The sequence below is a fragment of the Sphaerisporangium rhizosphaerae genome, from assembly GCF_042665155.1.
GTDB classification, from domain to species: domain Bacteria; phylum Actinomycetota; class Actinomycetes; order Streptosporangiales; family Streptosporangiaceae; genus Sphaerisporangium; species Sphaerisporangium rhizosphaerae.
Genome location: NZ_JBHTCG010000009.1, coordinates 1 through 228,668, shown reverse-complemented (window position 1 = coordinate 228,668; position 228,668 = coordinate 1). Strand labels below are relative to the sequence as shown.

At 70.8% G+C, this 228,668-nt stretch carries 196 protein-coding genes, 1 tRNA gene and 2 pseudogenes (1 of these 199 running past the window's edge); 113 read left to right on the top strand and 86 right to left on the bottom strand.

What is annotated here, in order from left to right:
* A protein-coding gene (locus ACFQSB_RS16455) for an ABC transporter ATP-binding protein (RefSeq protein ID WP_354846068.1) crosses the window boundary here: on the top strand, positions 1–433 show its 3' portion. It extends 284 nt beyond the left edge of the window; only the last 433 of its 717 coding nucleotides appear in the window; its start codon lies beyond the left edge, outside the window; its stop codon occupies positions 431–433.
* 130 nt (positions 434–563) lie between these two features.
* Here the strand turns inward: ACFQSB_RS16455 and ACFQSB_RS16450 are convergent, their stop codons facing one another.
* Positions 564–1,127 carry a DUF4352 domain-containing protein gene (locus ACFQSB_RS16450; protein WP_380827379.1) on the bottom strand — a complete coding sequence of 188 codons (564 nt, stop codon included), beginning with the start codon at positions 1,125–1,127 and terminating at the stop codon, positions 564–566.
* A 188-nt stretch (positions 1,128–1,315) separates the two neighbouring features.
* Between ACFQSB_RS16450 and ACFQSB_RS16445 the strand changes: the two genes are divergently transcribed.
* Genes ACFQSB_RS16445 through ACFQSB_RS16435 form a run of 3 tightly spaced genes read left to right on the top strand, consistent with a single transcriptional unit; the run spans position 1,316 to position 3,805 of the window.
* Complete coding sequence (locus ACFQSB_RS16445) at positions 1,316–2,152, top strand: ABC transporter substrate-binding protein (protein WP_380827378.1); 837 nt, start codon at positions 1,316–1,318, stop codon at positions 2,150–2,152.
* 4 nt (positions 2,153–2,156) lie between these two features.
* Positions 2,157–3,008: an amino acid ABC transporter permease gene (locus ACFQSB_RS16440; protein WP_380827376.1), complete on the top strand. Its 852-nt coding sequence runs from the start codon at positions 2,157–2,159 to the stop codon at positions 3,006–3,008.
* Between the two features lie 5 nt (positions 3,009–3,013).
* A complete protein-coding gene (locus ACFQSB_RS16435; RefSeq protein WP_380827375.1) occupies positions 3,014–3,805 on the top strand; it encodes an amino acid ABC transporter ATP-binding protein in 792 nt (263 codons plus the stop codon).
* Between the two features lie 243 nt (positions 3,806–4,048).
* On the opposite strand, the gene ACFQSB_RS16430 is transcribed toward ACFQSB_RS16435, so the two are convergent.
* Entirely contained in the window at positions 4,049–4,468 is a 420-nt protein-coding gene (locus ACFQSB_RS16430) for a PaaI family thioesterase (RefSeq protein WP_354919301.1), read from the bottom strand.
* 71 nt (positions 4,469–4,539) lie between these two features.
* Between ACFQSB_RS16430 and polA the strand changes: the two genes are divergently transcribed.
* Entirely contained in the window at positions 4,540–7,242 is a 2,703-nt protein-coding gene (gene polA, locus ACFQSB_RS16425) for a DNA polymerase I (protein ID WP_380827373.1), read from the top strand.
* An 18-nt stretch (positions 7,243–7,260) separates the two neighbouring features.
* Here the strand turns inward: polA and ACFQSB_RS16420 are convergent, their stop codons facing one another.
* Complete coding sequence (locus ACFQSB_RS16420) at positions 7,261–8,061, bottom strand: DUF2127 domain-containing protein (protein ID WP_354846086.1); 801 nt, start codon at positions 8,059–8,061, stop codon at positions 7,261–7,263.
* 71 nt (positions 8,062–8,132) lie between these two features.
* Here ACFQSB_RS16420 and ACFQSB_RS16415 point away from each other — a divergent pair, with 71 nt between their 5' ends.
* The 4 genes from ACFQSB_RS16415 to coaE all read left to right on the top strand — a co-directional run bounded on the left by ACFQSB_RS16415 (position 8,133) and on the right by coaE (position 12,439).
* Positions 8,133–9,245 (top strand): polysaccharide deacetylase family protein, encoded by a 1,113-nt coding sequence (locus tag ACFQSB_RS16415; RefSeq protein ID WP_380827371.1) that lies wholly within the window; start codon positions 8,133–8,135, stop codon positions 9,243–9,245.
* Between the two features lie 222 nt (positions 9,246–9,467).
* Complete coding sequence (gene rpsA, locus ACFQSB_RS16410) at positions 9,468–10,949, top strand: 30S ribosomal protein S1 (protein WP_354846091.1); 1,482 nt, start codon at positions 9,468–9,470, stop codon at positions 10,947–10,949.
* A 404-nt stretch (positions 10,950–11,353) separates the two neighbouring features.
* Positions 11,354–11,812 carry a GNAT family N-acetyltransferase gene (locus ACFQSB_RS16405; protein ID WP_380827370.1) on the top strand — a complete coding sequence of 153 codons (459 nt, stop codon included), beginning with the start codon at positions 11,354–11,356 and terminating at the stop codon, positions 11,810–11,812.
* 21 nt (positions 11,813–11,833) lie between these two features.
* Complete coding sequence (coaE, locus tag ACFQSB_RS16400) at positions 11,834–12,439, top strand: dephospho-CoA kinase (protein ID WP_354846097.1); 606 nt, start codon at positions 11,834–11,836, stop codon at positions 12,437–12,439.
* A gap of 39 nt (positions 12,440–12,478) precedes the next feature.
* On the opposite strand, the gene ACFQSB_RS16395 is transcribed toward coaE, so the two are convergent.
* On the bottom strand, positions 12,479–18,295 hold the full coding sequence (locus ACFQSB_RS16395) for a WD40 domain-containing protein (protein WP_380827368.1): 5,817 nt from the start codon (positions 18,293–18,295) through the stop codon (positions 12,479–12,481).
* A 278-nt stretch (positions 18,296–18,573) separates the two neighbouring features.
* Between ACFQSB_RS16395 and ACFQSB_RS16390 the strand changes: the two genes are divergently transcribed.
* Entirely contained in the window at positions 18,574–19,764 is a 1,191-nt protein-coding gene (locus ACFQSB_RS16390) for an ArsB/NhaD family transporter (protein WP_354918863.1), read from the top strand.
* Here the strand turns inward: ACFQSB_RS16390 and ACFQSB_RS16385 are convergent.
* The 3 genes from ACFQSB_RS16385 to ACFQSB_RS16375 are packed head-to-tail and all read right to left on the bottom strand — an operon-like array spanning position 19,754 to position 22,260.
* Positions 19,754–20,563 carry an inositol monophosphatase family protein gene (locus ACFQSB_RS16385; RefSeq protein ID WP_354846104.1) on the bottom strand — a complete coding sequence of 270 codons (810 nt, stop codon included), beginning with the start codon at positions 20,561–20,563 and terminating at the stop codon, positions 19,754–19,756. The two genes, ACFQSB_RS16390 and ACFQSB_RS16385, sit on opposite strands and share 11 nt — an antisense overlap.
* Positions 20,564–20,573: 10 nt before the next feature.
* Positions 20,574–21,224 carry a hypothetical protein gene (locus ACFQSB_RS16380; protein ID WP_380827367.1) on the bottom strand — a complete coding sequence of 217 codons (651 nt, stop codon included), beginning with the start codon at positions 21,222–21,224 and terminating at the stop codon, positions 20,574–20,576.
* A gap of 7 nt (positions 21,225–21,231) precedes the next feature.
* The gene (locus ACFQSB_RS16375) at positions 21,232–22,260 is read right to left on the bottom strand and encodes a hypothetical protein (RefSeq protein ID WP_354846110.1); all 1,029 of its coding nucleotides are present in this window, start codon (positions 22,258–22,260) and stop codon (positions 21,232–21,234) included.
* A gap of 161 nt (positions 22,261–22,421) precedes the next feature.
* Between ACFQSB_RS16375 and uvrB the strand changes: the two genes are divergently transcribed.
* Entirely contained in the window at positions 22,422–24,530 is a 2,109-nt protein-coding gene (uvrB, locus tag ACFQSB_RS16370) for an excinuclease ABC subunit UvrB (protein WP_380827366.1), read from the top strand.
* Positions 24,531–24,750: 220 nt separating this feature from the next.
* On the opposite strand, the gene ACFQSB_RS16365 is transcribed toward uvrB, so the two are convergent.
* The 3 genes from ACFQSB_RS16365 to ACFQSB_RS16355 form a co-directional block, all read right to left on the bottom strand.
* Positions 24,751–25,356, bottom strand: coding sequence for a DUF4126 domain-containing protein (locus ACFQSB_RS16365; protein WP_354918877.1), 606 nt, complete (start codon positions 25,354–25,356; stop codon positions 24,751–24,753).
* 119 nt (positions 25,357–25,475) lie between these two features.
* On the bottom strand, positions 25,476–26,615 hold the full coding sequence (locus ACFQSB_RS16360) for a nitronate monooxygenase (protein WP_380827363.1): 1,140 nt from the start codon (positions 26,613–26,615) through the stop codon (positions 25,476–25,478).
* 73 nt (positions 26,616–26,688) lie between these two features.
* Positions 26,689–27,429 (bottom strand): acyltransferase, encoded by a 741-nt coding sequence (locus tag ACFQSB_RS16355; protein WP_380827362.1) that lies wholly within the window; start codon positions 27,427–27,429, stop codon positions 26,689–26,691.
* A 153-nt stretch (positions 27,430–27,582) separates the two neighbouring features.
* On the opposite strand from ACFQSB_RS16355, the gene ACFQSB_RS16350 reads away from it, so the two are divergent.
* The 11 genes from ACFQSB_RS16350 to der all read left to right on the top strand — a co-directional run bounded on the left by ACFQSB_RS16350 (position 27,583) and on the right by der (position 39,000).
* Entirely contained in the window at positions 27,583–29,253 is a 1,671-nt protein-coding gene (locus tag ACFQSB_RS16350) for a CTP synthase (protein WP_354846125.1), read from the top strand.
* A complete protein-coding gene (locus ACFQSB_RS16345) occupies positions 29,250–29,906 on the top strand; it encodes an NUDIX domain-containing protein (RefSeq protein WP_380827361.1) in 657 nt (218 codons plus the stop codon). Before ACFQSB_RS16350 ends, ACFQSB_RS16345 begins: the two co-directional genes overlap by 4 nt.
* A 41-nt stretch (positions 29,907–29,947) precedes the next feature.
* Positions 29,948–30,853, top strand: coding sequence for a site-specific tyrosine recombinase XerD (locus tag ACFQSB_RS16340; RefSeq protein WP_380827360.1), 906 nt, complete (start codon positions 29,948–29,950; stop codon positions 30,851–30,853).
* 90 nt (positions 30,854–30,943) lie between these two features.
* The gene (locus tag ACFQSB_RS16335) at positions 30,944–31,870 is read left to right on the top strand and encodes a ParA family protein (RefSeq protein ID WP_380827359.1); all 927 of its coding nucleotides are present in this window, start codon (positions 30,944–30,946) and stop codon (positions 31,868–31,870) included.
* 85 nt (positions 31,871–31,955) lie between these two features.
* Positions 31,956–32,858, top strand: coding sequence for a segregation and condensation protein A (locus tag ACFQSB_RS16330; protein WP_354918891.1), 903 nt, complete (start codon positions 31,956–31,958; stop codon positions 32,856–32,858).
* Positions 32,848–33,450, top strand: a complete 603-nt coding sequence (gene scpB, locus ACFQSB_RS16325; protein WP_354846131.1) for an SMC-Scp complex subunit ScpB — start codon at positions 32,848–32,850, stop codon at positions 33,448–33,450. The genes ACFQSB_RS16330 and scpB overlap by 11 nt, the downstream gene beginning before the upstream one ends.
* A complete protein-coding gene (locus tag ACFQSB_RS16320; RefSeq protein ID WP_380827357.1) occupies positions 33,447–35,234 on the top strand; it encodes a pseudouridine synthase in 1,788 nt (595 codons plus the stop codon). Before scpB ends, ACFQSB_RS16320 begins: the two co-directional genes overlap by 4 nt.
* Positions 35,235–35,283: 49 nt before the next feature.
* Complete coding sequence (gene aroH / locus ACFQSB_RS16315) at positions 35,284–35,643, top strand: chorismate mutase (protein WP_354846136.1); 360 nt, start codon at positions 35,284–35,286, stop codon at positions 35,641–35,643.
* Positions 35,640–36,734: a prephenate dehydrogenase gene (locus tag ACFQSB_RS16310; protein ID WP_380827356.1), complete on the top strand. Its 1,095-nt coding sequence runs from the start codon at positions 35,640–35,642 to the stop codon at positions 36,732–36,734. The genes aroH and ACFQSB_RS16310 overlap by 4 nt, the downstream gene beginning before the upstream one ends.
* A 116-nt stretch (positions 36,735–36,850) precedes the next feature.
* Positions 36,851–37,486: a (d)CMP kinase gene (gene cmk / locus ACFQSB_RS16305; RefSeq protein WP_354846503.1), complete on the top strand. Its 636-nt coding sequence runs from the start codon at positions 36,851–36,853 to the stop codon at positions 37,484–37,486.
* Positions 37,487–37,548: 62 nt separating this feature from the next.
* Positions 37,549–39,000, top strand: a complete 1,452-nt coding sequence (gene der, locus ACFQSB_RS16300; protein ID WP_380827354.1) for a ribosome biogenesis GTPase Der — start codon at positions 37,549–37,551, stop codon at positions 38,998–39,000.
* A gap of 27 nt (positions 39,001–39,027) precedes the next feature.
* On the opposite strand, the gene ACFQSB_RS16295 is transcribed toward der, so the two are convergent.
* From ACFQSB_RS16295 to ACFQSB_RS16285, 3 genes are all read right to left on the bottom strand, one after another.
* A complete protein-coding gene (locus ACFQSB_RS16295) occupies positions 39,028–40,656 on the bottom strand; it encodes an MFS transporter (protein ID WP_380827353.1) in 1,629 nt (542 codons plus the stop codon).
* Positions 40,657–40,676: 20 nt separating this feature from the next.
* Entirely contained in the window at positions 40,677–41,504 is an 828-nt protein-coding gene (locus ACFQSB_RS16290) for an LppX_LprAFG lipoprotein (protein ID WP_380827352.1), read from the bottom strand.
* 114 nt (positions 41,505–41,618) lie between these two features.
* Entirely contained in the window at positions 41,619–42,113 is a 495-nt protein-coding gene (locus tag ACFQSB_RS16285) for a MarR family winged helix-turn-helix transcriptional regulator (protein WP_354846150.1), read from the bottom strand.
* 134 nt (positions 42,114–42,247) lie between these two features.
* Between ACFQSB_RS16285 and ACFQSB_RS16280 the strand changes: the two genes are divergently transcribed.
* The gene (locus ACFQSB_RS16280; RefSeq protein WP_380827351.1) at positions 42,248–43,300 is read left to right on the top strand and encodes a cation diffusion facilitator family transporter; all 1,053 of its coding nucleotides are present in this window, start codon (positions 42,248–42,250) and stop codon (positions 43,298–43,300) included.
* Here ACFQSB_RS16280 and ACFQSB_RS16275 read toward each other — a convergent pair.
* The gene (locus ACFQSB_RS16275; protein WP_380827349.1) at positions 43,220–43,867 is read right to left on the bottom strand and encodes a 4'-phosphopantetheinyl transferase family protein; all 648 of its coding nucleotides are present in this window, start codon (positions 43,865–43,867) and stop codon (positions 43,220–43,222) included. The genes ACFQSB_RS16280 and ACFQSB_RS16275 overlap by 81 nt on opposite strands.
* A gap of 135 nt (positions 43,868–44,002) precedes the next feature.
* Positions 44,003–45,400, bottom strand: coding sequence for an aminopeptidase P family protein (locus ACFQSB_RS16270; protein ID WP_380827347.1), 1,398 nt, complete (start codon positions 45,398–45,400; stop codon positions 44,003–44,005).
* A 159-nt stretch (positions 45,401–45,559) separates the two neighbouring features.
* Between ACFQSB_RS16270 and ACFQSB_RS16265 the strand changes: the two genes are divergently transcribed.
* Positions 45,560–45,988, top strand: a complete 429-nt coding sequence (locus ACFQSB_RS16265; RefSeq protein ID WP_380827436.1) for a CBS domain-containing protein — start codon at positions 45,560–45,562, stop codon at positions 45,986–45,988.
* A gap of 181 nt (positions 45,989–46,169) precedes the next feature.
* Here the strand turns inward: ACFQSB_RS16265 and ACFQSB_RS16260 are convergent, their stop codons facing one another.
* From ACFQSB_RS16260 to ACFQSB_RS16245, 4 genes are all read right to left on the bottom strand, one after another.
* Complete coding sequence (locus tag ACFQSB_RS16260; protein WP_380827346.1) at positions 46,170–46,613, bottom strand: ester cyclase; 444 nt, start codon at positions 46,611–46,613, stop codon at positions 46,170–46,172.
* Between the two features lie 78 nt (positions 46,614–46,691).
* Positions 46,692–47,852: an RNA polymerase sigma factor gene (locus ACFQSB_RS16255; protein WP_380827344.1), complete on the bottom strand. Its 1,161-nt coding sequence runs from the start codon at positions 47,850–47,852 to the stop codon at positions 46,692–46,694.
* Between the two features lie 2 nt (positions 47,853–47,854).
* Positions 47,855–48,193: a YciI family protein gene (locus ACFQSB_RS16250; RefSeq protein ID WP_380827342.1), complete on the bottom strand. Its 339-nt coding sequence runs from the start codon at positions 48,191–48,193 to the stop codon at positions 47,855–47,857.
* A 224-nt stretch (positions 48,194–48,417) separates the two neighbouring features.
* On the bottom strand, positions 48,418–49,611 hold the full coding sequence (locus ACFQSB_RS16245) for an SGNH/GDSL hydrolase family protein (RefSeq protein WP_380827340.1): 1,194 nt from the start codon (positions 49,609–49,611) through the stop codon (positions 48,418–48,420).
* A gap of 362 nt (positions 49,612–49,973) precedes the next feature.
* On the opposite strand from ACFQSB_RS16245, the gene ACFQSB_RS16240 reads away from it, so the two are divergent.
* Entirely contained in the window at positions 49,974–51,101 is a 1,128-nt protein-coding gene (locus ACFQSB_RS16240) for an AI-2E family transporter (protein ID WP_380827338.1), read from the top strand.
* A 43-nt stretch (positions 51,102–51,144) separates the two neighbouring features.
* Here the strand turns inward: ACFQSB_RS16240 and ACFQSB_RS16235 are convergent, their stop codons facing one another.
* Positions 51,145–51,354: a DUF397 domain-containing protein gene (locus ACFQSB_RS16235; RefSeq protein ID WP_380827337.1), complete on the bottom strand. Its 210-nt coding sequence runs from the start codon at positions 51,352–51,354 to the stop codon at positions 51,145–51,147.
* Complete coding sequence (locus ACFQSB_RS16230; protein WP_380827335.1) at positions 51,345–52,172, bottom strand: helix-turn-helix domain-containing protein; 828 nt, start codon at positions 52,170–52,172, stop codon at positions 51,345–51,347. The genes ACFQSB_RS16235 and ACFQSB_RS16230 overlap by 10 nt, the downstream gene beginning before the upstream one ends.
* 355 nt (positions 52,173–52,527) lie before the next feature.
* Between ACFQSB_RS16230 and ACFQSB_RS16225 the strand changes: the two genes are divergently transcribed.
* The 4 genes from ACFQSB_RS16225 to ACFQSB_RS16210 all read left to right on the top strand — a co-directional run bounded on the left by ACFQSB_RS16225 (position 52,528) and on the right by ACFQSB_RS16210 (position 57,053).
* On the top strand, positions 52,528–52,971 hold the full coding sequence (locus ACFQSB_RS16225; RefSeq protein WP_380827334.1) for an ATP-binding protein: 444 nt from the start codon (positions 52,528–52,530) through the stop codon (positions 52,969–52,971).
* A 63-nt stretch (positions 52,972–53,034) separates the two neighbouring features.
* Positions 53,035–53,442 (top strand): hypothetical protein, encoded by a 408-nt coding sequence (locus tag ACFQSB_RS16220; protein WP_380827333.1) that lies wholly within the window; start codon positions 53,035–53,037, stop codon positions 53,440–53,442.
* Positions 53,439–53,669 carry a helix-turn-helix transcriptional regulator gene (locus ACFQSB_RS16215; protein WP_380827331.1) on the top strand — a complete coding sequence of 77 codons (231 nt, stop codon included), beginning with the start codon at positions 53,439–53,441 and terminating at the stop codon, positions 53,667–53,669. The genes ACFQSB_RS16220 and ACFQSB_RS16215 overlap by 4 nt, the downstream gene beginning before the upstream one ends.
* A gap of 489 nt (positions 53,670–54,158) precedes the next feature.
* Positions 54,159–57,053, top strand: coding sequence for a glycosyl hydrolase family 95 catalytic domain-containing protein (locus ACFQSB_RS16210; protein WP_380827329.1), 2,895 nt, complete (start codon positions 54,159–54,161; stop codon positions 57,051–57,053).
* Positions 57,054–57,348: 295 nt separating this feature from the next.
* Here the strand turns inward: ACFQSB_RS16210 and ACFQSB_RS16205 are convergent, their stop codons facing one another.
* Positions 57,349–57,843, bottom strand: a complete 495-nt coding sequence (locus tag ACFQSB_RS16205) for a hypothetical protein (protein ID WP_380827327.1) — start codon at positions 57,841–57,843, stop codon at positions 57,349–57,351.
* A gap of 647 nt (positions 57,844–58,490) precedes the next feature.
* Between ACFQSB_RS16205 and ACFQSB_RS16200 the strand changes: the two genes are divergently transcribed.
* Both ACFQSB_RS16200 and ACFQSB_RS16195 read left to right on the top strand, forming a co-directional pair.
* Positions 58,491–58,910 (top strand): hypothetical protein, encoded by a 420-nt coding sequence (locus ACFQSB_RS16200; protein WP_380827325.1) that lies wholly within the window; start codon positions 58,491–58,493, stop codon positions 58,908–58,910.
* Entirely contained in the window at positions 58,907–59,101 is a 195-nt protein-coding gene (locus ACFQSB_RS16195) for a helix-turn-helix transcriptional regulator (RefSeq protein ID WP_380827324.1), read from the top strand. The genes ACFQSB_RS16200 and ACFQSB_RS16195 overlap by 4 nt, the downstream gene beginning before the upstream one ends.
* A 69-nt stretch (positions 59,102–59,170) precedes the next feature.
* On the opposite strand, the gene ACFQSB_RS16190 is transcribed toward ACFQSB_RS16195, so the two are convergent.
* Positions 59,171–60,346 carry an MFS transporter gene (locus ACFQSB_RS16190; RefSeq protein ID WP_380827322.1) on the bottom strand — a complete coding sequence of 392 codons (1,176 nt, stop codon included), beginning with the start codon at positions 60,344–60,346 and terminating at the stop codon, positions 59,171–59,173.
* A gap of 47 nt (positions 60,347–60,393) precedes the next feature.
* Between ACFQSB_RS16190 and pdxR the strand changes: the two genes are divergently transcribed.
* Positions 60,394–61,809, top strand: a complete 1,416-nt coding sequence (pdxR, locus tag ACFQSB_RS16185; protein ID WP_380827320.1) for a MocR-like pyridoxine biosynthesis transcription factor PdxR — start codon at positions 60,394–60,396, stop codon at positions 61,807–61,809.
* Positions 61,810–62,277: 468 nt separating this feature from the next.
* Here the strand turns inward: pdxR and ACFQSB_RS16180 are convergent.
* Positions 62,278–63,450 (bottom strand): annotated as a pseudogene (locus ACFQSB_RS16180) (amidohydrolase family protein); the annotation flags it as partial.
* A 171-nt stretch (positions 63,451–63,621) separates the two neighbouring features.
* Between ACFQSB_RS16180 and ACFQSB_RS16175 the strand changes: the two are divergent.
* On the top strand, positions 63,622–64,386 hold the full coding sequence (locus ACFQSB_RS16175; protein WP_380827319.1) for a MerR family transcriptional regulator: 765 nt from the start codon (positions 63,622–63,624) through the stop codon (positions 64,384–64,386).
* A gap of 127 nt (positions 64,387–64,513) precedes the next feature.
* Entirely contained in the window at positions 64,514–65,179 is a 666-nt protein-coding gene (locus ACFQSB_RS16170; RefSeq protein ID WP_380827318.1) for a hypothetical protein, read from the top strand.
* A gap of 172 nt (positions 65,180–65,351) precedes the next feature.
* On the opposite strand, the gene ACFQSB_RS16165 is transcribed toward ACFQSB_RS16170, so the two are convergent.
* Positions 65,352–67,688 (bottom strand): extracellular catalytic domain type 1 short-chain-length polyhydroxyalkanoate depolymerase, encoded by a 2,337-nt coding sequence (locus ACFQSB_RS16165; RefSeq protein ID WP_380827317.1) that lies wholly within the window; start codon positions 67,686–67,688, stop codon positions 65,352–65,354.
* Positions 67,689–68,098: 410 nt separating this feature from the next.
* Here ACFQSB_RS16165 and ACFQSB_RS16160 point away from each other — a divergent pair, with 410 nt between their 5' ends.
* Positions 68,099–68,584, top strand: a complete 486-nt coding sequence (locus tag ACFQSB_RS16160) for a GNAT family N-acetyltransferase (RefSeq protein ID WP_380827316.1) — start codon at positions 68,099–68,101, stop codon at positions 68,582–68,584.
* A 37-nt stretch (positions 68,585–68,621) separates the two neighbouring features.
* On the opposite strand, the gene ACFQSB_RS16155 is transcribed toward ACFQSB_RS16160, so the two are convergent.
* Entirely contained in the window at positions 68,622–69,284 is a 663-nt protein-coding gene (locus tag ACFQSB_RS16155) for a response regulator transcription factor (RefSeq protein ID WP_354846217.1), read from the bottom strand.
* Positions 69,285–69,372: 88 nt separating this feature from the next.
* Positions 69,373–70,548, bottom strand: a complete 1,176-nt coding sequence (locus ACFQSB_RS16150; protein ID WP_380827313.1) for a sensor histidine kinase — start codon at positions 70,546–70,548, stop codon at positions 69,373–69,375.
* Positions 70,549–70,762: 214 nt separating this feature from the next.
* On the opposite strand from ACFQSB_RS16150, the gene ACFQSB_RS16145 reads away from it, so the two are divergent.
* From ACFQSB_RS16145 to ACFQSB_RS16135, 3 genes are all read left to right on the top strand, one after another.
* Positions 70,763–71,245, top strand: a complete 483-nt coding sequence (locus ACFQSB_RS16145) for an anthrone oxygenase family protein (protein ID WP_380827312.1) — start codon at positions 70,763–70,765, stop codon at positions 71,243–71,245.
* A 131-nt stretch (positions 71,246–71,376) separates the two neighbouring features.
* Complete coding sequence (locus tag ACFQSB_RS16140) at positions 71,377–72,681, top strand: aspartate aminotransferase family protein (protein WP_380827310.1); 1,305 nt, start codon at positions 71,377–71,379, stop codon at positions 72,679–72,681.
* Positions 72,682–72,890: 209 nt separating this feature from the next.
* Entirely contained in the window at positions 72,891–73,562 is a 672-nt protein-coding gene (locus ACFQSB_RS16135; RefSeq protein ID WP_354918983.1) for a lytic polysaccharide monooxygenase auxiliary activity family 9 protein, read from the top strand.
* 119 nt (positions 73,563–73,681) lie between these two features.
* Here the strand turns inward: ACFQSB_RS16135 and ACFQSB_RS16130 are convergent, their stop codons facing one another.
* Positions 73,682–77,068 carry a S8 family serine peptidase gene (locus ACFQSB_RS16130; protein WP_380827309.1) on the bottom strand — a complete coding sequence of 1,129 codons (3,387 nt, stop codon included), beginning with the start codon at positions 77,066–77,068 and terminating at the stop codon, positions 73,682–73,684.
* Positions 77,069–77,359: 291 nt separating this feature from the next.
* On the opposite strand from ACFQSB_RS16130, the gene ACFQSB_RS16125 reads away from it, so the two are divergent.
* From ACFQSB_RS16125 to ACFQSB_RS16115, 3 genes are all read left to right on the top strand, one after another.
* Complete coding sequence (locus ACFQSB_RS16125; protein ID WP_354846233.1) at positions 77,360–77,614, top strand: Smr/MutS family protein; 255 nt, start codon at positions 77,360–77,362, stop codon at positions 77,612–77,614.
* Positions 77,615–77,872: 258 nt separating this feature from the next.
* Positions 77,873–78,439 (top strand): pyridoxamine 5'-phosphate oxidase family protein, encoded by a 567-nt coding sequence (locus ACFQSB_RS16120; protein ID WP_380827435.1) that lies wholly within the window; start codon positions 77,873–77,875, stop codon positions 78,437–78,439.
* A gap of 354 nt (positions 78,440–78,793) precedes the next feature.
* On the top strand, positions 78,794–80,506 hold the full coding sequence (locus ACFQSB_RS16115; protein ID WP_380827308.1) for an AMP-binding protein: 1,713 nt from the start codon (positions 78,794–78,796) through the stop codon (positions 80,504–80,506).
* A gap of 79 nt (positions 80,507–80,585) precedes the next feature.
* On the opposite strand, the gene ACFQSB_RS16110 is transcribed toward ACFQSB_RS16115, so the two are convergent.
* Positions 80,586–81,311: a GntR family transcriptional regulator gene (locus ACFQSB_RS16110; protein ID WP_380827307.1), complete on the bottom strand. Its 726-nt coding sequence runs from the start codon at positions 81,309–81,311 to the stop codon at positions 80,586–80,588.
* A gap of 342 nt (positions 81,312–81,653) precedes the next feature.
* Between ACFQSB_RS16110 and ACFQSB_RS16105 the strand changes: the two genes are divergently transcribed.
* The 3 genes from ACFQSB_RS16105 (at position 81,654) to ACFQSB_RS16095 (ending at position 86,313) form a co-directional block, all read left to right on the top strand.
* Positions 81,654–82,058: a Fur family transcriptional regulator gene (locus tag ACFQSB_RS16105; protein WP_354846515.1), complete on the top strand. Its 405-nt coding sequence runs from the start codon at positions 81,654–81,656 to the stop codon at positions 82,056–82,058.
* 35 nt (positions 82,059–82,093) lie between these two features.
* Positions 82,094–84,325 carry a catalase/peroxidase HPI gene (gene katG, locus ACFQSB_RS16100; RefSeq protein ID WP_380827306.1) on the top strand — a complete coding sequence of 744 codons (2,232 nt, stop codon included), beginning with the start codon at positions 82,094–82,096 and terminating at the stop codon, positions 84,323–84,325.
* A gap of 131 nt (positions 84,326–84,456) precedes the next feature.
* Positions 84,457–86,313, top strand: a complete 1,857-nt coding sequence (locus tag ACFQSB_RS16095; RefSeq protein WP_380827304.1) for an acyclic terpene utilization AtuA family protein — start codon at positions 84,457–84,459, stop codon at positions 86,311–86,313.
* 155 nt (positions 86,314–86,468) lie between these two features.
* Here ACFQSB_RS16095 and ACFQSB_RS16090 read toward each other — a convergent pair whose 3' ends face one another.
* The gene (locus ACFQSB_RS16090) at positions 86,469–88,310 is read right to left on the bottom strand and encodes a beta-ketoacyl synthase N-terminal-like domain-containing protein (protein ID WP_380827302.1); all 1,842 of its coding nucleotides are present in this window, start codon (positions 88,308–88,310) and stop codon (positions 86,469–86,471) included.
* Positions 88,311–89,159: 849 nt separating this feature from the next.
* Entirely contained in the window at positions 89,160–89,507 is a 348-nt protein-coding gene (locus ACFQSB_RS16085; RefSeq protein WP_380827301.1) for a winged helix-turn-helix transcriptional regulator, read from the bottom strand.
* A gap of 96 nt (positions 89,508–89,603) precedes the next feature.
* Here ACFQSB_RS16085 and ACFQSB_RS16080 point away from each other — a divergent pair, with 96 nt between their 5' ends.
* Positions 89,604–89,957 (top strand): DoxX family protein, encoded by a 354-nt coding sequence (locus ACFQSB_RS16080; protein ID WP_354846252.1) that lies wholly within the window; start codon positions 89,604–89,606, stop codon positions 89,955–89,957.
* 59 nt (positions 89,958–90,016) lie between these two features.
* Here the strand turns inward: ACFQSB_RS16080 and dhaM are convergent, their stop codons facing one another.
* The 3 genes from dhaM to dhaK are packed head-to-tail and all read right to left on the bottom strand — an operon-like array spanning position 90,017 to position 92,140.
* Entirely contained in the window at positions 90,017–90,409 is a 393-nt protein-coding gene (gene dhaM, locus ACFQSB_RS16075) for a dihydroxyacetone kinase phosphoryl donor subunit DhaM (protein ID WP_354846254.1), read from the bottom strand.
* 3 nt (positions 90,410–90,412) lie between these two features.
* Complete coding sequence (locus ACFQSB_RS16070) at positions 90,413–91,144, bottom strand: DAK2 domain-containing protein (protein ID WP_380827300.1); 732 nt, start codon at positions 91,142–91,144, stop codon at positions 90,413–90,415.
* A 3-nt stretch (positions 91,145–91,147) separates the two neighbouring features.
* Positions 91,148–92,140, bottom strand: coding sequence for a dihydroxyacetone kinase subunit DhaK (dhaK, locus tag ACFQSB_RS16065; protein ID WP_380827299.1), 993 nt, complete (start codon positions 92,138–92,140; stop codon positions 91,148–91,150).
* 163 nt (positions 92,141–92,303) lie between these two features.
* On the opposite strand from dhaK, the gene ACFQSB_RS16060 reads away from it, so the two are divergent.
* From ACFQSB_RS16060 to ACFQSB_RS16050, 3 genes are all read left to right on the top strand, one after another.
* Positions 92,304–93,077, top strand: coding sequence for a cyclase family protein (locus tag ACFQSB_RS16060; RefSeq protein ID WP_380827298.1), 774 nt, complete (start codon positions 92,304–92,306; stop codon positions 93,075–93,077).
* Complete coding sequence (locus tag ACFQSB_RS16055; RefSeq protein ID WP_380827296.1) at positions 93,074–94,828, top strand: thiamine pyrophosphate-binding protein; 1,755 nt, start codon at positions 93,074–93,076, stop codon at positions 94,826–94,828. The genes ACFQSB_RS16060 and ACFQSB_RS16055 overlap by 4 nt, the downstream gene beginning before the upstream one ends.
* A gap of 112 nt (positions 94,829–94,940) precedes the next feature.
* On the top strand, positions 94,941–95,690 hold the full coding sequence (locus ACFQSB_RS16050; protein WP_380827294.1) for a lysophospholipid acyltransferase family protein: 750 nt from the start codon (positions 94,941–94,943) through the stop codon (positions 95,688–95,690).
* A gap of 97 nt (positions 95,691–95,787) precedes the next feature.
* On the opposite strand, the gene ACFQSB_RS16045 is transcribed toward ACFQSB_RS16050, so the two are convergent.
* The 3 genes from ACFQSB_RS16045 to ACFQSB_RS16035 form a co-directional block, all read right to left on the bottom strand.
* Positions 95,788–96,165, bottom strand: coding sequence for an anti-sigma factor antagonist (locus tag ACFQSB_RS16045; RefSeq protein WP_380827293.1), 378 nt, complete (start codon positions 96,163–96,165; stop codon positions 95,788–95,790).
* A complete protein-coding gene (locus ACFQSB_RS16040; RefSeq protein ID WP_380827291.1) occupies positions 96,165–97,931 on the bottom strand; it encodes a PP2C family protein-serine/threonine phosphatase in 1,767 nt (588 codons plus the stop codon). The genes ACFQSB_RS16045 and ACFQSB_RS16040 overlap by 1 nt, the downstream gene beginning before the upstream one ends.
* Before the next feature lie 420 nt (positions 97,932–98,351).
* Positions 98,352–99,020: a lytic polysaccharide monooxygenase auxiliary activity family 9 protein gene (locus tag ACFQSB_RS16035; protein WP_380827290.1), complete on the bottom strand. Its 669-nt coding sequence runs from the start codon at positions 99,018–99,020 to the stop codon at positions 98,352–98,354.
* A gap of 345 nt (positions 99,021–99,365) precedes the next feature.
* Between ACFQSB_RS16035 and ACFQSB_RS16030 the strand changes: the two genes are divergently transcribed.
* Positions 99,366–100,664 (top strand): right-handed parallel beta-helix repeat-containing protein, encoded by a 1,299-nt coding sequence (locus ACFQSB_RS16030; protein WP_380827288.1) that lies wholly within the window; start codon positions 99,366–99,368, stop codon positions 100,662–100,664.
* 89 nt (positions 100,665–100,753) lie between these two features.
* Here the strand turns inward: ACFQSB_RS16030 and ACFQSB_RS16025 are convergent, their stop codons facing one another.
* The gene (locus ACFQSB_RS16025; protein WP_380827286.1) at positions 100,754–101,518 is read right to left on the bottom strand and encodes an ArsR/SmtB family transcription factor; all 765 of its coding nucleotides are present in this window, start codon (positions 101,516–101,518) and stop codon (positions 100,754–100,756) included.
* A 48-nt stretch (positions 101,519–101,566) separates the two neighbouring features.
* A complete protein-coding gene (locus ACFQSB_RS16020) occupies positions 101,567–102,778 on the bottom strand; it encodes a CapA family protein (protein WP_380827285.1) in 1,212 nt (403 codons plus the stop codon).
* 349 nt (positions 102,779–103,127) lie between these two features.
* Here ACFQSB_RS16020 and ACFQSB_RS16015 point away from each other — a divergent pair, with 349 nt between their 5' ends.
* The 3 genes from ACFQSB_RS16015 (at position 103,128) to ACFQSB_RS16005 (ending at position 106,235) form a co-directional block, all read left to right on the top strand.
* Positions 103,128–104,003 carry a ThiF family adenylyltransferase gene (locus ACFQSB_RS16015; protein WP_354846289.1) on the top strand — a complete coding sequence of 292 codons (876 nt, stop codon included), beginning with the start codon at positions 103,128–103,130 and terminating at the stop codon, positions 104,001–104,003.
* A complete protein-coding gene (locus tag ACFQSB_RS16010; protein WP_380827284.1) occupies positions 104,000–104,968 on the top strand; it encodes a methionyl-tRNA formyltransferase in 969 nt (322 codons plus the stop codon). Before ACFQSB_RS16015 ends, ACFQSB_RS16010 begins: the two co-directional genes overlap by 4 nt.
* 97 nt (positions 104,969–105,065) lie before the next feature.
* Positions 105,066–106,235, top strand: a complete 1,170-nt coding sequence (locus ACFQSB_RS16005) for a methyltransferase domain-containing protein (protein WP_380827282.1) — start codon at positions 105,066–105,068, stop codon at positions 106,233–106,235.
* A 214-nt stretch (positions 106,236–106,449) separates the two neighbouring features.
* On the opposite strand, the gene ACFQSB_RS16000 is transcribed toward ACFQSB_RS16005, so the two are convergent.
* The 4 genes from ACFQSB_RS16000 to ACFQSB_RS15985 are packed head-to-tail and all read right to left on the bottom strand — an operon-like array spanning position 106,450 to position 111,071.
* Positions 106,450–106,971, bottom strand: a complete 522-nt coding sequence (locus ACFQSB_RS16000) for a RidA family protein (protein ID WP_380827281.1) — start codon at positions 106,969–106,971, stop codon at positions 106,450–106,452.
* 53 nt (positions 106,972–107,024) lie between these two features.
* Entirely contained in the window at positions 107,025–108,656 is a 1,632-nt protein-coding gene (locus ACFQSB_RS15995) for a long-chain-fatty-acid--CoA ligase (protein ID WP_380827279.1), read from the bottom strand.
* Between the two features lie 34 nt (positions 108,657–108,690).
* On the bottom strand, positions 108,691–110,043 hold the full coding sequence (locus ACFQSB_RS15990; RefSeq protein WP_380827278.1) for an MFS transporter: 1,353 nt from the start codon (positions 110,041–110,043) through the stop codon (positions 108,691–108,693).
* A 41-nt stretch (positions 110,044–110,084) separates the two neighbouring features.
* Entirely contained in the window at positions 110,085–111,071 is a 987-nt protein-coding gene (locus ACFQSB_RS15985) for an aldo/keto reductase (protein ID WP_380827276.1), read from the bottom strand.
* A 368-nt stretch (positions 111,072–111,439) separates the two neighbouring features.
* Between ACFQSB_RS15985 and ACFQSB_RS15980 the strand changes: the two genes are divergently transcribed.
* Positions 111,440–112,837 (top strand): FAD-binding oxidoreductase, encoded by a 1,398-nt coding sequence (locus ACFQSB_RS15980; RefSeq protein WP_380827275.1) that lies wholly within the window; start codon positions 111,440–111,442, stop codon positions 112,835–112,837.
* Positions 112,838–112,901: 64 nt separating this feature from the next.
* Here ACFQSB_RS15980 and ACFQSB_RS15975 read toward each other — a convergent pair whose 3' ends face one another.
* Both ACFQSB_RS15975 and ACFQSB_RS15970 read right to left on the bottom strand, forming a co-directional pair.
* Positions 112,902–113,657, bottom strand: a complete 756-nt coding sequence (locus ACFQSB_RS15975; protein ID WP_380827274.1) for an SDR family NAD(P)-dependent oxidoreductase — start codon at positions 113,655–113,657, stop codon at positions 112,902–112,904.
* Between the two features lie 48 nt (positions 113,658–113,705).
* Positions 113,706–114,596, bottom strand: a complete 891-nt coding sequence (locus ACFQSB_RS15970; RefSeq protein WP_380827273.1) for an NAD(P)-dependent oxidoreductase — start codon at positions 114,594–114,596, stop codon at positions 113,706–113,708.
* Between the two features lie 277 nt (positions 114,597–114,873).
* Between ACFQSB_RS15970 and ACFQSB_RS15965 the strand changes: the two genes are divergently transcribed.
* Positions 114,874–115,953 (top strand): SgcJ/EcaC family oxidoreductase, encoded by a 1,080-nt coding sequence (locus tag ACFQSB_RS15965; protein WP_380827271.1) that lies wholly within the window; start codon positions 114,874–114,876, stop codon positions 115,951–115,953.
* A 222-nt stretch (positions 115,954–116,175) separates the two neighbouring features.
* Here ACFQSB_RS15965 and ACFQSB_RS15960 read toward each other — a convergent pair whose 3' ends face one another.
* Positions 116,176–116,895, bottom strand: coding sequence for a hypothetical protein (locus ACFQSB_RS15960; RefSeq protein WP_380827269.1), 720 nt, complete (start codon positions 116,893–116,895; stop codon positions 116,176–116,178).
* A gap of 486 nt (positions 116,896–117,381) precedes the next feature.
* On the opposite strand from ACFQSB_RS15960, the gene ACFQSB_RS15955 reads away from it, so the two are divergent.
* The gene (locus ACFQSB_RS15955; protein ID WP_380827267.1) at positions 117,382–117,531 is read left to right on the top strand and encodes a hypothetical protein; all 150 of its coding nucleotides are present in this window, start codon (positions 117,382–117,384) and stop codon (positions 117,529–117,531) included.
* A gap of 61 nt (positions 117,532–117,592) precedes the next feature.
* Here the strand turns inward: ACFQSB_RS15955 and pruA are convergent, their stop codons facing one another.
* Both pruA and ACFQSB_RS15945 read right to left on the bottom strand, forming a co-directional pair.
* Positions 117,593–119,218, bottom strand: coding sequence for an L-glutamate gamma-semialdehyde dehydrogenase (gene pruA, locus ACFQSB_RS15950; RefSeq protein WP_380827265.1), 1,626 nt, complete (start codon positions 119,216–119,218; stop codon positions 117,593–117,595).
* A gap of 8 nt (positions 119,219–119,226) precedes the next feature.
* Complete coding sequence (locus ACFQSB_RS15945; protein ID WP_380827264.1) at positions 119,227–120,144, bottom strand: proline dehydrogenase family protein; 918 nt, start codon at positions 120,142–120,144, stop codon at positions 119,227–119,229.
* 94 nt (positions 120,145–120,238) lie between these two features.
* On the opposite strand from ACFQSB_RS15945, the gene ACFQSB_RS15940 reads away from it, so the two are divergent.
* Positions 120,239–121,318: a PucR family transcriptional regulator gene (locus ACFQSB_RS15940; protein ID WP_380827263.1), complete on the top strand. Its 1,080-nt coding sequence runs from the start codon at positions 120,239–120,241 to the stop codon at positions 121,316–121,318.
* Here ACFQSB_RS15940 and ACFQSB_RS15935 read toward each other — a convergent pair.
* Positions 121,303–122,421 (bottom strand): family 16 glycosylhydrolase, encoded by a 1,119-nt coding sequence (locus ACFQSB_RS15935; RefSeq protein ID WP_380827262.1) that lies wholly within the window; start codon positions 122,419–122,421, stop codon positions 121,303–121,305. The two genes, ACFQSB_RS15940 and ACFQSB_RS15935, sit on opposite strands and share 16 nt — an antisense overlap.
* Positions 122,422–122,531: 110 nt before the next feature.
* On the opposite strand from ACFQSB_RS15935, the gene sthA reads away from it, so the two are divergent.
* Positions 122,532–123,935, top strand: coding sequence for a Si-specific NAD(P)(+) transhydrogenase (sthA, locus tag ACFQSB_RS15930; protein ID WP_380827260.1), 1,404 nt, complete (start codon positions 122,532–122,534; stop codon positions 123,933–123,935).
* A 420-nt stretch (positions 123,936–124,355) separates the two neighbouring features.
* Entirely contained in the window at positions 124,356–124,808 is a 453-nt protein-coding gene (locus ACFQSB_RS15925; protein WP_380827259.1) for a hypothetical protein, read from the top strand.
* Between the two features lie 83 nt (positions 124,809–124,891).
* Here the strand turns inward: ACFQSB_RS15925 and ACFQSB_RS15920 are convergent, their stop codons facing one another.
* Together ACFQSB_RS15920 and ACFQSB_RS15915 are read right to left on the bottom strand one after the other, a co-directional pair.
* Positions 124,892–126,067: a glycosyltransferase gene (locus tag ACFQSB_RS15920; protein ID WP_380827258.1), complete on the bottom strand. Its 1,176-nt coding sequence runs from the start codon at positions 126,065–126,067 to the stop codon at positions 124,892–124,894.
* Between the two features lie 202 nt (positions 126,068–126,269).
* Positions 126,270–128,168, bottom strand: coding sequence for a SpoIIE family protein phosphatase (locus ACFQSB_RS15915; RefSeq protein ID WP_380827257.1), 1,899 nt, complete (start codon positions 128,166–128,168; stop codon positions 126,270–126,272).
* Between the two features lie 146 nt (positions 128,169–128,314).
* On the opposite strand from ACFQSB_RS15915, the gene ACFQSB_RS15910 reads away from it, so the two are divergent.
* Positions 128,315–129,028 carry an ANTAR domain-containing response regulator gene (locus tag ACFQSB_RS15910; RefSeq protein ID WP_354919094.1) on the top strand — a complete coding sequence of 238 codons (714 nt, stop codon included), beginning with the start codon at positions 128,315–128,317 and terminating at the stop codon, positions 129,026–129,028.
* Positions 129,029–129,099: 71 nt separating this feature from the next.
* Here ACFQSB_RS15910 and ACFQSB_RS15905 read toward each other — a convergent pair whose 3' ends face one another.
* The gene (locus ACFQSB_RS15905; RefSeq protein WP_354846364.1) at positions 129,100–129,468 is read right to left on the bottom strand and encodes an STAS domain-containing protein; all 369 of its coding nucleotides are present in this window, start codon (positions 129,466–129,468) and stop codon (positions 129,100–129,102) included.
* Between the two features lie 224 nt (positions 129,469–129,692).
* Between ACFQSB_RS15905 and ACFQSB_RS15900 the strand changes: the two genes are divergently transcribed.
* The 3 genes from ACFQSB_RS15900 (at position 129,693) to ACFQSB_RS15890 (ending at position 132,483) form a co-directional block, all read left to right on the top strand.
* Entirely contained in the window at positions 129,693–130,475 is a 783-nt protein-coding gene (locus tag ACFQSB_RS15900; protein ID WP_354846367.1) for a SigB/SigF/SigG family RNA polymerase sigma factor, read from the top strand.
* Between the two features lie 212 nt (positions 130,476–130,687).
* Positions 130,688–131,086, top strand: coding sequence for an ATP-binding protein (locus ACFQSB_RS15895; protein WP_354846369.1), 399 nt, complete (start codon positions 130,688–130,690; stop codon positions 131,084–131,086).
* A gap of 41 nt (positions 131,087–131,127) precedes the next feature.
* Entirely contained in the window at positions 131,128–132,483 is a 1,356-nt protein-coding gene (locus ACFQSB_RS15890; RefSeq protein ID WP_380827255.1) for an NAD(P)/FAD-dependent oxidoreductase, read from the top strand.
* A gap of 227 nt (positions 132,484–132,710) precedes the next feature.
* Here the strand turns inward: ACFQSB_RS15890 and ACFQSB_RS15885 are convergent, their stop codons facing one another.
* The 5 genes from ACFQSB_RS15885 to ACFQSB_RS15865 all read right to left on the bottom strand — a co-directional run bounded on the left by ACFQSB_RS15885 (position 132,711) and on the right by ACFQSB_RS15865 (position 136,237).
* Positions 132,711–133,106 carry a CBS domain-containing protein gene (locus ACFQSB_RS15885; protein WP_380827254.1) on the bottom strand — a complete coding sequence of 132 codons (396 nt, stop codon included), beginning with the start codon at positions 133,104–133,106 and terminating at the stop codon, positions 132,711–132,713.
* Between the two features lie 62 nt (positions 133,107–133,168).
* Positions 133,169–133,363, bottom strand: a complete 195-nt coding sequence (locus ACFQSB_RS15880; RefSeq protein ID WP_354846378.1) for a hypothetical protein — start codon at positions 133,361–133,363, stop codon at positions 133,169–133,171.
* 9 nt (positions 133,364–133,372) lie between these two features.
* A complete protein-coding gene (locus ACFQSB_RS15875; protein ID WP_380827253.1) occupies positions 133,373–134,626 on the bottom strand; it encodes a hypothetical protein in 1,254 nt (417 codons plus the stop codon).
* Positions 134,627–134,629: 3 nt separating this feature from the next.
* Positions 134,630–135,541, bottom strand: coding sequence for a hypothetical protein (locus tag ACFQSB_RS15870; RefSeq protein ID WP_380827252.1), 912 nt, complete (start codon positions 135,539–135,541; stop codon positions 134,630–134,632).
* Between the two features lie 231 nt (positions 135,542–135,772).
* On the bottom strand, positions 135,773–136,237 hold the full coding sequence (locus ACFQSB_RS15865; protein WP_380827251.1) for a hypothetical protein: 465 nt from the start codon (positions 136,235–136,237) through the stop codon (positions 135,773–135,775).
* A 194-nt stretch (positions 136,238–136,431) separates the two neighbouring features.
* Between ACFQSB_RS15865 and ACFQSB_RS15860 the strand changes: the two genes are divergently transcribed.
* From ACFQSB_RS15860 to ACFQSB_RS15820, 9 genes are all read left to right on the top strand, one after another.
* Positions 136,432–136,508, top strand: a tRNA-Pro gene (locus ACFQSB_RS15860).
* Between the two features lie 422 nt (positions 136,509–136,930).
* Positions 136,931–138,157 (top strand): IS21 family transposase, encoded by a 1,227-nt coding sequence (gene istA / locus ACFQSB_RS15855; protein WP_380827250.1) that lies wholly within the window; start codon positions 136,931–136,933, stop codon positions 138,155–138,157.
* Positions 138,157–138,957: an IS21-like element helper ATPase IstB gene (gene istB / locus ACFQSB_RS15850; protein ID WP_380827248.1), complete on the top strand. Its 801-nt coding sequence runs from the start codon at positions 138,157–138,159 to the stop codon at positions 138,955–138,957. Before istA ends, istB begins: the two co-directional genes overlap by 1 nt.
* 729 nt (positions 138,958–139,686) lie before the next feature.
* The gene (locus ACFQSB_RS15845; RefSeq protein WP_380827247.1) at positions 139,687–140,169 is read left to right on the top strand and encodes a hypothetical protein; all 483 of its coding nucleotides are present in this window, start codon (positions 139,687–139,689) and stop codon (positions 140,167–140,169) included.
* A 287-nt stretch (positions 140,170–140,456) separates the two neighbouring features.
* A complete protein-coding gene (locus tag ACFQSB_RS15840; RefSeq protein WP_380827246.1) occupies positions 140,457–142,562 on the top strand; it encodes a P-loop NTPase family protein in 2,106 nt (701 codons plus the stop codon).
* Positions 142,563–142,708: 146 nt separating this feature from the next.
* Positions 142,709–143,800 (top strand): IS630 family transposase, encoded by a 1,092-nt coding sequence (locus ACFQSB_RS15835; protein ID WP_380827245.1) that lies wholly within the window; start codon positions 142,709–142,711, stop codon positions 143,798–143,800.
* Between the two features lie 97 nt (positions 143,801–143,897).
* A complete protein-coding gene (locus ACFQSB_RS15830; protein WP_380827243.1) occupies positions 143,898–144,812 on the top strand; it encodes a sensor histidine kinase in 915 nt (304 codons plus the stop codon).
* Entirely contained in the window at positions 144,812–145,456 is a 645-nt protein-coding gene (locus tag ACFQSB_RS15825) for a response regulator transcription factor (protein WP_380827242.1), read from the top strand. Before ACFQSB_RS15830 ends, ACFQSB_RS15825 begins: the two co-directional genes overlap by 1 nt.
* Positions 145,457–145,739: 283 nt before the next feature.
* Positions 145,740–146,045 (top strand): acyl-CoA-like ligand-binding transcription factor, encoded by a 306-nt coding sequence (locus ACFQSB_RS15820; protein WP_380827240.1) that lies wholly within the window; start codon positions 145,740–145,742, stop codon positions 146,043–146,045.
* On the opposite strand, the gene ACFQSB_RS15815 is transcribed toward ACFQSB_RS15820, so the two are convergent.
* Entirely contained in the window at positions 146,020–146,748 is a 729-nt protein-coding gene (locus tag ACFQSB_RS15815) for a TetR/AcrR family transcriptional regulator (protein ID WP_380827239.1), read from the bottom strand. The genes ACFQSB_RS15820 and ACFQSB_RS15815 overlap by 26 nt on opposite strands.
* Positions 146,749–146,836: 88 nt before the next feature.
* On the opposite strand from ACFQSB_RS15815, the gene ACFQSB_RS15810 reads away from it, so the two are divergent.
* The 3 genes from ACFQSB_RS15810 (at position 146,837) to ACFQSB_RS15800 (ending at position 150,063) form a co-directional block, all read left to right on the top strand.
* A complete protein-coding gene (locus ACFQSB_RS15810) occupies positions 146,837–147,769 on the top strand; it encodes a zinc-dependent alcohol dehydrogenase (RefSeq protein WP_380827237.1) in 933 nt (310 codons plus the stop codon).
* Complete coding sequence (locus ACFQSB_RS15805) at positions 147,766–148,302, top strand: FAD-dependent monooxygenase (RefSeq protein ID WP_380827236.1); 537 nt, start codon at positions 147,766–147,768, stop codon at positions 148,300–148,302. Before ACFQSB_RS15810 ends, ACFQSB_RS15805 begins: the two co-directional genes overlap by 4 nt.
* Before the next feature lie 405 nt (positions 148,303–148,707).
* The gene (locus ACFQSB_RS15800; RefSeq protein WP_380827234.1) at positions 148,708–150,063 is read left to right on the top strand and encodes a hypothetical protein; all 1,356 of its coding nucleotides are present in this window, start codon (positions 148,708–148,710) and stop codon (positions 150,061–150,063) included.
* A gap of 125 nt (positions 150,064–150,188) precedes the next feature.
* On the opposite strand, the gene ACFQSB_RS15795 is transcribed toward ACFQSB_RS15800, so the two are convergent.
* Positions 150,189–152,927: an nSTAND1 domain-containing NTPase gene (locus tag ACFQSB_RS15795; protein ID WP_380827233.1), complete on the bottom strand. Its 2,739-nt coding sequence runs from the start codon at positions 152,925–152,927 to the stop codon at positions 150,189–150,191.
* Between the two features lie 403 nt (positions 152,928–153,330).
* On the opposite strand from ACFQSB_RS15795, the gene ACFQSB_RS15790 reads away from it, so the two are divergent.
* Positions 153,331–153,843, top strand: a complete 513-nt coding sequence (locus tag ACFQSB_RS15790; RefSeq protein WP_380827232.1) for an RICIN domain-containing protein — start codon at positions 153,331–153,333, stop codon at positions 153,841–153,843.
* Positions 153,844–154,022: 179 nt separating this feature from the next.
* Here ACFQSB_RS15790 and ACFQSB_RS15785 read toward each other — a convergent pair whose 3' ends face one another.
* From ACFQSB_RS15785 to ACFQSB_RS15765, 5 genes are all read right to left on the bottom strand, one after another.
* Positions 154,023–154,754, bottom strand: coding sequence for a sulfite exporter TauE/SafE family protein (locus tag ACFQSB_RS15785; protein ID WP_380827229.1), 732 nt, complete (start codon positions 154,752–154,754; stop codon positions 154,023–154,025).
* Positions 154,755–154,784: 30 nt separating this feature from the next.
* The gene (locus ACFQSB_RS15780; protein ID WP_380827228.1) at positions 154,785–154,907 is read right to left on the bottom strand and encodes a hypothetical protein; all 123 of its coding nucleotides are present in this window, start codon (positions 154,905–154,907) and stop codon (positions 154,785–154,787) included.
* 297 nt (positions 154,908–155,204) lie between these two features.
* Positions 155,205–157,280 (bottom strand): cellulose binding domain-containing protein, encoded by a 2,076-nt coding sequence (locus tag ACFQSB_RS15775; protein ID WP_380827226.1) that lies wholly within the window; start codon positions 157,278–157,280, stop codon positions 155,205–155,207.
* A 58-nt stretch (positions 157,281–157,338) separates the two neighbouring features.
* Complete coding sequence (locus ACFQSB_RS15770) at positions 157,339–157,797, bottom strand: substrate-binding domain-containing protein (protein ID WP_380827224.1); 459 nt, start codon at positions 157,795–157,797, stop codon at positions 157,339–157,341.
* 684 nt (positions 157,798–158,481) lie between these two features.
* A complete protein-coding gene (locus tag ACFQSB_RS15765; RefSeq protein ID WP_380827223.1) occupies positions 158,482–159,594 on the bottom strand; it encodes an oxidoreductase in 1,113 nt (370 codons plus the stop codon).
* Between ACFQSB_RS15765 and ACFQSB_RS15760 the strand changes: the two genes are divergently transcribed.
* Positions 159,578–159,976, top strand: a complete 399-nt coding sequence (locus tag ACFQSB_RS15760; RefSeq protein WP_380827221.1) for a TetR family transcriptional regulator C-terminal domain-containing protein — start codon at positions 159,578–159,580, stop codon at positions 159,974–159,976. The genes ACFQSB_RS15765 and ACFQSB_RS15760 overlap by 17 nt on opposite strands.
* Before the next feature lie 387 nt (positions 159,977–160,363).
* Complete coding sequence (locus tag ACFQSB_RS15755; protein WP_380827220.1) at positions 160,364–161,284, top strand: serine protein kinase RIO; 921 nt, start codon at positions 160,364–160,366, stop codon at positions 161,282–161,284.
* 154 nt (positions 161,285–161,438) lie between these two features.
* Here ACFQSB_RS15755 and ACFQSB_RS15750 read toward each other — a convergent pair whose 3' ends face one another.
* Positions 161,439–162,356: an NADP-dependent oxidoreductase gene (locus tag ACFQSB_RS15750; protein ID WP_380827219.1), complete on the bottom strand. Its 918-nt coding sequence runs from the start codon at positions 162,354–162,356 to the stop codon at positions 161,439–161,441.
* Between the two features lie 442 nt (positions 162,357–162,798).
* Between ACFQSB_RS15750 and ACFQSB_RS15745 the strand changes: the two genes are divergently transcribed.
* Positions 162,799–163,428: a TetR/AcrR family transcriptional regulator gene (locus tag ACFQSB_RS15745; protein WP_380827218.1), complete on the top strand. Its 630-nt coding sequence runs from the start codon at positions 162,799–162,801 to the stop codon at positions 163,426–163,428.
* A gap of 143 nt (positions 163,429–163,571) precedes the next feature.
* On the opposite strand, the gene ACFQSB_RS15740 is transcribed toward ACFQSB_RS15745, so the two are convergent.
* The 6 genes from ACFQSB_RS15740 to ACFQSB_RS15715 form a co-directional block, all read right to left on the bottom strand.
* On the bottom strand, positions 163,572–165,038 hold the full coding sequence (locus ACFQSB_RS15740; protein ID WP_380827217.1) for a sensor histidine kinase: 1,467 nt from the start codon (positions 165,036–165,038) through the stop codon (positions 163,572–163,574).
* A 572-nt stretch (positions 165,039–165,610) separates the two neighbouring features.
* Positions 165,611–167,437, bottom strand: a complete 1,827-nt coding sequence (gene asnB, locus ACFQSB_RS15735; RefSeq protein WP_380827215.1) for an asparagine synthase (glutamine-hydrolyzing) — start codon at positions 167,435–167,437, stop codon at positions 165,611–165,613.
* Between the two features lie 81 nt (positions 167,438–167,518).
* On the bottom strand, positions 167,519–168,715 hold the full coding sequence (locus ACFQSB_RS15730) for an aminotransferase class I/II-fold pyridoxal phosphate-dependent enzyme (protein WP_380827213.1): 1,197 nt from the start codon (positions 168,713–168,715) through the stop codon (positions 167,519–167,521).
* A gap of 6 nt (positions 168,716–168,721) precedes the next feature.
* Positions 168,722–169,540, bottom strand: coding sequence for a 2,3,4,5-tetrahydropyridine-2,6-dicarboxylate N-succinyltransferase (locus ACFQSB_RS15725; protein WP_380827212.1), 819 nt, complete (start codon positions 169,538–169,540; stop codon positions 168,722–168,724).
* Complete coding sequence (locus tag ACFQSB_RS15720) at positions 169,533–170,765, bottom strand: diaminopimelate decarboxylase (protein ID WP_380827210.1); 1,233 nt, start codon at positions 170,763–170,765, stop codon at positions 169,533–169,535. Before ACFQSB_RS15720 ends, ACFQSB_RS15725 begins: the two co-directional genes overlap by 8 nt.
* 18 nt (positions 170,766–170,783) lie before the next feature.
* The gene (locus tag ACFQSB_RS15715; RefSeq protein WP_380827208.1) at positions 170,784–171,482 is read right to left on the bottom strand and encodes a class I SAM-dependent methyltransferase; all 699 of its coding nucleotides are present in this window, start codon (positions 171,480–171,482) and stop codon (positions 170,784–170,786) included.
* A 347-nt stretch (positions 171,483–171,829) separates the two neighbouring features.
* Here ACFQSB_RS15715 and ACFQSB_RS15710 point away from each other — a divergent pair, with 347 nt between their 5' ends.
* The 14 genes from ACFQSB_RS15710 to ACFQSB_RS15645 all read left to right on the top strand — a co-directional run bounded on the left by ACFQSB_RS15710 (position 171,830) and on the right by ACFQSB_RS15645 (position 184,866).
* Positions 171,830–172,681, top strand: a complete 852-nt coding sequence (locus ACFQSB_RS15710) for a TauD/TfdA dioxygenase family protein (protein WP_380827434.1) — start codon at positions 171,830–171,832, stop codon at positions 172,679–172,681.
* Positions 172,682–174,280 (top strand): GMC family oxidoreductase, encoded by a 1,599-nt coding sequence (locus tag ACFQSB_RS15705; protein WP_380827207.1) that lies wholly within the window; start codon positions 172,682–172,684, stop codon positions 174,278–174,280.
* On the top strand, positions 174,277–175,614 hold the full coding sequence (locus ACFQSB_RS15700) for a hypothetical protein (RefSeq protein ID WP_380827205.1): 1,338 nt from the start codon (positions 174,277–174,279) through the stop codon (positions 175,612–175,614). The genes ACFQSB_RS15705 and ACFQSB_RS15700 overlap by 4 nt, the downstream gene beginning before the upstream one ends.
* Positions 175,604–177,106, top strand: a complete 1,503-nt coding sequence (locus ACFQSB_RS15695; protein ID WP_380827203.1) for an AMP-binding protein — start codon at positions 175,604–175,606, stop codon at positions 177,104–177,106. The genes ACFQSB_RS15700 and ACFQSB_RS15695 overlap by 11 nt, the downstream gene beginning before the upstream one ends.
* Complete coding sequence (locus ACFQSB_RS15690) at positions 177,103–177,333, top strand: acyl carrier protein (protein ID WP_354919253.1); 231 nt, start codon at positions 177,103–177,105, stop codon at positions 177,331–177,333. The genes ACFQSB_RS15695 and ACFQSB_RS15690 overlap by 4 nt, the downstream gene beginning before the upstream one ends.
* Positions 177,330–178,253: an amidohydrolase family protein gene (locus ACFQSB_RS15685; protein ID WP_354919256.1), complete on the top strand. Its 924-nt coding sequence runs from the start codon at positions 177,330–177,332 to the stop codon at positions 178,251–178,253. Before ACFQSB_RS15690 ends, ACFQSB_RS15685 begins: the two co-directional genes overlap by 4 nt.
* Positions 178,250–179,158 (top strand): chlorinating enzyme, encoded by a 909-nt coding sequence (locus ACFQSB_RS15680; RefSeq protein WP_380827201.1) that lies wholly within the window; start codon positions 178,250–178,252, stop codon positions 179,156–179,158. The genes ACFQSB_RS15685 and ACFQSB_RS15680 overlap by 4 nt, the downstream gene beginning before the upstream one ends.
* The gene (locus ACFQSB_RS15675) at positions 179,151–179,429 is read left to right on the top strand and encodes a hypothetical protein (protein WP_380827199.1); all 279 of its coding nucleotides are present in this window, start codon (positions 179,151–179,153) and stop codon (positions 179,427–179,429) included. Before ACFQSB_RS15680 ends, ACFQSB_RS15675 begins: the two co-directional genes overlap by 8 nt.
* On the top strand, positions 179,430–180,335 hold the full coding sequence (locus ACFQSB_RS15670) for a beta-ketoacyl-[acyl-carrier-protein] synthase family protein (RefSeq protein WP_380827197.1): 906 nt from the start codon (positions 179,430–179,432) through the stop codon (positions 180,333–180,335).
* The gene (locus ACFQSB_RS15665; protein WP_380827195.1) at positions 180,308–180,787 is read left to right on the top strand and encodes a GNAT family N-acetyltransferase; all 480 of its coding nucleotides are present in this window, start codon (positions 180,308–180,310) and stop codon (positions 180,785–180,787) included. Before ACFQSB_RS15670 ends, ACFQSB_RS15665 begins: the two co-directional genes overlap by 28 nt.
* Positions 180,788–180,791: 4 nt before the next feature.
* Positions 180,792–181,730 (top strand): hypothetical protein, encoded by a 939-nt coding sequence (locus ACFQSB_RS15660; RefSeq protein WP_380827193.1) that lies wholly within the window; start codon positions 180,792–180,794, stop codon positions 181,728–181,730.
* The gene (locus tag ACFQSB_RS15655) at positions 181,730–182,281 is read left to right on the top strand and encodes a cupin domain-containing protein (RefSeq protein ID WP_380827192.1); all 552 of its coding nucleotides are present in this window, start codon (positions 181,730–181,732) and stop codon (positions 182,279–182,281) included. Before ACFQSB_RS15660 ends, ACFQSB_RS15655 begins: the two co-directional genes overlap by 1 nt.
* Complete coding sequence (locus ACFQSB_RS15650; protein ID WP_380827190.1) at positions 182,278–183,501, top strand: ATP-grasp domain-containing protein; 1,224 nt, start codon at positions 182,278–182,280, stop codon at positions 183,499–183,501. Before ACFQSB_RS15655 ends, ACFQSB_RS15650 begins: the two co-directional genes overlap by 4 nt.
* 111 nt (positions 183,502–183,612) lie before the next feature.
* A complete protein-coding gene (locus ACFQSB_RS15645) occupies positions 183,613–184,866 on the top strand; it encodes an MFS transporter (RefSeq protein ID WP_380827188.1) in 1,254 nt (417 codons plus the stop codon).
* Positions 184,867–184,976: 110 nt separating this feature from the next.
* On the opposite strand, the gene ACFQSB_RS15640 is transcribed toward ACFQSB_RS15645, so the two are convergent.
* Positions 184,977–186,371, bottom strand: a complete 1,395-nt coding sequence (locus ACFQSB_RS15640) for a lectin (protein WP_380827187.1) — start codon at positions 186,369–186,371, stop codon at positions 184,977–184,979.
* A 763-nt stretch (positions 186,372–187,134) separates the two neighbouring features.
* Positions 187,135–187,911, bottom strand: a complete 777-nt coding sequence (locus ACFQSB_RS15635; RefSeq protein WP_380827185.1) for an IclR family transcriptional regulator — start codon at positions 187,909–187,911, stop codon at positions 187,135–187,137.
* 146 nt (positions 187,912–188,057) lie between these two features.
* Here ACFQSB_RS15635 and ACFQSB_RS15630 point away from each other — a divergent pair, with 146 nt between their 5' ends.
* The 5 genes from ACFQSB_RS15630 to ACFQSB_RS15610 all read left to right on the top strand — a co-directional run bounded on the left by ACFQSB_RS15630 (position 188,058) and on the right by ACFQSB_RS15610 (position 193,541).
* Positions 188,058–189,305 carry an ABC transporter substrate-binding protein gene (locus ACFQSB_RS15630; protein ID WP_380827184.1) on the top strand — a complete coding sequence of 416 codons (1,248 nt, stop codon included), beginning with the start codon at positions 188,058–188,060 and terminating at the stop codon, positions 189,303–189,305.
* A gap of 64 nt (positions 189,306–189,369) precedes the next feature.
* Positions 189,370–190,314, top strand: a complete 945-nt coding sequence (locus ACFQSB_RS15625; RefSeq protein ID WP_380827183.1) for a carbohydrate ABC transporter permease — start codon at positions 189,370–189,372, stop codon at positions 190,312–190,314.
* A complete protein-coding gene (locus ACFQSB_RS15620; protein WP_354853225.1) occupies positions 190,314–191,144 on the top strand; it encodes a carbohydrate ABC transporter permease in 831 nt (276 codons plus the stop codon). The genes ACFQSB_RS15625 and ACFQSB_RS15620 overlap by 1 nt, the downstream gene beginning before the upstream one ends.
* Before the next feature lie 7 nt (positions 191,145–191,151).
* On the top strand, positions 191,152–192,333 hold the full coding sequence (locus tag ACFQSB_RS15615) for a mandelate racemase/muconate lactonizing enzyme family protein (protein ID WP_380827181.1): 1,182 nt from the start codon (positions 191,152–191,154) through the stop codon (positions 192,331–192,333).
* On the top strand, positions 192,330–193,541 hold the full coding sequence (locus tag ACFQSB_RS15610) for a fumarylacetoacetate hydrolase family protein (protein WP_380827180.1): 1,212 nt from the start codon (positions 192,330–192,332) through the stop codon (positions 193,539–193,541). Before ACFQSB_RS15615 ends, ACFQSB_RS15610 begins: the two co-directional genes overlap by 4 nt.
* A gap of 28 nt (positions 193,542–193,569) precedes the next feature.
* On the opposite strand, the gene ACFQSB_RS15605 is transcribed toward ACFQSB_RS15610, so the two are convergent.
* The 4 genes and pseudogenes from ACFQSB_RS15605 to ACFQSB_RS15590 form a co-directional block, all read right to left on the bottom strand.
* Positions 193,570–194,172, bottom strand: a complete 603-nt coding sequence (locus ACFQSB_RS15605; protein ID WP_380827178.1) for a hypothetical protein — start codon at positions 194,170–194,172, stop codon at positions 193,570–193,572.
* Positions 194,173–194,305: 133 nt separating this feature from the next.
* Positions 194,306–195,688: a ricin-type beta-trefoil lectin domain protein gene (locus tag ACFQSB_RS15600; protein ID WP_380827177.1), complete on the bottom strand. Its 1,383-nt coding sequence runs from the start codon at positions 195,686–195,688 to the stop codon at positions 194,306–194,308.
* A gap of 936 nt (positions 195,689–196,624) precedes the next feature.
* A pseudogene (locus ACFQSB_RS15595) lies at positions 196,625–196,924 on the bottom strand (S8 family serine peptidase); the annotation flags it as partial.
* 49 nt (positions 196,925–196,973) lie between these two features.
* Positions 196,974–197,465: a cupin domain-containing protein gene (locus ACFQSB_RS15590; RefSeq protein WP_380827175.1), complete on the bottom strand. Its 492-nt coding sequence runs from the start codon at positions 197,463–197,465 to the stop codon at positions 196,974–196,976.
* Between the two features lie 378 nt (positions 197,466–197,843).
* Here ACFQSB_RS15590 and ACFQSB_RS15585 point away from each other — a divergent pair, with 378 nt between their 5' ends.
* Positions 197,844–198,926, top strand: coding sequence for a hypothetical protein (locus ACFQSB_RS15585; protein WP_380827174.1), 1,083 nt, complete (start codon positions 197,844–197,846; stop codon positions 198,924–198,926).
* Positions 198,927–198,953: 27 nt separating this feature from the next.
* Here the strand turns inward: ACFQSB_RS15585 and ACFQSB_RS15580 are convergent, their stop codons facing one another.
* Complete coding sequence (locus ACFQSB_RS15580; RefSeq protein WP_380827173.1) at positions 198,954–199,889, bottom strand: LysR family transcriptional regulator; 936 nt, start codon at positions 199,887–199,889, stop codon at positions 198,954–198,956.
* A gap of 180 nt (positions 199,890–200,069) precedes the next feature.
* On the opposite strand from ACFQSB_RS15580, the gene ACFQSB_RS15575 reads away from it, so the two are divergent.
* On the top strand, positions 200,070–200,741 hold the full coding sequence (locus tag ACFQSB_RS15575; protein WP_380827172.1) for a response regulator: 672 nt from the start codon (positions 200,070–200,072) through the stop codon (positions 200,739–200,741).
* Positions 200,742–200,803: 62 nt separating this feature from the next.
* Here the strand turns inward: ACFQSB_RS15575 and ACFQSB_RS15570 are convergent, their stop codons facing one another.
* Positions 200,804–201,808: a hypothetical protein gene (locus ACFQSB_RS15570; RefSeq protein ID WP_380827170.1), complete on the bottom strand. Its 1,005-nt coding sequence runs from the start codon at positions 201,806–201,808 to the stop codon at positions 200,804–200,806.
* Between the two features lie 428 nt (positions 201,809–202,236).
* Positions 202,237–203,598, bottom strand: coding sequence for a sensor histidine kinase (locus ACFQSB_RS15565; RefSeq protein WP_380827168.1), 1,362 nt, complete (start codon positions 203,596–203,598; stop codon positions 202,237–202,239).
* Positions 203,599–204,015: 417 nt separating this feature from the next.
* Between ACFQSB_RS15565 and ACFQSB_RS15560 the strand changes: the two genes are divergently transcribed.
* Complete coding sequence (locus ACFQSB_RS15560) at positions 204,016–205,308, top strand: L-fuconate dehydratase (RefSeq protein WP_380827166.1); 1,293 nt, start codon at positions 204,016–204,018, stop codon at positions 205,306–205,308.
* Positions 205,309–205,475: 167 nt separating this feature from the next.
* Here the strand turns inward: ACFQSB_RS15560 and ACFQSB_RS15555 are convergent, their stop codons facing one another.
* Genes ACFQSB_RS15555 through ACFQSB_RS15545 form a run of 3 tightly spaced genes read right to left on the bottom strand, consistent with a single transcriptional unit; the run spans position 205,476 to position 209,176 of the window.
* Positions 205,476–206,528 (bottom strand): ABC transporter permease, encoded by a 1,053-nt coding sequence (locus ACFQSB_RS15555; protein ID WP_354853254.1) that lies wholly within the window; start codon positions 206,526–206,528, stop codon positions 205,476–205,478.
* The gene (locus ACFQSB_RS15550; RefSeq protein WP_380827165.1) at positions 206,521–208,086 is read right to left on the bottom strand and encodes a sugar ABC transporter ATP-binding protein; all 1,566 of its coding nucleotides are present in this window, start codon (positions 208,084–208,086) and stop codon (positions 206,521–206,523) included. The genes ACFQSB_RS15555 and ACFQSB_RS15550 overlap by 8 nt, the downstream gene beginning before the upstream one ends.
* 13 nt (positions 208,087–208,099) lie before the next feature.
* Positions 208,100–209,176, bottom strand: coding sequence for a sugar ABC transporter substrate-binding protein (locus tag ACFQSB_RS15545; protein ID WP_380827162.1), 1,077 nt, complete (start codon positions 209,174–209,176; stop codon positions 208,100–208,102).
* Positions 209,177–209,540: 364 nt separating this feature from the next.
* Here ACFQSB_RS15545 and ACFQSB_RS15540 point away from each other — a divergent pair, with 364 nt between their 5' ends.
* The gene (locus ACFQSB_RS15540; RefSeq protein ID WP_354853259.1) at positions 209,541–210,263 is read left to right on the top strand and encodes a FadR/GntR family transcriptional regulator; all 723 of its coding nucleotides are present in this window, start codon (positions 209,541–209,543) and stop codon (positions 210,261–210,263) included.
* A gap of 394 nt (positions 210,264–210,657) precedes the next feature.
* Complete coding sequence (locus tag ACFQSB_RS15535) at positions 210,658–212,643, top strand: alpha-L-fucosidase (RefSeq protein ID WP_380827160.1); 1,986 nt, start codon at positions 210,658–210,660, stop codon at positions 212,641–212,643.
* Positions 212,644–212,751: 108 nt separating this feature from the next.
* Here the strand turns inward: ACFQSB_RS15535 and ACFQSB_RS15530 are convergent, their stop codons facing one another.
* Positions 212,752–213,582 carry a substrate-binding domain-containing protein gene (locus tag ACFQSB_RS15530; RefSeq protein WP_380827159.1) on the bottom strand — a complete coding sequence of 277 codons (831 nt, stop codon included), beginning with the start codon at positions 213,580–213,582 and terminating at the stop codon, positions 212,752–212,754.
* 49 nt (positions 213,583–213,631) lie between these two features.
* Between ACFQSB_RS15530 and ACFQSB_RS15525 the strand changes: the two genes are divergently transcribed.
* The 11 genes from ACFQSB_RS15525 to ACFQSB_RS15475 all read left to right on the top strand — a co-directional run bounded on the left by ACFQSB_RS15525 (position 213,632) and on the right by ACFQSB_RS15475 (position 225,677).
* Positions 213,632–214,147 carry a hypothetical protein gene (locus ACFQSB_RS15525; protein ID WP_380827157.1) on the top strand — a complete coding sequence of 172 codons (516 nt, stop codon included), beginning with the start codon at positions 213,632–213,634 and terminating at the stop codon, positions 214,145–214,147.
* A 5-nt stretch (positions 214,148–214,152) separates the two neighbouring features.
* Positions 214,153–215,082 (top strand): carbohydrate ABC transporter permease, encoded by a 930-nt coding sequence (locus tag ACFQSB_RS15520; RefSeq protein ID WP_354929622.1) that lies wholly within the window; start codon positions 214,153–214,155, stop codon positions 215,080–215,082.
* The gene (locus ACFQSB_RS15515) at positions 215,079–215,234 is read left to right on the top strand and encodes a hypothetical protein (protein WP_380827155.1); all 156 of its coding nucleotides are present in this window, start codon (positions 215,079–215,081) and stop codon (positions 215,232–215,234) included. Before ACFQSB_RS15520 ends, ACFQSB_RS15515 begins: the two co-directional genes overlap by 4 nt.
* A 33-nt stretch (positions 215,235–215,267) precedes the next feature.
* On the top strand, positions 215,268–215,903 hold the full coding sequence (locus ACFQSB_RS15510; RefSeq protein WP_380827154.1) for a carbohydrate ABC transporter permease: 636 nt from the start codon (positions 215,268–215,270) through the stop codon (positions 215,901–215,903).
* A 5-nt stretch (positions 215,904–215,908) separates the two neighbouring features.
* Complete coding sequence (locus ACFQSB_RS15505) at positions 215,909–216,805, top strand: ROK family protein (protein WP_380827153.1); 897 nt, start codon at positions 215,909–215,911, stop codon at positions 216,803–216,805.
* 160 nt (positions 216,806–216,965) lie between these two features.
* The gene (locus ACFQSB_RS15500) at positions 216,966–218,102 is read left to right on the top strand and encodes a glycoside hydrolase family 68 protein (RefSeq protein WP_380827152.1); all 1,137 of its coding nucleotides are present in this window, start codon (positions 216,966–216,968) and stop codon (positions 218,100–218,102) included.
* A gap of 347 nt (positions 218,103–218,449) precedes the next feature.
* Positions 218,450–219,721, top strand: a complete 1,272-nt coding sequence (locus ACFQSB_RS15495; protein WP_380827150.1) for a sugar ABC transporter substrate-binding protein — start codon at positions 218,450–218,452, stop codon at positions 219,719–219,721.
* A 3-nt stretch (positions 219,722–219,724) separates the two neighbouring features.
* Complete coding sequence (locus ACFQSB_RS15490) at positions 219,725–220,687, top strand: carbohydrate ABC transporter permease (protein ID WP_380827149.1); 963 nt, start codon at positions 219,725–219,727, stop codon at positions 220,685–220,687.
* Complete coding sequence (locus ACFQSB_RS15485; protein ID WP_380827148.1) at positions 220,684–221,490, top strand: carbohydrate ABC transporter permease; 807 nt, start codon at positions 220,684–220,686, stop codon at positions 221,488–221,490. The genes ACFQSB_RS15490 and ACFQSB_RS15485 overlap by 4 nt, the downstream gene beginning before the upstream one ends.
* A 25-nt stretch (positions 221,491–221,515) precedes the next feature.
* Positions 221,516–223,201 (top strand): amylo-alpha-1,6-glucosidase, encoded by a 1,686-nt coding sequence (locus ACFQSB_RS15480; RefSeq protein ID WP_380827146.1) that lies wholly within the window; start codon positions 221,516–221,518, stop codon positions 223,199–223,201.
* 1,006 nt (positions 223,202–224,207) lie between these two features.
* Entirely contained in the window at positions 224,208–225,677 is a 1,470-nt protein-coding gene (locus tag ACFQSB_RS15475; RefSeq protein WP_380827144.1) for an arabinofuranosidase catalytic domain-containing protein, read from the top strand.
* 222 nt (positions 225,678–225,899) lie between these two features.
* Here the strand turns inward: ACFQSB_RS15475 and ACFQSB_RS15470 are convergent, their stop codons facing one another.
* Positions 225,900–227,528, bottom strand: a complete 1,629-nt coding sequence (locus tag ACFQSB_RS15470) for a cellulose binding domain-containing protein (RefSeq protein ID WP_380827142.1) — start codon at positions 227,526–227,528, stop codon at positions 225,900–225,902.
* Positions 227,529–227,703: 175 nt separating this feature from the next.
* On the bottom strand, positions 227,704–228,668 hold a 965-nt coding region (locus ACFQSB_RS15465; protein WP_380827141.1), incomplete at its 5' end, for a CE1 family esterase.

The window sequence follows — 228,668 nt, the reverse complement described above, 5'->3', positions numbered from 1 at the left end:
CGAGAACCTGCTGATGGGCGCCTACACCCGCAGCGGCGACCTCACCAAGGACCTCGACGAGGTCTTCGAGCTGTTCCCGCGGCTGGCCGAGCGCAAGAACCAGGCGGGCGGCACGATGTCCGGCGGCGAGCAGCAGATGGTCGCCATCGGCCGCGCGCTGATGAGCAAGCCGAAGGTCCTGCTGCTGGACGAGCCGTCGATGGGCCTGGCGCCGATGCTGGTCGCCCAGATCTTCTCGATCATCAAGGAGATCAACAACCGGGGCACCACCGTGCTGCTGGTCGAGCAGAACGCCCAGCAGGCGCTGCAGCTCGCCCACCGCGCGTACGTCCTGGAGACCGGGCGGGTGGTGAAGTCGGCCGCCGCCTCGGAGCTGCTGGACGACCCGCAGGTCCGCGAGGCCTACCTGGGCGGCGAGCTCGGCGCCCACTGACGGGTGCCGCGCGAGAGTCGCGAGGTTCTGAGCGGCCCGGCCGGACGCCTTCGGCCGGGCCGTCGCGCGTCCCGGCGCGGCGACGCGTCCGCGTGCAGCGACGCGTCCAGGCTCGGTGACGCGCCCAGGCTCAGCGGATCGTCACCTCGACGCCCTTGGACTTGCCGATGACGCCGAGCGGAGGCTCGCCGAACAACCGCATCTTGGTGATCTCGGCGTCCTTGGGCACGTCGAACCACAGGTCGAACTCCATGCGCACGAAACTGCCGACCACCAGCTCGAAGGGCTGGCGCTTGGTGGTCTGGGCGGCCAGGTCGATGTGGAAGGAGCGGCCGTCGGAGGCGATCGCCAGCTGCTGGCGGGCGTCGAACTGCTGGTTGCTCCGGTCGATGCTCTCGACGAGGACGCGGATGCGGACGTACTGCCCCTTGGCCGGCCACTCGGCGTGACTGCCCACCAGGCTGGCCATGCCGTCGCGGAAAGCCAGGACGCGGAAGCGCATCAGGCCGTCCGTCACGACCGGGGCCTTGATGACCGTCTCGTCCGGCCGCGCGGTCTCGGCGGGGACGGCATACGTCGCGGACGGCGTCGGCGTCGGCTTGCCGGGGTCGCCGGAAGCGCTGGAGCAGCCGGTCAGGGACAGGGACATGGATGCGATGAGCGTGAAGCCCATCAGGAGGAGAGGCGCCCGCACGATCGAACACTAACCCTCCGATGATCCCGGAGCGCCAGGCGCGGTGATGTGTTGTGCGATCGTTTCTTTCCGGTAATACCCCTGGTGACCAGGTGCGGGACCATGGCCAGGGTTACGGTAACTTAACTTAACTCCGACATACAGCTAAAGAGGAGGACGTTGTGGTCTTTTGGTCCAGGCGTCGCCGTATGACATCAATCGGGGCGCTCGTCGTGGGCGCCGCGTGCCTTCTCTCCGCCTGCGGCGGCGGATCGGACACCGGTGCCACCGCCTCCAACGCGCCGGCCGGCAGTGCCCCGGCCGCCTCGGGGATCAAGCTGATCAACCCGGGCAAGCTCACCACGTGCACCAACCTGCCCTATGAGCCGTTCCAGTTCAAGCAGGGCGACAAGACGGTCGGCTTCGACGTCGACATCGTCGACCTGGCGGCCAAGAAGCTCGGCGTGACCCAGGACATCGTGGACATCGACTTCGCGGTGATCAAGAGTGGCGCGGCCCTGAACGCCGGCAAGTGCGACGTCGCCGCCGCCGGCATGACGATCACTCCCGAGCGTCAGAAGAACCTGTTGTTCTCCGACCCCTACTTCGACGCCACGCAGGCCCTGCTGGCCAAGAAGGGCACGGGCGCCAAGTCGCTGGAGGACGTCAAGGCCAAGAACCTCAAGCTCGGCGCGCAGGCCTCCACCACCGGCCTGGACTACGTCAAGGGCAAGGGCTTCGACCCGACCGAGTTCGCCGACTCGCCCAAGGAACTGCTCGGCCTGCAGTCCGGCCAGGCCGACGTGATCGTCCAGGACCTTCCCGTCGTGCTCACCTGGCTGAAGAAGCCCGAGATCGCCGCCAAGTTCGAGCTGATCGCCAGCCTCGACACCGGCGAGCAGTACGGCATCGGCATGAAGAAGGGCAACGACGCCCTCGCCAAGGTGATCAACGAGGAGATCGCCAAGGCCAAGTCCGACGGCACCTACGAGCAGATCTTCGTCAAGTGGTTCGGCAAGAAGCCCGGCGAGCTCGGAGCCTCCTGATTCCATGACCGACCAGCCCATCACGGCCGAGTCGGCCGGACCCGCCGGGCCCGCGCCCGGCGGGTCGCGGCTCAGCCCCCGGAAGAAGCAGCGGATCAGCCGCGGCGTCCAGTACGTCATCCTGATCCTCGCGCTCGTCGCAGTCGTGCTCCTGACCAACTGGAAGAACCTCGCCGAGAACTTCGCCAGGTTCGATGTGGCGGCGCAGGCGTTCCCCGAGCTCTTCACGGTCGCGCTCAAGAACACGATCATCTACACCGTCGGCGGCTTCGTCTTCGGCTCGCTGGGCGGGCTCCTGCTCGCGCTCATGCGGCTGTCCTCGGTGCGCCCGTACCGGTGGATCGCGATCATCTACATCGAGATCTTCCGCGGTCTCCCCGCGCTGCTGATCTTCTTGCTCGTGTTCTTCCTGCCGTCCGCCTTCCCCGGCTTCGAGGTTCCGGGCGGCACGTACGGCCAGGGCATCCTGGGCCTGACGATCGTCAGCGCGGCCTACATGGCCGAGACCCTGCGAGCCGGCCTGCAGGCCGTGCCCAAGGGGCAGATGGAGGCCGCGCGCTCGCTGGGGATGTCCCACGGGCGGGCGATGGTCACGGTGGTCATCCCGCAGGCGATCCGCATCGTCATCCCGCCGACGACCAACCAGTTCGTGGCGCTGCTCAAGGACTCCTCGCTGGTGTTGTTCCTCGGCGTGACCAGTCAGTACGTCGAGCTGACCAAGTTCGGCAACGACCTGGCGTCCACAACGGCCAACGCCACGCCCATCATGGTGGTGGGCCTGACGTACCTGCTGGTCACGATCCCGCTCGGGTACCTGGCGGGACGCCTTGAGAAGCGTCAGGCGAAGGGGCGGTGACGGCGATGGCGCACGCGGTCGAGATCAAGGACCTGCACAAGTCCTTCGGCGAACTCGAGGTGCTCAAGGGCATCGACTTCACGGTCGACCAGGGCCAGGTCGTCTGCATCATCGGCCCGTCGGGGTCGGGCAAGTCGACGCTGCTGAGGTGCGTCAACCTGCTGGAGCAACCCAGCAAGGGCACGGTCCGCGTCGGCGGGGTCGAGCTGACCGACCTCGACGTCGACATCGACGCGGCGCGGCGCAGGCTCGGCATGGTGTTCCAGTCGTTCAACCTGTTCCCGCACATGTCGGTGCTGCAGAACGTCATGATCGCCCAGCGGCGGGTGCTCAAGCGGGGCAAGGGCGACGCCGAGCGCATCGCCCGCGACAACCTGGAGAAGGTCGGCGTCGCCGACAAGTGCGACGCCTTCCCGCCGCAGCTGTCGGGCGGCCAGCAGCAGCGCGTGGCGATCGCCCGGGCGCTCGCCATGGACCCCGACCTGATGCTGTTCGACGAGCCGACCTCCGCGCTGGACCCCGAGCTGGTGGGGGACGTGCTGTCGGTCATGCGCAAACTCGCCCGCGACGGCATGACGATGCTGGTGGTCACGCACGAGATGAGCTTCGCGCGGGAGGTCGCCGACCGCGTGGTGTTCATGGACGGCGGGGTGGTCGTCGAGGAGGGGCCGCCGGAGCAGGTGATCGGCGCTCCGCGGCACGAGCGCACGCGCACCTTCCTCAGGCGGGTGCTCGACCCGACGCATTCGGACGACGACGTGTCCGGCGCCGGCGAGACCTCGGCGCAGGCCCGCTGAGGCCGTCACGACGGGCGCACCGGCCCCCGCGCGGCTTCTCGGCCGCCGGGGGCCGTTTCAGGTCCACAGGGCGCCCTCGGGGACGCAAGGAGCCCGCGGGTGGTCTTTGGGGCCATGTAGGGCTTCCCCGGCCGCACACGTTGTCTACTCGACCACCCACGGGCTCTGGCGTCACAACGCTAGCGAGCTATGAGGCTCCCGTGCAAAGAGAGTGGCAAATCGCAGCGTGATACGAGAGGAATGTCACGTGGCGTCACGGAGCATGCAGGTGAGGCGCGAGGTGCAGACCCGGCGTCCCTGCTCGTCGGTGATCTCGATGTCGTAGGTCGCGATGGTGCGCCCGCCATGCAGGCGCGTGGCGACCCCGGTGACGTGGCCGGAGGTGGCCGACCGGTGGTGGGTGGCGTTGATCTCGACGCCGACGGCCCGGCGGCCGGGGCCGGCGTGCACGGCGGCGCCGGTGGAACCGATGGTCTCGGCCAGCACGCAGGAGGCCCCGCCGTGGAGCAGCCCGTACGGCTGGGTGTTGCCCTCGACGGGCATGCGCGCGACCACACGCTCGGCGCTGACCTCCAGGAACTCGATGCCCATGGAGCTGATCAAGGCGCCCTTGTGGTCACCGTCGTACACCGCGTCCAGGCGGGCCTGGTCCTCGGGCTTCATCATGGTCAAAGGGAGGCCTCCACTTGCACTGCCGGCCGTGTTCTGTCGTACATGGAGACTAGGCTGCGGGTGTGCCGAAGAAGGAACCGACCCCCTCACGCCCCTGCCTGCTCCTGCTGGACGGGCACTCGCTCGCGTACCGCGCGTTCTACGCGCTGAAGGACGCGAATCTCATGACGACCGAGGGCCAGCACACCGAGGCGGTGTACGGCTTCACCTCGATGCTGATCAACGTCCTTCGCGACGAGCGGCCGACCCACGTCGTCGTCTGCTTCGACAGGTCCGAGCCCACCTTCCGGCACGAGGCGTACGAGCAGTACAAGGCCAACCGGCAGGAGACGCCGGAGGACTTCCGCGGCCAGGTCAGCCTGATCTTCGAGGTGCTCGACGCGCTGCGCCTCCCCCACCTCTCGCTCGCCGGGTACGAGGCCGACGACCTCATCGCGACCCTCGCCCACCGGGCCGCCGAGCGCGACATGAACGTGCTCATCGTCACCGGCGACCGCGACGCCCTGCAGCTCGTCAACGACCGCATCACGCTGCTGATGACCCGCCGCGGCATCAGCGACATGACCCGCTTCGACCCCGACGCCGTCGTGGAGAAGTACGGCCTGACCCCCACGCAATATCCCGACTTCGCCGCGCTGCGCGGCGACCCCAGCGACAACCTGCCCAACATCCCCGGCGTGGGCGAGAAGACCGCCGCCAAGTGGGTCAAGGAGTTCGGCTCGCTCACCGAGCTGGTCGACCGGGTCGACGAGGTCAAGGGCAAGGTCGGCGACAAGCTCCGCGAGCACCTCGGGCAGGTCATCCACAACCGCCAGCTCACCGAGCTGCGCCGCGACGTCCCGCTGGACGTCGACGTGGCCGACCTCAAGATGGGCACCTGGGATCGCGACGAGATCCACAAGCTGTTCGACACGCTGCAGTTCCGCGTCCTGCGCGACCGGCTCTACCAGAGCATCGGCACCCCCGAGCCCGAGGCCGAGTCCGGCTTCGAGGTCGAGGTGGCGGCGCTCGGCGCGGGCGAGGTCGAGGCGTGGCTGGCCGCCATGCCCGAGGGGCGCGCGGGGCTGGCGGTCAAGGGCGCCTACGGCAGCGGCACGGGCACCATCGAGGGGCTGGCCATCGCCGTGCCCACCGACGGCGAGGGGCGGCAGCGCGCCGCCTATCTCGACCTGAGCGCCCTCACCCAGGCCGACGAGAACGCGCTGGGCCGGTGGCTGGCCGACGAGTCGCGGCCCAAGGCCCTGCACGACGCCAAGGGCCCGCTGCTGGCCCTGTGGGCGCACGGGCTCGACCTGCGCGGTCTCACCTGCGACACCGCTCTGGCCGCCTACCTGGCGATGCCCGGGCAGCGCTCGTTCCCGCTGGACGACCTGGTGCTGCGCTACCTCCACCGCGAGCTGCGCGCCGAGGCCGACACCGGCGGCCAGGCGGCGCTGTTCGACGACCCCGCCGACAACGCGGGGGAGGAGCTCGCCGTCCGCGCCCAAGCCGTGCGTGACCTCGCCGAGGCCCTGGAGGCCCATCTCGCGCCCCGGGGCGGCACCCGCCTGATGCAGGAGGTCGAGCTGCCGCTGGTGCGGGTGCTCGCCGAGCTCGAGCGGGCCGGCATCGCCGCCGACCGCGACTACTTCACCGGGCTGGAGGCCGAGTTCGGCGCCGCGGTCAAGCAGGCCGTCGAGGAGGCCCACCGCGTCGTCGGCGAGCAGTTCAACCTGGGCTCGCCCAAGCAGCTCCAGGAGATCCTGTTCGTCAAGCTCGGACTGCCCAAGACCAAGAAGATCAAGACCGGCTACACCACCGACGCCGACGCGCTGGCCGCCCTGGCCACCCAGACCGACAACGAGCTGCCGACGATCCTGCTGCGCCACCGCGACCAGACCAAGCTGCGCACCACCGTCGAGGGCCTGATCAAGGAGGTCGGCGACGACGGGCGCATCCACACCTACTACAACCAGATCATCGCGGCCACCGGGCGCCTGTCGTCGGAGAAGCCCAATCTGCAGAACATCCCCATCCGCACCGCCGAGGGCCGCCGCATCCGCCAGGGCTTCGTGGTCGGCGAGGGGTACGAAAGCCTGCTGACGGCCGACTACAGCCAGATCGAGCTGCGCATCATGGCCCACCTGTCGCAGGACGAGGCGCTCATCGCCGCCTTCGAGTCCGGGCACGACTTCCACCAGGCGACCGCCGCCCGGGTGTTCGACATCCCGCCCGAGCAGGTCGACGGCGAGCTGCGCGCCCGCATCAAGGCGATGAACTACGGCCTGGCCTACGGCCTGTCCGACTTCGGGCTCGCCGGCCAGCTCACCATCCCGGTCGCCGAGGCCCGCGCGCTCAAGGAGGAGTACTTCGAGGAGTTCGGCGGCGTGCGCGACTACCTCGGCGCGATCGTCGCCCAGGCCCGTCACGACGGCTACACCGAGACCATCCTCGGCCGCCGCCGCTACCTGCCCGACCTGACCAGCGACAACCGCCAGCGCCGCGAGATGGCCGAGCGCATGGCGCTCAACGCCCCGATCCAGGGGTCGGCCGCCGACATCATCAAGGTGGCCATGCTGAACGTGCAGCGGGCCCTGCGCGAGCAGGGGCTGCGGTCCCGCATGCTGCTGCAGGTCCACGACGAGCTGGTGTTCGAGGTGGCCCCGGGCGAGATGGAGCCGCTGCGCGAGCTGGTCGTCGGCCAGATGTGCGACGCCTACCACCTGCGCGTCCCGCTGGACGTCTCGGTCGGCACCGGCCGCACCTGGCAAGACGCCGGCCACTGACGCCACCCGCGCCGGGGTTCAGTCGGCGGTGGCCGGGGCGTGGTGGTGGCGGTGGCCTGAGAGCGTGGCTTCGAGGGTGGCGGTCTCTACTTCGAGCAGGCTCGTCTCGTGTCGTTCGGCCTCGTGGGCGGCGCGGCCGCCGCGCAGGCCGAACAGCCGCTTGGACAGCAGGATGTACAGCACGGCCGCCAGGTTGACCAGCAGGATGACGACCCTCAGCCAGGTGACCTTCTCGACCAGCTCGTAGACCTCGACCGGGACGAACAGCGACGTCGCCACCACCGCGAAGTACTCGCCCCAGCGCTTGAGCAGCCACAGCCCGACGCCCTCGGTCATCAGCAGCGCCCCGAAGACCAGCAGGCCGAGTCCGATCCACGTCAGTGTGCGGGTCTCGGCGGCCAGCACAGTGCGTAGTGTGTGCACGACGCCCGACTCCTCCAGGTTCCAGCCCAGCTTGTCGGCCAGCGGCTGGAGCAGGGGCAGGTCCTCGTCGAAGGCCAGGCCGATCGCGTTCTGGTGGGCGCGGAACCGCCAGATGCCGAACGCCGCCCCGAGCACCAGCAGGCCCTTGGCCCATCGGAAGACGGCGAGCAGCCGCAGGATCGTGGCGTCGCGCAGCGCCTTGCCGCGCAGCACGATGGGCGCGTCCGCGGCGGGCCCGGAGCCGTGCGGCTCGCCGAGGGTGAAGTCGCCGCACCGGAGGCAGCGCCACGCCTCCCCGAGAGCGGTGTCGGCCCGCAGGCGCCCGCGCAGCGCCTCCTCGGTGGGGGCGTAGGTGACGTGCCCATGGCGGCCGCAGGCCCGCAGACTCCAGTTCACAAGCAAATTTCAACACATGCCCGGCGTGTGTGCTGGATCGCCACGAGGTCGATTGGTCTGTCCTAGGGTGAATGCCGACCAGCCGCCCGATCCAGGAGAACACCGTGCGGAGCACGCCCGGCCTGACCACCGTCATCGGCATCGTGAACGTCGGGGTGATGATCGTCGCCGTGGTGGCGCTGCTCGTCCTGCCGTTCGGTGGCGGGTCGCCCGAGCCAAGGCGCGCGGCCCCCTCGCCGTCCGCCTCCGCGGCCCCGGCCAGCCCCGCGCCGGTGGCGGCGGCGACCGTGGAGTCCGCCCGGAAGGTCAAGGCCAACGAGCTCGGCGCGATACCGGTGATCATGTACCACCGCATCCTGAAGAAGCGCCGGGCCTCCATCGACCGCACCCCCGCCCAGTTGCGCAAGGAGCTGGAGCGGCTGGCCGCGGACGGCTACGTGCCGATCACGGCGGCGGAGTTCGCGGCCGGGCTGATCGACCTGCCGGCCGGCGCCCACCCGGTCGTGCTGACCTTCGACGACGGCCACCCCTCGCACTTCGCCCTGGACTCCTCGGGCACGCCGAAGAAGGACACCGTCGTGCGCATCATCTACGACGTCGCCGCCCGGCATCCGGGCTTCCGGCCGGTGGCGACCTTCTGGGTGAACGACCACCCCTTCGGACTGGTCTCCCATGATCGCCAGGCGGCGGCGGTGCGCTGGCTGGTCGACCGCGGCTTCGAGGTGGCCAACCACACCTTCGGCCACCCCGATCTGCACCGGCTGTCCGGCAAGAAGGTGACCGAGGTGATCGCCCGCGAGGAGCGGCTGCTGACCGGGCTCGGCGCGCCCGCCTCCTCCACCTTCGCCCTGCCCTACGGCAGCAACCCCAAGAAGCGGGCGACGGCCCGCTCGGGGAAGTGGAAGGGCACCTCCTTCCACTTCCAGGCCGTCTTCCTGGCCGGGGCGGAGCCGGCGATTTCGCCCTACGCGAAGGCCTACGACCGGTACGACATCCCGCGAATCCAGTCAAACGGTAAAAAAGGGGAATGTCGCAAGTGGTGCTCGGAGTACTGGCTGGGGTGGCTCGACAAGCATCCTGATAGGCGATACACCTCCGACGGGGACCCGACACACGTCTCCATGCCACGTCGACTGGGGAGTAAGATCCTGGCAAAGCTCGACAGGGTGAAGATCGTTTACTAGGGGCTTGCGGGGTTATGCGGGTGAGCGCCGGATTGACCACGCCCGCGTACTCTCATATGCTGATCGCTGCGCTGTGGGCTCGCGTGCGCCTCGGACGGAGCGGGCTCGCGCTCGGTCATGTCGACCACGGGTCATCCCGACCATCCTCGGCTTGAGCGAAAAAGAGGGCCTGCCGCGCGTCCGCCACATCGACATCTGTCCGCGTTCGGAGCAATTCCACACATGACGAGCAGCACTGAGGCCACCTCGAGCACCCCGCAGGTAGCGGTCAACGACATCGGTTCCGAGGAGGCCTTCCTCGCCGCGATCGACGAGACCATCAAGTACTTCAACGACGGCGACATCGTCGAAGGCACCGTCGTCAAGGTCGATCGAGACGAGGTCTTGCTCGACATCGGCTACAAGACCGAGGGTGTCATCCCCTCGCGCGAGCTCTCGATCAAGCACGATGTCGACCCGGCCGAGGTCGTCGAGGTCGGAGAGCACGTCGAGGCCCTGGTCCTCCAGAAGGAGGACAAGGAAGGCCGGCTGATCCTCTCCAAGAAGCGCGCGCAGTACGAGCGCGCCTGGGGCACGATCGAGAAGATCAAGGACGAGGACGGCATCGTCACCGGCACGGTCATCGAGGTCGTCAAGGGCGGTCTGATCCTCGACATCGGGCTGCGCGGCTTCCTGCCGGCCTCCCTGGTCGAGATGCGCCGGGTCCGCGATCTGCAGCCGTATGTCGGCCGTGAGCTCGAGGCCAAGATCATAGAGCTGGACAAGAACCGCAACAACGTGGTTCTTTCCCGCCGTGCCTGGCTCGAGCAGACCCAGTCGGAGGTCCGCCAGACCTTCCTCAACACCCTGCAGAAGGGTCAGGTCCGCAAGGGCGTCGTCTCCTCGATCGTCAACTTCGGCGCATTCGTGGACCTCGGCGGCGTCGACGGTCTGGTCCACGTCTCCGAGCTGTCCTGGAAGCACATCGACCACCCCTCCGAGGTGGTCGAGGTCGGCCAGGAGGTCACCGTCGAGGTTCTCGACGTCGACATGGAGCGCGAGCGCGTCTCCCTCTCGCTCAAGGCGACGCAGGAAGACCCCTGGCAGCAGTTCGCCCGCACCCACCAGATCGGCCAGGTCGTTCCCGGCCGGGTCACCAAGCTGGTGCCGTTCGGCGCGTTCGTCCGGGTCGAGGAGGGCATCGAGGGCCTGGTCCACATCTCCGAGCTGGCCGAGCGCCACGTCGAGATCCCCGAGCAGGTCGTCCAGGTCGGCGACGAGATCTTCGTGAAGATCATCGACATCGACCTCGACCGTCGGCGCATCTCGCTGTCGCTCAAGCAGGCCAACGAGGGCGCGATGGGCGCTGACGTCGAGTTCGACCCCACGCTGTACGGCATGGCGGCGACCTACGACGACCAGGGCAACTACATCTACCCCGACGGTTTCGACCCCGAGACCGGCGAGTGGCTCGAGGGTTACGAGAAGCAGCGCGAGGAGTGGGAGCGGCAGTACGCCGAGGCCCAGACCCGCTTCGAGGCCCACAAGACGCAGGTCGAGAAGGCTCGCGCCGACGAGGCCGAGGCCGCGGGGCCGTCGTCCTACTCCGGTGAGACGCCTCCCTCGTCCTCTTCCAGCAGTGGCTCGGCTCCGGCCGCGGGCGCCCTGGCCTCCGACGAGGCCCTGGCGGCTCTGCGGGAGAAGCTGGCGGGTGGCCAGAGCTGACGCTCTGAACGACCGCTGACGGCGAGGAAAGGGCCCCACTCCGGTGGGGCCCTTTTCGCGTCCCAGAACCCCCGCGCGGGCGCTGTGCGGCCCGGCGCGGCCCCTGTGCGCGGCCCCTGTGCGCGGCCCCTGTGCGCGGCCCCTGTGCGCGGCCCCTGTGCGCGGCCCCTGTGCCTCCCTGCGCGGCCCTGCGTGCCGCCTGTACCTTCCTGTGCCTTCCCGCGCGGCCTGCGCCCCTGCGCGACCCTGCGCGCCGCCTTGCCTCCCTGTGCGTCCCTGTGCGGCCTGTGTGCTTCACCGGAGCCCGGACGTGCTCCCCGACGACGATTCCCCACGAACCCGGACTGTCGCCCTTTCCGCGCCGCCGAGGTGTGGCCGTCCGGGCGCGGCCCTACAGTGGGCGGGTGACGCCGATCGAGCGGGCCCGGCCCGAGGACGCCGGGGAGATCCTCACCCTCCAGCGGGCCGCCTATGTGGTCGAGGCCCAGCTGTACGGAGACCCGTTCATCGCGCCGCTGGTGGAGTCGCTGGAGGGCCTGCGCGGGGCGATCGCGTCGGCGACGGTGCTCAAGGCTGTCGAGTCCGGCCGCATCGTCGGCTCGGTACGCGGCCGGCTCGGCGAGCGCAGCGGCCTCATCGGCCGGCTCGTGGTGGCCCCGGACCGGCAGGGGCAAGGGCTCGGCACCGCGCTGATGAAGGCCGTGGAGGGCGAGCTGAGCCCCCAGGTCGAGACGTTCGACCTGTTCACCGGCCATCTGTCGGAGGGCAACCTGCGCCTGTACCGCCGTCTCGGCTACCGCGAGACCTGGCGCGAGCGTGTCCACGAGCACCTGACCATGGTCCATATGCGCAAGCCCGCCTAGCGTTGGCTACGCTTTGCGTTCATGGTGAAGGTCGGGCTCACGGGCGGCATCGGGTCGGGCAAGAGCGAGGTCGCCCGGCGCCTGGCCGCGCGGGGCGCCGTGGTCATCGACGCCGACAAGATCGCGCGTGAGGTGGTCGAGCCCGGCACCAGCGGGCTCGCGCTCATCGAGGCGGCCTTCGGCCCGCAGGTCCTGCGCGAGGACGGCTCGCTCGACCGCGAGAAGCTCGGGCAGATCGTGTTCGCCGACTCCGGCAAGCTCGCGCGGCTGAACGAGATCGTGCATCCGAGGGTCGGCGAGCGGGTGGCCGAGTTGCAGCGCGCCGCGCCCGCCGACGCCGTCGTGGTCTACGACGTGCCGCTGCTGGCCGAGAACAACCTGGCACCGATGTACGACCTGGTCGTCGTGGTGGACGCCTCCGACCGGACGCGGCTGGCCCGGCTCACCGGCCTGCGCGGCATGGCCGAACAGGACGCCGTCGCCCGCATCAAGGCGCAGGCCACCCGGGAGGACCGGCTCAAGATCGCCGACATCGTCGTCCCGAACGAGGGCGACCTCGACGACCTCGACGCCCGGGTCGAGGAGGTCTGGGCCCGCATCCGGCGACACCGCACCGCCGACGCCTGACCAAGACGGCTCCGCCTCTTCGGGGGCCGGGTGCCAGGGTCAGAAGGGGGCGTCCAGGGCGATCTGCCGGACGGCGGGCAGGTACGGGTCCAGCTCGCCCGGGTCGAACCGGCACATGCCGATGACGTACCAGAACTGCCCGGTGACCTCTCCCTCGATCTTGTACCGGCCGTCCGGGCTGATCGCCGCCCACCCCTCCGGCAGCCCGAGGAGCGTGGCCCGCTGGGTCGGCACCTCCGCGGTCAGGTCCCACAGGATCACCACGCCGTCGTCGCCCGCGCTGGCGAGCACGTCGCCCGCGGGGGAGAACGCCACCGACCAGACGCGGCGGGTGTGGCCGACCAGGGTGTGCAGATGGCGCCCCGACGCGGCGTCCCACAGCCGCACGACCAGGTCGTCGCCCGCGGTGGCGAGCCGGGTGCCGTCCGGGCTGAAGTCCACCGTCCAGAGGCGCCCGGTGTGGCGTCTCAGCGTGTGCAGCGGGTCGGCCGCCCAGGCGCCGCCCTCGGCGCCGAGCCGCCAGACGCGGGCGGTGCCGTCGTTGCCCGCGCTGGCCAGCAGCCTTCCCGTGGGGTCGAACCGCACCGCGTACACCCGGTCGGTGTGCCCTTCGAGGGCGGCCAGCCGCGCGCCGGAATGCACATCCCACAACCTCACCACGCGGTCGTCGCATCCGGTGGCGACGGTGGCGCCGTCCGGGCTGAACGCGATCGAGCGCACCCGCCCGCGGTGCTCGGCGAGGTTGCCGACCTCCCGGCCCGAGGTGCGGTACCACAGCCGGACGCTGTCGTCGTCGTTGGCGGTGGCGAGGATCTCGCCGTCCGGGCTGAACGCCTCGGCCCAGACGTGGTCGGTCTCGACGTTGAGCTCGCGCTCGAAGGTGCCCGCCGCCACGTTCCACAGGTAGACGCCGCCGTCGTTGCTCGCGGTGGCGAGCAACGGACCGGCCGGGCTGAAGATCGCCGAGATGAGCCGGTCGGCGGCGCCGGTCAGCTCGCGCAGCCGGCGTCCGGTGCGCGGGTCCCACAGCCGGACGTACCCGTCGTTGCCGCAGGTGGCAAGCATGGTGCCGTCGGCGCTGAACCGTGCGGCGGTGATGCGGCGCCCGTGGCCGCGCAGCGTCTGGCGGCACTGGCCGGTCTCGGGGTCCCACAGGCGCGCGGTGCCGTCGTTGCTCGCGGTGGCGAGCTGCCGGCCGTCCGGGCGGAAGACGAACGGCCACACCGACCCGCGGTGGCCCGCGAGCTCGGCGCGCTGGCGGCCGGTCTCCGGCTCCCACATGCGCACCACACCGTTGCTGTCACCCGTGGCGAGCGTGTCACCGCCGGGGCCGAAGAGCACCTGGTAGACCGCGCCGGAGTGGCTCGGCAGCGCGCCCTGCGGCCGCCCGCGGCGCGGATCCCACAGGCGGACGGCGCCGGAGGTGTCGCCGGAGACCAGCAGGTCCCCAGAGGGGTGGAAGTCCAGGGCATAGACCCGGCCGGTGTGGCCGCGCAGATCGTGCAGCAGATCGCCGCTCGCCGGATCCCAGATCTTGACCGCTCCGGTGTGGTCGCCCGCGGCCAGCAGGCGGCCGTCCGGGCTGAGCGCGAGACGGTAGACCGTGCCTTGGTGGCCGGTGAGCCGGTGGCTGAGCCGCCCGGTGGCGAGGTCCCAGACGCGGATGGCGCCCCCCGCGTCGCCGGTCACGAGCCTGCCGGGCAGGAAGACCGCGGTGTAGACGGGGGTGGTGTGCCCGGGGAGCGAGGCCACCGGCTCACCGGTGGCCGCCGACCACACGTTCATCACGCCGTCGGCGCCGCCCGCGGCCACCAGCTCGCCGGACGGGCTGAGCACGACCGGCCAGACCCCTTCGGCGTGCCCGGTGATGACCAGGCGCTCGGCCCCCGTGGAGGGGTCCCAGATGCGGATGGTGCCGTCCGCGGCGCCCGTGACGAGCATCCCCGGCCCGTACGCCACCTTGTACACCCGCCCCCGGTGACCGTGCAGTGTGCGCAGCGGTGATCCGCTGACGCTGTCGCACACCAGCACCCCGCCGTCCTCGCTGCCGAAGGCGAGCAGCCCGCCGTCGGGGCTGTAGGCCACCGGCTCCGGCAGCCGGCTGCTCTGGAAGTGGTAGCCGTAGGGCACGCCGACGAGCGGGGGCGCCAGCTCGGGCGTCACGGGGTGGCCCGGGGCGATGGCGGCGCCGCGCAGGGCGGGGGCGGCCGCCAACGCGGGGGAGGCGGTGACGTCGATCAGCGCCGCGCGGTCCCAGCGGCCGCCGTCGGTGGCGACGTCGCGCAGGTCGGCCCGGGGGAGCCGGGCGCGGGTCAGGTCGGCGCCCCGCAGGTCGGCGCCCGCGAGGACGGCCTCGTCGAGCCGCGCGCCGTTGAGGCGGGCGTCGCGCAGGATCGCGCGGGTCAGGTTGGCGCCCACGAGCTGGGCGTCGGTTAGGTCGGCGCCGCTGAGGTCCACCCCCGCGAAGTCGCGGTAGGACAGGTCTTCGCCGTGCAGCCGCGCGCCCCGCAGGTCGGTCCTGGCGGGCGTGCGCAGTCTGGTGGTGATCTTGATGGCGTTGGCGCGCGCGGTGTCGTCGGCCGCGGGGTCGGCGAGCGTGCGGGCCGCCCACGCCTGGAGCCGGCCGGTGTCGGCCAGGTCGCACAGGAAGTCGACCATCAGCGCCGACAGCGGGCGCAGCGCGAGGTGCTCGCCGAGCGTGCGCGCGATGTGGCAGGCCACCATCCACTCCATCACCGAGGAGTGGATGAAGCCGAACAGCCCCTCGTCGGTGCGGACGAGCAGGCTGCCGGTGCCCATCGCGTGCGCGGTCTGGCCGGCCGGCAGGCGGCCGCCGGCCGGCTCGGCGAGCGTCTCGGCGACCTCGGCGAGCTCGGACGGCCGCAGGTAGGACTCGCCGTTCTCCCACAGGCGCAGCGCCAGCGTGGTCGCCGCCCGCCGCAGCTCCTCGGCGCTCAGCCCGCCCGGCGCGCCGGGCACGTGCGTGCGCCGCTCCTCGAACAGCAGCCAGTTGTCCAGGATCTCCGAGTACAGGCCGGCGGCGCTGATGGCCTCGCCCGCCTGGGCCACCGCGCGCAGCCGCTCGTCGGGCAGGTCGGCGATGAAGCTCAGCATGCGGGGGTTCTGCGCGAGGTCGAGCAGGTCGGAGATGCCGGTCAGCAGGCTCATGCGGTCGGCGGCGGCCCGCTCGTCCCCGCCGTACCGGTTGGCGAGATAGGCGCGCACCTGCGCGGGGGTGAACTCCTCGACGCTGAGCACCCGCCGGTGCGGCAGCGTGCCGACCCGCTCGCCCAGCGCGGTCAGCACCTGGGCGTGCGACTTGAAGTGCTGGGTGCGGCTGGCCACCACGATCTTGGCCTTGTCCTCGGCGGCCTGCAGCAGCGTGTCGAGGTGGTCGGCCGCGCGCTCGTAGGTGACCCGGGTGACCAGCTCGTCGAACCCGTCGAACAGCAGCACGATGCGGCCCTGGCGCAGCATGTAGTGGAAGGCCTTGAGGTCGATGAGCTCCTCGCCGTGGTTGGCCAGGTGCGCGGCCACCAGCCCGTCCACCGAATGCGCCTTGTCCAGCGCGCGCAGCTCGATGAGGATCGGCGTCAGGTGGGGCAGCTCGGCGGGGATCCTGCGCGCGACCTCCCGCAGGGCGAAGGTCTTGCCGCGCCCGAAGTCGCCGAGCAGCAGCACGAACCGGCCGTGGTCGGCGGCCAGCAGCCGCATCAGCTCGCCGGTGAGATCGTCGCGGACGCCGTGGCCGGCGCGGTCGACCTCGCGGTAGCGCTGCGCGACGTACAGGCCGGGGGGATAACGCCGGTCGCTCACCAGCCGCGCCGTCTGGTCGGCGACGTGGTCGGACAGGTCCAGCAGCCCCTGGAACTCGGTGAAGCTGCGCAGCCGCACGCCGCGCCGCAGGGCGTCGTCGCGGACGGCGCGCGAGGGGCCGGGCCCCTGGTACACCAGCTCGGAGCCGTGCTCCAGACCGGCGGCGTGCACCTGGCGCAGGAAGGCCGACACCTCCTCCTCGGAGACCGGGCCCGCGTGCGCGCCGATGAGCTGCTGGCGGACGAAACCGTCCTCGGCGACGGTGACCAGCAGGTGCGGCGGCTCGCCCGGCACCTTGCGGATCTTGGCCCGGTCGCTGCGCGTCTCGCACACCTCGGCGACGCGGTCCAGCAGCAGGCTCGACGGGCTCGCCTCGCGCTCGGGCTCGGCGCCGGAGTCCGGAGGGGCCTGCAAAGGGTCCAGGGCGGCCCGTTCGACGGCGCTCACCGGAGGGAAGGTGCCGTGCACGGAGCGCCGGTCGTAGGTGATCTCGTCCGGCGGGGAGATCTCCTCGCGGTCGCGCGCCCAGCGGCGGATGCCGTCGGGGGTGATCTCGATGATCTGGTGGCGCCCCGGCGCGAGGGACGGCACGCAGGGCAGCTCGCCGATGTGGCCCACCTCGTCGGGGCCGCCGCCGTGCAGCAGCAGGTTGAGCCGGGTGCCGAGCAGCCGTTCGAGTGTGCCCCGGTCGCGCAGGGCGGAGGGGGGATGGCCGACGGCCCCGACGCGCAGCCAGCCGGTCTCCTCGAACGGCCGCAGGCGCTCGGCGAACCAGGCGGCCTGGGCCTGCCCGATGTGGCCGTAGGCGTCCTCCTCGCGGTGGCTCATGGCCATGGTGGAGTTGAGCCCGGCGACCACGACCTTCAGTTCGGGGTCGGCGAACAGGCTCCAGGGCTGGGCACTGTCGAACTCGGGGTCGGCCAGCCCCTGGTAGAGGTCCTTGAACAGGCCGGAGTAGTGCCGCCACTTGGGCCAGTAGGGCGGTTCGGGCGCCACGTCGTCTGCCTCGCAGGTGGCGAAGTACGCCCGGCTCGCCGCCTTGGTGACGTCGCGGGGGCCGGGCACGATGACCAGCCTGCGCTGTTCGAGGCCGAGGAGCACGCGCAGCCCGGTCAGGAACGCGAGCGCCTCGCCGTACTCGCGGACGCTGCCCGACTCGGTGATGTCGCCGGTGACCAGCAGCAGGTCGGGACGGGGGACCCCGGCGTCGGCCAGGCGCGTCAGATCGGCCCACACGCTGGACTGAAGCTCGCCGGCGCCGAGCGGCTCGTCCGCCTCGGCGAGCCCGCGCCCGAAGCGCGGCCCGGCGACGTGCAGCACCGTGACCGCCTGGCGTTCGCGCCGGACGGGCGCCGCCGCCGGGAACGCGGGCGGGGTCACGGGCGTCCTGCGCCGGTGCCGCGCGCCCGGCGTCTCCCCGCCCTCGCCCGGGACGCGGCTCACGGCGTCCGGGCCCGGAAGCGGCACGCCGATCGCGGCGCCGGCCGCCGGGTGGGGAACGCCGATGGCGCCCTGGTGGGCGGGACGCCCGCCGGCCGCGTCCCGCACCAGGGTGCCGGGGATGGTCTTGGCCGGTCCGCCGGGGAAGCCGGGCTGCTCGGCGGGCTTGGCCCGGCCCGCCAGCGTGTGCCGGATGCGGTCGAGCAGCAGCGACCTGGCCTGCCCGGCCTCGGTCACGCCGACCAGGTCGACCCACGTGATCGTCGACAGCAGCCCTTCGAGCGGGCACTCCTCGACGCGGATCGTCACCAGCCGGTTGCCGGGGTTGTCGGGGTCGGCGCGGAAGGCGGTGAGCCACTCCTGCCGTCCGAAGCGGGACCCGAGGTAGTTGTTGGACAGCACCGCCACCATCAGCTTGGCCTGGCTGACGCCACGGTCCATGAAGTCGACGAAGTTGGTGCCCGGGACGAAGTCCCACGCCTGGAGCATGGTGCGGTATCCGGCGGTCTCCAGCTGCCAGGCGATCCAGCCCGCCCACCGCTCGTCGGCGGGGGAGTAGCTGACGAAGATGTCGATCCGCGCGCCGTCGCCACCGTCCATGCGGACTCCCATCGCTCGCCTGCGCCACCCGGCGTGACCCCCGGCGTGACCGCCCTGTGCTCGACGCCCTTTCCCGCGCTCGCCCCGGCGTGCCTCCCGGCTCGCCGCGACGGCCCGTCCGCGTCGCCCGTCGGTCCCGCCCGTCAGTACGGCTCATCAGAACCGCTCATCGGAACCGCCCGTCAGGGCCGCCCCGGGGCGGCGTGCCGTCAGGGGAGCCATTATCCTCTGCTGCGCCGGGGCTTTGGAGGATTTCGATCTCTCATGGGTATGCGATCATGGCCAGCGTGATACGGCGGCTGGCGGTGCTGGACTGGGTCCGGCTCGGGGTGCTCGCCGTGGGCCTGGCATGTGTGGCCACCGGGTTGCTGCCCGCGGAGGAGGCCCTCGCCAACGTGCGGCGCATCGGGCCGCTGCTGCTCTTCCTGGCGGCGGTCATCGTGCTGGCCGAGCTGGCCAAGGAGGCCGACGTCTTCGACGTCCTCGCCGGCCGGCTCGCGATCATCGGACGAGGCAACTATGCCGCCCTTTTCCTGCTCTGCACGGCTTTCGCATCATTTGTCACGATATTTCTGAACCTGGACACCACGGCGGTGCTGCTCACGCCCGTCATGCTGGCCCTGGCGCCCCGCGCGCGCATCGCCACCCTGCCCCTGGCGATGACCACCATCTGGCTGGCCAACACCGCGAGCCTGCTGCTGCCGGTCTCCAACCTGACCAACCTGCTCGCCATGGACCGGGTCGGGCTGTCCACCCGCGACTTCGCCGTGCGCATGTGGGCGCCGCAGGTCGCCTCCATCGCCGTGACCATGCTGTTCCTGTGGGTCTTCTACTGGCGGCGCGGCGAGCGGGGCGCCGACCGGTACCAGCCGCCGTCCCCGGCCCCGGTGGGCGACCGGGTGCTGTTCTTCGTCGCGGGCGGCGCCTGCCTGCTGTTCATCGCGGCCATCCTCGCCGGCGTCCAGATCGGCGCGGCCGCGGCGGTGGCGGCCGTCCTGGTGATCGCGGCCTTCGCGTGGCGCGACCGCTCCAAGCTGACCTGGGGGCTGTTCCCCTGGCAGCTGCTGGTCTTCGTGACCGGGCTGTTCCTCGTGGTGCCCACGCTGAGCAGGTACGGGCTCGACGACCTCATGCGCGCGATCATCGGCGGCACGGGCGACACCGCGGGCGACTACCGCGCCGCCGCGGCCGGCGCAGGGTTGTCCAACCTGGTCAACAACCTGCCCGCCTACTACGCCGGCGAGCGGGTGATCCCCCCGGCCAACCACGACCAGCTGCTCTCGCTGCTCATCGGCACCAACGTCGGGCCGGTGATCACCCCGTGGGGGTCGCTGGCGACGCTGCTGTGGTTCGAGTGGTGCCGCCGCCGCGCCGTGAAGGTGCCCCTGCTCAAGTTCGTGCTCACCGGGGTCGGCCTGTGCGCCGCCGGCATCGCCGCCACGATCACGGCGCTGCTGCTCACCGCGTAGCGGCGGCGACCAGCCCGAGCAGGTCGTCCATCAGCTCGGGGCCGGCGGCGACGAAGTTGCGGCGGTGCGCGGGCAGGTCGGTGCGCCCGTCGAAGGGCCTGCCGTCGAACCCCCGCACGCACAGGCCCGCCTCCTGCGCGATCAGCAGGCCCCCGGGCAGGTCGACCGCCTCGGCGCGGTAGCCCACCACCGCGTCGATGTCGCCCCGCGCGAGCATCACCCAGCCCAGCAGCGGGGCCCACAGTTGCAGCACTCTGCGCGCCCGCAGGTCGAGCGCCGCCTTCAGCGACCGCATGGCCGGATCGTCGCGGACCACCTCGTGCCCCTGGGTCCAGGCCAGCACCGGCCCGTGCGTCCCCGCCGGGCGCTGTGGGCGGCGCACCGGCCCGCGGGGGCCGAGCGCGCCCTGCCCCCGCACCGCCGACCAGGTCTGCCCGCCGACGGGGTCGTGGACGACGCCGAGCCGCGGCAGCCCCTGATGGCACAACGCGAGCCCGACCACGTACAGCGGCAGGCCGATCGCCAGGTTGTTGGTGCCGTCGAGCGGGTCGACGAACCATGTCCAGTCGGCGCCCGCGTCCCCGGACGCGCCGGACTCCTCGGCCACCACGCGATGCGCGGGGAAGGCGGCCTGGATGCGCTCCAGCAGGAGCTTCTCGGCGGCGACGTCCAGGTCGGTGACCAGGTCGCCGCCGTTCTTGGCGCGGATCGCGAACGTGCCCGAGGCCCGTTCCCGCAGCAGCGTTCCCGCGGCCTCCGCGGCCTCCACGGCCACCCGCCGGGCGTGTTCGAGATCCATCTGGACCCTCCTATGCTCGCGCCAGGTGCTCCGCGGCCAGCCGGGCGGCCCGCGCGGTCTCCTCATCGTCGCAGCGGCGCCGGACCACCCGGTGGGGGCGCGTGCCAAGCGGCCCGAGGGACAGATCGGCCATGCCCGGACGCCCGTTGCCCAGCGCGATCGTGGCGGTGTCGGTGCCCTCGGGGATCACGCTGCGGTGGAACACCCCGGCGCGCAGGGTGTAGACCTCGCCGGCGCCGTAGATCGACGACGCCCCCGGCGCGTAGGAGACGGTGCGCCCGGTGGGGCGGATGCTGTCCACATCACCCGCGCTGACCACCTCGAACACCCGGTGGGAGGCTCCGGCGGCGCGGTCGGCCACCGTGGCCAGTTCATTGCGCACCTGGCCGAACAGGACATAGCTGATCAGATCCCAGCTGTGGCAGTGGACGCCGGAGGTGGTGGTGGCGACGCTCGGCACGTCGGCCGACCAGATGTGCACGCACACGCCGTGCTCGCCGCTGCGCTCGACCGGCAGGCACAGGAACCCGAGCGGATGGCGCACCGCTCTGATCGCCGACCGGCCCGCCGCGATGCCCCGCAGCAGGCGCAGCACCCGGGCGGGGAGGGCGCGGGGCGCCGCGCCCGACGCCAGCTCCTCGTACAGGTCGTCGTACCTCACGCGGGCCTCATGCCGAGTAGGGGTTCTTCGCGCGGATGGCCTTGCGGATGATCTCGACCACGTCGCGGTCGCCGTAGGCCTTCGGCAGGCCGAGCCCGAGGGCCTCGAACAGCTTGCGCACCTCGTCGACGGTGGGCTCTTCGCCCACCTGCGTCGCCTTGGCCGACTCCAGGGGGACGCGCCTCGCCTGGTCGAGGCTCGCGATCAGCTCGGTGGCGCAGTGGTCGTAGTAGAAGCTGCCGCGCCGGGTCACCAGGGCGCGGTTGGGGTCCTCCACCGTGATGATCACATGATTCGCGGACAGGTCCCACCGGAACGTCGTCATGGTCGCCGCCAGCCCGAGGTGGATGTCCAGCAGGCTGAACCGCTGGCGGTACCAGCAGGCCGCCAGGATGGTGGCGTAGGACTCCTTGCGCGTGCGGTCGACCGTCCAGTACTCGCCGGTGCCGTCGGGCGCGTCGGACACCGACCGGCGGAAGCGCACGTACGCCTCGCAGACGCCGAGGTGGGTGGGGTCGATGATCTCCAGGCGCACGAGCAGGGCCTTGCGCTCGCGGCGGGCGGCCACGACCAGCTCGGGGAGGGTCACCGCCCGCACGTAGGTGCCCGTGCCGCCCTTGAAGTACCAGCGGTCGGTGGAGCGCCGCGCCTCGGCGTGCGCCTCGGCGATCTCGTCGGCGCCGTTGAGCACCTGCACCACCTGCAGGTCGTCGAGCACGCGCTTGGCGCTCTGGACGACCGCCTCGAGGTGGGTGAGCCGGTCGAGGCGCGCGGGAAGGTCGGCCAGCGCGCCGGAGGTCGTGCGGAAGTTCTCCTTGATCGTCTCCTCCATGGGCTCCTGCCGCCACCGGTCGCGCAGGATCGCCGCGGTGAGCAGGCCCAGCACGAGCAGGGTCACCCCGCTGATCAGCTCGCTCTTGGGCTGGCCCATGATCTCGTCGCTCGCGGTCAGGCCGAGGAAGGCGATGAAGACCGCCAGCACCAGGGCGATGACGCCGTCGGCGTTCTTGCCGACCCAAGCAACGAACCTGCCCATGCGCTCCATGGCGCCCGCCCCGCCTCGACGATCAGTAAGCCCCGTGGTCATGGTAACGGGAGGGTAAACCGGAGGCCAGTGCCGGGCTTCGCGACGCCGATCGCGGCCGGCCGCCGTCGCGGCGGCGGAATTGTCGGTGGCGGCGCGTAGGTTATGGAGATGTGAGGCCGGTAACAGATTTGCAGCGCAGGGTGGCGCCTTTCCAGGTCGTCACCGACATGACCCCCTCGGGCGACCAGCCGACGGCGATCGCCGAGCTCGAGCGGCGGGTCAAGGCCGGGGAGAAGGACAACGTCCTGCTGGGCGCCACGGGCACCGGCAAGACCGCCACCGTGGCCTGGCTCATCGAGCGGCTCCAGCGCCCCGCTCTGGTGATGCAGCCGAACAAGACGCTCGCCGCGCAGTTCGCCAACGAGCTTCGCGAGATGCTGCCCGGCAACGCGGTCGAGTACTTCGTCTCCTACTACGACTACTACCAGCCCGAGGCGTACGTCCCGCAGACCGACACCTACATCGAGAAGGACTCCTCGATCAACGACGAGGTCGACCGGCTGCGGCACTCGGCGACCAACTCGCTGCTGACCCGCCGCGACACCGTCGTGGTGGCCTCGGTGTCGTGCATCTACGGCCTCGGCACCCCGCAGGAGTACGTCGACCGTATGGTCCGGCTCAAGGTCGGCCAGCAGATCGAGCGCGACCAGCTCCTGCGCCGCCTGGTCGACATGCAGTACGCCCGCAACGACCTGTCCTTCACCCGGGGCACCTTCCGCGTGCGCGGCGACACCGTCGAGGTGATCCCGCAGTACGAGGAGCTCGCCGTCCGCATCGAGATGTTCGGCGACGAGATCGAGAAGCTGGCGACGCTCCACCCGCTCACCGGAGAGGTCATCACCGAGGACGAGGAGCTCTACATCTTCCCCGCCTCCCACTACGTCGCCGGCCCCGAGCGCATGGAGCGCGCGATCGGCGACATCGAGGCCGAGCTGGCCGCGACCCTGGCCACCATGGAGAAGCAGGGCAAGCTGCTGGAGGCCCAGCGGCTGCGCATGCGCACCACCTACGACATCGAGATGATGCGCCAGGTCGGCACCTGCTCCGGCATCGAGAACTACTCGCGGCACATCGACGGCCGCGAGGCGGGCACCGCGCCCAACACCCTGCTCGACTACTTCCCCGAGGACTTCGTCCTGGTCCTGGACGAGTCCCACCAGACCGTGCCGCAGATCGGCGCGATGTACGAGGGCGACGCCTCGCGCAAGCGCACCCTGGTCGACCACGGCTTCCGCCTGCCCTCGGCCATGGACAACCGCCCGCTCAAGTGGGAGGAGTTCCTCGAGCGCATCGGGCAGACCGTCTACCTGTCCGCCACGCCGGGGCCCTACGAGCTCGGCCGCAGCAAGGGCGAGGTCGTCGAGCAGGTCATCCGCCCCACGGGCCTGGTCGACCCCGAGGTGGTCGTCAAGCCGACCAAGGGGCAGATCGACGACCTGGTCCACGAGATCCGCGAGCGCGCCGAGAAGGACGAGCGGGTCCTGGTCACCACCCTGACCAAGAAGATGTCGGAGGACCTCACCGACTACCTCCTCGAGCTCGGCATCCGCGTGCGCTACCTCCACAGCGAGGTCGACACGCTGCGCCGCATCGAGCTGCTCCGCGAGCTGCGCATGGGCGAGTTCGACGTCCTGGTCGGCATCAACCTGCTGCGCGAGGGCCTCGACCTGCCCGAGGTGTCGCTGGTGGCCATCCTCGACGCCGACAAGGAGGGCTTCCTGCGCAGCGAGACCTCCCTGATCCAGACGATCGGCCGCGCGGCGCGCAACGTCTCCGGCCAGGTCCACATGTACGCCGACCGGGTCACGCCCTCGATGGAGCGCGCGATCGAGGAGACCAACCGGCGCCGGGCCAAGCAGGTCGCCTACAACGAGGCGAACGGCGTCGACCCGCAGCCGCTGCGCAAGAAGATCGCCGACATCCTCGACTCCCTCGTCCGGGAGGACGCCGACACCGAGCAGCTCCTCGGCGGCGGCCGCCAGCAGAGCCGCGGCAAGGCGCCGGTCCCGGGGCTGAGCGCCCGCCAGACCGGCCAGCACGCCAAGGCCATCGCCGGCGAGATGCCGAGGGCCCAGCTGGAGTCGCTGGTCCAGTCGCTGACCGAGCAGATGCACACCGCCGCGGCCGACCTGCAGTTCGAGGTCGCCGCCCGTCTCCGCGACGAGATCAAGGAGCTCAAACGCGAAGTCCGCGACATGCGGGAGGCCGGCGTCCACTGATCCGCCGTCCGCTGACGACCGTCCACTGACCACCGTCCACCGAGCGGCCGAGGCCCCGCGCTCACGCGGGCCTCGGCCGGGTGTTCGACGTCGCCGGCGGCGCCCGGCCAACGGATGACCTTGCGAAGATCGAGCTCGACGTCCGCCTGCGAACCGGTGCCGGTCCGCAGCCGGCCGCGGTGGATCCCGATCGCCGCGTGGTCCCGTGGTGGCGGGGTGGTCACGAGGGTTGCGGGAGGCGGGATGCCATCTTGCGGGCGCGGCGCCGGCGCAGGAGGCGGAAGGCCCACCAGGCCGGGACGGCCAGCACGACCAGCCCCACGACGACCAGCACCGGGAAGAAGACGGCGACCAGGCTCATGCCCAGCGACCCGGCGTCCTCCATGGTGCTGACCACCGGGGCTCCGACGCCCGCGGTGGAGACGTTGACGACCGGCCGGGCCGTGGCCTTCATCACGTGCACCGCCAGGGCGACGCCGATGCCGAGCACCCAGCTCACCCAGGGGTTGTGCGCCATCCAGGTGGAGTGGTCGAGCTGCGAGGCCGCCTGTGTGGCGCTGAAGGCCACGCCGCCGGCGGCGGGACGCACGGCCGTCTGGATCATGTCGTTGACGTGGTCGACGACCGGCACCTTGTCGAGCACCATCTCGGCCACCAGCAGCACCCCGATGATGGCCAGCACCCACCCGTTGGTCAGCCACGCGTAGTCGTGCGGCAGCCGGACGGCGTTCGTGAAATTGGCCAGCAGGCCGACCACCAGCAGCGGGATGTAGGCGTTGAGCCCCGCGGCCGTGGACAGCCCGAGACCGGTCAGCGCCGCGAGCATCGAACCTCCACCTTTCCATGCTTTCCGATGGAGAAGACGAATGAGCAGATGCCCATCGTTCCCGCCGTCAAGCACGGCGCCGCGAAGTCGTGTGAATGTTCGAACGGGCGGCGGCGGGATCAGGCGCCGGTGATGCGCCGCAGCCGGTCGACGGCCGAGGCGAACTCCTCGATGATCTCGTAGGCGACCTGGCGGGACGGTTTGACCTGGTCGAGCTGGCCGACGACCTGGCCGACGAAGTAGTTCGCCAGTTCCCGGGCGCCCGGCTCGCCGTTCTCGGCCGCGTCGCCGATGCGGGCCAGAGCCCCCTCGGCGAGGAGCATCTGCAGGGGCATCGGCAGCGGCCCGGGACTCTCTGGGGCCTCGTCCCATTCGGTGGTCCAGGCCGAGACGAGCTGCCGCGCCGGCTTGCCGGTGCGCGCCCGCGACCGCACGGTGTCCAGGGAGGTGGCGGCGAGCATCTTGCGCTTGACGACCGAGGGGGTCTCGGCCTCCTCGGTGGTGAGCCAGACCGAGCCGCACCACACGCCCTCGGCGCCGAGGGCCATCGCCGCGGCCATCTGCCGGCCGTTCGCCACCCCGCCCGCCGCGAGCACCGGGATCGGCGCCACGGCGTCCACGACCTGGGGGACGAGCACCATCGTGGACACCTCGCCGGTGTGCCCGCCGGCCTCGGTGCCCTGGGCGACGATCAGGTCGGCTCCCTCGGCGACCTGGCGGCGGGCGTGCTCGACCGTGCCGACCAGCGCGGCGATCGGCACTCCGGCGGCGCGGGCCTTGGCGACCATGGCCGGGGGCGGCGGGCCGAGCGCGCTGGCGATCAGGCGGATCGGGTGCCGGAGCGCCACGTCGACCAGACCGGTCGCGCCGGAGTGCGTGACCCGGCGCCCGACCTCGTCGGCGTGGCCGCCGACCGAGCCGAGCGTGAAGGGCTTGCCCTTGCCCACGCCGTACTTGGCGAACAGGTGGGTGACGAAGTCGCGGTGGACCTCGGGGATGTGGTCGAGCAGCCGCTCGGCGGGGTCGGCCGCCGCCCGGTCGATGCGCGCGGGGACGAGCACGTCCACGCCGTAGGGCCGGCCGCGCACCTGCCGGTCGATCCAGCACAGCTCGCGGTCGAGCTGCTCGGGGGAGTGGGCCGCCGCGCCGAGGACGCCGAACCCGCCCGCGTTGGTCACCGCGGCCACCACGTCCCGGCAGTGGCTGAAGGCGAACAGAGGGAACTCGACCCCGAACATGTCACTGATTCCCGTCCGCATGCCGCGACGGTAACCCGCGCGACCGCCCCGGTCCAGGTCCGTTACCGGACGATGCGTGCCGGGCGGCCGGCGGTCAGGTGGTGGGCAGCGAGGCGGCCCGCTCGGAGACCGGCGCCGGGAGGATCTCCGGGGCCGCGAGGTCGGCCGGAGAAGGGGAGTCACCGGGGGGCGGCGGAGCCTCGGAGGGGGAGTGCCAGCCGGTTTCGGGGGTGTAGCGGCGCACGACGCGGGCCGGGACGCCGGCGATGACGCAGTGGTCGGGGAACTCGCCGCGCACCACCGCGCCGCCGGCGACGACCGACTGCCTGCCGATGCGGGTGCCGGGCAGGATGACCGCCCCGGCGCCGATCCAGGAGCCGGACCCGATGGACACCGGGTTGTTGCGCGGCCACTGGCGGCCGATGGGCAGCTCGGGGTCGTCGTACACGTGGTTCTGGTCGGTGATGTAGACGTACGGTCCCGTGAACACGTCGTCGCCGATGTCGATCGACTGGTGGCCGACGATGTGGCTGCCGCGCCCGATGGAGCAGCCGCCGCCGACGCGGACGATCGAGCGGGGGCCGAGGTCGACCCCCGGTCCCATGCCGGCCGAGATGGAGACGCGCTCCCCGACCAGCGTGTGGTCGCCGATCTCGATCCACGCCTCCCCGAAGATCGCTCCCTGCGGGAACGACAGGCACGCCCCCTCGCCGAGGCGGCGGAAGCGGTACCCGGCCGGGGTCTTGGGCGTGACCGCTCCGGTCGCGCGGATCGCGGCCCACGCGCGGTGGATGAGGCCGTTGATGATCCGGCGTAGTGCATCACGGGGTGACATAACCGGAAAAGTTACCGCTTGGTTAGCATGCAGGGAACGGACGCCCCGGACCGTTCGGGCACTTCGCGAGCGTCCTTTGATATCCTGAGAGCCCGTGGACACGAGGTCGCCCGTCGGACGGCCACGATCAGAACGGACCACGGGAGACCCTCCTTGCGCAGCGCCGCAAACACCAAGCATCTGTTCGTCACCGGAGGCGTCGCCTCCAGTCTCGGCAAAGGGCTGACAGCCTCGAGCCTGGGGCGCCTGCTGAAGCTCCGCGGCCTGCGGGTCACCATGCAGAAGCTGGACCCCTACCTCAACGTCGACCCCGGCACCATGAACCCCTTCCAGCACGGCGAGGTCTTCGTCACCGACGACGGCGCCGAGACCGATCTGGACGTGGGTCACTACGAGCGGTTCCTGGACACCGAGCTGCACGGCTCGGCCAACGTCACCACCGGCCAGGTGTACTCCAACGTCATCGCCAAGGAGCGGCGCGGGGAGTACCTCGGCGACACCGTCCAGGTGATCCCGCACATCACCAACGAGATCAAGGACCGCATCCGCGGCATGGCCGGCCCCGACGTGGACGTGGTCATCACCGAGGTCGGCGGCACCGTCGGCGACATCGAGTCGCTGCCCTTCCTCGAGGCCGTGCGCCAGGTCCGCCACGAGGTCGGCCGGGACAACGTCTTCTTCCTGCACGTCTCGCTGCTGCCGTACATCGGCCCGAGCGGCGAGCTGAAGACCAAGCCGACCCAGCACTCGGTCGCCGCGCTGCGCAGCATCGGCATCCAGCCCGACGCCATCGTCTGCCGCTCCGACCGGCCCATCACCACCTCGCTCAAGCGCAAGATCAGCCTCATGTGCGACGTGGACGAGGACGCCGTGGTGTCGGCCGTGGACGCGCCGAGCATCTACGACATCCCGAAGGTCCTGCACTCCGAAGGCCTGGACGCCTACGTGATCCGCCGCCTCGGCCTGCCGTTCCGCGACGTCGACTGGCACGAGTGGGACCAGCTCCTGCGCCGGGTGCACCGCCCGGCCAAGGAGGTCACGATCGCGCTGGTGGGCAAGTACATCGACCTGCCCGACGCCTACCTGTCGGTCACCGAGGCGCTGCGCGCCGGCGGGTTCGCCTGCGACGCGCGGGTCAACATCCGCTGGGTCAAGAGCGACGACTGCGAGACCCCCGAGGGCGCCGAGCGCGAGCTCGACGGCGTGGACGGCGTGCTCATCCCCGGCGGCTTCGGCGTGCGCGGCATCGAGGGCAAGCTCGGCGCGGTGCGGCACGCCCGCGAGCGGCAGGTCCCGCTGCTCGGCATCTGCCTGGGCATGCAGTGCATGGTCATCGAGGCCGCCCGCAACCTGGCCGGCATCGAGGGCGCCGACAGCACCGAGTTCGACCCCGAGACCGCCGACCCGGTGATCAGCACCATGGCCGACCAGGAGGACGTGGTGGCGGGCGAGCGCGACATGGGCGGCACCATGCGGCTCGGCCTGTACCCCGCCCGGCTCGCCGAGGGGTCGATCGTGCGGGGGCTGTACGGCACCGGAACGGTGAGCGAGCGCCACCGCCACCGCTATGAGGTCGGCAACGCCTACCGCGAACCGCTGGAGAAGGTCGGCATGGTGTTCTCCGGGCTGTCCCCGGACGGAAGGCTCGTGGAGTACGCCGAGCTGGACGCCGACACGCACCCGTTCTTCGTCGGCACCCAGGCGCACCCGGAGTTCCGGTCCCGCCCGACCCGCGCGCACCCGCTGTTCCGCGGCCTGATCGACGCGGCGCTGACCTACGCCGACGTGCGCGAGGCCGCCGCCAAGGCCGGGCGGGGCGCGTGAGCGCCGCCCCGGGCCGCCCGCCCGCCCGCGACCTGAGCACCGAGGACGTCCAGGACGTGCCCTCCTCCTGGGAGGTGCGGGGCGAGCGCGTCCACCTCACGGCGCGGGTGATCACGGTGCGCACCGACACCGTCAGCATGCCCGGCGACGAGGTCGCCGAGCGCGACTACGTCGTGCACCCTGGTTCGGTCGCCGTCGTCGCGCTCGACGAGGACGACCGGGTGCTGCTGCTGCGGCAGTACCGCCATCCCGTGCGCAAGCTGCTGTGGGAGCTGCCCGCCGGCATCCGGGACGTCAGGGGCGAGCCGCCGGTCGAGTGCGCGGTGCGCGAGCTGGCCGAGGAGTCCGGCTACCGGGCCAAGACCTGGCACACGCTGCTGGACACCTTCACCTCGCCGGGCATGTCCGACGAGCGCATCCGCGTCTTCCTGGCCCGCGATCTGGAGGCGATCCCCGAGGAGGAGATGGCGTTCGAGCGCCGGCACGAGGAGGTGGACATGCCCGTCGTATGGGTTCCGCTGCTCGAAGCCGTGCATAAGACGCTGAGCGGAATGATCCACAATGGTCCCGCCGTCGCGGGTATTCTCGCCGCGTACGCCGCATTGCCGGACGGCTTCACCACCCTGCGTCCCGCCGACGCCGAGGAGGCCTGACAGGAGGTCCCGTCCTGAGCGCACACGCCGACGCCGAGGCCGTGTCCGCCGCCTATCTCTCCCACCTCGCGGTGGAGCGGGGCCTGGCGGTCAACACCCTCGCCTCCTACCGGCGTGACCTCCGGCGCTATCTGGAGCACCTGCGCTCGCGCGGGTGCCCGTCCCTGGCCCAGGTGGCCGAGGCGGACGTCGAGGCGTTCCTGACGGCCCTGCGCGAGGGCGACGAGCGTCATCCCGCCCTGGTGGCCAGCTCGGCCGCCAGGGCCGTCTCCGCCGTGCGCGGGCTTCACCGGTTCGCCGCGCGCGAGGGGATGACGGCGCACGACCCCGCGCGCGAGGTGCACCCGCCGAGCCGGCTGCGTCACCTGCCCAAGGCGATCGGGGTGGCCGAGGTCGAGCGGCTCATCGCCGCCGCCGGGCCGAAGGACGCGCCGCTGACCCACCGCAACCGGGCCCTGCTGGAGGTCCTGTACGGCACGGGGGCGCGCATCTCCGAGGCCGTGGGGATGACCGTGGAGGACGTGGAGCCCGAGCGGGTGCGGCTGCGGGGCAAGGGCGGGCGCGCCCGCGTGGTGCCGATCGGCCGGTTCGCCCGCGAGGCCCTCGGCGCCTACCTGACGCGGGCACGGCCGCTGATCTGGGCGCAGGGGGGCGGCGGCGCGGCGCTGTTCCTCAACGCCCGCGGAGGCCGGCTCACCCGCCAGGGGGCCTGGGAGGTGCTGCGGTCGGCCGCCGAGCGGGCCGGACTGACCGGTGTCTCGCCGCACATGTTGCGCCATTCGTTCGCAACTCACCTCCTCGACGGAGGAGCGGACGTTAGGGTTGTCCAGGAACTGCTCGGCCACGCCTCGGTCGCGACCACCCAGGTCTACACCCTCGTCGGGGTCGACCGGCTCCGCGCGGCCTACGCGGCGGTCCAAGACGGGGCCGATCGTCCAACTTCATAGCTCTCGGGCGCGTCGCCTTGCCGCTTACGTGCCCACCCCATAGTGTCCGTCCGGACGGTCCGGTTCGGGGCCGTCAGGGAGGTTCAACTGGTGACTGCGACCACAGACGCTTCAATCCGGGAGATTCCCGGTGCCCCCGAGGGTGGATGGGGTGACACCAGGAGCGACGGGATCCTTGGTCCCACCGGCCGGCCGCGTCCCGTCTTCCCAGATCCGGTGCCCCCGACCACGCACGGCCCCGCGAGGGTCGTGGCCATGGTCAACCAGAAGGGCGGCGTCGGCAAGACCACCACGACGATCAACCTCGGGGCCTCGCTCGCCGAGTGCGGGCAGAAGGTCCTGCTCGTCGACTTCGACCCGCAGGGCGCGCTCTCGGTCGGTCTGGGCATCGACCCGCGCCCGCTCGAGGCGACCATCTACGACCTGATCATGGAAGAGCAGGACGTCACCGCCGAGGACGTCCTGCTGGCCACCAGCGTCGAGAACATGGACCTGCTGCCCAGCAACATCTTCCTGTCCGGCGCCGAGATCCGGCTGGTCAACGAGGTGGCCCGCGAGTACGCCCTCGGCCGCTCGCTGGAGCCGCTGCTCCCGCACTACGACATCTGCCTGATCGACTGCCAGCCCTCGCTCGGCCTGCTGGCGGTCAACGCGCTGACCTGCGCGCACAGCGTCATGGTGCCGCTCGAGTGCGAGTTCTTCGCGCTGCGGGGCGTCGCCCTGCTGATGGAGTCGATCACCAAGGTGCAGGAGCGCCTGAACAAGAACCTCGAGATCGACGGCATCCTGGCCACCATGTACGACCCGCGCACGCTGCACGCGCGCGAGGTGCTCCAGACGATCATGCAGGGCTTCGGCGACAAGGTCTTCCACACGGTGATCAACCGCACCGTCCGGTTCCCCGACGCCACCCTCGCCGGCGAGCCGATCACCCAGTTCGACTCCGCCTCCATGGGCGCCACCGCCTACCGCGAGCTGGCTCGCGAGGTCCTGGCCCGCTGGTCACAGGAGGGCTGATCCGCCCGCACCGCCGACCGGTCCGCACCGCCGGCCGTGAGGGCGGTCCCGCGCGGCGGCGGCCGCCGTGCGGGACAATGGGCCGGTGACCCCAGAGCCCGAGACGGCCCAGGCCAGGCCGGACGCCTTCCAGGTGCACCTGGAGGTCTTCGAAGGCCCCTTCGACGTGCTGCTCGCGCTGATCTCCAAGCACAAGCTCGACATCACCGAGGTGTCCCTGCACCAGGTGACCGACGAGTTCATCGCGCACATCCGCTCCCGCGGCCCCGAGTGGGACCTGGACCTGGCCAGCCACTTCCTGCTCGTCGCCGCCACTCTCCTGGACCTCAAGGCCGCCCGCCTGCTGCCCACGGGCGAGGTGGAGGACGAGGAGGACCTGGCGCTGCTGGAGGCCCGCGACCTGCTGTTCGCCCGCCTGCTGCAGTACCGCGCCTACAAGGAGGTCGCGAAGGTCTTCGCCGGCCGGATGGCCGAGGAGGCCCTGCGCTTCCCCCGGTCGGTGCCCATGGAGCCGCAGTTCGCGGGGCTGCTGCCCGAACTGGTGCTCGGCATCGGCCCCGAGCGGCTGGCCAAGATCGCGGCGAGGGTGTTCACGCCGAAGGCCGCGCCGTCGGTGTCCACCGCCCACATCTACCAACCGGTCGCCAACGTCCGCGAGCAAGCGGCTATCCTTGTGCAGCGGCTCCGGCGCGTGCGCACCGCGACGTTCCGGGCCCTGACCGCCGACTGCGCGGGCACCTTCGAGGTCATCGCGCGCTTCCTGGCCGTCCTTGAGCTCTACCGGGAGGCCGCGGTCTCCTTCGAGCAGATAGAGCCGCTCGGAGATCTGCACGTGACCTGGACGGGCGCCGACGACGGAGACGTCGCGGTGGTCGACGACTACGACGAGGGCCCCGCGGGCGACCGCGACCGGCAGGACGGCGACGACGCCGGCGGCCGGCCGCACCCCGAAGGCCGAGAGAGCGAAGATGCAGCCGATGAGTCCTGACGCCGGGCGCCCGCCCGGCGACGCGCCCGTCCCCGCCGGCGAGACCGCCGAGCCGGGCCTGCGGGCCGGCCTGGAGGCCATCCTGCTCGTCGTCGACGAACCGGTCGCCGAGGTCACCCTGGCCCAGGTGCTCGAACGCCCCTCGCGCGAGGTCGCCGAGGCCCTGCGCGAGCTGTCGGCGGAATACACCGCCGACGGGCGGGGTTTCGACCTGCGGGAGGTCGCCGGAGGATGGCGTCTCTACACGCGGGCCGGGTGCGCCGCGGTGGTGGAGCGCTTCGTCCGCGACGGGCAGCAGGCCCGTCTGACGCAGGCCGCCCTGGAGACCCTCGCGGTCGTGGCCTACCGCCAGCCGGTGAGCCGGGCGAGGGTCGCCGCCGTACGAGGGGTCAACAGCGACGGCGTCATGCGCACGCTGGCGGCGCGCGGGCTGGTCGAGGAGGCCGGCACCGATCCCGAGAGCCAGGCGGTGCTCTACCGCACGAGCTCGTACTTCCTGGAGAGGCTGGGGCTGCGGAGCCTCGACGAGCTGCCCGCGCTCGCCCCGTTCCTCCCCGACGACGTGGAAAACCTAGAGGAGCATCAGAAGTGAACAACAGGCGTGGTACCCCGTCCGGTGATGGACGCGGTCGAGGACGCGGCGGCGCCCCCGGCGGCGCCTCAGGCTCCCGTGGAGGGGCCGGAGCCCGTGGCGGCTCCGGCGGCTTCCGGAGCGGAGGCGGCCCGCGAGGAGGCGGCCAGAGCGGCTCTCGCGCGCGATACGGCAGGCCGGGCGACGACCGAGGCGGGGCGTCCGGCGACGACCGCCGTGCCCCGTTCCGGGGCGACGAGCGGCGCGGCTCCTTCGGCGACGACCGCCGGGGCTCGTTCCGCGACGACCGGGGCGGTTCGTCCCGTGGTGACGACCGCCGGGGCTCCTTCCGCGACGACCGGGGCGGTTCGCCTCGCGGCGATGACCGCCGTCCTCCGTTCCGGAGTGACGAGCGGCGTGGTTCCTTCGGCGACGACCGCCGGGGTTCCTTCCGCGACGACCGGGGCGGTTCGTCCCGCGGCGATGACCGCAGGAGCTCCTTCCGCGATGACCGGGGCGGTGCCCCGCGCGGCGACGATCGGCGTCCTCCGTTCCGGAGTGACGAGCGGCGTGGTTCCTTCGGCGACGACCGCCGGGGTTCCTTCCGCGACGACGACCGCGCGGCTCCGCGCGCCGGGCGCGGCGGCTCCCGCGAGCGCTACGGCAGGGACGAGACCGGCCGCGACCGGCCCGTCCGCGACGAGGGCCGTTTCGCCGGCGGCTCCGGCGGCCGGTACGGGCGCGACGACCGGCGTGAGGGCCGGCGCGACGAGGTGCAGACCATCGGCGGCTCGCTCGGCGGCTCGTCCGCCGGCACCCGTGGCCGCTACGGCCGCCCCGAGGGCGGCCGGGCGCAGGACCGCTTCGGCCGTGGCGCCGCGCCCGCGGGCCGCGACGCGGCCGGTCGTGGCGGCGCTCCCGCGGCGCGCGGCAAGGCGACGCGCTCCGGAGCCCCGGCCGGGCGCGGGCAGGCCGCCCGTCCCGAGCGCGGCGGCGCGTTCAAGACCGCCCGCCAGCCGCTGCGCGACCCCGATTTCTTCCCCGCCGGCTACACCGACGAGCGCGACACCACCGAGGTGCCCGACGGCATCCGGCTGCAGAAGGTCCTCGCCCAGGCCGGCGTCGCGGCGCGGCGCACCTGCGAGGAGATGATCGGCGAGGGACGGGTCACCGTGGACGGCCAGGTCGTGCGGCGCTTCGGCGCCCGCGTCGATCCGGCCAAGCAGGTCATCCACGTCGACGGCAAGCGCATCCCCACCGCCCCCGACCTGGTCTACTTCGCGATCAACAAGCCGATCGGCGTCGTCAGCACCATGTCCGACCCCGAGGGCCGTCCGTCGCTGGCCGACTACGTGGCCGACCGCACCGAGCGGCTGTTCCACGTCGGGCGCCTGGACACCGAGACCGAGGGCCTGATCATCCTCACCAACGACGGCGAGCTGGCCCACCGGCTGACCCACCCGAGTTTCGGCGTGCAGAAGAAGTACTGGGCCAAGGTGCCCGGGCCCATTCCGCGCGACCTGGGCCGCCGGCTGAAGTCGGGCGTCGAGCTGGAGGACGGCCTGGTCAAGGCCGACGAGTTCAAGATCGTGCAGGAGCACGGTCAGCAGGCCCTGGTCGAGGTCGTCCTGCACGAGGGGCGCAAGCACGTCGTGCGGCGCATGCTGGAGCTCGCCGGTCACAACGTGATCGACCTGGCCCGCATCGAGTTCGGGCCGGTCAAGCTCGGCCGGCTCAAGCCGGGCACCCTGCGCGCGCTCACCCTCGTGGAGGTCGGCGAACTCTACGCCACCGTGGGAATGTAGCCTGACGGGAAGCGGAGCACGACCGGACGCCCTGCGAGAGGGGAAAGCCATGGTGCGGGCCATCCGGGGCGCCGTCCAGATCGATTCCAACGATCGGGAGGCGATCCTCGAGGGAGTGACCGAGCTGGTCAGCGAGGTCATGGAGCGCAACAGGCTGACCACCGACGAGGTGATCAGCGTGATCTTCACGGCCACTCCCGACCTCACCGCGGAGTTCCCCGCGCTCGCCGCCCGCAAGCTCGGCTTCCACGACGTGCCGCTGATCTGCGCCAGCGAGATCGACGTGCCCGGGGCGCTGCCCCGGGTCGTCCGGCTGATGGCCCACGTGGCCACCGACCGCCCCCGCCAGCAGATCCAGCACGTCTACCTGCGCGGCGCCGCCGCGCTGAGAGTGGACATCGCCCAGTGAACGAACGGCCGCGCGGCATCGAGAGCGTCCTGGTCGTCGGCACCGGGCTGATCGGCACGTCGGTCGCCCTGGCCCTGCGCGAGCACGGCGTCACCGTCAAGCTCACCGACCAGAGCCCCGGTGCGGTGCGCGTGGCGTGCGAGCTCGGCGCCGGGGACGAGTGGGAGCCAGGCGGCGACCGCGTCGACCTGGCCGTGATCGCCGTGCCGCCCCAGTTCGTGGCCGACTGGCTGCTCGACCTGCAGAAGACCGAGGCCGCCCGCTTCTACACCGACGTGGCCAGCGTCAAGGCGCTGCCCATCGAGCAGGCGCGCCGGCTCGGCTGTGACCTGAGCGCCTACGTGGCCGGCCACCCGCTGGCCGGCCGCGAGCGGTCCGGGCCCGGCGCGGCCCGGGCCGATGTGTTCCTCGGCCGTCCCTGGGCGTACTGCCCCGGGCGCGAGACCTCGCCGCGCGCCGTCGCGGCCGTGCTGTCGCTCATCGAGCTGTGCGGCGGCAACGCCGTCAAGGTCGACCCGGTGGCGCACGACGAGGCCGTCGCGCTGATCTCGCACGCCCCGCACGTGGCCGCCTCCGCCGTCGCCGCGCGGCTGGTCGGCGCCTCCGACACCGCGCTCGGCCTGGCCGGGCCGGGAGTGCGGGACGTCACCCGGGTCGCGGGCGGCGATCCTGACCTGTGGACGGTCATCCTGTCGGGCAACGCCCGCCCGGTGGCGGAGGTCCTGGAGGCCGTCGCCACCGACCTGGCCGCAGCGGCGGCGGCCCTGCGCGCGGTCTCGGTGGACGACGACGGGGCCATAGCGCGGGTCACCGAGCTGCTGCGGCGCGGAAACGCCGGCCGGAGCCGCATCCCCGGCAAGCACGGCGGGCCCGCGCGGGCGTACGCCGTGGTGCAGGTGCTCGTCGGCGACCGGCCCGGCGAGCTGGCGCGCCTGTTCCAGGTGGCCCAGGACGCCGGGGTCAACATCGAGGACGTCCGCCTGGAGCACGCCCCCGGGCTGCCGCTGGGCGCCGCCGAACTGTCGGTCCAGCCCGAGTCCGCCGAGGTGCTCGCCGAGGCCCTGCGCTCGCACGGGTGGCATGTGCCCTAGTCCCGTCAGGGGCTTGGGCCGACGATGCCCGGGTGGTGGAGGATTCCCGGTACCCTCATTGCGGACAACTCAATCGGGACGCAGAGGGAGATGCCGTGACCGCACTGGTCGTCGCCATGGACGGCCCTTCGGGGTCGGGCAAGTCGAGTGCGTCGCGCGGGGTGGCGCGCGCGCTCGGGCTGCGCTATCTCGACACCGGGGCGATGTACCGCGCGATCACCTGGTGGATGCTCGAGCACGGCGTCGAGGTGGCCGACGCGGCCGCGGTCGCCGGCCGGGCCGGCGAGCCGGTGCTCGTCATCGCCACCGACCCGGACGCCCCGGGCGTCACGGCGGACGGCCGCGACGTCTCCGCCGAGATCCGCACCGGCGAGGTCACCGCGGCGGTGTCCGCGGTCAGCGCGGTGCCCGAGGTGCGCGCCCGGCTGGTCGCCGAGCAGCGCGCCATCATCGGCGAGGGCGACATCGTGGTGGAGGGACGCGACATCGGCACCGTGGTGGCCCCCGGCGCGCCCGTCAAGATCTACCTGACCGCGAGCCCCGAGGCCCGCGCCCGGCGCCGCACCGCCGAGCTGACCGGCACCACCGTGGAGGCCCAGCGGGCCGCGATGGCGCGGCGTGACACCCTTGACTCGACCCGCAAGGCCGACCCTCTGGTGATGGCGGCGGACGCGGTCGAGCTGGACACCACGGAGCTCAACCTCGAAGAGGTCGTCTCCGAGGTCCTCAGACTTGTGAAAGAGCGCACCTGATCCGGTGACGCGCGAGCGGGACGCCCTCCGGGGCGCCGCGCCCGCCGGCCGCCGAGGCAAGGATGGGCCCCGATGGAAACGGACGTGACGTGACGGGGGAGTACGACGACGAGGCCGGCTGGATCGAGGCCGACCTCGCGGAATTCGAGCAGGACGGCGCGCCCGCCGAGGCCGAGCCGGACGCCGGCCCACTGCCGGTGGTCGCCGTCGTGGGGCGTCCGAACGTGGGCAAGTCCACGCTGGTCAACCGCATCATCGGCCGCCGCGAGGCGGTCGTGGAGGACGTGCCCGGCGTGACCCGCGACCGGGTGACCTACGAGGGCACCTGGCGGGGCCGCCGCTTCACCCTGGTGGACACCGGCGGGTGGGATCCCGACGCCACCGGCATGGCGCTGCGCATCGCCGAGCAGGCGCAGATCGCGGTCGAGCTGGCCGATGTGATCCTGTTCGTGGTGGACGCCACGGTCGGGGTGACCGACGCCGACGAGACCGTCGCCGCGGTGCTGCGCCGTTCGGGCAAGCCGCTCGTGCTGGCCGCCAACAAGGTGGACGACCAGCGCATGGAGCTGGAGGCGACGGCCCTGTGGTCGCTCGGCCTCGGCGAGCCGCAGCCGGTGTCGGCCCTGCACGGCCGTTCCAGCGGAGACCTGCTGGACGTCCTGCTGCAGATCATGCCCGAGGCCCCGCCGCAGCGGTTCGGCGCCGAGCGCGGGCCCCGCAGGGTCGCGCTGGTCGGCAAGCCGAACGTCGGCAAGTCCTCGTTGCTGAACAAGCTGGCCGGCGAGGAGCGGGTGCTGGTCGACCCGATGGCGGGCACCACCCGCGACCCGGTCGACGAGCTGGTCGAGCTGGGCGGCAAGACCTGGCGCTTCGTCGACACCGCGGGCATCAGGCGCCGCGAGCGCGAGCTGCAGGGCGCCGACTTCTACGCGGGCATGCGCACCAAGGCCGCCCTGGAGCGGTCGGAGGTCGCCGTCGTGCTCATCGACGCCTCCGAGGTGCTCACCGAGCAGGACCTGCGCATCATCAGCATGGTCATCGAGTCGGGCCGTTGCATGGTCGTCGCGTTCAACAAGTGGGACCTGGTCGACGAGGACCGCCGCCACTACCTGGAGAAGGAGATCGACCGCCAGCTCGTCCGCGTCCCGTGGGCGCTGCGGGTCAACATCTCCGCCAAGACCGGGCGGCACGTCGACCGGCTGGTCCCGGCGATCGAGCGGGCCCTTGAGTCCTGGAGCACGCGCGTGCCGACGGCCCGGCTCAACACCTTCCTGTCGGACCTGGTCGCGGCCACCCCGCCGCCGGTGCGCGGCGGCAAGCAGCCCAAGATCCTGTTCGCCACGCAGGCGTCGACCGAGCCGCCCAAGTTCGTGCTGTTCACCTCGGGCTTCCTGGAGGAGACCTACCGCCGCTTCATCGAGCGCCGCATCCGCGAGGAGTTCGGCTTCGCCGGCTCCCCGGTGGAGGTCAGCATGCGCATCCGCGACAAGCGCGGCGCCGCCAAGAAGAAGTAGCCGCTCACCTCTCCCCGCCGGCCCGGCTCACGGCCGGCGGCGGGGGAGGGCGAGGGCCGTCACGGCGCCCACGGCGCACAGGGCGGCGGTCAGCAGGAAGATCTCGGTGTACTCCGTGTGCAGCGCCTGGACGACCTTCGCGCTGTACTCGGCCAGCCGCCGGGCGTACTCCGCGCGTTCCACGCCGAACGGCAGCGGCGTGTCCAGATGGGCCGTCAGCGACTGGAAGCGGTGGAACCCCCAGGCCGACAGCGCGGCGACGCCCAGCAGCATGCCCATCATGCGGGTCACCACGACCGCCGCCGAGGCGACCCCGTGGCGTCCGGCGGGGGTCGCCCGCAGCACGGCCGAGGACACCGGCGCGATCACCGCGCCCAGCCCCAGGCCCGCCACGGCCAGGTCGACGTCCACGCGTGACAGGCCGAACGGGTAGGAGGCGGCCGCGGGGTCCAGCGGCCAGCGGGAGATCAGGAAGTATCCGGCGGCGGCCACGGCCAGCCCTGCCACGGCGACCGCCCGCTCGCCGAACCGGCGGGCCAGCACCCCGCCCGCCAGCGCGGCGAGCGCGAGGGCGACCAGGAACCGCGAGAGCACCAGCGCACCCCCGACGGTGTCCTCGCCCAGCAGGGTCTGGGCGGCGAGCTGCACGTCCACCAGGGTGACCAGCAGCGCAGCCCCGGTGAGGAAGCTGACCCCGAGCGACGCCCAGAACGGGGCGCGCCGCACGCCGGCCATGGCCAGCAGCCGCACGGGCGCGCGCAGCTCCCACGCGACGAACCCCGCGACGGCGACCACGCCCGCCGCGATCGCCGGCACGCCCCAGGAGGGCAGGACCGCCTTGTCGGGCTCGGGGTTGTACAGCCCGGCCACGAGCAGGCCCAGCGCGAGGGCCAGCAGCAGCCCGCCCACCACGTCGACGCGCGTCCGGGGCCCGCCGCGCGGCGCGGGCGGCGGCACCGCCCGGTGGACGGCCACCGCCGCGATCAGGGCGAGCGGGATGTTGACCCAGAAGATGCCCCGCCAGCCCACCAGCGCGGCCACCCCCGCCCCGTACAGGGGGCCGAGGACGCTGCCCAGCTCCTGCGCCGCGCCCACGGCCCCCAGGGCGACCGGTCGGGCGTGCTCGTCCCACAGGTCGCCGACGAGCGCCATCGTGATCGGCAGCAGCGCGCCGCCCGCGATGCCCTGGAGCGTGCGGCCGGCCGTGAGCAGCGGGACCGACGCGGCGAGCGCGGTGACCGCGGAGCCGGCCGCGAACCCGGCCAGGCAGGCGTGGATCAGCGGCCGTCGCCCGTACCGGTCGGAGAGCTGCCCGAGCAACGGCATGGCGGCCACGTAGCCGAGCAGGAAGCCGGTGACGATCGGGGTGGCCCGTTCGAGGTGGTTGACGGGCACGCCAAGGTCGCGGGCGACGTCGATCAGGACGGTCACCACGACGTAGGCGTCCAGCGCGGCCAGCAGGACGGCCGTCCCGCCGACGCCCAGGGCCACCCGCCGGACCGCGACCGGGCCGGCGGGCGCGGCCGCCGAGCCGGGCTCCGCATGGGGCGCCGGAGAGGAAGCGGGGACCGGTTCGCCGGAATGGCTCATGGGCTCGCGCTCGGCGTGGGTCATGGATTCGTGCTCGGGGCGGGTCTGGCGCTCGGGGTGGGTCATGGATTCGTGCTCTGGGCGGGTCATGGGCTCGCGCTCGGGGTGGCGATGGTCACCGGGGCGTCGTAGTCGTCGAGGGCGACCACGACCGTGCCGGTGTTGGCGCCGCTGCCGAGCGGCAGGCTCGCCTTCAGCAGGCGGCCGGTGTCCTTGGCCACCCACACCTGCCCCGTGACCCCCTGGTTCACCCCCGGCACCAGCGTGATGATGACCTGCTGCGACAGCGTCACCGCCACCCGGTAGGCGTCCACGCCGCCGACCTTCTCGGCGGCCTCGGTCTTGGGGTCGGTGGCGGTGGACAGCAGCCGTGCCACCCCGGTGTCGGGGTTGAGGATGGCCGAGGGGTCGTAGATGCCGGCCAACTGCTTGCGGGTCATCGTCTGGTAGCCGCCGGTGGGGCCCTTGAAGTAGACGGTGTCGCCGGTCAGGACGAAGTTGAGCTCTTGAAGGTTGCCCAGGACGTCGATCTGCAGGGTGCCCTTGGCGTCGCCCTCACGGGTCAGGGCGCCGTCGGCGTTCTTGACCGGCACCGGGGGCTTGCCCTCGGTCGTGATCGTGAAGGCGACGGTCTTGACCTCGCGCATCGCCGCCGCGGCCTTGTCGAGCAGGTCGCGTCCGGCCGGCAGCGCGTCGCCGCCCGGCGAGGACGTGCAGGCGGAGGTGCAGGCGAGGGCCAGCAACAGCGAGGCGATCAGCCACGTCACCAGCACCGGCGCCCGCCGCGGCGGCGGTGCGCCGTCGCGGGAGGCGGTACGCGGCGAGGGGCCCGTGCGCGCGGGGGCGAGCCGGGAGGGACCGTCGCCGGGGGATGCGGCGAGGCGGGACCGGGAAGTGAGCGACCTATTCGACACAGCCGGGATGCTAGCCACCGCGGGCGGCGCATCCACGACTTTCCCAGGTATCGGTTTGGGGTCGGACGACCCGCACCCGCCCGGCCAGGCCGGACGGGACGGCTCCTGAGGAGGCTAGGCGCGTTCTTCGGCGCGCAGGCGCAGCAGGTGCTTGACCACGGGGGTGTAGGCGACCTCCAGCGCCTGCACCAGCTCAGGCGTGAGGCGGTCGATGAAGTGGTAGCGGACGTTGGCGACGTGCATGGGCGCCACCCGCTGCATCGTCTCCCACCCCTGCTCGGTGAGCACCGCGAACGTTCCCCGCCGGTCGTCCGGGCAGCTCTCCCTGCTGACCAGGGAGGCGGCCTCCATGCGCGCGATCTGGTGGGACAGGCGGCTGCGAGATTGGATGGTGGCCTCGGCCAGGTCGCTCATGCGCATGCGATGACCCGGGCTCTCTGACAGGTTCACCAGGATCTCGTAGTCGTTCAGCGACAGTCCGGACGCCTGAAGCTCGCGGTCGAGCCGATGCTCGAGAAGCTTGTGGGCCGCCAGGTGGGCGCGCCACGCTCGCTGCTCCCCGCCGCTCAGCCAATTGGTGTCCAGGTCGTCGGATTCCGCCGTGCTCATGGTTGTGAATCTATCTCTCCGGGAGCGTTCATGAGGCGGTTGACCTCGGTCGGATCCCCGGATCGTCCCTTATTTAGGAAATTTTCCGGCTGGAACGATGTATCCCGGCCCAGACAGGGGGAAGGAGCGGCGAGATGAGCGAGAAGGCGACGGAGCCGGATTCCGGCCAGGAGAGTTTCCTCACGGTCGCGGTGGCCGCGGGCATCAACCTCGCGATCGCGGTGGCCAAGATGGTGGCCGGCCTGATCAGCGGCTCGTCGGCCATGCTGTCGGAGGCCGCGCACTCGGCCGCCGACACGGTGACCGAGGTGCTGCTGCTGGTCGCGGTCCGGCGCAGCGGGCACCCGGCCGACTCCCGGCATCCCTTCGGGCACGGCAAGGCCGGGTTCTTCTGGGCGTTGATGGCGGCTGGCGCGACGCTGCTGATCGGCGCCGGGTTCTCGATCACCCACGGCGTGCAGACGATCAGGGACGGCGAGGACCTGGGCGACCTCAAGGTGTCCTACATCGTGCTGGTGATCGCCTTCGTGCTGGAGGGCGTCTCGTTCTTCCGTGCCGTCCACCAGGTGCGGAGGGAGGCCGACCGGCTGAACGTGAGCCCGCAGCGGTACGTGGTGCACACCACCGACACGGCGGTCAAGGCGGTCGTGTTCGAGGACTCCGCGGCGCTGGTCGGCATCGGCGTGGCCGCCCTCGGCCTGCTGGGCTTCCAGCTCACCGGGTCGGCGGTGTGGGACGGCCTGGCCTCGATCGTGATCGGCCTGCTGCTGCTCGGCGTCGCGCTGTACCTGATCAAGGCGAACGCCTCGCTGCTGATCGGCCAGGCGGCCCCGCCGCGCGTCCAGCGCGCGATCCTCGAGGAGATCACCGGACGGGCCGAGGTCAACGAGGTCGTCGAACTGCTGACCATGATGCTCGGCCCGGACGACGTGCTGGTCGCCGCGAAGATCGATTTCGTGGACGAGTGCTCCGGCGACCGGCTGGAGCAGGTCTCCGACGACATCGAGCACCGGCTGAGGGATCGTTTCCGGGGTGTCACGCACGTCTTCCTCGACCCCACGCCGGGGCCCGACGTCCCGCGCCGCGCGGCGCGGCCGCCGGTGCCCTCAGCCGTCGATCCGGCGCAGCTCGGCCGGGTGGTCGGTGACGGCGCAGCCGATGACGGCGCCGGCCGTCCACTCCAGTAGCCGGCGCCCGCGCCAGCCGGACGAGCCCGACGGATCCACCTCGCCGTCCATGTCGGAAAGGTCGGTCAGCGGAAAGTCGTCGATCGTCAGCTCGCCTCGCTTGACCAGGGCTTCCTTGCGCACCCACTGGCGGATCACCCGCCGCTTGTCGTGACCGATCAGGGCGAACTCGGCCGGGGACAGGGTGAACTCGACCAGGCCGCGGTCCACGTCGCCCCGCGGCACGTGCTCGGCGTCCACGCCGACCCGGCCCGGCCCCGCGACCGCGCACACGTACCCGGCCGTGTGCGACAGGCTGACGCCCAGCTCGGGCACCTCGGCGATGGACGGGCGGCCGTGGCCGGGGCCGTGCTTGTCGCAGTACTGGATCAGGGTCAGCTCCTCGGCGGGCCGTCCGAGGAGGGCGGCGGCGCACTGCCTGACCAGCAGGTGGGCGGCCACGAAGTCGTCCCGGTCACGTTCGCGGACGAAGCGGGACGCCCGCTCGCGCTCGGTGTCGGTCAGCGTGCCGCCCACAGCGGCCAGCACGGCGTCGGCACGCCCGGCCATCACGATCGAATCGCGCACCCGCCCACCCTAACGGCCCGCCGATCACGCCGGGGGGCGCGGACCCAACCCGGCCCGCTCGGCCGTCAGGGATGACGCCGAGCGGGCCTGCCGGCCGTCGTTGACGACGCCGAACGGACCTGTCGAGCGTCCGGGTCAGCCGAGCAGGGCTCCCATCCAGGATTCGACCTCGTCGGGGTGGCGGGGGAGGGCCGAGGACATCAGCCGGGCGCCGTCCTCGGTGATCAGCAGGTCGTCCTCGATGCGCACGCCGATGCCGCGCAGCTCCGGCGGCAGGGTGAGGTCGTCCGGCTGCAGGTAGAGGCCGGGTTCGACGGTGAGCACCTGACCGGCCTCCAGCACGCCGTCCAGGTAGACCGACGCGCGGGCCCTGGCGCAGTCGTGGACGTCCAGGCCGAGCATGTGCCCGCTGCTGCACAGCGTGTAGCGGCGGTGCAGGTCTCCGTCGGCCGAGTCCAGCACGCCCCACTCACGCAGCCCTTCGGCGATGACGCGCATCGCGGCGGCGTGGAAGTCACGGAAGCGGGCTCCCGGCCGCAGGACGGCGATGGCCGCGCTCTGGGCCTCGTACACCAGCTCGTAGACCTGCCGCTGGACGGGGCTGAACCGGCCCGACAGCGGCAGGGTGCGGGTGACGTCGGCGGTGTAGAGGTCGTCGGACTCGACGCCGGCGTCGAGCAGCAGCAGCTCGTCGCGGTTCAGGGCGCCGTCGTTGCGGATCCAGTGCAGGACGCAGGCGTGCGCGCCGGAGGCGACGATGCTGTCGTACCCGGTCGCGTTGCCCTCCAGCCGGGCCCGCAGCCCGAAGACGCCTTCGACGTACCGTTCGCCGCGCGGGTGGGCGAGGGCCTGCGGCAGCGCGCGCACCACGTCCTGGAAACCACGGCCCGTGGCGTCGACGGCGTGCTGCAGCTGGGCGACCTCCCAGTCGTCCTTGATCAGCCGCATCTCCGACAGGAACGCGGTCAGCTCCTCGTCCCCCTCGTGTGGCGCCACCCGCGCGTCGACGGAGGCGTCCACCTCGCGCAGCACCCGGGCCGTGCCGGTGAGGGCCTCGGGCAGGCGGTCGATCGGCGCGCACTCGATCTGGTACAGCGCCTCGGCCTCGGCCAGGGTGGGCCGGGCGCCCACCCAGAACTCGCCGTACTTGCGGTCGCGGTAGAACTCCTGCCCCGCCGCGCCCTCCGCCGAGCGGGGCGACCGGGGGCGGGTGAACAGCGTCGCCGCCCCCGAGGGCGCGATGACCAGCACATCGTCGGGCTCCTGCCCGCCGGTCAGGTACGCGAAGGCGCTGTGGGGGCGGAAGCGGTGGTCGGAATCGTTGCTGCGGACCTTCAGCGTCCCGGACGGGATGACCAGCCGCTCGCCGGGGAACCGCTGGACCAGGGCGGCCCGGCGCTTGGCGGTGTAGGAGGCCAGCGGCAGCGCCGCCAGGTCCGGGCGGGTCGTGTCGGCCCAGCCGCCGGTCATGAAGGCGGCCAGCGCATCGGATATGGGCAGGTCGTGGCTGCCGGTGTTCAGTCGATCGCTCATCTCGCGGTCCCCTGGAGAGAAGTGGTGCGTGGCATGGTACTCATGCCGCCCCCGGGACGCCGGATCGGCTTTGCCCGTCCTCACGCTTAACGTTGGCACGAGGTGGGGAAGTCACTGATACTCTCCCTGGCCTCTCCTTACCGTGACGAGGTGGTGTCGATGCTCATCAGCGCGATCCTGCGAAGCAAAGGAAGCACGGTGGCGACCGTGCGGCCGCAGGCGACGGTCACCCAGCTGCTCGCAGCCCTGTCCAGCCACAACATCGGCGCCGTCGTGGTGTCGGAGGACGGCGAGACGATCGTCGGCATCGTCTCCGAGCGCGACGTGGTGCGCGGGCTCCACCAGCGCGGCCCCGGCGTGCTGGAGGAGCCGGTGTCGTCGATCATGACGACTCCCGTGCGCACCTGTGAGCCGGACGCCGACGTCGAAGACCTGCGCAAGACCATGACCGACCACCGCATCCGCCACCTCCCCGTGGTCAGCCAGGGCCGCCTGGCCGGCATCGTGAGCATCGGCGACGTCGTCAAGAGCGCCATCGAGGAGCTGGAGACCGAAAAGGCCCACCTGGTCGACTACCTCCACGGCTGAGCCTGCCGGATCTGCCGGGCGCCGGGCGGCCGCCCCCGCTCGCCGCCCGGGTTCCTTCGCCTCCGCTCTATGCGTGGTCGCGCCCGGGGCGCCGTGGCGGTGGGTGGGACGTGGTGCGGTGCGCCGGCGCCCGGGTACGGCGGTGCACCCGCGTCCTTCGCCGCGCGGGCGTGAGTCCCGGTTACGAGAAGGCGCCGGAGATGATCCCGAGTTGCCGCATCTGGGACAGGACGTCGACGACGCCCCAGGTCTCGGTGATGCGGCCGTCCGCGAAGCGGAAGATGAAGATCTCGTTGTAGGAGATGGACCGGCCGGTGGGAGCCAGGCCCATGTACTCGCCCTGGTGGGTGCCGGTGACGGTGTTCCGGTAGACGATCTTGTCTCCTTCGGCGATCACGTCCTCGACCGCGATGTGCAGGTCGGGAAAGGCCCGCAGGAGCCTGCCGAACACCTCCTTCAGTGCCTGCGCCCCCGTCGCGTCGATCGGCAGCGGGGTGCGGACCACCACATCGGGGTCGACGACCTCGTCGATCGCCTTGAAGACGAGTTCCGCGTCGCCGCTGTTGACGGCCTCATGAAGGCGGGCGAAGACCCCCAGGTCATGGGTCGGCCGGGTCGCTGACATGTCGTTTCTCCTCTGGTCCGGACGAACGTCGCTCATACTCGGGCGACGAACGACCACCCACCCGGGGGACAGGCCGGGTCAGAGTTGTTCGAGCCGCCCGGTGAGGAACCGCCGCTCGGGGGTCGAGGTGGCCAGGTCGAGCGCCCGGCGGTACGCCGCCCGGGCCTCGTCCGCGCGGCCGAGACGCCGCAGCAGCTCGCCGCGGGTCGAGTGGAAGTAGAGGTAACCGTCCAGGTCCAGGCGGTCGACGGCGGCCAGCGCCGCAGCGGGGTCGCCGGCCTGGGCGAGCGCCGCGGCGCCGTTGAGCTCGACCACCGGGGAACCGGTGAGGTCGGCCAGCCGCCGGTACATCCGGGCGACCCGCCGCCAGTCGATGCGCTCCCGCGCCTGCAGCGAGGCGATCACGGCCTGCACGACGTAGGCGCCGCTCCCGCCCAGCGCGAGCGCGCGGTCGAGCACCACCCGTCCCGTCGCGATCTGGCGCGCGTCCCACAGCGACCGGTCCTGATCGTCGAGCAGCACGAGGTCCTCGCCGGAGAACCGGGCCCGTCGCCGGGCATGGTGGATCAGCATCAGCGCGAGCAGCCCGTGCGCCTCCGGCTCGTCCGGCATGAGCGCGGTGAGCACGCGTCCGAGGCGGATGGCCTCGCCGCCGAGGTCGACCCGGCCGCTGTAGCCCTCGTTGTAGATCAGGTAGACCACGGCCAGCACCGCGTCGAGGCGGTCGGGCAGCAGATGCGCGCCTGGAACGGCGAACGGGATCCCGGTTGCCTTGATCTTGGTCTTGGCGCGCGACAGGCGCCGCTTCATGGTCTCTTCGGAGACCAGGAACGCGCGGGCGATCTCGGCGGTCGAAAGGCCGCCCAGGGCCCGCAGCGTGAGCGCCACCTGCCCCTCCAGCGGCAGCGCCGGGTGACAGCAGGTGAAGATCAGCTCCAGTCGCTCGTCCTTGATCACGGTGTCGTCGACCTCGTCCATCATGACGGCCTCGGCCGCCGGCAGCAGGTGGATCTTCTCGGCCAGGGTGTGCTCCCGGCGGATCCGGTCGATCGCCCGGTTGCGGGCCGTCGTCGTCAGCCACGCGCCCGGGTTGTCCGGTACGCCGGACGCGGGCCAGCGCTCCGCCGCGATCGCGAACGCCTCCTGCGCGGCCTCCTCGGCCCTGTCGAAGTCGCGCAGGAACCCGACCAGCGAGGCCAGCACCCGCCCCCACTCGTCCCGGAAGACCTGCTCCAGCACGGTCAGCGCCGCACCACCGGCCTGATCTCCACCGCGCCGCCCATCCGGGCGGCCGGGACGCGGGCCGCCATCTCCAGCACCTCGTCCAGATCGGCCGCCTCGACCAGGCAGAAGCCGCCGAGCACCTCCTTGGTGTCGGCGAACGGGCCGTCGGTCATCAGCGTCCGGCCGTCGGCCACCCGCACACTGGTCGCCGTCTCGGCCGGTTGCAACTGCGCGTGCTCGATGCACCGGTCGTCATCGGCCAGCGCCAAGTAGTCCGCGTACACCGCGTCCATCTCCGCCTCCGACAGCGACTCCACGTAGCCGGGCGGGGTGTAGATCATCAGCGCGTACCGCATCGCGACCTCCGAAGTCAGGGGCTCTCCCCTTGCACGACGAACGGGCGACGGCGCGGGGGACACCACAGGCCCATTCTCGCCCGGAGATCACCCCGTTCTCGCCTCCTGCTCGGTTCGTTCCGTCCGTGAGGTCTCGTCCTGACGACGCGACAAGACGCGGCGCACGGGCACGCGCCGGACGGCCCGGCCGCCCGGCGCGTGTCGTGCTCTGCGCCCCGCGCCCCCTACCAGCGCAGGTGAAGGGCGGCGATGAAGTCGTTCAGCCGCTGCGAGATGATCTGATGGTCGTGGGCCGACGGGTGCCAGTCGCAGCCGCCGTAGTCCAGGTCCGCGTTGTCGTAGTACCAGTAGACGACCCGGTCGTCGCCCTGCCCGTTGCGGTCCTGCACGACCTGTCGCGCCGCGTCGGCGAGCGCCGTCGTGTTGTACACGTAGGTGGCGCTGACCACGATGACCGCGCGCTTGCCGTAGCGGGCGCGCAGCTTGTCGATGAAGCCCTGGTAGGCGGTCTTGTAGGCGGCGACCAGGGATTCCGGCGTCCACGGCTCACCGGGGTTGATGGCGGTGGAGAAGTCGTTGATGCCGAGCCCGACCACGATGAGCTGCGGGTGCCAGGTGCCCGGATTCCTCCAGACGTCGCCGGGCACGCTGATCAAGGCACGGTCGTAGTAGGTGCGGTAGTCGGTGCCCGGCTCGATGCCGTTGTAGTTGCGCACCATCCCGCGCCCGGAGAAGGCGTTGAGCTGGTAGTCGGCGCCGAGACCGCGCGCGGTGAGGGCGCCGAAGCTCAGGTCGGCGTTGGTGTTCCTGTCGAGCTGCCCAGGAGCGGGGCATTCGCGGGTGGGGGAGAGGTTGCCGTAGCCGGCGGTGTAGGAGTCGCCGATGAACTCGATCTGCCGTCGGCGATCCGGGGGCCTGGGCAGGACGACGCCGCCGGGGGCGGCGACGAAACCGCCGAACTCGCCGATGCCCGACTGGCTCTCGGTCCGCTTGACGAGCCGCACGTCATGCACGCCGTAGCGCAGATTCTTCACCCAGTACGTGGTGCGGCCGGGGGTCACCAGCGTGGCGACGGTGGCGCCGTCGATCTGGACGTCGTAGTCGTTCACGGTGTCGTTCAGGGCGATCCCTACTCCGGTGCCGACGAAGCGGCCCTCGAAGTAGACGCCCGGCCAGCTGTACCGCACGGCGTCGCCGGCGACCTGTACCCGGCCGGCGGTGTGCGCCCTGGCCAGCACGGCCGCCGCGTGCCTGCCCGCGGATGTCGCCAGCACGGCCGCCGCCGGACTGCCCGCGGCCGTCGCCGGACTGTCTGCGGACGTCGTCTCGGAAGGGCTCGCCGCGTTGGCGGCCGTCGGCAGCAGCGTGGCCGCCACCGCCAGCGCGGCCAGCGCCGCCTTCACCTGTGTGTGTCGCACGGTCTCTCCTACTCCTGCCGGCGAGAGCGCCGTGGGACACGCTCCGCCGGGCGATGAGGGGCCAGCGTTCGAAGCTCGCGTTGAAAGCTTCATGGGGGTGGGTTCGGCGACGGCCGCCGGCGGAGACCGCGGCCCGGCGGCATGACGGATCACGGCGGCGCGAACATCCGGTGGGGGCACGGATGACGTGGGGCTCAACGCCCACCCTTCGCCTTGGATCGGAGACAGGCCGGCGGCGACCCCGGAGAACACTCCGGTCCCGCGCCGGCCAGAGTGTCCGTCCCCCCACCCCAACGGTCAAGACCGTCCGCTCGAGGGTCGCCCTGTCCGCGTAAGGCATGGGCAATGTCTAGGGTGTCCTTGTGCCTGCCACGCTCAATGCCACCAAGACGCGCACCGCGCTGCGCACTTCGGCGCGCATCTCCCTGGAGATGCTGCTCGTCGTGCTGATGACGGCGGTGGCTCTGTGGATTCTCGGCCGGATGTGGTCTGTCCTATGGCCGCTCGTGATCGCCCTGCTGCTCACCACGCTGACCTGGCCCCTGACCCGTTTCCTGCGCCGGCACGGCTGGCCACCCGCCTTGGCCGCGTCGGCCGTGACCGTGCTGTTCCTCCTGGTCGCCGCCGGGACCGTGGTGCTGATCGCCGTCCCGGTGGCATCCCAGTCCGGCGAGCTGGCCACCGGCGTGGGCGACGGCATCCAGAAGCTGCGCGACTGGGCCGCCGGGCCGCCGCTGAACATCGGCGCGGACCAGGTCAGCACCGCGTTCGACAGCGCGGTCAAGCGCGTCCAGTCCAGCGTCGGCAGCATCGTCACCGCCACCCTCACCGGCGTGGGCACCGTGGTCAACGGCCTGGTGACCACGGTCCTGGCGCTCTTCCTCATGTTCTTCTTCCTCAAGGACGGCCCGCGGTTCCTGCCCTGGCTGGCCCGCCAGCTACCCGGCCGCCTCGCCACGGACGTGCCGATCGTGGCCGCCCGCAGTTGGGACACCCTCGGCTCGTTCGTACGCTCCCAGGCCTTCGTGGGCCTGCTCGACGCCGTCTTCATCGGTCTCGGCCTGTGGATCGTGGGCGTGCCGCTGGTTCTTCCCCTGGCCGTCCTGACCTTCGTCTCGGCGTTCATCCCCATCGTCGGCGCCCTGTTCGCCGGTTTCGTGGCGGTCCTCATCGCGCTGGTGTCCAACGGCTGGACGGACGCGCTGATCGTGCTCGCCATCATCGTCGTCGTGCAGCAGCTCGAGGGGAACGTGTTCCAGCCGATGGTGCAGAGCCGTGGTCTCGGCCTGCACGCGGCGGTGGTCCTGCTGGCGGTGACGCTGGGCGGCAGCCTGGCGGGCATCGTGGGCAGCCTGCTCGCCGTACCGGTCGCCGCCCTGATCGCCGTGGTGTGGAACTACCTCCGCGAACAGCTCACCGACCCGCCCCAGAACCCGGAGACCGACCTCCCGGAAACCGACGCGCCCGCCCCCGAGCGGACGTCCACCTGACCCACTCGCCTCCATGGGGGTCGCGACAAGCCACTGCGATGCGTCAGCTCAGGGTGCCGAAGCTTCTTGCTGTCTTGACGCCGCCGACGAAGGTCCGCCACCCGGAAGCACCGACGAGGAGTTCGGGGCCATCGGGAACCTTGCTGTCGCGCACCGCGACCACGCCGGTCAGGTTGTCGGCGACCTCGACGCACTGTCCGCCATTTCCGCCGGAGAATGACGACTTCCGCCACACGGCGTTACTCAGGTCCATTCCCGCCTCGCTTCCTCGATCAATTTGAGGGACACGCGCTCAGGATAGGCCCATAGACGTATCGCTTCATATCGGTTTCGGATCGAGGTCACCATGTCATGGTCGGTGGTGATGTGCCCCTCGGCCGACGAGTCCGCGTGAATGGCGTGCGGTTGTCCGCCCTTGAGCTCGGCGATCATGAATGCGCCGAGCAGGCCGATGAGGCAGTGCGGGTCAACGACCTGGACGGAGATATTGGGCTCGTCCACGGCGTTCATCAGGTGATCGAATTGTTCCTTCATCACCTCGCGTCCGCCGACCTCGCGACGTAGCACGCCCTCGTCGATGAGCGCCAGGAGCAGTGGTGGGTCTTCCCGGCGGAGGACGCTCTGCCGCTGTGAGCGGGCCTCGACGCGGGCTTCCATTTCCTCCGAATTGATCTGGGGCTCCTGGTGAAAGATGGCCCGGGCGTAGGACGGGGTCTGAAGGAGGCCGGGGATCAGGAGAGGGTCCCAGGACCAGAGGACGCGGGCGGCCGGTTCGATCTCGTTGACCCAGTCCATGAACCATGCGGGCCCGCCGGGGCGGGAGGCGATGTGCTTGCGCAGGTCCGTGAAGAAGGTGCCGTCGCCGGAGCCGAAGAGCCGGTCCAGCCGTTCGGCGTCGGAGACCGACGGCGTGCGCGTGGCGGCCTCCAGGCGGCTCACCTGGGTCTGGGTGCAGCCGAGGCGGGTGGCGACGGCGGCTTGGGAGAGCTGGGCCGCCTCCCGGAGGCGGCGCATTTCGGCACCGAAACGCGCGCGGGGGGATTCCGGGCCGGGGAAAGGCTCGACGTTCATCGCGGTCCTCCAGAAAACAGGATGAAAACGGACTTTCTGGTTGCGCGGATAATGCCAGGCGGTGGTTTAGTGAAACCTGTTCCTGGTATCGCCGGTCATCATCCGGCGTGCTGATTGGATCGTGGATTCGCTGGTCACGGGCCAATCTAAGCACACGTGTTCTTCGGTCGTGAGGACGTGAAGAAAGCGAATGAACACTCCGCGATCAGAAAAGGGGGAGCCGGGTTATGTGCGAATCCAACGGCGGTCTTTTGCGCCCCGCCGGCCCGCACCGGAGGTGTGCGTATGTCAGTCCGCAGCGTGTGAGGACGCAGGTCATCATCGCGGCCGGCATGGTCGGGGCCGGGGTGGTCCTGTGAGGTCGGACGAGCAGGTGGTTCGGCATGGGGGTGAGGTGCCGGGGGCGGAGGCGTGGTTCGGGGAGTTTCCCGGTGACATCGCCTCGGTGCCGGCGGCCCGGGCGTGGGTGCGTGGGCTGCTGGCCGCGACGGTCGCCGCTCCGGCCCTGGACGACGTCCTGCTCCTGCTGAGTGAGGTGGTGACCAACGCGGTGGCCCACTCCGACTCCGGGAGCGCGGTGGGCGGGCGGATAGCGGTGCGCGTCGCCGTGGCCCCGCGGACGGTCCACGTGGAGGTGACCGACGCCGGTTCGGCCACCGGTGCGCCCGTGGCGCGGATGGTCGAGGCGGACAGCGACGGCGGCCGGGGCCTGTGGCTCGTCAACACGATCGCCACCGCCTGGGGCTCCCACCACGACGACGCGGACAGAACGGTGTGGTTTCAGGTCGCCGAGATGTAAGGCGTACCTTCCGTTGAGTCAGGGTCGCTTGACCTAATGGAAGGTTCGCTTTACATTCATGGCATGGCAAAAGAGATGCAGCAGGATCAGGTGACGCGCGCGGCCCGCCGTGCCGTGCTCATCGACGGCATACCCGTGTCCACTTTGGGGGTGGTAGCCCTGGCGCTGGGCAGCAACCCCGATCAGAGCGCCGTCCAGAAGGGTTGGTGGATCGCGACCACCACCGTGTTCACCCTCGCGATCGCCTGGGTGCTGCTGCGGGCGTTCCGGCGCGCGGACGAGTACCTGCGCAGGATTCAGCTGGAGAGCATGGCCATCGCGTTCGCCGCGGTCCTGGTGGGGTTGCAGGTGGCCACCCTGCTCGACGCGGCAGGCATCGTCCGGCTCCAGCAGCTCGCGCAGTTGATCCTCATCGGCGGCGTGGCGATGTGGCTGCTGATCGCGGATCTGCGTACCCGCCTGCACCGGTGACGGCGCGCATGAAGAACCGGCTACGCGAACTGCGTGCGGCCCGCCGTTGGAGCCAGGCCGATCTGGCCGACCGGTGCCGGGTCTCCCGGCAGGCCATCAACGCCATCGAGACCGAGCGGTACGACCCCAGCCTGCCCCTGGCGTTCACCCTCGCCGACGTCTTCGGCCTGACCATCGAACAGATCTTCCTCCCAGAACGGACGGAGGACACGGGCGACCCGGCCTGACAGGGACCGTCCGGTCAACGATGCGGCGGCGAGGGCACCCTTGCGCCCGGGGCGTGCGGGAGCCGCCGGCCCCGTGTCAGCTCATCACCCCTCTAAGGTGGGATGAATTCCGTGGCAACGAAAGGGTGAAGGCGATGGTGGGCGGTGGGCGCACCTCGTGGTCCCCCGTCTTGGATCCCGGTCATCCGGTTGATGAAAGTTGCACGGAACTCGAGGGAGAGCCCTCGGCTGTCCTGGAGATCGGATCGGAGATGACACGGCGTTCTTGACGGCACACATGAGACGTCGTACGTTACGCACGCTTCATTCATGGGATGTATTGCAGACAGGCCGCAGGATGTCCTTGCCGTCGGAGGCACCTTTGACCGAGTGCTCCGCATCCGGGTGCCCCGTCGAACGACGACCGCCACCAAGGCGACGGACCATCCATGGCGGCACAGGCGGCACGTGGCCGCGACCGTCATCCCCGGCTCATCGTCAGGAGCTTCGATGAACATGCCGCTGAACCGCCGACGTTTCATCGCGACCACGGCGGCGGCCGTCGGCGCCGCCGCGCTGCCCTCGACGATCTTCGCTGACCGGGCGGCCGCCGCCGTGCCGCCGCAGGTGTCGCTGCCGCAGCGGGGCATCTACGACACGGCCGCCGCCGCGAACTGGACCGATGCCTTCCTGACCGGCAACGGTGAGTACGGCGCCATGCTCTACGGTGCGCCCGCCCTGGAGAAGGTCGTCTTCACCCATCATCGGTTCGTGATGCCCAACGGCACCCGCAATGTGACTCCGCCGGTGCTGTCGGGCCGGTTGGCGGGAGTCAGGGACAAGGCGCTCGCCGGTGACTACAACGGCGCCACCGGCGACTTCACCTCCGGCTGGTCGCTGCGCTGGACCCAGACCTTCCATCCCGGCTATGAGCTGCAGATCAGCACCCCGGGGATGACGACGGTCGGCAACTACGCCCGGATCACCGACTTCAGGACCGGTGAGGTGACCTCGACGGGGACCGACGGCAATGGCGCGTGGACGCGCCGGGCCTTCGTCTCCCGAGCCGACCGGGTGATCGTCCACGAACTCACCCCCGCGCCGGGCCGGACGATCGACACCACGCTCAGCGTCAACACGAGCCTGAGCGGCGTGCCGGGGTCCGTCGGCTTCACCACCCTGGCCACGGTCGACAACGGTGACGGCTACCTGAACCTGAGGGGCAGATACCCCTCCGGCCAGGGGGCGTTCGGCTATGAGGGCGTCACCCGGGTGGTCGTGTCCGGCGGTTCGGTACGGGTGAGCGGGACGTCCATCGTCGTGGCCGCGGCGACCAGACTCGTGCTGCTGACCAAGCTGGACCGCTACGAGTCGTCCACCGCGTGGGACGCCAAACCGCTGCACGCGGCACTGGCCGCGCTGAGCACCGACTACGCGGCGCTGCTCACGCGGCACACCGCCCTGCACACCCCGCTGTACGACCGTTCACGCCTCGACCTGAACGTCAGCGCCGCCGACCGGCAACTGTCGACCGGTGAGCTGATCGCGCGGCAGAACGCCAACCGCAACGTCATCGACCTCGCGTTGCTGGAGCGGATGTACGACTCCGGCCGTTACCTGTTCCTGTCCTCCAGCGGCGTCCTGCCACCGCGGCTGACCGGCCTGTGGACGGGCGCGTGGGACGCGGCGTGGGCCGGCGACTTCACCACCGACGCCAATGTCAACTTCCAGGTCGCCGGCGGCAACATCCTGTCCCTCACCGAGGTCATGGACGGCTACTTCACCCTGATCCTCGGCCAGATCAACGACTGGCGCACCAACGCCAAGAATCTCTACGGCATCCGCGGCCTGCTCGCTCCCTCCCGGACCGACGGCGAGTACGGCAAGATGCTGCACTTCGACGGCGGGTTCCCCGGCCACACCTGGATCGGCGGCGCCGACTGGCTGCTCTATCCGCTGCTGGAGTACTACGAGGTCACCGGCGATGCCACCTTCTACCGCACCAAGCTCGCCCCGGTCCTGATCGAGCTCGCGGCGTTCTACGAGGACTTCCTCACCCGCACCGACGCGGACGGCAAGGTCATCTTCGTGCCGTGCTTCTCCATGGAGAACAGCCCCGGCAACACCGGCAGGCAGTTGTCGATCAACGCGACCGGCGAGATCGCCGCGGGCAAGCACGCGCTGCGGGCCGCCATCGAGGCGGCCGGCTTCCTCGGAACCGAGCAGGGCGCGGGCCAAGGCGTGCAACGCTGGACCGCCTTGCTGGCCAAGATGCCCGACTATCGGATCAACGGCGACGGAGCGCTCGCGGAATGGTCGTGGCCCAGCCTGACCGACCGGTACAACCACCGTCACGTCCAGCACATGTACCCGGTCTGGCCGCTGCACGAGATCAACCCCGAGGACAAGCCCGACCTCATCCGCTACGCGAGCCGCGCCCTGGACCTGCGCGGGGACGAGTCGGGAGAGGCCCACGGCGCCATCCACCGCAGCCTCGCCCGGGCCCGGCTGAAGGACGGCGCCGGCGTGTACGGCAACCTGCGCAAGATCCTGGGCAACAACATGGTCTTCCGGTCGTTGATGACCTCGCACAACCCGAACCTGGCGATCTACAACGCCGACGCCGCCAACTCCCTGCCCGCGATCCTCGCCGAGGCATTGATCTACACCAGGCCCGGCATCCTGGAGGTGCTGCCCGCGCTGCCCGACCAGTTCGCCAAGGGCACGATCACCGGCGTGCGCGGCCGCAACCGTCTCCGGATCGACTCGCTCACCTGGGACATCACCGCCCGGACCGTCACCGCCACCGTCGTCTCCGACATCACCCAGACCGTGACGCTCATCTGCCGGCGCGGGATCACCTCCATCACCACCGGCGCGGGCGTCGCCGCCTCACCTCTGGGCGACCACGCCCGGCAGGTGTCGCTCACCGCGGGCGCCACGACCCAGATCACCGTCGGGCTGGGCGGTGGCGGCGGCCCGTCCACCGGCGTCGTCCGCCTGGTCAACCGCAAGAGCGGAAAGGTGCTGGACGTCTACGGCGGCTCCACCGCCGACGGCGCCGCCATCGTCCAGTGGCCCTGGACCGGCGGGGCCAACCAGCAGTGGCAGATGACGCAGAACTCCGACGGCTCGGTCCGGCTGGCCGGTGCAGGCAGCGGCAAGGTGCTCACCAGCCCGAACGCCACCCAGGGCGCCGCCCTCGTCCAGACGACCGGCAACAACGGCGCCAACCAGCGGTGGAAACTCGTCCCCGCGGCGACAAGCGGCTACTACCAGCTCGTCAACGTCGGCAACGGCCTCTACGCGGACGTCGAAGGAGGCTCCACGGCCGACGGCGCCCGAGTCATCCAATGGAGCGGTAACAGCGGCGCCAACCAGGAATGGCAGATCATCACCATGTGACGCTGGAGACCCAGCCGTGCTTCCGTCCAAAGGGGGGTGGTAGCCCTGGCGCTGGGCAGCAGCTGCGCTTGGAGAGCGTATGACGCTGCGTCGGTAGATTGCTCAATGTGGTTGTCTGATCGCCCCGGGTGAGGCATCATGAGAAGTGCCGCACCCCTGGTGGGTGTTGGAAGTGAGGCCGGGACCACCGATGGAATCGGGTGCCCGGCCTTCGCGCTGTCTCGCCTCAGTTGAGGCAGATCAGGGTGATCTGGCCGGACAGCGCGCCGAAACCATCGGGCTTACCGTCCAGCCATCATGTCGTGGCTCCTGCCACGACGTCGGCCGCCCACAGCAGTGGCTCCTCTCCAGCCTGTCGCCACACGACCCTGATGCCATCAGAAAGAAGTCTGCTCTTACGGATGCCCATAATGAGCAGGAGATCTAGGTGGTCCATGCGGGCTGATCGGCTCTCGATCGTGGCCAGCGTGACTCCGGCTTGATCGAGTTCGTGCAACAGCCTTTCCAGGCAGAGCCGCCGGGCTCTTTCGTACGGGATGCCTTTGCTGAACATGTGGACGGTCACAAGGCTTCTCAGTGGCAGACAGCGGATCGCGTCGGCGATTACGGGATGGCGCGCGGAGGGTTCCTCTCGCCAATGCAGGCGAGGGCTCTTGCCGGTGCGAAGGGACTCAAGGACTGCCCGGGCGTCCTCGTGGTCGATGGCATCTATGATCACGCCGGCCATGGCGTAGACGCTGTCGTCCTGGGGGCGGCGACGGAGGCTCTCGTCGATATAGGCGGCAAGCACTGCGTAAAGATATCGTCACCTACGGTGAAGTTGTGTCGGATCGCCCGTGCGGCATCTGTGAAGCATGCTCGAGGGTGGTGACATCAGTGACATGCCGGGCGGCGGATGAGGATGTGTATCGCCGTGGCACCCGGACGGTCCACATGCAGGTCGAAGACGTGGGCAACGGCAGTGATCGTCCCTGCGGTGGGATGGAAGTCGGGTGCGCGCTACCGGCCTTCGCCCGCCGGGGCGACACTATCGTGGTGCGCACCGAAACACGGGGCCGCGGCACTGCCGCCCTCGGGCTGGGACCGGCCGCTGAGGGTCACCCATCAGCTGGTCCGCTCTGAACGGCGAACGATCTTGCCACCCGCTTGTGCTTACGACCCGTTCTGGTGAGCGTGACGATGACTTGGAGCATGCCGTAGGTGGCATCATGCTGCCCGGCCGCAGGGCTACCGCAGATCGATTACGTCGGCTTCTGGTTGACGCGATGACCGGAAAGCGGCGTCGCCCGGGCCGCACGTTGTCGGACGGAACTAAGGATCGTCCCGTGGTGCCCGGACCAGGGGTCGCTCCGGCCGACGTAAAGCACACTTGACATCACGGCGGCCCCCCTCCTACCGTGTCAAGTGTCCTTGACCTCTCGCCGCAGGAGGCGACCCGTGCAAGCACACACCACGACCGGGGACTACCGTGAGTCGACCAAGGCGACCATCCGGCTCGTACTCTGGACGCTCGCCTGGACGGTGACCCTCGCCTTGGCCAAGTTCGGTCCCGACCTCTTGTGGGACCCTCGGCGACCGGTGGCGAGCTGGGGTGCGGTCGCCGTCAACCTGGCCGTCGGCATCGGATGGATCGTCGCCTTCACCCGCTTTCTCCGGAGAGTCGACGAGTTGCAGCGCAAGGTCATGCAGGAGGCCCTGGCCATCTCCCTCGGAGCAGGGTGGGTCGGTGGATTCGCCTATGTCGTCGCGGACACCGCCGGCCTCATCACCTACGACGTCAACACCGCGGTCCTGCCCGCGCTCCTGGGAGTCGTCTTCGTGATCGCCTTCGCCGCCGGCATGATCAGATACCGATGAAGAACCGCATCACGGAACTGCGGGCCGAACGCGGCCTGACACAGGCTGATCTGGCTCAGCGGATCAGCGTGTCGAGGCAGACGATCATCGCGATCGAAAAAGGCAAGTTCGACCCGAGCCTTCCCGTCGCCTTCCGCCTCGCCAAGGTGTTCGACCTGACGATCGAAGAAGTCTTTCTCGACGAGCAGTAGAACATCATCCGAAGTGGCGGCGTCCCACGCGATCCTCGCCGGCAGTGCGCGAGCGTCTGAAGGCCCGGTTCATGGGCGGCGGTCGCGGTGGGCGAGGCCGAGGGCGGGGAGGATCGCGGCGGCGGTGAGGGCGAAGGTCAGGGGGTAGCCGATCGAGGCGATGACCAGGCCGGCGCCGAGGGCGCCGGCGGCCATGCCGAGGTCGTAGGCGGCGTTCCAGATCGCGCTCACGGCGCTCTCGCCACCGGACGGCACGCGGGCGTACATCAGCGTCAGCGTCGCGTTCTGCAGGGCGCCGAATCCGACGCCGAACACCAGCGCCCCGCCGATCACCGCCGACGGCGTGCCGGTGGCGGCGAGCGCGGCCATGCCGGCGGCGGACAGCACCAGCCCGGGCACCAGCAGGCGGGCCGGGCCGTGCCGGTCGCCGAGCCGTCCGACGAACAAGCGGGCCAGGGTGGCCGCCGCGGGCTGGGCGAGCAACGCGCTCGCGGCGACCCAGGCCGGCTGCCCGGAGGTGGCGAGCGGCAGGAAGGTGACCAGCACCCCGACCGCCGCGGTGGTCGCGGCGAAGATGGTCGCGGGCCGCGTCAGGGCGGGGTCGCGCAGGCCGGCGACCACGCCGTGGTGATCGCCCGCCTGCGCCGTATCGGCGCGCCTCGGCAGCGCGGGCAGCGGCAGCAGGGCCAGCAGAGTTGCCACCGTGGTCATCACGAACACGGGGGTGTAGCCCCAGTGAGCCGCCACCCACACACCGGCGGGCAACGCGAGCAGGGTGGGCACCCCGCTGACGACCCCGACGAGCGCGAGGCCCTCACCGCGCCGGTCCTTCGGGATCAGCAGGGCGGTGACGGCGCCGCCGGCCACGACGGTGATCGCGAAACCGGCGCCGCGCACCACGCTGACCAGGATGATCACCCAGATGTCGTCGCTCATGGTGAGGACGAGGGTCGGCGTGCCGAGCAGGACCAGCCCGAGGGCCAGCGCCCACCGGTAGCCGAGCCGGGCGATCAGCCGCGGGGTCACCAGCTCGCAGGCCACGGTGGCCAGTAACAGCGCGACGGTCGCCAGGCCCGCGGCGCTGTCCGAACCGGCCTGCTTGGCGTACAGCGGCACGACGGAGAGGGGCAGGTAGAAGCCGATGGACGCGCCGACGATGGACACGAAACGCAGCAGGAGCGCCCGGGACACCAGCCCGGTGCGGGCCGGCCGGGTGCGGGGGCGGGGGTGAAGATCAGTGGTCATGCCGAGAACGCTATGGGGGAACTGGGCCAGTGATAAGGTCCAGTTCCATGCCCGTGGAGTGGGCCGGTTCGGGTCCTGAACTACTCGTCACGATCGACCGGCACAGCGGCGCCGGGCTCCGCTCGCAGCTCGAAGACCAGATGCGCGACGCGGTCCGCAGCGGTCGACTGGCCGGCGGTGAGCGGCTGCCGTCCTCGCGCGAGCTCGCCCGCGCCCTGGGGCTGTCGCGCGGCCTGGTCCAGGACTGCTACGCGCAGTTGCAGGCCGAGGGCTACCTGACCAGCCGGCCCGGGTCGGCCACGCGCGTGGCGGCGGGCGCGGTCGTCCGCCCGGAAGCGCCGTCGCCGGCGAGCCGGCCGGCCCGGCCCCGTCACGCGGTCGCCGACTTCCGGCACGGCGTCCCCGACCTTCGCCTCGCGCCTCGCGAGGACTGGGCGTGGGCCGTCCGGGAGGTCTGCCGCACGGCCCCGAACTCCGCATTCGACTACGGCGACCCGATCGGCGAGCCGCGGCTGCGCGAGGTGCTGGCCGCCTACCTGCGGCGGGTGCGGGCGGTGGCGGCGACCGCCGACCAGGTCGTCGTCTGCACCGGCATGGCGCAGGCGCTCGGGCTCGTCCTGCGCGTGCTCGCCGGCGACGGCGTGGACACGCTGGCCTTCGAGGACCCGGGGGCCGGCGTCTCGACGACCGAACAGGCGGTCGCCGCCGGGATGGCCGCGGTGCCCGTCCCGGTCGACGCGGACGGGCTCGACGTCGCCGCGCTTGATCGCACCCCGGCCCGGGCCGTGCTGGTGACCCCGGCCCACCAGTGGCCGACCGGCGTGGTGCTCGCCGGGCATCGCCGGCAGGAGCTGATCGCGTGGGCGCGGCGCCGCGACGGCGTGATCGTCGAGGACGACTACGACGCCGAGTTCCGGTACGACCGCGATCCGGTGGGCTCGCTCCAGGGGCTCGCGCCCGACCGCGTCGTCTCGCTCGGGACGGTCAGCAAGTCACTCGCGCCCGCGCTGCGCCTCGGCTGGCTGATCGCCCCCGAACGGCTGCTCGGCCCGCTGGCGCGTGGCAAGCTCATCGCCGACCGTGGCAGCCCCTCCCTCGACCAGCTCGCGCTCCTGACCCTCATCGAGTCGGGCCGCTACGACCGGCACCTGCGCCGCGCCCGCGCCGAGTACGCCGCCCGCAGGGAGACCCTGCTGGCCGCCCTCGCCGCCCACGCCCCCGCGCTGCGCGTCACCGGCCTCGCCGCGGGCTTCCATGCCGTTCTCCACCTGCCCGCGGGCGCCGACGAAGACGAGCTGGTCAGGCAGGCCGGGCGGCGCGGCGTCGGCCTCTACGGCATGGCCCGGATGCACCGCGCCGCGCCCCCGGCCGCCCCGCGCCTCGTCCTCGGCTTCGGCGACACCCCGAAACCCGCCATCGAAGCCGGCATCGCCGCCATCGCCGACCTCCTCCAGGAGGGATGAGGTGACCGGGAGGTGCCGGGACAGGTCGATGTCGGCCAGGTCGTACCACCGGCCGGAAGGAGGCTGGTCGAGCAGGGGGTCGATCCAGCGGAGGCGGACGCGGTCGGGGCGGACCTCGACCAGCAGGGCTTCGCGCGGGCCGGCGCCGTCCAGCGTCTGGACCCACCACGGCTCGGCCAGGCAGGCCAGCCCCGTCTCGTGCAGGGTCTCCAGCGCCCCATCCCGGTCGGTGACCTCTCCGAGCGGCGCGCCGAACACGGTGGTGGCCTGCCAGCCGCCCGCGGTCGGGACCAGCCGTCCCAGCACCTCGCCGTCGTCGCGGCGCACCTCCTCCGGCGCCGGGACGTCCGGCCACGTCCGACGGATCGCCTCCATGATCCGTTCGTTGGAGTCCCTGAGCCAGGCGACGCCCTCGCGTTCGACGGTGCTCCCGGCGTAGGCGCCGGGGTCGGCGGGCCGTCCCGCCACCCACACCTGACGGAGCGACCCGGTCGCGGCGAGGTCCGTCGTCGGGTCGCCGTCGGCCAGGACGAGGTCCGCCCGGCGGCCCGGGAGCAGCCTGCCCCGGTCCGCGAGGCCGAAGACCTCGGCGGGGACGGAGGTGGCGGCGGCCAGCGCCTCGGCGGGGCGCAGTCCTGCCCGGGCCAGATGCCGCAGTTCGCGGTGCAGGCTCGCGCCGAACACCAGCCCGGGGTTGGGCGTGTCGGTGCCGGCGAGCAGCCGCACCCCCGACTCCAGCAGGGCGACCGCGTTGTACCGCGCCGCGGCGCCGTCCGGCGGGTGCGGAGGCATCCACCGTCTCGACTGGGCCGTGAGCACCTTGCGCCACCGCGGCGTCAGGCGGGCGGCGAGCGCGGGCTCGGCCAGCAGCGGCATGACGCCGTCCGGGCCCGGGAAGCCGTCGATCACCGACAGCGTCGTGATCACGGCCACGCCGGTGCGGGCCACCTCACCGATCTCGCGGTCGGACATGCGGTCGAAGGGCACGTGCGCCAGCACGTCGACCCCGCACCGGGCGACCGTGACCGCCCCCGCCGCCGTCGAGACGTGCGCCACCACCGGCAGGCCGCGTCGGTGGGCCGCGCCGACGAGCGCTTCGATGGTCGCGGGGTCCAGCGAGGGGATGTCGAGCATGGCGCCGGAGCCGTCGTCGTGGATGACCTTGAGGTGGGTGGCGCCCTCGGCCAGCCGGGCCTCGACGAACGGCTCGGCGTCGGCTGGCCCGGTCACGTAGGGGATGGGGGCGTAGGCGAGCGTCGGGTGCCCGCCCGGTGCGGTCGCCCCGATGCCCGAGGTGCGCAGGCCGGCGCGAACCGGGCCGATGCCCCTCTCCGACGCCGCGACCGCCGCCAGCTCGGGGGAGATGACCTCGGGCTTGCTGAACTGGTCGATCACGGTCGTGACGCCGAAGGCCGCCGCGAGCTGAGTGCATCCGGGCAGCAGGTGGACGTGGGCGTCGATCAGCCCCGGCAGGAGCGTCCCGCCGTTCCCGGGGACCAGGGCGTCGCCGGACCGGGCGATCGCGGCGTCGCCGGCCGCGTCGACGCGCCCGTCCACGACCCGCAGATGGGTCGCCCCGATGACGCCGGCTCCGTCGAAGATCCGGACGCCGGTGATGGTGAAGGGCCGGTGCGCGCTCATGCGGACGACGGTAGAAGTTGACGTAACGAGAAGGTCAACCCATGAACAGCGCGCCGTCCCGATCGCTCGCCGGGTCAGGCGCCGGCCATGGGTGAGGTGGCATGAGCCCCGGTGGGCGACGGCGCCGGTACCGGGCGCCGGTGCCAGGGGCGGGTGGCTAACCTTCGCGGCATGGAGCACTCGATCAGCCAGGTCGCCAAGATGGCGGGCATCTCCTCCCGGGCGCTGCGCCATTACGACGAGATCGGCGTCCTGCGGCCGGCCCGCGTCTCGGCGAACGGGTACCGCTGGTACGGGCGCCCGGAGCTGCTGCGCCTGCAGCGCATCATGCTGCTGCGGGAGCTGGGCATGCCGCTGGACCTCATCGCCGCGACCCTGGACGGCGAGACCGACGAGCTGGTGGCGCTGCGCGGGCACCGCGAGCGGCTGGCGGCCGAGCGCGACCGCCTGGACCGGATCCTGGACACCGTCGACCGCACGATCGCCGGCCTGTCGGGGGAGCGGCCGATCAGCGACGAGGACTTCTTCACCGGCCTGGCCGAGGGCAGGCACCGCCTGCGCGAGGACCTGCGTGCCCGGTACGGCGCGAAGGCCGAGGCGCAGGTCGCCGTCGCCGAGCGCTCCACGAGCGAGTGGACCAGGCGGGAGTACGAGCGCGCCGCCGACGAGGGACGACGCCTGCTGGCCCGCCTGTCCGTGGCGCGCCGGCGCGGCGTGGCCCCCGACGCGCCGGAGGCACTGGACCTGGTGGCCGGGCATTACGCGGCGGTGCGCGCCCTGTGGCCGGCGGACGCCGCCGCCTACCACGCCCTGGGCGAGCTCATCCAGGACAATCCCGAACAGCGCGCCATCGTCGCGGCCGAGGACCCGGAGCTGCCGTCCTGGCTGGCGCGCGCCGTCCAGGCGTACGCCGTCCACCGGCTCGGCCACGCCTGAGGCGCCCGCCCGGTCGCGCGCTCGGCCGTGTGAGGACCTGCCCGGCGGCGTCGCCGTGGCGGCTGAGGAGGCGTCGCGGACGGGTGATGTTGCGCGTGTGGCGGAGGAGGCCGAGACTTGGCTACCTATGAACGCGGAAGATCGAGTGGAGCGGGCGCGGACGCTGTACGACAGGGCCGTCTTCGGCGGGGACGCGGGCGCGCTGGCCGGCGTCGAGCGCCTGCTGGACGCGATGGAGGCCGACCTGGCGCTGGCCCGGGGAAAGGTGCTCCACGCCCGGTTCGTCGACCGGCGGGGCGAGGGGACGGACGCCGCGGCCGTGACCGGCGCCGAGGAGATGGCGCTGTTCGAGCGGGCCGTGGAGCTGTACCACGGGCTCGGGGACGAGCGGGGCGAGGCGGAGGCGCTGTTCTGGGTCGGCGCCTGCCACCAGGTCGTCCTGGACGATCTCGAGGCCGCCGTGGTCTGGTTCGAGCGGTCTCGCGCGCTCGCGGCCGAGGCCGGTGACGCGCTGACGATGTCGTACGCGCTGCGTCACCTCGGCTTCGTCGAGCACATGGCCGGCCACCTGGAGGTGGCGCGCGAGCGGCTGGAGGAGTCCACCCGGCTGCGCAGGGAGGCGGGTTTCCTGCCCGGCGTGGCCGCCAACCTGGTCGGGCTGGCCTACGTCGCCGCCGGGCAGGAACGCGGCCAGGACGCGCTCGCGCTCCTCGACGAGGCCACGGCGATCGCCGAGGCCGCCGGCGCCGAGGCCATCCTGCGGCAGATCGAGGAGGCCCGGACGCGACTGTGACCCGCCCGCCATGGTCGCGGTCGCGCCGGGAACGACGTGAACGGCTGTGCAGAGTTGGTGGAGAGGTCGTGCCGGGGTCGGGAACCGCGGTGCCACCGTGGTGGAAGCGGTCGTGTGGGGGAACGGCCGTCCGGCCGGCGTGGACGCCGGCCGGACTCGCCTGGTCGATGGGTCAGGGGCTGGAGCAGGTGGCGGTGGGGGTGGCCGCGGTGCCGTTGGCGGTGAAGCCGAAGGTCGTGGACCCGTTGGCCCCGATGGAGCCGTTGTAGGAGGCGTTGCGCACGGTCACGCTGGACCCGGACACGGTCTGCGTGCCGTTCCACAGGCTGCTGATGGTCTGCCCGCCCGGCCAGGTCCACTGCACGGTCCACCCGTTGACCGCCGAGGAGCCCGCGGTGACCGTCACCGTCGACTGGAACCCGCCCGGCCAGCTGTTGACCGTGCTGATCGTCGCCGAGCACGCCCCGGTGCCCGGCGTGGGCGTCGGGGTGGGCGTGGGAGTCGGGGTGGGGGTCACCGTGGGAGTCGGGGTGGGCGTCGGGTCGGGTCCGGGGCCGCCCGCGGCGTTCAGCGCGTTGAGGACAGAGGTGTAGGCGGCCTTCTTGTTGCCGTTGCCGTCGAACAGCAGGGGGGTGTCGCCCGAGCGCCAGGAGTCGCTGTCACGCACGCCCCAGGTCGTGATGCCGGCGCAGCGCGACACCGCCAGGCAGTCGTTGACGATGGCGGCGTAGGTGGTCGCCGAGGCGCCTTGGACGTCCAGCTCGGTGATCTGCACGTCCACGCCGAGGGCGGCGAAGCTGGAGATGGTGGTGCGGTAGTTGGAGTTGTAGGGACTGCCGCTGTTGAAGTGCGACTGCAGCCCGACGCAGTCGATCGGCACGCCGCGGGACTTGAAGTCCTTGACCATGTTGTAGACGCCTTGGGTCTTGGCCCAGGTCCAGTTGTCGATGTTGTAGTCGTTGTAGCAGAGCTTCACGTCCGGGTCGGCCGCGCGCGCGGTGCGGAAGGCGACCTCGATCCAGTCGTTGCCGGTGCGCTGCAGGTTGGAGTCCCGCCGGCCGCCGCTGCTGTCGTCGAAGGCCTCGTTGACCACGTCCCACGCGTAGAGCTTGCCCTTGTAGTGGGCCATCACGCCGTTGATGTGGTTGATCATGGCCTGACGCAGCGCGCTGCCCGACAGCGACTGCATCCAGCCGGGCTGCTGGTTGTGCCAGGCCAAGGTGTGGCCGCGCACCCGCTTGCCGTTCTGCACAGCCCAGTTGTAGACCCGGTCGGCGTTGGTGAAGTTGAACTGCCCCTGGTTCGGTTCGGTGGCGTCGATCTTCATCTCGTTCTCGGGCGTCACCATGCTGAACTCGCGGCCGGCGATCGTGGTGTACTGCGAGTCGCCCAGCTTGCTCGCGCTGATGGCCGTGCCGAAGTACCGGCCGGTCCTGGCCGCCGCGGCGCCGAGGGTGGTGCCGGGCTCGCCCGGCGTGGGAGTCGGGGTGGGAGTGGGAGTGGGGGTCGGCGTCGGAGTCGGGGTGGGCGTCGGAGTCGGGGTGGGCGTCGGAGTGGGGGTGGGTGTGGGCGTGGGTGCGGCGGCGTTGAGGCCGAGGAAGTCGATGGCGTACTGCACCATGCCGCTCTGCGGCAGCGAGTGGCCGACGCCCTGGACGCTGATGCCCTCGACGGGGGCCTGTGTGAGGTTGGCCCCGTAGCGGGTGCGCGTCCAGCCCGACTGCGGAGTGGTGGTGGACACCGGCGTCTGGCTGACGCCGTTGAGGTTGGTCCACTGCTTGATCTCTTCGCCGAAGTTCGGGTAGCGCAGCGTGTCGTCGGCGGTGCCGTGCCACAACTGCATGCGCGGGTAGGAGCCGCTGTAGCCGGAGTACATCGCGCGGGCCTGGTCACCCCACTGCTGGGCCGTCTTGGTGATCTGGCCGTTGGCGCACTGGCTGTTCCAGGTGGACCCGTCGGTGGTGCCGAAGCACCCGGCGGGCACGCCCATGAAGGCCGAGCCGGCGGCGAAGACGTCGGGGTACTCGGCGGCCATGACGTTGGTCATCATCGCGCCGGAGGAGAAGCCGGTGACGAAGACGCGGCCCGGGTCGACGTTGTAGCGCTGCTTGGCGTAGTCGACCATCGACATGATGCCGACGGGGTCGCTGCCGCCGCCGCGCCTGAGCGCCTGCGGGGAGTAGACATCGAAGCACTGCCCGCTGCGGGTGGCCTCGGGGAACACGATGACGTACCCGTATCGGTCGGCCGCGGTGACGTAGTCGCGGGCGTAGCCGTTGAAGACGGCCGACGCCGAGCCGGTGCAGTAGTGGATCGCGACCAGCAGCGCCGGCCGGGGTGCCACGTTGTCCGGCACGTAGATGTACATGTTCAGGTTGGTGGGATTGTTCCCGAAGCTCGTCACCCGGGTGAGCGAGGCCGCCGAGGCCGGCCTGGTGAGCACGATCGAGGTCGCCGCGATGGCGGGGACGATCGCGAGGGCCAGCAGGGCCCTGAGGAATCGTTTCACGTACTTGATCCCTTCCTAGATCAAGCCAAGGACGTGCCGGGGGTGCGCGCGGGCGCGCGAAAGCGCGGGTGAGCTGCGGTTTCACCGTCGCTCGCCCGGCTGGTACGGGATGGGGCCGAGATGTGGACTCATTGTGAGAAGACCCTTGAAACGTGTCAACAAACATCAGGAACGTTTCGCCCCGATTAACCGCTTAAGGAGCACCTGTCCTGCTGAAACAGCGGTGAAAGACCCGAAAGCTTTCGGATCGCCGCTCCCGCCCTCCGTCTCGGCGGTCCGCTCATCCGTCTCGGCGGTCCGCTCATCGCCGAGGCCGCCTGGTCCCCGTCCGCATGCGCCCCGGCGCAGGGCCGCCGCCGACCGGCCGGTATTTTTGCCACGAGCGTTTCGTCCCCCAGAAAGGCGCCTCAGTGGAGATTCGCCGTGTCTCGTTCGACCACCCGGACGCGGTCAGGCTGAACAAGGAAGTACAGGCCGAGTACGGCCGCCGCTACCAGAGCGACGGCGACGCGACGCCGCTGGACCCTTCGATGTTCGAGCCCCCGAACGGCCTGTACGTCATCGCCTACGACGAGGAGGGCCTCCCCGTCGCCACCGGCGGCTGGCGCGCCCGGGACGAGGCGGACCAGGAGAACTACTCCGACGGCGACGCCGAGATCAAGCGGATGTACGTGGTGGAGGCGCTGCGCGGCAGGGGCCTGGCCCGCCGCATCCTGGCCCATCTGGAGGCCGACGCCCGCGCCGCGGGGCGCACGCGCATGGTGCTCGAGACCGGCGACGCCCAGCCCGAGGCGATCGCGCTGTACGCCTCCAGCGGCTACGAACTCTGCGTCAAGTTCGGGCACTACCGCCACAGCGAGAACAGCCGCTGCTTCGCCAAGCCCCTCACCTCCTGACGGAGGACGCGCCGGCCGTCCAGCCGTCCGGCTGTGCTCAGGCCGTGCCGTCCGGGGTGACCAGGCCCGACTGGTAGGCGAAGACGACGAGCTGGGCGCGGTCGCGGGCGTGGAGCTTGACCATGGCACGGCTCACATGGGTCTTGGCGGTCAACGGGCTGATCACCATGTGCGCGGCTATCTCGTCGTTGGTCATGCCCCGCGCGACCAGCGCCACCACCTCGCGCTCCCGGTTGGTGAGCGAGGACAGCCCGGCGGGCACCGCGCGCGGGCGGCGGGCGACGAACTCGCCGATCAGGCGGCGGGTGATGGACGGGGCGAGCAGCGCGTCCCCGCGCGCCGCGACGCGGATGCCGTGCAGCAGGTCGGCGGGGTCGGCGTCCTTGACCAGGAACCCGGTGGCCCCCGCGCGCAGCGCGTCGAACACGTACTCGTCCAGCCCGAAGTTGGTGAGGATCACCACGCGCACGCCGGGCAGCCGCTCGTCGGCCACGATGCGCCGCGTCGCCTCGATGCCGTCCATCACCGGCATCTGCACGTCGATGAGCACGACGTCCGGGACCAGCTCGCGGGTCAGCGCCACGCCCTGCCTGCCGTCCGGCGCCTCGCCCACCACCTCGATGTCCTTCTCGGGCGCGAGCAGCGCGCGGAAACCCGCGCGGATGAGCGCCTGGTCGTCGACGAGCAGCACACGGATCACGGGCGGTCCCGCGGAGGGAGCGGCGGCCCGGGAGGTGCCGCGCGGGAACCGCTCACGGACGGTCCTGCAACGGTAATTCGGCGCGGACTCACGGACGGTCCTGCAACGGGAGTTCGGCGCGGACGACGAAGCCGCCGCCGGGGCGGGGCCCGGCGTGCAGCCGGCCGCCGAGGGCGGCGACCCGTTCGCGCATGCCGGTCAGCCCCACGCCCGGCACGGGTGGCGGGCCGGCCGGCGGGACGCCGTCGTCCTCGACCCGCACGGTCAGCGCCGCCGGGCCGTAGCCCACGTGGACCCGTGCGCCGGTGTGCCCGGCGGCGTGCCGGGTCACGTTGGTGAGCCCCTCCTGGACGATGCGGTAGCCGGCGCGGTCGACGCCGGCGGGCAGCGCGCGTGGCTCACCGGCGATCTCCACGGTGACCGGCAGGCCGGCCGAGCGCGCCCGGGCCACCAGGTCGTCCAGCCGGTCCAGCCCGGTGCCGGGCGGGTCCCCGGCCGAGTCGCGCAGCACCTCGAGGGTGGCGCGAAGCTCGCGCATCGCCTCGCCACTGGCCTCCTGGATGGCCACCAGCGCCTCCGGAACCTCCTCGCCGCGCCCGCGCGCGAGGTGGACGGCCACACCGGCCTGCACCTTGATGATGGAGATGCTGTGGGTGAGCGAGTCGTGCAGCTCCCGGGCGATGCGCAGGCGCTCCTCCCCGGCACGCCGCAGCGCGGCCTCCTCGCGGGTGCGCTCGGCCTCGGCGGCCCGCTGCCGCGCCTGTTCGAGGTAGGCGTGCCGGTGGCGGGTGACCGTCCCCCCGACGCCGGCCGCGAGGAACCAGCCGAGCAGCAGGACCGCCGACTGGTTGAGGTGCTGGCGGTCCTGCACGGGGGCGGTCAGCACGTTGTCGGCCACGATGCCGAGCAGGAACGCGGCGCCGGCGACGGCGGGCAGGATCCGGCGGCCCGACCGCACCACGGCGAACACCGCGATGAGCACCGGGAAGGCCGCCGACGGCCCCGGGTGCGTTCGCAGCGCGTAGACCAGCATGAACGTCGCGGCGACGACCAGTGCGGCCGCCGGAGCCCTGCGCCAGGCCACGACGGAGCAGGTGCCGGCCAGCAGGATCAGGTAGTCCAGCGGGTCCGCGCGGGGGAGCGACACGGCGTCGGCCACCGACAACAGGGTGACCACGGCGGCGAGCAGGACGTCGATCGCGAGCGGGCGCCACGGCCGCCCGGAGGACACGGCCGGTGCCCGGCCTTCGTGCGCGAACCCCATCCCAGCACCGTAGAGCCTGCCGCGCCCCGTCTCCTCCGCGCCAGGGCGTAACCCGGCCTACTCCCGCCGTGGTACATCCGCCGGCCCGTGCGCTCCGGGGCGTACCAGGGCATCTCCCGCGGCCGGACGACGGGCGGGCCCCGGACGGGCGACGATCGCCGCCCGGACGACGATCGCCGTCCGGGCGACACCATCTCGGCAGGAGCTTCCAATCGTGCTTTTCCGACTCGTCAAAGCGCTGACCGCCCTCACCACGGGCCTGCTCGCGGGGGCCTTCGGCTACGGCGTCGTGAACGTGGTCTACGCCTTCCACGCCGTGCCCGTCCCGGTGCGCCTGACCTTCCACGCGGCGTTGATGCAGGTCAACGGCGTGGTGATGCAGGCGCTGATGGGGCTGACGCTGCTCAGCACGCTGGCGCTGGCCGTCATGGCCGCCGGCGTCCCGAGGCTGCTGGCCGCGGCCTCGGCGGCGCTGGTGCTCACCACGTTCCTGATCACCCGGTTCGGCAACGTCCCCCTCCACCCGCTGGTCGAGAAGTGGGCGGTCACCTCGCCGCCGCCCGGGTACGCCGCGGTCCTCGACCGGTGGGAGATGTTCAACCTCATCCGCACCGGCACCGTCCTGACCGCCTTCGCCCTCGTCGTCCTCCTCCTGGTCACCTCCGAACGACGACGCCCGCCCGGCGCCAAGGGGTGAGCCGTTGATGCGGCCGACGCCGCCGAAGAGGATGATGCGTCGTGTTCGTTCGCTGGTTGCGAGTTTCGCGATCGGGGACGGCGTGGAGGGGAAGATCCCGCGTCGTCTTCGGACGCGGTGAGAGGGTTGGCATGGATTCGGCGTTCTGGGACGATGCGGACCGCCTTCTGGTCCGGTACGGAGGCGGCTTCACCCCACGGGTCATCGAGCGTGCCGCCGGTGTGTACGTCTACGATCGCCAGGGCCGGGCGATCCTCGACTTCACCTCCGGGCAGATGAGCGCCATCCTCGGCCACGCCCACCCGGACATCGTGGCCACGGTCTCCTCGGCCGTCGCTTCGCTGGACCACCTCTTCAGCGGCATGCTCAGCGCTCCGGTGCTGGAGCTGGCCCGCAGGCTCACCGCGACCCTGCCCGAGTCGCTCGCCAAGATGCTGCTGCTCACCACGGGAGCCGAGGCGAACGAGGCGGCGATCAAGATGGCCAAGCTCGCCACCGGCCGCTTCGAGATCGTCTCATTCGACCGCTCCTGGCACGGCATGACGCAGGGGGCCGCCGCCGCGACCTTCTCCGCCGGGCGGCGCGGCTACGGTCCCCCGATGCCGGGAAACCTCGCGCTGCCCGCGCCGAACGCCTATCGCTCGCCGTTCCGGTCCTCCGACGGGTCGCACGACTGGGAGGCCGAACTCGACTACGGCTTCGCCCTGGTCGACCGGCAGTCCGCCGGCAGTCTCGCCGCCTGCCTCATCGAGCCCATCCTGTCCTCGGGCGGCATCATCGACCTGCCGCCCGGGTATCTGCGCCGCCTCAAAGAGATGTGCGACGAACGCGGCATGCTGCTCATCCTGGACGAGGCGCAGACCGCTCTCGGCCGCACCGGGCTGATGTACGCGTTCGAGCGCGACGGGGTCGCGCCCGACATCCTGACGTTGTCCAAGACCCTGGGAGCCGGGCTGCCGGTGGCGGCCGTCGTCACGACCGCCGAGATCGAGCAGGTCTGCCACGACCGGGACTTCCTGTTCTACACCACCCACGTCTCCGACCCCCTGGCCGCCGCCGTGGCCCTGACGGTCCTCGACGTCATCGACCGCGAGAGCCTCCCGCAGCGTGCCGCGACGCTGGGCGGCCTGCTCGCCGAGCGGCTGCTGGCGCTTCGCGAGGAGTTCGAGGTGGTCGGCGACGTCCGCGGCCGGGGCCTGCTCCAGGGGGTCGAGCTCGTCGAGGACAAGAAGAGCAAGGCGCCCGCCGACGCGCTGGGCAAGGCGGTCACCTCGGCCTGTCTCGAACGCGGGCTGCACATGAACATCGTCCAGCTTCCGGGGATGGGCGGCATCTTCCGCATCGCCCCGCCTCTCACGATCAGCGAGGACGAGCTGCACGCCGGCGTGGACATCCTGGAGGCGTCCATCAAGGCCGTGCACCTCCGGCGGTTCTGAGCCGGGCTGCTGAAATTTTCAGGGGGTCCGATGGCCGTGAGCCCGCGTCTTTCGGCTGGTCGCCAAACTAATAAGGCGATCTTCGCTGGTCAGTCCGGGGTTGACCTGCCGGGGTCGTTTGTGTGGGGGTGGGGCGTCAGATAGCGTCGCGGGTGCGGGAGCGCTCCCCTTCCCCGGAATCCCCCCAACCGGAACACGGAGACCGCACGATGTCCCACCGCATTCTTCGCTCACCCCGTCGCGCCCTGCGCGCGCTGGCCGTCCTGATGTGCGCGGTCCTGCTGTCCTCGGTCCCGTTCACCGGGACCGCGTCGGCGCACGGGTCGGTCGTCAACCCCGCCTCCCGCAACTACGGCTGCTGGCTGCGCTGGGGCAACGACTTCCAGAACCCCTCGATGCAGCAGCAGGACCCGATGTGCTGGCAGGCGTGGCAGGACAACGTCAACGCCATGTGGAACTGGAACGGGCTCTACCGCGAGAACGTGGCCGGCAACCACCAGGGCGTCATCCCCAACGGCCAGCTCTGCAGCGCCGGCCTGACGGAGAACGGCCGCTATCGCTCCATGGACAGGCCCGGCGCGTGGAAGATGACCAACCTGGGCAGCACGTTCAACATCAACCTGATGGACCAGGCCGCCCACGGCGCGGACTACATCAGGGTCTACATCACCCGCCAGGGCTACAACGCCCTCACCACACCGCTCGGCTGGAACAACCTGGAACTGGTCCGGGAGACCGGCAGGTACGCGCAGGCCAACACCTACATGATCAACAACATCTCGCGCGGGTCCCGCACCGGCCGGCACGTGATCTACACGATCTGGAAGGCCTCGCACGCGGACCAGAACTACTACTTCTGCAGCGACGTCAACTTCGTCTGACGAACGGCCCGCCCCCCGCGACCGTCCGGTCTCCTCCGCACGCCGCCCCGTGCGGAGGGGACCGGGCCCCTGCGGAGATCGCCCCGGTGCTCACCTGAGTGAGCACCGAGGCGACCGGGTCACTGCACGGTGATCTTGTCCACCTCGATGGTGATGCCCTTCACCTCGTCGGTGGAGGTGGCGGTCGTGACCGAGCCCACGCCGGAGCTCACGCCCTTGACCTTCATGGTGTAGGTCAGCTTGCCGCCGGGGGCGCCGGGGGTGCTGCTGACCCGGTAGTCCTCGGTCGGCGGCCCGGAGATCTGGGCGCCGGCCGTGCCGTCGGAGTTCTCGGCGCCCACGGTCAGCCCGTAGGAGGCGCCGGGGTCACCGGGCAGGTTGGACGGGTCGTAGGCGTAGGTGATGTCCTCGGCGCCGTTGACGCCGATCCACTGCTGGAAGACCTTCAGGCTCGAGGTCCCGTACAGGTGGACGCGCCACTCGATGACGAGCCAGGTGGACACGCCGTCGGTCAGCGTGCCGGCGTAGACGCCGGGAGCGCCGCCGCCGTCCAGGTCGGTCCAGTAGGCCGCCAGCACGTTGTTCGGCGCCGCCGGGTCGGGCAGGGTCTGCGGGCTGAAGGAGACGTCCGCCGACCCGTTGGTGCCGCCCACGACGCTGTAGCCGTCGGAGACCACGCCGAGGCGGGTGTAGCTCTTGCCCGCGTAGGTGAAGGCCGGGACGTTGAAGTTCACCGCTTCCTCGTCCCCGATCGGGACCGGCGCGATGCCGAACGCGTCCAGCGGCAGGTAGCCCGCCGGGCCGGCGCCGGGGGCGATGGCCGGGCGGTCGGGCTGCCGCCCGGCCAGCGTGGCCTTGGTGGTGGCGATCTGCGTGCCCACCTTGGTCGCGCCGGTCACGCCGTTCAGCCGCAGCCGCGCGTCCAGGGTGCTGAGCGCGGTGACCTCGGTGTCCTTCAGCGTGGTGTTCTCCACGGTCACCGTGCAGGTGGACTCGCCGGTGTTCTTGGCGATGGTGGCCGGCGCGCAGGTCTGGTCGACCGGCACGACGCCCTCCTTGCGGTAGAACGCGACGGGCAGGTGCAGGTCGCGCGAGCCGCCGACCTGCTTGAGGTTCACCTGGCCGAAGTACTGCCCCTCGGGCAGGTCCGGCGCGGTGACCACGATGGTCAGCTTGGCGCTCTTGCCGGGCTTGACGCTGAACAGCGGGGGCAGCACCGTGACGTTGGCGCCGCTGGGCGCGGTGCCGGTCGCGGTGTAGTTCAGCGTCTTGTCGGTGACGTTGGTGACCGTCCGCTTGGCGGTGATGATGCCGGGCATGACCGGCGCGTTCACCGACGGCACGTTGAGGTCGATGCGGTTCAGCGGGTCGGCCGCCGAGGCCGCGTAGTTGACCGCCGTCTCGTCCAGGGTGAGCCCCGGGTCGCCGGCCTTGGTGAGGTCGATGCGGCCGCCGCCGTAGTCGAACGGGTCGGCGGGGGTGACCCGGTCCTGCTTGGTGACCGCGGTCTTGGCCGTGGTCTCCAGCGCCGACTTGACCTGGCCCGGCGTCCAGTCCGGGTGCAGCGCGAACAGCAGCGCGCCGGCCCCGGCCACATGCGGCGACGACATCGAGGTGCCGGCGATCACCTGGTAGAGGTTGCCGGGCGGGCCCTCCAGCGGAGACTCCGGCGTCGGGGTCGTCCCGGCCAGGATGTGCAGGCCCGGCGCGGTGACGTCCGGCTTGAGGAAGTCGCCGGCCGGCCCTCGCGAGGAGAACGTCGTGATGACGTCGCCCTGCCAGGTGGTCTTGGCGCCCTGGGTGAACGACGCCGTCGCGCCGGGGTTGGCGGCCAGGAAGTTCAGCAGGGTCGTGCTCTCGGGCTGGTCGATGTGGACCGCCGGCAGCCAGTGGTTGTCGGTCATCACGTCGAGCGGCGTCGCGTTGTAGAGGATCATGCCCGCCGCGCCGCCCTGCCGGACGGAGAAGCCCTTGAGCACCCGGTTGGGGCCGCGCTGGCAGACGACGATCTTGCCGGTGAACAGGCCCGGAGGCGCCGGGGTGAGGCACAACGGGTCGGAGTACGGCGGGGCGGCGGCCGACACCACGGGCCGGGCGGTGGTGACACCCTGGGTGATGGAGGCGCCCGAGATGGTGGCCTTGGCGCCGCCGGTCCCGTTGAGCGTGATCGTCGAGCGGAAGGTGCGCGTCTGCGTGGAGGCGGCGACGGTCGTCACCCACGGCGAGGCGTGGTCGGTGGTCCCGGCGCCGGGCCCTGCGTTGCCGGCCGAGGCGGAGACGAAGACCCCGGCCGCGTACGCGTCCAGGAACGCCAGCTCGACCGGGTCGCTGTAGGGGTCGGCGCCGCCCGAGATCGAGAAGTTGATCACGCGGACGCCGTCGAGGATGGCGCGGCCCACGGCGGCGGCGGAGTCGGAGGAGAAACAGCCCTCGGCGCCGCAGACCTTGTACACCGACACGGCCGCCGCGGGGGCGATGCCGTGGATCGGGCCGCGGCTGATGCCGAGCGGGTTGGCGTCCGCCACCGGTCCGCCGGCCGAGGTGGAGGCGGTGTGGGTGCCGTGCCCGTTGGAGTCGCGGGCGCTGTCGGGGTACACCTCGCCGCCGTAGACGGCGTTGTAGGTGTCGATGAACGGCCGGCCGCCGACCAGCTTGTGGTTGCAGACGAACGGGTCGGCGGCGGGCGTCAGCGGGTTGTCGCCGAAGTCGCACACGCGCGGCGTGCCGTCCTTGGTGGGCGGGGGAGCGGGCAGGCCGCCCGGGTCGGCGAAGGAGGGGTGCTCGGGCCAGACGCCCGAGTCCAGGCTGGCGAAGATGACGCCCTTGCCGGAGGAGTTGGTGCCGCCGAGCTTGTTGTAGATCGTGGGGGCGCCGATGAAGTCGGAGCTGGCGTCGGTCAGCGGGTGCTGCAGGTCGTCCTTCTGCACGGCGGCCACGCCGGGCAGCTTCAGCAGGTCGGCGGCCTTGTTCGCCGGGACGCTGAGCGCGATGCCGCCGTAGACGGTGCGCAGCTTCTGGCCCGCCCTGGCGCCGGGGAGGCGCCTGCCGAGCTCGCCGAGGAAGGCGTTCTCGACGCCCTCGATGTGCTTCTCGTACTGCTTGGCCGCCGTGCTGGTGACGTCCAGGCTCTTGCCGGTGACCGAGGGGCTGGTGCCCTTGAGCCCGTCCACTCCGCCCTTGTAGGCGGCGAGGGAGTCGTAGTCGAGCTTCACGACCACGTTGACGGGCTTGGCCGACGTCGCCCCGAACAGGGATGCGTCACTTCTGGCCAGCTTGCCGCTCGGGGACCTGGCCCCCTGGACGCGGTCGGCCGGGGTCAGCGCGGTGGCCTTCCACTTGCTGGTCGAACCGGTCGCGGGGCTCGCCGAGCCCGTCGCCGTGCTCGGCGAGGGATCGGCGGACGCCGGAACGGCCGGGCTCATCACCGCGATGACCGCGAGACTCGCTCCGGCCGCCGCGACGCGGCGCGACCGGGATAAGAGGGTGGGAAGGGGCTTGCGTGGCACGACACCTCCTGGTGAACCACCTGGACTCGCCGTCCGGCGGGCATGGAGGAGTCGCGTCACCCGTGCGCACGGGAAAGGACCCCACCCTCCCCGTCGGGCGACACTGGCCGGCGAGCCGTCTCCGGGTCGCCGAACTCAGACGGAGTCTAGATGCGCGCCACTTTTCCGCCTAGATCGCGGTAAGCCCCGATCAGCAGCAATATCTGACCAAATGTGGACATGGAACGGTTAAATGCTGTGATCGTCGCAGTTAGCGGACCGTTCCAAAGCGGGCCGCGTACAATCACGGGCGTGAAGCTGAAGCTTGATCTCCATGACATCTACAACAAGGGCGGCGAGATCGACCGGGCGCTGCGCGGCATCATCCAGGAGGCGGTGCAGAAGAAGGCCACCGAGGTCGAGATCATCCCCGGCAAGGGGTCCGGCCAGCTCAAGAAGAAGGTGCTGCGCTTCCTCGACCAGAAGGAGGTCAAGGCCCTCTACCACCGCATCGACAAGGACGCCAAGAACCACGGCCGCCTGTTCGTCTACTTCCGCTGGAAGTGATGCAAAGGGTGACGACCCCCGCAAAAGCGTATAAGACCGATGAAATAGGCTGACCTCGGTCATGATCGGGTAGCGGAAGGGGATACCGTGCCGGAGAACGTCCAGGACGTCGAGGAGAGCGGGGCCGCCTGTGCGGCCGACCGTCTGGAGGAGGCCATCGGGCGCGCGTCCGGCGCGGCGTCCGGCACGCGGGCCTCGCGGGAGGGATACGCCGAGGTCACCTCCGAAGCCGAGCTGCGCGCGCTGCTCGGCGAGGTGATGCCCCGGGCGGTCACCAAGGAGCGCACGGCGCTGCACGAGCTCGACCGGGAGTGGCTCGCGGCCTCCCCGTTCTGCCTGATCGCCACGGCGGACGCGGACGGCGCCTGCGACGTCTCGCCGAAGGGCGACCCGCCCGGGTTCACGCTCGTCCTGGACGACACCACGATCGCCATCCCCGAGCGCCCGGGCAACCGCCGGGCCGACGGCTTCCTCAACATCCTGGCCAACCCGCACGTCGGCCTGATCTACCTCGTGCCCGGCCGCAACGAGACGCTGCGCATCAACGGCCGCGCCCGCCTGCTGCGCGAGGCCCCGTTCTTCGACCAGATGGTCGTCAAGGGACACCGGCCGCAACTGGCCCTCGTCGTGGAGATCGAGCAGATCTTCTTCCACTGCGCCAAGGCGTTCATGCGCTCGTCGCTCTGGAAGCCCGCCACCTGGGACCCGGGCGTCCTGCCGCCGCACGCGCAGATCGTCAAGGCCATCCAGCCGACCGAGGAGAGTCTCGCGGAGCTGGAGCGGTACTACGGCGCCCAGTACGCCGAGCGCCTCTACCGGAGCTGAACGCCTCTCCTCAGCTGTCGCCCCCGCTCCGAGCGTCACCTCGCCGTGGACGCCGCCCCCGCCGGCGCCGCACATCTCGGGGAGCGGCGGGCAGAGATGGAGGAAGCGGTCGGCCATGCGCAGAGCCGGGTCCAAGCGCCGCCCGAGCGGGGCGGCGCCGCGAGGCCGAAGGCGTTCAGGCGTTCGATCGCTTCCTCATCTTCGATGATAACTCCGCCCGAAAGCGCAGGTCACGGCCGTGCACGCGGTGCGCGGGCCGGGCGGGAGCGGCGTCCGGCGCCGTCCGGGGGTGGCACGAGGGGGCCGTCCGGGTCCACCATCGTGCAGGCACGGCAGCGCCGGGAGGAGAACGACATGGTGCAGACCACTGACGGCACGGAGGTGTTCCGCGCGGCCCGCGACTTCCTGCTCGCCCACCGCGAGGACTACGCCACCGCCTACGAGAAGTTCGAATGGCCGGCGCCGTCCCGGTTCAACTGGGCGCTCGACTGGTTCGACGTCATCGCCCGGGACAACGACGACCCCGCGCTGTGGATCGTCGAGGAGGACGGCTCCGAGCGCAGGCTGTCCTTCGCCGACATGTCCCGCCGCTCCTCGCAGGTGGCCGGGTGGCTGCGCGCCCAGGGCGTGCGCCGCGGCGACCGATTGGTGCTCATGCTCGGCAACCAGGTCGAGCTGTGGGAGACGATCCTGGCGACGATGAAGCTGGGGGCGGTCCTGATCCCCACGGCGCCGCTGCTCGGCCCCGCCGACCTGCGCGACCGCGTCGAGCGCGGCGGCGCGCGGCACGTGGTCGCGGGCGCGGCGGACGCCGCCAAGTTCGACGGCGTGCCCGGCGCCTACACCCGCGTGGCCGTCGGCGGGCCGGTGCCCGGCTGGCTGGACTACGCCGCCGCCTACGACCACGACCCCGCCTTCGAGCCGGACGGGCCCACCGCGGCCGACGACCCGCTGTTGCTGTACTTCACCTCGGGGACCACGGCCCGGCCCAAGCTCGTGGAGCACACCCACGCCTCCTACCCGGTCGGCCACCTGTCCACGATGTACTGGATCGGGCTGCGGCCAGGGGACGTGCACCTGAACATCTCCTCGCCGGGGTGGGCCAAGCACGCCTGGAGCAACGTTTTCGCGCCCTGGAACGCGCAGGCGTGCGTGTTCGTGTTCAACTACACCCGCTTCGACGCGGCACGGCTGCTGCGCGAGATCGACCGCTGCGGGGTCACCGCCTTCTGCGCGCCCCCCACGGTCTGGCGGATGCTCATCCAGTCCGACCTGTCGTGCCTGCGCACCCCGCCGCGCGAGGCGGTCAGCGCGGGCGAGCCGCTCAACCCCGAGGTGATCGACCAGGTGCGCGCCGCCTGGGGGCTGACCATCCGCGACGGCTACGGGCAGACCGAGACCACCGTCCAGGTGGCCAACACGCCCGGGCAGCAGCTCAAGCCGGGCGCGATGGGACGTCCCGCGCCCGGGTACCGGGTGGTCCTGGTGGACCCGATCACCGGCGAGCCGGCCGAGGAGGGCGAGATCTGCCTGGACCTGGCCCGCCGCCCGCTCGGGCTGACCGCCGGCTACCACGGCGACGACGGGCGCACGGCCGAGGCCATGTCCGGCGGTTACTACCACACCGGCGACATCGGAGCCCGGGACGCCGAGGGCTACATCACCTTCATCGGCCGCACCGACGATGTGTTCAAGGCCTCGGACTACCGCATCTCGCCGTTCGAGCTGGAGAGCGTGCTGATCGAGCACGAGGCCGTCGCCGAGGCCGCCGTCGTCCCGTCCCCCGACCCGGTGCGGCTGGCGGTGCCCAAGGCCTACGTGGTCCTGGCGGCCGGGTGGGACCCGACGGCCGCGACCGCGGCGGCCATCTTCGCGCACTGCCGGGCCCACCTCGCGCCGTTCAAGCGGGTGCGGCGGCTGGAGTTCGGCGAGCTGCCCAAGACCATCTCGGGAAAGATCCGGCGGGTGGAGCTGCGCGACGGCGAACGGGACAAGCACGCCGCCGCCGACGACCGCCCCGCCGGGGAGTACCGCGACACCGATTTCCCCGCCGAACCGTCCCGGTAGCCTTCCCCGCACCGCCGGCGGCGCGCCTGGCAGGCGCGGGACCTCGGCAGGGCGGCCCGCCGGTCCGCGGGCCGGCGTGCTAGGACTCGGCCTCGGCGACGCCGGGGGCGCGGATCAGGTCGACGTCCTCAGGGTCGGCGGCGACCCCGTTCTCGGCCGCGACCTGCGCCAGCAGCAGCTCGCCGCTGCGCGCGACGTGGGCGCGCATCGCCGCGGCCGCCGCGGCGGCGTCGCCGGCCTCCACCGCGGCCAGGATCGGCTCGTGCTCGGCGGCGATGTCCACCAGCGAGCGCGAGCGCTCGACGGTGGAGGCGCCCAGCGTCATCGTCGCGTCGCGCAGGTTGCCGACGATGCCGACGAGCCTGCGGTTGGCGCCGGCGTTCAGCAGCAGGTCGTGGAAGGCGCGGTCGTGGCGCATGAAACGCGGCTCGTCGTCCTGCTCGGCGGCGGCGCGCATCAGCGCCAGCTCGCCACGCATGCCCTCGACGACCTCGGGACCGGCACGGCGGGCGGCGACGCGCGCCGCCGGGACCTCCAGCAGCAGCCGGAGCTGGAACACCTCGGCGATCTCCTTGGGGTCGCGCCGCAGCACGCGAAAGCCCCGGCTGCGCTCGAAGCGGACCATGCCCGCCTCGGCCAGGCGCAGCATGGCCTCGCGCACGGGCGTGCGGGAGACGTTGAGCTGCGCGGCGAGCTGGTACACCGAGTACAGCTCGCCGGGACGGAGCTCGCCGGAGTGGATCGCCTCACGGACGGCCGCGATCACCTGCTCCGTGAGGCTGGACGCGCCGCCGACCGTTCGCACCGAGGGGGGACCTTTCCGCTGTGGTTCGACTCCTGGGGGACTCTACCGCTGAATGACCGGAACACCCCTTGCCGTCCCGAATGTTGACATGCAGCATGCTACGTACCGGATTCCGGGGCTGGGGCGTCCTGTGCTCGCACCGGTCACCGGCCGTCCCTCCCCGCCGTGCCGGGTGACCGGCGCATCTTCCCGCCGTGCCAGGTGACCCGCTCATCCTTCCCGGCCCGGGGACTCCGCGTGTCCGCCGGGTGAACATCGTCCGACTCGGCGGCGCGTATTCTTGACTGATTCAAGAAAATAGGCCAGTCTTTTGCGGTGGCCACGACCTCGGAATACCAGCGGATGCTGCGCGGCGCGGCGATGCGCGTCACCCGTCCACGGGTGGCGGTGCTGAGCGCGGTGTACGCGCATCCGCACGCCGACACCGACTCGATCATCCGCGCCGTGCGCCGTGACCTCCCCGAGGTGTCCCACCAGGCCGTGTACGACTCGCTGCACGCGCTGACGGCCGCGGGCCTGGTGCGCCGCATCCAGCCGTCCGGCTCGGTGGCCCGCTACGAGTCGCGCGTCGGTGACAACCACCACCACGTCGTGTGCCGCTCGTGCGGCGTCGTCGCCGACGTCGACTGCGCGGTCGGCGAGGCGCCGTGCCTGACCGCCTCCGACGACCACGCGTTCTCGATAGACGAGGCCGAGGTCACCTACTGGGGCCTGTGCCACGACTGTTCCACCGCCCGCAGTTCCTGAGCACCCTGATATTCGCCTAGTCCCTAAGGATCTCCATGTCCGAGAACCATGATGCAATCGTCACCGACGCCAAGGCGGAGGGCGGAGGTGGCTGCCCGGTCGCGCACGAGCGCGCCCCGCACCCGACCCAGGGCGGCGGAAACCGCCAGTGGTGGCCGGAGCGGCTGAATGTGAAGATCCTCGCCAAGAACCCCGCCGTGGCCAACCCCTTCGGTGATGAGTTCGACTACGCCGAGGCGTTCAAGTCCCTGGACCTCCCGGCCGTGAAGCAGGACATCGCCCAGGTGCTGACCACCTCGCAGGACTGGTGGCCGGCCGACTACGGCCACTACGGCCCGTTCATGGTGCGCATGGCGTGGCACAGCGCGGGCACCTACCGCATCAGCGACGGCCGCGGCGGCGCCGGCGCCGGGCAGCAGCGCTTCGCCCCGCTCAACAGCTGGCCTGACAACGGCAACCTCGACAAGGCCCGCCGCCTGCTGTGGCCGGTGAAGAAGAAGTACGGCAAGGCGCTCTCGTGGGCCGACCTGCTGATCCTGGCCGGCAACGTCGCCCTTGAGTCGATGGGCTTCACGACCTTCGGCTACGCCGGCGGCCGCGAGGACGTCTGGGAGCCCGAGGAGGACGTGTACTGGGGCCCCGAGTCCACCTGGCTGGACGACCAGCGCTACACCGGCGACCGCGAGCTCGAGAGCCCGCTCGGCGCGGTGCAGATGGGCCTGATCTACGTCAACCCCGAGGGCCCGAACGGCAACCCCGACCCGCTGGCCTCGGCCCGCGACATCCGTGAGACCTTCCGCCGGATGGCGATGAACGACGAGGAGACCGTCGCCCTCATCGCGGGCGGCCACACCTTCGGCAAGACCCACGGCGCCGGCCCCGCCGACCACGTCGGCCCCGACCCCGAGGCCGCTCCCATGGAGAACCAGGGCTTCGGCTGGAAGAACTCCTTCGGCACCGGCAAGGGCGGCGACGCGATCACCAGCGGCCTCGAGGGTGCGTGGACCAACACCCCGATCACCTGGGACAACAGCTTCTTCGAGATCCTGTTCGGCTACGAGTGGGAGCTGAGCAAGAGCCCCGCCGGCGCCCACCAGTGGAAGCCGAAGGACGGCGCCGGGGCCGGCACCGTGCCCGACGCCCACGACCCGCTGAAGACGCACGCCCCGACGATGCTCACCACCGACCTCGCGCTGCGCGTCGACCCGATCTACGAGCAGATCTCGCGGCGGTTCCTGCAGAACCCCGGCGAGTTCGCCGACGCCTTCGCCCGCGCGTGGTTCAAGCTGACCCACCGCGACATGGGCCCGGTCGTGCGCTACCTCGGCCCCGAGGTCCCCTCGGAGACGCTGCTCTGGCAGGACCCGCTGCCCCCGGTGACCCACGAGCTCGTCGACGCCGAGGACATCGCCTACCTCAAGAGCCGCGTCCTGGACTCCGGCCTGCCGGTGTCGCAGCTGGTGTCCACCGCCTGGGCGTCGGCCTCCTCCTTCCGCGGCAGCGACAAGCGCGGCGGCGCCAACGGCGCGCGCATCCGCCTCGAGCCGCAGAACGGCTGGGAGGTCAACGACCCCGACCAGCTCGCGACGGTGCTGCGCACCCTGGAGGGCGTGCAGGAGTCCTTCAACGCCGCCCAGACCGGCGGCAAGCGCATCTCGCTCGCCGACCTCATCGTGCTGGCCGGCGCCGCCGCCGTCGAGAAGGCCGCCAAGGACGCCGGCTTCGCCGTCGAGGTGCCCTTCACGCCGGGCCGCGTGGACGCCTCGCAGGAGCAGACCGACGTCGAGTCGTTCGCCGCGCTCGAGCCGTCCGCCGACGGCTTCCGCAACTACCTCGGCAAGGGCAACCGGCTGCCGGCCGAGTACCTGCTGCTCGACCGGGCCAACCTGCTGACCCTCAGCGCCCCCGAGATGACCGTCCTGGTCGGCGGCCTGCGCGTCCTGGGCGCGAACTACCAGCAGTCGCCGCTCGGCGTCTTCACCCGGACCCCCGGCACCCTGACCAACGACTTCTTCGTCAACCTGCTCGACCTGGGCACGACGTGGAAGGCGACCGCCGAGGACGCCGGCACCTTCGAGGGCCGCGACGACGCCACCGGCCAGGTCAAGTGGATCGGCAGCCGCGCCGACCTGGTGTTCGGGTCCAACTCCGAGCTGCGCGCGCTCGCCGAGGTCTACGCCTGCGACGACGCGAAGGAGAAGTTCGTCAAGGACTTCGTCGCCGCGTGGGTCAAGGTGTCCAACCTCGACCGGTTCGACCTCGTCTGATCGCGACGTGCGGGCCGGCCGGGCTCCGGCCGGCCCGCACGCGTTTCCTCCGGGCGATCTGTACGGCGGACGCCGCCGGCGTGGCACAGTAGGCGGGAAGATCGTTCGGGTGAGCAGGTGAGGAGGGCGCGATGGACGCCGCGCGCCGGCCGGTCCGCATCGCCAACGCCTCGGGGTTCTACGGGGACAGGCACACGGCCTTCGCCGAGATGGTGACCGGCGGCGAGGTGGACGTCGTCACCGGCGACTACCTGGCCGAGGTGACGATGCTCGTCCTGGCCAAGGGGCGGGCCCGCGACCCCGAGGCCGGCTACGCGGCGAGCTTTCCTGCGCAGCTCGCCCCCGTCCTCGGCGCGGTCCTCGACCGGGGGACCAAGGTGGTCGTGAACGCGGGCGGGCTGAACCCGCGCGGGCTGGCCGCCCGTCTCACCGCCCTGGCGGACGCCGCCGGTCTGTCGCCGCGCGTCGCCTGCGTCACCGGGGACGACCTGCTGGACCGGCTCGGCGAGCTGCAGGCCGCCGGCCATCCGCTGGCGCACGCCGAGCGCGGCACCCCGCTCGCCGGGTCGGGGCTCACGCCGCTCACCGCCAACGCCTACCTCGGCGGATGGGGCATCGCCCGCGCGCTCTCGGCGGGCGCCGACATCGTCGTCTGCGGCCGGGTCAGCGACGCCGCGCTCACCGCCGGACCGGCGGCGTGGTGGCACGGCTGGGCCCGCGACGACTGGGACCGCCTCGCCGGGGCCGTCGCCGCCGGGCACGTCATCGAGTGCGGGGCGCAGGCCACCGGCGGCAACTACTCCTCCTTCCTGGAGCTCCCCGGCCTCACCCGTCTCGGCTTCCCGATCGCCGAGGTGGCGGCCGACGGCGGCGCGGTCATCACCAAGCACCCGGGCACCGGGGGAGCGGTGACGGTCGGCACGGTCACCGCGCAGCTCGTCTACGAGATCCAGGACACCCGGTACCTGAACCCGGACGTGACCACGCTCCTGGACACCGTGACGCTGAGGCAGGCCGGCCCGGACCGCGTCGAGATCAGCGGGACGCGCGGCGCGCCCCCGTCGCCCTTCGCCAAGGTCGCGATCACCGCGCTCGGCGGCTACGAGAACGAGATCACCCTCGTGCTGACCGGCCGCCACATCGAGGAGAAGGCCGCGCTCGCCGAGCGCGCGGTGCGGGAGGGGCTGGGCGAGGGGTGCTCGGCCGACTTCCAGCGCGTCGGCACGGCCGCGCCGGACGCCGCCGACCAGAACGCCGCCTCGTGCCTGCTGCGCGTCGCGGTCAAGGGACCGCAGGAGAAGGCCGTCGGACGGGCGTTCTCCGGCCTGGTCGTCGGGCTCGCACTCGGCAGCTATCCCGGGTTCTACGCCACAGGGACGCCCCAGGGAGCGCGCAGCTACGGCACGTACTGGCCGGCGACCGTCCCGATCAGCGAGGTCGACCACCGCGTCGTCCTGCCCGACGGCACCGTCGAGCCCGTCCCCTGGCCCCCCACCGCCGACCCCGCCCTGACCGGCCCCGCCCTGACCGGCCCCGCCCTGACCGGCCCCGCCCTGACCGGCCCGGCTGTGCGCCGACCGGCCGCGAGCGGACCGGCCGTGACGCCGGGGGACGCGGGCGACTCCCCGGTGCGGGTGCCGCTGGGCGAGGTGGCCGACGCGCGGTCCGGCGACAAGGGCGGGAACGCCAACCTCGGCCTGTGGGCGCGCGACGAGGAGTCCTACGCCTGGATGCGGCGCGCGCTCACCGTCGACCGGCTGCGCGAACTGCTCCCCGAGGCCGCCGGCCTGCCGATCGACCGCCACGAGCTGCCCAACCTGCGGGCGCTGAACTTCGTGGTGCACGGCCTGCTGGGCGAGGGGGCGACGGCGACCAGCCGCTTCGACGCCCAGGCCAAGGCACTCGGGGAGTTCGTCCTGTCCCGCCTGGTCGAGGTCCCGCCGTCCGCCGTCCTCGCCGCCAGGGCCGCGAGGACGTCCGCCCCCTGACCGGAACGTCCGCCCCTGATCGCGGGGCGTCCGTCCCTGACCACAGATGCCCCGCCCTTGACCACAGAGACGTCCGCCCCTGTCCGCGAGGGCGTCCGTCCCTTGGCCGCGATCGCGGAAGCGCCGCGATCGCGTGCGCCGGCCGCGGTGGCGGGTCAGCCGGACCCGTGAGGGGCGGCTCGCCACGGGTAGAGGGGGAGACGGACGAACACCGCTCCGACGTCGAAGGCGCCCTCCCAGTCGGTGGGCTCCTCCCCGCGCAGGTACCTGGCGGCGAGGCCGTCGAGCGGCGCGCCGGTCGAGGGGCCCGGCTGAGGGAAGGCGGCCAGCGCCTCGCGCAGGTCTCCCGCCGACTCCACGACCGCGGCGAACCGGAGCGGGTGGTGGTCGCGGCGGACGGCCGCGCTGTAGCACAGGTCGCTCAGCGGCGGGGCGTCGTCGCCTTCGAGCAGGTCGAGGTAGGCGCGGGCCAGCCGGGCCAGCGCCTCCTGGCTGAGGGCGGACATGGTGAACAGGTGGTGGCGCCGCGACGCGGGGGAGCGGCGGGGCGGCGCGGCCGGTGCCCGGCCGAGCACGACGTGCACGTTCACCGCCGACAACCCCGTGCCGCTCACCCTGGCGACGGCCCCCTCGGGCAGGTCGTGTGGCGCGGGCGACGCGGGAACGGCCGGCCGGTGCCACGGGACGGGCGTCCCTGGGCCGTCGGAAGCGGGCGTCGGCGGCGCCATGCCGTACTCCAGGTCCAGGTCCTGCCGCGGCTCCTGCTCCAGGCGCAGGACGGTGCTCATCAGCCCGGCCATGCCGGAGTCCGCCCGTACGTACCCCGGGCCGTCTTCGGCTCCGTCCGCTCCCGCGAGCGGCGGCCGTTCGCGGCGGTCGACGGCCGTGGGGTCGGCTCCGGCGTCCTGGTACGCCCAGCGGAGCGCGTCGATCATGCCGGACGCGGCCGGCCTGAGCACGGGCCCGTCCGTCGCGCCGTCGCTGGAGACCGCCGTGCCGAGGATGACGCCGCGGATCGCGTCGCCGTCCGCGAGGGCGCGGTCGAGCCTCTTGAGCACGACGACCCGGACGCCGTCCCCCTGGCGGCGTCCGCGCGCCGGCACGCGGGCGAACCCGCGGCGGGCGTCCTGGACCGTCAGCGCGTCCCAGGGACCTGAGGCGCCGTCGTCGGCGAGCGGTCGCAGGTCGACCCCGCCCGCGAGCGCCAGGCCGGTATCGCCGGTGCGCAGGCTCTGGCAGGCCAGGTGGACGGCGGTCAGCGAGGACGTGCAGGCGGTGTCCAGGGTCACGCTCGGCCCGCACAGTCCGAAGGTGGCCGACAACCGCCGGGAGAGCGTGCCGCGGTGGTCGCGCGGGGTGAGCGTCCTGAGGGGGGCACGGGACGGGCGGGAGGGACGTTCGGGCTCGTCCATGTGCGCGTTTCCGATGAAGACGGCCGTGCGGCCGCCCACGACGCGGCTCGGGCGAAGGCCGGCGTCCTCCAGCGCCTCCCACGCGGTCATCATCAGCAGGCGCTGGCGCGGGTCCAGGCCCGCCGCCTGGTCGGCGTCCATGCCGAAGAGCACCGCGTCGAAGCCGTGCATGTCCGGCACAGGCCCCTCCGCGTGCGGGAGGAGGCCGTCCGCGTCCGGAGAGAGCCTCTGCGCGTGGGGGAGGAGCCCGTCGGCGTGCGACAGGAGCCCCTCCGCGTCCGGGAGCCATCCCCGCGCGTCCCGCAGCCGCCCCCTCCTGCCGGGCCTGCGCCTCCTCGCCTCCGCGTACACGCTGTCCGCGCGCGCGAAAGGCCCCCCCACGCCGAGATGGGTGCGGCCCCTGCCGACGGGGGGCGCGTGCGTGTCGAGGTACAGCCGGTCGGGCATTGGCGCGTTCCTGGAGGAGGGGCCGGGGGGCTCGACGGCGGTGGCCAGGGCGTCTTCGAGCGGCCCTCCCAGGTCGCCGGGGCCGGACGGGCCGGGGGGCCGGAACCCCATTCCGATGATGGCGATGGGGTCGTTCATCGGCGCCCCCCCTCACCGGCCGGGGCGCGGTGCGGTGTGCGGCGGATGCCGGCCGCCAACGGCCGGGGGCCCGCGAAGTACGCGGCGGAGTATGTCATGAGTCACTCTCATGTGCGACGGCCGGAATTAAATAATTGAATACCGGAACAGTGCGCGCGAAGTGCCGAGTACGCGGCCGGTCGCCCGGCGTATGGTGATTCCCCGTGCGCAGGAAGCCCCATTCCCTGCCCCTAATCCCGTCGAAACTCTAAGATGCGCCCGCCGGATACGTCAAGACGGCCATCACGGTACACTTGTATCAACGCCGGAATATCCGTGGTGATATCCCGATGAATATTCATGTTCGCGGCGGGCGCCACGGCTCGTCCCGCGGATCCGGCGCGGGCGCCACGGCGATCCTCGCGGACCCGGTGCGAGCGCCACGGTGATGCCCGCGGACCTGGTGGGGGTGCCGCCGTGGTTCTCGGGCGCGGCCTGTCGCGGCATCGCCGTGCGCCTCCCCATGCGAGGTACGCGCCCGGCGGAGCGTACGGGCGTCCGGGAATGCCGGGCGGGCCGGTCGCGTTCCTCCACCGGCCGCCGGCGCCGCCGGCGCCGTTAGGGTTTGCAACGAGTTATGAAATCGGCCATTCCCTGCGACACGGTCACGGCGTTTTGGGCCCCGGTTCACGTGGAGCCGTCCGGGGTCGTCCCCGTGCCCGCCGCGGCCCGGGCGGCCGATTAGCTCCCCGTTCCCACCTGCGTCGCAAAGGTTTCGCTCCGCGGTATCGAAGCGTTTCGCGAGCGCGGCCGGCGCGCCCGCCTCCGGGCGCCGGGCGATCGGCGCGCCCGGCCGGCCGCCGTCAACGGTCAGGAGCAGGCGGGCGGGGGCGGTGAGCCGCAGAACCTCTCTCCCCATCGGCGCAGCTCCTCCACCGACGGGCGCAGGCCCTCGCCCGCCGGGGTGAGCTGGTAGGACACCTCGACCGGCGGGCCGGTCTCGACGTGCCGTTCGACCAGGCCGACCTCGGCGAGCTCGACCAGCCGGCGCGACAGCATGGGACCGCCGATGCCCGAAATGCCCCGTTCGAGCTCGCTGAAGCGGGCGGGACCGCCGAGCAGCGCTCCGATGATCAGGCCGTTCCACCGCTTGCCCAGCAGCGCGAAGACGTGGAACAGATGATCGCAGACCACGTGGTCCGCCCCGTCCGCATCCATGTCCGGAGTCTAACCCCTTGTGGGTTCCAAATCTGAAGCAGATACTCTTCCTGCACTTCATCCGATCTTCGAACTCCCAGAGCTGGAGCCGTTCCCATGAACATCGCCGTGATCGTCCTCACCATCCTGCTCGCGGCGACCTTCGCCGCCTCCGGCGTGGCCAAGCTGGCCGGAGCGGCGGCGATGCGGGAGAGCGCGCAGCACCTCGGCATCGACTACCCCAAGTACCGCCTGATCGGAGTGCCCGAGGTCGCCGGCGCCGCCGGTCTGGTCATCGGCCTGTGGGTCGTGCCGCTGGGCATCGCCGCCGCCGTGGGCCTGGCTCTGCTCATGGCGGGCGCGGTGGTCGTCCACGTGCGGACGGGCGACAAGTTCGACAAGACCGCGCCCGCCGCGGTCCTCTGCCTGCTGTCGGTCGTGCTCGCCGTCCTGCTGCCGATGGCGGCCTAGCGGCCTGGTCTCCCGGCCGGCGCCTGTCGCCCCGGCCGGCCGGGAGAGCCCGCCGCCGGTCAGAGCTTGCGGTAGGTCCTCGCCTCCTGTGCCGCGGCCAGGACGTCCGCGAGCGGGGCGCCGGTGGCGGCCAGGACGGCGGCGGAGATGGCCCCCTCGACGAACGGCACGTCCGCGATGACCACCGAGCCGGGTTCCTCGAACAGGCGGGCGGTGAGCACCGAGCTGCCGAGGTCGGGGATCAGCACCACGCCGGCTCCCTGGTCGACCTCCTCGACGGCCGCGGCGATCTTGTCGGCGCTGGTGCCGCAGCCGCCCTCGTCGGTTCCTCCGGCCGGCGCGACGCGCGCGTGCGCGCCCGCGATCTGCCGCACAAGCGCCGCCGCCTCCCTGGCCAGGGCGTCGCTGTGCGAGACCAGGACGATGCCGACCCGCCGTTCGGGGATGCTCATCGGTCAGCCGCCCGCCGCCGCGCGCAGGGCGGCGAACAGCAGGACCGTGGAGGCGGCGCCCGGGTCCTCGTGGCCGATGCTCCGCTCACCCAGGTAGCTGGCCCGCCCCTTGCGCGCCATCAGGGGGACGGTCGCCACGGCCCCCTCCCGAGCCGCGGCGAGCGCGGCGTCGAACACCTCCCGCGCTCCGCGGCCGGCGCGCACGGCGCCGGAGAGGGCACGGGTGGCGGGCGCCAGGGCGTCGACCATGGTCTTGTCGCCCTCCTGCGCGCCGCCGAGCTTGCGCACCCCGGCCAGCCCCGCCTCGAACGCGGCGGCGAGATCGGCGAGCGTCACCGTGACCTCCTCCTCGGGGTCCTCGGGTGCCTCGGGCCGGTACCCGGCGCCCGGCGGTGACGACCACCCCGCCGGGCCGTGACCCGCCGGCTCGCCCGGCCCTTCGCGCCGCGCGGCGGTGAGGACGGCGCCCATCCGCCGGAAGACGGTGCCGTACAGCGGGCCGGAGGCGCCGCCGACCTTGCGGATGAGGGTCGTGCCGGTCAGGGTGAGAACGGCTCCGGGGGTGCCGGGGAACGCGGCGGACAGCGCCTCGCGGACGGCGGTGAAGCCGCGGTCCAGGTTGGTCCCGTGGTCGGCGTCGCCGATCGCGGCGTCGAGCCGCGTCAGGCGGTCACGGCCGGCGGCGACGGCACGAGCCGTCTCCTCGACCCAGGCGGTGAAGAACCGGGCGTCCATGGGTCAGCGGCCCCAGCGCAGGGACGGGGTCTGCACCGGAGCGTCCCACAACTGGGTCAGTTGGTCGGTCAGCAGGCACACGGTGACCGAGAAGCCCTGCATGTCCAGGCTGGTGACGTAGTTGCCGACCAGGCTGCGCGCCGGAACGGCCCCCTTCTCGCGCAGGTAGGCGGCGACCTCGGCGAACACGACGTACAGCTCCACGAGCGGGGTGCCGCCCATGCCGTTGACCATCACCAGGACCTCTCCGGACAATGGCAGGTCGTCGTGGACTGCGTCCATGGCGACGCGGGTGAGTTCGCGCGCCGGGGCAGCGGGCGCGCGCGTCCTGCCCGGTTCGCCGTGGATGCCGATGCCCAGCTCCACCTCGGCGTCCCCCAGGTCGAAGGTCGGCCCGCCCGCCGCCGGGACGGTGCAGGACGACAGCGCGACGCCGAACGACCGGCTGCGCGCGTTCACCCGCCCGCCGAGCTTCGCCACCTCGCCCAGCGGGGCCCCGGTCTCGGCGAGCGCCCCGGTCATCTTCTCGACGAAGACGGTGGCGCCCGTGCCGCGGCGCCCGGCGGTGTAGAGGGAGTCCTTGACGGCGACGTCGTCGTTGACCAGGACGGTGCCGACCTCGACGCCCTCCTCCGCGCACACCTCGGCGGCCATCTCGAAGTTCATCACGTCGCCGGTGTAGTTCTTGACGATGTGCAGCACCCCCGCACCGCCGTCCACGCCGTGCGAGGCCTCGATGACCTGGTCGGGGACGGGGGAGGTGAAGATCTCTCCCGGGCACGCGGCGTCCAGCATGCCGTGGCCGACGAAGCCCGCGTGCAGCGGCTCGTGGCCCGAGCCGCCGCCCGAGACCAGCCCCACCTTGCCCGGCGTGGGCGCCGCCCGGCGGTACACGACCTTGTGCGCCAGGTCGACCCGCAGGTCGGGGTGGGCCGCGGCCATCCCGGCGAGCGCGTCGGTGACGACGGAGTCGGTGCTGTTGATGAGCTTCTTCATGACCCGGCCTTCGACTCGCGTTGGTGGTCTTTCGGCAAATCTCTCCCCGTTCGCGGCATCCGGCAAGCGCCGGGCGATCCGGCGCGGACCGCGCCGCGGGTGATGACGCGGAGCGGCCGGAGGGAGGAGTATCGGTTCCTACGGTCACGAGCGGGAGGCAAGGATGTCGGTGTTGAGCAGTCTCGTCGAGGGGATCCGGACCGGGGCCATCGAGGTGGTCGACCTCACCGCTCCACTGAGCTCCGACACCCCGGTCCTCATGCTGCCCGAGCCGTTCGCCAACACCGCCCCCTTCCGGCTCACCGAGATCAGCCGGTACGACGACCGCGGCCCCGCCTGGTACTGGAACGACATCGTGACCGGCGAGCACGTCGGCACGCACTTCGACGCCCCGATCCACTGGGTCACCGGCCGCGAGGGCGAGGACGTCGCGCAGGTGCCGCCGCCGAGCCTGATCGGCCCCGCCGTCGTCCTGGACTTCGCCGCCCACGCCGCGGCCGACCACGACTTCCTGCTCCAGATCGAGCACGTCAAAGAGTGGGAGAAGGCCAACGGGGCGCTGCCCGACGGCGGCTGGCTGCTCTACCGCACCGGCTGGGACTCCCGCGCGGGCGACCAGGCGGAGTTCCTCAACGCCGACGAGACCGGCTCGCACACCCCGGGCATCTCGGCGCAGTGCGCGCGTTGGCTGGCCGAGGAGACCCCGATCCGCGGCATCGGCGTGGAGACCGTCGGCACCGACGCCGGGGCCGGGCACTCCTTCGAACCGGCCTTCCCCTGCCACTCGTTCATGCTCGGCGCCGGGAAGTACGGGCTGACCCAGCTCCGCAACCTCGACCGGCTCCCGGTCACCGGATCGGTCGTCCTGGCCCCGCCGCTGCCCATCGTCGGCGGCTCGGGCAGCCCCGTGCGCGTCCTGGCGCTCGTCGAGCGATGACCGTCGCTCGCGCCGTCGGCCGCGCCCTCGCGGAGCTCGGCGTCCGCACCGCCTTCGGGCTGGTCGGCAGCGGCAACTTCCACCTGGTCAACGCGCTGGCCGAGCACGGCGTGCGGTTCGTCGCCGCCCGCCACGAGGGCGGCGCGGCCACCATGGCCGACGCCTACGCCCGCATGAGCGGCACCGTCGGTGTCCTCAGCGTGCACCAGGGGCCGGGGCTGACCAACGCGATGACCGGCATCACCGAGGCGGCCAAGAGCCGAACCCCGCTGCTCGTCCTGGCCGCCGAGGCGCTCGAACCCCGCTCCAACTTCCACATCGACCAGAGCGCCCTGGCCGCCGCCGTCGGAGCCGTGCCCGCGCGGGTGGAGTCGGCCGCCACCGCCGTCGCCGACACTGCGCGGGCCTTCCGCCTGGCCGCCGACCGGCGCGCGACCGTCCTGCTGAACCTTCCGCTCGGCCTGCAGAACGCGCGGGTGGACGACGTGGAGACTCCCGCCGGGAACGGCGTCACGGTCCCGCGTCACGGCGCGGGCGAGCACGGCGCGGGCGAGCACGGCGCGCGGCCCTCGCCCGAGGCGGCCGCCGAGCTGGCCAAGGTGCTCGCCGGGGCCCGCCGTCCCGTCTTCGTCGCCGGACGCGGGGCGAGGCGGGCTCGGCGCGAGCTGGAACGGCTGGCCGAACGCACCGGCGCGCTGCTCGCCACCTCGGCCGTGGCCCGCGGCCTGTTCGTCGGGAACCCGTGGAGCCTGGACGTCAGCGGCGGGTTCGCCTCGCCGCTCGCCGCCGAGCTGATCCGCGACTCCGACGTGGTCGTCGGCTGGGGGTGCGGGCTGAACATGTGGACCACGCGGCACGGCGCGCTCATCGGGCCCTCCGCGACCGTCGTCCAGGTCGACCTCGACCACGACGCCATCGGCGCGCACCGCCCGGTCGCCCTCGGCGTCGCCGGCGACGTGGCCGCCACCGCCCGCGCGGTCGCCGAGGCCCTCGGGCCCCGCCCCCGCGGTGAGGGCCCGGGCTCGCGCGCACGCGGAGAGACGCCGGGTTCGGGGTCCGGCGGCGGGGCCGTGGATTCGCGGGCCGGCGGCGAGGGGTGGCGCACCCCTGCCCTGGCCGAGCGGATCGCCCGCGAGGTCGCCTGGCGGGACGTCCCGTACCCCGACGGCTCGGGCGGCGGCCGCATCGACCCGCGCACGCTGTCGATCGCCCTTGACGACCTGCTGCCCGCCGGGCGGCTCGTCTCCGTCGACTCCGGCAACTTCATGGGCTACCCGTCGATGTACCTGTCGGTGCCCGACGAGAACGCCTTCTGCTTCACCCAGGCGTTCCAGTCGGTCGGGCTGGGCCTCGCGACGGCGGTGGGCGCCGCGCTGGCCCGTCCCGACCTGCTTCCCGTCGCGGCGCTCGGCGACGGCGGCGCGCTGATGGGCGTCGCCGAGCTGGAGACCGTCGTCCGGCTGGGCCTGCCCATGGTGGTCGTGGTGTACGACGACGAGGCCTACGGCGCCGAGGTCCACCACTTCGGCCCGCAGGGGCACGCCCTGGACCGGGTGCGGTTCCCGCCGTGCGACATCGCCGCCGTCGCCCGCGGGTACGGCTGGGACACGGTGACCGTGCGGGAGCCCGCAGGCCTGGCCGGGGTGTCGCGCTGGCTGGACGGCCAGCGCGACCGCCCGCTGCTCGTCCACGCCAAGATCACCGCCGACCGTGGCTCGTGGTGGCTGGAGGAGGCCTTCCGCGGCCACTGACCCGGCCCCGGACGGCTTGCGCCCGCGCCGGCCGGGCGTCGGCCGGGCGCCGGGCGGGCGCCGCCGTCCCGCCGGCACCGCAGGTTACCCGTCCGTAGGTTACGGTGCAGGCATGGCTGAGATCGTGTACCCCCTGGTGATCACGACCGCGCGCGGGCTGTTCAAGGCGCTCGACGTGCGCATCGACGTGAGAGGGGCCGAGCACGTCCCGGCGAGCGGGGGAGCGGTCCTGGTGAGCAACCACATCAGCTACCTCGACTTCCTCTTCGTCGGCTACGGCGCCCTGCCCGCCGGGCGGCTCACCCGGTTCATGGCCAAGAAGGAGGTCTTCGCCCATCCCGTCTCCGGTCCGCTGATGCGCGCGATGCGCCACATCCCGGTCGACCGCTCGGCGGGCGCGGGGGCCTACGGCCAGGCCGTCGCGCGCCTGCGGGCGGGGGAGGTCGTCGGCGTCTTCGCCGAGGCCACCATCAGCCGCTCCTTCACCGTCGAGCAGATCAAGAACGGCGCCGTGCGCATGGCGGCCGAGGCCGAGGTGCCGCTGATCCCGGTCACTCTGTGGGGCACGCAGCGCATGTGGACCAAGGGCCGGCCGAAGCGCCTCACCCAGCGGCACATCCCGGTCACCATCGACATCGGCGAGCCGCTGTACCCCAAGCCCGGCCAGGACACCGAGGAGTTGACGGCCGCCCTGCGGGCCACGATGGAGCGGCGGCTCGACGGCGTGCAGCGGGCCTACCCCGGCGTCGCGGACGCCGCCGGCGCGTGGTGGCAGCCCGCCCACCTCGGCGGCGCGGCCCCGACCCCCGAGCAGGCCGCCGCCCTGGACGCCGCCGAGCGCGAGTCCCGTCGCCGGCGCTGACCGCGGACGCCGAGCGAGTCCTGTCGCGGACGCCGGCCACGGGGCTCCCGTACGACGAGGGCGTGACGCGCGGGCCGCGAAACTCCGCGCGACGGCGTCAGCCGCCGGTGGCGGGAGCGGCGGCCAGGGCCTCCTCGACGGTCGGGTAGACGGGGATGCGGGCGGCCAGGCCGGTGATCCACAGCACGCGCGCCGCGCTGCGCTGGACCGCGGCCAGCGCCAGCCATCCGTCCGCCTCCACCGACCGCTTCCAGCAGTTGACGAGCAGGCCGGTGGACCGCGAGTCGAGCAGGTCCAGGTCGAGCAGGTCGATGACCAGGTCGGGCCCGCACCGGGTGAACGCCTGGTCGAGGAAGTCCTCGAAGGTCAGCCGGACGGTGTAGTCCAGGGTGCCCTTGAGCGTCACCAGTCCGACGGCGCCGCGGCGTTCGGCCGCGAACTGGGCGGCATCGGTGGAGACGTGCAGATCGGACATCAGGTGCTCTCCTGGACGTTCGGCGTCACGTGCGCGACGAGGATGCAGGTGTCGTCGCTGGTGTTGCTGGGCACCAGAGCCTCCATGACGGCGGACAGGCGGTCCGGGGGCCCGGAGCGCATCACCTCGGCGATGGTCGCCGCCAAGATGTCCAACCCCTCATAGAGGTCACGACCGGGCCTCTCGATCAGACCGTCGGTGTACATCACCAGAAGGTCGTCGGGTTCCAGTCGTATGCCGGCGTGAGTATAACCGGCGTCGTCGAAGACCCCGAGGAGCACTCCGGGATGCAGCACCCGGTGCACGGTGCTCCCGCGCACCAGCAGCATCGGCGGGTGGCCGGCGTGGGTGAAGGTCAGCGTGCGGTCGCGCCGGTCGAACCGGCCGACCACGGCGGTGGCCAGCACGTCAGGGCGCACCGCGCGCAGCAGGCGGTTCAGCGCCCCGAGGATGCGGTCGGGGTCGTGGTCGGCGAACGCCAGCCCGGTGATCGCGTGCCGCAGCTTCGCCATCGCCGACGCGGCCGGCAGCCCGCTCCCGGCGACGTCGCCGACGGCCAGCAGCGCCTGGTCGCCGCTCAGCGGCATCGCCTGGTACCAGTCGCCGCCGAGCAGAGCCGTCTGGGCGGCGTCGTAGCGCACGCCGACCCGCAGTCCCGGCAGGTGGATCAGGCTCTCCTGCACCGGCATGATGATGTGCTGTAGCTCTGCGGTGAGCCGCAGTTCCTCTTCCAGCCGCCGCCGGGTCTGGGCCAGCTGGTCGTGCGCGTACCGCCATTCGGTGACGTCCTGAGCCACGCCGTGGACCTCGACGGCCTGCCCCGAGCCGTCCCGGCCGGCCTCGCCCACGATGCGCAGGTGGCGCAGCGCGTCGCCGACGTACACGCGGATCTCGAACTCGTGGGGGCCCGCGGCGTTGGTGATGGTGGCCAGCGCGTGGTGGAGCACCGGCTGGTCCTCGGCGTGCGTGATGGCCGCGTAGCCGCGCAGGTCGAGCGGCCCGTCGTCCGGGTCGCGGCCGTGGATGGCGTACATCTGGTGCGACCACTCGATGTCGCCGGTCTCCATGTTCCAGTAGCCCCATCCGAGGTGCCCGAGGCGCTCGGTGTGGGCGAGGCGGGCGAACAGCCGCTGCTCGTCGTCGTCCCGCACCCATGAGGCCAGCAGCCCTCCGGCGACGCGCGTCGCATTCACCGTGAAGCTGGACCGGTGCGGCACGCCCTCGACGGTGTCCACGTGCACGTACCGGGCGATCTCCTCCGGGCCGCCGGTCTCCATCGCCCGCAGGTAGCCCTCCCACAGCGGGCTGCCGGCGACGGCCGGATAGGAGGCGACCGTGCGCAGGCCGACGAGCTCCTTGCCGACGCGCCCGTACACGTCCTTGGCCTGCGGGGCGGCCGCGCGGATCTCGAAGTCGACGATCGCCCCCGCCTGGTCGCGGATCGGGGTGTACCAGGCGGTCTGGGAGGGGACGCCGTTCAGCACGGCCTGGATCAAGGCGTCCGAGCCGGTACGCGATCCCACGCCGTCCGAGCCGGTACGCGGTCCTTGGCCGTCCGAGCCGGTGTGCGGTCCGGCGCCGTCCAGGCCGGTGTGCGGTCCTACGCCGTCCGGCCCCGTGTGTGGTCCCGCGCCGTCCAGGCCGGTGATCGGGCCGGTGTGCCGCGCTCCGGCGCCGTCGGAGCCGGTGTGCGGCGGTCCCGCGCCGTCCGACGAGGTGGTCACGGGGGTGAATCGCCGCCCGCGCTCGCCGCCGTCCGTCCCCATCAGCCACCTTCCCCAGGGCACGCGCCGCCCGGCGGCCGTGGAGCCCGCCTCGGCAGGACGGCGCTCCAGGACGCGGAACGGCTACCCAGTGACTTTACCAACGCCCTGCCCACTCTCCGAAGCCCGCGACTCGAGACACCCGCCGGCACTTCATCCGGGTGTAACGCGGCTTCGCGGGCGTCGGCCGGAGCCTGCGGCGCTCACGATGCGTTTCGGGTGAAGGGTCGCTGGCCGCCTTCACGGGGGCAGGGTGTCGCGCCAGGGCACGGGGGTGCGGGCCCAGCCTAACGCGCGGAACGCGGTGGCGGGCGACCCCCGGACGCGAGCTCCGCCGGACGCGGCGGCGTCCGGCGGAGCGGTCGGGGCGGAGAGGTGGTCCGGCGGTCGGGCGTCGGGGCCTGCCGGATCCGGTGCGGCGGGTCAGACGAAGTTCACGTCACTGCAGATGAAGTACGCCTGGTCCATGTGCGAGGCCTGCCAGATGGTGTAGACGACCGCGCGACCGCGGTGCCCGGAGGTGCTGACGTTGATCGAGTAGTTCTGGCTCTGGCCGTACCTGCCGGTGGTGGTCACCAGGTCCAGGTTGTTCCATCCGAGTTGCTGCGTGCTCGGGTCGAAGCCCTGCTTGGTGATGTAGACCTTGAAGTAGTCGGCGCCGTGGCTCGCCTGGTCGTACAGCTTGATGGTGAAGGTGTTGGAGATGTTGGTGGTCTTCCACGCGCCCACGGCGTCCATCGAGTTGTACCGGCCGCCTTCGGTGTGGCCGCCGCTGCACAGCTGCCCGTTGGGGATCACGGCCTGGAAGTTGCCGGCGGCGCCGTTGCGGTAGAGCCCGTTCCAGTTCCACATGGCGTTGGGGTTGGCCTGCCAGGCCTGCCAGCACATGGGGTCCTGCTGCGCCATGGCGGGGTTCTGGAAGTCGTTGCCCCAGCGTTGCCAGCAGCCGTAGTTGCGGGAGGCGGGGTCGATGACCGACCCGTGTGCGGAGGCGGTGTCGAACCAGGGGACCAGGGCGAGGACGGCCACGGTCAGCAGGGCGAGGGCACGGATCGTCCAGCGAGGGTGCCGCGCCAGGTCAGGACGTTGCATCGTTGCGTTCTCCGTCTTCCGGTGGGGGGTTCCGGTGGGTGGGAGCGCTCCCATATGTTAAGGGGATATTACCTGACAGGCTCGAGTAATGAAACATTACGCCACAGAGTTGAAAGTTTCAGTAGCCGCGACATATCGCATTCATACGACGCGGTGGACTTTCCGCAGCTCATGGGGCCTGCTTCCCGCCGCCGACGCGGGCCGGGGCGCCACCGCCGCCGGGCCGGTGAAGATCGTCGGTTGTTTTCGGTAGCTGTCATGATGATCCCGGCATGCGGGGATACGGGGAAATTGTCGCGCCGCGTGCCTCCACGAACCTCCACCGGAACTCCGAAGGGGACGGAAGTGTCTTCCACCAACGCGCCACACCGCCCGGCGGCCCGCTTACGACTCCGGTCGCTGACCGGCTCACGACTCCTGCCCGGCGCCCGGCCGCGCGCCCGCTCTCTGGCGGGCGCCGCCGCCCTCGCCCTGGCCGCGACCGGTGTCGCGGCCTTCCTGCCGACCGCTCCCGCCTCCGCCGCCCGCGTGGAGGTGACCTGCGCCGCGGCCGGCCAGGACGCCGCGGTCATGCAGGCCGCGATCGACGGCTCCCACGACGGCGACGAGGTCGTCTTCAAGGGCCCGTGCCTGATCAACGCGACCATCACCCTCCTGGACCGCCGCACCTACCGCGGCGACGGCAAGGCCGGCACGGTCATCAAGCAGGCCGACGGCGCGAACCTGCCCGCCATGCTCGCCTCGGAGTCCTGGGTGAACGACGCCGAGTACAGCTCCGACACCGTGCGCGTCGAGCGGCTCACCCTCGACGGGAACCGGGACAACAACACCGGGACCGTCGGTCTCATGCTGCGGTCGTGGAACGCCAGGATCTACGACGTGGACGTCTACGGCGCGCCCTCCGACGGCATCCGCATCAGCAACCCCTCCAAGAACGGAACCCTGCTGCAGAACACGATGGTGAACAGCATCATCAGCGACGCCGACATCGAAGGGTCGGGCGGCGCGGGCCTGCGGGTGGTGGACCCCGGCAACTCCGTCACCGACTGGACCTTCCAGCGCTCCTGGATCGGCTTCAGCGGCGCGAGCGCCATCGAGTCCGACAACGCGGCCGGGTGGACCTTCAGCGACCTGCATCTTTACGCCACCCCCAAGCACGCGATCGACGCCCACCGCTGCTTCGGCACCTCGATCCAGAACAACTACATCGAGGACTTCGGCGCCGAGGGGACGGCCGGCCAGACCTACTACGGCATCCGCTGCGACCTGCAGGGCGAGGCCGCGACGACCGTCACCGGCAATCGCGTCCACCGCTTCCTGCCGCCGCCGGACGTGCTGGCCACCTACGGCAAGGCGCGCAAGCTCGGCATCGGGCCCTTCCCCCGCGCCCGCCGGCTCACCGGCGCGCCGCCCCGGGACGCCAAGTACGTCTACCTCGCGCTCGACGAGGTCAACTACGGCACCGGGCACGCCGCGGTGACCGGCAACACCATCCTCGGCCAGGGCGTCAAGCGCGAGACCGGCATGCTGTTCAAGAAGGGCCAGGGCGAGGGCATGTCCGTCGTCACCAGCGGAAACCTGGTCGACAACATCGACGACCCACGCGTCACCGGCCCCGGCGTACGTCTGTCGCACGGGTACTGACCGGCCCATCGACGCCGGCCCTCCCGGCCCGCGCCGGGAGGGTCAGGAGCGGCGCCGGCCCTCGCGGCGGGCCGGCCGGGGCGTGCTCGTCAGCTCGAGGCGGCGCCGCGCTCCTCGTCCGCGGCGTCGGTCCTCAGCACCGACGCCGGCAGGCCGAAGGATTGCGCCAGCCCGTCGAAGCCCTCGTCGGTGACCTTCACCACGCGCTCGCCGTCGCGGGGCCGGACGATCCAGCCCAGCTCGAACAGCCGGTGGGTGATGGCTCCGGCGAGGGAGCCCGCCACATGGTGGCGCCGCTCGCTCCAGTCGACGCACGCCCTGATCGCCGGCCGGCGGCCCTTCAGCGACGGCCGGCAGTCGATGTCCAGCGGGCGCAGGTCCTGCCAGACGGGGACGTCGAGTTCCAGCCCGTCCCCGGTGCGCCTGACCAGCCCCCGGCTCTGCAGCACGTCGGCGATGGCGACGCCGAGCCGGCCCGCGACGTGGTCGTAGCAGGTGCGCGCGCGCCGCAGGTTGTCCAGGTGGAAGGAGGAGCGCAGCGACCTCGGCGGGTGGATCGGCGCCAGCACCGCCAGCGCCTCCAGGGCGGTCGCGACCTCAGGGCCGGCCAGCCGGTAGTAGGCGTGGCGGCCGCAGCGCTCGACGCTGACGATGCCGTGCTCGACCAGCCGGGCCAGGTGCTCGCTCGCGGTCGGGCGCGACACCCCCGACAGGGCGGCCAGCTCGCTGGCCGGCATGGCGCGGTCGGCCACCAGCGCCTTGACCATGGTGGCCCGGGTGCGGTCTCCCAGCAGCCCGGCCACCGCGGCGATGTCGGGACCGGCGTCGATCCTGTTCTCAACCGTCCTGGTCATGTCTCCTCGTTCCCGCTGCGAAGCGCACGACCCCTGGCCGTCACTCGATTATGCGCCTCCGCCCTCGCCGCGGTCCTCCGGCAGGATCTGCACGCAGTCCTCGGGCAGCCCGGAGCCGGCCTGGCGCGGGACGAACCGCGTCGCGAGCCGCTCCTCGGCGCAGCATCGTTCGAGGTAGGTCACGACGCTCTTCCACTGCTCACTGCCCGGGGAGGCGTGCACCGGCTCGTTGTCCGGGCCGATGACGGCCGGGCGGAAGCCGACCGCCACTGGGCCGTCGTTCGCCGAGACCCTGACCACCGCGACGCCGGTGAGCCGGGAGTCCTCGTGGAAGGGGAGCAGCGGGTAGCCCTCCTTGGGCTGGATGCGGTACTCCCCGAACCGGCGGCTCAGCGCGAGCTCGTCCTCGGGGCCGGTGGCGCTCAGGTATCCGTCCTTGGCCAGCCGCTCCCGCAGCCGGGGCAGGTCGAACAGGTAGTGTCCCAGGCCGTAGAAGATGGGCTTGCCGCGGTAGAACTCGACGCCGCGCAGCATGTGGTGGTGGTGGCCGAGCACGATGTCGGCGCCGGCGTCCACCGCGACGCGGGCGCAGCGCCGTTCGTGGTCGGTGAGCACGTACGGCCGGGTGAAGTCGCCCCAGTGGAAGCTGGCCACCACGACGTCCGCGCGCTCCCGCGCCGCCCGCAGGTCCTCGCGCAACGCCGTGAGGTCCTGCGCCAGGGTCTCGGTGGTGACGCGGGGGATCAGGCCGGGCTGCCACTCGTTCGGCTCCCACGGCGTGTACCTGGTGTGCGCGCGCAGCGGCGCGAGCCCGGGCACCGCCGCCTTGGCCTCGTAGCCGTAGGGGAAGACCGAGGCGTAGGCGACGAAGGCGACGCGCAGGCCGCCGCGGTTGACCACGACCGGCCGGCGGGCCGCCGCGATGTCGGCTCCCGCCCCGACCGGCGAGACGCCGAGTTCCGCAAGAGTTGCGCAGGTGTTCAGCAGCGCGCCGTACCCGCCGTCCACACTGTGGTTGTTCGCCAGCGACACCACGTCGAACCCCGCCTCGGCCAGCGGGCGGGCGTTGACGGCCGGCGCCACGACCGGCGAGCCCGAGCTCGGCGCACGCTCCCAGACGTCGCTGAACGCGCCCTCGCAGTTGCCGAATAGCACGTCGCCGCCGCGCAGGAACTCTTTGGCGGAGTGGAACGCGGTCGACGGGTCGTCGCGGTCGATGAAAACGTCCCCGACGGCGAAAATCGAGGCCTCTGTGGTCATCGTCGGCTCCTGACAATCGATTATGGATGACGTGCCGATGTGGCGGCGTGGCCGGCGCCGCCGCGGATCCACGATGCACAATAACGAGCGGTTGATTCGGTCACGGCCGAAACGTTCTCGCACGCGGCCGGCACATTGGACGTCCCCGTTGTTTTCGGCGCTCATCATTCGCTGCTTTCGGTACGGCTGAACCGTATTTGACGCCCGCCTTGTCCGGACTGTGCCATCAATAGTTAGGCCGATACCTAACGGTCGGCTTGCTAAGCTTCGCGGCGTCCTTCGATATACCGCGATCCGGGCATATCGGGCGCGGTTTCGAGAACCGGATTCTCACTCGTGAGGGGACGTCATGGCCGATCGGAAAACATACCGCGGCGAGTACGACGAGGCTCTCTATTGGGAGCGGGTGGATCGTAATCTGGGATGGCTCGGTGACACCCCGGAAGAGCAGCGCAAGCGTCAGGAGAAGCTGCGCGACTCGGTGATCGGCATCGTCGGGACCGGCGGCATCGGCGGGGCGGTCGCGCTCCGGCTGGTCCGCATGGGCGCCCGCAACCTGAAGCTGGCCGATCCCGACGAGTTCGACGTGACGAACATCCAGCGGCAGATGGGGGCCGACCTGGCGACCGTCGGCCGCAACAAGGCCGAGGTGGTGGCCGAGATGGCCTTCGACCTCACGCGGGACGTCAACATCGACGTCTACCCCGAGGGGATCACCCCCGGCAGCGCGGAAGAGTTCATGGACGGATGCGACTACGTCATGGACCAGATGGAGTTCTACCAGGTCAAGAACCGCTACGCGCTGCACAGGGCGTTCCGGGCCTCCGACCGCTGCAAGTTCATGCTCAAGATCCCCACCGTCGGCCACACGGTGATCGTCTACAAGTACACGCACGACTCGATGACCATCGAGGAGGTCTACGACATCCCCGAGGACGCCGAGTTCACCGACGACGTGGTGCGCAAGCTCGTCGAGCGCGCCATCGCGGTGATGCCGGACTACCCCGACCGGGCCGAGATCGACCGCTGGTTCCTCGACATGCGCCGCATGCCCATCTTCGGCGCCTGCCCGCCCATGGCCGAGGGCATCCTCGTCGAGCGGCTGGCCATGGAGATCATGGAGCTGCCGGGGGTGGCCCCGCTGCCCGTGCAGCCCGGCTACGCGATCTTCGACTCCAAGAACTGGACGGCCCGCATGGTGCCGGGCAAGTGGTGGGAGAGGTGAGCCTCCCCGTCCGCGTCGTCCTGATGTCGGAGGTCAACTCAAAGCTCGGGGCGCCGTTCCTGTCCATCCTGGCCGAGCATCCCCTGGTCGAGCTCGTGGGGGTGGTGACCAGCCCGCGAGGCCGGCTCTGCCCGTACTTCCTGGGCGAGGAGGACCAGGTCGACCTCGACGCCCAGGGACGCGGATGGGGCATCCCGCCGATGCGCCCGGCGAACGTCAACGACCCCGGCAGCGTCGCCGCCATCGCGGCCCTGAAGCCCGACTACATCATCGTGGGCAACTACCAGCAGATCCTGAAGGCGGACCTGCTGGGCGTGCCCCGCATCACCTCGGTCAACTTCCACCCGAGCCCGCTGCCCAAGTACGCCGGCTGGGCGCCGTTCTTCTGGATGGCGCGCACCGGGGAGACCCGCAGCGGCGTCACGGCCATCGCCATGACCACCCAGATCGACGGGGGACCGGTCATCGCCGCCAAACCCATCATGCTCAGCGGCACCGAGACGGCCCTGGAGATCAGGGAGTCGCACACGGTGGCCAACGTGGCGCTGCTGCGCGAGCTGATCCCGCGCCTGGCCGCGGGACGGCTGCCCCTCACTCCGCAGGACCCGGGGGAGCGCACCTACTTCAGCAAACCCGGCGACCACGACTACTGGCTCGACTTCACCCAGGACACCGAGACCATCCTGCGCACCGTCCGGGCCGGCTACCGCCGCCCGGGAGCCTACGTCCTCACCGAGGACGGCGAGGTGATGGTCGTGCTGTCCATGGAGGCGGTGGGGACCCGCTACCCCGCCTCCGTCACCCCCGGGACCGTGCGCCACGAGAACGACGATGTGTTCATCGCGGCGAAGGACGGGTGGCTGCGGCTGTGGTCGATCGAGGTGGAGGGCGAGGAGCAACTCGGCCACCTGCCCCGCTCGCACACCTCCGTCAGCACGCGGTTCGCGCCGCGCCCCTCCGCCTGACCACCCGCGACCGGGCGGCCGGCGCGTGTGCCGGTGCCAGGCGCGCCGGCATGCCCGCCGCGGGAACCGATCATCCATCCCCGAGAAATGAGTACTCATGTCTTATGGGTTTTCCGAAGCGATGGCCGCGCGCCCTGACCGGGCGCCGACACCCGGTTCGGAGGTCGGCGTCCAGCCACTGGTGGACCACACCCGGCTGGACGGCGACACCGACGAGGACCGGCGGATCCAGGCCGCGCACCGGCTGTACGAGCACCTCATCGGCCTGTGGGCGCCCGGCGTGATCGAGGCCGCCCACGACCTCGGCATGTTCGCCGAGCTGGCGAAGGGCGCGGCCTCCGCGGTCGAGGTCGCCGAGACGCTCAAGACCGACGAACGCGCCACGCGCATCATGCTGGACGCCCTGCACGCCTACGCGATGGTCGACGCCGTCGTGCCGCCGGACGGCATCACCCGCTACGTGCTCGGCGAGCGGATGCTCCCGTCCGTGTTGCCCGGTGGGGTCTACAGCCTGACCGGGAAGATGGACTACGACCGGGCGGTCGCCTGGCCGGCGTGGCGGAGCCTGGCCGAGGCCGTGCGGCACGGCTCGCGCGACGCCGCCGGTCACGACCGTGCCAACCAGATCTCCGAGACCGACTACGAGTCGCTGGCCTTGGGCATCAACTTCTGGGCTCCGCCGATCGTCGCCCGGCTGCACGACTGGCTCGACGCCTCCGGATGGGACGCGGGCGTCCCCGCGCGGGTGCTCGACGTCGGCTGCGGCAGCGGCCTGTACGGCCAGCTCATGCTCCGCCGGCGGGAGAACTGGCACGTGACCGGCGTGGACGCGCCGCGCATCATCGAGCTGGCCCGCGCCCAGGCGCGGCGGCTGGGCGTCGACGGCCGCTTCAGCGGCATGGTCGGCGACTTCTGGGCCGACGCCTGGGGCGCCGGCTTCGACCTGGTGTTCTTCGCCAACATCTTCCACCTGCAGACGCCGGAGAGCGCCGCGAAGCTCACCGCCACCGCCGCCGGCTCCCTGTCGGAGCGCGGGCTGATCTGCATCGCCGACCACATCGTGGACGACACCGGCCGGGGCGAGTCCGAGCAGGACCGGTTCGCCCGGCTCTTCGCGGCCTCGATGCTGGCGACCGGCGGCGGCGACGCCTACCGCCTGAGCCGCTACGACCGGTGGCTGGAGTCGGCGGGGCTGAGGCGGGTGGCCCTGATCGACGCGCCCATGCACCGCATCCTCATCGCCACCCGTCCGGACAACACCTTCTGACGGCGGCGGCGCCCGGACCGACACTCGGCTCGGCCGACGCTCGGCCCGGCCGGACGTGCGCCGAACCCGGCGTGAGACCGGTGGGTTCTCAGCCGGGCCGGAGCGTGAGCCGGGGCCGGACGTGAGGGGCCGCGGTGGTCCCGTCCTCGTGGGGACGCGACCACCGCGGCCTTTTTCCTCCCTCGCCGGTGGCGCGGCCGGTGGCCGGCCACTCTCAGCCGCGGAGCTCCAGCTCCGCCTCGATCTCCACGGGCATGTTCCACGGCAGGCCCGCGACGCCGACGGCCACCCGAGAGTGCCCGCCCACCTCGTCGCCGAAGGCGTCGAGGAGGAGCTGCGAGGCCGGGTTGAACACGGCGGGGAAGTCGATGAAGTCCGGGGACGCGTTGACCATGCAGTTCAGGCGGCACCACGCCCCGACGCGGTCCAGGTCGCCGAGCTCCCGTTCGAGGTCGGCGAAGATGCCCAGCAGCGTGAGCCTGGCCGACTCCTGCGCGGTGGCGAGGTCGACCTCGGAGCCGACCTTGCCCGACGGCCCGGCCACCGTGCCGTCCTCGCCGATGGGGACGTGCCCGGACACCAGGACCCGGTTTCCGAGCACCCGGACGAGGCTCGGAGCGATCTTGATCTGGTTGGGAAGCTGCCAGGGCTTGGGCAGCGATCTACCCTGGGCGGCCAGGCGGGCGCGAACTTCCTGGCTGCTGACGGCCGGGCCGTAAATATTCCGGACGTTCATGTGATCGGTTCTCTCTCTTCTTGTCGGCGGGCGAGGGGCGACGCCCGCGGCGGTCAGGCCTCGGGGGCGGGGCGCGCGGCGCCGAAACGCTCGCGCAGGGCCCGCTTGTCGACCTTCCCGACGCCGGTCCTGGGCAGCTCGGTGACGACGCGCACGGTCGGCAGCCACGACGGCGGGACCCGGCCGGCGAGGTGGGCGGCGAACTCCTCGGGGGCGGGCCCCGCGCCGTCGCCCTCGCGCAGGACGACGCAGGCGAGCGGGCGCTCTCCCGACTCGGCGTCGGGCACGCCCACCACGGCGGCGTCGGCGACCGCCGGGTGCGCCATGAGGTGCTCCTCCAGCTCGACCGTCGAGATCCACTCGCCGTTGGCCCGGATGAGGTCCTTCATCCGGTCGACGATGCGGATGTAGCCGAGCTCGTCGATGCGGGCCGCGTCGCCGGTCCGCAGCCAGCCCTGCTGGAACTTGTCCGGCGGCGACCCGTCGCGGAAGTACTCGCGCACCACCCATGGCCCGCGCACCTGCAGCTCGCCCATGGACGCGCCGTCCCACGGCACCTCGCCGCCGGTGTCGTCGGCGATGCGCATGTCGACCATGGCCAGCGGCCTGCCCTGCGAGACCGCGTAGTAGGCGCGGGTCTCCTCCGAGGGCCGCTCCCCGGCCTCGGCGGGCGGCCGGCTGAAGCTGCCGTGCCCGCTGGTCTCGGTCATGCCGAACACCTGCACGATCGGGACGCCGACCTCCTCCTCGAAGGCGCGCGAGACCGCGCGCGGCACGGGGGAGCCCCCGCACACCATGCGCCGCAGCGAGGACAGGTCGGGCCGGTGGCGGCGCCAGTGGTCCAGCAGGCCGGTGAGGGCGGCGCCGAACCCGACCGACACCGTCGGCCTCTCGCGCTCGATCAGCTCGCACACCCCGGCCGGGGTCAGGTCGCCTCCGGGCAGCAGCAGGCCGCAGCCGTGCATGGCCGCGCTGAACGGCAGCCCCACCTGGCTCAGCGAGAGGGGCACCAGGGCGAGCAGCGTGTCGCCGGACGACAAACTCTCGGCGTCGGCGAGCCCGGCGCAGAAACTCTGCAGCACCGTGCTGCGATGGCTGAAGACCACGCCCTTCGGGCGTCCGGTGGTGCCGGTGGTGTAGCTGACGTGCGCCGCCGCGGCCTCCTCCACCTCCGGCCAGGCCTTCAGCGGGTCGGCCTCGGCCAGCAGCCGCTCGTAGCCCAGCCGCCCGCCGGCGGGCGGCTCGTCGCCGTCGCCGTCGGGCAGCACGACGACCGGACGGCGGCGGGTGAGCCGGGACTCCGCCTCCTCCCAGGCGGGCAGCAGGCCCGCCTCGCACAGCACGAGCGTGTCGTCGGCGTGGTCGACGATGTAGGCGACGTGCTCGGCCGGCAGGTGGACGTTGACCGTGTGCAGCACGGCCCCCATCGAGGTGGCGGCGAGGTAGGCCTCCACGTGCCGGTGCGTGCCACCGGCGAAGGTCGCCACCCGGTCGCCCGGGCCGACCCCGAGCGCGGCGAGCGCCCCCGCGAGCCGGCGGGCACGGGCCACCACGTCACCCCAGGTGAGGCGGGTGACGCCGGCCCGTGACCGGGTGACCACCGGCCGCCTCGCGAACAGCCGCTCGGCGCGCGAGGTGACCATCCCGGGAATGGTGAGCGGAGATTCCATCATCCCGCTTCGCATGCGATCTTTCTCCCTGTGGGTCGAGATGTGCCCGTCACGCGACGACCGCGCGCGACGGTTCGGCGGTCTCCGGGGCGCCGCGGCGCGCCGGGACCACCAGCAGCACCGTCACCGCGGAGAGGATCATGAAGCCGGCCACGACGTACAGACCGGCGCCGAACGAGCCCGTCCAGTCCTTCAGCAGGCCGAACAGGTGGGGGCCCAGGTAGCCGCTCGCCGCGCCGATGCAGTTGATCAGGGCGATCGCGCCCGCGGCCGCCACGCCCGTCCCCGCGACGACCCGGGCGGGCAGCTGCCAGAAGGCGACGGTGGAGCTGAGCATGCCGGTCAGCCCGAGCGCGATGCCGGCGACCAGCACGTACGGGTTGCTCGCCAGCACGCACGCGACCACGGCGACGGCTCCGAGCAGCAGAGGCACGGCGCAGTGCAGGCGCCGCTCGCCCGTCCGGTCGGAGTGGCGCGCCCACCACACGAAGCCCACCGTGGCCACGGCGAACGGGATGGCCGTGACCAGGCCGACCTGCAGGTAGGAGAACCTCGTGCCGAAGGCCGTCTCGAGCCCCTTGATCATCTGTGGCAGGAAGTAGGTCAGCGCCCACAGCCCGAACGCCTGGCCGAACAGCACCACGCCGAGCAGCAGCACGCGCGGGTTGCGCACCGTCCGGCCCAGCGCCCCCTTCTGGTGGGGCGGCGCCTGGTTCTCGGCCTCCAGCGTCCCGACCAGCCACTCGCGCTCGTCGTCGGCCAGCCAGCGGGCCTCCTGCGGGCGGCTGGTGAGCCAGAAGAACGCCCACACGCCGACGATCACCGACGGGATGCCTTCGGCCAGGAACAGCAGGCGCCATCCGGACATGCCGAACAGGCCGTCGCCGTACTGCATGATCGCCGTGGACAGCGGCGCCCCGAGCACCGACGACAGCGGGATGCCGAGCAGGAACATCGACAGCATCTGCGCCCGCCGGCGGGCCGGGAACCACAGGGCGACGTAGAGCAGCAGCCCGGGGTACAGGCCCGCCTCGGCGACGCCGAGCAGCGCGCGCAGCGCGTACAGGCTGCCGGGGCCCTGGGCGAAGGCCAGGGCCGCGCTGCACAGGCCCCAGGTGACGGCGATGCGGGCGATCCAGACCCGGGCCCCGAACTTGAGCATCGCGATGTTGCTGGGCACCTCGAACAGCACGTACCCGATGAAGAAGACGCCGGCGGCCAGGCCGAACATCGACGCGGTCAGCCCGAGCTCGGCGTTCATGTCGAGCGCGGCGTAGCTCATGTTCACCCGGTCGAGGAAGTTCAGGAAATAGAGCACGATCATCAGGGGGATGAGCCTGCGGACGAGTTTGCGTACGGTCCGGGTCTCGATCTCCTCGGACCCGGCGGATGGAACGGACATGTCGCCCTCCGGTGGCGGGTGGACTCGGTGCGGCGGGAAGCTCACGCGTCGACCGTGCGCATGATCCCCTCGGGGTAGCGCTCGCCGGACACCGAACCGGCGGGGACGGCGCTCTCGAGCAGGCCCACCTGCTCCGGCGTGAGCCGCACCTGCGCCGCGGCGACGTTCTCCCGCAGGTAGGTGACCCGCTTGGTGCCGGGGATGGGCGCGATGTGCTCGTCCTGGGCGAGCACCCAGGCCAGGGCGATCTGGGAGGGGGTCATCTCCAGCTCCGCCGCGATGCTCCGCACGCGGTCCACCAGCGCGAGGTTGCGGGCGAGGTTGGCGCCCTTGAACCGGGGGTCGGTGTGCCGGTAGTCGTCCTGCGACAGCGCGCCCATGTCGCGCACGGTGCCGGTGAGGAAGCCGCGCCCGAGCGGGGAGAACGCCATCAGGCCGATGCCGTGCTCGCGGCAGGCCGGCAGGACGTCCTTCTCCACGTACCGCTCGAACAGCGAGTACTCGCTCTCCAGCGCCGTGATCGGATGGGTCGCGTGCGCGCGCAGAAGGGTGTCGGTGCTGACCTCCGACAGCCCGATGTAGCGCACCTTGCCCGCGGTGACCAGCTCGGCCATCCCGCCCACGATCTCCTCGATGGGCATCTCGCGGTCGCGGCGGTGCAGGAAGTACAGGTCGATGACGTCCACGCCGAGCCTGCGCAGCGAGGCCTCGCACGCCTCGCGGGCGTACTCGGGGCTGGAGTCCAGGACGAAACTCCCGTCGCCGGTCCAGCCCTTGATGCCGAACTTGGTGGCCACGACCGCCTGGTCGCGCCGGCCGGCGATGGCCCGGCCGACCAGCGACTCGTTGTGGCCGTTGCCGTATCCGTACATGTCCGAGGTGTCGAGCAGGGTGATGCCGAGGTCGAGCGCCGCCCGGATGGTGGCGATGGACTCCTCGTCGTCATAGGGGCCGTACGACTGCGACATTCCCATGCAGCCGAGGCCGATCGCGGACACGTCCAATTCCCCGAGTTTCCGGTGTTCCATCGGTTTCTCCTTGTGGTCCGCCGGGTGTTTCTCCGGCCGCGGCGGGACTGTGATCCACGGAATCGGAAAACGCGGGCAGCCCTTTCACGGCGGCGCGGTCATGCCGCCGGCGCTGGGCCGTCGCGCCGATGGACGAGCAGTCTCCGCCGACGCCCGGGACGACGCCGACCACGTTATCCGAGGGATGGTTAGGTGACGGGCGAACCGTCATCGACGCCGGTCGCGCCCGCTCGCATGCCATCGGCGCGTCTCCTCGCCCCGTTGTTCCCGGCGGCGTCTGTGCTATACCGGTGAGAAATGACTAAAGGCCGGATGTGATACCGCTCCCGAATTAATGGCGAGGCCCCGTGACTTCTTTATCCCGTGATATGACGGAAAGCGTGGGCGAGCTGCGCGCCCGGCTCGGCCCCCGCCTGCTGACCGGCGAGGCCGTGCAGGCCTACCGCCACGACGCCGCTCCGCTCGCCGCGCCCGGCGTGCCCCTCGCCGTCGTGCGCGCCCGGGAGGAGGGCGACGTCCAGCAGGCCCTGCGCTGGGCGCACCGGCACCACGTCGCCGTCGTGCCCCGCGGCGGCGGGACGGGTCTGGCCGGCGGCGCTACGGCCGTGGACGGGTGCCTGGTGGTGAGCCTGGCCGGCATGGACCGCATCGTCGAGATGCGCGCCGACGACCAGTACTGCGTGGTCCAGGCCGGGGTGATCACGGCCGACCTCGACCGCGCGGCGGCCAGGCACGGGCTGATGTACGCCCCCGACCCCTCGAGCCACGAGACCTCCACCATCGGCGGCAACCTCGCCACCAACGCCGGGGGGCTGCGGTGCGTCAAGTACGGGGTGACGCGCGACTGGACGCTCGGCCTGCGGGCGGTGCTCGCCGACGGCCGCGTGCTCGCCACCGGGCGGCGCACCGTCAAAGGGGTCGCCGGGTACGACCTCACCGGCCTGCTGGTCGGCTCGGAGGGGACGCTCGGCGTCATCGTCGAGGCCACCCTGCGGCTGCGCCCCCGCCCGTCCGGCGCGCCGGTCACGGTGGTGGCGCAGTTCCCGCTGCTGGAGGCCGCCGCCACGGCCGCGCTGGAGATCACCAGGGCCGGGCTCGACCCCGGCCTGATGGAACTGCTCGACGCGGCCACCCTGGCCGCGCTGAGCGACCACACGCGCATGGACTTCGAGGAAGCGGCGGCGCTGCTGCTCGTGCAGTTCGACGGCGCCGGCCGCGAGGACGCCGCCGACGCCGCCTTGGCGGTCCTCACCCGCGGCGGCGCGGGGACGGCCCTGCGGTCCGAGAGCGCCGCCGAGGCCGCCGAACTCGTCGGACTGCGGCGCCTGGCCTACCCGGCGCTCGCCCGGCGCGGCGTCCCCTTCACCGAGGACGTGTGCGTGCCCCGGTCACGGCTCGCCGAGATGGTGCGCCACATCCAGGCCGTCGCCGCCGCCCACGCCTGCGAGATCGCCACCGTCGCCCACGCCGGGGACGGCAACCTGCATCCGTTGTTCGTCCTGCCGCACGGGACGACGGGGATCCCCGCCAACGTGTCGCGGGCCGCCGACGAGATCTTCGCCCGCGCGCTGGAGCTCGGCGGCACCCTGACCGGCGAACACGGGGTCGGCACGCTCAAACGGCGCTGGCTCGAACGGGAGATGTCGGCCGAGTGCGCGGAGGTCACCCGCGCGGTCAAGTGGGCGCTCGACCCGCACGGCATCCTCAACCCCGGCAAGGCCGTCCCCTTCCCCGGCGAGGGTGACGGGGACGACCTTCCCGGCTGAGACGACACTCCCCACGAGTGCGGGCCGTGTTACCGGAGCTACGAGGTTGCCAGCGTTACCAGGATTACCAGGGGAGCGGGCCGTCGGCTCCGAAGCAGCCGCCCGTCGGCCCGTCCGGCGCGAGGACGGCCAGCCGCACGGCGATCGCGGCGCCGTCGGCCGCGGTGCGCGCCATGCCCGAAAGGGCCGGGGCGAACGCCGTCGCGCACGGGCCCGGGTCGGCCGCGTTGACCAGCACGCCGTGCTCGCGCAGCGCGTTGGCGTACTGCACGGTCAGCGCGTTCACCGCCGTCTTGGACGGCACGTACGCCGCCGACGGAGGCCTGCGGGCGAACGGCCCCGCCGGGTCGCTCATCAGCGTCAGCGAGCCGAGGCCGCTGGTGAGGTTGACGACCCGCCCGCAGGGCGAGCGCGTCAGCAGCGGGATCATCGCCGTGGTCACCGCGATCAGGCCGAAGACGTTGGTCTCGAAGACCTCCCTGACCACCTCCAGGTCGGCGTCGCACGGGTCCTGCCCGGCCACGTCGCCGAGGATGCCCGCGTTGTTCACCAGGACGTCCAGCACGCCGAACCGCTCGGCGACGTACCGGGTGACCGCGTCGATCGACGCGCGGTCGGTCACGTCGAGCGTGACCGTGCGCACGTCGGCGCCGGTCGCCGACCGCAGCGCGGCGGCGGCCTCCTCGCCCTTGCCCGGGTCGCGGGCGCCGAGCAGTACGGTCATGCCCCGTTCCGCCAGCTGGGCGGCGATCTCGCGGCCGATGCCCTGGTTGGCGCCGGTCACCAGCGCGACCTGCGGCCGGGTGCCGTTGGCCGTCATCTCCGGATACCGCCCCGCACGGGCGTGGGCACCTCGTGGCCGCCCACGTCAGACCTGTTCCGCGGTGGGACGGGCGGCGCCGCGCTCGGCGCGGAGCACCTCCACGACCGCGGCGATGTCGGCGCCGGAGCCGCACCGCTCCGCGGTCTCCTCGTACCGGCGCCCGACCAGCCGCGCGATCGGCAGCGACAGCCCGTGCGCGTCGGCCGCCTCGACCAGGTGCCGCACGTCCTTGGCGCCGAGCCGGGTGGAGAACCAGCCGTGGTGCTCGCCGCCGATGATGTCGTCGACGCGGTTGCGGACGGCGATCGGCACGGTCGGCCACTGGTCGAGGACCTCGCGCAGGAGCTTGGTGTCCAGCCCCGTCGCCTCGGCCGTGGCGACCACCTCGGCGACCAGGGCGACCTCCGCCATCAGGAGATAGTTGTTGAGCAGCTTGAAGGTGGTCGCGCCGCCCGGGTCCTCGCCGCAGTACCAGTGGACGTCGAAGAGGCGGCCCCACAGGGGTTCCAGCCGTTCCACCAGATGGCGCTCGCCGCCGAGCAGGCCCGAGGCCCTGCCGTCCAGGACGGTCCTCGGCGCGCCGATGATCGGCGCGGCCACGAACCGGCTCCCGGGCGCGAGGTCCGCCAGCCGTCGGGAGGTGCGCGGAGAGACGGTGCTCATGTCCACCACGATCGGCCCGTCGGTGCTGGACGCCTGCTCGGTGAGCCTCTCCATGACCTGCAGAGCGGCCTGGTCGTCGGCGAGCGACATGAGCACCGCGTCGGCGCCCCGGGCCGCCTCCGCGGGGGAGGACGCCTCCACCGCCCCGGCCGCCACCACCTCTTCCGCCTTGCCCGGCGTGCGGTTCCACACCCGCGGCCGATGCCCTTGAGCGGCCAGCCGCACGGCCACCGCACGCCCCATGTTGCCCATTCCCAGGACAGTTATTTGCATATGTCATCCCCCTGCCGCCAATTGTCGCCGCAAGCGCCGCTCTTGCTGCGGAGACTCGCTGGAGAAGGCCGGAGATGGGGATCTGGCGGGCGTGCTGAGCTGGGATGTCATTCATGTGTGATAAGGGCGGACTTCGCGCTCGTTGATTGGTGTCATGGGGGAGAGGGGTATATACACGCATAATTCCGCCCGGAGCGGGGACACGCGGCCGCATGGCCGGGTGAGGACGCGAACCGCATATATGTTTGCCGCAGGAGCGCATAATCGGGGGGCACGAATGGAAAACCGTCGACGCGGGAACAGGGCCAGCGGCCTGGCAGCCATCGGAGGAGCCGGTCTGGCGTTGCTGTGCGCCCTGCCACCGGCCGCGGCCGCGGCCGCGCCACGGGGCGCCGACCCGGACGCGGCCGCTCTCGGCGACATCTGGCGCCGGCAGGCCGAGGCGTGGGGCAAGGGCGACGCCGCCGCCTACGCCGCGATGTACACCCCGGACGCCGACCTGGTGAACATCAAGGGCGAGCACCTGCACGGCCGCTCGGTGATCGCCGCCCGCATCGGGTACTACTTCAACAACCAGCTCAGGAACACCCAGATCACGCGGCTGGCCGAGAGTGTCCGCATGGTGGCGCCCCTGACGGCGATCATCCTCAGGAAGGACTGCGTCCTGTACGCCGCCGAGAGTGTCTGCCGCCCGTCCAACCTGTCGATCAACAGCAGCGTCGCCGTCAAGCGCCAGGGCCACTGGCTGATCGAGTCCTTCCAGAACACCCTGGTCAGCCCCCAGGAGGAGCGCCAGCGCCCGTTCAGGATGACCGGCGGCCCGGCCCCCGACCACCCCTCCGTCGCGCTCGCCGCCGCCCAGCCGCCCCCCGTCGCCCCCAACGCCCCCGCCCTCGCGCCGCCCGCCGCGGCCGCCGGTGACATCGCGGCCGAGCTCACCGCGCTGAGGCGGCTGTGGTTGCGCCAGGCCGACGCGTGGTCCAAGGGCGACGGCAAGGCGTACGCCGCCACCTACACCCCGGACGCCGACTTCGTGAACGTCACCGGCGAGCACCTGCGCACCAGCGCCGAGATCGGCGAGAAGTTCCAGCGCTACCTGCACGCCCAGCTCGCCCACAGCCGCATCGTCACCCTGGAGGAGAAGATCGACCTGGTCTCCCCGACGGTCGCCTTCATCATCCGCAAGGGGTGCGTGCATTTCGGCGCGGAGAACAAGTGCCGCCCCAACACCGTGTCCTACAACACGAGCGTCGTGGTCAAGAAGTCCGGCCAATGGCTGGTCAGGTCCTTCCACAACACCCTGGTCAACCAGCCCGGCCGCAAGACCACCCCGTCCCCGAGCCCCACCCGCACCTGACGGCACACCCCGCCGCCGGCACGGTTACGGCGTCCCGACGGCCCGACGGCCCGACGGCCCGACGGCCCGACACGACGGTGGGCACCCGGGGCGGAGCAGGGGAGCGGAATCACCGAGCCGGGCGGAGCCGCTCCGCCCGGCTCGGCACGCCTTCGCCCCGTGTTCACGAAGCGCGCACGACTTCCGTCAGGCGCCCGCCGCCGACGAGGAGCGAGGCGGCGTTCAGAGGCCGGTGGCGGTCAGGACCACCGCTTCGACCGCCTCGCCGACCGCGTATGCGGCAACGGCAGAGATGACGCCCATGACGAGGGACAACAGGCATCCCCGCCCGCCGCCCAGCGGCGAAGAGAGGGGTGGCAGGTCGTCGAACGGCCGCCAGAGCGGGCGGGACTCCAGGACGAGGAACAAGATCGCCCCGACGCGGCCCACCGTGAACAGCCAGAACCACGCCCAGCGGTTGCCGGCGCGTGGCCGTTCCGTGGCGAGCATGCCCAGCAAGGTCAGGACCCAGGCCGCGCCCACCGGCCACGACCCGTAGGGCACCGGTACGTGGAAGGGCCAGCCGGGAAAGAAGCCTCGCGTGCTCTGGGTGTCGATCCGCCGGTCCACGGGAGGCGGCCCGTACACGACGCTCAGGTCCGCGTTCAGATCGCTCTGCGAATAGCCGCCGGTGCCTGGCGCGGGGAGGATCGCGCGCGACCAGAACAGCGTCCCGGACGACCACCGCAGGTCGCGCAGGACGCGCCCGGAGCCTTCGGCGATGACGTAGCTCACCTCCCCAGCCCGCAGCGCCGCGCGGAACTCCCCGAGGGGGCGCAGGGGCGGGTTCACCGAGAGGGCGGTGACGAGCGCCCCCCATGACACCACCACCAGCAGCAGCACCCGCACCCATAACAACACCACCACGCCCGGCTCCACCAGAGCAGGCCTTCCCCGTCGCACGTCCACAGCACTCCCCGTCATCACCCATACGGCCGGCCCCACTCAGGCGATCTCGCCCCCGCGCCCCTGTTCCGGTGGCCTCGTTCCGGCGGCGCCGCCTTGCCGGCCGCGTCCTGGGCTCACTTTGCTGCCGTCCCCCGACCCGAATCAAGAGCCCCCCGGCCACCCGCCCCATGCGCGCCCCCGGCCGGAAAGCGCCTCCACAGCGAAACAGCCGGCGCCGGACGGCGGGAGCCGCCTACCAACCGGCGATGCTCATGGCGATGGCCGGACCCGTGACGGCCATCCGAGCGCAGACCTGCCACGGCGGCGGACAGGCGGAAGGCATCCTGCCGGTCGTCACTGACATTTCCACGGGGCCGCTCCCGGTCCGCGGGTTCCGGCATCCCTGGGATGTGGGCGCTCGCCGCGAGTGCGTCTCCAGGGAGGCTCTGTCCCTCGTCGCGATCCTCGGGTATGGCGATCGCTCACAAGGAAGGACCGGGCATGGGTGGCGAGGGCTGGCGGGCGAAGGTCCGGCGGTTCGCCGCCGTGACGCTCAGGGGAAGCTGCGTTCTGCTGCTCCATTTCGGCCGGACGGGCGCGGCGTACGTCGTCATGGCGCACGCGGAGCCGGAGGACACGCCGCCGCGATGACGGCCGGCCCGGTCAGGGCGCGTGGTGCGTCCTGCCGGGCCGGTGGAGTGGCCGCGGGGTCTCAGCCCATGTGGGGGTAGCGGTGGTCGGTCGGCGGGACGAAGGTCTCCTTGATCGCGCGGGCGCTGACCCAGCGGACCAGGTTGAAGATCGAGCCGGCCTTGTCGTCGGTGCCCGAGGCGCGGGCCCCGCCGAAGGGCTGCTGGCCGACGACCGCGCCGGTGGGCTTGTCGTTGATGTAGAAGTTGCCCGCCGCGAAGCGCAGCCGCTCGGTCGCCGAGGCGATGGCGTACCGGTCCTGGGCGATGATCGAGCCGGTCAGCGCGTACGGCGACACGCTCTCCATCTGGTCCAGGACGGCGTCGAACCGGCTGTCGTCGTACACGTGCACGGCCAGGACGGGGCCGAAGTACTCCTTGACGAAGATCTCGTCGGCCGGGTCGTCGCCGACCAGGATGGTGGGCTTGACGAAGTACCCGGTGGAGTCGTCGTAGGAGCCGGTGAGCACCTCGATGCCGCCGGTCGCGCGGGCCCGGTCGATGGCCGCCTTGTTCTTGGCGAAGGCGCGGTCGTCGATGACGGCGCCCATGAACGTCGACAGGTCGGCGGCCACGTCGCCGACGGTCAGAGACTCGGCCGTCGCGACCAGGTCGTCCTTGATGGCCGACCAGACCGACCGCGGGACGTACGCCCGGGAGGCGGCCGAGCACTTCTGGCCCTGGTACTCGAACGCGCCGCGGATCAGCGCGGTGGACAGCGCCGCCGGGTCGGCGGAGGGGTGGGCGAGCACGAAGTCCTTGCCGCCGGTCTCGCCGACCAGCCGCGGGTAGCTCCGGTAGCCGGCGATGTTGGCGCCGACGGTGGCCCACAGGTGCTGGAAGGTGGCCGTGGAGCCGGTGAAGTGGATGCCCGCCAGGTTCGGGTCGGTCAGCGCGACCTCCGACACGGCGGCGCCGTTGCCGGTGACCATGTTGATGACGCCCGGCGGCAGGCCCGCCTCCTCCAGCAGCCGCATGGTGAAGTGCGCGGCGAACTGCTGGGTCGGGGACGGCTTCCACACCACGACGTTGCCCATCAGGGCGGCGGAGGTCGGCAGGTTCCCGGCGATGGCCGTGAAGTTGAACGGGGTGATCGCCAGGACGAACCCCTCCAGCGGCCGGTACTCCATGCGGTTCCACACGCCCGGCGAGGAGATCGGCTGCTCCTGGTGGAGCCGGCGGGCGAAGGACACGTTGAAGCGCAGGAAGTCGATCAGCTCGCACGCCGCGTCGATCTCGGCCTGCTGCGCCGACTTGGACTGGCCGAGGATCGTGGCGGCGTTCAGCGTCGCGCGGTACGGCCCGGCCAGCAGGTCGGCGGCCTTGAGGAAGATCGCGGCCCGCTCCTCGAACGGCAGCGCCCGCCACGCCGGCGCGGCCTTCAGCGCCGCGTCGATGGCGGCGCGCACGTCGCCGGCGGAGGCGTCGGCCGTGCGGCCGAGCACGTGGGCGTGGTCGTGCGGCTGGACGACGTCGATCGAGGCGCCCGCGGCCATGCGCCGCTCGCCGCCGATCGTCATCGTCAGGTCGATCGCGGTGCCGGACAGCTCCTTCAGGCGGCTCTCCAGCACCGAGCGCTCGGCGCTGCCGGGTGCGTAGCCGTGCACCGGCTCGTTGGCCGGGACGGGGACGTTGCTGACGGCATCCATGGAAGACCTCACTTGGAGCGGAGTGAACGCAGGAAGAAGGCGACGTTGGCGGGGCGCTCGGCCAGGCGGCGCATGAAGTAGCCGTACCAGTCGTCGCCGTAGGGGACGTACACGCGGACCGTGGAGCCGGCGCGGGCCAGCGCCTCCTGCTTGTCGGTCCGGATGCCGTAGAGCATCTGGTACTCGAAGGAGTCCCGGCCGCGTCCGGCGCGGTCGGCCAGCAGCTCGGTGATGGAGATCAGCCGGTCGTCGTGCGTGGCCACCATGGGGTACCCCTTCCCCTCCATGAGGATGCGCAGGCACCGCACGTACGCCTTGTCCACGTCGGCCTTCTTCTGGTGGGCCACCGACGCCGGCTCGGCGTAGGCGCCCTTGACCAGCCGCACCCGCGAGCCCTCGCGGGACAGGTCGCGCAGGTCGCCCTCGCTGCGGAACAGGTAGGCCTGGACGGCGACGCCGGTCGCCGGGAAGTCCTCGCGCAACTCCCCCAGGATGGACAGCGTGGAGTCGACCGTGGTGTGGTCCTCCATGTCCAGCGTGACGGTGGTCCCGGCGTCCCGCGCGGCGGCGCAGATCTCCCGGGCGTGGTCGAGCGCCATGCCGCGGTCGAGCATCTGCCCGACGGCGGACAGCTTGACCGAGACCTCGGCCCGCGTGCCGAGACCGATCGGGCGCAGCGCGTCGAGCATCGAGACGTAGGCCTTGACCGTCTCGGCGGCGGCCCGCGCGTCCTTGGTCTCCTCGCCGAGGTGGTCGAGGGTGACCGTGAGGCGGGCGTCGGTGAGGCGCTGGACGGCCGCGAGCGCGGACCCCGCGTCCTCACCCGCGACGAACCGGTCGACCACGAGCCGGGTGACCGGGAAACCGGAGACGGCGCGGCGCGCGAGCGGGCTCCGCGAGACCGCCAGAAGTACGGAACCGAGCATGTTCACCACCATAAATGCGCAGGTGAGCGGCTTCTATGGACATCCGCCACGGGCCTCGTCTACCCGCTTCATACAGATGTATGACAATGGGCGGGTGGATCTGCAGGAAATCGTGGACGACATCGCGCGCATTCTGGACGCCTCGGCGACGCTGGAGGACCGGGCCTTCCAGTTGCTCGCCTACGCGGCCCAGAGCGGCGACATCGACGCCGTCCGGCGCGAGTCCATCCTGCGCCGCCGCGCCTCCGACGAGGTGCGCGCCTACTTCGAGGGCTACGGCGTCGCCACCGCCGCCGGGCCGGTCCGCATCCCTGCTGACCGCGGCCTCGGCGTGCTGGCCCGCGTGTGCGTCCCCCTGCGCCACCGCGGGGTCACCTATGGATACCTGTGGCTGCTGGACGCCGGCGCGCTCACCGACCAGCGCCTGGACGCCGTCGCGCCGCTGGTCGCGCGGGCCGCCGCCGCGCTCGCCCAGGAGGCCCGCAGCCGCCAGGACCTCGGGGTGCGCCTGCGCGACCTGCTCTCGGCCGACCCGGAGGTACGCGCCGCGGTCCCGCTGGACCTGTCCGGCCCGGTGGCGGCGATCGCCGTCCGCACCGCCGCCGGCGTCGTCGCGCCGCTGTGGACGCTCCCGCGCGGCGTGCTCGCCGACGCCGGTGACCCGCTCACCGCCCTGCTGGCGCCCGCCGGGCAGGCGGCCGCCGTCGCCGCCCGCGTCCAGGGCATGTACGGCACGGCCGCCGGCGTGGGCGGCCCGCGCGAGGACCCCGGCGAGGCGTGGCGGAGCTGGCGGGAGGCGACCCTGGCGCTGCGCGCGGCCCAGCGGGTGCCGCGCCTGGCCCCGGTCGCCGTCTGGGCCGATCTCGGGGTGCACCGCCTGCTGGTGCGGCTGTCGCCGGCCGAGCTGGCCGACCTGGCGGCCGAGGCCGCCGCCCTGTCCGGCGAGCTCGCCGCCACCGTCGGCGCCTACCTGGACCAGGGCGGCCGGGCGCGCGAGACCGCCGCCCGGCTCGGCGTGCACCGCCAGACGCTGTACTACCGGCTGGCCAAGGCCGAGCGCGTCACCGGGCTGGACCTCGACGACGGCGAGAACCGCCTGGTCCTGCATCTCGGGCTCAAGGCCGCCGAGCTGCTCGCCGGCGACCGTCAGGGCGCCCGTCAGGAAGCCCGGTAGATCTTGACCCAGTCGACGAACATCGACACCGTGCGCGGCGTCGAGGCGTTCCTGCACGGCGACCACTGGTTGCACACCACGTCGTTCTGCAGGGTCAGGTGCATCGGCTGGGCCTCGGGCACGCGCGGCCCGGTGTAGTCCCACACCTGCCTGCCGTCCAGCCAGAACGTCAGCCGGCCGGGCAGCCGGTCGACGGCCACGGTGTGCCACTGGGTGAAGTCGGCCCGCATCTGGCTCTGCGCCTGCGGGGCCTCGCCGCGGTGGACGTAGATGCCGCCGGTCCGCCGGGTCGGGTCGATCACCTCGGCGAAGTCGATCTCGGCGTACTCGCCGCGTTCGCTGCTCGGCCACAGCAGCGCGACCAGCGAGTATCCGGCGCCGGTCTCGCCGCGGAAACGCACCTCCCACCGGCCGTAGGTCTGCGACAGGTGGGAGGCGACGCCGCCGGACAGGTCCTTGCCGCCGTAGAAGCCGCCGGTCATGCGCAGCATGCCGCCGCCGACGCTGGTCGCCTGCGCCGTGCGCGGGTTCACCTTGGCGTCGGGGGAGTGGTACACCTCCCAGCTGTCGCGGTCGATCTGGGTGCCGTCGAAGTTCTCCACCAGCACCGGGGCGCCCCACCGGGGGTCGGTGCCGGACGTGGCGCGCTGCCCCGCCGTGGGCGCCGCGCTCGTGGCCACCGGGGGCGGCACGGTGCTGGAGGCGGTCGGCGGTCCGCCCGGCCGTGCCCCCGGGGACGTGCCCGGCGGCACGTCCAAGGGAGCGCCCGGGCCCGGCGGCCGGGAGGAAGGAGTGCCCGGCGGCCGGTACGACGGGCCGCCGCGCGGCCCGTACCGGTGGTCGTAGACCGGGGGAGGCGGGTAGCCGGGCGCGCCCAGGGGAGCTCCCGAGGAGCCGCCCGGGGAGGCGGCGCGCGGCACCCGGCTGGTCACCGGGCCGGCGTGCGGAGGGAAGCTCCGGTCGCCGGCCGAGGGGGACGCGCCGGCGTGGACGGGCGGGCGCCCGTCGCCGGGGCGCCGCCCGTGCGGGTCGTCGTGGCCGGGGCCAGGACAGAGGGTCAACGTCGTCGCCGCTACGATCATGTATGCGCTACGAATCGACATGCGCCCATGAAAGCAAGCATCGTCCCCTGATCACAGGGTTATAGCGATTTGGCGTTCCCGGTCGGACGCACCGCTTCACCAATCTGGTCGTTAGCCGCACACTTGGCGTTGTGTCCGACTACGAGGTACTTGTCCTGGGTTCCGGACCTGGCGGCCAGAAGGCGGCCATCGCGGCCGCCAAGCTCGAACGCCGCGTCGCGATCGTCGAGCGGCGCAGCATGATCGGCGGCGTGTGCATCAACACCGGCACGATCCCCTCCAAGACCATGCGCGAAGCCGTTCTCTATCTGACCGGCCTCAACCAACGAGAGATGTACGGCCAGAGTTACCGTCTGAAGGAAGACGTCACGGTGGCCGACCTGACCATGCGCACCGCCCACGTGGTGGGGCGCGAGATCGACGTCATCAGGAGCCAGCTCTCGCGCAACCGCGTGACGCTGCTGCTCGGCTCGGGCCGCTTCCTCGACCCGCACACGGTCGAGGTGGCCGACGAGCAGGGCAGAGGTACCAAGATCACGGCCGACAACATCATCATCGCGACCGGCACCCGGCCAGCCCGCCCGGACAGCGTGGAGTTCGACGACCGCACGATCATCGACTCCGACGGCATGATCCAGCTCGACAAGGTGCCCGACTCGATGGTCGTCGTCGGCGCCGGGGTGATCGGCATCGAGTACGCCTCGATGTTCGCCGCCCTCGGCACCAAGGTCACCGTGGTCGAGCGGCGCGAGCGCATGCTGGAGTTCTGCGACCTTGAGGTGGTCGAGGCGCTGAAGTACCACCTGCGCGACCTCGCGGTCACCTTCCGGTTCGGTGAGACGGTGGCCGCCGTCGAACGGCGGGCGCGCGGCTGCGTCACCGTCCTGGAGAGCGGCAAGAAGATCCCCGCGGACACCGTCATGTACTCGGCCGGCCGGCACGGCGTCACCGAGGCGCTGAACCTGGAGGCCGCCGGGCTCTCGGCCGACGCCCGGGGCCGCATCGCGGTCGACCAGGACTACCGCACACCTGTGCCGCACATCTACGCGGTCGGCGACGTCATCGGCTTCCCCTCGCTCGCGGCCACCTCGATGGAGCAGGGACGCATCGCGGCCCACCACGCCTGCGGCGAGCCGCTGAAGGGCATGTCGGACCTGCAGCCGATCGGCATCTACACCATCCCCGAGATCAGCTACATCGGCCGGACCGAGGACGAGCTCACCAAGGCCCTGGTGCCCTTCGAGGTCGGGATCTCGCGGTACCGGGAGCTGGCCCGCGGGCAGATCATCGGCGACACCTACGGCATGCTCAAGCTCCTGGTCTCCCCCGACGACCACGCCCTGCTCGGGGTGCACGTCTTCGGCACCGGCGCGACCGAGCTGCTCCACATCGGCCAGGCCGTCATGGGGTGCGGCGGCACGGTGGACTACCTGGTGGACGCGGTCTTCAACTATCCGACCCTCGCCGAGTCCTACAAGGTCGCCGCCCTCGACGCCATGAACAAGATCCGCAGGATGGCCCGCTTCGCCGACTGAGATCCGCCGGCCGAGACCCCGCGCCGAAGGCCGTTCCGCCCCGCCCCGCCCGGGGTGGAACGGCGAAAGCCCGTGCCGAGGGAGGTGGCACGGGCTTTCGTCCCTCCGCGCGAACCGGCCGCTTTCGAACAGTGAATGTTTCAGCGGACCGTGGACCGCACGGCCGGCCGGAGGGTCGCTCCCGGCCCGAGGCGCGCTCGCCGGTCGCGGGTGCGGATTCCGGCTCGTCGCCGGGCGCGCGGTCTCCCGCGGGCCGCGGGCTCCGTGATCGCGGAGCGGGCCGCCGGCGGAGCGCGCCGTCGATACGTCCCGCCCCGCACCGGCGTTTGAGCCCGGACGAAACCCGCGGGCGTTGACCGCCGGTCCGGGAAGGTGCTGAATTCGCTTTGCTCGAAGTCGGCGCTACATGAAGGGATGTCCATGATTGCTGGGAATCCGGTCCGGCGAGTGCTGGCGCTCGGCTCGACGCTGGTGGCGATCGGCGCGTTGAGCGTGGTGGCGTCGCCGCCCGCCGCCGCCGACGGCATCGTTCTGCAGGCCACGGTGGACTGCCTCAACAACGACTACTACGGGGACACCAGAGACTGGTATCCCACGATCACGGCGCTGCCCTACAGCTCCATGACCGCGATCCCGGCCACACACGCGTGGCAGTACACCGTGACTCTGCCCGCCGGCAGCACCTCCGCGGCGAGCGTCCCCGCGATGTGCAGCAGCGGACACCAGTACGGCGACTACGCGGGGTCGGTCGGCTCCGTCAGCATTCCCGCGGGCACGACCACCGTGACCGCCACCTGGGGGTGCTATGCCGCCCCCGTGTACCCCGGTCCGTGGCTCACCACCTGCAGCCCGCAGTCGGTGACGTACAGCTGACCGTTCGTCCCGCGTCCTGAGAGAACCGACGAGCCCGCGCCACCACCGGTGGCGCGGGCTCGAGGAGTGTGGAGGGAGCCGGCTCAGGCGGCCTCGGCCTCTTCGGCGTCGGCCTCGGCGGGCAGCGCGACACCGGTGACGGTGTCGTACACCCGCACCAGCTCGCGGCTGATGCGCTCCATCGAGTAGCGCGAGCCGGCGCGGTCGGCGCCGGCGAACCCGAGGGCGGTGCGCCGGGTCAGGTCGCCCAGCAGCAGGCGGGTGCGGCGAGCGATCGGGGCGGGGTCGTTCGGGCGCACCAGCAGGCCGGTCACCCCGTCCACCACCGAGTCCAGGTGGGCGCCGACGGCCGAGGCGACGACCGGGACGCCGCAGGCCATGGCCTCCAGGGCCACCTTGCCGTTGGGGACGGCGACCGGCAGCGAGAGCACGACGTCGGCGCTGCGCATCAGCTTGGCGATCGAGTTGTGCGGCACGTGCCCGAGCAGGGTCACGCGGTCCTCGACTCCGACCTCCTTGGCCAGCAGGCGCAGCTTCTCGAGGTCGGTCTCGGTGTCGGGAGCCCCGGCGACCGGGCCGCCCGCGATCAGCAGCTCGGCGCCCGGGATGCCGTCGAGGGCCCGGATCGCGGTGTGGGCGCCGCCGCCCTGGGTGATGTGGCCGACGTGGACGAGGCGGGGGCGCTCGCCACGCGACAGGGACGGCCCCTGGCGGCGGAACCGCTCGGTGTCGACGCCGTGCGGGACGACCGCGATGTTCTTGCGCGGCACGCCGAGCCGGATGAGCTCCTCGCCCTCACTCCCGCAGGAGGCGATGACCGCGTCGGCGCGGCGGCCGATCGCGCGCTCCAGCCGCACCCGCGCGGCCTGCCCGGCGCCGCCGGGACGGATGCGCGAGGAGCCGAGCTGGTGGAAGGTCTGCACGATCGGGATGTCCATGCCGTCGGCCGCGGCCACCGCGGCCAGGCCGCCGGTCCAGGAGTGGGCGTGGACCACCTCCGGGCTCTCCTTGGTCCAGCGCCGCCGCAGCTCTTCGCTGAACTCCGCGATGTGCGGCATGAGGTCGCTCTCCGGCAGCGGCTGCGCGGGGCCCGCGTCGATGTACTCGATCGTCACACCGGTGGCCACCTTCACCCGCGGCTTGCGGTCGGGAGCGTTGCGGCGGGTGTAAATCGTGACGCGGTGGGAACTGCTGAGTTCGCGGGCGATGGCCGGGATGTCGGCGGGAAGCACGTGCACGGAGACGATGGCGATGTTCACTGGGGCACACCTCAGGAATGCCGGGTCGCACAGGACCCGAATGGCGTACTGAGTTGTGCCTGCGTCTTAGGCACGGAATCTGTGTCTAAGCTTACCGGCGTCTGGAACTCGGCAAACCCCTCAGGGCAAAAAATCTTAGAAAAGCTTCTTGCCCTGGTTGCAGGAGAAACGTCCCCGTACGTGCGGACGGCGTCCGCGCAGGTCAGCGCGTGCGGCGCATGGCCAGGATGGTCGCCTCGTCGAGGATCTGACCGCCGCAGAAGGCCCGCTGGTCCTCCTCGACGGCCTTCACCACCGCCGCTCCCGGCTGGCCCGTGCACCGCGCGAGCACCTCGGTGAGCCGGCTCTCGCCGTACGCCAGCTCCTCCTGACCCGACCTGCCCCGCGAGCCGGCCAGCCCGTCGGAGTACAGCACCAGCGTCTCGCCCAGGGCCAGCGCGACCTCCTCGACCGGGACGGCCACGCCGGTCTCGATGCCGAGCGGCATGCCGCCCCCGGAGGTGTAGCGCACCCCGCCGTCGTTCTTCAGAACCGCGGGCGGATGGTTGCCGGCCGAGGCGAGCCTGACCCGCCCGCCACGCCTGCCCGGGGTGACGAACCCGGCGGCGACCATGACGAACATGCCGGTGTCCTGCGCCACCAGGGCGTCGTTCAGCCGGGCGACCACCGTCCCTGGGTCGTCCTCCCACACGCTGAGCGTGCGCAGGCCGCCGCGCACCATCGCGGTGACCGACGCGGCCTCCTCACCCTGCCCGACGACGCCGCCGACGGCGAAGCCCCAGCCGTCCTTGACCGGGAACACGTCGTAGAACTCCCCGCCGATCGCCCTCGGCCCCGCGCCGGTGTGGTACGTCGCGGCCACGTCGTAGCCGGGGACGTCGGGCAGCGTACGCGGCAGCACGCCGGTCTGCAGGGTGTCGGCCGCCTGCGCGCTGCCCTGGAAGACGCGCTGGGCCCGCAACGCCAGCCCGATGTGCGCGCCGGCGTCCTCCATGAGCGCCAGGTCGGCCAGGCCGAACGGCGGCCGCTCGCGCATCCGCAGCAGCGTGATGACGCCGTGCACCTCCTCTCCGGCCAGGATGGGGACGCTCAGCACCGAACCCGCCCGGGTGGCGTGCAGGACGGAGGAGCCGTCCGGCAGCGCGCCGAACACGGTGTCGTCCTCGACCATCTCGTGCACCACGCCGCCACCGCTCGCCAGCACGTGCGCGACCAGCGCCGCCCCCGAGGGGTCCATGCGCTCCAGCGTCTGCACCAGGCGGGCGACGGGCTGGTTGGCCGGCCCGATGACCAGGGAGCGCTGCGGCGCGCCCTCGCGCACGACGTCGGCGAAGACCCAGTCGGCGGTGTGCGAGGCGAGCAGCCGGCCGGCGCGGATGAGCGCGACCGGCTCGCTGAGGCTCTCCTCGTCAAGCAGCAGGCGGGTGAGCCGCGACATCAGCTCCTGGCGGCGCGCGGCGGCCATGATGAAGGACTCTTCGGGCGACTGCTCCGGCTCCGGCGCGACCTGGCCGGCCTCGGGCGCGCGCACCTCGACCGGCAGCGCCACCGCGGCGATCATCTCCTGCGGCTCGCCGGCCATGCGCAGCTGGGTCAGGACCAGCCGCACGTTATGCGCGCGTCCCTGGTGGGCCAGCCGGGTCGGGAAGGCCGCCGTCTCGCCGGTGTGCAGCACCGAGGTCAGATGGGAGCGGAACGCCGCCCGGCGCGAGACGTCCACCAGCAGCGGGAAGGCCCGGCCGGTCAGGTAGCCGTCCGGGCTGCCCAGCAGGCGGGACGCCTCGGCGTTCACCCGCCGCACCGTGCCCGTCGTGTCCAGGATGATCACCGGGACGGGAAGGGTGCGGTAGACCGTCCGCAGAAGCTTCAGCTCGCGGTTGGAGCTGCTCTCTTTGCCGCCCGACCTGCGCCTGGTCTTGCCCAGCTCGCCGATCGAGGCCCGCAGCAGGTCGCGGGCCGTGTCCAGTTCGACCAGCGCGGCGTCCAGGGTCGGGCCCGGGTCGCCGGGGTAGGCCGAGCGGGCGTCCCGGAGCGAGGAGATGCGGGCCGTCAGGCCGCTCAGCGCCTGCTCCAGTGCGGGAAGATCAGTGGGGTCGGTCAAGTTGCGTCCTTCGGATGGCGGCGGGGAGCGTGGGGTCCCCCTGCTAGACCGTACGTCAAGGAGACGCCCGTCATCGATGAGCACCTCCCGGCGGGAATTAACCTGGCTCTGAGGGGAAGCGGAAGGCCTGTATGGAGACGATGCGCATGTTCAGTCCGGCCCTCGCCCGGGACCTCGCGGCCCTTGGCCGCGTCAACGAGGGCACCTCCATGGAGAGCGTCCTCAGCGGCGTGACCAGGGCCGTCGCCGTCGGGGTGCCGGGGTGCGCGGGCGGCACCGTGGAGCTGCGGCGCGACGAGCGCCTGATGCTGTCGGCCTCGCACAGCGACCTCATCGCCCTGGTCGACCGCGAGAGCGCCCTGCGGGAGGGGCCGTCGGTCGAGGCGGTGGCGACGGGCAGGAACGTCCTGATCCCCGACGTGCTGCAGGAGACCCGCTGGCCCCGGTACGCCGCGACGGCCGTCAAGCACGGGGTGCGCTCGTCGCTGGTGCTGCCCATCTCGGTGGACGGCGCGACGCTGGTGCTCGGCCTGTACGCCACGCGGCCGGGGGCCCTGGCCGGCGGCTCGGCCGACCCGCTGGCCGCCCTGCTCACCGAGCAGCTCACCGTGGCCCTGGCCAACGTGTCGGACTACGACGAGGTGCTCACCGACGCCGCCCAGATGCAGGAGGCGCTCGCGGGGCGCGCGGTCATCGACCAGGCCAAGGGCATCATCATGCACGCGAGCGGCTGCTCGGCCGAGGCGGCCTTCGACGAGCTGCGCCGGCTCTCGCAGCACCACCAGGTGAAGGTGGCCGACCTGGCCCGCCTGCTGGTCAGCGAGCACCAGAGCAAGCATGGCGGCGCCCTGCCGTCCTGACCGCGTTCGTGTGACTTCTCATGCTTCGAGGCACTTTAGCGCCATATATCTGCTCGAAGCGGGGCGATCGGTCACTCCTTGAACGCGGCGAGCGCCTCCTCGGTGGTGTCGTACAGCGGCAGCCGCTGCGCCAGGCCCGTCACCCACATCACCTTGGAGTTGGAATATTGCACCCCCACCAGGGCGAAGTGTCCCTTCGCCGCCATGGTGCGCTGCCAGTGATGGACGATCAGCCCGAGCGCCCGGGAGTCCATGAAGGTCACGCCGGCCAGGTCGAGCACCAGGTCGGGGCCGTGGTCGTCGGCGATCTGCGCCAGCCGGTCGGTGAACCGGTCGCGCGTCGTCGCGTCGAGGATGCCGCTGACCCGCACCACCGGCACATCGTCCGTGAGCTCGGACGTAAGGGTCAGAGCGGAATTCGCCCTGTCTGGAACGGTCACCACGCGCCTCCAAGCCGCTTCCCTGGCGCATGGCGCCAACCCCATCGGGGGTCAATCGCAACATTACTGTTGCCTGGGGGGTAGCAATACTCTTGATTTTTGGGGAATACTGGAGCCGAGGTCCAGCAGAGGGCCTCGTCTCGACAGTAGTACGCGAGGCGATGTCGGCTCTGCATGGGCATTGTCGGTTCCGCCTCGCTTGCAAGGCATACGAGGGAGCAGCAATGGCTGCCGAGAACCACACCTTCTCCCAGACCGACGTCACCGCCGAGGACCTGCTGCGCGAGCTGCACGAGCCGGGCACGACGCACGACCGGCAGGCGCGGCTGCGAGAGATGATCGTGGAGATGCACCTCCCGATGGCCCGCGAGATCTCGCGGCGCTACCTCCACAGGGGCGAGCCCATGGAGGACCTGCTCCAGGCCGCGTACGTCGGCCTCATGAAGGCGATCAACGGATTCGACGCCGAGCTCGGACATAGCTTCAGAGGCTATGCCATGGTGACCATGACCGGCGAAGTGAAGCGCCACTTCCGCGACCGCACCTGGGCCGTACGCGTGCCGCGCCTGTACCAGGAGCGGCGCTCGGAGCTCAACCGCCTGGTCGCCGACTTCACCCAGGAGCTCGGCCGGTTCCCCACCGTCGCCGAGCTGGCCAAGAGGATGGGCATCTCCGAGGAGGACATGCTCCTCACGATGGACGCCTCCGCCGCCTACAGCACCCTGTCGCTGGACGCCCCGATGGGCGCCGACGACGACGCGGCCGCGCTCGGCGACCTCATCCCCGACGAGGACGACGAGCTGGCGACGCTGGTCGACCGCGAGGCCATCAAGCCTCTGATCGACCAGCTCCCCGAGCGGGAGCGCAACATCCTCCTGCTGCGCTACTACGGCAACATGACCCAGGCGGAGATCGCGGCGGAGTTCGGCATCTCGCAGATGCACGTCTCGCGCATCCTGCGCAAGGTGCTCGACCAGCTCCGCTCGCAACTGGTGGCCGCGGGCTGATTAAGCCGCCCTTCCTGGGGCACTGAAGGGCGGAACAGTAGTCGCGTGGAGGGGGCACTTCCCTTACGGGCCGATATCCCGGGGTATCTTCGTCGATGTAATCGGCCCCGAGCAGGGTGACCTTTCCATAGCTGATCGCTTCTGGAGGCGGTTATCGGGTGAACGAGGACGAAGTCCCTCCTCCCCGCTTCCTCTCGGACGGGGGCGGCCCAATGCCGCTCCCGTCCGGCGTGGTGGTCAAGGAACTGACCTTCAGTGTCGGAGACCTGCCCGAGGTGCGGGACTTCGCCGCCCTTCAGGCGCGCCGCGTGGGGATGCGCCACGACTCCATCGGCGACTACCTGGTGGCCGTCAACGAGGTGGCGACCAACGCCGTCACCCACGGGGCGGCCAAGGCGCGGATGCGGGTCTGGTGCGACGGCGGAGACCTGCTCGTCGGCGTGCACGACGACGGGCACTGGGTCCCCGACGAACCGCCCGGGATGATCGCCCCGCACGACTACTCCACCAGCGGCATGGGCCTGTGGGTCGCCCGGCGGCTCACCAAGGAGCTCGTCCTACGAACCGGGCAAAACGGCACAGAACTGATAATGCGCTTCAAACTGCCGTAAATCCCCACGTAGTCCTCGGGGCGCGGGGTACGTCCCCGGCTATGACCCTGCGAATCCCGAACGTGCTGGTCGTGGGCGGCGGCGCCGTCGGCATGCTCGCCGCCCGCCGCCTGGAGAAGCGGCTCCACCGCGGCGAGGCCCGCGTCACCGTGGCCGACCTCGACTCCTACATGACCTACCAGCCGTTCCTCGCCGAGGCCGCCGCGGGGAGCGTCGAACCCCGGCACGTCGTCGTCTTCCTGCGCCGGGTGCTGCCCCGGTGCCAGATCCTCAGCGGCAGGATCAGCCGGGTCGAACTGGCCTCGCGCACCGCCCGCTTCCACCCCCACGAAGGGCCGGAACGCGTGCTCGAGTACGACTACCTGGTGTTCGCCCCCGGATCGATCTCCCGCACGCTGCCCATCCCCGGGCTCGCCGAGTGGGGCATCGGCTTCAAGACCCTCGAAGAGGCCATCCACCTGCGCAACCACGTCCTCGCCCAGCTCGACCTGGCCGACTCCACCACCGACGAGCGCGTGCGCAGGCGCGCCCTGACGTTCGTGTTCGTCGGCGGCGGCTACGCCGGCGTCGAGGCGCTGGCCGAACTGGAGGACATGGCCGCCGACGCCTGCCGCTACTTCGCCCACGTCAGCCCCTCGGACATGCAATGGATCCTCGTCGAGGCGTCCGGGAAGATCCTTCCGGAGATCGGCGTCGAGATGGGGAAGTGGACCGCATCCCAACTGCGCACGCGCGGCATCGAGGTGCGCACCGGCACCCGGCTGGAGTCCGCGGTGGACCGCCACATCATGCTCAGCGACGGCGACGCCTTCGACGCCGACACCCTGGTCTGGACGGCCGGCGTCAAGCCCAACCCGCTCACCGCCGCCTCCGACCTGCCCCTCGACGAGCACGGCCGGGTCAAGGTCGACGCGGGACTGCTCGTCGACGGCACCCGGTTCGCCTTCGCCGCCGGCGACTGCGCCGCCGTCCCCGACCTCACCCGGCCCGGGCGGACCACCCCGCCCAACGCCCAGCACGCCACCCGCCAGGCCGTCCGGCTCGCCGACAACCTGATCGCCACCCTGCGGGGCGAGCCGCGCCGCCCGTACCGGCACCGCAGCGCCGGATCGGTCGCCAGCCTCGGCATGTACCAGGGCGTCGCCAACGTCTACGGGCACCGGATGCGCGGCTTCCCCGCCTGGTTCCTGCACCGGACCTACCACCTCAGCAAGATCCCGACGATGAACAAGAAGGCCCGCATCCTGATGGACTGGACCCTCAGCCTGCTGTTCGCCCGCGAGATCGTCTCCCTCGGCGCCATGCAGGACCCCCGCCAGGAGTTCGAACTGGCCGCCCGCACCGCCCACCGCCCCGTCCCCGCCCGCTCCCCGGCCGCCTCCGGCGCCCGCGAGTGACCCGCGGCGACGCGGCGCGGGAGGAGGGCGGGCCGTACGGCGAGCGGGGGGTGCTCTTTTCTTGGGGGAGGGAGCGAGGTTCTGCCGCGCAGGGGGTGCTCTGGGGGAGGGGGCGAGGTTCCGCCGCGCGTGTCCCGTAGACGCGGAAGGGCGCCGCCCGTGACGGACGGCGCCCTTCCTCCTTCACCGCGTGCCCCGAGGCCCGGAGGGGACGCGCGGTGGGGTCCTCAGCCGTTCGGGGGAGCGCCGCTGATCTCCGACAGCGGAGACGACGGCCGGCTCTCCAGCGCCATGTCCCCCAGGGACACGATGCCGACCGGCCGGCCGTCCACGACCACCGGCACCCTGCGGACGGCCCTTTCCCGCATCAGCCGGATGACGTCCTCGACGTCCTGGTCCGGCCGGGCGGTCACCAGGTCGGAGGTGCACAGGGCACCCAGGGGAGTCGAATCGGCGTCCCTGGCCTCGGCGACGGCGCGCACGACGATGTCCCGGTCGGTGACCAGGCCGCACAGCCGGTCGTCCCTGGTCACCAGCACGTCCCCGATCGCCTGGTCGCGCATCAGGCGCGCCGCCTTGGACACCGGAGCGTCCGCCGGCAGGCAGACCGGCCGATGCGTCATGACGTCCCGCACCTTCTGGCTCATCATCGGCACCCCATCTCCGCCTTCGAGTCGCCGTGCCGTCAGCGGCGGGTGCGCCGGTAGCCGCGCCACGGGGCGCCGCCGCCCATGCTGGCCGTGCCGATGCCGCCCTGGTGCAGGGCGAGCAGGCACAGGCCCAGCGCGATCAGCGCCGTGGTGGAGATGCCGATGCTCGTGCCGAGCAGGCTGAACAGGAAAGCGATGCCGAAGACGATCGCCGCGACGATGGCAAGCATCGGATTACCTCACTTCGTGTCGGCCGGGCCACCGCTGCGCGGGGCGCCGGAGTAAGAGAGCCCCACCAGGTCCTGGAGGAGCGAACGGTAGTCGCGCAGAGCGAGCCGGAGCCGCTCGGTGTCGTTCTGGTCGCCGTCCTTCCACTGGTCGACCAGAGCCTGCTTGCGGGAGGTGATCGCGGCGACGGCCTCGTCGACCAGCCCGTCGGCCCGCTCGACGGCTTCCCTGGGGTCGTCGACGAAGCTCACCTGGACCTCGCGCCACCGGCGCTCGAAGTCCTCGGCCCCGAACCCGCGGTCGCTCTCCCCGGTGCCACCGGAGACGGCCGTCCCCGCGGCCGCGGTGCCCGCCTCGCCGGCCGTGGTCCCGACGCCGGCCACGGAGTCCAGCCCGGTCGTGGTACCGGCCACGGAGTCCAGCCCGGTCGTGGTGCCGGTGCCGTAGGGGACTCCGGCGTGCGTCTCGCCGGACCGCTCGTCCAGGTCGTCCCTGGCGCTCACCGGCTCGGGCTCCACCTGGGGCACGGCCGACAGCTCGGCGTCATCCGCCCGGGTCGGATAGTCGGCCTCCTCCGGGTAGACCATCAGGTCCCGCTCGGGGGTCGTCTGCCCCACCGGCGTCGCCCGCCCGTCAGCGGCGGCCTGCTCGTCCGCGGCGTCCTCCGACCGGGCGTCGCCCAGGCCGGGGGAGTGGTGGGCCGGATCCGGGTCACCCGCCGCGCCGGTGCTCAGCCCAGACGCGCGGTCGGCGGGGTCGGTGGAGTCTGTGGAGTCGGTGGTGTCGTCGTCGTCCCGCCCGGTCAGGTCGTCCGACCCCCGGTCGACCGCGTGACGCTGATCGGCCTCGTCCAGCCGGTCGTGCTCGTCCCGCACGCCCGGTCCGTCATGGTCGTCCGTCGTGCCGAACCCGTCGTGGTCGTTTCGCGTGCCGTGGTCGTTGTGCACGTCCAGCCCGTCGTGGTCGTTCCGCGTGTCGTGGTCGTTCCGCACGTTCAGCCCATCGTCGTTTCGGGCGTGGGACACGTTCATGTCGTTCCGCACGCCGAGTCCGTCATTGTCGTGCCGGTCGTCGTCGGGGTCGTCGTCCTCGTCCAGCCCGCGCTCGCCGTCCGCGCCGGCGTCGCCCGCCCAGTTGGGCCGGGAGGGGTCGTAGACGGTGCGGATGTCATCGACGGCGGAACCGGAGGCGTCGCCGTTCTCGGGCCGGTCGGAGTCCGGGTCGTGCACCGATCCGGGCGTGGTGTCGCGGCGGTATGGTTCCATCGGTCAGCTCCCCTGGGCGTTGCGGTAGGTCCGGCCGCCGGCGACTCGGGTGCCGGTCTCGGAGTCGGAGGAGGCGTGACCGCCCGGCTCCTGGCCGCCGTACTGCCGTCGGTCCTGTTCACGGCGCTCGTACTGCTGCCGGTCGAGCTCCGCGTCGCCGTACCCGGCGCCGTTGCGCCGCTGACCGTCGTACCCGCCGGAGTCCGTCCCCGTCTCGCCGTCCGCCCGCCGCCCGGCGGCGTCGCCCTCGTACGCCTGCCGCTCGCCGTGAGCGGTCTCGGCCTCGCGAGCCGTCTCGACGTCGCGGCGCTCCTCACGCGCCTCCTCGTACCGGCGCCGCTCGTCGCGCGGGTCCTCGGCCTCGCGCCGCTCGGCGCCGATGTCCGCCGCGTCCTCCAGCAGTTCCTGGAACAGCGCGCGGTAGTGCACCATCGCCTGCCGCAGCTCCTCGGTCGAGGCCTCCCGGCGGGCGGCGCGGCTGCTGATCTCGTGAGCCTTGCGGTAGTGGTCCAGGGTCTGGCCGTGGGCGACCGACAGGTCGGAGACCTGCTGCTCGAAGCCCTCGGTCGGGTAACCCCGGTCGGCCATGACCGAGGTGACCAGGTGATCCGCCTCGGTCACCGCGAAACCGGGAGCGTCCACGAACCGCTCCTGAACCTCGGTCCACTTCTTGGAGTAGGACGACCGGCTCTCCGCGGACAGCGGCCGGATGTCCAGCTTGGCGTGACGCTGCTCCCTCTCGAGCAGTTCCTGCTCCGCCTCACGGCGATTCTCGCGTTCACGCACGGTGCGCTCGTACTCGGGTCCGAAGCGTTCTTGGAGTCGACGCCTGCGCTGCTGCTGCGCCACGAGGTAGCCGACGGCCAGGATCGCCACCACCGCGGCTACAACGACGGCCACCCAGGTGATGGTCATGTCTGCCTCCGGTTATGTCTGCCTTTGTAACCCCCCGACTGCCCGAGAAGACGATTCCAAAACGACACGATCCCCCGGTTTTCCTCGACGTCCGCTCCAGGGCCACGACCCGCTCGAGCGCCGGTCAACGGCCCCCCCTCGCCGACACGGGGGATCTCCCCGCCGAACCCCCGGCAGGCCACAGCCCAGCACCCCGTCCGCCCGAACCGTCCCGGGTCGCCCAGCTGCCGGTCAGGACCCGCTCTGCGGCGGGTCCTGCTGTCCCCCTTCCCCTTCCCCTTCACCGAGGACGGCCAGGGCGCCCTTCAGCACCGACTCCACATGCGATTCGCCGGCCACCGGCGTCTCGAAGAACCCCTCCTCCGGGTCGTAGGAGATGTCCAGGCCGCTGTCCACGAGCCTGCGAGCCCAGCGCAGAGCCGTGTTGACCTTCATGCGAGGGACCTCGCCCCCCTGGGCCACCGCCGACAGGTTCCTCAGGTTGGTGGCCGGCCCGGTCTGGTTGTGGGCGCGGTTCAGCTTCCACGGGATGGCCGCGCTGTGGTCGAGCATCGGCTTGGCCAGCCCGGCCGCCCGCTTGGCCTGCAGAATCCCCGACTCGGTCACCCCGAAGTGCGCGGCCAGTCGCGCGTTGGACCATCCGCCGGCGACCAGCCGCCCCAGCTCATCCCGATCGATATGAGTCTTCCGCCCCATATGCCCATCCCGCCTTCAGTCGGCTCCACCGCTTCATCGCGCCACGAGCTCCGAAGATCGATCATCGGCCATCCCGTGACGCTCGCAGCTAAGACGCGCGACCAGTGGGACAGGAGTGCCCACCCGCAAGGCTCACCCGTACGCAGGACTGCTCGATCTGCGCTAAGGTTGTTCTTGCTCGCCACGGCGGGCAACGGGACGTAGCGCAGCTTGGTAGCGCACTTGACTGGGGGTCAAGGGGTCGCAGGTTCAAATCCTGTCGTCCCGACCAGGTATCACCTGGTTGGCAAGGGTGTCACGTGATCACGTGACACCCTTCCTGGTTTCTGAGTGACTAATTGGGTGACTAGGTGTTAAAGAGTGATCGATCGCCCGGGCGCCGCACCCAGTAGCACTGGCCAATTGATTTCCATGGACGGCCTCTGTAACGGCCCTCTTACTGTGTCCAACGATGATCCCGTGAGGACTTTCTGTACCTCTTCAAGCCGCCTTCGGCGGGAACCGGTGAGCAGCGAGCAGAGCGACACCCGCCCGAGAGCAGCCAGGGGAAGAGCACCAGGAAGCACAACGCAGCCAAGGAAGCCAGCCACGGCCCCGAATGACGCGGGAAGAATACGCACACGTGTCGACGGCGCGCGAATGTTGCCCCCCTGGCGACAGCCGAAAACGGACCCCCTTCAGTAACTCTGGAGGGTGATCAAGGTGGAGGACTGGGCGGAGATCCGCCGGCTGCATCGAGCTGAGCAGATGCCGATCAAGGCGATCGCGCGGCGGATGGGCATCTCGAAGAACACCGTGAAACGCGCGCTGGCAGCCGAGACGCCACCCAAGTACCAGCGGCCCGGTAAGGGCTCGATCGTGGACGCGGTCGAGCCGCAGATCCGGGCGCTGCTGGCCGAGTTCCCCGACATGCCGGCAACGGTGATCGCTGAGCGCATCGGCTGGGCACGGTCGTTGACAGTGCTCAAGGACCGGGTGCGGGTCCTGCGGCCGGTGTTCAAGCCGGTCGACCCAGCGTCTCGGACGAGTTATCAGGCGGGTGAGCTGGCTCAGTGCGATCTGTGGTTTCCGGCGGTGAAGGTGCCGCTGGGTGCGGGGCAACCGGCGACCAGCCCGCCGGTTTTGGTGATGGTCAGCGGCTACTCGCGGTGGCTGATGGCCCGGATGCTGCCCTCGCGCACTGCCGGGGACCTGTTCGCTGGGCACTGGGCGTTGCTGTCGGCTCTTGGCGGGGTGCCCAAGACGCTGGTGTGGGACAACGAGTCGGCGATCGGCCAGTGGAAGGGCGGACGGCCGCAGCTGACCCGGGATGCCAGCGCCTTCCGCGGGACGCTGGGAGTGCGGATCCTGCAGTGCAAACCCGGTGACCCGGAGGCCAAGGGTCTGGTCGAGCGGGCCAACGGCTATCTGGAGACCTCGTTTCTGCCGGGCCGGTCGTTCACCTCACCGCACGACTTCAACGCCCAGTTGGGCGGCTGGCTGACTGGTGCGAATCGGCGCCATCACCGGCGGATCGGCTGTCGGCCCATCGACCGGCTGCCGGTCGACCTTGCGGCGATGCTGGCCTTGCCGCCGGTCGCTCCGATCGTCGGCTGGCGCTCGGCGACCCGGCTGGGACGCGACCACTACGTGCGGATCGCCTCGTGTGACTACTCGGTGCACCCCTCAGCGATCGGCCGGCTGGTGGAGGTGGTCGCCGATCTGGACCAGGTCACGGTGAGCTGCGGCGGGCAGCAGGTGGCCCGCCACGAGCGGTGCTGGGCGCCTCATCAGACCATCACCGACCCGGCCCACCAGCACGCCGCCGCGGCCATGCGAGCTGGTCGCGCTGCTGCGTCCCCGCGCCCGGTGGAGACCACGGTGCAGGTGCGAGCCCTGGGTGATTATGACGTGCTGTGCGGTGTCGAGGGAGTCGCGTGATGGCCGGCGGCACCACCACCGGCGGTCGTGCCATCGCCTCGGAGCTGGCCTACCTGACCCGGGTGCTGAAGGCGCCTTCCCTGGCTGCGGCCATCGATCGGCTGGCCGAGCGAGCCCGCGCCGAAGGGTGGAGCCATGAGGAGTTCCTGGCGGCCTGCCTGCAACGCGAGGTCGCCGCTCGCGAGTCCCACGGCGGTGAGGCCCGGATCCGAAGTGCGCGTTTCCCCGCCCGCAAAGCCTTGGAAGACTTCGACTTCGACCACCAGCGTTCCATCAAACGGGAGGTCATCGCCCATCTGGGCACGCTGGACTTCGTCACCGCCCGGGAGAACGTGGTCTTCCTCGGCCCGCCCGGCACCGGCAAGACCCACCTGTCGGTCGGCCTGGGCATTCGCGCCTGCCAGGCCGGGCACCGCGTCGCGTTCGCCACCGCCGCCGATTGGGTCGCCCGCCTGGCCGACGCCCACGCCACCGGGGCCCTGCAGACCGAACTCACCAAGCTGTCACGCATCCCGGTACTGATCGTGGACGAGGTCGGCTACATCCCCTTCGAACCCCAAGCCGCCAACCTGTTCTTCCAGCTGGTCTCCAGCCGCTACGAACGGGCCAGCCTGATCGTCACCAGCAACAAACCCTTCGGCCGTTGGGGCGAGGTGTTCAGCGACGACATAGTCGCCGCCGCCATGATCGACCGGCTCGTCCACCACGCCGAAGTGATCAGCATGAAAGGCGACAGCTACCGGCTCAAGAACCGCAACCTGGGCCGTGTCCCAGCAGCAGACACCAGCAACGACCAGTAACAATCAACACGGAGGGGTCAACTTTAAGCCGCCGCCACGGGGTCAGGATTCAGCCGTCGTCGAGAACACGAGCATGAGCCGTCTGGGCCGCGCGCCTCGCCACGGCGAGCGTGCGGCTCTTCGGCCGGTCCCGCCTCGCGGTCGCGCTGCCCGCTGGCAAGCACGGGAACGGCGGTCGGCGAACTGACGGCATGGTTTATGCAGATGAGATTCTGTTTCTAGAGGAGCAGCGAAGACCTTGGGGCGCTGCCCCAAACACCGGGGCGCTCAGGTTCCAGGATGATCGCGAATCGACAAGCCGGGGCAGTGAGGGGCTGGGAGCCCTGATCTTCCCCCCCCCCCCCCCCGCCATCGACCCCGGCAAAGCCGAGCAGCCCGACTCCTCCAGGTCAAGCCCGGCTGTGCAGGCAGGGCAACCGGCGCGCGAGGAAGCTCACCGGGAACGTGTACACGCGAAGCCAGGCTTGCCCGGTCGTCGCCGGCCCGCTGCCCTCCGGGCGGGTCGAAGGCAGACGGGAAGATCAGGGCTGGGTAAGTGTGCGAGTCCGCACGGGGATGGCAGGGGGTTCGGCTGAGGCAGAGAATCCGCTTGGTCTCTGGAGTGCTTTGGCCGGGCCGGCATACGGGTTACGCATGACCTAATGCACAATTTGCGAGACGTTGCGTGCTTCAAGCCGTAGAGTGTGATCACCGCTCGCGGGCGGTGGTGACGCTCGGAGGAGGGTAAAGATGCTGGCGGAAATGATGATCGCTGCAGCTACGAGCGGCGGTATGGCTATCGTGCAGGCCGCAGGAACGGACGCGTGGGCCGGGCTGCGAACTCGGGTGGCCGAGCTTTTCCGCCGAAGTGCCCCGGAACGAGAGCTAACCGTCCTGGAGCGGCTGGACAAGACACAGACCGCCCTACGGCAGGCGGCTCCAGAAGAGCTGGAGCGGCTAAGGATCCGTCAAGAAGCTGCATGGCAAACCCTCTTCGAAAGCCTGTTGGAAGGCCTAGGCGAATCGGAACGCCAAGAGGTGGTCGGCCGCCTCACCGAACTGGCCGAGGTTGTGCGCCAGCAGACCAGCGGCGAGGTTTCTGCGGGCCAGGGCGGGTTCGCAGTCGGTGGTAACGCGAATATCCGTGCGGAAGGTGGGTCCGCTGCCGCAGGAGTTATCAACGGGGACGTGCATTTGGAAAACCCTACGATGCCGGGAGCGGACCGCGGCTGAGTGCTCCCGGTGCTAGCTCCCCCCTTCTGCCGATCGCCGATTCCACTTCTGCTCAATATATAGCTCAACATGGAAGCGTTGCCGCTAACACGATTAATACGGTAGTGATCGGGACGCCAAATGAGAGCATCTTTTCATTGCGCGCTTTCAATAGGCCAGCCCCTCGTCCGATCGATTGGCATCGCTTCCTCTCTGGTGTTCCCAGCGGTTTCGCAGAAATTGGCAGCGAATCAATCATCCCAAGACGGCTAGTGACTAGATCTGGAAGGATTATTCATGGGGCGGCCGTGCTTCCGTGGTTACGGGAACGCGGCGCACGAATCATGTTCCTGTCCGGTGAAGCTGGAGAGGGGAAAACGAGTTTTCTTCGACACCTCATGTGGTATTCCGCAGATACCCATCGGGTAATCGAAGTAAAATACCTCGCGGCATCGCCTTCTGTACCTGCACAAGCTTTCTGGGATGCTATCCACGGGCTGCGCTCGCCAATTAGCGAGACGCCTACCCCTGTCCTACTGGTCTGCGATATCACCGCGCCTCCCACTACTGGGCAGGAGGCGGCGATTGCCAGCTTCCTGATAGATTTTTTAAGTGCCGACTACGAGGACGAGCAAATTACCATCGTGCTCGCCGGGAGACCCCCTTGGGTGAATGCGATCCGTCGCAGAACTGTGGCGAAATCAGAAATGATCAATCTGGCCAGCCTTAACCCAGGCGAATTGTCGCATTTTCAATCTATGATTCGTCACGCCTACACAGATCTGTCAGCGGCGGTAGATAACGTGGAGCTGCAGGCGCTGTACCCGAACCTCCAGAGATTCGTATCCGCTAATGGACCCATGGCGGTCGACACTGGCGATCGCTCGCCCTCAGTGTTGGTCACATTTCTCAAAGCTGTGTATGGTGACCACTTCCACTTCCGCCTCGTGGAAGAATGCACAGCAATGTCACCCGCTGATCAGGGAGCTTACATTCAGGTTTGCATGGCCACGATTGCGGCTGGTGGCATCCCGGAGAGGATCCTGAGGCGTCTGTGCGAGTATGCTGATCTCGACTCCCGGAGCCAGCTTGATCCATGGACCCGAGACGTTCATAACGATCACATGGCGAGACATGCTGTCATAGCACAAACTGTTATCGAGGAATCAGGACTTCACGCCCAAATCCGCGACTGTATGCGAACGCTCCTTCAGGAAGCGCCGATTTCTGCGGATGCTGATTGGCTACTTTTCAAAATTCTGGATGCCATCAGCGTGTGGGAGCCCATTGCAGCTAGCGGCAAGCCACGGTTATCGCCGAATCAAATCCGAGGAATCGCTCGTGAGGTTTTGTTTGACGGGTCAGCGGATTTCGCGAGGACGTCAATCAGCCGAAGCGTTGACCCTGGCGAGTTGATCAGATACTCACGCGTGCTTTATGCACTACTTCCGGAAGAGCCTGGAAACAGCAAAGCGACCCTATATCTGCTGAATCAAAACAGGCAAGCACTGCTCCGGGCATCGACAATAGCCGTAGATGGGCCCACGGTGGAGTCAATTTCTTACTATCTAGGCAAAGCAGAATATCTAATGTCGAAGATTGGGGGCGACGCTTCTGCTTCTTCGAGGGAAATAGTGAAACGGCTGCGGGAATTCGTTGGGCGCGAGTGGTGTGGGGCTGACTTCTATGTCGACCTCTTAGGCCACTGCGTGAAATCCCGTTCAGGGATGTCGGAATCCCCTGAAGCCTGGGACGAGTCTGAGGTATTTGAACTCTATCGTACCGCCGAGATGGCTTACCAGTACATGGTCTCGTCTGGCGTGGACCACCCTGGCCTTTTCGCGAGGTATATGTCGTTCCGAGTGCGAAAAATCTATGGCGATCTCTCCCCCGAATTGAGAAGGTCCGTATTTGAAACGGGTTGGCGACTATCTGTGGAATTGGGTTACCCTGATGGGGGTGTCGGGATTGCGTTTGATCAAGAGTTGGCCGCGGTTGGGAACGAGGTGAAAGAGTTCCGAGAAGATCTGCTTCACGAAATCATAGGAACTGCCAGGCGCGGCAAACAGTCTGCGGCAATTCGACTCGCTAATCTCGTCCGCGGCGATGACGGAAAGCGTCGGGCTGCGCTTGATGCAGTTCAGGCTTTATCTCGAACTGATCTGAGCGAAGCTGCATCTGCCTTGTTGAGCCATTCCGTTGCCATTCTGCTGGATCCGATGGATCCGCAGCGAGCAGAAGAACTAAGGCAGGCATGTAAGAGTTATAGGGGAGCGATCTGCAACCGAGACGCATGGCTAGACTGGGGCGACTACTGGAGACAAGCCGCTCGTCAGCTATTGCCTTTGGATCGTGTCGCCGGCGAAGAGGCGTTGAAAGATTGGCAGCGCACTCGTGCCCGTCTGGAGAAGTGAGACTCTCCGCGTACCCGTGAGATGCTAAGACAACCATCCCAATAATGTGCCGTCGCCAGTAGATGATCGCGACGACGACATCATAAAGCCTTCGTGACCCTAGCGTGTCGCGTCTAAAATTCGTCCGCAAAGTTTAGAGTGGTGGCATGGCGCGGACAGGACGACCGAAGACTCCGGTGACTCTCTCCGATGAGGAGCGGGCGACATTGGAGCGCTGGGCGCGGCGGGCGAAGTCTTCGCAGGTCTTGGCGATGCGATCCAAGATCGTGCTGGCGTGCGCGGACGGCAGGGACAACATCGAGATCGCGGCGGAGTTGCGGGTGCATCGGGACACGGTGTCCAAATGGCGTACCCGCTTCGTCAAGCTGAGATTGGAAGGGCTGATGGACGAGCAGCGGCCGGGCCGGCCACCGTCCATCAGTTTGGATCAGGTCGAGCAGGTCGTGGTGGCAACGCTGGAGCAGACGCCCAAGGATGCCACGCACTGGTCGCGCAGTTCGATGGCCGAGCGCAGCGGGCTGTCGAAGTCGACGATCGGGCGGATCTGGAGGGACTTCGGGCTCAAGCCGCACCAGGCCGACACGTTCAAGCTGTCGACCGATCCGCTGTTCGTGGAGAAGGTCGTCGATGTGGTCGGGTTGTATCACAATCCGCCCGAGCGGGCGGTGGTGCTGTGCGTGGACGAGAAGTCCCAGATCCAGGCGCTGGATCGCTCGCAGCCGGTGCTGCCGATGATGCCGGGCATGCCCGAGCGGCGCACCCACGACTATGTGCGAAATGGGATCACCAGCCTGTTCGCCGCGTTCAACATCGCAGACGGAACGGTCGTCGGTGAGCTGCACCGCCAGCACCGCGCCGCCGAGTTCAAAAAGTTCTTGATCACAATCGACAAGACGGTGCCCGCCGAGTTGGACGTCCACCTGATCTGCGACAACTACGGCACCCATAAGACCCCGGCCATCAAGGCGTGGCTGTCACGCCACCCTCGCTTTCACATGCACTTCACCCCGACCGGTTCCTCCTGGATCAACCAGGTCGAACGGTGGTTCGGCTTTCTGACCGACCAGCTGATCAGACGCGGAGTCCACAAAAGCGTCCAGTCTCTGGAGAAGGACATCCGCGCCTGGATCGCTCAGTGGAACGACGATCCGCGCCCGTTCGTGTGGAAGAAGACCGCAGAGGAGATCCTCGAATCCCTCGCCCGATATTGCCGACGAATTTCCGGCGCAGGACACTAGTCGCGGGCTGCCGGGCGGCGCTTCCCTCCCGGGAGCCGATCGCGATTCACTCCTGTGGGCGAGGACAAAGGGGGCGATCGGGCGCGACGATGGGCGGGTGACCTCCCTGCTGGACGTACGTGCCGTCCGGGTGCTGTTGTGGGCGCTCATCCGAGTGGCCACCGCGCCGGTCGCGCTCGTTCTGATCGTGGTCAGGGCGCTGCGCCCGTTCGTCGCGCTGGTCCTGCTGCTCGTCACGCTGTTCCCCGGGACGTTCGGCGACCAGGACGTCCAGGTCTCCTGGCTGGAAGGGCTGGTCTGTGTCGCCGTCGCGGGGCTGATGCTGCTGCCGCTGCGCCGCGTCCTGGCCTCGCTCGCCGCCTGGCACCTGCGGCTGGCCGTCCGCCTGCTGGGGCCCGGGCCGGGCGAGCGGGCGCTGGCTCGCGCCCAGGAACAGCTCCGGATCGACCAGGAGCTGCACGACAGTATCGGCCACATGCTGTCGATGATCGTCGTTCAGGCCGGCGCCGGCGCTCACGTCTTCGACCACGACCCCGGCTTCGCCCGCCAGGCGCTCGCCACGATCGAGCAGCGCGGCCGGGCCGCCCTCGGCGAGCTGGACCGGATCATCTCCGGCATCCAGGGCCACGCGCCCCTGCCCGGTGGCGACGACCCGGCCGCCCTGACCGCGCTGATCGACGGTGCGCGCGAGGCCGGGATGGCGGTGACCGCGTCGATCGAGGCGACCGGCCTGCCGCCTGCGATCGGGCGCGGGGTGCACCGGATCGTCCAGGAGGCGCTGACCAACGCCGCAAAGCACGCCCCCGGCCGCCCGGTCACCGTGGAGGTCGGCACCGGCTCCGGCGCGGTGACGATTCGCGTGGTGAACGCCTTCGACGGCCCCGCCTTCCCGGGGCACGGGCACGGCCTGGCCTCGATCCGCGACCGGGTGGGCCTGCTGGGCGGCACGGCCACCATCGGCCCCGCGGCCGGCGAGTTCACCGTGCGGGCCGTCCTGCCGCTGGAGTCCTGATGCGGATCGCGATCGTCGACGACGACCCCTTGGTGCGGATCGGCCTGCGCGCCATCCTGTCCAGCGAGCCCGACTGGGAGGTGAGCGCCGAAGCCGGCGACGGCCGGGCCGCGCTCGCCCTCATCGGCGGCTCCCTGTCCCCCGACGTCGTCCTGATGGACATCCGGATGCCCGGCATGGACGGCTTGGAGGCCACCCGCCGCATCACCGTCGCAAAGGATGCTCCCCGCGTCCTGGTGCTGACCACGTTCGAGGTCGACGCATACGTCTTCGACGCACTTCGAGCGGGTGCGAGCGGTTTCGTACTTAAAAGGGTGCCGCCGAAGGAACTGATCGAAGCCGTCCGCGTCGTCGCCTCGGGCGAGTCACTGGTCTTCCCCGCCTCCACCCGCGGCGTCATCGAACGCTTCGCCGTACGTACCGGAAGACCACTGCCGGAGCTGACGGAACGCGAACGGGATGTCCTCCGGTCGTTGGCGCGCGGGCGGTCCAACGCGGAGATCGCCGGCGAGCTGTTCCTGTCGGTGCAGACGGTGAAGTCGCACGTGGCGTCGGTCCTGCTCAAGCTGGGCGTACGGGACCGAACCCAGGCGGTGATCGCCGCTTACGAGACAGGGTTCGTCGTGGCGGGAACGGGTCGATGAGCGTCAGCCGCACTCAGTGCTGGAGCGACAGCAGTCGGGGCCGGTAGGGTGGCAGGCCATCGCCGCCGCTGAGAGCGCCGTGGGCGCCCGTTGATCTATGGCCTGATGTCCGGCCGGGGACATCAGGACGCATCCAGCCCGGCTGTTCGAGGGAATCGCCGAAGAAGATCCGGGCCGGAGAGGCGTCGGTGTCGGCCAGTTCCAAGATAGGGGCGCGGGTGGCTTTCGGGTCTCCGAGGTCCCACTCGATTTGAGTGGCGGCGCGGACTTCGGCGCAGTCCGGATGCTCGGCGCTGGCGCGCAGATAGCCGGGGACGAGGACCTGCGCGGCCGCGCCCGCACGAGCTACTACGAACTGGAACGGCTGATCGCCGCCGCCGTCGGCGAGGACATGGGCCTGCCGCCTGACGCGCTCGCGTCGCGTCTGACGGCGTACACCGTGGTGGGGGGCCTGCGCGAGTTGTACATGGCCCGCGGAGCAGGCCGCGGCGACACCGCCACGGGGGAACTGTTTCCCCTGGTCGACCGTGTGCTCGGTTTCGCCCGCGCGGGCTTGGCCGAGCTCACGGCCCAGGACGCCGGGGCGTGATCCGGGCTTCGATGGCGTCGAGCAGCGCGGCCAGGCCGAACTCGAACTCCTCCCTGCTGCCGACGCGGGACAGCTCTTCGGCGTTGGCGACCAGGATGGGGTACCGCTGAGGGTCCAGTCCCTCGTAGAGCCTCCGGCGCAGCCGTTGCTCGTCCGGATTCGCGGTGTCCACACCCATGTTGAACTGCACCGAGCCGACCACGAACGTGGCGAACGCCGACGCCGTCGCGTAGGCCTCCCTGACGCTCAGCCCGATGGCGATGAACTGCCCGAGTGAGTGCTCCATGCCGCTCAGCGAGCTCGGGCCCAGCCGTTCGGTGCCGCGTATGAACGCGACCAGTCCCGGATGCGCGAGCAGGAAGTCGCGGAAGGAGTGTGCCTGCCACTCCACGGTCCGCCGCCAGCCCAACCCCTCTGGCGGCGCGTGCAGGCCCTGCCCCACCGCCCGGTCCATGGCGACGACCACGAGTTCGTCCCGGCTGGTGATGTGCCGGTACAGCGAGGCCTGACTGCAGCGGAGCTCATGGGCGAGTCGGCGCATGGTCAGTGCGTCCGCGCCTTCGCTGTCCAGCACGGACAACGCGGTGTCGGCGATCAGATCGAGTGACAACATCCGCCGGCGCCGCGGGCGGTCATCGGCCTTCTCGGTCCTGGCCAGCCACCAGGCCGCCGTGCCCGCCCTGACGGGCGTGGTGTCATCCATGCGTACCCACCCTCTTGTTAAGCGAACCAAGCTCACTTAATCTAAGTGAACTCCGTTCGCTTAGATTAGCGCTATCGAAGGGACAGCCATGCTCGCTGTCAGGAGCACCGAGTCCGGGGCCCGTGTCGTCACGGTCGACAGGCCGTCCGGGCCGGGCGTACGGGTGCAAATCGCCGCTGCGGGGATCTGCGGCACCGATGTGTCGTTCGCCGCCATGGGGCTGCGCGGCTTCATCCTCGGGCACGAGATGGCCGGCACCACCCAGGACGGCCGTGCCTGGGCGGTCGAGCCCACGCTTTACTGCGGCGCCTGTCCGGAGTGCGCGACCGGCGATGTCCAGCGCTGCGTCGCCGAGGGCCACGGCGTGCTGGGGATTCTCCAGGACGGCGGGATGACCTCGGAGCTCGCCGTCCCCGAGTACACCCTGCTCCCGCTCCCCGGCGGGCTGCCGGCGGAGAACGCGTGCCTGGTCGAGCCGGGTTCGGTGGCCTGGCACGGAGTACGTCGGGCCGGGCTGGTCGCCGGGGAACGTGTGGCCGTCGTGGGCGGCGGGTCCATCGGGCTGCTTGCCGCTGCGGCCGTCCGCCGGATGGGATTCGAGGTCGATGTCGAGGCGCGATACGAGCACCAGGCGCGCGCCGCCGAGAAACTGGGTGCCGGGCGGACGCACGGGCAGTACGACGTGGTCATCGACATGGCGGGCAGCCCCACCGCGCTGACGCGATGCGCCGAGCTGGCCCGGCCGGGCGGCCGTGTCGTGGTGGTCGGCGTCTACTTCGAGTCCGCCTCGTTCCCCGGCCCGACGAGCCTTGTGAAGGAACTTTCCTACATCAACGCCATCGCCTACGACCACCGCGACGGCCGCCGCGAGTTCGCCGACGTGGCTGCGATGCTGGCCGAACAGCCGGAGATCGCGGAGATCGTCATCACGCACCGGTTCCCGCTCGCGGACGCGACCGAGGCGTTCCGGGTGGCAGCGGACCGCTCCAGCGGCGCGATCAAGGTGGTCCTGCACCCGTGACCGCGTCCCACCAGGGCACCGTGTCCACCCACGCCCACCACGTGATCGTCTCCGGCGCCGGCCCGGTCGGTCTCACCCTGGCCATCGAGCCGGCCCGGCGCGACGTGGACTTCTTGCTGATCGACAAGGCGCCGCACCCGTTCGCCGGGTCCAGGGGCAAGGGCATACAGCCCCGGACCCTTGAGGTGTTCGAGGACCTCGGAGTGCTGGACCGGATGGTCGCGGCCGGCGGCCGATACCCGCCCCAGCGCGTCTACACCGAGGACGGCCCGGTCGACCGGCACATCATGGAGCATCAGGACCCGGTGCCGGCGGAGCCGTACCGCACTCCGCTCATGCTCCCGCAGTTCCGTACCGAAAGCCTGCTCCGCGACGGCCGCGGTGCTGAGCGGGGCACCCGGGACGCTGCTCGACTCGTACGAGGTGGAGCGCCGGCCGAACGCCGAGTCCGTGCTCGGGCTGTCCCGAGATCGTGGACAGCGGCGGCCACCTGCGCGACGCGTACGCTCTGTCATCCGGCGACTGGGTCCTGATCCGGCCGGACGGATACGTCGCCCTGGTCACCACCGATCTCACCGCCGTCGAGTCGTACCTGAACCAGGCGGGGCTGCACCGGCCGCAGAGTTGAGAGCAGTCAGCGAGCCAGGTGGGGAAAGAGAACCGTCAGTAAGTCGGAGCCGATATCCGTTGTTCGTGGTTTGTTGTTCAGACGCCGGGTGCGAACCTGAACACCCCGTCCGACCCTAGTGTCGGGCACGCCTCGTTCCCCTTCGAACGGTCATGCCGCCGGGGGCCGGGCCTTCTCATCGGCAAGCCGGCGAAAGTCGCGCCAGTGAGCGCGGCGGGCGACTCCGGACAACTCGCACAGCTTGTGGCCGGGATCGCCGTACGGTCATCCAGGAAAGGGAATCTCTTTGTCGTTATCACAGCTTGGCCGCTTGGCGTCCGCGGTGGTCGCGGCGGGTCTCGTGGTCGTGATGGCGGGACCGGCGCACGCCGACTTCGCCACCATCGGCACCGAGCCCGCCTATCCCTACGCCCAGCCGGTGGACGCGAACGTCCCGAAGCGGGGTTGCGCCACGACACTGTCCGATCCCGCCAACGCCAGTGCGAGCACCCCGGCGGTTCAGGTGATATACGCCTGGCACGAGGAGTACGGGAACCGCTACAACGACGTCGCCGAGCGGATCGCCAAGATCGTCGACCGGATGGACTGGTCGGTGGACGAGTCGACCAACTACGACCAGCACATCAAGCTCAGCTGCCGGACCGGTTACGACACCAGCACCTACTCCGGCTACGCCAAGGCCCTGGTGATCCCCGAGGAGATCGAGGGCGGGACGATCGGCGGTGAGATCGCCGCCGACGTCGTCGCCGACGACCTGGCGGCGGCGGGCTACGACGACGTCAATCGCCGGTATGTGGTCTTCGAGGATTTCAGCGAGGGTACGGCGCAGGCGCACTGCGGCCCCCTGTGCGTGGCCACCGCGGACGAGTGGGACAGCGGCACCCTGCTGCACGAGCTGGTCCACCTGTCCGACGTGGATCACGCCAAGGCCACCGAGGTGCCCGACACCGTCGACGTCTCCGACGTCATGTCCACCCAGTGGGACAACTGGAATCTGGACCAGGAGTTCAACAGCTACTACGACCCCAGCGAGCTCACCGCGACGTTCCCCAACTACGGCCTCGCGGTGAACGCGGCCACCACCCCGTGGTTCACCTCGCCGGTCTGCTGCGACGTGGGTTACAGCAACGACCTGCTCACCGCCGATGAGCGCGGGATCGAGTCCGTGGCGCCGTACGGCTTCCCGGCGGGCTTCACCCTCTCCGGTGGCGGCTGGATGCAGGTCACCCCACCGGGATCGGACGCCCAGGTGTCAGCCAGGTACTTCGACGGCCGCCGGTCCCTGACCATGAACGTCCAGTCGTGGTCTGAAGGGATCCTGTCGCTCACCCGCAAGCCGGCGGTGACGGCGGGACAGCGGTACAAGTTCTTCGCCCGGGTGACGACCGCCACCTCCGGTAACGTCAAGCTGCGGCTGTCGTGGTACAACTCCTCCAACGCGCCGATCTCCAGCAGCGACAGCGCGACCTACGCCCTCAACTCCAACTGGCAGGAGTACAGCGTCTCGGCGGTCGCTCCGACCGGCGCGGCCACCGCGCAGCTCTCCGTGGTGAGCCCGTCCGGTCAGACCTTCGCCTACGTGCTGGACAGCCTGCAGCTCAACCACTGCGATAACGGCAAGACCACCGACGGATGCCGGCTGGACGGCCTCCTGCCCTCCACCTGACTCCCTGGACACCGTCGCCGTCTGGCCCCCTTCGTGTCCGGCACGGCCGAGGCCGCGGACAGCCGCGCCGGCGACCGCGACCACGCCGCGGAGGGGACCCCACGCAGGTGGTGAGGCTTGTGGGTTCACCCGCATAAGGGGACCCGCGGCGTGTCGGGGAGGTACCGATTCCAGTCGAGTTCCACCCGGCCGGCGCACGTGTCGTGGATCACGCGGGACAGGTCGGGGTCCACTTGCCACAGAGCGCCGTTTCCGGAGTTGAGGACCAGCAGTTCGCCGGTCGCTGACAGGAGCCGGGGGCGTGTCAGCGGCAGGCCGTCGAAGTGGAGGGACAGGACGACGGCTCCCGAGGACAGGTCCCACATTCTGATCGAGTCGTCGTCCAGCGCGGCGGCCGTACGGCCCTGCGGATCGAAGACGACCCAGGTCGGAGACCCCATGCCCTCGGCACGGACCATCGTGCGCGGCGATCTAGGGTCGGTGAACCTCAGCACGGTCAGCTTCCCCGATTTGGTTCCGACCACGGCCACCGTCCCGGCCGGCCCGGCGTAGGGATACACCACGTCCAAGGTGCGCATAAGGGTCGCGATCCGCGCACCGTCGAGGCTCCACAGCTCGACGGCGTACTGCCCGCCGTCGCGGCGGGTGAGCACGATCCCAGAGCCGTCGGGGACGAGCGCCGCGCCCTCCACGTCCCTGGCCGGGAGCCGGCGAACCGATCCATCGGCGACCCGCCACACCACGGTCGTCCGGTCGGCTCCCGTGGCGACCAGCAGTCCGCCGTCACGAGTGAGGTCGTTCACTATCGAGAGATCGTCCGGTACGGCGATCTCCCGTGGATGGTCAGGATCGGAGACGTCCCACAGATGGAATCTGGTAGGCGCGTGCCAGGTGAGCAGGCGGCGTCCGTCGGCGCTGCTGCTGTAGAGGAAGGCGCCGCCGGGCAGGACGCCGGCGGGCCGCCAGGCGGTGCCGTCCCGGCGCCAGAGTTGATAACCGGAGTACTTGCCAGACCGAACGGTCCGGGGGGTGACGGCGACCCGGAGGGGCGTGTCCTGGTAGCCCTCACCGAGGGTCGCCGCCCCCGCCGCGGCGTGGGCGAGGATCAGCGCCGCACGGGTCTCGGCCGTGGGGCTGATCCGGTAGGCGGCCAGGGCGAGCGCCGCCGCGTCGCGCGGCTTGGTGAGCAGGAGGGCGCGGGCGGTGTCGGCCGCGCGCAGGCTGATGGCCTCGTTTCTCCGGTGGTCGGCCTCGCTTTTCGCCGTGACGGCCAGGCCGACGGCTCCCGTCAGCAGGACGACCAGAACCGACAGGGCGGCGATGAGCACTCTGAGCCGGCGTCGCCGTCGGCGTCGCCTGGTTTCGCGGAGCCTCTGTGCCGTCAGGCCGGCGTCGAGGAAGTCACGTTCGACCGGGTTGAGCCGGTCGAGTAGACGGTCGATCGCGGTCAGGCGCTCACCGCGCCACAGCAGGTCGGGATCGCGGTCATGCGCCTGCCAGGCCGTGGCGGCCTCGGTGACCAGGCGATGGGCCCGCAGAAGGTCCCGGTCTTCGGCGATCCAGGCGGTCAGCCGTGGCCACGCGCGCAGCAGCGCCTCGTGGGCCAGTTCGGCGCCGTGGTCGTCCACGCTGACCAGCCGGGCCGCGGCGAACCGCTCCAGCGGGCCGTGCGACGCCCCCAGCTCGTCGCGCCGAAGCCGCCGTTTGGTGTCCTCGGTGCCGTCGCCGGGAGTGACCAGTCGCAGGAACATCAGCCGGGCGGCGTCCCGCTCGCCGCCCGTGAGCTGCTGGAAGGTGTGCTCGGCGGTGCGCGCCAGGGCGTGCTCGACGCCACCGACGTCCTGGTAGCCGGCCAGGGTCAGCACCATGCCGCGGCGGCGCCGCCAGGTCTCGGCGAGCACGTGCGACACCAGCGGCAACGCCGACGGCTGCCCGGTGACGTCCGACATCAGCCGGGCGAGCAGGGCGGACTCCACCGAGGCACCCGCCCGGGCCGCCGGCTCGGTGACGGCGCGGCGCAGCTCGTCGGGCGACATCGGGCCGACCATCAGCTGAGCGCGGTACAGGGCGGCGACCAGCTCGGGGTGGCGGCTGCAGTGTCCGTAGAAGTCGGCGCGCACGCCCAGCACCACTCTGCCGCGCGGAGAGGCGGCGGCCGTCAGCGCCCGCACCAGCCACAGCCGGTCGTCATCCGCGCAGAGGGTGAACACCTCCTCGAACTGGTCGACGATCAGCAGCAGGTCGTCGCACGCCTCGGACAGCAGGCCGCGCAGGGCGTGCGGGTCGGCGGCGAGTCGCTCACGGACGTGGGCCAAAGGCTCGTCGACGAGCCCGGCCACGACGGTCGCCACCTCCGTCACCGGGTCGGAGCCCGGGGTGAGGACCACGACGGTGCGTTTGGACTCGGCGGCCAGCCCGGCGCGCAGCAGCGACGACTTGCCGGCGCCGGAGGCGCCGAACACCCCCACGAACGGCCGCTCGTCCACCAGGCGCGCCAAGGTCTCGGTCAGCGCCTCCCGGCCGAAGAACCGGTCGGCGTCCTGGACCTGGTAGGCCGCCAGCCCGACGTACGGCGACGACGCCTGCCCGTTCGGCGTGGCATCGGACGCGGCCAGCTCCCGCCACCGCTCCCGCCACGCCTCGACATCGCCCTCACAGGCCGCGACGAACGCCACCGTCACCGCGAGGCTCGGCAACCTCCGCCCGGCCACGGCCTCCGACAGCGCCGCCGCCGAATAGCGGGCCCGCCTGCCCAGTTCGCGGTACGACGGCTGCCCGGCCTGCCGCCGTAATCGCCGCAGATCACCGGCGAACCGAAGCAACGGCGTGTCCTCGACACCCAGCTGACGTTCTTGACGTGGCACTGACCCCCCTTACGCCGACATCGTCGCAGACGGGTTTCATCACCGTCGGCGAGAGCCCGAAGTTGTACTTCCTCTGACATTCGAGCCGGGGGAGATGTTCGCGGTTCGTTGTTCAGTTTCCGGCGGCGAACCTGAACACGCCGCCTGCCCCTAGCGTCTGGCTCACTCCGCTCCCGGTCGATCGGCCATGCCCGGCGGGAGCCTCGCCTCAGAGAGGAATCGCATGCCATTTCCGAACCAACGCCGTCCACAGCGCGAACCGGAACCATCTCGTGGTCTCCCGCGGCGAGGTGCCTCATACGCGACCCGCGCCACGGCCGGTGACGCCACGCCCTCCTCGGCGCGGTCTTCGGCCGGCGATCGTCGGCGCACGTGGCGACCGCTGATGCTCATCGCCGCGCTCATGCTCGTCCTGCTTCCCGGCGTGGCCCTGGCGACGCCCAGCCAGGCGGCCGGCCTGTTCGCCTTCCGGGGACACCTGCAGCAGTGGGCGACCGGCCGCTGCCTGGACGGCAACTACCAGGTGCTGTACACCAGCCCGTGCCAGGCCGGGAACAGCTGGCAGACCTGGGAGATCAAGGGGAACTACGGCCCGCGCCCCGGGCACAGGGCCGGCACCCCCGACTACAACGTCGTCCAGATCCGCAATATGCACACCAAGCTCTGCATCGAAATGTTCGAAGGCACGATCGAAATAACCAGAGAATATACCTTGCGGATGCGCGACTGCGTCAGCGATCCAATCCACAACGACACCCAAGGGCTCGACGCCCGCGGCCCGAACTACAACAACGTCCAGTTCGTGAACCCCTTCGACGGCCCGATCTGCATCGACGCCGGTTCGAACGGCAAGGCCTACGCGCTGGAATGCAACTACGGCACCTACCAAACCTGGCGCCTGACCATGCGCCAGTGACCGCACGGGGCCCGGCGCCTCCGGTGCCGGGCCCACCATCCCGGCCGGCCCAACCGGCGCTCGCCCGAACATTCGACGAACGCGGCAGGCCTGATCAGCTGGCCGGGGGCTGTACGGGTTGACGATCCACATCGGACCGAGCCGCACCGGGTCAGGCTCTGGCGTGTCCCGAACAGATGTCACAGGCCGGCGAGGAAGAGCAGGCCGGCGGCGACGAGGCCGATCTCGACGAGCAGGACGAACATGCGGTCGCCGACCCGTCCGACGATCTTCTTTCCGGTCCATGCGCCGGCCAGGGTGGCCGGAGTGAGAACGGCGCCGTAAAGAACGACGCGGCTGGTGAGCAGGTCGCCGGCGCCGTAGGCGGCGATCTTGGTGAGATGCATGGTGAGGGCGGCCGCGGCTTCGGTGCCGATGTAGGCCGCCCGGGTCAGCCCGTAGGCCAGGAAGAACGGGGCGGTCAACGGGCCCACCGAGCCGAGCAGAGCCGAGCCGAGCCCGGAGGCGGCGCCGACGCCGATGAAGGCCCGGTCGCGGGGCTTGGCGGTGTGGGGGTTCCGCCGCCGCCAGATCACCACGCCGATCAGGAACCCCCCGAGCACCCTTTTCAAGGGGCTGAGCGGGGCGTGGACCAGCACGAGCGCGCCGGCGACCGCGAGGGGGACGGCGCCCAGGGCGAACCAGCCGACCAGCGGCCGGCGCAGTTCGCGGCGGTTGAGCCAGGCCCGGCCGCCGTTGCTGGACAGTTGGGTGAGCGTCAGCATCGGGATGGCGAAGCGCAGCCCGAACAGGGCGGTGAAGACGGGCAGCAGCAGTACCCCGCCGCCGAACCCGGCTACCGCGGACAGCAGCGCCAGGGCGAACGCCGCCAGCGATGCGGCCGACAGTGTCGGCAGCAGGTCGAGGGTCACCGGTCCAGCCTGCCAGCGACCACACGCCGGTCACAGCCGGGCCGTCGTTGTCAGGGTGACGGCGGTCAGCGCGGCGAGCAGAATCTCGCCCGTGATCGCCGGCTCGAGGGCGGCGTAGTCGTAGGGCATGTCCGGCAGCGAGTACTGACCCATCGAAGCCTCCGACTTATACCCGTCCTCTGAGGCAACGTTAGATAACATCCTTATTCCAGCATCACCGACCAATGGCGCAGATCAAATCCTGTCGTCCCGACAGACGAAAAGGTCTGTCGATCTGGGAGTGATCCCAGATCAACAGACCTTTCTTTATGTCGGCTGGCTTATCGCGGGACTACATCCCCCGCTCTGCCGTCGACCAAGAGCTCTAGGACGGAGCGTGCGTGGTGAGCCGGTGGGACCCCGGCCTGCGGCAGGGCAGGCCGAGGTTCCACCGGTGACCCGACGTTCCCGTCAGGAGATGGCGCAGCTGACGCCGTTGAGGGCGAACTGGTCAGGCTTGCCGGTATTGCCGGTATGGGTGGCCTGGAAGCCGATGTCGGTGGATCCGCCTGCTGCCAGCGTCCCGTTGTACGAGACGTTGCGCGCGGAGATCTGACCGCTGGAGCCGGTGTAGGTGGCGTTCCAGCCGCTGGTGATGGTCTGCCCGCCAGGAAGGGTGAACGCCAGAGTCCAACCATTGATCGTTGATGTGTCGCGGTTGGTGATGTGGATGCTGGCGGTGAACCCGTCGTTCCAGGAGTTCATCGTGTAGCCCACCTCGCAGGCACCGGATTGGCTCGGCGACGGAGTGGGGGTCGGCGAGGGTGTGGGGCTCGGCGACGGCGTGGGGCTCGGCGAGGGTGTGGGCGTGGGCGACGGCGTGGGGGTCGGCGAGGGTGTGGGAGTCGGTGACGGCGTGGGGGTCGGGGCCGTGGAGAAGGTGATGTTGGAGACGTAGGAGTTGATGTTCCAGCTCGCGTCGGCGTCGGTCGAACTGGTGACGGGTTTGCCCTGGACGGTGAAGTTGGTGAAATGTACGCCGTTGATGTTCACGGCCGACGAACGACCGTGCAGGTTGACGACCTTCTTCACGTCGGAGGAGACGTTGGTGAAGTAGGCGTCGCGGATCGTCGCGGTGTTCTGCACGGTTCGCCAGGAAGGCGGCCGGTCCTCCTCCAGGTCGATCAGGCTGTCGGTGTTCTCCACCCTGATGTTCTCCCACCGGGTGTTCGAGACAACGGCCGTGTCGACCGCGTCGATCACCATCGAGCGTCCCGCCTTCACCACGTCGATGTCACGGAACGCGACCCCGTCCATCGACCGCCCTTCCGTCTTGGTGCCGATCTTCGCGCAGCCGGAATTGCTGTAGCAGACGACATGCTCGTGGACGACGTTCTTGGTGTCGATCGCACCGGTGGTCGTGTCCTCGTTCTTGGTCGCCATGTTGTCGTCACCGGTGTAGAGGAAGGCGTTGGACAACAGGCCGTTGGTCGACTCGTCGAAATCCACGCCGTCGGTGTTGTTGTAACCCGTCGTGGGCCGACAGTTGATCAGCTTGTAGTTCTTGATGGTGACCTTGTCGCTGCGGTAGACGAGCGTGTTCCAGTAGCTGGAGTCACGGACGATCGGGCCGTCGACCTCGATGTTCGAGCTCTGCTCGATCTTCAGCAACGCCAGATTCAGGCCCTGCGCCCGCAGCGACTTCCCGTTACCGTCGATGACACCGCGGCCCAGCAGCTTCGCGTTGCTGACCTGGTACACCCGCAAGGAGGCATGCTGCATGCCCTCGATGTTCACCCCGCCGCTGCCGGTGTTGAAGTCCGCCTTGTTGTTCGAGCCGTAGAGGACCGCACCGGCGGCCAGATACAACGTCATGTTGCTTTTCAGCCAGAGCTCGCCGACCAGGTACTTGCCCGCCGGCACGTACAGGATGTTGCGGGTCGCTCCCGACGCGGCGTTGATGGCACTTTGGATCTTGGCCGTGACGAGTGTCCCCCCGGTGTTGTCGACCCCGTAGTCGGCCAGGCTCTTGACGTTGGCGTCCCCCAGGTGCGGCGGAGCGGACTCGGGTGCGTCAATGAGGATGAACAGCAGCTCTGCGGAGTCGAACTGGACGATCAAGTAGTTCGGGCCGCTGTCGAAGGTGATGGTGTTGCCGCTTCTGGTGACCGCCAGCTTCCGGCTCTTGGGGCTGACGGTGTAGGAGTTGAAACTTTGGGCGACGGTGACGGAGAACCTGGCGGTGCCCGCTGCCGCCATCGAGCAGTGCGCGTAGTGCACCTGCATCTCGGGAGCGAACTTGGTCATCTTCTCGACGTACAGCGGGGAGCCGTCCGCCGTGACGGTGTAGAGGGAACTCTTCGTGGCGCCCGGCAGCGCGGGATCGGCGACGCAGCCGCCGGCTGCCAGGCCGGCCGAGTCGTTGCCGGCCGGGCCGGTCGCCGCAATCGCGCCGTACTCCGGCACCACGAGGGCGGTCGCGCCGACGCCGACGCCGACGGCAAGCAGTGTGCTGATCAATAGCTTCGCCAGAGATTTGATCTTCACGGGGATTCCTTGTTGTGGGGAGGGCATGGAGTGCTGAGCGACTCGCATCAGAAACCGGTCATCGATTCCCTCCTCCCGAAAGGGGCTGATCCCAGCGGGTCAGCGGTGTGAATCCGTGCGTTTCCCTGCCCGTCAGGCCGGCGGGGGCGATCACGTCGTTGCAGGCGATCACCGCGGTGACGGAGGCGGCGAGGAGGACATCGGCGACGGCGACGCCACCCACGAATGTCGGCGACCCGGCACCGGCTTCGAAGATCGCCGTGGGTCGTTCCGGGCCGTGCGGCAGGCGGAGCGCGGCCACTCGTCCGTCATGTCTGGCCAGCTCGGCGTGTACGACGAGGTCGCTGTCCACGCGAAGGCCCGCGGCTTCCAGGGCCGAGCGGTAGCCGTCCAGCCTGGCCCGGCAGCACAGAATCCGGTCGTGGCCGGCGATCATGGCAATGCGACGGTGTCCCAGTGCGATCAGATGTCGGGGCGCCGATCCGCAGGTGGACTTTCGCGAGCCAGGCGGTTTCACGATCGCTCTCCCTCCATGTCGACCTTGACGGCGCCGATCAGTACTTCCTTGCTGAACCGGCATCGGACGACGACCAGATATGTGGGCAGGTATGTGGAGACGATCGGCGCGTACTGGGCCTCGTGCGCGCCATGGACTCTCCGTTGATGAGGAGCGGTCCGCCCGACCCGTCGAACCGTCTCAGGACGGAAACTTTCCGGCTGATCAGCTAGAAACATAACCTAGAGATGAGGCGCGTCTCGGTCCACCCGCTCTTGATGCCGTCACCCCACGCGGGCGTCCTCACCCTCTCACCGACTGGTCCGCTGCCCCTGTGACCATCGCCTTTGTCATCGACGCCGATCTGAAACGTCCGTAAGCACAGAAACTTTCTAGACGAATCTCCCTGAATCTTTCAGAGCGGATTCGGCGTACGGCGACGGCCACGCGTCCCAGCACATCCCAGGCCGCTCCGGCCGCTGATGGATCCTTGATGAGGAGGTGCATATGCCGTCGCGGGCGGACGGGTTTTCTTGCGCCGTGAACGGACCTCCGCGCGGTCCGGCCCGGGCGGAGTAAGTGATGAAGGGGGCCAGGTTGTCCTACGCCGAGTCAGGGGCGCCCGTCGCTGAACACACTGCCTGCCCCTAGCGTCTGGCTCACTCCGCTCCCGGTCGATCGGCCATGCCCGGCGGGAGCCTCGCCTCAGAGACGAATCGCATGCCATTTCCGAACCAACGCCGTCCACAGCGCGAACCGGAACCATCTCGTGGTCTCCCGCGGCGAGGCGCCCAGTTCATGAACCCGTCCGACGGCCCGCTCTGCATCGACGCCGGCTCCAACGGCACGGCGTACGCGCTGAAATGCAACTACGGCACTTACCGGACCTGGCGTCTGACCATGCGCCGGTGACCGCCTGGGGTCCGGCGCCTCCGGTGCCGGACCCCGGCATCCCGAGGGGGAGTTGGTGGCGCTCACCAAGGTCGAGCTGTTCGAGCGGATCCGCCGAGACTCGTGGCGTGAAGGTTCAGGCAAGAGCTGGATGACGGGGAGTTCACCGCCGTCGACTGTCAGGCTTACTCCGGTGACCCACTGAGCCCGGTCCGATGCGAGGTAGGCGACGGCCTCGGCGATGTCGCGCGGGTCTCCGGGACGACCCAGAGGAATGCCCGCTGTGGTGGCGGCGAGCGGGACGTCCATCGCGTCGGCGAACTTCTGGCGGAGCGCGTCGGCGCCCGGGGTGAGCACGTTGCCGGGGATGATCGTGGTGACGCGGATTCCGGCAGGCGCGAGCTCGGAAGCGAGCGCTTTGCTGTAGGTGTTGAGGGCGGCCTTGGCGGCGGCATAGTGAGCCAATGGCGGCGCCGGCGTGAGGGCCGCTCCCGATGAGATGTTGACGATCACGCTGCCCGGCCCGGCCTCGCGCAGCGCCGGCAGCAGCGCGTTGTTGACCCTCACGGCGGACAGGTAGTTGAGGTCGAGTGCGTCGGTCCATTCGTCATCGGGGATGGATGAGATGCCCCCGATGTGGGCGCGTGCCGCCGCCGCGTTGTTGACCACGATGTCGACGCCGCCGAGTTCGTCGAGCGCCGCCGCAGTGAATGCCTGCACGCCTGCGAGCGTGCCGATGTCGCCCCGGATGAAGGTGGCGGCCTTCGGCGTCTCGTCGGAGGCGTTACGCGCCGTGGTGACGACGGTCGCGCCGCCGTCGAGCAGCCGCTGCACGATGGCCGCGCCGATCCCGCGAGTGCCTCCCGTGACGATCGCGCGCTTTCCTGCGAACTCAGTGGTGTCGGGTGAAGTGCTAGTTCTGAACATACGGTCAGCCGCCCTGCTCGAAGGCCCGGAGGATCAGGCCCTCGACCGTCTCCGCGAATGGCTCACGGCGCCGGACGACCACACCGGTAGGCCTGGCTGTCTGCTGGCCAAGGCCACGGCCGAACTGGCGTCGGAGAACGACGCCATCGCGACCAGGTCACTCGCGGCGTACGAAATGCTGCTCGACAGCTGCCGCCGGCTTGTCGAGCAGGCGCAGCGCGCCGGGCACGTGGATCCGGCCGCCGACGCCGAGGTGCTCGGCGGACTGATCCTCACCACGCATCGCGGGCTCGAAGCACTCGCCAAGGCAGGGATCGACGCGAAGACCAGGAACCGAATCGCCGACGCCGCGATCGACAGCATCGCACTGCCGGCTTCTTGACCCTGGAGCCGGCAGTTCCCGTCTGCAGTGCCGCACCGGTCGAGTTCCATGGCGGTTCCCGGCTGATCGGCCGGTTCAGAACCTCGGTGACCTCCTACGATCGTACGACGAACACCGCCGGCGGCTCGCTGCGTCGCGGACCTGGCGGGAGCAGGTGCCGCCGGAGCCGGCCTGCCGGTCCGCGAAGCCGGTGCGGGAGCTCCGGGGTGAGCCCGACCGCGCGGTCGAGCCTCCGGTAAATGCGTTGCGGGGGCCGGAACGGGCGGGCATGCTGGGTTGATCGAGCGGCGGCGAACGCTGCCTGGACTAAGGAGGGCTGACGGATGGCCATCACTGTGCTGCGGCATGTCCGCATCAGTCCGACCTCTTTGTTCAGGAGCACACCCGTTGTCTTTCGAGTACGAACTCTCTGATTCCTCTTCCGACCTCCACTCCCGCCGGGCTGATCTCACCGGTGAGGAGTCTCGATCAGATCCGGCCGGCGCCTTCGTCGTGGAGTTTCATCCGGTCGACGAGGAGCTGGGCCGGGATCAGCGATGGTCCACCTGGCTGGAGGTCGAGCGCGGGTCTCGCGGCCCAGAACCACGCCCCTCGTGGGTTGTGACGGAACAGGCTGCGATCGACACCGAGCTCGGCGTCCTCAAAACCGGCAAGGAAGCCGACGTCTTCCTGCTCGAACGGGCCGTCGAAGCCATCGGCGACAACCCGGCGAAGTCCTCGCTGCTGGCCGCGAAACGGTATCGAACCGAGGAACACCGGTCCTTCCACCGCAGTACGTCGTACGTCGAAGGCCGTCGTACCCGCAACAGCCGCGACAGCCGGGCGATGGCGAAGAAGACCTCGCACGGTCGTGGCGTCGCGGCCGGTCAGTGGGCGTACGCCGAATGGGACGCCCTCAATCGGCTGTGGAAGGCAGGCGTTCCGGTGCCGTATCCGGTGCAGGTGGACGGCACCGAGCTGCTGATGGAGTTCATCGACGACGGCGAGGGCGGTGCCGCGCCCCGGCTCGCCCAGGTCCGGCCGTCGAAGGAGCTGCTCGGCGTGTACTTCGAGCAGCTCCGCAACGGCATGCGTGAACTGGCCCGCGCGGGGCTCGCGCACGGCGACCTGTCGCCGTACAACGTCCTCGCGCAGGCCGAGCGGATCGTGATGATCGATCTGCCCCAGGTCGTCGACATCGTGGGCAACCCGAAGGGCATGGACTTCCTGATGCGCGACTGCCACAACATGGCCACGTGGTTCACCAACCGCGGGCTCGAGATCGACGAACAGGAACTGTTCACCGACCTGCTCACCATGGTGTTCTGATCGCCTCTTGCAGAACGCGGTCGAAGCAGACCGTTCAGAACCCGGCCCCTCAGCAGCACAGAGCGCGGAATGTGCCAGGACCGCTCCACCGGTTGGTCGGGGGACGCCGAGCTCGCCGTGCCGATCCGCCGTCGGCGATCGCGTCGCCGGGTCCTTATGGGCGAACGCGGATGATCGGCTTCCCTTCGGCCCGCTCGGTCGGGTTGAGGGCGGCGACGGCGTCGTCGAGGGTCGCGATGTCGCCGATGTTCGCCCGCAGTCGTCCGTCCCGCACGCGCCGGGCGATCTCGCCCAGCTGAGCACGATCGGACACGACGACGAAGTCGATCGCCAGGCCGTCGGCGGGCCGCGCCTCCGGCGGCCCGGTGACGGTCACCAGCGTTCCTCCGGGGCGAACCAGGCCTGCGGACCGCGTCCCGATGTCGCCGCCGATGACGTCGAACACCAGGTCGACTCCGCCGACATCTTCCAGGGGGTCGTTCTCGAGGTCGAGGAACTCCTGCGCGCCGAAGTCGAGCGCCGTCTGCCGGCCGGCGGCGCGTCCGGTGCCGATGACATAGGCGCCGGCCTCGCGTGCGAGCTGCGTCGCCATCGAACCGACCGCGCCTGCCGCACCGTGCACGAGCACGCTCTGCCCCGCCTGGAGGCGGCCGTGCTCGAACAGCCCCTGCCACGCGGTCAGACCCGGCATCACGACGCTCGCGCCCACCGTGAAGTCGACGTCGGCCGGGAGCGGGGCGAGGTTACGCGCCTCGACGGCCGCGTACTCCGCCAGGGTGCCGTCGCGGTACCAGTCCGTGAGGCCGAACACCCGCCGGCCCACCGACAGCCCCGTCGTCCCATAACCGAGAGCGCTGACCACTCCGGCCACCTCGTGACCCGGGATCGACGGCGTCCGGTCACGGCCGAGGCGGTCGGTCCAGGTCGAGGGCCACTCCAACTCGGTCCAGGTGAACCCCGACGCATGAACCTCGACCAGCACGTCGTTGATCCCCGCCTTGGGCAGGGGTCGCTCCGCCAGCGCCATCCCAGCCGTTCCCGCGGCCTCGTCCGTCACCACGATCGCCTTCATCGGGCACCTCCCTGTATGCGGGCCCGGCTGCCGTGCCCTGGACATTTTATGGACTATATCGTCCATCATGGTACCAGCGTAGATGCACCCGGCCGGACGAGGGCGTACCGCCATGACCCTCTGATGTGCCGCTTCGCCTCATCATGGGAGGCTGCGGAGACCTGCCGCTCGATGTCACGCCAGATATTGTGGACGTTATAGTCCTGGATCGCGCTGGTGCAGGCATGGGTGGCGGCGGGACGCGTCCGTGCGGCTCAGCCCGCGTCGCGCAACGCCCGCCGGCCATGATCGAAGGCATCTGGCACACCTGGACCGCTGGCATGACCGGCGAACGACCACTGACACCAACATCGCGGAATCGACCGCCTACAGGAGAACCGTGGTCGAGCGGGACCATGTGGTCCATAGGGCGGCTGCGATCAGACGGGGTAGCCTGAGGACTGTGAGCAGGCCGGAGAACGCACAGCCGGGGCAGAGGATGACGCCACGTGGGACCGCCACCCGTGCGCGCATCGTGGCGGCCGCTGTCGAGCTGATGTACGTGAAGGGGGTGAACGCGACCACGCTGGACGACGTCCGGGCCGCGAGCAATACCAGCAAATCTCAGCTTTACAACCACTTCCCGGACAAGGAGGAACTGGTCCGCGCCGTCGTCGCGGCGCGCGCCGCGCAGGTCCTCGAGCGTGAACGCGGCAACCTTCAGCGCTTGAAGTCGTTCCGCGGCCTGGTCCGCTGGCGCGACGCGCTGGTGCAGCAGAACTCGTTGCGGAAGGGCGCCTACGGCTGTGCGCTCGGCTCGCTGGCCAGCGAGCTCGCCGACCAGGACGACCAGGCCCGCGCCACACTCGCCGAGTCGTTCGTGGAATGGGAAGGGTTGCTCGCCGCCGGCCTGGCGCGGATGCGGGACAACGGGGTGCTCAGGCCGGACGCCGACCCGGAGAAGCTTGCCACGGGTCTGATGGCGGCCTTGCAAGGCGGGTACCTGCTCGCGGAGACCGCTCATGACATCAAGCCCATGGAGTTCGCCCTCGATATGGCGCTCGACCACGTGAAGTCGTTCCTCACGGCGTGACGGCCGTTCGCGCGGACGTGGCCGAGGGCTGTGTCCAGGGTCACCTCCAACCGCCGCACGTCGCGGGTGGTGCGGGCGAGAAGCAGACCATCATGTAGCTTCATCGCCGTTGCCCAGATTTGCTTGGGTTCCAGCGCAGGTTGTCATGGTGCGACTCCCAGCGGCTCGGGGCCGAAGCCCGGCTCGGGCCGTCCGGCCGATCGGCCCATCGGTGAACGCGGCTCTTGATGCGCGTCAGGCGTCTGCCCGTGATGTGCCGGGGAAGGACCTCCGCTGATGAGCGGCAGCCACAGCACGAACCTGGCCCCACGTGGCGAGTCCTCGACTGTGAGCGTGCCGCGGTGGGTGTGAGCGATGTCGCGCGAGATGGCCAGGCCGAGCCCGCTCCCGCCCGGGTCGCGGCGGCGGCCGTCGTCGAGGCGGACGAATCGGTCGAAGACGCGTTCACGGTGGGCCGGCGGGATGCCGGGCCCGTCGTCGGCCACCGTGACCGCGACCCCGTCGTCGGCCGGTTCGACGGTGACCTCCACGGCTGACTCGGCGTGCCGCAGAGCGTTGGCCAGGAGGTTTTCCAGTACGCGGATCAGCTGCAGGCGCGAGCCGCGGATCTCCAGCCCGGCGGGCGCGTCGACGTTGATCGGCACGGACGAGGACCGCGCGCCGACCTCGGCGGCGACGAGCCGGCCGAGATCGATCTTCGCCGGCGGCGGCGAGTCGGCGGCCCGGAGACGGGCGAGCAGCAGCAGGTCGTTGACGATGGCCTCCAGTCGGCCGGCGGTGGTCAACGCGCTCCGGAGCGCGTCCTCGGTGTCGACGTCGTCCGGGTAGAGCAACGCCTCCTCCAACTGCGCGCGCAGCCCGGCGATGGGGCTGCGCAGCTCGTGGCTGGTCGTGGAGGCGAACCGGCGTATGCGTTCCACCGCGCCCTCAAGCTGACCGAGGGTCTGATTGGCGGTGGTGGCGAGCCGGCTGATCTCGTCGTCGCCCCCCGGTTCCGGGACGCGCAGGCTGAGGTCGCTCACCGTGATCTGCGAGATTCGGGCCCTGATCGCCTCGACGGGACGCAGCGAGCGCCCCACCAGCACCCATGCGGTCCAGGCCACGATCCCGGTGACCAGGACGACCCCCGCCGCGATGGCGTACTCGAGCTCATGGGTGGCCAGCAGGTCCGGCTCCGGAACGCCTGCGTAGAGGACGCCCGCGTCCGGCGCCGGAGTCAGGCGGATGGCCTGCATCAGGATGCACCGGCCGTCCGCCGGGCACTCGCGGTACGGCTGGAAGCGGGCGTCGGGCGGGGGGCGGAGTTTGCTCAGCGGTACGGTCGCGGAGGCCGTGCGGCTGGAGTTCACGACCCGGTGATGGACGTCCACCACCTGGATGAGGTCGATGGGCGGGTGGGCGGGTATTGGTTGTGGCACCATGCCGCCGCGAGCGATCGGGCTCCACAGGCTCGCCACCCGCTCGGCCTGGCTGAAGGCCTCGTACTGGATGCGGGAGTGGATCGCCAGGTTCAGCGTCGCGCCGAGGGCCACCAGGATGCCGGCCGCGAACAGCGCCGCGATGAGGGTGCACCGAGCCCGGACGGAGCGCGGGCGTCGAAGGAGCGGCATATCACCTCCAAGCGTCAGAGCCGTTGAGCCGATGCGCGACCGGCGCCCTGCGGCACAGGTCGACTATGGTATTTGGACTATATAGTCCGTTATCATGGTACAGGGCACCCTTGAGTGGTGCGCTCGGTCACGTGACGGGACTGTCCTGCGCGTCTGGCGGCTTCAGGTCGGCCGGCGGCCCGGGCGTCCCGGCGGGGGAGCTTCCAACCGGAGCGGACGGAGTGGCAGGTGTAGCCGTTGGGTAGCGCTCCAGGTAGTCCTGGTGCTCCGGCTCGGCCTCCCGGAACGGCCCGGTGGCGCTCACCTCGATGGCGACCTCGCCGGGCGCCGCCCGTCACGAAGCTTGGACGATCTAGTCCAGTCAACAGCAGAAGGCGGGACTCGAACCGGGGGCGCGAAGGTCTGTCGATCTGGAAGTGGTCCCAGATCGACAGGCCTTTCTTGCTGATCGGTACCGTGAGGCCGCTCCTGACGTCATGGCTGCCGGCCGGACGCGCTCGCTTCTGATGCGAGCACATCGCAGTCGGCCTGAGGCGATCGCACGACCGTACGGTCTCCCGCGCCGCGGCGGGTCAGGAGAGGGTCACTCGGTGGTCGCGCATCCAGGCGTCGAGTTCGACGAGTTGGACGAGGAGTTGTGCCGCGCTGGCGCCGCCGGGGAGTTGTGCGTTCAGTTGGCCGGTGTCGATCTGGCGCAGGAGGTCGTTGAGGCGGGGGGTGTCGAACATTCCGTGCAGGGGGGAGTCGCCGGCGTTCGTTATGCGCATCACCTCGTGTACCAGGGCCTTTTCGTGGGACGGGTTCTGGACGTGGGGGTAGGCGCTCTTCTGGCGGTTCAGTGTGGTGGGGGGGAGGATGTCGGCCATTGCCTGTTTGAGAAGGCTTTTCAGGCCGTTGGCGCATTTCATGGACCAAGGGACGTTCCATACGTACTGGACCAGGCGGTGGTCGCAGAACGGCAGGCGTACGTGGAGGCCCTGTGCGGCGCTCATGCGTTCCTTGCGGTCCAGGACCACGGCCAATGGGCCGGCCATTCCCAGGTACAGAACTTCGCGCATGCGTGCGTCCAAGCCCTGCTCGCCTGGCAGGCTCGGCACTTCGCCGAGGAGTTGTGCGTACCGGGCCTTTTCGTCGCCGTCCTGGGTGAGGTCCGGGGTCAGGTAGTCGGCGAGTCTGGGGCCGTCGCCGAGCCAGGGGAAGGTGTCGCGGCGGATCAGGGCGGGTTTGAAGAGGTAGGGGTATCCGCCGAAGAACTCGTCGGCGGCCTCACCGGACATGGCCACGGTGGTGTCCTGGCGCATGCGCCGGAACAGCAGGTACATCGACGCGTCGAACTGGCCCCAGCCGGGGAGGTCACGTGCGCGGCGGGTCGCCGGGATCACGTCGAGCAGGTCCTGCATCGTCGCGGTGAGAGTGGTGTGCCTGCTTCCCATGTGTTCCGCTGCGGCGGCGGCGTACGGACTGTCCACGTCGGGTCGTAGTTCGGTCGGCGCGAAGTGGGCCTTGTCGCTGTCGAACTCGACGCAGTACGTGTCGAGGGGGTACGGCAGGGAGCGGGCCGCCAGTGCGGCGACCGAGGTCGAGTCGACGCCGCCGGACAGCATCGCGGCGCAGGGGCCGGAGGCGGGGAGCTGGGTCGCCACGGCTTCGTGGAGAAGTTCCCTCACGTGTTCGGCGGTCTCGGCGGGGGTGTGGGGGTGTGGTTCGCTCGTCAGGCGCCAGTAGGCGCGCGAGACCGGGCCGTGGTCGGGGGTGTAGGTGACGACGTGCGCGGGTTTCACCTCGTGGACGCCGGCGAGCGGAGTCTCACCAGCGAGTGTGAGGCGCGGCTGGAGCACGATCGTCATCAGGGAGCGGTCGAGGCGCGGGCTGAACAGGGGGTTCGCCATGATCCCCTTGGGGAGGGAGGCGAACAGGATCCCGCCGGGGTAGGGGTGGTAGTACAGCGGCTTCAGGCCCATGTGGTCCCGTGCCAGCAGCAGTCGCCGGTCGCGTGCGTCCCAGACGGCGATCGCGAACGCGCCGACGAGGCGGGTGACGAAGTCCGCGCCGTGCGTCAGGTAGGCCCGCAGCAGCACGTCGGTGTCGGTGGCGGCGGGGGGCAGGTTCAGGGACCGGCGGACGGCGGCCAGGTTGTAGATCGCGCCGTCGTACACGAGCGCGACGGGCCCCTCGTCCGAGGAGTGGCCGTTGTGCGCGGGGAACAGCGCCGGCTGAGGGCCTTCGGTGGTGCCGGGGGTGGTGAGTTCGCGGTGGCCGAGCGCCGCGTGCCGGGTGATGTGGATCGCGCCCGCGTCGGGGCCGCGGTCGCGCATCGTGTCCGTCATGGCGCGCACGATGTCCGCCTGCTCCGTCAGGTCGCGTTCGACGTCGATCCATCCGATGAGACCGCCGCTCATCTGGTCAGCTCCCCTGTTGGTCGTTGGTGGTCAAGGCTTCATGAGAATCCGGCGTACGCGGGTCGGTCCGGAGACCGCCGCTCATCCGGTCGGCCTACCTGTGGGCGTGAGTGGTCCGAGCCTGGTGAGCACCCGGCGTAGGCGGGTCAGTGCCTCGCGGGTGCGGTCCTGCGGGTGGACGAGCGCGATGCGCAGGTGGCCCGCGCCGGGGTTGAAGCCGCGCTCGGTGTCCGTGCCGAGGTAGCGGCCCGGCATCACCGTCATGGCCTCTTCGCGCCACAGCCGGCGCGCGGCCTCCTCGTCGTCGGGTACGGGGAACCAGAGGAAGAATCCCGCCTCGGCCCGCTGGTAACCGGGCAGATCGCCGAGCAGTTCGTCCGTGGTGTCCCAGTTGGCGCTCACCGCGGACCGCAGGTGCGCGACGTGCGCGTCGTCGGCCCACAGGCGTGCCGCCACCGCGCACACCGGCGCCGCCTGGGAGACACCGCAGGTGCGGTTGTGGTTCGCGTACGCCGCCACGCTCGCCGGGTCACCGATCACGAAACCGGACCGAAGGCCCGGCATCCCGGACCGTTTGGACAAGGTGTGCAGGACCAGGAAGCGTCCCGTTTCACCGGCCGTGCCGGACGTCAGGAACCCGTCGTGCGCGGACGCGGCGTGGACCAGGTCGATGTAGCACTCGTCGACGACGAGCAGCGCGCCGGCCGCGCGCGCCGCCGCGCTGATGGCGCGCACCGTGGCAGGGGTGTGCGTCTCACCGCGGGGGTTTCCCGGTGAGCAGACGACGACCGCGGCGACACCCCGGTGAGCGGCTACGGCGGCGGGGACCTCCGGCGCGTGGCCGTAGAGGATCGCACGGCCTCCCGCGGCCTCCACCGCCGCGTGGTAGGTGGGGTAGAAGGGGTTCGGCAGGACGACCGCCGGAGCGCGCGGGTGGACGGCGAGGGTGATGGCGGCCGTGACGGCTTGCTTCGTGCCGGGCGTCGGCTCGATGGCGAGCGATCCTTGGTCCACGGCGGCGCGCAGGTGGGGGCCGAAGCGGCGTTCCAGCCAGCCTGTGTAGGCGGCGCGGAGTTCAGGGGTGCCGCCGAGCGGCGGGTAGCGCGTCCAGCCGTCCACCTCACCGAGGAGACGGCCGTCCACCGGCGGCGTGACGAGGCGGGCCTCGCCGAGATGGAGGGGGATCGTGGTGACGCCGGGGGGAGCGGGGATTCCCGCCAGGAGCGCGCGCAGCCGGTCGAACGCGCTCGGTGCAGACGTCGGTCGCGTCGATGGCATCGAGGGTCAGTCGCGGACGAGGTCGTTAAGGGCCGTCTTGCCGCGGGTGCGCTCGTCGGCGTACTTGACGATGATCGCCGCGGAGATCGAGATGTCGGGATTGTTCGCGTCGACACGGGAGCCCGGGACGACGACGGCGTTCTCGGGGACCTCGCCGTAGGTGACCTTTCCCGTGGCGCGGTCGACGATGGGGGTGGACCTGCCGAGGAACACCCCCATGCCGAGCACGGCGCCACGCCTCACGACCACTCCTTCGGCGACCTCCGAGCGCGCGCCGACGAAGACGTCGTCCTCGACGATCACCGGCTGCTCACCGAGCGGTTCAAGGACGCCGCCGATGCCGGCCCCGCCGGAGATGTGGCAGCGCGCACCGATCTGCGCGCAGGAGCCGACGGTGGCCCAGGTGTCGATCATCGTGCCGGGGCCGATGTGGGCGCCGACGTTGACGAAGCACGGCATCAGCACGGCCCCGGGCGCCACGTACGCGCCGTGGCGGACGACGCCGCCGGGGACCACACGCAGGCGCGCCTCGCGGAAGGCGGCGTCGTCCCAGTCCTCGAACTTGAGCGCGATCTTGTCGAAGCTCTTCGGTCGTCGCGGGCCGCCGGCGCCGACCTCGTTCCGGCGGGTCAGGAACGACAGCAGGATGACCTTCTTCACGAAGGTGTCGACCACCCACTCCGGCCCCTCCGGCCGCGCCGCGCGCAGCTCTCCGCGGTCGAGGGCCTCAAGGCCGGCGGTGACGTGGGGTGCCAGGGCCGCGAGGTCGTCCTCGGACAACGACTCCCGGCGCTCGAAGGCGGTCTCGACCATGCTTCTATCCACGATCAAACTCCCAGCGGACGGTCGCCATGTAGTCCTCGTAGGTCTCGGCACGCCGGATCTCCACCACGTCGCCGGCGTCGGTGAGCATCAGCTCGGCGGGTCGCAGGCGGCCGTTGTAGGTGAAGCCCATGGCGTGGCCGTGGGCTCCGGTGTCGTGGATGAGCGCGATGTCGCCGTCGCGTGGCTCCGGCAGCTCGCGGTCGACGGCGAACTTGTCCATGTTCTCGCAGAGCGCGCCGACGACGTCGAACCTGCCGACGGGCCGTCCCTCGGCGTAGGGGAGGGAGAGGTGGTGGTAGGCGCCGTACATGGCGGGCCGCATCAGCGACGACATCGACGCGTCCACGCCGGCGATCTGGTGGCCTTTGCGGCAGCGGTTGATGACGCGTGTGACCAGGACGCCGTGCGGGCCGGTCACGTACCTGCCGATCTCGGTGATGACGCGCGGCCCGTCGACGCCGAAGAACTTCTCCCGCGCCGCGATGATCTCCTCCGCGTAGGCGGTGATGTCGATGGGCCTGTCGTCCGGGCGGTAAGGGATGCCGAGACCGCCGCCGACGTTCACGTACTCCAGCTCGATCCCGGCCTCCTCGGCGACACGCGCGCCGAGCCGGATGACGTCGGCGGCGGCCTGCGCGGCGCGGCCGGTGTCGAGCTCGTTGGCGCACGTCATGCCGTGGATGCCGAACCGCCGCGCGCCTCGGGCCGCCGCGTCCGCGTACGCGGCGGCGAGCTCGCCGGCGGGGACGCCGAACTTGCTGTGCGCCGCGTCACCCATGAGCGTGGATCCGGCGGCGAGACCGGTGGGGGAGACGCGGAAGGCGACGACCTCGGGAAGCTCGTCGACTTTCTCCGCGAACGACCTGTCGTCGAACGTTATCAGCGCGCCGGCCTCGCGTGCCGTCCTGTATTCGGACAGTGCGGTGTTGTTGGAGGTGAAAACGACGTCGCCGCCCCGCGCGCCGACCGCCTCCGCGAGACGCAATTCCACCGGAGAAGAACAGTCGAAACCGCTTCCCGCGGCGCGCAGCAACGCGAGGACGGCCGGGTTGGGCAAGGCCTTCACCGCGAAATACTGCCGGTAGGGGATTTCGCCGAACGCGCGGGCCAGCGCCGTGTGTGCGGACACGATTCCGCGGGCGTCGTAAATGTGGAACGGGGTGCTGTGGTTCGCGACGATCTCGGGAAGCCGCGGCAGCAGTCGCTCCGCGAATTCAGCCGACATTGACAAGGCAGGATCCGATCATCCTGGTACGAACGCGACGCATATCGTGCGGTTGCGCATGCCGCTCACCGGCCGCTGGTAAGGAAAGTAGTAGCTTTCCTCCGGCTCGAACCCGAAAGACGCCAGGCTTTTGTGCAGATAGTCCCTCGCGATGAACCAGAACCCGTCCACGTGCTCGTGCGGCGCGAAGTCGGCCTTGCCGTCGCGTGGAGCGTCGTTGGACAGGATCAGGTAGGTCCCCGGCCGCAGGGCCAGGTCGCGGAGTTTGCCGAGCGCGGGGGCCAGTTCCTCGGTGGCGTCGAAGAGGTGGCCGAGCAGGCCGTCGGCGTAGACGGCCGACACGTCCGCGGCGTCCTGCGGGCGCAACTCGAAGAAGTCGACGGTGCGCGCGTCGACCCCCTTCTTCCTGGTCAGCTCGACGGCTTCGGCGTTGCAGTCGATGGCGCGCACGTCGCGGCCGTGCGTGACCAGGTCGGCTTCGACGAAGCCGTTGCCGCAGCCGAGCGACAGCACCGTCGCCTCGGGCGCGGTCAGCATGCGGATCTTGAGAGTGATGTGCGATCGGTACTCGGGGACGTAGGTCGACGGGGTGACGGAGTCGTTGAAGGCGTCGCCGTTCTCCCAGATGTCGTAGATGCTCTGAGGAGCGGAGCCGACGGAGCGTGGCAGGCAATAATAGTCGTGAATGCGAGCGAGCTCCGGTTCGGATCGTGGCACCCTGTCCCTCCCTGGTCTAACCGGTGTCTAAACCATGCCAGTGGGATGGATTCTCGCCTTTGAGTTTTCCAGCCATCGAACACGCGGCAGGAGCGTAACACGCGGCCGGCGGCCGGCAAAGGGTTGTATCAATTGCTGGACCGACCAAGATCCCATTATGTGCCGCCCGTATGGGAGTGAGCGCTTTGTAACATGTTAAACGCCTAGTCAGTGCCGGTGAGCGGGTTTCGGCGCGGCACTTATCGCGGCCGGCTGCGGGACCGATATCGGGGGGGTGAAAGTTTCTCGCTATCTTGCGTGCCGCTGTGACGGTGTCGTATGCTCCGGCCGTCGCCGCTACGGGTTCTATGCGAGGTTCAGCCATGCCCGAGTTGATTCCCATTACGGAAACCATTGGCACTGAAGTCCGCGGAATCGATGTCACAGGTCGTATTTCAGATCACGACTTCGAGCGCATCTATCGGGCGTGGATCGACACCACCATTTTGCTGATCAGGGGCCAGAAGATGACCCCGGCACAGCAGGTGGAGTTCACCCGCAGATTCGGTGAGGTGCTCGCCTACACACGGTCCCGGTTCAACGCCGACGACCACCCCGAGATACTCGTCCTGTCGAATCTGACCCGCGACGGCAAGCCGATCGGCTCGGCGTACAGCGGCCGCGTGTGGCACAGCGACGGCGCGTACCTGACCGACCCGCCGACGGGATCGATGCTGTACGCGCGCGAGATCCCGCCGGTCGGCGGGGACACGTGGTACGGCAACATGTACGCCGCCTACGACGCGCTCCCGGTCGAGATCAAGGACCGGATCGCCGACCTCAAGGTCGTGATCAGCCGCGTTCAGTCCCGGCCCTACAACTACCCCGACCGGCCGCCTCCCACCGCCGAGGAACGCGAGGAGTGGGTGGACGTCGCGCACCCCATTGTCAAGGTGCACGACGTGAGCGGACGCAAGGCACTGTACGTCGGCGGCAACGTGCCGTGGCGCATCGAGGGGATGGACGAGGAAGAGAGCCGGCCGCTCATCACGTTCCTTCAGGAGTTCGCCACGATGCCGCGTTTCACCTACCGGCACCGATGGCAGGTCGGCGACATCATCCTGTGGGACAACCGCAGCGCCATGCACATGGCCACCTACTACGACGACGTCAACCACCGGCGCCTGATGCACCGGACCACTCTCGCGGCGGCCCGTTAGATGCGGGCCGACTACATCATCGTGGGGGCCGGCGCGGCGGGGTGCGTGCTGGCGTCGCGGTTGTCGGAGGACCCCGGCACACGGGTGCTTCTGCTGGAGTCGGGGTCGCGGCGGCGCAGCCCGCTGCTGTCGATCCCGGCCGCCGAGACCATCCTCATGGGAAACCCCAGGTACGACTGGTGCTTCGAGACCGACGCCGATCCGACGATCGGCGGCCGGAGCGTGAGCATTCCACGCGGACGCCTGCTCGGCGGGTCCAACCAGATCAACGGCATGATCTTCGTCCGCGGTCAGCGCGAGGACTACGACGAGTGGGAACGCCTCGGCAACCCCGGCTGGTCGTGGGCCGGCGTCCTGCCGTACTTCAAGAGCCTGGAGCGTACGGGGATCGGCGGGCCGAGCCGGGGCGGCGAAGGGCTGATCAGCGTCGGACTGCCGCGTGAGCGGGACGAACTGTGCGACGCGTTCCTGCTGGCCGCGCAGAAGGCCGGGTACCCGGAGAACCCCGACTACAACTCCGGCGACCAGGAAGGATTCGGCTACTACCAGGTCAACCACGACGGCGGCCGCCGCTCGTCGGTCGCCGGGACGTATCTCCGCCGTGCGCTGCGCCGGCCCAACCTGACCGTGCTCACCGACGCGCACGTCACCCGCCTCAGGTTCGACGGCAAACGCTGCGTCGGCGTCACCTACCGCCACCAGGGCCGCAGCCGGCAGGCCGACTGCGGCCGCGAGGTGATCGTCAGCGCCGGGACCGTCCAGTCGCCGCAACTCCTCGAACTGTCGGGGGTCGGCTCCGCCGACGTGCTCGCCGCGGCCGGGGTGCCGGTCGTGCACCACCTGCCAGGGGTGGGCGAGCACTTCCGCGACCACTACGCGACCCGGCTGCGCTGGCGGGTCACCCGTCCCATCACCTTCAACGAGCGCTCGCGCGGCCTGCGCCTGGCCCGCGAGGTCGCGACGTACCTGACGCGCCGCCGCGGCCTGCTCAGCCTTCCCATCGCGCTCGGCCACGGCTTCGTCCGCTCGTCCGACGCCGAGCCGCGGCCCGACATCCAGTTCCACTTCGCTCCGGCCAGCTACGGCGCGGGAGCGACCCGGCGGCTCGACACCGCTCCCGGTATGACCGTCGGCGTCTATCCGCTGCGGCCGGAGTCCGCCGGGTCCATCCACATCAGGTCCGCCGACGCGACGGCCCCTCCGGCGATCCGGCCGCGTTTCCTCGCCGACGAGGCCGACCGCGCGCGGCTGGTCGCCGGGATGCGCATCGCGCGCCGCGTCGTCGAGGATCCGGCGCTCGACGCGTTCCGCGCGTTCGAGCTGATTCCGGGAAAGGACGTCCAGACCGACGACGACCTGGTCGCCTACGCGCGGGAGAACGGCGACACCTCCTACCACCCGGTGGGGACGTGCCGGATGGGCCCCGACCCGATGTCCGTCGTCGACCACCGGCTGCGCGTCCACGGCCTGTCCGGGCTGCGCGTGATCGACGCGTCGGTGATGCCGGCCATGGTCTCCGGCAACACGAACGCCGCGAGCATGATGATCGGCGAGAAAGGCGCGGCCCTGGTCACCGCCGACTCGAGGGAGAACGCATGAGGTTCGACTACGTACGCAACAAGGCCGCCGCCGGGACGTACCGCCACTGGCGCGGCGCCTTCTGGCCGCCGTCCGGGGCCTACCAGCTGGCGTGCCTCGACCTCGCGGCCGAGACCCCGGACCTCGGGGGAGGTCTCCTCGCCGGGCTGGCCGCGCTGAAGACGGTCATCGACGCCGAATGGCAGCACCTCAAGGAGACGGCGGGGGAGGACACGCGGCGTTTCCACGCTCCGGCGCTGGTCGCCTCCGCGATGCGTGACATCGCCAAGCACCTGCCGGACGACGCCGGCCGGCGCGCGCTCGCGCTGCGCGCCGACGCCGTCGAGCACGGCTACACGACCGAGGCGTTGTGCGAGCTCGCGGAGCTGCGTGAGGACGTGACGCTCGTCGCCAACCACCTCGGCACCTGGTCGGGGAAGGACCCCGGCGGGTTGCCGACGGCGTTCGCCTGCCGGGGCGACGAGACGGGACAGCGGTTCGTGGACGCCGCGCTCGCCGAGCGCGACAAGGTCGAGCCGTACCTGCGCACGCTCATGGTCGACCTCCGGCTCGGCGACCTGCCGGCGTTCGGCGCGACCCGGTTGTTCTTCATGGCCGGTGAGGGGAACCTGCACCCCAAGCACATCGCGTACTTCCTGCCGGAGGACGAAGGCGTCGGCCGGTCGCCGTACATGAAGACCTACTACTTCCGCAACACCCACCGCGCCATCCTCGACACGGTGTCCGGGCCGCTCTCCGCGCGGTACGTGCGCGGGGGGAACGGGTTCGACCCGGCGGACGAGCGGTTCGCCGGCATTCCGACGCTCGGTGTGCTCGGCCACGAGTTCGGCCACTTCGTGCACCGGCCCGCGACCGACTTCGGCCCGCTGCGGACCGCCGACAAATGGGCCGTCGGGGTGCTCCAGGAGACGGCCGCCGACGTGTTCGGCGTCCTGGTCCTCGCCGAGGTGTGGGCCGAGGCGCTCGGGCTGGACAAGGCCGACGTCATCGCGTACTACCTGGCCGAATGCCTGCGCTACGTGGACCGCGGCCTCGGCACGTTCCCCGACGGCGACGGCATGTTCCTCCAGTTGTCCTACCTGGCACAGGTCGGCGCGCTCGCGCTCGACGGCCCTGTTCTCGTCGTCGAGCCGGACGTGGTGGTCGCCGGGCTCCGGTCGCTGGCCCGCTGCCTGGCCGAGGTCCTGCTGCTCCCCGGCCCCGGCCCCGCGCTCACCTTCCACGCCACGTACGGCCCGGCGGAGCTCGGCCTGCTGAAGCCGCTGGTCGAGGAGTTACGCCTCGGGCCCATGCGGTCCGTGGAGTACGTCCAGGAACACATCCATGTTCGTTGACTCCTTGGTGGACAAGCTCGCCGAGCATCCCGCGCAGCGGATGCGGTTCGTGGCGCGCGACGGGACCACGCTGGTCAAGACCTACGGCGAGACCCACGACGACGCCGTCCGGCTCATGTCCGAGCTGCGCGACAGCGGCCTTCGCCCGGGTGACCTCGTCGGCGTGCTCGGCCCTAACTCCTACGAATGGATTCTCGCCGACCTCGCGCTGCTCGCGCTCGGCTGCGTCCCCGTCGCCATCCCCGCGGAGAACCGTCACGAACCGGCGGAGATCGGCGCGTTCGTCGAGCGCTACCGTCTGGCCGCGCTGCTGGTGACCCGGCCGCTCTCCGGCGAGGCCGGCCTGCCGGCGGCCACCGCGGTCCTGTCCGAACGGCCGGTCAAGCTCGGCCCGGCGCGGCACGACGACGTCCCGGCGCTGCCGCCCGGAGTGCGCACGATCGCGTTCTCCTCGGGGACCGCCGGGACCCAGAAGGGCCTGATGCTCACCGACGACGGCATCGCCAACACCGTTGAGCTGTCGGCACGCGCGTGGCGGGTCACGACGGACGACGACATCCTGATCGTGATGCCGTACTCGAACTTCCAGCAGCGCTACCTCACCTACCTCGCGATCTGGACGGGCTGCGCGGCCACCGTCGTCCCGCCGGAGATCATGTTCCAGGCGCTCAAGGTCGTGGAACCCACGATCATCCTCGGCCCGCCGTCCTTCTTCGAAGTGCTCCACAACCGGGTCATGGCCGCCGACCCGGCCGAGCGCATGGACAAGGGCCGCGGATGGCTGTCGATGTACGGGTCGCGGGTGCGGCTCATGTACACCGGGTCCGCGCCGGTGCCGCCGGCCATGGTCAGGCTGTTCCACGAGCTCGGCGCGCCGCTGTACGAGATCTACGGCAGCACCGAGATCGGCTGGATCGCCATGAACGTGCCGGGCGCGGCCAGGGCCGGCACGGCGGGACGGCCCGTGGACGGCGTCACCGTCGAACTCGGCGACGACGGCGAGGTCGTCGTGCGCGCCGAACGGCCGCAGGTCGCCGGGTACGTGTACGAAGGCGTCGAGACGCAGGACGCCGTCTTCCTCCCCGACGGCAGGATCGTCACCGGCGACCTCGGGGTCCTTGAGGACGGCTTCCTGCGGCTCACCGGCCGCGAGAACAACGTGATCATCACCCGGAGCGGTGTGAAGATCAACCCGGCCGAGCTCGAGGCCGGCATCGAACGCGCCTTTCCCGGTGTCCGCGCCATGGTGGCCCTGCCGGACGGCGCCGCGCTGCTCGCCTGCGTCGTCTGGCTGGACGACCCGGGCAAGGCGGCCGAGGTCGAGGCGCACATCACGCGGATGAACGCGGACCACGAGCCGTCGCACCGCATCGCGACGACTCTCGTCCGCCCGGCGGAGGAGCTCACCGTGGAGAGCGGTCTGCTGACCAGGAACTTCAAGATCGACCGTGGCGCGGTCAGGCGCACCGTCTGGACGAGTGAGAACGGGTGACCGAGGACGAGCTCTGCCAGATCATCGCCGGCGTCCTGCCAGGCAAGGACGTCGCGCCGCACATGAGCCTCAGGAACGACCTCGGCGTCGACTCGATCGGGCTCATGAGCATCGTGTTCGTTCTTGAGGAGCAGACCGGCATCGACACCATGCGGCACATCGTGGAGTTCATCGAGGCCGAATACGTGCACGACATCGTCGGCATCTGCCTGAAGGCGGGCTCATGAAGATCATCGACTTCCACTGCCACGTCGCGGCCGAGATGTGCTTCCCGCCGTCGTTCCGCGACGGGGTCATCGACAACATGGCCGTGGCCATGCACGCGCGCGGCCTGCCGGCGCGTAAGGAACACCTGCGCCGCATGCACGACGCGACCCTCCAGGATCCGCTGTGCGACCAGCTCGTCAAGGAGATGGACGGGGCGGGGATCGACGAGGCCGTGCTGCTGATGCCGGACTTCACCTACGCGCTGAAGGACGGCACGCACACCATCGAGGAGATCGTCGACCACCACAAGGTGGTGACCGACCGGCACCCCGGCCGCTTCCGCGTCCTGGTCGGCGTCGACCCGCGGTGGGGAGCCGACGGGATCGCGCTGTTCGAACGGGCCATCGTCGAGTACGGCTTCGACGGGATGAAGCTCTACCCGCCGTGCGGCTACCGCCTCGACGACAAGGCGCTCTACCCGTTCTACGAGATCTGCGCGCAGCACCGGCTGCCGGTGCTGTCGCACATCGGCGCGACCTCCCCCGCCCTCGACTTCGAGATCGCGCTGCCGATCTACGTGGACCGGCCCGCGCGGGACTTCCCCGGCGTGGACTTCGTGCTCGCGCACGGCAGCGTCCACTACCCCGACGAGTGCGCGATGCTCTGCAACAACCGGCCCAACGTCTACATCGACGCCAGCGGTTACGAGGCCCCCGACGGGGTGGCCGGGCTCAACCGGTTCTTCCGCCGCAACATCAACCACAAGGTGCTGTTCGGGACCGACTGGCCGATCTTCCGGTTGCAGGGCAAGCAGGCCGGCTTCGTGGAACGACTCACAGCCGAAGGAGCCTTCCCGGCTGAGATGACCCAGGCCGACCGCGACCTGTTCATGTGGAAAAACGCACAACGGCTCCTCGACAAGAAGGGTACGGGCAGATGACATCGCTGACCGACGGTCTCACCGCCGAGCAGGTCCAGTTCTTCAAGGACAACGGCTACGTTGGCCCCTTCGATCTGTACGAGCCCGGCGAGGCTCAGAAGATCTGGAGCAAGGCCATGATCGAGATGGCGCTGTCGAAGAACAAGCCGCACAACTCGACGATCATCAACTATGACCGGCACCTGGACTGCGACACGCTCTCCGAGCACATCTCGCGGCCCGAGATCGTGAACAAGCTGCGCTCACTCCTCGGCGAGGACATCATCTGCTGGAAGTCCAACATCTTCCAGAAGCAGCCGGGTGACGCCGGCACCGGCTGGCACCAGGTCGAGAAGTACATCGTCGGCGAGACCACGACCGCCGCCACGCCTTCACTGAACTTCGCCTACAGCCGCGACGACGACACGGTCCTCCAGGACGTCAGCGTCTGGACCGCCTTCTCCCCGGCCGGACGCGAGAACGGCTGCCTGCGCTTCATCCGCGGCAGCCAGAAGCGCTGGTTCTACGACGAGAACAAGCGGCTCCACAAGAGCCCGGAGCGCAAGACCGACTTCTTCGGCTACGACTACTCCGAGCTCCAGATCGACCCGAGCTGGGACCCGGAGAAGGACGAGGTCGTCGAGATGGAGATGGAACCCGGCCAGTTCGTCCTGTTCGTCGAGAAATGCGTCCACGGGTCCCTGCCGAACATCAGCGACCAGACCCGCCTCGGCTACGCCTCCAGGTACGTGATCCCGCAGACCAAGGTGTACGAGCACGTGGACAAGCTGGTCGAGTTCGGCGACGAGATCAGCCTCGACTACCACGGCTGCGTCCTGGTCTCCGGCGAGGACAGGTACGGCTACAACCGGATCTACACCGAGAACCTCAACGGCTACGAGTTCAGGCGGGTGGCCAATGCCTGAGATCGACGACCGGCTGAGGAACTTCGTCGACTTCCTCGGCACGCAGCCGATGGCGCCGGACCTCACCTACGAGGAGGTCGCGCAGAGCACCTCACGCGCCGAACTCGGCATCAGCTCGCTCAACATCCTCATCCTCGTCAACAACTACATCGAGGAGAAGGCCGACGGGAAGATCGCGCTGCGTCCCGAGTGGGTGCCGATGCTCGACGAGGTCGAAGGCATCCTGTCGGTGATCGAGGAGATCGACGCCGGCGCGCCGGTCGAGGTCTGAGTGGCGGCCATCGGGTCCTTCGCCTGCGTCACCGGTCACGCCGAAGGCCGTCCTGAGGGCATCCCCGGGTTCGAGGACCTGTGGCGCGCGGTGTCGCCGGACACCGCGTTCGCCGCGATGGGGACGGGCACGTACCGGAAGATGACCGGGCCGGTCACCCCGTACATCGTGGACTGTGTGGCCAAGGTGCTGAGCGAGCACGGCGTCCGCGCGGCCGAGGTGGACCGGCTCGTGCTCGCGACCTCCGACGGCGTGCTCGGCCTGCTCGGCAGGGACGTCGCCGTCGACGTCATGCGCGCCGCCGGGCTCACCGCGTGCGTTCCCGCGATCGTGTCGCTCCAGCAGTGCTGCAGCTCCATCGAGGCTCTGCGGTACGCCTGGGGCCTGGCCGGCGCGGACGCGCGCAACGTCGTACTGGTGGCGCTGGACTTCACACCGGACGACCGCGACCGGGTGAAGTCCTTCGCGGTCTTCGGTGACGCCGTGGCCGGCTGCCTCATCAGCCGTGACCACGCCGGCCTCACGCTCGCGGGGACCGGTGTCGCCGCCGACTTCTTGGGCATGGTCGGCCAGGACACGTTCGCGACCCGGCAGTCGGTGGCGCGGGCCGCGCTCGGCCAGGCGTTCGGCCAGGCCGGACGCGCGCCGGACGACGTCGCGAAGATCTTCACTTCGAGCCTGTTCGCACCCATCGCGACCTTCAACGCGATGGCCGCCGGACAGGCCCGCGGGAAGCTCTACTTCCAGGAGCCGATGACCCGGTACGGTCATTGCGGCAACGCCGACTGGCTGATCAATCTGATGGATTACCACCACAAGACCGGCCTGGAGCCAGGAGCTCTCTACCTCGCGCAGGCCTCCGCGCCGGGCTTCTTCGCGTGCGCACTACTGGAGGCAAGTACATGAAGATCGTGCTCGACGATCTCCGCGGCCCGGAGATCGCCGCGTTCCTGGAGGACCACCTGCGGGAGATGCACGCCATCACCCCCTCCGAGAGCGTGTACGCACTCGACCTCGACAGGCTCCGGGTCCCGGAGGTCACGTTCTGGTCGGTGTACGACGGCGACCGGCTCGTCGGCTGCGGCGCGATCAAGCGCATCGACGGCACGCACGCCGAGATCAAGTCCATGCGCACCGCCCCCGAGCGCCGGCGCGACGGCGTCGCGAGCCTGCTCCTCACCCACATGCTGGCGGAGGCCAAGGCGATGGGCATCGAACGGCTCAGCCTGGAGACCGGCGCGACCGAGCACTTCGAGCAGGCCAGGAAGCTGTACGAGAAGTTCGGCTTCGAAGCCTGCGGCCCGTTCGAAGGCTACGGCCCCGACCCGCACAGCTACTTCATGACCCGGACGATCTGACGACATGAAGGATCTCGTCCACGACTACGACCAGCAGTTGTACGACCGGTCGTTCCTCAACTGCTACCAGCGGCAGGCCATGGTCATGCTCGCCGAGCGTGTCCCCGACCTGCCGCTGACCTTCTACAACTGCCTGGTCGCCGGAGACGACATCGCCGACCAGGTCATCCGCCTCGGCCGGCCGAAGTACGACTTCCAGAGCGACCTCCTCGACCCCGCCGCGCTCGCACGCGTCGGGATCACCCGCGAGTACGTGCCGTTCGACACCTACGCGCAGGCACGCGAGCTGATCTTCGACACCGTCGAGCGCACCGGTTACGTGATCCTGTTCATCGACGTCTACTACCTCCCGCACACCCCCGAGTACCGCACCGAGCACGTCGTCCACACCATCACCCTCACCTCCCGCGCCGACGGCCTCTGGTCGATCCTCGACGACAACCAGGCCAGTGTGCTGTGCCGGTACGCCTATCCCGAGGACGTCGTCGCCGCGGCGTACGACAACGGCAAACTGCGGCACGTCAGCTGGTTCCCCGCCGGCCCGTACGACGCCGCCGCCGCGGCGGCCGGGTCGTCGGCGGCGTTCACCGAGGTCCTGCGGACCTACGACGACACCTACGCGCTGCTCGACGGGGTCGCGGACCTGCTGGCGACACCGTGGCTCACCCCGGCGCGCACCATCGCCCTGCTGTACGACGCCTTCTCGGTGTACGAGGGGTCACGGGCCTGCCTGCGGGAGTTCGCGAAGCGGCAACCGGCGTACGCGGACGCCGATCCGGCGCTCGCCGACCTCGTCGGCCGGTGCAGGGACATCAGGAACCAGCTGATGATCGGCAAGGCGATCGGCCGGGTGGACGCCTCCCGCGTGGCCGCCGCGTGCGCGGAGCTCCGCGCGGCCGAGGAGGACATGCTGAAGCGGCTGCGGGGACTGGGGGGACTCTGATGCCGATCGATCCACGCCTGATCGTGACCGGCTACGGCCCGGACGACAAAGCGGTCGTCGTCCGCGACACGCTCGTCCCGCCGGTCACGGCACGCGCGCTCCTCGGCCAGGAGATGTACCTGATGTGGGGCAGCCCCGACGGCGGCGCGACCGTCGGCCCGAAGGCCACCGGCCCGATCTCGCTGCCGTTCTTCGCCGGGATCGGCGGCACGCGGCTCCTGCTCGTGCGCTTCCCGCCCGCGTCCGCGCTCACCGGACCACCGTCCCCCGATGACCAGGCCGAGATCGACGCGGAGGTCCGGGAACGCCTCCCCGGCCTGATCGACGCCTTCGAACCCGGCGACGGCTCGGGGATGCACACCACCGACACCCTCGACTACGGCATCTGCCTCGAAGGCGAGCTGTGGCTCGAACTCGACTCCGGTGAGGAGGTGCGGCTCACCCCCGGCGCCTGCGTCGTCCAGCAGGGGACCCCGCACGCCTGGCACAACCGCTCCGAGACCCCGGCACTGATGGCGTTCGTCGGCATCGGCGCGAAGCGGCCGGCATGACGAGGCTGGTCGTCGTCGGGACAGGGCCCCGCCTGTACCGCGAGTTCATGCTGCGCGGCATCGGTGAGCGCCACGACGTCCACATCGTCATCGGCAGAGCGGCCGAATGGGAGACGCCGTACGTCACCGGCGTCAGCGTCGTCCCCGGCATGACGCCGGACGGCATCGCGGCCGCCGTCGAAGAGGTCGTCGCGCAAGGCGGCGTCGACGGCATCATGACGTGGGCCGAGGACCACGTCGTCGACACCGCCCTCGCCGCGGCCGCCGCGGGCCTGCCAGGCCCCGGTCCCGGCGCCGCGCGCGCCTGCCGCGACAAACACCTCACCCGCTCGGCCCTCGCCGCACGCGGCGTCCCCCAGCCCCGATCCGTCCTGGTGGCCGACCTCGCCGAGGCGTGCGCCGTGGCCGGCGAGTTCGGCTACCCCGTCGTCATCAAGCCGAGAGGCGGCGTCGCGAGCCAGGCCGTCGCGCTCATCCACGACGCCGGGGAGCTGGCCGGCCACTTCCCCTCCGCGCACCGCCTCCCGGCCGCCGACCTGCGATCCTCAGGCCGCTCCGTCCTGATCGAGGAGTACCTCACCGGCCAGGAGATCGCCGTCGACTCGGTCGTGCGGAACGGCCGGGTCATGCCGATCCTCGTCTCGCACAAGGAGATGGGCTACGCGCCGTACTTCGAGGAGACCGGCCACTGGACGCACGCCGCCGACCCGCTGCTGGCCGACCCCGCGATCACCACGTTCCTCACCCAGGTCCACACCGCCATCGGCTACTCGACCGGCGCCACGCACACCGAACTCAAACTCACCGACAAGGGCCCGAAACTCATCGAGATCAACGGTCGGCTGGGCGGCGACCTCATCTCCTACCTGTGCGGCAACGCCTCCGGTGTGGCCCCCGGCCTGGCCCTGGCCGACGTGTCCTGCGGCGCCGTCCCCGACCTGACACCGGTGCGCACGTCATGCGCCGGAATCAGGTTCGCCTACCCCCCATGGCCCGAGACCCGCGTAGCGGAGATCGCCTTCGACGAGTCGGCCCTTCCTGCGGAGACGGACCTCGCCGTTCCCCTCGTCAGCCCAGGCGACGTCGTCCAACTGCCGAACAAGGACCAGATGGAAGCCCGCGTGGCCTTCGCCACCGCCACCGCGTCCACCCGCGAGGAGGTCTCCGCCGCACTGGACCGGTCCCTGGCGGCACTGCGCTGCACGTGGAGCCCCGCATGACCATGCCGCGCACGTGGAGCCCCGCATGATCGACCCGCGTACGCGGAGTCCCCCTTGATCAACCCACGCACGTAGAGCCCCCCTTGATCAATCCGCGCATGTGGAGTCCCCATGACCAACCCGCCGCAGACACCCGCCGCCGAAGCCCCCGCGGGGGTGATCCGCACGCTGCGCGAACTGCCGCGGTCGGCCATCGTCCTGCTGTTCGGCATCGCCCTGAACCGCACGGGAAGCTTCGTCGCGCTCTTCCTGATCCTGTACCTCACCGGCCTCGGCTACAGCCCCGCGCAGGCCGGCTTCGTCGTCACCGGTTTCGGCGTGGGCTCGATCGTGGGAACGTTCGCCGGCGGCAGTGCCACCGGAAAGTACGGCGCACGAACCGTGATCATCTGGTCGATGCTGTTGTGCAGCCTCGCCGTCGCGTCCCTGACCGTCGTGACGGCGCTCGTCCCGCTGCTGGCCGTCAGCTTCGCCGCGGGCGCCTTCGGCCAGATGTACCGCCCCGCCGCCATGACCATGCTCGCCGACCTGACCCCACCGCAACGCCTCGTCACGACCTCGGCCGCCAGCCGTTTCGGCCTCAACCTCGGCGCCGCCATCGGCCCCCTGCTGGGCGTATGGCTGGCAGCCGCCTTCTCCTACCAGGTCGTCTTCCTCGTCAACGCACTGGTGGACCTGCTCTTCGCCCTGGTCGTCCTGCTGGTCATCCCGGCCGCGACCGCTGACCGCGCGAGCGACCACCCCACCACCGGGAGCCGAGCCGCCGAGGCCCCGGCCCCCAAGGACACCGCGCGTTACAAGGATCTGCTGGGGGACCGACGCTACCTGCTGTTCCTCGCCGGCATGTTCATCACGGCCGTCGCCGAGGCCCAGTACCACTCGACGCTACCGCTCGAAGTGCAGCAACGCGGCTACCCGACCGCTCTCTACGGCGCACTGGTGGCGATCAACGGTGCGCTGGTCATCCTCGTGGAACTGCCCCTGACCCCCTTCATCCAGCGCTTCCCCATGCGGACCACCGTCGCCACCGGCTGCCTCCTCCTGGGCGTGGGCCTGAGCCTGTTCGGCCTTCCCTTCGGTGCATGGATCTTCATCCTCGGAGCCGTCGTCTGGACCCTTGGAGAGATCATCAGCGCTCCCAGCATCGGCGCCTACCCGGCTCTGGCCGCTCCCACCCCCATTCTCCGCAGCCGCTACATAGGCGCACTGTCCACCTGCCAAGCAGCGGGCTGGGCCCTTGGCCCGACCATCGGCACGGCCCTGTTCGAGTACGTGGGCGGCGCCGTCTGGGTGATGTGCGCGGCCCTCGGCGTCCTCGCCTACCTCGGCATGCGCGCGGGCGTCCGCGAACCCGTCCTGCCTTAGCGTCCAGTGCGGTGTCCACAGAGATGTACACCATCTGCGGGGGCGGCCATGGCATTGGCCCGCCTCGCCGGGCGCCGGTGGCGCCGGGCGAGACGGGACGCGAGGTGGGATCAGGTGCGGGTCCAGCGCTGGTTGGAGCCGCCGTTGCAGGACCAGATGACGAGTTTGGTGCCGTTGGCGGTGCCGTTGTTGTACACGTCGAGGCACTTGTTCGCGCCGACGGCGGTGATGGTGCCGTCGGAGTTGAGCCGCCACTTCTGGTTGTTCTGCCCGTTGCAGTCCCAGATGATCACGTTGGCGCCGTCGGCGGTGCCGCCGCCGTTCACGTCGAGGCACTTGCTTCCGTACACCCGCAACTCACTGGAACTGGTAGAGGACCACTGCTGGTTGGTCTGACCGTTGCAGTCCCAGATCTGTGCCTGCGAGCCATTGGCCTGCGAGGCGCCGGCCACGTCAATACACCGGCCCGATTGCGCGCTCTTGATCGCACCACCACTACCCCCCGAAGGCGGCGGAGAGGAGGTGCCGCCGTTCAGGGCGTCGAGGACGGAGGTGTAGGCCTGCTTTTTGTTGAAGTTGCCGTCGAAGAGCAGGGGGGTGTCGCCGGAGCGCCAGGAGTATTTGTCGGTGATGCCCCACACGGTGATGCCGGTGCAGCGGGAGACGGCCATGCACGCCTGGGTCACCCGGCGGTAGGCGTCGGCCTGGGTGGAGCCGGAACCGCCGATGTCCAGCTCGGTGATGTTGACGTCCACCCCCAGCGCGGCGAACTGGGCGATGTTGCTCTGGTAGTTGGACGGCGGGTTGCCGAAGTGCGACTGCAGGCCCACGCAGTCGATCGGCACGCCTCGGGCCTTGAAGTCCTTGACCATGTTGTAGACGCCGCGGGTCTTGTTGGCGTTGGCGTCGTCGATGTTGTAGTCGTTGTAGCACAGCTTGGCCGACGGATCGGCCGCCCGCGCCGCGCGGAAGGCCTCCTCGATGAACCCGTTGCCCAGCTTCTGGGTCCACACCGAACTGCGCAGCGCCCCCACCGAACCTCCGTCGGCGAAGGCCTCGTTCACCACGTCCCAATAGGTGATCTGGCCCTTGTAGTGCCCCATCACACCGTTGATGTGATTGACCATCGCCGTGCGAAGGTCACTGGCGGAAAGGCCGGAAACCCAGCTGGGCAGCTGGGCGTGCCAGACCAGTGTGTGGCCGCGGATCTTCATGCCCTTGCTCTGGGCGTGGCTGACGATCTGGTCGGCGCCGGTGAAGCGGAAGGAGTTGCGCGAGGGCTCGGTGGCGTCCCACTTCATTTCGTTTTCGGGGGTGACGCCGGAGAACTCGCGGTCCCAGGTGGCCACGTAGGTGGAGTCGTTCAGATGACTCGCCGAGATCGCCGCGCCGAAGTACCGGCCGCTTTGGGCCGCCGCGGCGCCCAGCGTGCTCGCCGCCGCGCCCGCCGGAGTGCTGGCCGCCAACGCCGAGACCACCCCGAGCACACCGACGACACCGGCCACCGCCAACCGGCGAGTGCCGCGCGTTGTGCGCCGTGGTCTGGATACGCGCTGGGGTCGATCTGGGGAAATACCGTTCTCGCCCACGTCTGAGCCTCCACTGCCGAGTCGGTTGAAGAGGGGACGCGAAGCCGGGCCGGGCACGGGCGGCGGATCGTCGCCGAACCGTGGCAGACCGGCGTCAGAGACGTCGCGTCACCAATTGGCGGCCCTGTCACCACCACCGACCTCGACAGGAGGAAGCCGCCTTGCGGACTCAGTGTGGAAACCTCTCTGTAACATGTCAAGACCATCGACGAATCGGTTCGATTCGGCTCGACGGCGGCGAGGCTTCCGCAGCGACCTGACGCGCATCGGTGCCCACGTCACCAGGAAGGGCGCCGTGGGCCATGCCGCACCAGCACCGGATGAAAGTTGCATCGTGCCGAGCTCCGGACACCATGCGATCGGATGCCGGTGGCGGTGGAAAACCGGTCGTCGCCGGCGAACGCGCGGCGAGCGGCGAGTCCGGGGCTCTTGACGAAAGCGCACTTGATCGTATTGGCTCCGCTGCACCACCACCTCAAGTACACCAGGCGAAGAGGAGGAATGCCAGGACAGGATGTTAGCGCTAACAACCCGACGGCGACGCACCTCCGGCACGCCTTTGCCGTGGCATCTGAGGCGCCACGGCAAGGCGCCGGACGATCCGCGCCGGAGGCCGTGAAGGGCATGCCCGGCAGGCGCGGAGGAGGGACACCGGCGGGGTGTTCCCGAAGGACGCCTCTCAGCTCGCCGGTGGAGCGGACGAGGGCTCGGGTGTGAACCCGAGTTCCTGGGAGATCAGTGCCGAGGTCTCCAGCAGGAGCGGAAGCTTCTCCTTCAGCTGGTCCAGGTTCGCGATCACCTCGATGGCGGTCAGGGAGACCGCCGCGATGACCTGTCCACGCGAATCCCTGATCGGTGCGGCGACGCACATGACGTAGGCGTCGTGCTCGCCGTCGTCGATGGCCCAGCCGCGCTCGGCGACGCGGGCGAGTTCGGCGTCGAGGGATTCGCGGTCGGCGAAGGTCGTGCCGGTGTACCGCTCGAAGGTGACGTGAGAGAGCAGGCGGTCGCGTTCCGCCTGGGAGAGGTGGGCGAGGATCACCTTGCCCACGGCGCTCGCGTAGATCGAGACGGCCCGGCCGACCCGTGACGGCAGCTTCACCGCGTCGAACGCGGGGCTGTCCACCTTGTCGACGTAGACGATCTCGTCGCCGGTCAACTGCGCCAGGTGCACGGTATGGCCCGTCCGCCGCTGAAGCACGCGCAGGTGCGCGGAGGCGAACTGACGGAGGTCCATCGAGCCGAGCGCGAGTTCCGACAGCTCGATGAGCCCGCTGCCGAACACGTACGTCCCCGCCCCCGTCTTGCGCACGAAGCGCGCGGCCTCCAGCGTCTGGAGGATCCGCAGGGCCGTGGATTTGTGGACGCCGAGCACGTCCGAGGCCTCCGACAGTGTCAGCGGATGTTCCGCCGCCAAGCGGATGAGGTTGATCGCACGCTGGATCGATTGCGCCACTTACCATCCTCCTTGCGTTGCGTAGTTTGCAATGTAGCTCATGAGATGTGCAACCGCCACTTGACTTCGTTGCACATGTCGCTACGATCGTTGCAATTCCGACCACGGTTTCGGGGAAGTATCCAGTTATTACTGTGGAGTAACAAATGAGGCTGCATCGCGTTCGCCGCGGCATCGCCGCGGCGGCCGGCGTCACATCTATGGCCGTCGCCCTCGTGACCGGCTGCGGCTCCGACGGTGGATCCGGGGGCGGCGTGGCCAAGCTGACGTTCGCCGCCTCGACCCTCGGCGATCCGGGCCGCGGACCGCTGCTCACCAAGTGGCTCGAGGAGTTCAACAAGAGCCAGAGCAAGGTGCAGGTCTCCGCCGCGGCGGTGCCGTATCCGACCTTCGGGCAGACCATCCTGACCCAGATGGGCAGCGGAAAAGGGCCCGATCTGATCCGCTTCGACATGCCGGAGTTCGAGTCCGCCTCGGACGCCGGCCTCATCGCACCGCTCAACGACCTGATCGACGTCGGCAAGTACGACCTGCTCAAGCAGCCGGACCAGTTCATGGTCCACGACGGCCAGCGTCACGGGATCATCTTCGAGGCGTCGAACTACGCGATGTTCTACAACGCCGACCTGATCCCGAAGCCCCCGACGAGCTACGAGCAGTTCGTCGACACGGCGAAGTCGCTGACCAAGGGCGACACCTACGGCCTGGCGTTCCGCCAGACGGAGGCCGAGGAAGCCGGTGTGTGGCAGGACATCTTCAACTACGTCTACGGCTTCGGCGGCGCGTGGTCGGACGGCCAGAAGCTGACGATCAACTCGCCCGCGAACCTCAAGGGCCTGCAGGCGTTCAAGGACCTGTACGACGCCAAAGTGATCCCGCGTGGCGCGGACGCGGCGACGTTCCGCCGCATGTTCGCCGAGGGCAAGGTCGGCATGGAGCTCAACAACGGCGGCTATGTGACGGCGACCCGCGGTCAGAACGCCGACCTGAACTTCAACGTCGCACCCATCCCGTTCCCCGTCCGCAAGCAGGGCGCGATCCTCGCGCCGATCGTCATCAACGAGGCGAGCCCCGCGAAGGAGGCCGCGGCCACCTTCATCAAGTGGGCGCTCGAGCCGAACAACCAGGTCAAGCTGCAGGAGATCCTCGGCGCCAGCAGTGTGGCGACGGTCACCAAGCGAAGCCCTGAACAGCTCCAGAAGACGCCGTTCCTGACCGTCTTCGACGACCTCACCGACTCGAGCCTGCCGCAGATCGTCCAGGGGTTCGAGGCGAAGACGCCGGACATCCGCAAGATCGTCGTGCAGAACGTCGTCGCGGCCCTCCAGGGCACGGTCGACCTCAAGACCGCACTGGACCGCGCCCAGCAGCAGGCGTCCCAACTGGTTGGCTGACCGGACGACGCCGCCGGCGAGACTCTCCCGCCGGCGGCGTCCTACTTTCGAAGGACCGAACTCGATGACCGTGCTGGAACGGCAGCAGATCACAGGACCTCGATCCGGGGCCCGGCGTCGAGGCAGCCCGCTGGGGAGCAGGTGGACGCCCTACTTCTTCCTGGCCCCCGCAGCCCTCTTCATCCTGGTGTTCCAGGTCGTCCCGCTGGCGCAGGAAGTCTTTCTGAGCTTCACGCGAACCTCGCTGCTGAACCCCACACGCAGCACCTGGGTGGGACTGGACAACTTCACCCGCATCTTCGGCGACGCGGACTTCCGCCGTACCCTGCTCATCACCCTCGTCTACGTCGTCGTGTGCGTCGTCGTCGCCGTCGGAACCGGGCTCGCGGTCGCCCTGCTCCTCAACAAGGGCTTCCGCGGCCGAGGGCTGGCGCGCGCACTGGTGACCATTCCGTGGGCGGCGCCCGGTATCGCCGTCGCGCTCATCGCGATATGGATGCTCAACCCGGACTACGGGATCGTGAACCGATTCCTGGACGCGGTCGGCCTCGGCGTCCCGGGCGGCGCCATCCTCGACAGCCCGCGATACGCCCTCCCGGCGGTCCTCGCGACGACCATCTGGCAACTGTTCCCCTTCACCTCGGTGGTGCTGCTGTCCGCGCTGCAGTCCGTCCCCCCGCACCTCACCGAGGCCGCGACGATGGACGGTGCGGGGAGGTGGTGGACCTTCCGCGCCGTCACCTGGCAGGCCATCAAGCCGACCGTCGGCTTGCTCGCCCTCCTCATGACCATCTGGTCGCTGCGGCGATTCGAGCTCATCTGGCTCATGACGAAGGGGGGACCGGTCGGGGCGACCAGGACGCTGGTCATCGACCTCTACTCCCAGGCCTTCGACTCCAAGCAACTCGGCTCGGCGGCGGCGATCGGCATGGTCGGCGTCGTCATCTCGCTCATCGTCATCGCAGGCAGCCGGTTCGTCGCCCGTGCCGCCGAGAGGGAGGCCCGCTGATGAGACCGCCCCACGTCGGCCTGACCCTGCGGATCATCGCCGTTCTCGTCGTGCTCGGGATCGCCGTCTTCCCGCTGTACTGGATGTTCGTCACCGCACTGTCGGGAAACTCTGAGCTCTTCGCCCACAAGGCCCGGCTCGTCCCCGACTTCTCGCAGTTCGGGGTCTTCATCGACGCGCTGGCCGAAGGCAAGGCGACGACCTGGCTGCGCAACAGCCTGGTGATCGCTGCGGGCACGACGGTCCTCTCGATCGGCCTCGGCATCCCGCTCGGTTACGCGCTCTCGCGGTTCACGTTCCGGGGCAAGGTCCTGGTGACCGTCGCGCTGCTGTTCACGCAGATGCTTCCCGAGGCCCTCATGGTCGTGCCGCTGTTCGCGCTCTTCCGGCGATTCGACCTCCTCGACTCCCTCGGCGGCCTCATCCTGGTCAACTCCGCCTTCGTCCTGCCGATCGTCGCCCTCATCCTCAAGGGCGCGATCGACGGCCTGCCTCGCGAACTGGAGGAGTCCGCGCGGGTCGACGGAGCACGACCGCTCACCGTGCTCACCCGCATCAACGTGCCGCTGATCGCTCCGTCGCTGGCCGCCACCGCGGTCATCGCGTTCTTCCACGCTTGGAACGAGTACGTGTTCGCCGTGACGTTCATCTTCACCCCCGGAATGCAGCCGGCGTCGGTCGGCATCGCGAACTTCATCGGCGAACTCGGCACCCCGATCCAGACCGTCATGGCGGTCGCCTTCATGTTCACGGCGCCCGCCGTCGTCTTCTACCTGTTCGTGCAGAAATATGTGGTGGCCGGCATGACCGCCGGCGCGGTGAAGGGCTGAGCCGGACATGAAGATCACCTCGGTCGACACCGTGGTCGTCGACTTCTACCGCACCAACCTGGTGATCGTCCGCGTCTCGACGGACGAGGGAATCGTCGGACTGGGCGAAGCGACCCTGGAGGGCAAGGAACGCGCCGTCCAGGGCGCCATCGCCGAAGTGGCCGAAGCCGTGACCGGGATGGACCCCACCCGCATATCCGGCATCCTGTACGAGCTGGCGAGGGACTGGTACTGGCGAGGCGGCCCGGTCATCATGACCGCGCTGAGCTCGCTGGAGATGGCGCTGTGGGACATCTCGGCCCGAGAGCTCGGCGTCCCGGTCTCCCGGCTGCTCGGCGGCGCCACCCGCGACCGGGTGCGCGCCTATGCCAACGGCTGGTTCTCCGGAGCCGTCACGCCCGAGGACTACGCGGCCGCCGCGAGGAGGACCGTCGAGGCCGGTTTTCGCGGTCTCAAGTGGGATCCCTTCGAGAACCACGACCTCACGATCACCTCCCGGCAACTGGACCGCGTGCTCGCACAGATCGACGCCGTCCGCTCCGCGGTCGGACGCGACGTGGAGCTGTTCATCGAGGGTCACGGCCGCTTCGACGTCAACCACGCCGTCAAGGTCGCGCGGCAGATCGCGCAGTTCGAACCGGTGTGGTTCGAGGAACCCTGCCCCCCGGACAACCTCGACGCCCTCGTCGAGGTCCGCCGGGCGTCGCCGGTGCCCATCGCCGCGGGGGAGCGATGGTTCGGACGGCAGGGGTTCGCGCCGGCGCTCGCCCGCCAGGCGGTCGACTTCGTCCAGCCCGATGTGACGCACGCCGGCGGCATCGCCGAACTGGCCTTCATCTCGACGCTCGCCGCGACCGGCTACGTCGGGTTCGCGCCGCACAATCCCAGCGGACCGCTGAGCACCGCGGCGACGCTGCAACTCGGGGCCGCCTTGCCCAACTTCCGCTACCTGGAGATCATGGCGACCGACGTCCCATGGCGTCCGGAGATCACCAATGAGAGACTCGTACTGACGCAGGAGGGTGACATCCTCATCCCGACCGGGCCCGGTCTCGGCATCGAGCTCGATCTCGAGGCGATCGCACGGCATCCCTTCACCCCCCACCCCTTGCGGATGTTCCAAGACGCCGTCTTCGACATCCGGCCCGCGGACGAGCGGTCCTTCTTCAACCTGGGAGACGGCAAATGATCTGGTCATCGCCCGATGAGCTCGCCGCCGAGGCCGCCTGGTTCGGGACGGCCGCGGACGCGCTGCCGGACGATGCCGCGGACGGTGTCCTGATCGGCCGGATCTGGGATCCTCTCGTCGAAGGGCCCTCACCCGTGGTGGTCCGCGACGGAGAGGTCATCGACATCAGCGCGGACTTCCCGACGGTCCGCGACATCTGCGAGCTGCCGGACCCCGCCGCCGTGGTCTCCGCGCTCGATGGCCGGCATGTCGGCGGCTTCGGGGACGTGCTCGCCAACACCGGGGCCGCGGACCGGGACCACACCCGGCCCTGGCTCCTCGCACCGGTCGACCTCCAGGCGCTCAAGGCCGCCGGGGTGACCTTCCCCGTCTCGATGATCGAACGCGTCATCGAGGAGCGGGCCGGCGGCGACATGGCACTCGCGGCGGACATCCGCCGGCGGATGCTCGCCGGCGTCGGCGCCGATCTTCACGACCTGACGCCAGGTTCGGAGGAGGCGGCGCGGCTGAAGACCCTGCTCGTCGCCGAGGGCATCTGGAGCCAGTACCTGGAGGTCGGGATCGGCCCGGACGCCGAGATCTTCACCAAGGGGCAGGTCCTGTCCGCCATGGGAACCGCGGTGCCCGTCGGGGTGCTCGCAGCCTCGACCTGGAACAACCCCGAGCCCGAGGTGTCGCTCATCGTCCAGTCGAGTGGCCGGATCGTGGGGGCGGCGCTCGCCAACGACGTCAACCTCCGGGATGTCGAGGGCCGATCCGCGCTCCTGCTGCCGATGGCGAAGGACAACAACGCCTCGTGCGCGCTCGGCCCCCTGATCCGGCTCTTCGACGAGCGGTTCGACCTGGAACAGGTACGCGGCCTGGTGGTGCGGCTGGAGATCGAAGGCGAGGACGGCTTCCGCCTCGAGGCGGTCTCGGAGATGGCGCGAATGTCACGCGATCCGGAAGCGCTGGTGCGGCAACTGATCGGTCCGCACCATCAGTATCCCGACGGCGCGGTCCTGATGCTCGGCACGATGTTCGCGCCCATCCAGGACCGCGACCACCCGGGCGAGGGGTTCACGCACAAGACCGGCGACGTGGTGCGGATCGGTTCCCCCGCCCTCGGCACCCTGGTCAACCGCGTCCAGCACGCCGAGGACTGCGCACCTTGGGACTTCGGAGTCCGCGACCTCATGACGAACCTCGTGAAGAGAGGACTGTTGTGAGCCCCGGTCTGACGACGTCGCACAGTTCTCACAGCTCTCGCAGTTCGGCTGCTCGGCGCAGGTCCTTGGGGCGGCCTATGGCGCGGCGCATCCGGATCAGGTCCTCTCGGCAGACGTAGTGGACTTCCAGGCCGCCCGGGTCGACCGCGGTGACCGCGTGGTCGAGGAACTCTCTGGGGCGAAGGTCGCCCCAGGGGAGCGCCGGGGTGCAGCAGTCCCCGCCGGCCGCGGGTGAGGTGAACTGCACTTTGGGGCGGAGAAGGGAATCCGGGTGAGTAGGCAGGGGGTCGCCTGCTTCGTCGGAGAGCCGGGCGTCGACGGAGGTCAAGGCGGCCGCCAGGGCTGGGGCGTGAGCGGGGGCGCCATCCCAGAGCAGGTCCAGATCGCCGGTCGGTTCGGTGGACCCATGCATGATGCCGGCGACCTGCCCGATCACGACGGCTCGGACGCCGTGGTGATGGAGGGCTTCCAGCAGGGGGAACGGGTCGAACCCGAGGGCTCCGTCCGTGCCGATCGTGCCGATGTCGTCGTCGGCGTCCTGGTGCCCCAGGCCGGTGCTCGCCCGGTGCAGAGCCAGTTCACGGGTGCGTCGGGCGGCGGCGCGCAGTCGTTCCAGCGGTTCGTCGATCATCTGGCCCATGCAACACCCGGCCGCACTCACGGCGCACGCGAATATTTTCGAAGGTCTCCGGCGAAGCGGAAATGTCACGTCGGGTCCAGGCGGAGTCGCCTGGACCCGACGTTCGTCATCGGCTAGTGGGTGGTCATGCCCTGGTCCATCTCTGGGTGGCCTGGCCGTTGCAGGTGGCGATGGTCACGCCGGAGGTGTTGCCGGTGCCGGCGGCGTTGAGGCAGAGGTTGTTGGCGCCGTTGGTGATGGTGCCGCTGGAGGTGAAGGTCCACTGCTGGTTGCTGTTGGTGTGGCAGTCCCACAGCTGGACGCGGGTGCCGGAGCCGGCGTTGGTCGGAGAGTCCACACACTTGCCGAGGATCTCCAGCCGGCCGGAGTTGTAGGTGAAGCGCTGGTTGGCGTTGGTGTGGCAGTCGTAGACCTGGAGCTGGGTGCCGTTGGCGGTGGCGCTGTTGGGGGAGTCGACGCAGCGGCCGGCGCCCTCGTTGCGCAGACGGAAGTCCGTCGTGGGGGACGGGGTGACGGTCGGCGTCGGGGTGACGGTCGGGGTGACGGTCGGCGTGGGGGTGGGAGTGGGATTGGGGTTGCCGGTGCTGGTGAACTGGGAGATGAACTTCCACACCTCGCCCTTGGTCCAGGTCTGGGCGCCGTCCGCGGTGTAGGTCCCGTCCACCGGGGCGGGCGTGTGGCCGTTGTCGAAGGCGGCCCAGACGACCGGGTATCCGGCGCGGCATCCGGAGTAGGCGGTGATGATGTGCGACCGGCTGCCGGAACCCGGCTCGGGCGGGTTCTGCGCGGTGCAGCCGTTGAGCTGCACGAACTTGTCGCGCAGCGCCCGTCCCTGGGAGATGTTGAGCACGTTGTCGGTGATGCCGTGCAGTCCCATGTAGGCGATGGGCTGGGTGCCGCCGCTGCATCCGCTGAGCTGCGCGCCGGAGTACACCACGACCGCGCGGAAGACCGTCGCGCGGCTGCACGCGAGGGAGAAGCTCATGGCGCCGCCGTAGCTCCACCCCATGGCGAAACGCAGCGAGGTGTCGACGCACAGGTCCGACTCGACCTGCCGCATGATGTCGTCGATGAAGGTGACGTCCTCGCCGCCGTTGTTGGCCCACCCGTTGTTGAAGCCCTGCGGCGCGACGAAGATCGCGGTGTTGTTGGACAGCTGCCGCTGCCCGTAGTAGGACCAGGAGGCCCCGGCGCTTTCGCCCGAGTCGACGGCGTTCATGGTGCCGTTCAGCCAGTGGAGGCCGAAGATCAGGCGGTAGGGGGTGTTGTTGTTGTAGTTCGAAGGAATCCGCAGAATGTACTGGCGGTTCTTGCCGCTGGTCGTGATGCTCCGCGTCCCGCTGGTCAGCGTCGGGGTCTTACCGCATCCCGCGGTGCCCGCGAGCGCGGCGGCGGCGGACGCCGAGTTTCCTGTGCTGCTGCCGCTGCTCATCGCCGCGTGCCCTGTCGCGAGGACGACGGCCGCCGCGAGCGCCACGGCCCCGAGGATTGACCTATGCTTCAACATTTGCGATTCCCTCTGGCCGTGCGGACCGGGCCGATGTCGATAACATTTCTGCGTTCCTTTCCATCAGCGGCATCGAATGCCGGGTGCTGTGAAACGGGAACCGGGATATCAGCGCCAAGGTTCGGCGGCGGGTTATCAGTGCGCCGCACACGTGCTGAAAAGGTGTGGTGCGAGGGAGCAAATACGACCTGATCACGGATGTCAAGTAGCTTGACTTCCGGTGCGGGGCGCCGGTCCCGCGGGGTGCTCCTCCACACGTGCTGACCAGGGATTGTTCGCGCCTGTGCCTGGCGCACAGGATGAAACTTTCGTAGTGAACAGGCCGATCACGTGCCGGGTGGAGGGCGGATGGCCTCCCGAAATGATCATGGGATGCCGTCGTCAAGTGCTATTGGGCCCCCTTCCAGAAGTTTTTGCGGAATTCCGATACTTTCGGCCGTGATCGGGCAATACAGCGGCCGCGTGTGTTGAGGACCGCCGGACTCGCGCCCCGGACGGCGGGCGGCTCTCGGACCTCGCCATCGACCACGGTCGGCCGAGCGACTCGCGGACCAACCGTTCGTCAAGGTTCGCCGCTCTCGCCGCCTCGACCGGTGGCCCGCGTGACGGTGAGCGGACGTGGGTGCTCGTAAGGGGGTATCTCCGAAGAGGTCGTCCGAGCAGGCCGGCGGTCCGGCGGAGGGGAGGGGAGCGGTGCGGTTCCAGTCGCTCATCCAGACCCTCGGCGGAAGCCGCACCATCGGCCAGGGCAGGGCCTACTTGACCGCGCGCAGCGCGTTGACGACGCCGTGGCCGTAGAAGCCGTTGACGTGCTCGTCGCCGGAGCAGGTCGCGTCCGCGACTCCGTCGCCGTTGCCGTCGTAGGGGCCGCTCGGGCACCCCGGGTTGTCGGCGTGCGCTTTCAGCAGGGCCTGGAGCTGGGCCGGGGGTGGCGTGCGGGTGCGCCGACTTCAGCAGCGCGGCCACGGCGGCCACGTGCGGGGACGCCATCGAGGTGCCCTGAAGGTAGCCGTACCGGCCGTTCGGCAAGGTGGACAGGATGCGGCCGTCCTTCCCCGGGGTGTCCGGGATCTGGTACTTGTCGCCGCCCGGGCTTCTGTCGTCCACGATCGCGTCCGCGCCGAGGTCGGCGCCGGCGTTGCCGGCCGCGGCCACATTGAGCGTGCCCTTGCGCCGCGCGTAGAGCTGGGCCCTGTTGACCGCGTCGACGATGGCACGCTGGTCGGGGTCGTCCATGCAGTTGTACAGCCACGGGTCGTCGCCGGCTTTCCGTCCGACGACGGGGTCAGCGCGGCTGACGCCACGGGCGGCCCTCGTCGCCCGGCAGGCGGGTGGTCCCGAAGCGCTCGTCGAGGGCGAGCAGTTGCCCTGGCGACGGGTCCGCTCCGAGGCGTCCCATCTCCAGGAAGAGCTCCTCGTTGCCGGAGGGGGCGCTGACGAAGAGCAGCTTGCCGCCGGTCGGCGTCACGAACGTGTGGTACGAGCCGCGGGGCACGACCACGGTGGTGCCCGGGCCGCCCTCGAACTCGGCGTCGCCGACGCGGAACGCGTACTCGCCCTCCAGCACGTAGGCGATCTTCATGAAGTCGTGGTGGGCGTGCGGCGGATTCTCCTCGATGACGTCATGGTGGAACACGAAGGCGCCCAACTCGCCTCCCACCTCGGCGCCGCGCACCAGGATCTCCGGCCGGTGCGGACCACCCAGCTCGACCAGGTTCCCCCCGCCGGGTGGCACGGCCCATCCGTCCGCGCCCCACCCGTTGTCGAACCGGCTCATAAGCTGACCTTTCTCCTCAGGACACGTAGCGGCCATTACAGCGCGGTCCACTGGAGAAAAAGTGACGAGTCTGTGCGGAGGTTCTCGTCAGGCGCGATGGTCAGTGGTCGACCGGCCGTTCGCCGAGTTCCTGGCCGCCGTGGACGACGCGCCGGCCGTCCACTGAGTCCGGCGTGAAAGGTTCATCCGGGGCCGGCCGGCGGTGAGATGGGCCGGGGCGGGTGATCAAGTCGCTACCGTGGGCGATTACCCATCGTGGGGTCCAAGCCGGTGCCTCCACGGCGGGGGGTGACTTCCTCGGTGTCGCGGGCCGTTGCCTTACGGCCGGTGCGGTGCGACGTTGTGCGCATGCGGCGTGGTTTATCAGAGCGGTTGGGTGTGGCAGGTGTCGTGGCCGCGCTCGCGGTCGTAGCGGGCACGGGGTGGCTGGGCGGCTTCCCCACGGCCAGGGCCACGGCCGCCGTGCCGTCCGCCGTGCCCTCCGGCGGGCCCTCCGTCAGTCCGACGCCGTTCCCCACCGGCCCGGAACTGCTGTACGTCGCCAACACCCGCGGACCGGTGACGGCCTACCCCACCGGGAGCTCGGGCGCGGTGTCGCCGGTGCGGCAACTGGCCGACCCGGGCGACCCCAACACCTACTGGGGGCCGTGGGGAATCGCCTTCGACACCCGGGGGAACGCCTACGCGCAGAGCTTCCTGTCGGACGCGACCACCCTCGTCTACCCGCCGGGGGCCACGACGCCGGGCCGGATCTTCCGCGTCGCCGGTCCGGACTCCCGGGCGGTGGCGGTGGACGCCGCGGGGTTCGCGTACGTGGCGACCGGCCAGGCCGAGGCCATGATCGCGGTGGCCGCGCCGAATGCGAGCGGCACCCCCGCGAACCTCTACACGGTGCCCGCGGTACGCCAGATCCCGACCGACGAGTCGTTCCACCCCTGGCCGGGCGTCCTGACCACCGACCCGTCCGGATATGTCATCGCCGCGGTGGTGCGCGCGAACGGCAACGCGGTGGAGTACTTCACCAGCGGCTCGATCGGCGGCTCCACACCGGCACGGGTCATCGCCGGGCCGCACACCGGCCTGGGCAGCTGTTCCAGCACCTGCGACCAGGTCGCCGTCTCCTACTCACCCTTCACCGGCCGGCTCTACGTCGCCGTCAGCCAGGGCCAGCAGACCCACATCAACGTGTACGCCGGCACCGCGAGCGGGGACGCCGCCCCGGTGCGCGTGATCTCCGGCCCGGCGACCGGCCTGGCCGGGAAGGTGATCACCGGCATCGTCGGCAGCCAGGTCGACGGCACCATCTACGTGCTCACCAAAGCCGCCGCGTTCGACAGCCCCGGCACCGTCCTCGCCTTCGACCGGCTGGCCAACGGCAACACCCCGCCGCGGCGCGCCTTCACCGACGCCGGCACCGGCCTGCGCGACGGAATGGGCATCGCGGTGTCCTCCGTCCGCTGACGCCGCCCTCAGGGCCGGACGCGGCGTTCACCGTGGGACGACCCAGTCCGGGGCCCAGGTGCCGGCGGCGTCGTGGCCGGCCGCCGTGGCGGCGAGGTGGGCGCGGAGCGTGGCCAGCGCGGGGTGCGGGTTGTCGCGGTGCCACAGGAGCGAATGCGGGTAGACGGGCGTCGGGCCGGTCACCGGGATGCGGCGCAGGCCGTAGTCGGCGGGCCAGACCAGGCGCGTCCGCTCGCCCATGAAGGTGGCCAGGGCCGGGGTGTCGGCGATGGTGTCCAGGAGCGCGTCGGAGCCGAAATTGGGGCCGGTCGCCTCGATGGTGAGGCCGAACTCGGCGACCAGGTCGTCGTAGTAGGCGGTCCACTCGGTTCCGGGGACCAGGCCGGGCATCCAGATGCGGTGCCCGGCGAGCTGCGCGACGGTCACCGACCGCGCGCCCGCCAGCGCGTGGGCGGGGCCGGTGAGGAGCTGGAGCCGCTCGTCCAGCACCCGGACCGACGCGAAGTCCTCGGGAAGAGGCCGGCCGGGCACGGCGACGGCGCGGAAGGACGCGTCGATCGCACCGGACCGGATGGCGGCGACGGCCGTCTCGATCTCGAGCAGCATCACCACGTCGAGTTCGATCTCGGGGTGCGCGCGGTGGAAGTCTCGCATCAGGCCCGACGCCGCGCCGCGCGAGGCGATCACGTCGACGCGCAGGGGACGGCTGCCGGGGCGCACGGACCCGACCGCGCGCTCGGCGACGCGCAACAGCTCGCGCGCGTGGGGCAGGAACGCCTGCCCGTCGATGGTGAGCTCGGCGCCGCGCGCGGTCCGGGTGAACAACCGCACGCCGAGGTCGCGCTCCAGCGCGGCGATGCGCTTGGAGACGGCCTGCTGGGTGACCGCCAGCTCGGCGGCGGCCTCCTGGAACCGTCCCGCGTCCGCGGCGGCGACGAAGGTCCGGACGGTGTCGAGGTCCATCCGGGTACCCTATGGCCACAACCCGTGGTTGTGTCCAGGCGGCGCATCGGGCGCGTGAAGTCCTGATATGCCGCGTGCTCCATGCTTGCGATCGCGAATCGGTTGTGCGGGCGAAAGGCATGGTGGGACCGTCGTGCTCGGGGAGCCTCATCCGGCCGGTCGTGATGCGATACTGCGGGGGTGTCCGCCGACAGCGCCCGCACCGCGATCCGCGTGGTCCTCGTCGACGACGAGCCCATGGTGCTGGCGCACCTGCGGACCGTGCTGAGCTCGGCCGGCGACATCGAGGTCGTCGGCGTGGCGCAGGACGGGGCCGAGGCGATCGAGGCCGCCGTGCGCTTCCGGCCCGACGTGATGCTGATGGACCTGCGGATGCCCGAGGTGGACGGGCTGACCGCCATCGAGAAGATCGCCGCGATGCCGGCCGCTCCGGCGCTGGTGGCGCTCACGACGTTCGACACCGACGCTCATGTGATGAAGGCCCTGAGCGCGGGCGCGTCGGGGTTCCTGCTGAAGACGACGCCGCCGGAGGACCTGATCGGCCTGGTCCGCGTCGCGGCCGAGGGGCACACCGTGATGTCCAGGGAGGCCACGCGCCGCGTGGTCGCCGCCTCGGCCGGCCGGCACCAGCGCGTCCAGCAGGCCAGGACCCGGTTGGACGAGCTCACCGAGCGCGAGATCGACCTGCTGGTCTGCCTCGGCGAAGGGATGTCGAACGCCGCGATCGCGGCCAGGCTCCACCTGTCCGAGGCGACGGTGAAGAGCTATGTCTCCCGCATGCTGACGAAGCTGGGCTGCGCGAACCGTACGCAGGCCGGCCTGCTGGCCCACGAGGCCGGGCTCACCGGCTGAGACCCGCCGGCCACCCGGGTACGCCGGTGGTGACGCCACCGGCGCGTGCGCGACGGCCCGGCTCAGCCCGTCGCCGCCGCCGGTGGACGGCGGGCCAGCACGAGCAGGAGCCAGGCGGTGAGCAGGCCGAGGACGACCAGACCCGCCCTGTCCAGGGCCGTGTCGGCCACGCCCACGACCCCGAAGACCGTGTGCGCGATCAGCGCGCCGCCCGCCAGGGCCAGGCACCGCCGATCGTCCCATCGCGACGAGGCCGACCATCGGTGGACGAGCAGTCCTGTGCCCACGGCGGCGACGGCGGCGGCCGCCATCGGGAGCAGAACCCACAGGCCATGGGTGAAGGCCGGCTGTGCGGCCCCCCAGAAGGGGAACAGCAGGCCCATGAAGGCGAGGGCGGCGAGGAAGCCGCCCCCCGCCAGCGCCCGGGCGGAGGGCACCCGCGCGTCGGTGCGTGGACGCGCGGCGCGCCTCGGCAGCACACCGAGGGCGATCACGGCGAGAACGGCGACGGCCGCCAGGCACCCCAGCAGCACACCGGGCGGCGCCATGTACCCCGGATCCTGGTTCGGGGGCACGCTGACCCTCAGCAGGGCCACCCCGGCCAGGGCGCACAGGCCGGTGACGACCAGCCCGGTCCGGCCGAGGTAGGGCACGTGGCGGTGGCGCGGGAAGAGCAGATCGGTCAGCAGGATCGGGACGGTCACGCTGAACACCACGTGGTAGGGCAGGTTGGCCTCCAGATAGGCGCTGTTGAGGCCGAGCACCCGGGGGGCCCAGCCGGCCGCGCCGTACAGGTGAGGGCTGGACAGGGCCTGCAGGGCGATGCCGTCCTCGACCAGCTCATAGGCCACCCCGAGCAGGATGACGCTGAGCCACCCGCCGCGGAAGCGGCGTACCAGCTCGCGGATGAGCAGGACCCCAGCGCCGTAGATCGGCAGCCACAGCAACAGCAGCCATGCCATCCGCACCGGCGTGGAGCCCAGGGCGAGTTCGGCGACCAACGGCCCGAGGACCACCAGGGTGAGCGCGGCGAGCCGGTTGCGCTCGCCGCGAGGCCGGTTCTTCATGGGTGTTCACTCCACATCGTGCGTCCGTGTCTCGCCGCCGGGAGGCCGCGAAGGGGATGGGCGGGCGTCGCCCCTGTCGTCCCGGCGGGTCCGTCCACCGGCCCGCCCACCTCCCTGCTCGGCCAGCGGCCCTCGGGAACGCGCCGGCGGATACCGGACCCAGCGGTTCCGTCCTCCATGCAACCCGGGTACGCGGGGCGGGGGCTACGGCACAAGGTGGGCTCCGGCGACAACGAAAGTTGCCGGTCGCGGTCGCCGATGCGCCGGCCATCCACGATCACCGGCTCGGGCGCCGTAGCAGCCGCCGGGATCGCCGTACCACGACCCGCCGACCCGGCGCCGATCATCTCCGGCACGTGGCCAGGGTGGAGAGCCACGCCAGCCGGGGTCATTCACGTATCAGCGGCGTCAGCGGCGAGGCATCGGGGTCAGCCGTGGGCGGTGGCGGGCCTGCCATCGGTCTGCGAGGCCGGGACGTACGCCGGCAGCTCCGCGGCGACCAGGAAGCCGCCGTCGCCGGTGGGGCCCGCGCGCAGAGTGCCGCCGACCACGTCGACCCGGTGCCCCAGGGCGGCCAGGCCGAGCCCGGACCCGCTGCCGGCCAGCACCTCGTCGGCCGGACGCGCGGCGGCGCCGTTGACCACGCGGACGGTGACGCCGTCCGGCCGATAGCGCAGCCGGACCCGAACGTGGGCGCCCGGCGCGTGCTTGCGGGTGTTGGTCAGCGCCTCCCGCACGATGCGGTGCACCGTGCGCGCGATCGTGGGCGACATCAGCGACCGCTCGCCCTCGACGTCCAGCTCGACCGGGAAGCCGGCGGCCGCCGACTCCTCGGCCCGGGCCGCCGGGTCGGGCACCGGGGGCGCGTGCCGCCGCGCGCCGGCGGGGCGGCGGCTCGGCCCCGGCGGGTGGGCGAGGGTCGCGCCCGGTTCGCCGTCCGCCCGGCGGACGCGGGTCGCGCCCGGTTCGCCGTCCGCCCGGCGGACGCGGGTGTCGTCCGGCTCGCCGTTGAGCACGCCGATGAGGTCGCGCAGCTCGTCGAGGGCCATCGCGCCGGCCGCCCTGATCTCCTCGGCGGCCTCGCGTACGGCGGGGTCGGAGGAGGTCACGCCCAAGGACCCGGCGTGCAGCACCATGAGGCTCACGCCGTGGCTGAGCACATCGTGCATCTCCGCGGCGAGCCGGCGGCGCTCCTCGGATCGTGCCTGCGCGGCCAGCAGGTGCTTCTCGCGCTCGGCGCGCTCGGCGCGGTCGCGCAGCGACCGCAGCAACTGCCTGCGCGCGTCGAGGTAGAGCACGACCACGGCCGGGCCCGTCGTGCTGAGCAGCCCGACCGGCGTGACGGTCCAGCTCGGCTCCCACAGCCGGCTGCCGGCCAGCGCGAACAGCGCGACGAGCGGCAGCGCGACCCGCTGCGGCTGCCGCCTGACCAGGTAGATGACCACCACCGGCGTGGCCCGGGGCAACGCGAGCGGGCTGGCCGGCTCGACGGGCGAGAACAGGCCGGGGGAGAAGGCGTCCGAGAACAGCGTGAGCGCTACGACCACCAGCACCACCCCGCTGACCTGGCGCGGGAACCGGCCGAGGAACACCAGCGAGGCGTCCACCGCCAGCTGCAGCAGCAGATCGGCGCGCGGGCCCGCCCACCCCGTGGTGGGCCGGCTGCTGAGGCAGATCACGACGTCGAGCAGGCCGAAGGCCAGCGCGAAACCCACCAGCGTGGCCGTGTCCCGCCGGCTTCCCCGCCGGTGCGCCGGGGTGCGAGGAGGAGCTGCGGCGAGGTCGGGCACGCGGACCACGTTAGCCTCCCGGGAGGCCGCCGGCCGCTCGTCCCGGCCCCGGAGACGCGAGGTCGTGCTCCACCCCGTCGCCGCCGTCGCCGCCTGTCTTCGTCATGCGCCCGGCGCGCGCCGCGCCGCCCGCGGCTCGCGGAGCATGCCGAGGTCGTCCCCGCCACCCGGTGGCGTCTTCCCCCGCGTTCTGGGCTCCGGGTACGCGAGGTCGTTCTCGGCCGCCAGGCCCACCCGGTGACCGCTCGCCGCTCGGTCCCGCTCTGTGACGGCGAGGTGGACGTCGCGGGGCGCGGGTAGGGGATTCATCGGGTTTGCGGGAAGACAGGGGAGTCGCGCAACGTGGATTTACTTGTCCCGAGCCGGATGCGATTCTACTGTCCAGGGCGTATTCATCGGATCAATGGGAGCTGGTTCATGCCGACAATCACCTCGGTGAACGTGATCGACGTCCGGTTCCCCACCTCGGCCACCCTCGACGGGTCCGATGCGATGAACCCCGACGGCGACTACTCGGCCGCCTACGTCGTCCTCGTGACCGACGACGCCGAGCTGGCGGGCTACGGTCTGACGTTCACCATCGGGCGCGGCAACGACCTGTGCGTGGCGGCGGCCCGGCAGATCGGGGCACGGCTGACCGGCCGCGACGTGGACGAGCTGGCCCGCGACCTCGGCGGCCTCTACCGGGAGATCATGGGCGACAGCCAGCTGCGCTGGCTCGGCCCGGAGAAGGGCGTGGTGCACCTGTCGGCGGCGGCCGTGCTGAACGCCGCCTGGGACCTGGCCGCCCGGCGGGCCGGGAAGCCGCTGTGGCGGCTGGTCGCGGACATGCCCCCCGAAGAGCTGGTCGCGGCCTGCGACCTGCGCTATCTGTCCGACGTGCTCACGGCCGCCGAGGCCGTCGAGATGCTGGCCGCGCTCGCTCCCACGCGCGAGCGGCGCGTCGCCGAGCTCGCCGAGCGGGGATACCCGGCCTACACCAGCTCCCCAGGATGGCTGGGTTACCACGACGACAAGCTGCGCGGCCTGTGCCGTGAGGCCGTCGCCGAGGGCTGGACCCACGTCAAGCTCAAGGTGGGCGCGGACGTCGAGGACGACGTGCGCCGCCTGTCGATCGCCCGGGAGGAGCTCGGCGGCCGCACGCTGCTCATCGACGCCAACCAGGTGTGGGACGTGCCGCAGGCCATCGAGTGGGTGAACCGGCTGGCGTCGTACGAGCCGATGTGGATCGAGGAGCCGACCAGCCCCGACGACATCCTGGGCCACGCCGCCATCCGCAAGGCGGTCGCCCCCGTGGGAGTGGCCACCGGGGAGCACTGCCACAACCGCGTCATGTTCAAGCAGCTCCTCCAGGCCGGGGCGATCGACTTCTGCCAGATCGACTCCTGCCGCCTGGCCTCGGTCAACGAGATCGTCCCTGTGCTGCTGATGGCCGCCAAGTTCGGCGTGCCCGTCTGCCCGCACGCCGGCGGCGTCGGCCTGTGCGAGCTGGTCCAGCACATCTCCGTGATCGACTACGTCTGCGTGAGCGGCCGTCTCGAAGGGCGGGTGCTGGAGTACGTCGACCATCTGCACGAGCACTTCACCGACCCGGTCCGGGTCGAGGGCGGCCGCTACCGGCTGCCCGAGGCCCCCGGCTACAGCGCCCGCATGCACCCCGGCTCCGTCGCCGCCTACCGCTACCCCGACGGGCACCGCTGGGGAGGCTGACGCGGGCGTCGCCGGGACCGCGGTCGACCCGGCCGAGCACCTGACCATCGACGCCGGGGCGCGCGGCGGACGGGCACCGCCGTCACCGCCTCAGGCGTCCGGGCCAGAGCCGGCGGGGGCCGGGCGGACCATCTGGTCGCCCGGGCCCGGCCACCGCCGTCCCCGGTTCACTCCTGTGTCTTGCCGCCGGTGAGCCGCGAGATCCCCAGCGCGGTGAGGATGATCGCCCCGTTGAGCGCGCCGATCCACTGGGCCGGGACGCCCGCGAGGGTCAGCACGTTCTGGATCATGTAGAGCAGCAGGATGCCGGTGAACGCGCCGAACACCGTCCCCTTGCCGCCGTTGAGGCTGACCCCGCCGATGACGGCGGCGGCGAACACGGTGAAGATCGCCCCGTTTCCCTGACCGGCGGCGACGGAGGCGAGCCGGCCCGCGAGCATCAGGCCGCCGAGCGCCGCGAGCACGCTCGCGGTGATCAGCGTGATCCACAGCACCCGGTCGGTGCGGATTCCCGCGGCCTTGGCCGCGTCGACGTTGCCGCCGATCGCGTACAGCGAGCGGCCGAAGCCGGTGAACCCCAGCAGCACCACGCCGGCCGCGAACAGCAGCAGGCAGACCCAGATGGACGCGGGGATGCCGAGCCACAACGCCGAGCCCAGGTAGGTCATGGACGAGGGGAGGTTGAAGAAGGTCTGCCCGCCCGAGATGCCGGTGAGAAGGCCGCGCAGCACGATCAGCATGCCGAGGGTGACGATGAACCCGTTCAGGCCGAAGCGGACGATGAACAGCGCGTTCACCACCCCCGCCAGCACCCCGACCGCGAGGGTGACCGGGATGGCCCAGGCGCCCGACAGCAGGCCGAGCCCGTGTCCCGTCCCCGCCGCGACCGTCACCCAGGCGGCCACGCCGGGCGCCAGCCCGAACGTCGACTCCAGCGACAGGTCCATCCTGCCGGCGACCAGGACGAGCGTCTGCGCGAGCACCAGCAGCGAGATCTCCGACATGGTCTGCAGGATGTTGATCAGGTTGTCGGCCTGCAGGAAGATCGGGTGGACGACCTGCCCGACGATCGCGATCACGATGATCGCGGGGACCAGGGCCAGGTCGCGCAGCCGCGCCAGGCGCGGCCCGGCGCGCCGCCTTCCCGGTCCGGTGCCCTCCGAGGACGGGGAGCCCGGCGGGCGTCCGGTGCCGGACGGCGCGGTGGTGGTCTCAGGCATCGAGGTCGACTCCTTCCATGGCGGCCACCATCTCGTGGTCGTGCCAGCCGGCGGGCAGTTCCGCGACGGCGCGGCCATGGAACATCACCAGCACCCGGTCGCACAGCCGCAGGTCGTCGAGTTCGTCCGACGCGATCACGATGCCGGTCCCGGTCCCGGCGATCTCCTCGACCTTGCCGAGCAGGAACTCCTTGGAGCGGACGTCGACCCCGGCGGTCGGGGTGATGAGCACGAGCAGGCGGGGGCCGTTCGCCAGCGCGCGGGCCATCACGACCTTCTGCTGGTTCCCCCCGGACAGCCCTGTGACGGGCAGTTCGGGGCCGGGGGTCTTGATCGCCAGATTGTCGATCATCTCGCGGGCCAGCCGGTCCTTGCGCCGGCCGCTGACGAAGCCCGCGGGCCCGAGCCGCTCGGGGATGGTCAGCGTGGTGTTGTCGGCGATCGACATCAGCGGGACCAGGCCCTGGTGATGGCGGTCCCGGGGGACGAACCCCACGCCCATGGTCAGCGACGCCGGGACGCTGCCGGGCCGCGGGCGGCTCCCGGCCACCTCCACCGTCCCCGACCGGGGCGCCCGCAGCCCCACGACGGCCTCGGCGAGCTCGGTCTTCCCGCTGCCGCCCAGCCCGGCCAGCCCGACGATCTCCCCGGCGCGGACCCGCAGGTCCACGTCGTGGTAGAGCTCGCCGTCGCCCAGTCCTTTGGCGTCCAGGACGACCGGCGCTTCCGAGGGCACGGCCGGACGGATCCGCCGCTCCCGCAGGCCCGCGGCCTCGCCGGTCATCGCCCCCACCAGGTCGCCCTGCGGAACCTCGGCCACCGGCGCGGTGAGGATGTGCCGGGCGTCGCGGAACACCGTGACGGTGTCGCAGATCTCATAGATCTCCTGCAGGTGGTGGCTGATGAACAGGAACGTGACGCCCTGCTCGCGCATGGCGCGCATGCGTTCGAACAGCCGGGAGATCGCCGCGCCGTCGAGCTGGGCGGTGGGCTCGTCCAGGATGATGAACCGCGCGCCGAACGACAGCGCCCGGGCGATCTCCACGAACTGCCGCTGCTCCACCCCGAGCTCCCGCGCAGGCCGCCGGACGTCGACGTCCACCGACCACGTCTCCAGCAGCTCCGACGCCTTGCGCCACACGCTTTTCCAGTCGACCAGCCCGAGCCGGTTGCGCTTGTGCCGGTTCAGGTAGAGGTTCTCGGCCACGGTCAGCTCGGGGATGATGGTGGACTTCTGGTAGACGCAGGCGACCCGCTCACGCCAGGCGTCCCGGTCGGCGAGCCGCGGAGCGGGGGCCCCGGCGAAGCGGATCTCCCCCTCGTCCGGCGGCTGCAGCCCGGTCAGGATGGAGACCAGGGTCGACTTGCCCGCGCCGTTGCGTCCGACCAGAGCGTGCGTCCGTCCCGGCATGATCGTGATGTGCGCGCCGTCCAGCGCGACGGTCTCGCCATATCTCTTGGTGACGCGCTCCGCCTCGGCGACCGGCCCGTCGGCGGGGGCCGGCTCGCCGTCGCGTGCGGGCGCGGGTTTCGCGGTCGCTCCCGCGTGGTCGCCCATGACCCTTGCCCTCTCAGTTCAGGTTGTTGCCCCATAGCGACTTGTCGTCGTGCTTGACGCTGGGGACGCCTCCGTAGGTGCCGCCGTCGGCGGTGACCAGGGGCGCGGACAGCTGGTCTTCGAGCAGCCCCGCGCGGACCTGCACGATCGTGCTGTCGTGGTCGGTCTTGCCCGGCTGGAAGGTCTTGCCGTCGATCGCGGCCTTGGCGTACGACAGGGCCCACTTGGCGTACAGGTCGGCCGGCTGGGAGACGGTCGCGTCGATGTCGCCGGAGGCGATGTCCTTGAGCTCCTGGGGAATGCCGTCGTTGGAGACGACGAAGACGTGCTTGGGGTCCTCCGGCTTGACCAGCAGGCCGCGCTGCTTGAGCACCTGCAGGGTGCCGGCCAGGGCGAAGCTCGACTGCATGTAGACGCCCTTGACGTCGGGGTTGGCGGTGAGGACCGTGGAGAGCTTCTGCGCGGCCACCGCGCCGTCCCAGTTCGCGGCCTCGCCGAACACCTTGATCTGCGGGTAGTTCTGCTTCATGCACTCGTTGAAGGCCTCGGTGCGGTCTCGGCCGTTGATGGACGCCAGGTCGCCCTGGAGCATGACCACCTTGCCGTTGCCCTTGAGCTTCTCGCCCAGGAACCGGCAGGCCTTCTCGCCGTAGGCGCGGTTGTCGGCGCGCACGACCATGAAGGCGTTCCCCTGGTCGGGCCGGGTGTCCACGAGAACGGCGGGGATCTTCTTGGTCTCGAGCTGCTGCAGCGTGGGCGCCACCGCGGCGGTGTCCTGGGGGGCCATGACGATGCCGCGCACGCCCTGGCCGACCAGGCTCTGGACATTGGCGGTGAGCGTGGAGATGTCGTTCTGGGAGTTGGTGGTCTTCAGATCGGCTCCGAGCTCGCCGCCGAACCGGGGCACGTACCTGATGTAGGAGTTCCAGAAGTCGGTGTCCGACCGCGGGTAGTCGACGCCGATGAGCGGTTTCGCCGGCGCGCCCTTCTCACCGCCGCCGCCACCGCCGGTGCCACCGCCGCCGCATGCCGCGGCGAGGCACCCCGACATAGCGAGGGCCGCGGCCAGCGCGAACCTTCTGTGTTTCATCGTCTCTCCTCAAGGATCACCACGATGGGGGATCGCCGTGGCGGGCCGCGCCGCGGGCTCGGGCGGGGTCCGCGCCGCGGGACGCGGGACTCCGGCGAGGAGCCGCACAAGCGCTCATCATCGACAAGAACATGGGATGTCTTTCTATGGCCAAACCTGGCCGGTGTCCAGACCTCATGGGACGGATTCGCCGGGACCCCGCGAGGGCCGGAGATGGCGTCCTCTCGGGCGGACGGCCGGACGCGTCCGATGATCGATGAGTCGTGCCGAATCAGCCGATTCATCACATGTCTGTGGCCCTCGATGGCGTTCTCGGACGGGGGTGGGGTGGCTCTCCTCCGTCCTGAGGTACGAAGATTCGTCTATGTCGTTGACCGAGCAGGCGATCGAACGCATCAGGCAACTCATCAAGGACGGGACCCTCCACCCCGGCGCGCGGCTGCCTCCAGAGCAGGATCTGGCCGCCGAGCTGGGCCTTTCCCGCAACCTGCTCAGAGAGGCCGTCCGCTCCCTGGTCACGACCCGCGTGCTGGAGGTGCGCAGGGGAGACGGCACCTTCGTCACGAGCCTGAAGCCGGAGCTGCTGCTCGAAGGGGTCGGCCTCGCCGTCGAGATGATGCGGGGCGACGACCTGCTGGAGATCACCGAGGTGCGGCGCCTGTTCGAGCCGGTGGCCACGGGCGTGGCCGCGCTGCGCATCACCGCGGACCAGCTCGCGGAGGTCGCACGCCATCTCGATGCCATGATCGCCGCGCACGATGACGTGGAGATGCTCAACCACCACGACGACGCCTTCCACCGGGCGGTGTTCGAGGCGACGGGCAACAGGTCCCTGTGCGCACTGCTCGCCGGCATCGCCGGCCGGACGTTGCGTGCCCGTGTCTGGCGGGGCCTGGTGGAGGGGAACGCGGCCGACCGCACCATCGCCGAGCACGCCGCCATCTACCGCGCGCTCGCCGACGGCGACGCGCCCCTGGCCCAGGCGGCCGCGCTCATGCATGTGAACACCACCGAGACCTGGTTGCGGGAGAACCTCGGCCCGTCGCTGCCGGAGCCCGCCCTCGCGCCACTGCGGCGATCATCCTGAGGGCCGGCCGTCCCGGAGACCGGCGCGCCGTCGCACGCTGAAAGTTACAGTCGCCCAGGCCCTCGGCGTTCATCTGCGGGCGGTGTCAGACATGGGTTGTCTGCGGACGGAAGACCGTGGCGGGGGAGACTCGCGTCCGCGGCATGCGCACCCGTCAGCGGCATCGCGGGTGCCCGCTCCGGAACCGGCGTTCATCCGTGCGACCTCGTGATCCCGCGATGTTCCGTGCCAGGCCCCGTCCCGGCCGGCGTCTCCGAAATCGGCGAGGGGCTAGACAGATGCCCCTATGAGGTCTACAAAGACATCCAATGTCTCAGGTGTGACACTCCAGTCATCTCGGCGAAACAACGCACGTGACCCAGTAGAGCTCCTTGGTCCTGAGAGGTCCCCGCTCATGTCCTCGTCTTCGTCCTCGTACCAGTTCAGTCGTCGCGCGCTCCTCGCCGGGGCCGGGGGTGTCGCGGCCTCGGGCCTGCTGGGGTTCCGCCCGGCGTTCGCGACCGACGGCCCGCAGAGCTACACCGCGTCGTGGTCCTCGGTCGACCAGCACCCGCCGGCCCCGGAGTGGTTCCAGGACGCCAAGTTCGGCATCTACTACCACTGGGGCGTGTTCAGCGTCCCCGCCTTCGCCAACGAGTGGTACCCGCGCAACATGTACAACAACGGGTCGAACGAGAACAACCACCACAAGAGCGTCTACGGCGATCCCTCCGCGTGGCCGTACCACAACTTCATCAACGGCGCCCGGGACAAGGCCGGGAACTTCGTGCAGTTCGCGCCCAAGCTGAAGTCCGCGGGCGGCAGCTTCGACCCCAACGAGTGGGCGCAGTTGTTCGCCGACGCCGGGGCCAGGTTCGCCGGGCCGGTGGCCGAGCACCACGACGGCTACTCCATGTGGAACAGCCAGGTCAACGAGTGGAACTCCGTGGCCACCGGGCCCCGGCTGGACCTGCTGCGCCTGCACGCCGACGCCATCCGCGCCAAGGGCATCAAGCTGATCGTGTCGCTGCACCACGCCTACAACTTCACCGGCTTCTACCAGTGGGTGCCGACACAGTCGACCAACTCGCTGAAGAAGCTGTACGGCCAGCTCGGCGCGTCCACCCACCAGCAACTGTGGTACGACAAGCTGCGCGAGGTGATCGACGGCTACCAGCCCGACGTCATCTGGCAGGACTTCAACCTGACCCAGCTCCCCGAGTCCCGGCGGCTGGACTTCCTATCGTACTACTACAACCGCGCGGTCTCCTGGAACAAGGACGTCGTCGCCACCTACAAGGACGGGTTCAACAACCGGGGCGAGGTGTTCGACTACGAGCGCGGCGGCCCGGCCGGCATCCAGACCCCCTACTGGCTGACCGACGACAGCATCTCCAGTTCCAGCTGGTGCTACACCGTCGGCATCGGCTACTACTCGCTGAACGCCATGCTCCACTCGCTGATCGACCGGGTCAGCAAGAACGGGAACATGCTGCTCAACATCGCGCCGATGGCCGACGGCACCATCCCCTCCGGGCAGCGGTCGGTCCTGCTCGGCATCGGCGACTACCTCAAGCGCTTCGGCGAGTCCATCTACGCCACCCGGGCCTGGTCGGTCTACGGCGAGGGGCCGACGCAGATGGGCGGCGGGTCCTTCACCACGCCGCGGGCCGGCACCAACACCGACATCCGCTTCACCCGCAGCAAGGACAACACCGTGCTGTACGCCACGGTGCTGGGCTGGCCGGGCGGCACGCTGAACATCGGCACGCTGGGCTCCAACCGGATCAACCTGAGCACCCTGGCGTCGGTGCAGCTGCTGGGCTCCACGGCCGGCCAGTACACCAACCTGCCCACGCGCACCCAGGACGGTTCGGGCCTGCACATCACGATGCCCTCCTCCAGCGCCCCGTTCAGCGCCCCCGCCTACGTGGTCAAGCTGACCTTCAACGGCTCCATCCCCGCGCCGGGCTCGGGCCCCACCCCGACCGGCTGGGTGCGGATCAACAACGTGAGCACCAACCTCGCCCTGGACAGCGGCGGCAGCGTCGCCTCCGGCTCGGCGCTCAAGCAGTGGAACTACGACGGCAGCAACAACCTGCAGTGGCAGCTCGTCGACCTCGGCAGCGGCTGGTACCGCATCGTCAACCGCACCAACGGCATGGTCGCCGACAGCTGGGGCAACACCGCCAACGGCGCGAACTGCCTGCAGTCGGCCTGGAACGGCGGCAACAACCAGCAGTGGCGGCTCAACAACGTCGGCAACGGCCGCTACCAGATCATCAACCGGGGCACCGGCACCGCGCTGGACGGCGCGGGCCTCACCACGGCCGGCTCGGCCGTGCAGATGTGGGCCCCGAACTCCAGCACCAACAACCAGTGGACCATCACCGCGCTCTGAGCGGTACCACCACCACTCTCACCCGCCGCGGCGGTCGCGCCGAGACGCGGCCGCCGCGGCCATGCGCGCCCTCCTCACCACCTCACCCCGCGTGCCTGCGGGCGGCGCTCAGCCGGCGGAGTGCGCGCCAGAAGGCGGCGCGACGGAATCGCGGGAGCGGACCGGCATCGGCACACGGTGCACCTCGGCCGCCGCGCCGGGCTCGGCGGGGTCGCGGTCCATCTCGGTGAACAGCACGTCGACGGCCTTGCGGCCCAGCTCATAGTGGGGCAGCGCGACGGTGGTCAGGCCGGGCCGCATCCACGAGGCGATGGGGTGGTCGTCGAAGGAGACGACGGAGACGTCCGCGGGCACCTTGAGCCCGAAGTCGTCGAGCGCCTGGTAGGCGCCCATGGCGATGCGGTCGTTGAAGCAGATCAGCGCGCGCGGCCTGACCGTCTCCAGCAGGTCGCGCGTCGCGGCGAGGCCGTACTCCGGCTGCCAGTCGAAACACGTGCGCGCGCCCGCCACCTTCACCCCCGCCTCGCCGAGGGCCTCGCGGATGCCGACGAGCCGTTCCAGCGCCGCGACGCTCTCGGAGGGCACGTTGCGCAGCCCCGGACCGACGCCGATCAAATAGATGCCGTCGCGGTGGCCGGCGTCCAGCAGGACGCGGGCGGCGAGACGACCGGCCTCGACCTCGTGGGGGAGGACGGCGGGCAGGACGGCCGGCCCCTTGGGCACCGCGTTGAGCAGCACGACGGGTGAGGCCGTGATGCCTTTGGGCACCTTGATGGTCCTGGTGAACATCGAGGCCAGGATGAGCCCGTCCACCTGACGGTCGTGCATGGCCTGCAGGAGCAGGCGTTCGAGCTCGGCGTCGCCTTCGGTCTCACCGGGCGCGACCATCGACACCCCGTCGAACCTGCAGGCCGCCCAGCACCTGGAGCGATGGGTCAAGGCAGGATACTTCCAGAAGGACGTCAACGCGGTCGACTACGCCACGATGATGAGCCGCTTCATCGGTGGCAAGGGCCTGTTCATGTTCAACGGAGACTGGGAGTCGGGCAACCTCGACAAGAAGATGGCGGGCAACGCCGGCTTCACCCTGATGCCGCCCGCGCAGCAGGGTGGCAAGCGCGCCGCGATGTCGGCCCCCCTGACCTTCGGCATCGCCGCCCGCGCCAAGAACGCCGACTGCGCCGCCTTCTTCCTCAACTGGGTGGCCACCGACAAGCGGGCCCGCGAGATCGGCGTCGAGGTCGGGGGGTCGCACCCGATGGGACCGGCCGACGCGTACATGCCGGAGGTGCCCGCCGACAAGGTCACCGCGAGCACGCTGTCCGCCGGCGCCGACATCGCCAAGGACAACGGCGCGATGGACTTCATCGCCAACGCCACCGGCGCCATCTACGCCAAGAGCTGGACGCCGCAGTTGCAGAAGCTGGTGGCCGGGCAGCAGACGCCGCAGGAGCTGCTGAAGAGCGTCCAGGCCGACTACACCGGCCAGCTCGAAGGGAACTGAGACAGGTGGTGCCCCGCCCCGCCGGCGCCCGATCGGCGTCCCGGCGGCCGGTCACGGCCAAGCTGCGCGGCTCGCGCGGCTTGGCCGGCTGGCTGTTCGTCGCCCCGGCGCTCGCCTTCTACGCGGTGTTCGTCCTGCGCCCGATCGCCGTGACGTTCCAGTACTCGCTGTACGACTGGGACGGCATCGGCGCCTCCACCTGGGTGGGGCCGGCCAACTACGGCAAGGTCTTCACCGACCCCGACCTGTTCGAGTCGCTGGTCAACGCCGTCAAGCTGATCGTGTTCTTCAGCGCGATCCCGGTCGTGCTGGGGCTGGCGATCGCCGCGACGATCAGGCGCATCGCCGCGACCAGGCTCGCCCTGGTGGCGCGCACCGTGATCTTCCTGCCGCAGGTCATCCCGCTGGTGGCCGCCGGCATCGCGTGGAGCTGGCTGCTGGCCTCCACCGGAGTGGTCAACCAGTTGCTCACGCTGGTCGGCCTGGGCGGGGTGACCCGGGCCTGGCTGGGCGACTTCGGCACCGCCCTGCCGGCGGTCGGCATGATCGGCGCGTGGGTGCTGCTGGGCCTGTGCACGCTGCTGCTCCTGGCGGGCATGAGCAAGATCGACCCGGCGCTGTACGAGGCCGCCCGGCTCGACGGCGCCGGGCCCTGGCGGGAGTTCATCTCGATCACCGTCCCCAGCCTGCGCCAGGAGATCGCGGTCTGCGTCACCGTGACCGTGATCGCGGCGCTGGCGAGCTTCGACATCATCTACATCTCCACCCAGGGCGGCCCCGGCAACACGACCATGGTGCCCGGTCTGCAGATCTTCTACCTGGCCTTCTCCGAACGCGAGGTGGGCATGGCCTCGGCCCTCGCCGTGGTGCTCATGGTCCTGGTGATGGCCTGCGCCCTCCCCATCCAGTGGTTCGCGAAGGACGGCAACCGATGATCACCGCACGGGGGGAGGCCTGGACCGGCCGGCTGCTGCTCGTCCTGATGATGGCGGTCACGCTCCTGCCGTTCCTCAGCCTGTTCGTCACCGCCCTGCACCCCTCGGGCACCTACCCGGCCGGGCTGGCCTGGCCGGAGCACCCGCAGTAGGGCAACTTCCCGCGGGCCTTCCAGGCGGCGAACATGCTGGAGTTGCTGAAGTCGAGCGTCCTCATCGTGCTGGGCGTGGTCCCGCTGTCGATCCTGCTGGGCACGATGGCCGGCTTCGCCATCGGACACCTGCGGGTGATCGGCGGACGGGTGGTCTTCCTGCTGTTCGTGCTCGGCCTGACCCTGCCGTTCGAGGGCATCATCACGCCGCTGTACTACCAGATCCGCGACATGGGGCTGCTGAACACCCGGTGGGCGATCATCCTGCCGCTCATCGGCCTGTTCATGCCGTTCAGCGTCTTCTGGATGCGCGCCCACTTCGTCAACATGCCCGGGGAGCTGTCCGAGAGCGCGCGGATGGACGGCGCCAACCTGTGGCAGCTGTTCCGCCGCATCCACCTCCCGCTGGCCATGCCGGCGATCTCCTCGCTGGGCATCCTGCTGTTCCTGTGGACCTGGAACCAGTTCCTGCTGGCCATCGTCCTGGTCGACGACCCCGCCAAGCGCACGATGTCCGGCGCGCTGGGCGCCTTCCAGGGCCAGTGGGGCACCGACATCCCGCTGCTGTGCGCCGGGTCGCTGCTGATCCTGGCCCCCACGCTCGCGATCTTCCTGATCTTCCAGCGCCACTTCGTCAAGGCCCTGCTCCAGGGCTCGCTGAAGGGATGACGGCGATGAGCGCACCGCCGCCGCTCTTCGGCGGGATCGAGGCGGGCGGCACGAAGTGGGTGTGCGCGGTCGCCGACGCCGGCGGGGAGATCCTCGCGACGCACGTGCTGGCGACCACCACGCCGGAGGAGACCATCACCGGCGCCGTGCGGTTCTTCCAGGAGCACCCGGCGCTCGCCGCGATCGGCGTGGGCACCTTCGGCCCGGTCGACCTGCGGCCGGGCTCACCGACGTACGGCCACATCACGGTCACGCCCAAGCCCGGCTGGACCCACACCGACGTCGTCTCCCCGTTGCGCGCCGCGCTGCGCGTTCCCGTCGGCCTGGACACCGACGTGAACTCCGCCGCGCTGGGGGAGTGGCGGCGCGGCGCCGGGCGCGGGCTGGGGACGCTCGCCTACATGACCGTGGGCACGGGCATCGGCGTGGGAGCCGTGCTGAACGGCCGGCCGGCGCACGGTCTCCTGCACCCGGAGTTCGGCCACATCCGCATCCCGCACGACCGCACCGAAGACCCGTTCGCGGGCAGTTGCCCCTTTCACGGCGACTGCCTGGAAGGGCTCGCCTCAGGGGAGGCGATGCGCCGGCGCTGGGGACGGCGTGCCGAAGAGCTGGACGACCCGGCGGCGTGGGAGCTCGAGGCCGAGTACCTCGCCCACGCCGTCACCACCCTCACCTACGCGCTGTCTCCCGAGCGGATCGTCATCGGCGGCGGCGTCGCGAAGCGTCCGGGGCTGCTGCCCCGGATCCGGGCGCGCGCGTTCGACCTGGCCGCCGGCTATCCGGCGATACCGGCGCTGACCGACCGGTCCGCCATGGAGGAGTACGTGGCCGGCCCTTCGCTCGGCGACCACTCCGGAATCGCCGGCGCCGTCGAGCTCGCCATGAGCGGCCTCGCCTGACCGGCGGGCCCGCCGGTCAGGCGAGATCACATCCATCACTCTCAGAGAAGAGGTTCACCATGCTCCGCCAAGGACGGTCACGGGCCGCACGGGGAACGGCGGACGGACCCGGCGCGCTCCACGGACGCATCGGTGGTCACCGCCGCCGGCAGAGGGCCGCGTGAGCGACGGCCGGCCGGCGCGCTGGACCCGCCGGCATCTCGACCTGCTCGCCGAGACCGGCGCGGTCACCGTGCCCGTCATCGATCCGCCGTCCCTGCCGCGCATCCTGCCGGGCCACTATCTGTGGGACCTGTGGCCGATCCAGGAGGAGGACGGTTCGACGAGCGTGATCGGCGGGCGTGAGCTGTGGATGGCCCTGTCGGCTCCCGCTCTCGGCCATCCGGAGGAGCGCCACGACCAGGCGCGCATCCGCCTGCTCGCCAGGTACGGCGAGGAGTGGACCGACCTCGGGAACGCCTTCGCCGACGGCGCCTCGCCCGGCAGCCGCGAATGGTCGGGGTCGGCGGTCCGCCGGCCCGACGGCACCGTCTCGGTGTTCTACACGGCCGCCGGACGGCGAGGCGAGGCACGCCCGACCTTCGCGCAGAGCGTCATCGAGACCCGTCCCGCCCTGATCGCCGACGGCGGCCGGATCGCGCTCGGACGGGACGCCGACCACCGCGAGGTGCTGCGCTCCGACGGCCGGATGTACCTGCCGGCCGACGAGTCCGAGGGGGCGCCGGGCCGCATCAGGGCCTTCCGCGATCCCGGCTGGTTCCGCGACCCGGCCGACGGGCGCGACCACCTGCTCGTCGCCGCGTCCACCGCCTGGGAGGACGGCTTCACCGGCGCGATCGCCCTGGCCGGGCGGCGGGCCGGCGCCTGGGTCCTGCAGCCGCCCCTGCTCGTCGCCGAAGGCGTCAACCACGAGCTCGAACGACCGCACGTCATCGTGCACGACTCGCGCTACTACCTGGTCTTCTCCACCCAGCGCCACGGCTTCCACCCGGCCGGCGGCGCGCCCACCGGGTTGTACGGCTTCGCCGCGCCCAGCCTGACCGGACCGTACGAGCCGCTCAACGGGTCCGGGCTCGTGCTCGGCAATCCCTCCGCCCGGCCCGACCAGACCTACGCCTGGCTGGTGCTGTCCGACCTCCAGGTGGTCGGCTTCGCCAACTACGGGTCCGAGCCGGGCATGGACCTCCGGTTCGCGGAGGCCGAGCGGGCACGGGCCGCTTTCGGCGGCACCATCGCTCCGGCGCTGAGGCTCACCGTGGACGGGTTGACGACCACCGTCGTGCCGTCCGCCCGCTGACCGGACGCATGGACGGCCTCGTGGCCGCGTCGCCCCCCCAGGGACGCGGCCACGAGGGCCGCGTCTCGGGGGGCCGGGCCCGGCCGTCGCTCGAATCGATTCGATGTGCGGTACGGCAGACGTCTCGGGTCGATCGCCGGCGGAACACCCGCGACATCCGCCGGTGACGCGGCGGCCATCCGGCGGCGAGGCACGGGCGCGGCGCCGTGCAACAGGACGGCATACATTGGGTCTCTCCCATTGACTCCTCTTGTGGGCGCGCTTATGTTCATCGAACCGGTTCGGCGAACCGGTTCGACCGGCCATCGAAAATAGCCGCTCAACGCCTGTCAGCGGAGGTCATAATCATGGGGTCAGCAGCAACGAGCCGCCACGCGGCCGGCCTGGGTCTCACGGTCCTGCTGGTCGCCGGCGGTACGGTCGCGTGCTCGTCGTCGTCCGGTGGCGGCGACGCGGCCAGCGCGAGCCCGGCCGCCGGCGGCGGCACCTACACCATCTGGGATCCCTACCCCCAGTACGACAAGAGCTCCGAGTGGGTGAAGCTGCTCGAGACGTGCGGCACCCAGGCCGGGGTGAAGATCGAGCGCACCGGCTACGACACCAGTGACCTGACCAACAAGGCCCTGCTGGCCGCCCAGCAGGGCAACGCGCCGGACGTGCTGATCGTGGACAACCCGGTGGTCTCCACGATGGCCGAGGCCGGGGTCCTGACGACCACGGAGGAGAACAAGCTCGACACCTCCGCCATCGCGCCGAACCTGCTGGCCGCGGGGCAGAGCGGCGGCAAGACCTACGGCGTCCCGATCGGCGCCAACACCCTCGCCCTGTACTACAACAAGGCGGTGCTCAAGAAGGCCGGGGTGGACGTCGCCTCGGTCAAGGACTGGGCCTCGCTCACCGCGGCGCTCGCGAAGGTGAAGGCGGCGGGCAAGAAGGGCATCACCTTCTCCGCCATCGGCACCGAGGAGGGCAGCTTCCAGTTCCTGCCCTGGTACTGGGGGTCCGGGGCCCAGCTGACCAAGCTCGACTCCCCCGAGGGGGTCTCGGCGGCGGCGCTGTGGACCGACTGGCTGAAGAAGGGGTACGCCCCCAACTCCGTCATCAACAACACCCAGACCACCAGCTGGCAGGAGTTCGCCACCGGCGACTACGCCTTCGCCGAGAACGGCACCTGGCAACTGGCCAACGCCGAGAAGGCCGGCTTCGACTACGGCATCATCCCGATCCCGGCCAAGGCCGGCGGGACCGCGCCTGCGCCGACCGGCGGCGAGTTCGTGAGCATTCCCGTGCAGAAGGACACCGCCCGCTACGCCACCTCCCAGAAGCTCGTGGCGTGCCTGACCGACACCGCCAACTCCCTCACCACGACCACCACCCTGTCCTACGTCGCCCCCACCGAAGCGGTGCAGTCCAAGCAGGTCGAGCAGAACCCGAAGCTCGAGGTCTGGGTGGAGGCCGTCAAGGCCGCGAAGGGCCGCACCAGCGACGACCTGGGCACCAAGTATCCGAAGATCTCCGAGCCGATGTGGGGCGCGGTGCAGGCGGCGCTGAGCGGGTCGAAGAACCCCCAGCAGGCGATGGCGGACGCGCAGACGGCCGCGGCGAGCGCCACCCAGTAAGACATGAGCCGAGTCATAGAGAATCCGGCGCGTGCCGCCCGTGACCCCCTCCCCGCGGCGAGGAGGGGGCCCCGGGCGGCACGCCTGGCGTCAGGGCAGTGGGCGGCGTGGGCGTTCCTCGCCCCGATCGTGGTCTACCTGACGGTCTTCTACGCCTACCCGCTGTTCCGCAACGTCGAGTTGAGCCTGCGCAACTACACCGTGCGCTCCTTCGTGCAGGGCGACGCACCCTTCACCGGCCTGACCAACTACGCCAAGGTCGTCGGCGACCCGGCCTTCGGGCCGACGCTGTGGCACACGGCGGTGTTCACCGTGGTGTCGCTGGCCTTCCAGTTCGCGATCGGGCTGGCCCTGGCGGTGTTCTTCGCCAGGCACTTCCGCCTGTCGGCCACCTTGCGGGCGCTGTTCCTGGTCCCGTGGCTGCTCCCGCTGATCGTGTCGGCCTCCACCTGGTCGTGGATGCTCAACAGCGACTCCGGCGTCGTCAACGCCGTGCTGAGGACGGTCGGCCTCGGACCGGTGAACTGGCTGACCTCCCCCGACTGGTCCCTGTGGTCGGTGACCATCGCCAACATCTGGATCGGCGTCCCGTTCAACCTCGTGGTGCTGTACTCCGGCCTGCAGGCCATCAACCCCACCGTGTACGAGGCCGCCGCGCTGGACGGGGCGAACGGCCGGCAGCGGTTCTGGAGGGTCACCTTCCCGCTGCTGCGCCCGGTGTCCGCGATCACGCTGCTCCTCGGACTGGTGTACACGCTGAAGGTGTTCGACATCATCTGGATCATGACCAAGGGCGGGCCCAGCGGCTCCTCCAGCACCTTCGCCACCTGGTCCTACCGGCTCGGGTTCGGCAACCTGGTGCCCTCCTTCGGTCCCGGGGCGGCCGTGGGCAACCTGCTGATCGTGATGGCCCTCGTCTTCGGGCTGGTCTACATCCGCGCGCAACGCAAGCAGGACCTCACATGAGGCACTGGAGGACCGGTGTCGGTCTGCTGCTCACCGCGGTGATGCTGTTCCCCGTCTACTGGATGATCAATGTGTCCTTCACCCGGGAACAGGACATGCGCAAGAGCCCGCCGAGCTGGCTGCCCATCAACGGCACGCTGGACGGGTACCGCGCGGTGCTGGACCAGCAGCTCCCTTACCTCGGCATCAGCCTGGTCGTCGGGCTCGGCACCGTCGCCCTGACCCTGCTCGTCGCGGCCCCGGCGGGCTACTCGCTGGCCAAGCTGCGGCCCCGCGGCGGCGGAGCGCTGAGTTTCGTGCTGCTGGTCGCCCAGATGATCCCGGGCATCATCATGGCGATGGGCTTCTACGCCATCTTCCTCAACACCGGCATGCTCAACACCGTCTCTGGGCTGATCGTGGCCGACTCCACCCTCGCGGTGCCGTTCGCGGCCCTGATCCTGACCGCGTTCATGTCCGGCATCCCCGAGGAGCTGCTGCAGGCCGCCCGCGTCGACGGGGCCGGGGTGACGCGCACGTTCTGGTCCATCGTGCTGCCCGTCAGCCGCAACTCCCTCATCACGGTGTCGCTGTTCACCTTCCTGTGGGCGTGGTCGGACTTCATCTTCGCCAGCACCCTGGACCAGGGCGGCGACCACCAGCCCATCACCCTCGGCATCTACCACTACATCGGCAACAACAACCAGGAATGGAACGCCATCATGGCCACCGCCGTGATCGCCTCCATCCCCGCCACGGTGCTGCTCATCATCGCCCAGCGTTACGTCGCCGCCGGTGTCACCGCCGGCGCCGTCAAAGACTGACCTTCGGAGAAGGGATTCTCATTTCATGACCGCCGCCTCGGGCCCGGTGTTCTCCCTGCGGGAAATCCCGTTCAGCTTCAGCGGATCGTGGTTCGCCTTCTCACCGGTGGTGGCCGAGAAGGTCTACGCCGAGGACGTGCACCTGGTCTCGCACCAGACCGGCATGCACCCGATCCTGCGGCTGGTGCCCACGGCCGAGACCGCGCTCGACGCCGCTCCGCACCAGCTCACCTGGAGGGGCGACGACGGCCGGATCGAGCTGGCCTACGAGACCACCGACACCGTCCGGGTGCGCGGCCGCGGCCTCGGGCTCCGCCTGCTGGCCGCCGACCCCGTCCTGACCCCGTTCAGCGGCCCGTACTTCTACCAGGACCCCGCGGACGGCTCCTACGTCTTCACCGTCTACCAGACCGGGCGCCGCTACCGCGTCACCCTGCTGGACGGGCGGGCCGAGTCCGTCGGTGCCCAGGCGCTCGGCACGGCCGAACGCGGCGTCCTGCTCCCGGCGGACGAGCCATGGGAGATCGCCCTGGAGGAGTACGAGACCGCCCGCGCCCCGTTCGCCAGTGACACCTCCTTCGAGCAGGTGGCCAAGACGGCGCGCGCCGAGTTCGACGCCTTCACCGCGGCCGTCGCGCCCTGGCGCAGCGACCGGACGCCCGCCGCCGAGCTGGCCGCCTACGTGCTGTGGTCGGCCACCGTGCGTCCCGCGGGGTTCGTCACCCGTCCCGCGGTGCTGATGTCCAAGCACTGGATGGACAAGGTCTGGAGCTGGGACCACTGCTTCAACGCCATCGCCCTGGCGGGCGGGCTGCCCGATCTCGCGGAGGACCAGTTCCGGCTGCCCTTCGACCACCAGGACGCCTCGGGTGCGCTGCCCGACTCCGTCACCCACTCGGAGATCCTCTACAACTTCGTCAAACCGCCCATCCACGGCTGGGCCCTGCGGCGGCTGCGCCCGTCCTGCGACCTCGAGCCGTCCGAGACCTACCGGCTGCTGGAACGCTGGACCCGCTTCTGGCTGGACGCCCGGCGCGCCCCCGGCCGGGAACTGCCGCACTATCAGCACGGCAACGACAGCGGCTGGGACAACGCCACCACCTTCGACCCCGAACGCGTCATCGAGAGCGGCGACCTGGCCGCCTTCCTGGTGCTCCAGATGCGCGAACTCGCCCGTCTGGCCACGGGACTCGGCGAACCGGACGCGGGCGAGCGCTGGTCCAGCGCCGCGGACCGGATGCGCGAGGCACTGCTCACCGAGCTGTGGGACGGGTCGAGGTTCCTCGCGCGCGGCGCGCACTCCGGCCGGACCTGGTCCAGCTCCAGCCTGCTCGACCTCATGCCGATCGTCCTCGGGGAAGAACTGCCCGAACCGGTGCGTGACGCGCTCGCCGCCCGCATCGAGGACCACCTCACCGCCTTCGGCCCGGCGACCGAGCTGCCCACATCGCCGCACTACCGGGACGACGGCTACTGGCGCGGACCCATCTGGGCGCCCTCGACCGTCCTCATCGAGGACGGCCTGCGGCGGGCCGGCCACGTCGAGCTGGCCGACGAGATCAGCGCACGGTTCCGTACGTTGTGCGAGAAATCCGGCTTCGCGGAGAACTTCGACGCACGGACCGGTGAGGGGCTGCGCGACCGTGCCTACACCTGGACGGCCGGCGCCTACCTCATCCTCGCCGGCGACCACGAACGGCGTCGGGCCTGACCCGCGTCGTCGTCGCCGGGGTGAGCCCTACTCGCACGGTCGGAGCGCCGAAGGGCCAGAACGTGTTGTTAGCGATAACATCTCAGCTCGCCTCCGCTTGGGTGGTGATCGGCGCCGACCGCCCGCGGCGTGGCCCCGCCCGGCGCCGATCCGGCGGCGGCCGGTCGGCGCGCGGCCGGGTCATCCTCGTGCGGACGGGCGGCGCTCCATCGGGAGTTAAGTTTCCGCTCTCGGGGGGTTAAGTTACGGCCGATCCTGAGCGATCGGTACGCCGAAGTCAACGCTGCGGACGGTGGCGGGCCTGTTATCGGCGACGGCGTCAGGCGACGCCACCGCCGGGCCGGGTGACGGCTCGGCGGCGCCGGCGGTGGGCTCGCCGGGCCCCGCGAGGCACGTTCCGCTCCGACGATGCTCGCGATAACGCCTGCTCAGCGGGAGTGGCACTGTTCTGACGCGAGGGTGGCGCGGCGGGGCGAAGACGACGCGCCGAGCCGTCGCCGAGCTCGCTCGCCCGCGTCCGGCCGCCGCATGGGGCTCCGCGATCCCGCCCCGGCCGCGGTGACATCGTTCGGCCGCGCCGACTGAAAGTTTCAGTGGTGTGCGCCCCTCGTGGAAGGCGGTCGCGCGAGCGCCGGGAGATCGCCGTAAGCGCTCGCCGTGCCAGGTCCTGGCCTCCGTGCCGGGCCGCCGCGCTCCGGTGGGAGGGCTCCGCACGGCCGGCTCATGGTCTTGACAGGTTCCGTACCGGTTTCCACACTGGCTCCCCGAGCGGCCTGCTCTCCTCGGACGTCAGGTGGTGTGCGGCGGAACTCGTCACCGTGGAGCCCGCCGGAGAGAGGCCGCTCCACCGTGGCGTCCGCCACGAAGTCCGACGTCACCGACCCCGGTGACGCCATCCCGGTTCTGTTGTCGCTGACACGTCGACATATCCGCACACATCGTTGTTAGCGCTAACAACTCGGGTCGTGACAGCGGAACACCGGTTACAGAGAACGGAAGAGCACCCATGCGACAGAGCACCGCACATCGTGGGAGGTGGACGCTGATCGCCGGCGTCCTGGCCCTCCTGACGGCCATGGTCGGCGTGGCCGGGACCCATCTCGCCTCGGCGGCCGCGGCGGGATGCCGGGTCACCTACACCGTCAGCGCCCAATGGCAGGACGGCTTCGGCGCCAACGTCATCGTCGACAACCTCGGCGACCCGGTCAACGGCTGGAGGCTGACCTGGTCGTTCCCCGCCGGGCAGTCCGTCACGCAGTTGTGGAACGGGTCCTACACCCAGTCGGGATCGTCGGTGACGGTGACCAACGCCTCCTACAACGGCGCCATCCCCACGGGGGGAAGCACCAGTTTCGGGTTCAACGGAAGCTGGAGCGGCTCCAACCCGGTGCCGTCGAGCTTCGCCCTCAACGGCACGACCTGCACCGGCGGCGTCTCTTCCCCCTCGCCCACTCCCACCGTCACCCCGACCGTCACGCCCACGCCCACGCCGACGCCGACGGTCACGCCCACGCCGTCGGGCAAGCAGCCGTGTGACATCTACGCCGATGGTGGCACGCCGTGCGTGGCGGCGCACAGCACCACGCGCGCGCTGTACGCCTCCTACAACGGCCCGCTGTACCAGGTGCGGCGCGCCTCGGACAACACCACGCGGGACGTCGGCGTGCTCAGCCCGGGCGGGGTGGCCAACGCCGCGACCCAGGACACCTTCTGCGCGAACACCACCTGTCTGATCAGCGTCATCTATGACCAGTCGGGTCGCAACAACCGGCTGACCCAGGCGCCTCCCGGTGGGTTCTCCGGTCCGGCGGCGGGCGGGTACGACAACCTGGCGACCGCGACCAAGGCGCCGACCACGGTGGGCGGCCACAAGGCCTACGGCGTCTACGTGGACGCCGGCGTCGGCTACCGCAACAACGCCACCAACGGCATCGCCAAGGGCGACCAGCCCGAGGGCATGTACGCCATCTTCGACGGGACGCACTACAACGGGGGTTGCTGTTTCGACTACGGCAACGCCGAGACCAACAGCCGCGACAACGGCAACGGCACGATGGAGGCCATCTACTTTGGCAACAACAAGGTCTGGGGCACCGGCGCGGGCAACGGTCCCTGGATCATGGCCGACCTGGAGAACGGCCTGTTCTCCGGGGTCAACCAGAAGAACAACGCCGGTGACCCGACCATCAGCCACCGGTACCTGACCGCCATCATCAAGGGCGAGCCCAACCATTGGGCCATCCGCGGCGGCAACGCCCAGTCGGGCGGCCTTGGCACCTTCTACGACGGCAAGCGGCCGAACGTGTCGGGCTACAACCCGATGAAGAAGGAAGGGGCCATCATCCTGGGCATCGGCGGCGACAACAGCCACGGCGCCGTGGGCACCTTCTACGAGGGCGTGATGACCTCCGGCTATCCCTCCGACGCCACCGAGAACGCCGTCCAGGCCAACATCACCGCCGCCGGCTACCGGTAGGCGAGCGGCCGCGGGCCGCACCGGACCGCCGAGCCGCCCCTGGGACATCCAGGGGCGGCTCGCCGTCGTCCGTCCGCCGGCCGGGCAGGGAAGGACTCTCACCCGGCCTTCCCTGCCGGGAACGGTAGACCGGCGGCCCTGTCGCATCGACCGGACGTGCCCTCCCGTCGCCGTCAGGGCCGGCGGCGGGGGGCACGGTCAGGAGACGGTGCTACCCGGTCGTCATGGGCTGGTGCAGCTCAGCCCGGTCGGCGCCGTCGAACCGCTTCCGTTGGCGGTGAATCCGAACGTCGTCGACCCGTTGCCGGGAACGGTGCCGTTGTAGGCGGCGTTCTTGACGGTGATCGCGCCGGAGGTGCCGGTGTTCACGCCGTTCCACATGCTCGAGACGGTCTGCCCGCCGGCCAGCGTCATGCTGACGGTCCAGCCGTTGAGCGCGGAGGTTCCCCCGTTGCCGACGGTCACCTCACCCTGGAAGCCGCCGCCCCAGTCGTTGACCAGCCGGTAGGTCGCCGTGCAACCGCCGGGCACGGGAGTGGGCGTCGGCGTGGGGCTGGGCGTCGGGGTCGGGGTCGGGGTGGGAGTGGGGGTGGGCGTCGGGGTCGGGGTGGGCGTCGGCGAGGTGTCGCCGCTGACCCGGTAGACGACGGTGCCGTGTGAGGGCACGCTGGCCGAGATCGTCCCGGTGCTGGTGGTGGTGGCGTTGGTCCAGGCGTCGCGCAGGGTGAACGAGCTGCCCGACTTGCCGATCGCCGAGGCGGTGGTGCTGATGGTGGTGGTGCTGCCGCCCTGGTTGAACAGGGCGACCGCGACGTCGCCGTTGCTGAGCTTCTTGGCCAGCACGCGGCGGGTGCCGTCGTTGCTGATCTGGGTCGCCTGCAGGCCGAGGGTGTCCTGGTTGATGGCGATGAGGCGGGGGTTCTTCAGGATCGTCGAGGTCGCCGAGTCCATGCTGCGCAGGTCGTTCCCGGCGATGAGCGGGGAGGCCATCATCGCCCAGAGGGCGAAGTGGCTGCGCATCTCGGTGTCGGTCATGCCGCCGCGGCCGACCTCCATCATGTCGGGGTCGTTGAACTGCCCGGGCTTGGCGTAGGAGGCGAGCGGGATGGTGACGTTGACGATGTTCTGGATGCCCATGGGGTAGCCGTTGGTCTGGCCGGTGTCCCACTTGTTGGTGATGTCCTCGGTGGTGCGCCAGATGTTGGCGATGTCGCCCCAGTTGCGGCGCGGCCCGGTCTTGTCGTGGATGCTGTTGGAGTTGATGCTGTAGAGGATCGGCCGTCCCGTCGCGGCGAGCGCGTCGCGCATCTTGGCGAACGTGGTGATCTGGTCGTTGATGGTGCCGTTGGGGGAGCACCAGTCGTATTTCAGGTAGTCCACGCCCCAGGCGGCGAACTGCCGGGCGTCCTGGGCCTCGTGTCCCTGGCTTCCGGTCGCGCCGGGGTAGCTGCCGAAGTACTGCGCGCAGGTCTTGTCGACCGGGACCTGGTAGATGCCGAACTTCAGCCCCTTGCCGTGCAGGTAGTCCCCGAGGGCCTTCATCCCGCTGGGGAACCGCGACGGATTGCCCTGCAGGTTTCCCGAGGAGTCGCGGTTGGAGTTGAACCAGCAGTCGTCGACCACCACGTACTGGTAGCCGAGGTCGCGCAGCCCGGAGTTGACGATCGCGTCGGCCATCTGCTTGATCAGTGACTCGCTGATGTTGCACCCGAAGGTGTTCCAGCTGTTCCACCCCATGGGCGGCGTGCGCGCCACGCCGTTCTCCAGGGCGCCGGCCTCCCCTTGGACGGCGGCCAGGCCGCCCAGGAGCACCCCGGTGGCGAGCGCCGCCGAGCCGAGCCGAGTTCTCACTTTGCGCACTGTTCCTCCTGCGGACCTACGAAGAGCACTTACGGAAAGGGGGCCTCGCGCACCGGCGCGGGGCGAACGGCGCGGGCGGCATCGACTCGACCGCTCCCGTGAGGGGCCCCGTCAGAACTCAGGGGTGGAGCCCGGCCGGGCTCCACCCCTGACGGTTGGTCCTGGGTCAGGCGATGGTGCACGCCGCGCCGTTGAGGGTGAACGACGTGGGTTTACCGGTGTTGCCGGTGTGGGTGGCCTGGAAGCCGATGCTGACCGAGGCGTTGGGCGCGATGGCGCCGTTGTAGGAGACGTTCTTCGCGGTCACCTGGCCGCTGTTGGGGCTGTAGGTGGCGTTCCAGCCGGAGGTGATGGTCTGGCCGCCGGGCAGGGTGAAGACCAGCGACCAGCCGTTGATCGCGGCGGTGCCGGTGTTGGTGATGGAGATGTCCGAGGTCAGACCGGAGTTCCACGCGTTGAGGGTGTCGGTGACCCGGCAGGCCCCGGTGCCCGGAGTGGGAGTCGGAGTGGGGGTCGGCGTCGGCGTCACGGTCGGCGTCACGGTCGGGGTCGGAGTGGGGGTCGGGGTGGGGTTGGGGTCGGTGCCCGCGAACTGGGTGAAGAACTTCCACACCTCTCCCGGCACCCAACTCGATCCGCTGGTGCCGGTGCCACCGTCATGCGGAGCGGGGTTGTGGTCGTCGTCGAAGGCCGCCCACACGACCGGATATCCGGCCCGGCATCCGGAGTAGGCGGTGATCCGGTGGGTCAGGCTGCCCTGCGTCGGCTCGGGCGGGTTCTGCGCGGTGCAGCCGTTGTTCTTGACGAACTTGTCGCGCAGCGTCCGTCCGTTGGAGATGTTGAGGACGCTGTCCCTGATGCCGTGGATGCCGTAGTAGGCGACCGGCTGCGTGCCTCCGCTGCATCCGCTGAGCTGGGCGCCGGACAGGACCGCCACCGCACGGAAGACCGTCGGACGGCTGCACGCGAGCGAGAACGACATGGCGCCGCCATAGCTCCACCCCGTGGCGAAGAGCTGTGTGGTGTCGACGCAGAGGTCTGTCTCGATCTGCCGGACGATGTCGTCGATGAAGGTGACGTCCTCGCCGCCGGAGTTGGCCCAGCCGTTGTTGAAGCCCTGGGGCGCGACGA

Bases quoted from the DNA above. Each gene is read 5' to 3' on its own strand.
- ACFQSB_RS15705 (WP_380827207.1), top strand. From the start codon at position 172,682: ATGCGGGCCGACTACATCATCGTGGGGGCCGGCGCGGCGGGGTGCGTG.
- ACFQSB_RS16235 (WP_380827337.1), bottom strand. From the start codon at position 51,354: ATGGACCTGAGTAACGCCGTGTGGCGGAAGTCGTCATTCTCCGGCGGA.
- ACFQSB_RS16175 (WP_380827319.1), top strand. From the start codon at position 63,622: ATGGAGCACTCGATCAGCCAGGTCGCCAAGATGGCGGGCATCTCCTCC.
- ACFQSB_RS16115 (WP_380827308.1), top strand. From the start codon at position 78,794: ATGGTGCAGACCACTGACGGCACGGAGGTGTTCCGCGCGGCCCGCGAC.
- ACFQSB_RS15645 (WP_380827188.1), top strand. From the start codon at position 183,613: ATGACCAACCCGCCGCAGACACCCGCCGCCGAAGCCCCCGCGGGGGTG.
- ACFQSB_RS15865 (WP_380827251.1), bottom strand. From the start codon at position 136,237: ATGGGGCGGAAGACTCATATCGATCGGGATGAGCTGGGGCGGCTGGTC.
- der (WP_380827354.1), top strand. From the start codon at position 37,549: ATGGGCCCCGATGGAAACGGACGTGACGTGACGGGGGAGTACGACGAC.
- ACFQSB_RS16140 (WP_380827310.1), top strand. From the start codon at position 71,377: ATGGATTCGGCGTTCTGGGACGATGCGGACCGCCTTCTGGTCCGGTAC.
- ACFQSB_RS15560 (WP_380827166.1), top strand. From the start codon at position 204,016: ATGCCGACAATCACCTCGGTGAACGTGATCGACGTCCGGTTCCCCACC.
- ACFQSB_RS16070 (WP_380827300.1), bottom strand. From the start codon at position 91,144: ATGGACGCCCGGTTCTTCACCGCCTGGGTCGAGGAGACGGCTCGTGCC.
- asnB (WP_380827215.1), bottom strand. From the start codon at position 167,437: ATGAGCGGCGGTCTCATCGGATGGATCGACGTCGAACGCGACCTGACG.
- ACFQSB_RS16265 (WP_380827436.1), top strand. From the start codon at position 45,560: ATGCTCATCAGCGCGATCCTGCGAAGCAAAGGAAGCACGGTGGCGACC.
- ACFQSB_RS15540 (WP_354853259.1), top strand. From the start codon at position 209,541: ATGTCGTTGACCGAGCAGGCGATCGAACGCATCAGGCAACTCATCAAG.
- ACFQSB_RS15945 (WP_380827264.1), bottom strand. From the start codon at position 120,144: ATGCTCGGTTCCGTACTTCTGGCGGTCTCGCGGAGCCCGCTCGCGCGC.
- ACFQSB_RS16395 (WP_380827368.1), bottom strand. From the start codon at position 18,295: ATGGACGGTGGCGACGGCGCGCGGATCGACATCTTCGTCAGCTACTCC.
- ACFQSB_RS16250 (WP_380827342.1), bottom strand. From the start codon at position 48,193: ATGCGGTACGCGCTGATGATCTACACCCCGCCCGGCTACGTGGAGTCG.
- ACFQSB_RS16105 (WP_354846515.1), top strand. From the start codon at position 81,654: ATGCTGCGCGGCGCGGCGATGCGCGTCACCCGTCCACGGGTGGCGGTG.
- ACFQSB_RS15765 (WP_380827223.1), bottom strand. From the start codon at position 159,594: ATGTTCAGAACTAGCACTTCACCCGACACCACTGAGTTCGCAGGAAAG.
- ACFQSB_RS15685 (WP_354919256.1), top strand. From the start codon at position 177,330: ATGAAGATCATCGACTTCCACTGCCACGTCGCGGCCGAGATGTGCTTC.
- ACFQSB_RS15625 (WP_380827183.1), top strand. From the start codon at position 189,370: ATGACCGTGCTGGAACGGCAGCAGATCACAGGACCTCGATCCGGGGCC.
- ACFQSB_RS15980 (WP_380827275.1), top strand. From the start codon at position 111,440: ATGACGGAAAGCGTGGGCGAGCTGCGCGCCCGGCTCGGCCCCCGCCTG.
- ACFQSB_RS15655 (WP_380827192.1), top strand. From the start codon at position 181,730: ATGCCGATCGATCCACGCCTGATCGTGACCGGCTACGGCCCGGACGAC.
- ACFQSB_RS15490 (WP_380827149.1), top strand. From the start codon at position 219,725: ATGAGCCGAGTCATAGAGAATCCGGCGCGTGCCGCCCGTGACCCCCTC.
- ACFQSB_RS15880 (WP_354846378.1), bottom strand. From the start codon at position 133,363: ATGCTTGCCATCGTCGCGGCGATCGTCTTCGGCATCGCTTTCCTGTTC.
- ACFQSB_RS15615 (WP_380827181.1), top strand. From the start codon at position 191,152: ATGAAGATCACCTCGGTCGACACCGTGGTCGTCGACTTCTACCGCACC.
- ACFQSB_RS16080 (WP_354846252.1), top strand. From the start codon at position 89,604: ATGAACATCGCCGTGATCGTCCTCACCATCCTGCTCGCGGCGACCTTC.
- coaE (WP_354846097.1), top strand. From the start codon at position 11,834: ATGGTGAAGGTCGGGCTCACGGGCGGCATCGGGTCGGGCAAGAGCGAG.
- ACFQSB_RS15570 (WP_380827170.1), bottom strand. From the start codon at position 201,808: ATGAAGAACCGGCCTCGCGGCGAGCGCAACCGGCTCGCCGCGCTCACC.
- ACFQSB_RS15955 (WP_380827267.1), top strand. From the start codon at position 117,382: ATGGGTGGCGAGGGCTGGCGGGCGAAGGTCCGGCGGTTCGCCGCCGTG.
- ACFQSB_RS16435 (WP_380827375.1), top strand. From the start codon at position 3,014: ATGGCGCACGCGGTCGAGATCAAGGACCTGCACAAGTCCTTCGGCGAA.
- ACFQSB_RS16150 (WP_380827313.1), bottom strand. From the start codon at position 70,548: ATGGGGTTCGCGCACGAAGGCCGGGCACCGGCCGTGTCCTCCGGGCGG.
- ACFQSB_RS15810 (WP_380827237.1), top strand. From the start codon at position 146,837: ATGCTCGCTGTCAGGAGCACCGAGTCCGGGGCCCGTGTCGTCACGGTC.
- ACFQSB_RS15740 (WP_380827217.1), bottom strand. From the start codon at position 165,038: ATGCCGCTCCTTCGACGCCCGCGCTCCGTCCGGGCTCGGTGCACCCTC.
- ACFQSB_RS15875 (WP_380827253.1), bottom strand. From the start codon at position 134,626: ATGGAACCATACCGCCGCGACACCACGCCCGGATCGGTGCACGACCCG.
- ACFQSB_RS16430 (WP_354919301.1), bottom strand. From the start codon at position 4,468: ATGAAGCCCGAGGACCAGGCCCGCCTGGACGCGGTGTACGACGGTGAC.
- aroH (WP_354846136.1), top strand. From the start codon at position 35,284: ATGGTGCGGGCCATCCGGGGCGCCGTCCAGATCGATTCCAACGATCGG.
- ACFQSB_RS16000 (WP_380827281.1), bottom strand. From the start codon at position 106,971: ATGAACGTCCGGAATATTTACGGCCCGGCCGTCAGCAGCCAGGAAGTT.
- ACFQSB_RS16415 (WP_380827371.1), top strand. From the start codon at position 8,133: ATGCCGACCAGCCGCCCGATCCAGGAGAACACCGTGCGGAGCACGCCC.
- ACFQSB_RS16170 (WP_380827318.1), top strand. From the start codon at position 64,514: ATGAACGCGGAAGATCGAGTGGAGCGGGCGCGGACGCTGTACGACAGG.
- ACFQSB_RS15885 (WP_380827254.1), bottom strand. From the start codon at position 133,106: ATGACGCATCGGCCGGTCTGCCTGCCGGCGGACGCTCCGGTGTCCAAG.
- ACFQSB_RS16390 (WP_354918863.1), top strand. From the start codon at position 18,574: ATGGCCAGCGTGATACGGCGGCTGGCGGTGCTGGACTGGGTCCGGCTC.
- ACFQSB_RS15550 (WP_380827165.1), bottom strand. From the start codon at position 208,086: ATGGGCGACCACGCGGGAGCGACCGCGAAACCCGCGCCCGCACGCGAC.
- ACFQSB_RS15815 (WP_380827239.1), bottom strand. From the start codon at position 146,748: ATGGATGACACCACGCCCGTCAGGGCGGGCACGGCGGCCTGGTGGCTG.
- ACFQSB_RS15820 (WP_380827240.1), top strand. From the start codon at position 145,740: ATGCTCGGCGCTGGCGCGCAGATAGCCGGGGACGAGGACCTGCGCGGC.
- ACFQSB_RS15610 (WP_380827180.1), top strand. From the start codon at position 192,330: ATGATCTGGTCATCGCCCGATGAGCTCGCCGCCGAGGCCGCCTGGTTC.
- ACFQSB_RS16365 (WP_354918877.1), bottom strand. From the start codon at position 25,356: ATGCTCGCGGCGCTGACCGGTCTCGGGCTGTCCACGGCCGCGGGGCTC.
- ACFQSB_RS15935 (WP_380827262.1), bottom strand. From the start codon at position 122,421: ATGTCGATTCGTAGCGCATACATGATCGTAGCGGCGACGACGTTGACC.
- ACFQSB_RS16260 (WP_380827346.1), bottom strand. From the start codon at position 46,613: ATGTCAGCGACCCGGCCGACCCATGACCTGGGGGTCTTCGCCCGCCTT.
- istB (WP_380827248.1), top strand. From the start codon at position 138,157: ATGGCCGGCGGCACCACCACCGGCGGTCGTGCCATCGCCTCGGAGCTG.
- ACFQSB_RS16440 (WP_380827376.1), top strand. From the start codon at position 2,157: ATGACCGACCAGCCCATCACGGCCGAGTCGGCCGGACCCGCCGGGCCC.
- ACFQSB_RS16295 (WP_380827353.1), bottom strand. From the start codon at position 40,656: ATGACCCACCCCGAGCGCCAGACCCGCCCCGAGCACGAATCCATGACC.
- ACFQSB_RS15505 (WP_380827153.1), top strand. From the start codon at position 215,909: ATGAGCGCACCGCCGCCGCTCTTCGGCGGGATCGAGGCGGGCGGCACG.
- ACFQSB_RS15475 (WP_380827144.1), top strand. From the start codon at position 224,208: ATGCGACAGAGCACCGCACATCGTGGGAGGTGGACGCTGATCGCCGGC.
- ACFQSB_RS15870 (WP_380827252.1), bottom strand. From the start codon at position 135,541: ATGACCATCACCTGGGTGGCCGTCGTTGTAGCCGCGGTGGTGGCGATC.
- ACFQSB_RS16085 (WP_380827301.1), bottom strand. From the start codon at position 89,507: ATGGATGCGGACGGGGCGGACCACGTGGTCTGCGATCATCTGTTCCAC.
- ACFQSB_RS15620 (WP_354853225.1), top strand. From the start codon at position 190,314: ATGAGACCGCCCCACGTCGGCCTGACCCTGCGGATCATCGCCGTTCTC.
- ACFQSB_RS16055 (WP_380827296.1), top strand. From the start codon at position 93,074: ATGACCGTCGCTCGCGCCGTCGGCCGCGCCCTCGCGGAGCTCGGCGTC.
- ACFQSB_RS15535 (WP_380827160.1), top strand. From the start codon at position 210,658: ATGTCCTCGTCTTCGTCCTCGTACCAGTTCAGTCGTCGCGCGCTCCTC.
- ACFQSB_RS16270 (WP_380827347.1), bottom strand. From the start codon at position 45,400: ATGAGCGATCGACTGAACACCGGCAGCCACGACCTGCCCATATCCGAT.
- ACFQSB_RS16035 (WP_380827290.1), bottom strand. From the start codon at position 99,020: ATGCAACGTCCTGACCTGGCGCGGCACCCTCGCTGGACGATCCGTGCC.
- ACFQSB_RS15750 (WP_380827219.1), bottom strand. From the start codon at position 162,356: ATGAAGGCGATCGTGGTGACGGACGAGGCCGCGGGAACGGCTGGGATG.
- ACFQSB_RS15510 (WP_380827154.1), top strand. From the start codon at position 215,268: ATGCTGGAGTTGCTGAAGTCGAGCGTCCTCATCGTGCTGGGCGTGGTC.
- ACFQSB_RS16025 (WP_380827286.1), bottom strand. From the start codon at position 101,518: ATGACCAGGACGGTTGAGAACAGGATCGACGCCGGTCCCGACATCGCC.
- ACFQSB_RS16285 (WP_354846150.1), bottom strand. From the start codon at position 42,113: ATGAGCACGGCGGAATCCGACGACCTGGACACCAATTGGCTGAGCGGC.
- ACFQSB_RS15580 (WP_380827173.1), bottom strand. From the start codon at position 199,889: ATGGACCTCGACACCGTCCGGACCTTCGTCGCCGCCGCGGACGCGGGA.
- ACFQSB_RS16445 (WP_380827378.1), top strand. From the start codon at position 1,316: ATGACATCAATCGGGGCGCTCGTCGTGGGCGCCGCGTGCCTTCTCTCC.
- ACFQSB_RS16040 (WP_380827291.1), bottom strand. From the start codon at position 97,931: ATGGGGACGGACGGCGGCGAGCGCGGGCGGCGATTCACCCCCGTGACC.
- ACFQSB_RS15970 (WP_380827273.1), bottom strand. From the start codon at position 114,596: ATGCAAATAACTGTCCTGGGAATGGGCAACATGGGGCGTGCGGTGGCC.
- ACFQSB_RS16195 (WP_380827324.1), top strand. From the start codon at position 58,907: ATGAAGAACCGCATCACGGAACTGCGGGCCGAACGCGGCCTGACACAG.
- ACFQSB_RS15890 (WP_380827255.1), top strand. From the start codon at position 131,128: ATGACCCTGCGAATCCCGAACGTGCTGGTCGTGGGCGGCGGCGCCGTC.
- ACFQSB_RS15515 (WP_380827155.1), top strand. From the start codon at position 215,079: ATGATCACCGCACGGGGGGAGGCCTGGACCGGCCGGCTGCTGCTCGTC.
- ACFQSB_RS15720 (WP_380827210.1), bottom strand. From the start codon at position 170,765: ATGTCGGCTGAATTCGCGGAGCGACTGCTGCCGCGGCTTCCCGAGATC.
- ACFQSB_RS15990 (WP_380827278.1), bottom strand. From the start codon at position 110,043: ATGTCCGTTCCATCCGCCGGGTCCGAGGAGATCGAGACCCGGACCGTA.
- ACFQSB_RS15995 (WP_380827279.1), bottom strand. From the start codon at position 108,656: ATGCGAAGCGGGATGATGGAATCTCCGCTCACCATTCCCGGGATGGTC.
- pdxR (WP_380827320.1), top strand. From the start codon at position 60,394: ATGCCCGTGGAGTGGGCCGGTTCGGGTCCTGAACTACTCGTCACGATC.
- pruA (WP_380827265.1), bottom strand. From the start codon at position 119,218: ATGGATGCCGTCAGCAACGTCCCCGTCCCGGCCAACGAGCCGGTGCAC.
- dhaM (WP_354846254.1), bottom strand. From the start codon at position 90,409: ATGAGCATCCCCGAACGGCGGGTCGGCATCGTCCTGGTCTCGCACAGC.
- ACFQSB_RS15780 (WP_380827228.1), bottom strand. From the start codon at position 154,907: ATGGGTCAGTACTCGCTGCCGGACATGCCCTACGACTACGCCGCCCTC.
- ACFQSB_RS16005 (WP_380827282.1), top strand. From the start codon at position 105,066: ATGTCTTATGGGTTTTCCGAAGCGATGGCCGCGCGCCCTGACCGGGCG.
- ACFQSB_RS16355 (WP_380827362.1), bottom strand. From the start codon at position 27,429: ATGTCACCCCGTGATGCACTACGCCGGATCATCAACGGCCTCATCCAC.
- ACFQSB_RS15660 (WP_380827193.1), top strand. From the start codon at position 180,792: ATGAAGGATCTCGTCCACGACTACGACCAGCAGTTGTACGACCGGTCG.
- ACFQSB_RS16090 (WP_380827302.1), bottom strand. From the start codon at position 88,310: ATGAACGACCCCATCGCCATCATCGGAATGGGGTTCCGGCCCCCCGGC.
- ACFQSB_RS15975 (WP_380827274.1), bottom strand. From the start codon at position 113,657: ATGACGGCCAACGGCACCCGGCCGCAGGTCGCGCTGGTGACCGGCGCC.
- rpsA (WP_354846091.1), top strand. From the start codon at position 9,468: ATGACGAGCAGCACTGAGGCCACCTCGAGCACCCCGCAGGTAGCGGTC.
- ACFQSB_RS15695 (WP_380827203.1), top strand. From the start codon at position 175,604: ATGTTCGTTGACTCCTTGGTGGACAAGCTCGCCGAGCATCCCGCGCAG.
- ACFQSB_RS15605 (WP_380827178.1), bottom strand. From the start codon at position 194,172: ATGATCGACGAACCGCTGGAACGACTGCGCGCCGCCGCCCGACGCACC.
- ACFQSB_RS16095 (WP_380827304.1), top strand. From the start codon at position 84,457: ATGGACGCCGCGCGCCGGCCGGTCCGCATCGCCAACGCCTCGGGGTTC.
- ACFQSB_RS15480 (WP_380827146.1), top strand. From the start codon at position 221,516: ATGACCGCCGCCTCGGGCCCGGTGTTCTCCCTGCGGGAAATCCCGTTC.
- ACFQSB_RS15630 (WP_380827184.1), top strand. From the start codon at position 188,058: ATGAGGCTGCATCGCGTTCGCCGCGGCATCGCCGCGGCGGCCGGCGTC.
- cmk (WP_354846503.1), top strand. From the start codon at position 36,851: ATGGACGGCCCTTCGGGGTCGGGCAAGTCGAGTGCGTCGCGCGGGGTG.
- ACFQSB_RS15730 (WP_380827213.1), bottom strand. From the start codon at position 168,715: ATGCCATCGACGCGACCGACGTCTGCACCGAGCGCGTTCGACCGGCTG.
- ACFQSB_RS15675 (WP_380827199.1), top strand. From the start codon at position 179,151: ATGCCTGAGATCGACGACCGGCTGAGGAACTTCGTCGACTTCCTCGGC.
- ACFQSB_RS15590 (WP_380827175.1), bottom strand. From the start codon at position 197,465: ATGAGCCGGTTCGACAACGGGTGGGGCGCGGACGGATGGGCCGTGCCA.
- ACFQSB_RS16385 (WP_354846104.1), bottom strand. From the start codon at position 20,563: ATGGATCTCGAACACGCCCGGCGGGTGGCCGTGGAGGCCGCGGAGGCC.
- ACFQSB_RS16120 (WP_380827435.1), top strand. From the start codon at position 77,873: ATGCCCCGGGCGGTCACCAAGGAGCGCACGGCGCTGCACGAGCTCGAC.
- ACFQSB_RS16375 (WP_354846110.1), bottom strand. From the start codon at position 22,260: ATGGGCAGGTTCGTTGCTTGGGTCGGCAAGAACGCCGACGGCGTCATC.
- ACFQSB_RS16190 (WP_380827322.1), bottom strand. From the start codon at position 60,346: ATGACCACTGATCTTCACCCCCGCCCCCGCACCCGGCCGGCCCGCACC.
- ACFQSB_RS15495 (WP_380827150.1), top strand. From the start codon at position 218,450: ATGGGGTCAGCAGCAACGAGCCGCCACGCGGCCGGCCTGGGTCTCACG.
- ACFQSB_RS15485 (WP_380827148.1), top strand. From the start codon at position 220,684: ATGAGGCACTGGAGGACCGGTGTCGGTCTGCTGCTCACCGCGGTGATG.
- ACFQSB_RS15555 (WP_354853254.1), bottom strand. From the start codon at position 206,528: ATGCCTGAGACCACCACCGCGCCGTCCGGCACCGGACGCCCGCCGGGC.
- ACFQSB_RS16050 (WP_380827294.1), top strand. From the start codon at position 94,941: ATGGCTGAGATCGTGTACCCCCTGGTGATCACGACCGCGCGCGGGCTG.
- ACFQSB_RS15835 (WP_380827245.1), top strand. From the start codon at position 142,709: ATGGCGCGGACAGGACGACCGAAGACTCCGGTGACTCTCTCCGATGAG.
- ACFQSB_RS15650 (WP_380827190.1), top strand. From the start codon at position 182,278: ATGACGAGGCTGGTCGTCGTCGGGACAGGGCCCCGCCTGTACCGCGAG.
- ACFQSB_RS16210 (WP_380827329.1), top strand. From the start codon at position 54,159: ATGAACATGCCGCTGAACCGCCGACGTTTCATCGCGACCACGGCGGCG.
- ACFQSB_RS15790 (WP_380827232.1), top strand. From the start codon at position 153,331: ATGCTCGTCCTGCTTCCCGGCGTGGCCCTGGCGACGCCCAGCCAGGCG.
- ACFQSB_RS15700 (WP_380827205.1), top strand. From the start codon at position 174,277: ATGAGGTTCGACTACGTACGCAACAAGGCCGCCGCCGGGACGTACCGC.
- ACFQSB_RS15900 (WP_354846367.1), top strand. From the start codon at position 129,693: ATGGCTGCCGAGAACCACACCTTCTCCCAGACCGACGTCACCGCCGAG.
- dhaK (WP_380827299.1), bottom strand. From the start codon at position 92,140: ATGAAGAAGCTCATCAACAGCACCGACTCCGTCGTCACCGACGCGCTC.
- ACFQSB_RS15985 (WP_380827276.1), bottom strand. From the start codon at position 111,071: ATGGAACACCGGAAACTCGGGGAATTGGACGTGTCCGCGATCGGCCTC.
- ACFQSB_RS15845 (WP_380827247.1), top strand. From the start codon at position 139,687: ATGCTGGCGGAAATGATGATCGCTGCAGCTACGAGCGGCGGTATGGCT.
- ACFQSB_RS15525 (WP_380827157.1), top strand. From the start codon at position 213,632: ATGAGCCGCTTCATCGGTGGCAAGGGCCTGTTCATGTTCAACGGAGAC.
- ACFQSB_RS16135 (WP_354918983.1), top strand. From the start codon at position 72,891: ATGTCCCACCGCATTCTTCGCTCACCCCGTCGCGCCCTGCGCGCGCTG.
- ACFQSB_RS15545 (WP_380827162.1), bottom strand. From the start codon at position 209,176: ATGAAACACAGAAGGTTCGCGCTGGCCGCGGCCCTCGCTATGTCGGGG.
- ACFQSB_RS15600 (WP_380827177.1), bottom strand. From the start codon at position 195,688: ATGTTGAAGCATAGGTCAATCCTCGGGGCCGTGGCGCTCGCGGCGGCC.
- ACFQSB_RS15910 (WP_354919094.1), top strand. From the start codon at position 128,315: ATGTTCAGTCCGGCCCTCGCCCGGGACCTCGCGGCCCTTGGCCGCGTC.
- ACFQSB_RS15825 (WP_380827242.1), top strand. From the start codon at position 144,812: ATGCGGATCGCGATCGTCGACGACGACCCCTTGGTGCGGATCGGCCTG.
- ACFQSB_RS16020 (WP_380827285.1), bottom strand. From the start codon at position 102,778: ATGACCACAGAGGCCTCGATTTTCGCCGTCGGGGACGTTTTCATCGAC.
- ACFQSB_RS15925 (WP_380827259.1), top strand. From the start codon at position 124,356: ATGATTGCTGGGAATCCGGTCCGGCGAGTGCTGGCGCTCGGCTCGACG.
- ACFQSB_RS16280 (WP_380827351.1), top strand. From the start codon at position 42,248: ATGAGCGAGAAGGCGACGGAGCCGGATTCCGGCCAGGAGAGTTTCCTC.
- ACFQSB_RS15965 (WP_380827271.1), top strand. From the start codon at position 114,874: ATGGAAAACCGTCGACGCGGGAACAGGGCCAGCGGCCTGGCAGCCATC.
- ACFQSB_RS15680 (WP_380827201.1), top strand. From the start codon at position 178,250: ATGACATCGCTGACCGACGGTCTCACCGCCGAGCAGGTCCAGTTCTTC.
- ACFQSB_RS15710 (WP_380827434.1), top strand. From the start codon at position 171,830: ATGCGAGGTTCAGCCATGCCCGAGTTGATTCCCATTACGGAAACCATT.
- ACFQSB_RS16230 (WP_380827335.1), bottom strand. From the start codon at position 52,172: ATGAACGTCGAGCCTTTCCCCGGCCCGGAATCCCCCCGCGCGCGTTTC.
- katG (WP_380827306.1), top strand. From the start codon at position 82,094: ATGTCCGAGAACCATGATGCAATCGTCACCGACGCCAAGGCGGAGGGC.
- ACFQSB_RS16360 (WP_380827363.1), bottom strand. From the start codon at position 26,615: ATGCGGACGGGAATCAGTGACATGTTCGGGGTCGAGTTCCCTCTGTTC.
- ACFQSB_RS16045 (WP_380827293.1), bottom strand. From the start codon at position 96,165: ATGTCCGATCTGCACGTCTCCACCGATGCCGCCCAGTTCGCGGCCGAA.
- ACFQSB_RS15895 (WP_354846369.1), top strand. From the start codon at position 130,688: ATGCCGCTCCCGTCCGGCGTGGTGGTCAAGGAACTGACCTTCAGTGTC.
- ACFQSB_RS16060 (WP_380827298.1), top strand. From the start codon at position 92,304: ATGTCGGTGTTGAGCAGTCTCGTCGAGGGGATCCGGACCGGGGCCATC.
- ACFQSB_RS16015 (WP_354846289.1), top strand. From the start codon at position 103,128: ATGGCCGATCGGAAAACATACCGCGGCGAGTACGACGAGGCTCTCTAT.
- ACFQSB_RS16220 (WP_380827333.1), top strand. From the start codon at position 53,035: ATGGCAAAAGAGATGCAGCAGGATCAGGTGACGCGCGCGGCCCGCCGT.
- scpB (WP_354846131.1), top strand. From the start codon at position 32,848: ATGAGTCCTGACGCCGGGCGCCCGCCCGGCGACGCGCCCGTCCCCGCC.